Annotated in this window: 213 protein-coding genes, 1 tRNA gene and 5 pseudogenes (2 of these 219 only partly in view); 118 read left to right on the forward strand and 101 right to left on the reverse strand. The window is 71.0% G+C overall.

Going from position 1 to position 224,788, the window contains the following annotated elements; all coding sequences use genetic code 11:
• Together AC0VX4_RS09820 and AC0VX4_RS09825 are read right to left on the reverse strand one after the other, a co-directional pair.
• A protein-coding gene (locus AC0VX4_RS09820; RefSeq protein WP_060775735.1) for an ABC transporter permease crosses the window boundary here: on the reverse strand, positions 1-694 show its 5' portion. It extends 563 nt beyond the left edge of the window; the window shows 694 of its 1,257 coding nt (coding positions 1-694); the start codon lies at positions 692-694; its stop codon lies beyond the left edge, outside the window.
• Complete coding sequence (locus AC0VX4_RS09825; RefSeq protein ID WP_002856656.1) at positions 691-1,704, reverse strand: ABC transporter ATP-binding protein; 1,014 nt, start codon at positions 1,702-1,704, stop codon at positions 691-693. Before AC0VX4_RS09825 ends, AC0VX4_RS09820 begins: the two co-directional genes overlap by 4 nt.
• Positions 1,705-1,931: 227 nt before the next feature.
• On the opposite strand from AC0VX4_RS09825, the gene AC0VX4_RS09830 reads away from it, so the two are divergent.
• On the forward strand, positions 1,932-3,218 hold the full coding sequence (locus AC0VX4_RS09830; protein ID WP_002856654.1) for an aspartate kinase: 1,287 nt from the start codon (positions 1,932-1,934) through the stop codon (positions 3,216-3,218).
• Between the two features lie 126 nt (positions 3,219-3,344).
• Here AC0VX4_RS09830 and AC0VX4_RS09835 read toward each other — a convergent pair whose 3' ends face one another.
• Positions 3,345-6,329: a S8 family serine peptidase gene (locus AC0VX4_RS09835; RefSeq protein WP_475464325.1), complete on the reverse strand. Its 2,985-nt coding sequence runs from the start codon at positions 6,327-6,329 to the stop codon at positions 3,345-3,347.
• Positions 6,330-6,595: 266 nt separating this feature from the next.
• Between AC0VX4_RS09835 and AC0VX4_RS09840 the strand changes: the two genes are divergently transcribed.
• From AC0VX4_RS09840 to AC0VX4_RS09865, 6 genes are all read left to right on the forward strand, one after another.
• A complete protein-coding gene (locus AC0VX4_RS09840) occupies positions 6,596-7,666 on the forward strand; it encodes a 3-methyladenine DNA glycosylase (protein WP_475464326.1) in 1,071 nt (356 codons plus the stop codon).
• A gap of 95 nt (positions 7,667-7,761) precedes the next feature.
• Positions 7,762-9,627, forward strand: a complete 1,866-nt coding sequence (locus AC0VX4_RS09845) for an alpha/beta hydrolase (RefSeq protein WP_144824604.1) — start codon at positions 7,762-7,764, stop codon at positions 9,625-9,627.
• Positions 9,628-9,829: 202 nt separating this feature from the next.
• On the forward strand, positions 9,830-10,822 hold the full coding sequence (locus AC0VX4_RS09850) for a GNAT family N-acetyltransferase (protein ID WP_144824603.1): 993 nt from the start codon (positions 9,830-9,832) through the stop codon (positions 10,820-10,822).
• 96 nt (positions 10,823-10,918) lie between these two features.
• Positions 10,919-11,482 carry a hypothetical protein gene (locus AC0VX4_RS09855; RefSeq protein WP_144824602.1) on the forward strand — a complete coding sequence of 188 codons (564 nt, stop codon included), beginning with the start codon at positions 10,919-10,921 and terminating at the stop codon, positions 11,480-11,482.
• 3 nt (positions 11,483-11,485) lie between these two features.
• The gene (locus AC0VX4_RS09860) at positions 11,486-11,689 is read left to right on the forward strand and encodes a helix-turn-helix transcriptional regulator (protein ID WP_002856639.1); all 204 of its coding nucleotides are present in this window, start codon (positions 11,486-11,488) and stop codon (positions 11,687-11,689) included.
• An 86-nt stretch (positions 11,690-11,775) separates the two neighbouring features.
• On the forward strand, positions 11,776-11,931 hold the full coding sequence (locus tag AC0VX4_RS09865) for a hypothetical protein (RefSeq protein WP_010079551.1): 156 nt from the start codon (positions 11,776-11,778) through the stop codon (positions 11,929-11,931).
• A gap of 40 nt (positions 11,932-11,971) precedes the next feature.
• Here the strand turns inward: AC0VX4_RS09865 and AC0VX4_RS09870 are convergent, their stop codons facing one another.
• The gene (locus AC0VX4_RS09870) at positions 11,972-12,418 is read right to left on the reverse strand and encodes a YchJ family protein (RefSeq protein ID WP_060775742.1); all 447 of its coding nucleotides are present in this window, start codon (positions 12,416-12,418) and stop codon (positions 11,972-11,974) included.
• Entirely contained in the window at positions 12,415-12,579 is a 165-nt protein-coding gene (locus AC0VX4_RS09875) for a hypothetical protein (protein WP_155395521.1), read from the reverse strand. Before AC0VX4_RS09875 ends, AC0VX4_RS09870 begins: the two co-directional genes overlap by 4 nt.
• 176 nt (positions 12,580-12,755) lie before the next feature.
• On the opposite strand from AC0VX4_RS09875, the gene purS reads away from it, so the two are divergent.
• The 3 genes from purS to purL are packed head-to-tail and all read left to right on the forward strand — an operon-like array spanning position 12,756 to position 16,116.
• Positions 12,756-13,022, forward strand: a complete 267-nt coding sequence (purS, locus tag AC0VX4_RS09880) for a phosphoribosylformylglycinamidine synthase subunit PurS (RefSeq protein ID WP_002856633.1) — start codon at positions 12,756-12,758, stop codon at positions 13,020-13,022.
• Complete coding sequence (gene purQ, locus AC0VX4_RS09885) at positions 13,019-13,813, forward strand: phosphoribosylformylglycinamidine synthase subunit PurQ (protein WP_144824601.1); 795 nt, start codon at positions 13,019-13,021, stop codon at positions 13,811-13,813. The genes purS and purQ overlap by 4 nt, the downstream gene beginning before the upstream one ends.
• Complete coding sequence (gene purL, locus AC0VX4_RS09890) at positions 13,810-16,116, forward strand: phosphoribosylformylglycinamidine synthase subunit PurL (protein ID WP_475464327.1); 2,307 nt, start codon at positions 13,810-13,812, stop codon at positions 16,114-16,116. Before purQ ends, purL begins: the two co-directional genes overlap by 4 nt.
• A 91-nt stretch (positions 16,117-16,207) precedes the next feature.
• On the opposite strand, the gene AC0VX4_RS09895 is transcribed toward purL, so the two are convergent.
• The 4 genes from AC0VX4_RS09895 to AC0VX4_RS09910 all read right to left on the reverse strand — a co-directional run bounded on the left by AC0VX4_RS09895 (position 16,208) and on the right by AC0VX4_RS09910 (position 19,283).
• Positions 16,208-17,119 carry a hypothetical protein gene (locus AC0VX4_RS09895; RefSeq protein WP_475464328.1) on the reverse strand — a complete coding sequence of 304 codons (912 nt, stop codon included), beginning with the start codon at positions 17,117-17,119 and terminating at the stop codon, positions 16,208-16,210.
• The gene (locus AC0VX4_RS09900) at positions 17,106-17,645 is read right to left on the reverse strand and encodes an RNA polymerase sigma factor (protein ID WP_475464329.1); all 540 of its coding nucleotides are present in this window, start codon (positions 17,643-17,645) and stop codon (positions 17,106-17,108) included. The genes AC0VX4_RS09895 and AC0VX4_RS09900 overlap by 14 nt, the downstream gene beginning before the upstream one ends.
• A 71-nt stretch (positions 17,646-17,716) precedes the next feature.
• Positions 17,717-18,151 carry a class F sortase gene (locus tag AC0VX4_RS09905; protein ID WP_475464330.1) on the reverse strand — a complete coding sequence of 145 codons (435 nt, stop codon included), beginning with the start codon at positions 18,149-18,151 and terminating at the stop codon, positions 17,717-17,719.
• Between the two features lie 313 nt (positions 18,152-18,464).
• The gene (locus AC0VX4_RS09910; protein WP_439247561.1) at positions 18,465-19,283 is read right to left on the reverse strand and encodes a DUF4397 domain-containing protein; all 819 of its coding nucleotides are present in this window, start codon (positions 19,281-19,283) and stop codon (positions 18,465-18,467) included.
• A 230-nt stretch (positions 19,284-19,513) separates the two neighbouring features.
• Here AC0VX4_RS09910 and AC0VX4_RS09915 point away from each other — a divergent pair, with 230 nt between their 5' ends.
• Positions 19,514-19,714 carry a P-type ATPase actuator domain-containing protein gene (locus AC0VX4_RS09915; RefSeq protein WP_240967001.1) on the forward strand — a complete coding sequence of 67 codons (201 nt, stop codon included), beginning with the start codon at positions 19,514-19,516 and terminating at the stop codon, positions 19,712-19,714.
• Positions 19,715-19,820: 106 nt separating this feature from the next.
• Positions 19,821-20,201, forward strand: a complete 381-nt coding sequence (locus AC0VX4_RS09920; RefSeq protein ID WP_098471119.1) for a YtxH domain-containing protein — start codon at positions 19,821-19,823, stop codon at positions 20,199-20,201.
• A gap of 63 nt (positions 20,202-20,264) precedes the next feature.
• On the opposite strand, the gene AC0VX4_RS09925 is transcribed toward AC0VX4_RS09920, so the two are convergent.
• Genes AC0VX4_RS09925 through AC0VX4_RS09935 form a run of 3 tightly spaced genes read right to left on the reverse strand, consistent with a single transcriptional unit; the run spans position 20,265 to position 23,198 of the window.
• Complete coding sequence (locus tag AC0VX4_RS09925; protein ID WP_126860568.1) at positions 20,265-21,011, reverse strand: hypothetical protein; 747 nt, start codon at positions 21,009-21,011, stop codon at positions 20,265-20,267.
• A complete protein-coding gene (locus AC0VX4_RS09930; RefSeq protein WP_475464331.1) occupies positions 21,008-21,718 on the reverse strand; it encodes a Tat (twin-arginine translocation) pathway signal sequence in 711 nt (236 codons plus the stop codon). The genes AC0VX4_RS09925 and AC0VX4_RS09930 overlap by 4 nt, the downstream gene beginning before the upstream one ends.
• A gap of 58 nt (positions 21,719-21,776) precedes the next feature.
• Positions 21,777-23,198 carry an LLM class flavin-dependent oxidoreductase gene (locus AC0VX4_RS09935; protein WP_095695251.1) on the reverse strand — a complete coding sequence of 474 codons (1,422 nt, stop codon included), beginning with the start codon at positions 23,196-23,198 and terminating at the stop codon, positions 21,777-21,779.
• A gap of 441 nt (positions 23,199-23,639) precedes the next feature.
• On the opposite strand from AC0VX4_RS09935, the gene AC0VX4_RS09940 reads away from it, so the two are divergent.
• Genes AC0VX4_RS09940 through AC0VX4_RS09950 form a run of 3 tightly spaced genes read left to right on the forward strand, consistent with a single transcriptional unit; the run spans position 23,640 to position 26,370 of the window.
• Positions 23,640-24,488 (forward strand): ABC transporter ATP-binding protein, encoded by an 849-nt coding sequence (locus tag AC0VX4_RS09940; protein WP_098471118.1) that lies wholly within the window; start codon positions 23,640-23,642, stop codon positions 24,486-24,488.
• Positions 24,485-25,504 (forward strand): aliphatic sulfonate ABC transporter substrate-binding protein, encoded by a 1,020-nt coding sequence (locus AC0VX4_RS09945; RefSeq protein ID WP_475464332.1) that lies wholly within the window; start codon positions 24,485-24,487, stop codon positions 25,502-25,504. The genes AC0VX4_RS09940 and AC0VX4_RS09945 overlap by 4 nt, the downstream gene beginning before the upstream one ends.
• Positions 25,501-26,370 (forward strand): ABC transporter permease, encoded by an 870-nt coding sequence (locus tag AC0VX4_RS09950; RefSeq protein WP_002857674.1) that lies wholly within the window; start codon positions 25,501-25,503, stop codon positions 26,368-26,370. The genes AC0VX4_RS09945 and AC0VX4_RS09950 overlap by 4 nt, the downstream gene beginning before the upstream one ends.
• Before the next feature lie 94 nt (positions 26,371-26,464).
• Here AC0VX4_RS09950 and AC0VX4_RS09955 read toward each other — a convergent pair whose 3' ends face one another.
• Positions 26,465-27,721, reverse strand: coding sequence for an acyl-CoA dehydrogenase family protein (locus tag AC0VX4_RS09955; RefSeq protein ID WP_002857666.1), 1,257 nt, complete (start codon positions 27,719-27,721; stop codon positions 26,465-26,467).
• A gap of 211 nt (positions 27,722-27,932) precedes the next feature.
• Between AC0VX4_RS09955 and acs the strand changes: the two genes are divergently transcribed.
• The gene (gene acs / locus AC0VX4_RS09960; RefSeq protein WP_136940475.1) at positions 27,933-30,137 is read left to right on the forward strand and encodes an acetate--CoA ligase; all 2,205 of its coding nucleotides are present in this window, start codon (positions 27,933-27,935) and stop codon (positions 30,135-30,137) included.
• On the opposite strand, the gene AC0VX4_RS09965 is transcribed toward acs, so the two are convergent.
• The 3 genes from AC0VX4_RS09965 to AC0VX4_RS09975 form a co-directional block, all read right to left on the reverse strand.
• Entirely contained in the window at positions 30,086-31,375 is a 1,290-nt protein-coding gene (locus AC0VX4_RS09965) for a M20 metallopeptidase family protein (RefSeq protein WP_036335113.1), read from the reverse strand. The genes acs and AC0VX4_RS09965 overlap by 52 nt on opposite strands.
• A 51-nt stretch (positions 31,376-31,426) precedes the next feature.
• The gene (locus AC0VX4_RS09970) at positions 31,427-32,224 is read right to left on the reverse strand and encodes a hypothetical protein (protein ID WP_002857657.1); all 798 of its coding nucleotides are present in this window, start codon (positions 32,222-32,224) and stop codon (positions 31,427-31,429) included.
• A 138-nt stretch (positions 32,225-32,362) separates the two neighbouring features.
• Entirely contained in the window at positions 32,363-33,241 is an 879-nt protein-coding gene (locus tag AC0VX4_RS09975) for a siderophore-interacting protein (RefSeq protein ID WP_136940441.1), read from the reverse strand.
• 200 nt (positions 33,242-33,441) lie between these two features.
• Between AC0VX4_RS09975 and AC0VX4_RS09980 the strand changes: the two genes are divergently transcribed.
• The 7 genes from AC0VX4_RS09980 to hutG all read left to right on the forward strand — a co-directional run bounded on the left by AC0VX4_RS09980 (position 33,442) and on the right by hutG (position 40,057).
• Positions 33,442-34,326 carry an EamA family transporter gene (locus tag AC0VX4_RS09980; protein ID WP_002857655.1) on the forward strand — a complete coding sequence of 295 codons (885 nt, stop codon included), beginning with the start codon at positions 33,442-33,444 and terminating at the stop codon, positions 34,324-34,326.
• A 9-nt stretch (positions 34,327-34,335) separates the two neighbouring features.
• Entirely contained in the window at positions 34,336-35,142 is an 807-nt protein-coding gene (locus tag AC0VX4_RS09985; RefSeq protein WP_002857654.1) for a DUF1648 domain-containing protein, read from the forward strand.
• Between the two features lie 8 nt (positions 35,143-35,150).
• Positions 35,151-35,687 carry a metallophosphoesterase family protein gene (locus tag AC0VX4_RS09990; protein ID WP_002857650.1) on the forward strand — a complete coding sequence of 179 codons (537 nt, stop codon included), beginning with the start codon at positions 35,151-35,153 and terminating at the stop codon, positions 35,685-35,687.
• A gap of 206 nt (positions 35,688-35,893) precedes the next feature.
• On the forward strand, positions 35,894-36,826 hold the full coding sequence (locus tag AC0VX4_RS09995; RefSeq protein WP_002857649.1) for a hypothetical protein: 933 nt from the start codon (positions 35,894-35,896) through the stop codon (positions 36,824-36,826).
• 225 nt (positions 36,827-37,051) lie between these two features.
• Complete coding sequence (locus AC0VX4_RS10000) at positions 37,052-38,422, forward strand: O-acetylhomoserine aminocarboxypropyltransferase/cysteine synthase family protein (RefSeq protein WP_017488439.1); 1,371 nt, start codon at positions 37,052-37,054, stop codon at positions 38,420-38,422.
• A gap of 3 nt (positions 38,423-38,425) precedes the next feature.
• Positions 38,426-38,941: a CoA-binding protein gene (locus AC0VX4_RS10005; RefSeq protein ID WP_002857647.1), complete on the forward strand. Its 516-nt coding sequence runs from the start codon at positions 38,426-38,428 to the stop codon at positions 38,939-38,941.
• A gap of 75 nt (positions 38,942-39,016) precedes the next feature.
• Positions 39,017-40,057, forward strand: coding sequence for a formimidoylglutamase (hutG, locus tag AC0VX4_RS10010; protein WP_475464333.1), 1,041 nt, complete (start codon positions 39,017-39,019; stop codon positions 40,055-40,057).
• A 40-nt stretch (positions 40,058-40,097) separates the two neighbouring features.
• On the opposite strand, the gene AC0VX4_RS10015 is transcribed toward hutG, so the two are convergent.
• Positions 40,098-40,775 carry a GntR family transcriptional regulator gene (locus AC0VX4_RS10015; protein WP_098471108.1) on the reverse strand — a complete coding sequence of 226 codons (678 nt, stop codon included), beginning with the start codon at positions 40,773-40,775 and terminating at the stop codon, positions 40,098-40,100.
• 102 nt (positions 40,776-40,877) lie between these two features.
• Between AC0VX4_RS10015 and AC0VX4_RS10020 the strand changes: the two genes are divergently transcribed.
• Positions 40,878-41,540, forward strand: a complete 663-nt coding sequence (locus AC0VX4_RS10020; protein WP_098471107.1) for a flavin reductase family protein — start codon at positions 40,878-40,880, stop codon at positions 41,538-41,540.
• Positions 41,537-42,847 (forward strand): MFS transporter, encoded by a 1,311-nt coding sequence (locus AC0VX4_RS10025; protein WP_002857643.1) that lies wholly within the window; start codon positions 41,537-41,539, stop codon positions 42,845-42,847. The genes AC0VX4_RS10020 and AC0VX4_RS10025 overlap by 4 nt, the downstream gene beginning before the upstream one ends.
• Positions 42,848-42,950: 103 nt before the next feature.
• Here the strand turns inward: AC0VX4_RS10025 and hutH are convergent, their stop codons facing one another.
• The 4 genes from hutH to hutU form a co-directional block, all read right to left on the reverse strand.
• The gene (gene hutH / locus AC0VX4_RS10030) at positions 42,951-44,564 is read right to left on the reverse strand and encodes a histidine ammonia-lyase (RefSeq protein WP_002857642.1); all 1,614 of its coding nucleotides are present in this window, start codon (positions 44,562-44,564) and stop codon (positions 42,951-42,953) included.
• Between the two features lie 29 nt (positions 44,565-44,593).
• Positions 44,594-45,799 carry an imidazolonepropionase gene (gene hutI, locus AC0VX4_RS10035; protein WP_002857641.1) on the reverse strand — a complete coding sequence of 402 codons (1,206 nt, stop codon included), beginning with the start codon at positions 45,797-45,799 and terminating at the stop codon, positions 44,594-44,596.
• A gap of 47 nt (positions 45,800-45,846) precedes the next feature.
• The gene (locus AC0VX4_RS10040) at positions 45,847-47,223 is read right to left on the reverse strand and encodes a YjiH family protein (protein ID WP_002857640.1); all 1,377 of its coding nucleotides are present in this window, start codon (positions 47,221-47,223) and stop codon (positions 45,847-45,849) included.
• A gap of 117 nt (positions 47,224-47,340) precedes the next feature.
• Positions 47,341-49,038, reverse strand: a complete 1,698-nt coding sequence (hutU, locus tag AC0VX4_RS10045) for a urocanate hydratase (protein WP_060775767.1) — start codon at positions 49,036-49,038, stop codon at positions 47,341-47,343.
• Between the two features lie 150 nt (positions 49,039-49,188).
• On the opposite strand from hutU, the gene AC0VX4_RS10050 reads away from it, so the two are divergent.
• The gene (locus AC0VX4_RS10050; protein ID WP_060775768.1) at positions 49,189-49,902 is read left to right on the forward strand and encodes an IclR family transcriptional regulator; all 714 of its coding nucleotides are present in this window, start codon (positions 49,189-49,191) and stop codon (positions 49,900-49,902) included.
• A 114-nt stretch (positions 49,903-50,016) separates the two neighbouring features.
• Here AC0VX4_RS10050 and AC0VX4_RS10055 read toward each other — a convergent pair whose 3' ends face one another.
• Together AC0VX4_RS10055 and AC0VX4_RS10060 are read right to left on the reverse strand one after the other, a co-directional pair.
• Positions 50,017-50,556, reverse strand: coding sequence for a hypothetical protein (locus tag AC0VX4_RS10055; RefSeq protein WP_002857637.1), 540 nt, complete (start codon positions 50,554-50,556; stop codon positions 50,017-50,019).
• A 135-nt stretch (positions 50,557-50,691) separates the two neighbouring features.
• Positions 50,692-51,477 (reverse strand): carbon-nitrogen hydrolase family protein, encoded by a 786-nt coding sequence (locus AC0VX4_RS10060; protein WP_036335109.1) that lies wholly within the window; start codon positions 51,475-51,477, stop codon positions 50,692-50,694.
• Between the two features lie 171 nt (positions 51,478-51,648).
• Here AC0VX4_RS10060 and AC0VX4_RS10065 point away from each other — a divergent pair, with 171 nt between their 5' ends.
• Positions 51,649-53,868, forward strand: coding sequence for a catalase (locus AC0VX4_RS10065; protein WP_036335107.1), 2,220 nt, complete (start codon positions 51,649-51,651; stop codon positions 53,866-53,868).
• 127 nt (positions 53,869-53,995) lie between these two features.
• Here the strand turns inward: AC0VX4_RS10065 and AC0VX4_RS10070 are convergent, their stop codons facing one another.
• Positions 53,996-55,285, reverse strand: a complete 1,290-nt coding sequence (locus AC0VX4_RS10070) for an adenylosuccinate synthase (RefSeq protein WP_002857631.1) — start codon at positions 55,283-55,285, stop codon at positions 53,996-53,998.
• Positions 55,286-55,421: 136 nt separating this feature from the next.
• Here AC0VX4_RS10070 and AC0VX4_RS10075 point away from each other — a divergent pair, with 136 nt between their 5' ends.
• Both AC0VX4_RS10075 and AC0VX4_RS10080 read left to right on the forward strand, forming a co-directional pair.
• Entirely contained in the window at positions 55,422-55,973 is a 552-nt protein-coding gene (locus tag AC0VX4_RS10075; RefSeq protein ID WP_136940442.1) for a hypothetical protein, read from the forward strand.
• The gene (locus AC0VX4_RS10080; protein ID WP_002857626.1) at positions 55,940-56,077 is read left to right on the forward strand and encodes a hypothetical protein; all 138 of its coding nucleotides are present in this window, start codon (positions 55,940-55,942) and stop codon (positions 56,075-56,077) included. Before AC0VX4_RS10075 ends, AC0VX4_RS10080 begins: the two co-directional genes overlap by 34 nt.
• Before the next feature lie 92 nt (positions 56,078-56,169).
• Here the strand turns inward: AC0VX4_RS10080 and AC0VX4_RS10085 are convergent, their stop codons facing one another.
• Together AC0VX4_RS10085 and bioB are read right to left on the reverse strand one after the other, a co-directional pair.
• On the reverse strand, positions 56,170-56,409 hold the full coding sequence (locus AC0VX4_RS10085; protein WP_049161781.1) for a hypothetical protein: 240 nt from the start codon (positions 56,407-56,409) through the stop codon (positions 56,170-56,172).
• Between the two features lie 93 nt (positions 56,410-56,502).
• Entirely contained in the window at positions 56,503-57,684 is a 1,182-nt protein-coding gene (gene bioB, locus AC0VX4_RS10090; RefSeq protein WP_002856207.1) for a biotin synthase BioB, read from the reverse strand.
• Positions 57,685-58,106: 422 nt separating this feature from the next.
• Between bioB and AC0VX4_RS10095 the strand changes: the two genes are divergently transcribed.
• Complete coding sequence (locus tag AC0VX4_RS10095; protein ID WP_223246359.1) at positions 58,107-58,835, forward strand: formylglycine-generating enzyme family protein; 729 nt, start codon at positions 58,107-58,109, stop codon at positions 58,833-58,835.
• An 18-nt stretch (positions 58,836-58,853) separates the two neighbouring features.
• Here the strand turns inward: AC0VX4_RS10095 and AC0VX4_RS10100 are convergent, their stop codons facing one another.
• The gene (locus AC0VX4_RS10100) at positions 58,854-59,210 is read right to left on the reverse strand and encodes a hypothetical protein (protein WP_061873204.1); all 357 of its coding nucleotides are present in this window, start codon (positions 59,208-59,210) and stop codon (positions 58,854-58,856) included.
• A gap of 625 nt (positions 59,211-59,835) precedes the next feature.
• Between AC0VX4_RS10100 and AC0VX4_RS10105 the strand changes: the two genes are divergently transcribed.
• The 9 genes from AC0VX4_RS10105 (at position 59,836) to AC0VX4_RS10145 (ending at position 67,524) form a co-directional block, all read left to right on the forward strand.
• Positions 59,836-60,045 carry a heavy-metal-associated domain-containing protein gene (locus AC0VX4_RS10105; protein WP_006213359.1) on the forward strand — a complete coding sequence of 70 codons (210 nt, stop codon included), beginning with the start codon at positions 59,836-59,838 and terminating at the stop codon, positions 60,043-60,045.
• 125 nt (positions 60,046-60,170) lie between these two features.
• A complete protein-coding gene (locus AC0VX4_RS10110) occupies positions 60,171-60,986 on the forward strand; it encodes a hypothetical protein (RefSeq protein ID WP_081304908.1) in 816 nt (271 codons plus the stop codon).
• Positions 60,987-61,032: 46 nt separating this feature from the next.
• Entirely contained in the window at positions 61,033-63,303 is a 2,271-nt protein-coding gene (locus tag AC0VX4_RS10115; RefSeq protein ID WP_167560393.1) for a heavy metal translocating P-type ATPase, read from the forward strand.
• 53 nt (positions 63,304-63,356) lie between these two features.
• The gene (locus AC0VX4_RS10120; protein WP_006213356.1) at positions 63,357-63,608 is read left to right on the forward strand and encodes a YHS domain-containing protein; all 252 of its coding nucleotides are present in this window, start codon (positions 63,357-63,359) and stop codon (positions 63,606-63,608) included.
• Positions 63,609-63,674: 66 nt separating this feature from the next.
• Complete coding sequence (locus tag AC0VX4_RS10125) at positions 63,675-64,028, forward strand: metal-sensitive transcriptional regulator (RefSeq protein WP_006214162.1); 354 nt, start codon at positions 63,675-63,677, stop codon at positions 64,026-64,028.
• A gap of 46 nt (positions 64,029-64,074) precedes the next feature.
• Complete coding sequence (locus tag AC0VX4_RS10130; RefSeq protein WP_475464334.1) at positions 64,075-65,220, forward strand: FAD-dependent oxidoreductase; 1,146 nt, start codon at positions 64,075-64,077, stop codon at positions 65,218-65,220.
• 45 nt (positions 65,221-65,265) lie between these two features.
• Positions 65,266-66,501, forward strand: coding sequence for an MFS transporter (locus AC0VX4_RS10135; RefSeq protein ID WP_475464335.1), 1,236 nt, complete (start codon positions 65,266-65,268; stop codon positions 66,499-66,501).
• Entirely contained in the window at positions 66,498-66,827 is a 330-nt protein-coding gene (fdxA, locus tag AC0VX4_RS10140; RefSeq protein ID WP_006214165.1) for a ferredoxin, read from the forward strand. The genes AC0VX4_RS10135 and fdxA overlap by 4 nt, the downstream gene beginning before the upstream one ends.
• 97 nt (positions 66,828-66,924) lie before the next feature.
• Positions 66,925-67,524, forward strand: a complete 600-nt coding sequence (locus AC0VX4_RS10145; RefSeq protein WP_158493366.1) for a YdhK family protein — start codon at positions 66,925-66,927, stop codon at positions 67,522-67,524.
• An 85-nt stretch (positions 67,525-67,609) separates the two neighbouring features.
• On the opposite strand, the gene AC0VX4_RS10150 is transcribed toward AC0VX4_RS10145, so the two are convergent.
• A complete protein-coding gene (locus AC0VX4_RS10150; protein ID WP_270450537.1) occupies positions 67,610-67,741 on the reverse strand; it encodes a hypothetical protein in 132 nt (43 codons plus the stop codon).
• A 189-nt stretch (positions 67,742-67,930) separates the two neighbouring features.
• Between AC0VX4_RS10150 and AC0VX4_RS10155 the strand changes: the two genes are divergently transcribed.
• The 7 genes from AC0VX4_RS10155 (at position 67,931) to AC0VX4_RS10185 (ending at position 72,445) form a co-directional block, all read left to right on the forward strand.
• Entirely contained in the window at positions 67,931-69,832 is a 1,902-nt protein-coding gene (locus tag AC0VX4_RS10155; protein WP_259788409.1) for a heavy metal translocating P-type ATPase, read from the forward strand.
• A 10-nt stretch (positions 69,833-69,842) separates the two neighbouring features.
• Positions 69,843-70,148, forward strand: coding sequence for a metal-sensitive transcriptional regulator (locus AC0VX4_RS10160; RefSeq protein ID WP_006214168.1), 306 nt, complete (start codon positions 69,843-69,845; stop codon positions 70,146-70,148).
• A gap of 64 nt (positions 70,149-70,212) precedes the next feature.
• Complete coding sequence (locus AC0VX4_RS10165) at positions 70,213-70,890, forward strand: DUF8185 domain-containing protein (protein WP_475464336.1); 678 nt, start codon at positions 70,213-70,215, stop codon at positions 70,888-70,890.
• Positions 70,891-70,931: 41 nt separating this feature from the next.
• On the forward strand, positions 70,932-71,297 hold the full coding sequence (locus AC0VX4_RS10170) for an ArsR/SmtB family transcription factor (protein ID WP_475464337.1): 366 nt from the start codon (positions 70,932-70,934) through the stop codon (positions 71,295-71,297).
• Between the two features lie 13 nt (positions 71,298-71,310).
• Complete coding sequence (locus tag AC0VX4_RS10175) at positions 71,311-71,829, forward strand: carboxymuconolactone decarboxylase family protein (protein ID WP_088477527.1); 519 nt, start codon at positions 71,311-71,313, stop codon at positions 71,827-71,829.
• Between the two features lie 15 nt (positions 71,830-71,844).
• Positions 71,845-71,918, forward strand: a tRNA-Cys gene (locus AC0VX4_RS10180).
• A 44-nt stretch (positions 71,919-71,962) separates the two neighbouring features.
• Positions 71,963-72,445: a hypothetical protein gene (locus AC0VX4_RS10185; protein WP_475464338.1), complete on the forward strand. Its 483-nt coding sequence runs from the start codon at positions 71,963-71,965 to the stop codon at positions 72,443-72,445.
• 150 nt (positions 72,446-72,595) lie between these two features.
• On the opposite strand, the pseudogene AC0VX4_RS10190 reads toward AC0VX4_RS10185, so the two are convergent.
• Positions 72,596-73,764 (reverse strand): annotated as a pseudogene (locus tag AC0VX4_RS10190) (IS3 family transposase).
• Between AC0VX4_RS10190 and AC0VX4_RS10195 the strand changes: the two are divergent.
• From AC0VX4_RS10195 to AC0VX4_RS10225, 7 genes are all read left to right on the forward strand, one after another.
• Positions 73,763-74,305, forward strand: coding sequence for a LysR family transcriptional regulator substrate-binding protein (locus AC0VX4_RS10195; protein WP_475464339.1), 543 nt, complete (start codon positions 73,763-73,765; stop codon positions 74,303-74,305). The pseudogene AC0VX4_RS10190 and the gene AC0VX4_RS10195 sit on opposite strands and share 2 nt — an antisense overlap.
• Before the next feature lie 136 nt (positions 74,306-74,441).
• Positions 74,442-74,831 carry an ArsR/SmtB family transcription factor gene (locus AC0VX4_RS10200; protein ID WP_061867931.1) on the forward strand — a complete coding sequence of 130 codons (390 nt, stop codon included), beginning with the start codon at positions 74,442-74,444 and terminating at the stop codon, positions 74,829-74,831.
• Between the two features lie 2 nt (positions 74,832-74,833).
• Positions 74,834-75,775 (forward strand): cation diffusion facilitator family transporter, encoded by a 942-nt coding sequence (locus AC0VX4_RS10205; protein WP_101966191.1) that lies wholly within the window; start codon positions 74,834-74,836, stop codon positions 75,773-75,775.
• A 580-nt stretch (positions 75,776-76,355) separates the two neighbouring features.
• Positions 76,356-77,250 (forward strand): IS5 family transposase gene (locus tag AC0VX4_RS10210; RefSeq protein ID WP_102708846.1). Its coding sequence is split into 2 segments (ribosomal slippage): positions 76,356-76,712 and positions 76,714-77,250, totalling 894 coding nucleotides; the frame shifts between segments, so codons are not numbered across the junction.
• Between the two features lie 206 nt (positions 77,251-77,456).
• A complete protein-coding gene (locus tag AC0VX4_RS10215) occupies positions 77,457-77,936 on the forward strand; it encodes an AAA family ATPase (protein WP_036381849.1) in 480 nt (159 codons plus the stop codon).
• Positions 77,937-77,947: 11 nt separating this feature from the next.
• Positions 77,948-78,502 (forward strand): GNAT family N-acetyltransferase, encoded by a 555-nt coding sequence (locus tag AC0VX4_RS10220; RefSeq protein WP_052006985.1) that lies wholly within the window; start codon positions 77,948-77,950, stop codon positions 78,500-78,502.
• On the forward strand, positions 78,499-79,647 hold the full coding sequence (locus tag AC0VX4_RS10225) for a GNAT family N-acetyltransferase (protein ID WP_223246365.1): 1,149 nt from the start codon (positions 78,499-78,501) through the stop codon (positions 79,645-79,647). The genes AC0VX4_RS10220 and AC0VX4_RS10225 overlap by 4 nt, the downstream gene beginning before the upstream one ends.
• Before the next feature lie 545 nt (positions 79,648-80,192).
• Here the strand turns inward: AC0VX4_RS10225 and AC0VX4_RS10230 are convergent.
• Complete coding sequence (locus AC0VX4_RS10230; RefSeq protein ID WP_223246364.1) at positions 80,193-80,630, reverse strand: HNH endonuclease family protein; 438 nt, start codon at positions 80,628-80,630, stop codon at positions 80,193-80,195.
• Positions 80,631-81,021: 391 nt separating this feature from the next.
• On the opposite strand from AC0VX4_RS10230, the gene AC0VX4_RS10235 reads away from it, so the two are divergent.
• The 5 genes from AC0VX4_RS10235 to AC0VX4_RS10255 all read left to right on the forward strand — a co-directional run bounded on the left by AC0VX4_RS10235 (position 81,022) and on the right by AC0VX4_RS10255 (position 87,851).
• Complete coding sequence (locus tag AC0VX4_RS10235; protein WP_065572585.1) at positions 81,022-83,841, forward strand: DNA methyltransferase; 2,820 nt, start codon at positions 81,022-81,024, stop codon at positions 83,839-83,841.
• Between the two features lie 297 nt (positions 83,842-84,138).
• Positions 84,139-85,128, forward strand: coding sequence for a nucleotidyltransferase domain-containing protein (locus tag AC0VX4_RS10240; RefSeq protein ID WP_127435241.1), 990 nt, complete (start codon positions 84,139-84,141; stop codon positions 85,126-85,128).
• A gap of 149 nt (positions 85,129-85,277) precedes the next feature.
• Positions 85,278-86,624 (forward strand): ThiF family adenylyltransferase, encoded by a 1,347-nt coding sequence (locus tag AC0VX4_RS10245; RefSeq protein ID WP_161972210.1) that lies wholly within the window; start codon positions 85,278-85,280, stop codon positions 86,622-86,624.
• The gene (locus tag AC0VX4_RS10250; protein WP_166795278.1) at positions 86,621-87,100 is read left to right on the forward strand and encodes a Mov34/MPN/PAD-1 family protein; all 480 of its coding nucleotides are present in this window, start codon (positions 86,621-86,623) and stop codon (positions 87,098-87,100) included. The genes AC0VX4_RS10245 and AC0VX4_RS10250 overlap by 4 nt, the downstream gene beginning before the upstream one ends.
• Complete coding sequence (locus tag AC0VX4_RS10255; protein ID WP_127435240.1) at positions 87,084-87,851, forward strand: DUF6602 domain-containing protein; 768 nt, start codon at positions 87,084-87,086, stop codon at positions 87,849-87,851. The genes AC0VX4_RS10250 and AC0VX4_RS10255 overlap by 17 nt, the downstream gene beginning before the upstream one ends.
• Before the next feature lie 51 nt (positions 87,852-87,902).
• On the opposite strand, the gene AC0VX4_RS10260 is transcribed toward AC0VX4_RS10255, so the two are convergent.
• Both AC0VX4_RS10260 and AC0VX4_RS10265 read right to left on the reverse strand, forming a co-directional pair.
• On the reverse strand, positions 87,903-88,481 hold the full coding sequence (locus AC0VX4_RS10260) for a recombinase family protein (protein WP_065573243.1): 579 nt from the start codon (positions 88,479-88,481) through the stop codon (positions 87,903-87,905).
• Positions 88,482-88,634: 153 nt separating this feature from the next.
• A complete protein-coding gene (locus AC0VX4_RS10265; RefSeq protein WP_080695943.1) occupies positions 88,635-89,810 on the reverse strand; it encodes an FAD-dependent oxidoreductase in 1,176 nt (391 codons plus the stop codon).
• Between the two features lie 215 nt (positions 89,811-90,025).
• On the opposite strand from AC0VX4_RS10265, the gene AC0VX4_RS10270 reads away from it, so the two are divergent.
• The 4 genes from AC0VX4_RS10270 to AC0VX4_RS10285 all read left to right on the forward strand — a co-directional run bounded on the left by AC0VX4_RS10270 (position 90,026) and on the right by AC0VX4_RS10285 (position 93,389).
• Positions 90,026-90,478: a TetR/AcrR family transcriptional regulator gene (locus AC0VX4_RS10270; protein ID WP_006214762.1), complete on the forward strand. Its 453-nt coding sequence runs from the start codon at positions 90,026-90,028 to the stop codon at positions 90,476-90,478.
• On the forward strand, positions 90,475-92,016 hold the full coding sequence (locus AC0VX4_RS10275) for an MFS transporter (protein ID WP_220125174.1): 1,542 nt from the start codon (positions 90,475-90,477) through the stop codon (positions 92,014-92,016). The genes AC0VX4_RS10270 and AC0VX4_RS10275 overlap by 4 nt, the downstream gene beginning before the upstream one ends.
• Before the next feature lie 85 nt (positions 92,017-92,101).
• Positions 92,102-93,106, forward strand: coding sequence for an FAD-dependent oxidoreductase (locus AC0VX4_RS10280; protein ID WP_017489778.1), 1,005 nt, complete (start codon positions 92,102-92,104; stop codon positions 93,104-93,106).
• Positions 93,075-93,389: a transposase gene (locus tag AC0VX4_RS10285; RefSeq protein ID WP_141842676.1), complete on the forward strand. Its 315-nt coding sequence runs from the start codon at positions 93,075-93,077 to the stop codon at positions 93,387-93,389. The genes AC0VX4_RS10280 and AC0VX4_RS10285 overlap by 32 nt, the downstream gene beginning before the upstream one ends.
• Before the next feature lie 184 nt (positions 93,390-93,573).
• Here AC0VX4_RS10285 and AC0VX4_RS10290 read toward each other — a convergent pair.
• Positions 93,574-94,468, reverse strand: a protein-coding gene (locus AC0VX4_RS10290) for an IS5 family transposase (protein WP_102708846.1) whose coding sequence is annotated in 2 segments (ribosomal slippage) — positions 93,574-94,110 and positions 94,112-94,468 — 894 coding nt in all. Because the reading frame shifts where the segments join, the coding sequence is not laid out codon by codon here.
• Between the two features lie 52 nt (positions 94,469-94,520).
• Here AC0VX4_RS10290 and AC0VX4_RS10295 point away from each other — a divergent pair.
• The 3 genes and pseudogenes from AC0VX4_RS10295 to AC0VX4_RS10305 all read left to right on the forward strand — a co-directional run.
• Positions 94,521-94,943 (forward strand): annotated as a pseudogene (locus AC0VX4_RS10295) (transposase); the annotation flags it as partial.
• A gap of 53 nt (positions 94,944-94,996) precedes the next feature.
• Complete coding sequence (locus AC0VX4_RS10300) at positions 94,997-96,439, forward strand: IS30 family transposase (RefSeq protein ID WP_475464340.1); 1,443 nt, start codon at positions 94,997-94,999, stop codon at positions 96,437-96,439.
• 4 nt (positions 96,440-96,443) lie between these two features.
• Positions 96,444-96,737: pseudogene (locus tag AC0VX4_RS10305) on the forward strand (integrase core domain-containing protein); the annotation flags it as partial.
• A 1,082-nt stretch (positions 96,738-97,819) separates the two neighbouring features.
• Here the strand turns inward: AC0VX4_RS10305 and AC0VX4_RS10310 are convergent.
• Positions 97,820-99,064, reverse strand: coding sequence for an IS256 family transposase (locus AC0VX4_RS10310; protein ID WP_031943898.1), 1,245 nt, complete (start codon positions 99,062-99,064; stop codon positions 97,820-97,822).
• 456 nt (positions 99,065-99,520) lie between these two features.
• On the opposite strand from AC0VX4_RS10310, the gene AC0VX4_RS10315 reads away from it, so the two are divergent.
• The gene (locus AC0VX4_RS10315; protein WP_181743457.1) at positions 99,521-100,867 is read left to right on the forward strand and encodes an AlbA family DNA-binding domain-containing protein; all 1,347 of its coding nucleotides are present in this window, start codon (positions 99,521-99,523) and stop codon (positions 100,865-100,867) included.
• Here the strand turns inward: AC0VX4_RS10315 and AC0VX4_RS10320 are convergent.
• Positions 100,864-101,427, reverse strand: coding sequence for a TetR/AcrR family transcriptional regulator (locus AC0VX4_RS10320; protein WP_141842689.1), 564 nt, complete (start codon positions 101,425-101,427; stop codon positions 100,864-100,866). The two genes, AC0VX4_RS10315 and AC0VX4_RS10320, sit on opposite strands and share 4 nt — an antisense overlap.
• 107 nt (positions 101,428-101,534) lie before the next feature.
• On the opposite strand from AC0VX4_RS10320, the gene AC0VX4_RS10325 reads away from it, so the two are divergent.
• On the forward strand, positions 101,535-102,752 hold the full coding sequence (locus AC0VX4_RS10325; protein WP_141842686.1) for an MFS transporter: 1,218 nt from the start codon (positions 101,535-101,537) through the stop codon (positions 102,750-102,752).
• Between the two features lie 143 nt (positions 102,753-102,895).
• On the opposite strand, the gene AC0VX4_RS10330 is transcribed toward AC0VX4_RS10325, so the two are convergent.
• Positions 102,896-103,447 carry a TetR/AcrR family transcriptional regulator gene (locus AC0VX4_RS10330; RefSeq protein WP_181743456.1) on the reverse strand — a complete coding sequence of 184 codons (552 nt, stop codon included), beginning with the start codon at positions 103,445-103,447 and terminating at the stop codon, positions 102,896-102,898.
• A gap of 38 nt (positions 103,448-103,485) precedes the next feature.
• Here AC0VX4_RS10330 and AC0VX4_RS10335 point away from each other — a divergent pair, with 38 nt between their 5' ends.
• On the forward strand, positions 103,486-104,487 hold the full coding sequence (locus AC0VX4_RS10335) for an alpha/beta fold hydrolase (RefSeq protein WP_270618461.1): 1,002 nt from the start codon (positions 103,486-103,488) through the stop codon (positions 104,485-104,487).
• Between the two features lie 39 nt (positions 104,488-104,526).
• Here the strand turns inward: AC0VX4_RS10335 and AC0VX4_RS10340 are convergent.
• The 4 genes and pseudogenes from AC0VX4_RS10340 to AC0VX4_RS10355 all read right to left on the reverse strand — a co-directional run bounded on the left by AC0VX4_RS10340 (position 104,527) and on the right by AC0VX4_RS10355 (position 110,214).
• A pseudogene (locus AC0VX4_RS10340) lies at positions 104,527-105,693 on the reverse strand (IS3 family transposase).
• Positions 105,694-105,912: 219 nt separating this feature from the next.
• Positions 105,913-107,145 carry an MFS transporter gene (locus AC0VX4_RS10345; RefSeq protein WP_240009023.1) on the reverse strand — a complete coding sequence of 411 codons (1,233 nt, stop codon included), beginning with the start codon at positions 107,143-107,145 and terminating at the stop codon, positions 105,913-105,915.
• Complete coding sequence (locus tag AC0VX4_RS10350; protein ID WP_135019341.1) at positions 107,142-108,794, reverse strand: ABC-F family ATP-binding cassette domain-containing protein; 1,653 nt, start codon at positions 108,792-108,794, stop codon at positions 107,142-107,144. The genes AC0VX4_RS10345 and AC0VX4_RS10350 overlap by 4 nt, the downstream gene beginning before the upstream one ends.
• A 251-nt stretch (positions 108,795-109,045) precedes the next feature.
• Positions 109,046-110,214: pseudogene (locus AC0VX4_RS10355) on the reverse strand (IS3 family transposase).
• Positions 110,215-111,469: 1,255 nt separating this feature from the next.
• Between AC0VX4_RS10355 and AC0VX4_RS10360 the strand changes: the two are divergent.
• The 14 genes from AC0VX4_RS10360 to AC0VX4_RS10425 all read left to right on the forward strand — a co-directional run bounded on the left by AC0VX4_RS10360 (position 111,470) and on the right by AC0VX4_RS10425 (position 126,848).
• Positions 111,470-112,042, forward strand: a complete 573-nt coding sequence (locus tag AC0VX4_RS10360) for a TnsA-like heteromeric transposase endonuclease subunit (RefSeq protein ID WP_230955784.1) — start codon at positions 111,470-111,472, stop codon at positions 112,040-112,042.
• Positions 112,027-114,228 carry a Mu transposase C-terminal domain-containing protein gene (locus AC0VX4_RS10365; RefSeq protein WP_081091332.1) on the forward strand — a complete coding sequence of 734 codons (2,202 nt, stop codon included), beginning with the start codon at positions 112,027-112,029 and terminating at the stop codon, positions 114,226-114,228. Before AC0VX4_RS10360 ends, AC0VX4_RS10365 begins: the two co-directional genes overlap by 16 nt.
• On the forward strand, positions 114,228-115,301 hold the full coding sequence (locus AC0VX4_RS10370; protein ID WP_060775732.1) for a TniB family NTP-binding protein: 1,074 nt from the start codon (positions 114,228-114,230) through the stop codon (positions 115,299-115,301). The genes AC0VX4_RS10365 and AC0VX4_RS10370 overlap by 1 nt, the downstream gene beginning before the upstream one ends.
• Entirely contained in the window at positions 115,298-116,782 is a 1,485-nt protein-coding gene (locus AC0VX4_RS10375) for a TniQ family protein (RefSeq protein ID WP_060775733.1), read from the forward strand. Before AC0VX4_RS10370 ends, AC0VX4_RS10375 begins: the two co-directional genes overlap by 4 nt.
• The gene (locus tag AC0VX4_RS10380) at positions 116,782-117,654 is read left to right on the forward strand and encodes a TniQ family protein (protein WP_270618460.1); all 873 of its coding nucleotides are present in this window, start codon (positions 116,782-116,784) and stop codon (positions 117,652-117,654) included. The genes AC0VX4_RS10375 and AC0VX4_RS10380 overlap by 1 nt, the downstream gene beginning before the upstream one ends.
• A 92-nt stretch (positions 117,655-117,746) precedes the next feature.
• Positions 117,747-118,307 carry a hypothetical protein gene (locus AC0VX4_RS10385; RefSeq protein WP_060775692.1) on the forward strand — a complete coding sequence of 187 codons (561 nt, stop codon included), beginning with the start codon at positions 117,747-117,749 and terminating at the stop codon, positions 118,305-118,307.
• Between the two features lie 198 nt (positions 118,308-118,505).
• Positions 118,506-118,805, forward strand: a complete 300-nt coding sequence (locus AC0VX4_RS10390) for a hypothetical protein (protein ID WP_060775691.1) — start codon at positions 118,506-118,508, stop codon at positions 118,803-118,805.
• A 7-nt stretch (positions 118,806-118,812) separates the two neighbouring features.
• Positions 118,813-119,658, forward strand: coding sequence for a TIR domain-containing protein (locus AC0VX4_RS10395; protein ID WP_081091329.1), 846 nt, complete (start codon positions 118,813-118,815; stop codon positions 119,656-119,658).
• 178 nt (positions 119,659-119,836) lie between these two features.
• Entirely contained in the window at positions 119,837-121,930 is a 2,094-nt protein-coding gene (locus tag AC0VX4_RS10400; RefSeq protein ID WP_230955780.1) for a zinc-ribbon domain-containing protein, read from the forward strand.
• Positions 121,931-122,114: 184 nt separating this feature from the next.
• Positions 122,115-122,531, forward strand: a complete 417-nt coding sequence (locus tag AC0VX4_RS10405; RefSeq protein ID WP_227448837.1) for an SUMF1/EgtB/PvdO family nonheme iron enzyme — start codon at positions 122,115-122,117, stop codon at positions 122,529-122,531.
• Between the two features lie 112 nt (positions 122,532-122,643).
• Positions 122,644-124,080, forward strand: a complete 1,437-nt coding sequence (merA, locus tag AC0VX4_RS10410; RefSeq protein ID WP_020624860.1) for a mercury(II) reductase — start codon at positions 122,644-122,646, stop codon at positions 124,078-124,080.
• A gap of 59 nt (positions 124,081-124,139) precedes the next feature.
• Positions 124,140-124,802, forward strand: coding sequence for an organomercurial lyase MerB (gene merB, locus AC0VX4_RS10415; RefSeq protein ID WP_036336638.1), 663 nt, complete (start codon positions 124,140-124,142; stop codon positions 124,800-124,802).
• A 163-nt stretch (positions 124,803-124,965) separates the two neighbouring features.
• Entirely contained in the window at positions 124,966-126,336 is a 1,371-nt protein-coding gene (locus tag AC0VX4_RS10420) for a dihydrolipoyl dehydrogenase family protein (RefSeq protein WP_036336637.1), read from the forward strand.
• 122 nt (positions 126,337-126,458) lie between these two features.
• A complete protein-coding gene (locus AC0VX4_RS10425) occupies positions 126,459-126,848 on the forward strand; it encodes a heavy metal-responsive transcriptional regulator (protein ID WP_036334145.1) in 390 nt (129 codons plus the stop codon).
• A gap of 618 nt (positions 126,849-127,466) precedes the next feature.
• Here AC0VX4_RS10425 and AC0VX4_RS10430 read toward each other — a convergent pair.
• The 7 genes from AC0VX4_RS10430 to AC0VX4_RS10460 form a co-directional block, all read right to left on the reverse strand.
• Entirely contained in the window at positions 127,467-128,069 is a 603-nt protein-coding gene (locus AC0VX4_RS10430) for a cadmium resistance transporter (RefSeq protein ID WP_036381382.1), read from the reverse strand.
• The gene (gene cmtR / locus AC0VX4_RS10435; RefSeq protein ID WP_475464341.1) at positions 128,066-128,425 is read right to left on the reverse strand and encodes a Cd(II)/Pb(II)-sensing metalloregulatory transcriptional regulator CmtR; all 360 of its coding nucleotides are present in this window, start codon (positions 128,423-128,425) and stop codon (positions 128,066-128,068) included. The genes AC0VX4_RS10430 and cmtR (AC0VX4_RS10435) overlap by 4 nt, the downstream gene beginning before the upstream one ends.
• A 199-nt stretch (positions 128,426-128,624) precedes the next feature.
• Positions 128,625-129,020, reverse strand: a complete 396-nt coding sequence (locus AC0VX4_RS10440; protein WP_125107085.1) for an arsenate-mycothiol transferase ArsC — start codon at positions 129,018-129,020, stop codon at positions 128,625-128,627.
• 14 nt (positions 129,021-129,034) lie between these two features.
• Complete coding sequence (locus tag AC0VX4_RS10445) at positions 129,035-130,432, reverse strand: FAD-dependent oxidoreductase (protein WP_038566163.1); 1,398 nt, start codon at positions 130,430-130,432, stop codon at positions 129,035-129,037.
• A gap of 20 nt (positions 130,433-130,452) precedes the next feature.
• Complete coding sequence (locus AC0VX4_RS10450; protein WP_038566165.1) at positions 130,453-130,869, reverse strand: arsenate reductase ArsC; 417 nt, start codon at positions 130,867-130,869, stop codon at positions 130,453-130,455.
• A gap of 20 nt (positions 130,870-130,889) precedes the next feature.
• A complete protein-coding gene (locus tag AC0VX4_RS10455; RefSeq protein ID WP_038569915.1) occupies positions 130,890-132,287 on the reverse strand; it encodes an arsenic transporter in 1,398 nt (465 codons plus the stop codon).
• A 5-nt stretch (positions 132,288-132,292) separates the two neighbouring features.
• Entirely contained in the window at positions 132,293-133,696 is a 1,404-nt protein-coding gene (locus tag AC0VX4_RS10460) for an FAD-dependent oxidoreductase (protein ID WP_145033681.1), read from the reverse strand.
• A 116-nt stretch (positions 133,697-133,812) separates the two neighbouring features.
• Here AC0VX4_RS10460 and AC0VX4_RS10465 point away from each other — a divergent pair, with 116 nt between their 5' ends.
• Together AC0VX4_RS10465 and AC0VX4_RS10470 are read left to right on the forward strand one after the other, a co-directional pair.
• Positions 133,813-134,166 carry an ArsR/SmtB family transcription factor gene (locus AC0VX4_RS10465; protein ID WP_145033678.1) on the forward strand — a complete coding sequence of 118 codons (354 nt, stop codon included), beginning with the start codon at positions 133,813-133,815 and terminating at the stop codon, positions 134,164-134,166.
• Between the two features lie 399 nt (positions 134,167-134,565).
• Positions 134,566-134,793: a hypothetical protein gene (locus tag AC0VX4_RS10470; protein ID WP_051805400.1), complete on the forward strand. Its 228-nt coding sequence runs from the start codon at positions 134,566-134,568 to the stop codon at positions 134,791-134,793.
• A 255-nt stretch (positions 134,794-135,048) separates the two neighbouring features.
• On the opposite strand, the gene AC0VX4_RS10475 is transcribed toward AC0VX4_RS10470, so the two are convergent.
• From AC0VX4_RS10475 to AC0VX4_RS10505, 7 genes are all read right to left on the reverse strand, one after another.
• Entirely contained in the window at positions 135,049-135,651 is a 603-nt protein-coding gene (locus tag AC0VX4_RS10475; protein ID WP_036381382.1) for a cadmium resistance transporter, read from the reverse strand.
• Positions 135,648-136,007, reverse strand: a complete 360-nt coding sequence (gene cmtR, locus AC0VX4_RS10480) for a Cd(II)/Pb(II)-sensing metalloregulatory transcriptional regulator CmtR (protein WP_475464341.1) — start codon at positions 136,005-136,007, stop codon at positions 135,648-135,650. Before cmtR (AC0VX4_RS10480) ends, AC0VX4_RS10475 begins: the two co-directional genes overlap by 4 nt.
• Positions 136,008-136,206: 199 nt before the next feature.
• Positions 136,207-137,115, reverse strand: a complete 909-nt coding sequence (locus AC0VX4_RS10485) for a cation diffusion facilitator family transporter (RefSeq protein WP_036313825.1) — start codon at positions 137,113-137,115, stop codon at positions 136,207-136,209.
• A 30-nt stretch (positions 137,116-137,145) separates the two neighbouring features.
• On the reverse strand, positions 137,146-137,541 hold the full coding sequence (locus AC0VX4_RS10490; protein WP_475464342.1) for an ArsR/SmtB family transcription factor: 396 nt from the start codon (positions 137,539-137,541) through the stop codon (positions 137,146-137,148).
• Between the two features lie 54 nt (positions 137,542-137,595).
• Positions 137,596-138,255 (reverse strand): vitamin K epoxide reductase family protein, encoded by a 660-nt coding sequence (locus AC0VX4_RS10495; protein ID WP_036313831.1) that lies wholly within the window; start codon positions 138,253-138,255, stop codon positions 137,596-137,598.
• A gap of 61 nt (positions 138,256-138,316) precedes the next feature.
• Positions 138,317-139,057, reverse strand: coding sequence for a DsbA family protein (locus AC0VX4_RS10500; protein ID WP_036313834.1), 741 nt, complete (start codon positions 139,055-139,057; stop codon positions 138,317-138,319).
• 42 nt (positions 139,058-139,099) lie between these two features.
• Complete coding sequence (locus AC0VX4_RS10505; protein WP_036313837.1) at positions 139,100-139,849, reverse strand: cytochrome c biogenesis CcdA family protein; 750 nt, start codon at positions 139,847-139,849, stop codon at positions 139,100-139,102.
• A gap of 152 nt (positions 139,850-140,001) precedes the next feature.
• Here AC0VX4_RS10505 and cmtR (AC0VX4_RS10510) point away from each other — a divergent pair, with 152 nt between their 5' ends.
• The 4 genes from cmtR (AC0VX4_RS10510) (at position 140,002) to AC0VX4_RS10525 (ending at position 144,136) form a co-directional block, all read left to right on the forward strand.
• On the forward strand, positions 140,002-140,364 hold the full coding sequence (gene cmtR / locus AC0VX4_RS10510; protein WP_475464343.1) for a Cd(II)/Pb(II)-sensing metalloregulatory transcriptional regulator CmtR: 363 nt from the start codon (positions 140,002-140,004) through the stop codon (positions 140,362-140,364).
• Entirely contained in the window at positions 140,361-142,316 is a 1,956-nt protein-coding gene (locus AC0VX4_RS10515) for a heavy metal translocating P-type ATPase (protein WP_182488802.1), read from the forward strand. Before cmtR (AC0VX4_RS10510) ends, AC0VX4_RS10515 begins: the two co-directional genes overlap by 4 nt.
• Positions 142,317-142,496: 180 nt before the next feature.
• Positions 142,497-142,970, forward strand: a complete 474-nt coding sequence (locus tag AC0VX4_RS10520; protein WP_223246418.1) for a signal peptidase II — start codon at positions 142,497-142,499, stop codon at positions 142,968-142,970.
• 167 nt (positions 142,971-143,137) lie between these two features.
• Complete coding sequence (locus AC0VX4_RS10525; protein ID WP_081091319.1) at positions 143,138-144,136, forward strand: IS481 family transposase; 999 nt, start codon at positions 143,138-143,140, stop codon at positions 144,134-144,136.
• Between the two features lie 61 nt (positions 144,137-144,197).
• Here the strand turns inward: AC0VX4_RS10525 and AC0VX4_RS10530 are convergent, their stop codons facing one another.
• The 3 genes from AC0VX4_RS10530 to AC0VX4_RS10540 form a co-directional block, all read right to left on the reverse strand.
• Positions 144,198-144,635 carry a hypothetical protein gene (locus tag AC0VX4_RS10530; protein WP_145033536.1) on the reverse strand — a complete coding sequence of 146 codons (438 nt, stop codon included), beginning with the start codon at positions 144,633-144,635 and terminating at the stop codon, positions 144,198-144,200.
• A 284-nt stretch (positions 144,636-144,919) separates the two neighbouring features.
• Positions 144,920-145,093 carry a hypothetical protein gene (locus AC0VX4_RS10535; RefSeq protein WP_179891580.1) on the reverse strand — a complete coding sequence of 58 codons (174 nt, stop codon included), beginning with the start codon at positions 145,091-145,093 and terminating at the stop codon, positions 144,920-144,922.
• Positions 145,094-145,358: 265 nt separating this feature from the next.
• Entirely contained in the window at positions 145,359-146,027 is a 669-nt protein-coding gene (locus tag AC0VX4_RS10540; RefSeq protein WP_186321705.1) for a S41 family peptidase, read from the reverse strand.
• A gap of 798 nt (positions 146,028-146,825) precedes the next feature.
• Here AC0VX4_RS10540 and AC0VX4_RS10545 point away from each other — a divergent pair.
• Positions 146,826-147,230, forward strand: coding sequence for a GNAT family N-acetyltransferase (locus tag AC0VX4_RS10545; RefSeq protein WP_145033531.1), 405 nt, complete (start codon positions 146,826-146,828; stop codon positions 147,228-147,230).
• Between the two features lie 415 nt (positions 147,231-147,645).
• Positions 147,646-148,716 carry a GNAT family N-acetyltransferase gene (locus tag AC0VX4_RS10550; RefSeq protein WP_145033528.1) on the forward strand — a complete coding sequence of 357 codons (1,071 nt, stop codon included), beginning with the start codon at positions 147,646-147,648 and terminating at the stop codon, positions 148,714-148,716.
• A gap of 23 nt (positions 148,717-148,739) precedes the next feature.
• On the opposite strand, the gene AC0VX4_RS10555 is transcribed toward AC0VX4_RS10550, so the two are convergent.
• Positions 148,740-149,615, reverse strand: coding sequence for an ArgP/LysG family DNA-binding transcriptional regulator (locus AC0VX4_RS10555; RefSeq protein ID WP_145033525.1), 876 nt, complete (start codon positions 149,613-149,615; stop codon positions 148,740-148,742).
• Between the two features lie 71 nt (positions 149,616-149,686).
• Here AC0VX4_RS10555 and lysE point away from each other — a divergent pair, with 71 nt between their 5' ends.
• Positions 149,687-150,301, forward strand: coding sequence for an L-lysine exporter (lysE, locus tag AC0VX4_RS10560; protein WP_145033522.1), 615 nt, complete (start codon positions 149,687-149,689; stop codon positions 150,299-150,301).
• Between the two features lie 16 nt (positions 150,302-150,317).
• On the opposite strand, the gene AC0VX4_RS10565 is transcribed toward lysE, so the two are convergent.
• From AC0VX4_RS10565 to AC0VX4_RS10580, 4 genes are read right to left on the reverse strand one after another with little or no spacing between them, the layout of a single operon-like run.
• Complete coding sequence (locus AC0VX4_RS10565; RefSeq protein ID WP_145033519.1) at positions 150,318-151,349, reverse strand: methionine synthase; 1,032 nt, start codon at positions 151,347-151,349, stop codon at positions 150,318-150,320.
• Positions 151,346-152,392: a putative oxygenase MesX gene (locus tag AC0VX4_RS10570; RefSeq protein WP_145033516.1), complete on the reverse strand. Its 1,047-nt coding sequence runs from the start codon at positions 152,390-152,392 to the stop codon at positions 151,346-151,348. Before AC0VX4_RS10570 ends, AC0VX4_RS10565 begins: the two co-directional genes overlap by 4 nt.
• On the reverse strand, positions 152,389-153,699 hold the full coding sequence (locus tag AC0VX4_RS10575) for a cystathionine gamma-synthase (protein WP_060775194.1): 1,311 nt from the start codon (positions 153,697-153,699) through the stop codon (positions 152,389-152,391). Before AC0VX4_RS10575 ends, AC0VX4_RS10570 begins: the two co-directional genes overlap by 4 nt.
• A 1-nt stretch (position 153,700) precedes the next feature.
• The gene (locus AC0VX4_RS10580; RefSeq protein ID WP_060775193.1) at positions 153,701-155,050 is read right to left on the reverse strand and encodes an O-acetylhomoserine aminocarboxypropyltransferase/cysteine synthase family protein; all 1,350 of its coding nucleotides are present in this window, start codon (positions 155,048-155,050) and stop codon (positions 153,701-153,703) included.
• 297 nt (positions 155,051-155,347) lie between these two features.
• Between AC0VX4_RS10580 and AC0VX4_RS10585 the strand changes: the two genes are divergently transcribed.
• The 7 genes from AC0VX4_RS10585 (at position 155,348) to AC0VX4_RS10615 (ending at position 160,487) form a co-directional block, all read left to right on the forward strand.
• Positions 155,348-156,076: a class I SAM-dependent methyltransferase gene (locus AC0VX4_RS10585; protein WP_060775192.1), complete on the forward strand. Its 729-nt coding sequence runs from the start codon at positions 155,348-155,350 to the stop codon at positions 156,074-156,076.
• Positions 156,073-157,398, forward strand: a complete 1,326-nt coding sequence (locus tag AC0VX4_RS10590) for an MFS transporter (RefSeq protein WP_475464344.1) — start codon at positions 156,073-156,075, stop codon at positions 157,396-157,398. The genes AC0VX4_RS10585 and AC0VX4_RS10590 overlap by 4 nt, the downstream gene beginning before the upstream one ends.
• A gap of 45 nt (positions 157,399-157,443) precedes the next feature.
• Entirely contained in the window at positions 157,444-157,857 is a 414-nt protein-coding gene (locus AC0VX4_RS10595) for a VOC family protein (RefSeq protein WP_475464345.1), read from the forward strand.
• A gap of 79 nt (positions 157,858-157,936) precedes the next feature.
• Positions 157,937-158,449, forward strand: coding sequence for a GNAT family N-acetyltransferase (locus tag AC0VX4_RS10600; protein WP_002857382.1), 513 nt, complete (start codon positions 157,937-157,939; stop codon positions 158,447-158,449).
• Between the two features lie 190 nt (positions 158,450-158,639).
• On the forward strand, positions 158,640-159,401 hold the full coding sequence (locus tag AC0VX4_RS10605) for a class I SAM-dependent methyltransferase (RefSeq protein WP_475464346.1): 762 nt from the start codon (positions 158,640-158,642) through the stop codon (positions 159,399-159,401).
• Positions 159,402-159,457: 56 nt separating this feature from the next.
• Complete coding sequence (locus AC0VX4_RS10610) at positions 159,458-160,063, forward strand: hypothetical protein (RefSeq protein WP_230955747.1); 606 nt, start codon at positions 159,458-159,460, stop codon at positions 160,061-160,063.
• 10 nt (positions 160,064-160,073) lie between these two features.
• Positions 160,074-160,487: a DUF805 domain-containing protein gene (locus AC0VX4_RS10615; protein WP_060775187.1), complete on the forward strand. Its 414-nt coding sequence runs from the start codon at positions 160,074-160,076 to the stop codon at positions 160,485-160,487.
• A gap of 25 nt (positions 160,488-160,512) precedes the next feature.
• On the opposite strand, the gene AC0VX4_RS10620 is transcribed toward AC0VX4_RS10615, so the two are convergent.
• Positions 160,513-161,985: an outer membrane protein assembly factor BamB family protein gene (locus AC0VX4_RS10620; protein ID WP_475464347.1), complete on the reverse strand. Its 1,473-nt coding sequence runs from the start codon at positions 161,983-161,985 to the stop codon at positions 160,513-160,515.
• Positions 161,986-162,203: 218 nt separating this feature from the next.
• Here AC0VX4_RS10620 and AC0VX4_RS10625 point away from each other — a divergent pair, with 218 nt between their 5' ends.
• Together AC0VX4_RS10625 and AC0VX4_RS10630 are read left to right on the forward strand one after the other, a co-directional pair.
• Positions 162,204-163,571 (forward strand): acyl-CoA dehydrogenase family protein, encoded by a 1,368-nt coding sequence (locus AC0VX4_RS10625; RefSeq protein ID WP_475464348.1) that lies wholly within the window; start codon positions 162,204-162,206, stop codon positions 163,569-163,571.
• Between the two features lies 1 nt (position 163,572).
• On the forward strand, positions 163,573-164,868 hold the full coding sequence (locus AC0VX4_RS10630) for an acyl-CoA dehydrogenase family protein (protein WP_475464349.1): 1,296 nt from the start codon (positions 163,573-163,575) through the stop codon (positions 164,866-164,868).
• Between the two features lie 33 nt (positions 164,869-164,901).
• On the opposite strand, the gene AC0VX4_RS10635 is transcribed toward AC0VX4_RS10630, so the two are convergent.
• On the reverse strand, positions 164,902-166,152 hold the full coding sequence (locus tag AC0VX4_RS10635; RefSeq protein ID WP_475464350.1) for an aminotransferase class I/II-fold pyridoxal phosphate-dependent enzyme: 1,251 nt from the start codon (positions 166,150-166,152) through the stop codon (positions 164,902-164,904).
• Between the two features lie 157 nt (positions 166,153-166,309).
• Positions 166,310-169,741 carry a DEAD/DEAH box helicase gene (locus AC0VX4_RS10640; protein ID WP_475464351.1) on the reverse strand — a complete coding sequence of 1,144 codons (3,432 nt, stop codon included), beginning with the start codon at positions 169,739-169,741 and terminating at the stop codon, positions 166,310-166,312.
• A 134-nt stretch (positions 169,742-169,875) separates the two neighbouring features.
• Here AC0VX4_RS10640 and AC0VX4_RS10645 point away from each other — a divergent pair, with 134 nt between their 5' ends.
• Positions 169,876-171,561 (forward strand): SDR family oxidoreductase, encoded by a 1,686-nt coding sequence (locus AC0VX4_RS10645; protein WP_475464352.1) that lies wholly within the window; start codon positions 169,876-169,878, stop codon positions 171,559-171,561.
• Here the strand turns inward: AC0VX4_RS10645 and crtX are convergent.
• From crtX to AC0VX4_RS10690, 9 genes are all read right to left on the reverse strand, one after another.
• Positions 171,546-172,337, reverse strand: a complete 792-nt coding sequence (crtX, locus tag AC0VX4_RS10650; RefSeq protein ID WP_475464353.1) for a C50 carotenoid glucosyltransferase CrtX — start codon at positions 172,335-172,337, stop codon at positions 171,546-171,548. The genes AC0VX4_RS10645 and crtX overlap by 16 nt on opposite strands.
• Positions 172,334-172,885 carry a DUF2238 domain-containing protein gene (locus AC0VX4_RS10655; RefSeq protein ID WP_475464354.1) on the reverse strand — a complete coding sequence of 184 codons (552 nt, stop codon included), beginning with the start codon at positions 172,883-172,885 and terminating at the stop codon, positions 172,334-172,336. Before AC0VX4_RS10655 ends, crtX begins: the two co-directional genes overlap by 4 nt.
• A gap of 1 nt (position 172,886) precedes the next feature.
• Positions 172,887-173,243 (reverse strand): C50 carotenoid gamma-cyclase subunit beta CrtYh, encoded by a 357-nt coding sequence (gene crtYh, locus AC0VX4_RS10660; RefSeq protein ID WP_192593757.1) that lies wholly within the window; start codon positions 173,241-173,243, stop codon positions 172,887-172,889.
• Positions 173,240-173,629, reverse strand: coding sequence for a C50 carotenoid gamma-cyclase subunit alpha CrtYg (gene crtYg, locus AC0VX4_RS10665; protein WP_475464355.1), 390 nt, complete (start codon positions 173,627-173,629; stop codon positions 173,240-173,242). The genes crtYh and crtYg overlap by 4 nt, the downstream gene beginning before the upstream one ends.
• Positions 173,599-174,483, reverse strand: a complete 885-nt coding sequence (locus AC0VX4_RS10670) for a prenyltransferase (RefSeq protein WP_475464356.1) — start codon at positions 174,481-174,483, stop codon at positions 173,599-173,601. The genes crtYg and AC0VX4_RS10670 overlap by 31 nt, the downstream gene beginning before the upstream one ends.
• The gene (gene crtI / locus AC0VX4_RS10675) at positions 174,480-176,171 is read right to left on the reverse strand and encodes a phytoene desaturase family protein (RefSeq protein ID WP_475464357.1); all 1,692 of its coding nucleotides are present in this window, start codon (positions 176,169-176,171) and stop codon (positions 174,480-174,482) included. The genes AC0VX4_RS10670 and crtI overlap by 4 nt, the downstream gene beginning before the upstream one ends.
• Complete coding sequence (locus tag AC0VX4_RS10680; protein WP_475464358.1) at positions 176,168-177,064, reverse strand: phytoene/squalene synthase family protein; 897 nt, start codon at positions 177,062-177,064, stop codon at positions 176,168-176,170. The genes crtI and AC0VX4_RS10680 overlap by 4 nt, the downstream gene beginning before the upstream one ends.
• A gap of 1 nt (position 177,065) precedes the next feature.
• A complete protein-coding gene (locus AC0VX4_RS10685) occupies positions 177,066-178,124 on the reverse strand; it encodes a polyprenyl synthetase family protein (RefSeq protein WP_475464359.1) in 1,059 nt (352 codons plus the stop codon).
• A 161-nt stretch (positions 178,125-178,285) separates the two neighbouring features.
• Positions 178,286-178,834, reverse strand: a complete 549-nt coding sequence (locus tag AC0VX4_RS10690; RefSeq protein WP_098470915.1) for a hypothetical protein — start codon at positions 178,832-178,834, stop codon at positions 178,286-178,288.
• 145 nt (positions 178,835-178,979) lie between these two features.
• On the opposite strand from AC0VX4_RS10690, the gene idi reads away from it, so the two are divergent.
• The gene (idi, locus tag AC0VX4_RS10695) at positions 178,980-179,609 is read left to right on the forward strand and encodes an isopentenyl-diphosphate Delta-isomerase (protein WP_098470916.1); all 630 of its coding nucleotides are present in this window, start codon (positions 178,980-178,982) and stop codon (positions 179,607-179,609) included.
• Between the two features lie 30 nt (positions 179,610-179,639).
• Here the strand turns inward: idi and trxA are convergent, their stop codons facing one another.
• Positions 179,640-180,083 (reverse strand): thioredoxin, encoded by a 444-nt coding sequence (gene trxA / locus AC0VX4_RS10700; protein WP_065572636.1) that lies wholly within the window; start codon positions 180,081-180,083, stop codon positions 179,640-179,642.
• A 214-nt stretch (positions 180,084-180,297) separates the two neighbouring features.
• Between trxA and aroQ the strand changes: the two genes are divergently transcribed.
• Complete coding sequence (aroQ, locus tag AC0VX4_RS10705) at positions 180,298-180,750, forward strand: type II 3-dehydroquinate dehydratase (RefSeq protein ID WP_406891868.1); 453 nt, start codon at positions 180,298-180,300, stop codon at positions 180,748-180,750.
• Between the two features lie 96 nt (positions 180,751-180,846).
• Positions 180,847-181,329: a pyridoxamine 5'-phosphate oxidase family protein gene (locus tag AC0VX4_RS10710; RefSeq protein WP_002857343.1), complete on the forward strand. Its 483-nt coding sequence runs from the start codon at positions 180,847-180,849 to the stop codon at positions 181,327-181,329.
• Between the two features lie 175 nt (positions 181,330-181,504).
• Here the strand turns inward: AC0VX4_RS10710 and rlmN are convergent, their stop codons facing one another.
• Complete coding sequence (rlmN, locus tag AC0VX4_RS10715) at positions 181,505-182,677, reverse strand: dual-specificity RNA methyltransferase RlmN (RefSeq protein ID WP_462138198.1); 1,173 nt, start codon at positions 182,675-182,677, stop codon at positions 181,505-181,507.
• 217 nt (positions 182,678-182,894) lie between these two features.
• Complete coding sequence (locus AC0VX4_RS10720; RefSeq protein WP_475464360.1) at positions 182,895-183,767, reverse strand: oxygenase MpaB family protein; 873 nt, start codon at positions 183,765-183,767, stop codon at positions 182,895-182,897.
• Between the two features lie 345 nt (positions 183,768-184,112).
• Here AC0VX4_RS10720 and AC0VX4_RS10725 point away from each other — a divergent pair, with 345 nt between their 5' ends.
• On the forward strand, positions 184,113-184,385 hold the full coding sequence (locus AC0VX4_RS10725; RefSeq protein ID WP_227448856.1) for a three-helix bundle dimerization domain-containing protein: 273 nt from the start codon (positions 184,113-184,115) through the stop codon (positions 184,383-184,385).
• A 339-nt stretch (positions 184,386-184,724) separates the two neighbouring features.
• Here the strand turns inward: AC0VX4_RS10725 and AC0VX4_RS10730 are convergent, their stop codons facing one another.
• Positions 184,725-185,969, reverse strand: coding sequence for an isochorismate synthase (locus AC0VX4_RS10730; protein ID WP_136940542.1), 1,245 nt, complete (start codon positions 185,967-185,969; stop codon positions 184,725-184,727).
• Positions 185,970-186,167: 198 nt separating this feature from the next.
• Between AC0VX4_RS10730 and AC0VX4_RS10735 the strand changes: the two genes are divergently transcribed.
• From AC0VX4_RS10735 to AC0VX4_RS10750, 4 genes are read left to right on the forward strand one after another with little or no spacing between them, the layout of a single operon-like run.
• A complete protein-coding gene (locus AC0VX4_RS10735; protein ID WP_136940543.1) occupies positions 186,168-186,938 on the forward strand; it encodes an arsenate-mycothiol transferase ArsC in 771 nt (256 codons plus the stop codon).
• A 39-nt stretch (positions 186,939-186,977) separates the two neighbouring features.
• Positions 186,978-187,358, forward strand: a complete 381-nt coding sequence (locus AC0VX4_RS10740) for a metal-sensitive transcriptional regulator (RefSeq protein ID WP_002856860.1) — start codon at positions 186,978-186,980, stop codon at positions 187,356-187,358.
• Between the two features lie 41 nt (positions 187,359-187,399).
• Positions 187,400-187,618: a heavy-metal-associated domain-containing protein gene (locus tag AC0VX4_RS10745; protein WP_049158568.1), complete on the forward strand. Its 219-nt coding sequence runs from the start codon at positions 187,400-187,402 to the stop codon at positions 187,616-187,618.
• A 5-nt stretch (positions 187,619-187,623) separates the two neighbouring features.
• Positions 187,624-190,095, forward strand: coding sequence for a heavy metal translocating P-type ATPase (locus AC0VX4_RS10750; protein WP_475464361.1), 2,472 nt, complete (start codon positions 187,624-187,626; stop codon positions 190,093-190,095).
• A 45-nt stretch (positions 190,096-190,140) separates the two neighbouring features.
• Here the strand turns inward: AC0VX4_RS10750 and AC0VX4_RS10755 are convergent, their stop codons facing one another.
• Positions 190,141-190,554 (reverse strand): DUF4259 domain-containing protein, encoded by a 414-nt coding sequence (locus AC0VX4_RS10755; RefSeq protein ID WP_002856803.1) that lies wholly within the window; start codon positions 190,552-190,554, stop codon positions 190,141-190,143.
• A 111-nt stretch (positions 190,555-190,665) separates the two neighbouring features.
• Between AC0VX4_RS10755 and AC0VX4_RS10760 the strand changes: the two genes are divergently transcribed.
• Positions 190,666-191,220 carry an SRPBCC family protein gene (locus tag AC0VX4_RS10760; RefSeq protein WP_060775166.1) on the forward strand — a complete coding sequence of 185 codons (555 nt, stop codon included), beginning with the start codon at positions 190,666-190,668 and terminating at the stop codon, positions 191,218-191,220.
• A 145-nt stretch (positions 191,221-191,365) separates the two neighbouring features.
• On the opposite strand, the gene AC0VX4_RS10765 is transcribed toward AC0VX4_RS10760, so the two are convergent.
• Positions 191,366-191,683: an antibiotic biosynthesis monooxygenase gene (locus AC0VX4_RS10765; RefSeq protein WP_206480752.1), complete on the reverse strand. Its 318-nt coding sequence runs from the start codon at positions 191,681-191,683 to the stop codon at positions 191,366-191,368.
• Positions 191,680-192,120: a hotdog fold thioesterase gene (locus AC0VX4_RS10770; protein ID WP_126860790.1), complete on the reverse strand. Its 441-nt coding sequence runs from the start codon at positions 192,118-192,120 to the stop codon at positions 191,680-191,682. Before AC0VX4_RS10770 ends, AC0VX4_RS10765 begins: the two co-directional genes overlap by 4 nt.
• A gap of 48 nt (positions 192,121-192,168) precedes the next feature.
• On the opposite strand from AC0VX4_RS10770, the gene AC0VX4_RS10775 reads away from it, so the two are divergent.
• Positions 192,169-193,074, forward strand: a complete 906-nt coding sequence (locus AC0VX4_RS10775) for an alpha/beta hydrolase family protein (RefSeq protein ID WP_475464362.1) — start codon at positions 192,169-192,171, stop codon at positions 193,072-193,074.
• A 154-nt stretch (positions 193,075-193,228) separates the two neighbouring features.
• Here AC0VX4_RS10775 and adhP read toward each other — a convergent pair whose 3' ends face one another.
• From adhP to AC0VX4_RS10795, 4 genes are all read right to left on the reverse strand, one after another.
• Positions 193,229-194,260: an alcohol dehydrogenase AdhP gene (gene adhP / locus AC0VX4_RS10780; protein WP_145033463.1), complete on the reverse strand. Its 1,032-nt coding sequence runs from the start codon at positions 194,258-194,260 to the stop codon at positions 193,229-193,231.
• Positions 194,261-194,313: 53 nt separating this feature from the next.
• A complete protein-coding gene (gene exaC, locus AC0VX4_RS10785) occupies positions 194,314-195,837 on the reverse strand; it encodes an acetaldehyde dehydrogenase ExaC (protein WP_475464363.1) in 1,524 nt (507 codons plus the stop codon).
• A gap of 122 nt (positions 195,838-195,959) precedes the next feature.
• Complete coding sequence (locus AC0VX4_RS10790; protein ID WP_475464364.1) at positions 195,960-197,387, reverse strand: helix-turn-helix domain-containing protein; 1,428 nt, start codon at positions 197,385-197,387, stop codon at positions 195,960-195,962.
• Positions 197,384-197,815, reverse strand: a complete 432-nt coding sequence (locus AC0VX4_RS10795) for a DUF779 domain-containing protein (RefSeq protein WP_475464365.1) — start codon at positions 197,813-197,815, stop codon at positions 197,384-197,386. Before AC0VX4_RS10795 ends, AC0VX4_RS10790 begins: the two co-directional genes overlap by 4 nt.
• Before the next feature lie 294 nt (positions 197,816-198,109).
• On the opposite strand from AC0VX4_RS10795, the gene AC0VX4_RS10800 reads away from it, so the two are divergent.
• Entirely contained in the window at positions 198,110-198,673 is a 564-nt protein-coding gene (locus tag AC0VX4_RS10800) for a GNAT family N-acetyltransferase (RefSeq protein ID WP_475464366.1), read from the forward strand.
• A gap of 37 nt (positions 198,674-198,710) precedes the next feature.
• Here AC0VX4_RS10800 and AC0VX4_RS10805 read toward each other — a convergent pair whose 3' ends face one another.
• Positions 198,711-200,366, reverse strand: coding sequence for a thiamine pyrophosphate-dependent enzyme (locus tag AC0VX4_RS10805; RefSeq protein WP_475464367.1), 1,656 nt, complete (start codon positions 200,364-200,366; stop codon positions 198,711-198,713).
• A 167-nt stretch (positions 200,367-200,533) separates the two neighbouring features.
• Here AC0VX4_RS10805 and AC0VX4_RS10810 point away from each other — a divergent pair, with 167 nt between their 5' ends.
• On the forward strand, positions 200,534-201,304 hold the full coding sequence (locus tag AC0VX4_RS10810; RefSeq protein ID WP_475464368.1) for a CGNR zinc finger domain-containing protein: 771 nt from the start codon (positions 200,534-200,536) through the stop codon (positions 201,302-201,304).
• A 96-nt stretch (positions 201,305-201,400) separates the two neighbouring features.
• Positions 201,401-202,387, forward strand: a complete 987-nt coding sequence (locus AC0VX4_RS10815; RefSeq protein WP_475464369.1) for an L-lactate dehydrogenase — start codon at positions 201,401-201,403, stop codon at positions 202,385-202,387.
• Positions 202,388-202,397: 10 nt separating this feature from the next.
• On the opposite strand, the gene AC0VX4_RS10820 is transcribed toward AC0VX4_RS10815, so the two are convergent.
• From AC0VX4_RS10820 to AC0VX4_RS10835, 4 genes are all read right to left on the reverse strand, one after another.
• A complete protein-coding gene (locus AC0VX4_RS10820; RefSeq protein WP_060775159.1) occupies positions 202,398-202,799 on the reverse strand; it encodes a hypothetical protein in 402 nt (133 codons plus the stop codon).
• A gap of 190 nt (positions 202,800-202,989) precedes the next feature.
• Positions 202,990-203,571 (reverse strand): hypothetical protein, encoded by a 582-nt coding sequence (locus AC0VX4_RS10825; protein ID WP_145033444.1) that lies wholly within the window; start codon positions 203,569-203,571, stop codon positions 202,990-202,992.
• A gap of 60 nt (positions 203,572-203,631) precedes the next feature.
• Positions 203,632-205,044 (reverse strand): MATE family efflux transporter, encoded by a 1,413-nt coding sequence (locus AC0VX4_RS10830; protein ID WP_369998206.1) that lies wholly within the window; start codon positions 205,042-205,044, stop codon positions 203,632-203,634.
• A 1-nt stretch (position 205,045) separates the two neighbouring features.
• Positions 205,046-205,999 (reverse strand): lysostaphin resistance A-like protein, encoded by a 954-nt coding sequence (locus tag AC0VX4_RS10835; RefSeq protein ID WP_475464370.1) that lies wholly within the window; start codon positions 205,997-205,999, stop codon positions 205,046-205,048.
• 143 nt (positions 206,000-206,142) lie between these two features.
• Between AC0VX4_RS10835 and AC0VX4_RS10840 the strand changes: the two genes are divergently transcribed.
• Positions 206,143-206,556 carry a VOC family protein gene (locus tag AC0VX4_RS10840; protein WP_002856773.1) on the forward strand — a complete coding sequence of 138 codons (414 nt, stop codon included), beginning with the start codon at positions 206,143-206,145 and terminating at the stop codon, positions 206,554-206,556.
• Positions 206,557-206,566: 10 nt separating this feature from the next.
• Here AC0VX4_RS10840 and AC0VX4_RS10845 read toward each other — a convergent pair whose 3' ends face one another.
• From AC0VX4_RS10845 to AC0VX4_RS10890, 10 genes are all read right to left on the reverse strand, one after another.
• A complete protein-coding gene (locus AC0VX4_RS10845; protein WP_475464371.1) occupies positions 206,567-208,084 on the reverse strand; it encodes a SulP family inorganic anion transporter in 1,518 nt (505 codons plus the stop codon).
• A gap of 54 nt (positions 208,085-208,138) precedes the next feature.
• The gene (locus AC0VX4_RS10850; RefSeq protein ID WP_369998201.1) at positions 208,139-209,233 is read right to left on the reverse strand and encodes a permease; all 1,095 of its coding nucleotides are present in this window, start codon (positions 209,231-209,233) and stop codon (positions 208,139-208,141) included.
• A 16-nt stretch (positions 209,234-209,249) separates the two neighbouring features.
• A complete protein-coding gene (locus AC0VX4_RS10855) occupies positions 209,250-209,936 on the reverse strand; it encodes an ABC transporter ATP-binding protein (RefSeq protein WP_369998198.1) in 687 nt (228 codons plus the stop codon).
• Positions 209,933-210,988, reverse strand: a complete 1,056-nt coding sequence (locus AC0VX4_RS10860) for a hypothetical protein (RefSeq protein WP_065572658.1) — start codon at positions 210,986-210,988, stop codon at positions 209,933-209,935. The genes AC0VX4_RS10855 and AC0VX4_RS10860 overlap by 4 nt, the downstream gene beginning before the upstream one ends.
• Positions 210,985-211,731, reverse strand: a complete 747-nt coding sequence (locus AC0VX4_RS10865; RefSeq protein WP_223246371.1) for a hypothetical protein — start codon at positions 211,729-211,731, stop codon at positions 210,985-210,987. Before AC0VX4_RS10865 ends, AC0VX4_RS10860 begins: the two co-directional genes overlap by 4 nt.
• A gap of 13 nt (positions 211,732-211,744) precedes the next feature.
• Positions 211,745-211,915: a hypothetical protein gene (locus AC0VX4_RS10870; RefSeq protein ID WP_157757317.1), complete on the reverse strand. Its 171-nt coding sequence runs from the start codon at positions 211,913-211,915 to the stop codon at positions 211,745-211,747.
• A 379-nt stretch (positions 211,916-212,294) separates the two neighbouring features.
• Positions 212,295-214,388, reverse strand: a complete 2,094-nt coding sequence (locus AC0VX4_RS10875; protein ID WP_475464372.1) for an ABC transporter ATP-binding protein — start codon at positions 214,386-214,388, stop codon at positions 212,295-212,297.
• A complete protein-coding gene (locus tag AC0VX4_RS10880; RefSeq protein WP_475464373.1) occupies positions 214,385-216,142 on the reverse strand; it encodes an ABC transporter ATP-binding protein in 1,758 nt (585 codons plus the stop codon). The genes AC0VX4_RS10875 and AC0VX4_RS10880 overlap by 4 nt, the downstream gene beginning before the upstream one ends.
• A 231-nt stretch (positions 216,143-216,373) precedes the next feature.
• Positions 216,374-217,642, reverse strand: a complete 1,269-nt coding sequence (locus AC0VX4_RS10885; RefSeq protein ID WP_216879532.1) for a phospholipase D-like domain-containing protein — start codon at positions 217,640-217,642, stop codon at positions 216,374-216,376.
• Positions 217,643-217,666: 24 nt separating this feature from the next.
• Positions 217,667-218,641, reverse strand: a complete 975-nt coding sequence (locus AC0VX4_RS10890; RefSeq protein WP_002855353.1) for an acyl-CoA thioesterase — start codon at positions 218,639-218,641, stop codon at positions 217,667-217,669.
• A gap of 120 nt (positions 218,642-218,761) precedes the next feature.
• On the opposite strand from AC0VX4_RS10890, the gene AC0VX4_RS10895 reads away from it, so the two are divergent.
• On the forward strand, positions 218,762-219,370 hold the full coding sequence (locus AC0VX4_RS10895; protein ID WP_369998176.1) for a HEAT repeat domain-containing protein: 609 nt from the start codon (positions 218,762-218,764) through the stop codon (positions 219,368-219,370).
• A gap of 10 nt (positions 219,371-219,380) precedes the next feature.
• Complete coding sequence (rlmC, locus tag AC0VX4_RS10900; protein WP_369998173.1) at positions 219,381-220,625, forward strand: 23S rRNA (uracil(747)-C(5))-methyltransferase RlmC; 1,245 nt, start codon at positions 219,381-219,383, stop codon at positions 220,623-220,625.
• A 16-nt stretch (positions 220,626-220,641) separates the two neighbouring features.
• On the opposite strand, the gene AC0VX4_RS10905 is transcribed toward rlmC, so the two are convergent.
• Positions 220,642-221,232, reverse strand: a complete 591-nt coding sequence (locus tag AC0VX4_RS10905; protein WP_065572664.1) for a hypothetical protein — start codon at positions 221,230-221,232, stop codon at positions 220,642-220,644.
• A 286-nt stretch (positions 221,233-221,518) separates the two neighbouring features.
• Here AC0VX4_RS10905 and AC0VX4_RS10910 point away from each other — a divergent pair, with 286 nt between their 5' ends.
• Positions 221,519-224,788: the 5' portion of a beta-phosphoglucomutase family hydrolase gene (locus AC0VX4_RS10910; RefSeq protein ID WP_136940556.1), read on the forward strand. The gene runs 108 nt beyond the window's last position; 3,270 of the gene's 3,378 nt are visible here — the first part of the coding sequence; its start codon is at positions 221,519-221,521; its stop codon lies off the right edge, out of view.

Genomic DNA, 224,788 nt, shown 5'->3' on the forward strand with positions numbered 1-224,788 from the left:
ACAGCCCGAAGGCCACCAGGGTGCCGATCGTCAGCGCCGCCACGATCAGGTACGTCACCACGACGGCGAACAGCGTGCGCCCGGCGATCGCCGAGACGGCCACGCCGATCCCCGCGATCATGCCGAACTCCACGAGGATCATCACGAGCCCCACCAGCACGGCCCACGGGGACACGCGCCCCACCACGGCCGCGACCGCGAGCCACGGCAACGCGGCCGCGAGGAACGCGGCGGAGGCGATCCACGCGGCCAGCCACTTGCCCGCCATCAGGTGCCCGGTCCGCAGCAGGGTGACCTGGGTGATGGCCAGGGTGCCGCCGGCACGGTCGCCCGAGATCGCGTTGGCCGCCAGGGCGGGCGAGACCAGCAGCGAGAGGGTGAGGACGAAGAGCAGGACGCCGTCGAAGAGCGTCCGCCCCAGGGCGCGCATCTGCTGCTCCGCCAGCTCCGGCTCCAGGCCGGACGCCTCCATCTCCGCCACGCCCAGGCCGCGCAGCCCGAGGGCGCCGAGGGTCACCGCCCCCACCACCACGAAGAAGACGCCCAACAGCACGTACCAGCCGCGCGAGCGCAGCCGCTGACGCAGTTCCATGCCCACCACGGTGGCCACGGCCTGGGCCGCGCCGAGGCGTCCCCCCGGCTGCGGCTGCGGCGGGCGGCGGTCGTGGATCGAGGTCGCGACGGCGGTGCTCACGGCCGGTCTCCTTCGGTGCGGGGGCCCTCCAGATGGAGGCCCAGGTAGGCGTTCTCGAGGCGGGAGCCCTCCGGGGCGAAGTGGCTGACGAGCACACCCTCGCGCACGAGGTCCGCGAGCAGCGCGGCCGCGGCGGCCTCCCCCCGCAGCTGCACCACGACGCCGTCCCGGCGCTGGCCTGCGCCGGCGCCGGTGGCCGCGGTCGCGGTCAGGCCGCGGGCCTCGAGGGCGCGGACGAGCGTGTCCCGGGCCGTCGGGTCGGGTCCGGCGATCCGGTAGGGGCGGGCGAGGTCGTCGGCGGCGCGGAACTCCTGGGTGGCCACCGTGGCGCCCTCACGGAGGAACACGGCGCGGTCGGACATCTCCTCGAGCTCGGCGAGCACGTGGGAGGAGACGAGCACGGCGGTGCCGGCTGCGGCCATGGCGCGCAGGTCGTCCCGCAGCCGGATGCGGGCGGCCGGGTCGAGGCCGTTGGCGGGTTCGTCCAGGAGCAGGACGGAGGGCCGGTGCACGGTGGCCCGAGCCAGGGACAGGCGCTGCTGCTGGCCGCGGGAGAGCACGCGGGCGGGCCGGTGGGCGAACTCCGTGAGTTCGACCCACTCGAGCTGCTCGTCCGCGCGCGCCGACGCCTCCGCCTTCCCCATGCCGTAGAGCCGTCCCAGGCTGGCGAGGATGTCGTGGCAGGTCAGCTCCTCCCACACGCCCAGGGTGTCGGGCATCCAGCCGAGCCGCCGCCGGGCCTCGACGGGCTCGCGCACCGCGTCCACCCCGGCCACGGACACGGCGCCGGCGTCCGGGCGCAGCAGGGTGGCCAGGATCAGCAGGAGCGTGGTCTTGCCCGAGCCGTTCGGGCCGACGAGGGCCGTCACGGAGCCGGCGGGCACGGTGAGGGAGACGTCCCGCACCGCATGGACGGCGCCGAACGAGCGGGCGAGGCCGTGAGCCACGATCCCGTCGTGGGCGGCCACCCCCAGGACGGGTGAGGCGGGCGGGGGCGCTGGAGCGGTCATGGCCCCATCCTTGCCGCGCCGGGCACGGACGCGGATCCACCCGGGGGATGATCCCGGCGCCATCCCAGCCCGACCGGGGTCGCAGGCGGGGCCGCGGGCGCCGTCGTGCTGGCCTGCCGCGGGCGCCGGGTCCAGCATCCGGAACAGGGGTTCACCTGGCGGACCCGCGCGAGAGTGCGCCCCTAGACTTGGCCCGAACCGACCCTCGACCCCGTCCGGAGCGACCCATGAGTCTCATCGTCCAGAAGTTCGGCGGCTCCTCCGTGGCCGACGCCGCCGGCATCCAGCGCGTGGCCCGCCGCATCGCGGACACGGTGCGCGCCGGGAACCGCGTGTGCGTGGTCGTCTCGGCCATGGGGGACACCACGGACGAGCTGCTCGACCTCGCCGCCGAGCTCACGCAGGACGCGCCCGCACGCGAGATGGACATCCTGCTCTCGGCCGGCGAGCGCATCTCCATGTCCCTGCTGGCGATGGCGATCCACGCCGAGGGCCTCGAGGCCCGCTCCTACACCGGCTCCCAGGCCGGCATGCTGACGGATACCTCCTACGGCCGGGCCCGGATCGTCAAAGTCAACCCCCACCGCGTGCAGGAGGCCCTCGACGCCGGCCGCGTGGCCATCGTGGCCGGGTTCCAGGGCATGAGCCCCGAGTCCAAGGACATCACCACCATGGGCCGCGGCGGCTCGGACACCACCGCCGTCGCCCTCGCCGCCGCGCTCGGCGCGGACGTGTGCGAGATCTACACGGACGTGGACGGCGTCTACTCGGCCGACCCGCGCGTCGTGCCGACCGCCCGCAAGCTCACCGAGCTCTCCTCCGAGGAGACCCTCGAGATGGCGGCCTCCGGATCCAAGGTGCTGCACCTGCGCTCCGTGGAGTACGCGCGCCGCTTCGGCGTGCCGCTGCACGTGCGCTCCTCCTTCTCCGACCACGAGGGCACCTGGATCCTGCCCGACCCGAACGACACCATCACCCTTCAGGAAGGCGCTCCCATGGAACAGCCCATCGTCTCCGGCGTCGCCCACGACCGCTCCGAGGGCAAGGTCACGATCGTCGGCGTCCCCGACGTGCCCGGCAAGGCCGCCGAGATCTTCCGCGTGATCGCCGAGTCCAACGTGAACATCGACATGATCGTGCAGAACATCTCCCGCGAGGGCTCGGGCCGCACGGACATCTCCTTCACCCTGCCGATCGTGGAGGGCAAGGACGCCATGGCCGCCCTGCGCGCCGCCCAGGACCGGATCGGCTTCCAGGACATCGTCTCGGACCCGGAGATCGGCAAGCTCTCGCTGATCGGCGCGGGCATGCGCTCCAACCCGGGCGTCTCCGCGACCTTCTTCAAGGCCCTCGCCGACGCCGGCGTGAACGTGGACCTCATCTCCACCTCGGAGATCCGCATCTCCGTGGTCACCGCCGAGAGCAAGCTCGACGACGCCGTCCGCGCCGTGCACGCCGCCTTCGGCCTCGACGCCGAGGAGGAGGCCACGGTCTACGGCGGCACCGGCCGCTGACGCCGCACCCGCCGCTGCCCTACTCACCACGACGCCGGCCCCGCACCTTCAGCGTGAAGGTGCGGGGCCGGCGTCGTGGTGGGCGGTTCCTCCCGTTCCGTCAGCGAGGACGGAGGGGGTCGGCGGTCACGGGACCTGGACGGTCACGTCGGTCGTGATGCCCGCGTCCCAGGTGACGAGGCCCTTCCAGGTGCCCGAGGTCAGGCCGGACCAGGAGAGGGTCGCCTCGGTGGCCTTGCCCGCGGTCACGGGGACCGGGTTCGGGGAGACGGTGAGGTTGCCCGCGTCCTCGCGCAGCTTGAGCGTCTCGAGGGTGCCGGTGTCCTTGCCGCCGTTGGCCGCGTACAGGTGGCCGACCACGGTGTAGGCGCCCGGGGTGGGGTTCGCGATCGTCAGCGTCTCGGACTCGTCCGCAGTCGCCCGGGAGAGCTGCTTGCCCTCGGGGGTGATCACGTACAGGTCCCAGTCGGCGCCGGCGGCGCCCGCGTTGATCGAGGCCACCAGGGACTTGGTGCCCTCCTCCACGGTCACCGTGGACACGGCCAGCGCGCTGGACACGAGCGAGTTGCTCGCGGTCGCGTTGGCCACGGTGGAGTCCACCTTGCCCAGGCCCAGGACCTGCGGGGTCAGCTCACCGGTCACGCCGGGGGTGATCTCCACGTCGGCGGAGCCGGTGGCACCGGAGCCCTCGACGGCGGAGGTGACGGTCGCGGACTTCGCCTTGACGGTGACCGGGGAGGTCACCTCCGGGACGGCCTTGCCCTTGGCGGTGGTCCAGGACATGGAGCCGTGGGTCCAGGTGTTCACCGCGGCGTCGGTGCGGGTGACGGTCAGCTCGACGTCGGCGGACTGGCCGGCCTTCAGGTCCAGCACGGCCGGGGAGGCGGTCATCTCGAAGCCGGGCACGTTCGCGGAGAACTGCCAGCGGCCGTTCTCCAGGGCGGTCACGGTGCGGGTCACGGTGGCCGAGCCGACGACGTCGGGGATCGCCAGGGACGGGACGTTCACGTCACGACCGGCGATGTCGCCGCGCAGCAGCGCGTCCCACTGCTCCTTGCCGGACTCGTAGACCAGGCCCGGACGGGCGGCGGCGGCCGGATCGGCGGAGCCGGCGCCCGTGGCGAAGTTGTCCGTGTTCACGGTGCCGTCGGCGTTGTACACGTCGCCGGCGGTGGTCATGAGCGCGGACTTCACGGCCATCGGGGACCAGGCCGGGTACTTGCCGATCAGCAGCGTGGCCATGCCGGCCAGGTTCGGCGAGGCCATGGACGTGCCGGACATCAGGCCGAACGTGTTGCCGTGGTAGTCGGGGTCCAGCGGGGAGACGCCGGCGATCACGTTCACGCCGGGGGCGGCGAGGTCGGGCTTCAGGAGCTCCTGGTTCACGGCGTTGGCCGGGCCGCGGGAGGAGAAGCCGGCGATCTGGGGCAGCGGGTCCTCCGGCAGGCCGGTGGTGTCGCCCGGGACGATCGTGGCGGTGAGGTCGGAGGACTTCACCTTCTCGATCACGCCGTTGTCGTTCATGTGCACGGTCGGCACCGCGTGGATGTCCGCGTCCAGCGAGCCGGACGGGGTGTTCACGAGGATCATGCCGACGCCGCCGGCCTCCTCCACCACCTGCGACTTCTCGGTGCGGGCGTTCACGCCGCGCTCGCAGAGCACGATCTTGCCGGCGGCCTCGTCGGTGAGCCCGCCGGGCAGGCAGAGACGCGCGGCCTCGGCGTCGCCGGCGGCGACCTCGGACGCGTGGATGACCTCGGCCGGACCCACGCCGGTGCGGGCCGAGGAGGCGCCGCGGAGCTGCGTGCCGTCGGAGAACTGCACGGTGGCGGTGAGCTCGTTGGAGAACGTCTCCGCGGCCACGGTGGTCAGCCACGGGGAGCCGTGGTTCACGGTGTTCGGGCCGGGGCCGGAGTTGCCGCCGGAGGCGGCCACGAAGATGCCGGCCTCGGCGGCGGACTTGAAGGCCATGGCCACCGGGTCCACGATCGAGGTGTTGGAGCCGGAGATCGAGTAGTTCAGCACGTCCACGTTGTTCTCGATGGCCTGCTCGACGGCGGCCACGGAGGCGGAGGTGTAGCAGCCGCCGGTGTTCGGATCGGTGTCCTCCCAGCAGATCTTGTAGGAGATCAGGTGGGCGGCCGGGGCCACGCCCGCGCCCTCGCCGAAGGAGTCGCCGTCGATGGTCTGCTCCACCCCGGTGTTGCCGAGGATGGTGGTGGCCACGTGGGTGCCGTGGGAGAACACGCCCAGCGGGGAGATGCGCTCCTCCGGGGCCCGCTCATCCACCGGGACGAAGCGCTCGAAGTCCTCCGAGAAGGCGTAGGCACCGATCAGCTTGGAGTCGCACGACGACGCCGGGAAGTCCGGGCCGGTCTCGCACTCGGCCGTGGCGGTGGTGCCGTCCGCCTTGAGCACGGCGATCTGGCCGTCCGCGGTGCGGTAGGGCACGCCGACCTTGGCCTTGCCCTTGAGCGGCTGGACGGGCTGACCGTCGATGAACGGGTTGTCCGGGTGGATGCCGGAGTCGATGACGCCGACCACCACGCCCTTGCCCGCGTTCTCGGCCTTGCCGTACACGGACTTCCAGGTGCCCTTCTTGCCGGGCAGGCCGAGGAACTCGGTGGAGCTGTAGTCCGGGGCCACCTGCTCGTCCGGCGCGACGCCGAGCACGGCCGGGTCCTTCGCGATCTCCTGGGCCTCCTCGGCGGTCAGCTCGGCGACGAACGCGTTCACGGCGCGCTGGAAGGAGATCTCGGCCTTCGCGCCGTGGGTCTTCGCGACCTTCTCCTGCTGGCGCTGGAGCTTGGCCTCGTAGTTCTTCACGCGCGGGTGCGAGGGGTCGAACTTCGCCTTCGGGGCGGCGCCCGGAACGGCGCCGGCCTCGGGGGCGGTCACCGACGGCTGGTCCTTGAGGACCACGAAGTAGCGGCCGTCCTCGAACTGCTGCTGGACCTGCACCTCGCCCTGCGGGCTGGAGACGGTGCTGCCGTCGGGCAGTTCGACGGCGGTGGCCGACACCGCGAGCGCGGGAGCGGCCACGAGGCTCGCGCCGGCGACGGCCGCGGCCAGGGCCCGACGGCGCCGGGCAGGGGTGGGGTTCTGAGGCATTGCCTCCACCTTTCTCATCAAGGTCCGCCCAGCTCTCGCCCGTGGCACACCGGCGGGGATGGCGCCGGGGGACGGGGAGATCGGCACCCATGTGATGGGCACCACAGCGAGACAGGTGAAATCTACCGTCCGGTAGGGCGTTTGACCAGATCTTTGCCAGCCAATGTCCAGGACCGTCGAATACGGGCCGCCGGAGTGCGCTCCCCGCGTCGGCCTCGCGGGCCTGCTCGCTCACGGGGGGCGCCACGGGGGAGGATGGTGGGGCCATGCCCGAGCCACGCACCGCCCCCGCGTCCCCGCCGACCGCCGTCGTCGCCCTGCCCGCCGACGTGTGGCGGGCCCATGCACGGGCGCACCGCGAGCGCATCGCCCGACGCACGGACCCGCTGGTGGCCCGGCGGATGCGCGGCGAGAAGCACCCGGTGCAGGACTTCCTCTTCGGCTACTACACGCACTCCCCCGCCGCGCTGCAGCGCTGGCACCCCGGGCCGGGGGTCCTCCTCGCGGACGACGACGGCGCCGCGGCCCGTGCCGAGGCGGCCGAGCTGGGCACGACCCCACGGGGCGAGTGGAAGCACTACCGGCGCGTCGAGGCCGGCGAGGTGGCGGGCGCCGTCGTCGACGGCCGCGCGGTGGGCGGCTGGCTGGTGGACGTGGCGGCGGTGCTGGCCGACCGCGCGTCGGGGGTGGCGTTCACGCGGGAACTGCTCGCGCGCACGGCGGAGCGGGCGCCGCGCCTGGGCTGCTTCGGGCTGCACGAGTGGGCGATGGCGTACCGCTCGGACGTGCACGGGGTGCGGCACTCCCAGCTGCCGCTGCGGCTCGGGGCCGGGGGGACGGACGCGGTGGTGGAGGGCTCGCGGATCCGGTGCACGCACTTCGACGCGTTCCGGTTCTTCGCACCCGAGGCCCGCGACCGCAACGAGGGCGACGACGGCGTCCTGCCCACGCGCGCCGGGATGCGGGAGCTGGAGCAGCCCGGCTGCCTGCACGCGGGGATGGACCTGTACAAGTGGGCGTACAAGCTGGTGCCGGTGGTCGACTCGGACCTGCTCGCGGACTGCTTCGACCTCGCGTGGGACATCCGCCGGCTGGACATGGAGGCCTCGCCGTACGACCTGACCGGGGTGGACGACCTCTCCGACGGGCGCGGTGGCTACGCGGCCGTGCGGATCGAGGAGCCGGCCGGGCGTGCCGAGTACGCGCGGCGACAGCGCGAGTTCGCCGAGCGGGGGCAGGCGCTGCGGGCACGGCTGCTGGCGGTGCTGGACGCGGCCGCGGGGGCGGCCCCCGGGACCCGGCCGGACGCCGAGTGGACTTCCAGCGCGCGTCCATGATTAGGATGGCCGCTATACAGGCTGTGAGGCGCATCACTCGCGTCATCCGGTGACCGCCCCGGCCCTCTCCGCACCGAACGACTCGAGGACCTGACGTGACCGGAACCGTTCCAGCTCGCCGCCGCACCGCGCTCGCCGCCGCCGTCGCGGCCGTTTCACTCGCCATCACGGCCGCCGCCCCCGCGCTCTCCGCGCCCGGCAACGGCAACGGCAAGGGGTCCGCATCGCAGGGCCAGGCCCGCTCCAACGACCTCTCCGCCACGCGCGGCAACAAGGTCAACGACGCCGCCGCGCTCGCGCCGCACCTCATGGGCCAGACGCTGGACTGGGAGGCCTGCGACTTCGGCAGCGAGAGCCTCAACGCCCGGTTCAGCGCGATCCCCGGCACGGCGTGCGCCGACGTCACGGTGCCGCGGGACTGGAAGAACCCCGAGGACGGCCACACCATCAGCCTGCGCGTGGCCAAGACCGAGACCTCGAAGGGCAACCCCGACCGCCAGGGCATCGCGCTGGTCAACCCCGGCGGCCCGGGCGGCTCCGGCCTGCCCTGGGGCCCCGCCATGGCCGAGCGCGCCCCGGAGCTCGCCGAGCAGTACGACTTCATCGGCTTCGACCCGCGCGGTGTGGGCCAGTCCACCGCCCTGGAGTGCACCTACACGCCGAACCCCGAGCACGACGTGTGGCAGGACACGAAGGCCCAGGTCGACGCGTGCCTCGAGAACGAGCTCACCCCGTACATCACCACCGAGCAGACCGTGTACGACATGGACTTCATCCGCGCCGTCCTGGGCGAGGAGAAGACCTCCTACATCGGCTACTCGTACGGCACATGGCTGGGCAGCTGGTACCAGCGCGTCTTCCCGCAGCACGCGCACCGGTTCCTGCTGGACTCCGCCGTGGACATCTCCCGCGACGGGCTCCAGACCACCTGGGACCTGCAGCCGCGCTCCCGCGACCGTCAGTTCCAGGACGCGATGCTCCCCTACGTGGCCCGGCACGACGAGATCTTCGGCCTCGGGGACGACCCGATGCAGATCCGGCAGCGCTGGGAGGACGTGGGCGGCACCCGCACGCAGCTCGGCATGATCGTCGCCGGCTCGTTCCTGCTGCCGGCCATGTACGACACGTCCCAGTACCTCGACGCCGGGTCCGTCATCGCCGCCTACATCCGCATCATGGAGTCCGAGGCCGCGGCCACGGACCCCGCGGGGCAGCGCGCCCAGATCGAGCGCATCCTGGCCGAGGCCCGTGCGTCGCTGCCGGCCGAGGAGCGCGACTCCTTCGACCGCTTCGCCGCCCGCGGCCTGGAGACCGTGGGCGAGCGCGAGCAGCTCGTCGCCGCCACCCAGGCCGGTGACGCCGTCACCTTCGAGGGCGCGTTCTCGGCGATCCGCTGCCAGGACGGCCAGTGGAACACCTCGCAGGGCTACTGGACCTCGTGGGTGGACGACCTCGGCCGCAAGGCCCCGTGGATCGGTGTGCTGATGGGCCCGTCGGAGTGCATGTACTGGCCCGCCCAGACCTCCATGCCCGCCCAGCCCGGCGGCAAGGGCGCCCCGAACACCGTGATCGTGCAGTCCGAGCTGGACGCGGCGACCCCGTACGAGGGCGGCCACCGTGCCGCCGGCGTGCTGCGCAACACGTCCCTCATCTCCGTGGACAACGAGGGCACCCACGGCCTGTTCCCGTACGGCACCGAGTGCGTGGACGCGCCCATCCGTGACTACTTCCTGACCGGCGCCCAGCCGGCCGAGAAGTCGCTGTGCGACGCCGTCCCGCTGCCGCTCGAGACCCAGCCGGTCCAGGTGGCCGGGACCCCGACGCACAAGGGCGACATCAAGATCTCGATGCGCACCGATGCCGTGCGCGAGGCCAACCGCATCACCCACGACGCGATCGAGCGTCAGCTGATCGACTCCCGCGCGGTGACCCCGGACGTCGAGGCCTTCCTGGAGGACTGACGGCCCGGGCACCCGGAACCCGGTCCGCCCCCGACGGCCCGGCGACTCCCCCGCGGAGACGCCGGGCCGTCGTCACGCCCGGGGCGGCCCTGCACCGCGGGTTGAGTTGTCGCGGGTCCAGGGACCCAGCACCCGTGACAAGTCAACCCGCGATGGGCAGCCGGAGGGGTGGCGTCGACGCCGAGGCCGGTAGCCTCGCGCCATGATCCTGCACCTCACCCTCCCGGAGGACTGGGCCGCCGCGCGTCGCACCGGCCGCTACACGGCGTCGACGCGCGGCGCCTCGATCGACGACGTCGGCTTCCTCCACGCCTCCGACGACGCCGCCCAGGTGGGAGTGGTCGGCGCGGCGATCTACCCGGACCGGCCGGACGCGTTCGTCGTCGGCCTGGACGAGGACGAACTGGCGGGAGCCGGCCTGCGGGTGCGGCGCGAGCCGGGAGACCCCTCCGATCCCCACTCGGCCGAGTTCCCGCACGTCTATCCGGGCGAGGCCGTCTCCGGGCACATCCCGTGGTCGATGCTCACCCCCGTGACCGACCCACGGGCGGAAGCCCGCGTGCACCGCGAAGACTCGGCCGAGGCCGCCGCGCTGCTCGATGCCGGGTGGAGCATACGCTCCCGCTCCTGGGGCGCGCGCCTCCACCTCGACGACGACGCCGACCTGGCGTCCTACCGTGGCCACGTCGCGGCTTCCGAAGCGCGGGGAATCGAGGTGCGGAGACTGACCGCCGTCGACCTGCCCGCGCTGCGGGCCCTCGACGAGGAAGCGGCTCCCCGATTCCCACGCACCGACGGCTCCCGTCACGAGCCGCTGCCGGACGACCTCGAGGCTCGACTGTCCACCCCAGAGGGGCTCGCCGTGGGGGCCTTCGAGGGAGGCGTGCTCATCGGATTCACCCTGACGTTCCGCTCCCCTGACCGGTGGGAGGTCGACCGCACCGCGGTCGCGGCCGAGCACGAGAACCGTGGCGTGGCGAAGGCCGTCAAGGCGGCGACCGTCCTGGCGACCCATGCCCGCGGTGGGCGCGAGTGGGGCACCGGCGGCGCCGAGGCCAACGCGGCGTCCCTGCGGATGAACACGGCCCTCGGGTTCCGTCTCGAACCTGCCTGGCTCGGGCTGACCCCGCCCATGACGTGGGAGGAGTTCGTGCGGGCCCCGGCGTCAAGTTCCCTTGACGACAAGGACACTTGACTGTCAAGCTTGCTTCACACCGTCCGGTCGGACGCCCCCAAGGCCTCCGAGGCGGGCCGGGCCACCGGCCCAGGGCATCGACCACAGGAGGGCCCCATGACCGCGAACCACTCCCGCCACACCGCCGCCGCAGCGGACAGGCAGGGCGCCGCGGCGGAGCACGCCGGCACCGCCACCACCGATCCGCGCCGGGACACCCGCTCCCGCTGGGGCCGCTCCTCCCGTCTGGGCGGCGGATCCGGGCGAGTGATCCTCGTCAGCCTCGTGGCCGGCGTCGTCATCGCCCTGCTGATCGGGGCCGCGGCCTACGGTCTGGCCTCGAGCCAGGGCGACGCCGATCCCCGCTTCCCGGCGGTCATGGGCGCGGTCATGGCGGCGTCGGCGCTCCCGGTCGGCGCAGCCCTCGCCTGGCTGGCACTCGTGGACCGCACCACCGTCCGCGGGGCCATCCGAGACACCGAGGAGACCATCGAGGGCCGGTGGCTCGAGAAGGCGCAGTCCGGCGCGTTCGGCGACCTGCTCGTGGTGCTGGGCCTGGGCACGTTCGTCGTCGCCATGACCGGATGGCAGGCCGATCTGCCGCTCGTGGGCGCCGGGCTGCTCCTCGTCGCGGGCGCCTCGGTGGCCGTCCGCTACGCGCTCCAGAAGCGCCGGGGCTGAGCCGTGGAGAACACCATCCCCGACGAGCGTGCCCGCCTCGGCTGGTCGCAGCAGCGGCTCGCCGACGAGCTCGGCGTCTCCCGGCAGACCGTCATCTCTCTCGAGAAGGGCCGCTACGACCCCTCGCTCCCCCTCGCCTTCCGCCTCGCGGCCGTGTTCGGGCGGCGGATCGAGGACCTGTTCACCCCAGACGGCAACGCCGGTTGAGTTGTCGCGGGTTCGAGCGCTCAGCACCCGTGACAAGTCAACCCGCGTTGAGCCCGGGTCGGCGTGGGGCGTGAGAGGCTGGGGCCATGGATCGAGAGCTGCGCACCCCTCCGGAGCTGGAGGGCGTGGACTGGCACGACGACGCCCCGCGTCGCCCCCGCCCGATCGTCACCCTGGTGGCGTGGATCGCCATCCTGGGCCTGGTCCTCAGCGTGGGCGCCGGGATCTTCTCCGCCTTCTGACGCGTCACTGCCGGCCGCCGTCCGACGCGCCGCCCCGGCCTCAGCGCACGTCGCCGTTAACGTAGCGCCAGATCCCGTCCTCACGGCGGAACCGGCTGACCTCATGGAGTCGGAACCGGCCCTCGGCCCCCGTGCCGACGGCCACGAACTCCACGGTCCCGGCGTCCTGGAACGGCCCGCCGTCCCGCACGTCCAGCACCGCCAGGCGGGTGAACCGCGGCGCCTGTTCCCCCGCGGCCGGCAGCAGCTCGGCCGCGGTGGGCCGGTGCTCGGGAACCCAGGTCGCGGCGAGGTAGTCGGCCATCGCCCGGGCCTCTGCCGGCCCGGCCTCGCCCAGCCGCGCGAACGCCGTGTACCGGGAGCGCATGAGCGCCTCGGCGGTGGGCGCGGTCAGGGCGCCGTCCTGGGTGAAACGCGCGTGCCGACGACCGCAGCACGCCGCGAGCCCGGCTCCGGACCCGCAGGGGCAGGGCTCGGGGCGGGTCACCGGCGCGGGCGTCCGGTCGCGCGACGCCGGGCGGAGCGGGCCTTGATGCGGCGCACTCCCGTCAGCACGACGCCGGCCGCCGCGGCGAGCAGCGCGGGGCCGAGCGGGCTGATCGGCCGGCGTCGGCCGAGCGGGGACACACGGGTCTGCTGAGGTCTCATGCCGTCAGGCTACGCCGGGCCGGCTGCCGCGTGCCGTCCCCGTCACACCCCCGATTCCGCGTCCGGGCGGCCGAGTAGAATGGGCGGGCAAGCACGCGGAGCGCCCCGGGCCGGGCGTGAGACGGCATCTACACCGTCCTGCTCCGCGGCATCGTCCCGCACCCAGGAGCGTGTTCATGCCCATCATCGTCGTCGACGTCATGCCCAAGCCCGAGATCCTCGATCCGCAGGGCAAGGCGATCAACGGGGCCCTGCCCCGCCTCGGCTTCACCGAGTTCAGCCAGGTCCGCCAGGGCAAGCGCTTCGAGCTCACCGTGGAGGGCGAGGTCACCGACGAGATCCTCGCCCAGGCGCGCACGGCCGCCGAGGAGATGCTGTCCAACCCCGTCATCGAGGACGTCGTGAACGTGGCCGTCCTGGACGAGGCCGAGGGCGCCCGATGACCGAGCTCCCCCTCATCGGCGACTACTCGACGCCGACGACGCCGCTCAGCGGCGCGCGCATCGGCGTCATCACCTTCCCCGGCACCCTGGACGACGTGGACGCGCTGCGCGCCGTCCGCCTCGCCGGCGCCGAGCCCGTCTCCCTGTGGCACGCCGACGCGGACCCGCAGCGGACGCTCGCCGGCGTGGACGCCGTCGTGATCCCGGGCGGCTTCTCCTACGGCGACTACCTGCGCGCCGGCGCGATCGCGCGCTTCGCCCCCATGATGGACGCGGTGGCGACGGCGGCCGGCGGCCCCGAGGGCGAGGCGGACGGCCTGCCGGTGCTCGGCATCTGCAACGGCTTCCAGATCCTCACCGAGTCACACCTGCTGCCGGGCTCGATGATCAAGAACGACCACCTGCACTTCATCTGCCGCGACCAGGAGCTGGTCGTGGAGAGCACGGACACTGTGTGGACCCGCGACTTCGAGGAGGGCCAGACCATCACCGTGCCCCTGAAGAACCAGGACGGCCAGTACGTGGCGGATGAGACGACCCTCGACGCCCTCGAGGCCGAGGGCCGCGTGGTGTTCCGCTATCAGGGCTGGAACCCGAACGGCTCGCGCCGGGACATCGCGGGCATCGCGAACCCGGCCGGCAACGTCGTCGGCCTGATGCCGCACCCGGAGCACGCCGTGGAGCCGGGCTTCGGCCCGGACACCGCCGCCGGCCCCCGCTCCGGCGTGGACGGCCTCGGCTTCTTCACCTCCGTCCTGACCACCCTCGCCAGCCGTGGAGGCCATGCATGAGCCAGCAGTTCAACATCGAGACGGTCGCGGACGCGCAGGCGACGCCGGACGTCGAGCAGCCCTGGGCCGAGCTGGGCCTGAAGGAGAACGAGTACGCCGAGATCAAGAAGATCCTCGGCCGCCGCCCCACCGCGGCCGAGCTGGCCATGTACTCGGTCATGTGGTCCGAGCACTGCTCGTACAAGTCCTCGAAGGTGCACCTGCGCCAGTTCGGCGACAAGCTCACCGACGAGATGAAGCAGCACATGATGGTGGGCATCGGTGAGAACGCCGGCGTGACCGACCTCGGTGACGGCTGGGCCGTGACGTTCAAGGTCGAGTCCCACAACTCGCCCTCCTACGTGGAGCCCTATCAGGGCGCGGCCACGGGCATCGGCGGCATCGTGCGCGACATCATCTCCATGGGCGCCCGCCCGGTGGCCGTGATGGACCCGCTGCGCTTCGGCGCGATCGACCACCCGGACACCGCCCGCGTGTTCCACGGCGTGGTGGCCGGCATCGGCGGCTACGGCAACTCCCTGGGCCTGCCGAACATCGGCGGCGAGACCCGCTTCGACCCGATCTACCAGGGCAACCCGCTCGTCAACGCCCTCGCCGTGGGCGTGCTCAAGCACGAGGACCTGCGCCTGGCCAACGCCTCCGGCGTGGGCAACAAGGTGGTCCTGTTCGGCGCCCGCACCGGCGGTGACGGCATCGGCGGCGCGTCCGTGCTGGCCTCCGAGTCCTTCGACGGCGACGGCAAGCCCGCCAAGCGTCCCTCGGTGCAGGTCGGCGACCCCTTCTCCGAGAAGGTGCTCATCGAGTGCTGCCTCGAGCTGTTCCGCGACTCCCTCGTCGAGGGCATCCAGGACCTCGGCGCCGCCGGCATCTCCTGCGCCACCTCCGAGCTCGCCTCCAACGGCGAGGGCGGCATGCGCGTGGAGCTCACGGACGTGCTGCTGCGCGACTCCACGCTGACCCCGGGCGAGATCCTCATGTCCGAGTCGCAGGAGCGCATGATGGCCGTGGTGACGCCGGAGAACGTCGCCGCGTTCGAGGCCGTCATGGCCACGTGGGACGTCGAGTACTCCTGGCTGGGCGAGGTCACCGGCGACGGCCGCCTGATCATCACCTGGGACGGCGAGGTCATCGTCGACGTGGACCCGCGCACCGTGGCCCACGACGGCCCGGTCTACGAGCGCCCGTACGCGCGTCCGGCCTGGCAGGACGAGCTCCAGGCGGACACGTTCCGCTCCTCCGAGGCCGGTCAGGACCTGCCCGCCACGGGCGAGGAGCTGCGCGCCGCCGTCGTGGAGCTGATGAGCTCTCCGAACCTGGCGGACACCTCCTGGATCACCCGCCAGTACGACCGCTACGTCCGCGGCAACACCGCCCTGGCGGCCCCGGACGACGCGGGTGTGGTGCGCGTGGACGAGGAGACCGGCATGGGCGTGGCCCTGGCCACGGACTGCAACGACCGGTTCACCTACCTGGACCCGTACACGGGCGCGCAGGCCTCCCTGGCCGAGGCGTACCGCAACGTCACCACCGCCGGGGCCGTGCCCCTGGCCGTCTCCGACTGCCTGAACTTCGGCTCCCCCGAGAACCCGGACGTGATGTGGCAGTTCGCGGAGGCCGTGCGCGGCCTGGCGGACGGCTGCCAGACCCTCGGCATCCCGGTGACCGGCGGCAACGTGTCCCTGTACAACCAGACGGGCAGCACCCCGATCCACCCCACCCCCACGGTGGCGGTGCTCGGCCAGCTCGACGACGTCCTGCGCCGCACCCCGTCCGGCTTCGCCCCGGACGCGGACGGCCAGGCGATCTACCTGCTGGGCGAGACCGGGGACGAGCTGGACGGCTCCGAGTTCGCGCGCCTGCGCGGCCACCTCGGCGGCCTGCCCCCGAAGGTCGACCTGAAGAAGGAGCGCCTGCTCGGCGAGCTGCTGGTCAACATGTCCCGGGACGGCATGATCGACGCCGCCCACGACGTCTCCGGCGGCGGCCTCGCGGCCACCCTGTCCGAGATGGTGCTGCGCTTCGGCGTGGGCGCCCGCGTGGTGCTGGACGAGGTGCTGCGCCGCGACGGGGTGGACCCGTTCACCGCGCTGTTCTCGGAGACGCAGGCGCGCGCCGTCGTGGCCGTGCCCCGCACCGAGGAGGTCCGGTTCACGGACATGACCACGGCCCGCGGCTACGCGGCCGTGCGCATCGGCGTGGTGGACGCCGACTCCGCGGCCCTCGAGGTCCAGGACGCCTTCACCCTGCCGATCGCGGAGCTGCGCGAGGCCTGGGAGGCCACGCTGCCGAAGCACTTCGGCTGAGCCTGGGACAGAAGCGACGAGTCCTGCGCAGTGGTGCCTATCCAGTACTGATAGGCCCCACTGCGCAGGGCTCGTCGTATCTCAGGGCTCGTCAGGTGGTCCGGTGCATCTCGCCGACCCACAGGGAGAGCGTCGAGTGGGACGGGTCGCCGTCGAAGTGCTCATGCGAGACGTCCAGCACGGGGTAGGACGCCAGGTCGACGCCCTCCGGGACGGTCAGCGTCGTGTCCTGGCGGGTCACCGTGCCCAGCGAGATCATGCGGCTGGCGGCCTCGTCGCGGATCCAGACCTCCAGGTAGCCGTCCTCGGGGGCGGGCACCTGGGGCACATGCACGGCCAGGTGCATCTCCCCGTCGGCGGCACGCGTCATCTCGGCGCGGGCCGGCGATCCGTCGGTGGTCACGGACGCCATGACGGCGGTGCCGATGAGGTCGTCGCCGCCGCCCGGCTCACCCCCCTGGCCGGGAGCGTCCGTCCCGCGCGTCGGCGGCGCGGGCGACGTCGTCGCGGGCTTCCCGGCCTCCGGGGCCCCGCCCTGCCAGGGGCCGCCGCCCAGGGCGGCACCCACGGCCCCGCCGCCGATGACGAGCCCGGCGGCCGCCGCCGCGGCGACCGGCCACCAGCGGCCGCGGGCGGCGGACGGACCCGAGCCGATCGGACGGACGGTCGCGACGCCGTCGGGCGCGGCATCCTCGCCCGTGGCCTCCCCCTGCGGTGGCCCGTCGTGAGCCACGGCCTCCGTCTCGGGTCCCAGCTCAGCGGCGATCCGCCCCCACAGGTGCGGCGGCGGGTCGGCCAGGTCCGGGGCGGGGCCGTCCAGGGCGGCCAGCACACGCAGGATGGCCTCCAGCTCGGCCGCGTCCTCCGGATGGAGCGACGCCGCGACGTCGGCGGGCGCGGCGAGCGGGCCGTCGTCGTCGCGCATGCGCTCGCGCAGCCGGACGGCGAGGTCGGAGATCTCCTCCGCGGGCTGTCGGCCGCGGGGATGCTCACGCTCGGGCATCGGCGGCCTCCAGACGTCTTCTCAGTGCGGCCAGGCCGCGATGGATGTGGGAACGGACGGTGCCGAGCGGCATGTCGAGGCGCTCGGCGATCTGCTGGTGCGCCAGGTCCTCCAGGAAGGCGAGGCGCAGCACCTCGTCCTGGGGCGGACCCAACAGGGCGAGGGCGTCATGCACGACGACGGCGGCCACCACGGCGTCACTGACCGCGTCCTCGGCGCGGGGGAGGTGGACGACCTCCGCCTCCATCTTCCGGGCCTCACGAGCACGGCCGGCGAACATGTCGGCGATGACGCGACGGGTGATGCCCGTCAGCCACCCGCCGAGCGGCCGGGCGGGATCGTAGGTGTCCCGCGAGCGCCACGCCCGCGTGAACACCTGCTGGGCGGCGTCCTCGGCGTCCTCCCGGCTGCGCAGTGCGGTGAGACACAGGGAGAAGACCAGGCGACCGTGGCGCTCGTACGCCTCGCGCACGGCGGCGGTCTCCCCCGCGGCGAAGCGGCGGTCGAGCCCGTCATCCTCAAACATGGGGCTCCTCTCCCGCGGTGTGCTGCGTCGGCGCGGCCCCGCTCAGGCCAGACCTTCCGACAGGTTACCGGTCAGCCCTCGACGGGAGTGGCGATGGTCACGATGTTCTCCGTGTAGTCCCGCTCGTCCGGCAGCCATTCGCCGCCGCAGGTGATGAGGACGAGTTCGGCGGCGCCGTCCCGGCGGAAGTACGGGGACAGGTCCAGCTCGCCCTTCCCCAGACTCTGAGTGGAGGCCACCCGATAGCGCCGGGCGGTCCCCGCCGCATCCGTGACGGTGACCTCGTCGCCGACCGCGGCCTGCCGCAGCCCGTAGAGGGCCCCCACCGGATTGCGCGGTGAACCCGAATGGGAGGCGATCACCGCCGCCCCCTCAGGATCCCCGGGGGCCGAGCCGTGGCGGTACCAGCCGCCGACGGAGCTGTCGTCGGGCAGCTCCATCGCCCCGTCCCCCGTGACCCCGACCGAGACCACGCTCAGCGTGGCCCCGATGGCCGGATAGTCCACGCGCACGGGGATCCTGGCGTCGTCCGATGGGCTCTGGGTGGCGCGCCGGACGGCGATCCCCGACGACGGCGTCCGCCCGGGGACGACCGGAGCCGCGGAGGGGGTTGCGGCCGGTGGAGTTCCCGTCCCCGCCGCGGGACCCGGCGTCATCGCGACGACGGAGCCTCGCCCCTGCTCGGACGGGAGGGAGGAGACCGCCGCCGACGGCGCGCAGCCGGTGAGGACGACGGCGGCGGCGGCGAGGGCGAGGACCGCCGGCACACGGCCGGCGGTCCTCATCTCCGGGCGGGAGGGACCCCGCCCGTGGAACGCATCACGCACGGGCCGCCCGGCGGCGGGCCATGAGGACGGCGCCGGCGACCAGGGCGGCCGCACCGGCGCCGACGGCGGCCAGCATCCCGGTGGAGTCCTGGGCGGGGGCGACGTCGATGCCCGCGGGGACGGAGCCCGGCGCGCTGTGGTCGGCGGCGACCTCCTGGGTGGCCAGCGCGAGGGTGCCGTCGGCGGCGGAGCCCCAGGCGTAGGCGATCGTGGTGACGCCGTCCTTGACCTCGACGTCGGCGGGGCCGATCACGGGGTCGGTGGTGCCGGCCACGGACACGGCGGCGGAGACGGTGCCGGCGGGCACCTCGAGGGAGGCCTCGTCCGGGTTCTCCAGGCCGGGCACGACGACGTCCTCGCCGGCCCAGACGTCCACGGCCGGGGCGGCGGCGATGTGACGCACGGTGAGGCGGCCCTCGCCGGCGGCGACGGCGCTCGTGTCGTTCTCGAACGCGGTCACCGTGGGCGTGCCGGCGGCGTCGAGGTGGGCGGCGGCGGTGTAGTCGCCGCCGTCGGCGAGGGTGAGGGTGACGGGACCGAGGATCGGGGCGGAGTCATCCATGGCGTCCGCGGCGGTGATGGCGACCTCGTAGTCGCCGGCGGCGAGCTCCAGAGGACCGGCGAGGTCGCCGGGTTCGAAGTCGTCCAGGGTGAGGGCACCGTTGACGTAGACGTCCACGGGGGTCGCGGGCACGGCGTGCAGCACGGAGAGCTCGGCGCCGGACGGGGCGTCCATGGCGGCGGCGGACAGGGGGGCGAGGACGGCGATGCCGATGGCGGCGGTGACGGCGGCCGGGAGGGACTTGCGCATGGTGTCGTTCCTGTTCGTCGAGGATCCTGCGGGGTAGGCGGGGCGAGGCGCCGAATGCGCTCACACCAGGACTACCGACGCCGCGACCGATCCGTTGCAGAGGATTTTCCTCCCCCTCCGATCACGAGCCCTGCGCAGTGGGGCTCGTCGTGTTTCGGGGGCTCGTCAGAATTGAAGAAGGTCCGCCCCTGGGGCGGATGTGCCTCCCAGGCCCGCCCCGTGGATTCATCGTGTACACACCCCTCCCGCGAGCCTCCCCGCCCCGCGGCCTGGGCGCCGTCGAGGGGCTCGACCGGGAAGAGGCCCTCCTCACCGGCGAGAACGACCCCGTCCCGACGCACGCGGGAGACGCCGTGCTCTCGGGCTCGGCCGTCGTCGCGGGCACGGGAGTGGTGCTCGCCATCGTCGTGGCCGTGCGCCTCAACCGTTGACGCGGCGGGCTCCGGTGACCAGAGTGATCCCAGGACAGCGCGCCAGCGCGCCGCCCGGCCCGTCCAAGAGGGTCGGCGCGGTCCCGACACACGAAGGAGACCACCCATGCGCCTCATCACCCTGGGCCTCGGCGCCGCACTCGGCTACCTGCTCGGCTCCGCCGAGGGCCGCAAGAACCTCGAGAAGATGACCCAGAACGCCCAGAAGCTCTGGAACGACCCCAAGACCCAGGAGAAGGTCGGCCAGGTCCAGGAGACCGCCCAGCAGAAGTTCGCTGAGGTGAAGAAGTCCGATCCGGTGCAGAAGGCCACGACGAAGGTGGAGGATGCCATGCAGGGCAACGACAAGAAGAACGACGTCCGCGACGACCGCGTGACCGAGTCCAACAACGACAACGTCACCTCGGCGGCCAGCCACGGCGCCGAGCCGGACACCGTCTCGGACCCGTCCACCCCGCTGGGTGCCGAGGGTCCGCAGACGCGCTGACCCGCGCAGACACGGCGGCCCGCCTCCCCGAAGGGAGGCGGGCCGCCGTCGTCGTGGGCCGGGTCAGCCGTCCTGCGTCAGGACCTCGTCGGCCGGCGGGGCCTGCACCGGATCCACCTCGCCCATCTCGGAGAGGGTCACCACGGCCTTCGTGCCGGCGGACTCGGTCTCCACGGTGAGCAGGCGGCCGTCCTCCTTGGACACCGTGAACGCGGTCAGCTCCACGCCCTCCTGCGGGCCCGAGACGGGCTCGTCCAGCACGTAGCGGATCGCGTCCTGACCGCTGCGGCGGATGCCGTCCGCGTCCGCCTCGACGTCGTCCAGCCCGCCCGACTCCGGCAGGGAGCCCAGCAGAGAGCTCACCATCGCGCCCATGCCGGTGGCGCTGGGATCGCTCTCGTACGGGGTGGCGGTCCACCGCTCCACATAGGCGGGGCGGTCCTCGCCGCTCGCGCCGGCGCGCTCCACCGTGAACCGGGAGTACGCGGTGCCGTCCACGATCCTGGACTCGTCCCGAGTGACCAGACCGTCGTCCTTGTACACGGACACGTACCGCATGGACGAGCCGTCCACGGGACCGGAGATGTCCACCGAGTCCGGGACCGCGCGGCCGTTGCTCGGAGCCTCGGACCGCAGCTCGGTGACCATGCGGACGGAGTCGGCCTCCTCGAGCTGGGTGCGGGCGCGGTCCCAGGCGCCGGGGGCGTCGTCGCCCGAGGCGCAGCCGGTCAGCAACAGGGCGGCCGCCCCGACGGCGGCGAGGGACAGGCCGCGACGGGTGCGGCGGGTCTGGGTCTGGCGCTGCCTCACTCGGCCACCTCCTCCGGCGCCTCGGCCGGCTCGATCTGGTTCCAGTGGCTCAGGGCGTACTGCTGGGTGGCCCGGCCGTCGTCGACGGTGAGCGCGACCAGCTCGCCGTCGTCGTCCACCGTGAAGGAGTGCACCCGGGTGACGTCGCCCTCGCCCATCGCCGCGTCGGCGACCTCCTCGGGCACGGCATAGCGGTAGGCCGTGCCGCCGTCCCAGTCGACCTCCTCGGCGCGCACCTCGGCGCCGTCGAGGGCGTCCGCCGCGGGGAAGCCCACCTGGTCGAGGAGGGACTTCAGGGGCGGCTCCTGCCCCTCGCCGGCCGAGACACGGCGCCACTGCGGGTCGGAGTACATCATCTGGACGTCGTCCGGGACGTCGGACCCGTCCACGTCGACCCGGACGAACACGTCCTCGCCGACCTGGCGGGACTCCATGGTGATGTGCGAGTCCCGGCCGACCTGCATGACGCCCTTCGACTCGGCGTCGCCGCCGTCGAGCCGGCCGGCGATGTCCCAGCGGACCGAGTGCGGGCCCTGACGGCCGGTGGTGTAGGCGGTCTCGAGTCGGACGGTCTCGGCCTCGTCCAACTGGGTGCGGGCCTGATGCCAGGCCTCCCCCGCCGACTGCGGCTCGGATGCGCACCCGGCCAAGGCCAGGGCGCCCACGACGCCGAGCCCGGCCGCGCGGACGGCACGTCTGCGCTGCATGTTCTCCTCCTGGGGCTGCTGCCGGCCGAGGCAGGGCGCCGCGGCCACTGGCGTCACCCTACCGGCGGCGCAGGGCGAAGGATGCGCCGTGGTGGTTCTGCGGCAGGTGGTCGCCGCGGCCGAAGAGCTTGTGGCGCAGCGTGCCGTCCGTGTACGCGGTCTTGTAGCGACCGAGCTTCTGCAGCTCCGGCACCACGAACTCCACGACGTCCTCGAAGGTGCCCGGGGTGATGTGGTAGGCGAGGTTGAAGCCGTCCACGTCGGTCTCGTCGGCCCACTCGACGAGCTGGCGGGCCGCGGACTCGCCGCCGCCAACGATCACGGGGCCGAAGCCGCCGATGCCCACCCACTCGGCGAGCTTGCGCACGGTCCACTCCTCGTCCGTGCCGGAGGCCTTCTGGAAGGTCTCCACGGTGGACTGGATGGCGTTCGACTTCACGTCCCCGATCGGCTCGTCCAGGTCGTACTGGGACAGGTCGATGCCCATCCAGCCGGACATGAGCACGAGGCCGCCCAGCGGGTCCACGTACTGCGCCAGGTCGTCGTACGTGGCCCGCGCGTCCTCGTCGGTGGCCCCGGTGACGATCGTCTGCATCGCGAAGATCTTCACGTCGTACGGGTCACGGCCGGCGTCCACCAGGGCCTGGCGGATCTTCTTCACGGTGGCGGCCGCCAGCTCCTTCGTGGGGGAGTTGATGAACACGGCCTCGGCGTGCTTGCCGGCGAAGGCGCGGCCGCGCGTCGAGGCGCCGGCCTGGTAGATCACGGGGGTGCGCTGCACGGACGGCTCGGTGACGGCGTGGCCGGGGACCTTGAACCACTTGCCCTCGTGGGCGATGTCGTGGACCTTGGCCGGGTCCGCGAACACGCCGGACTCCTTGTCGTAGACGACGGCGTCGTCCTCCCACGAGCCCTCGAGGAGCTTGTAGACAACGTCGAGGTACTCGTCGGCGTGCTCGTAGCGCTCGTCGTGCTCCATCTGGTCGTCCTGGCCCATGTTCTGGGCGGCGGAGGGCAGGTAGCCGGTGACCACGTTCCAGCCCACGCGGCCGCCCGTGAGGTGGTCGAGCGTGGCGAGGCGGCGGGCGAACGGGTAGGGGTGCTCGTAGGCGGTGCCGGCGGTGACGCCGAAGCCGAGGTGCTCGGTGACCGCGGCCATCGCGGAGACGAGCAGGAACGGGTCGTTCACGGGGGTCTGCGCGCCGGTCCTGATGGCGGCCTCGGAGGTGCCGCCGTACACGGAGTACGGGCCGAGGACGTCGGCGATGAACAGGCCGTCGAACAGGCCCTTCTCCAGCGTCTGCGCCAGGTGCGTCCAGTAGCCCAGGGTGTTGTAGTCGCGGGCGTGGTCGTCGGGGTGACGCCAGAGACCCGGGGACTGGTGGGCGACGCAGTTCATGTCGAATGCGTTGAAGAGGATCTCGCGGTGCTCGTCCGGGCGGGTGGGTGCTCCGGCCCCGGCGTTCTCGGCGGTGCTCATGGGTCTCCTTTCCAGGGCCGCCCGGTCGCAGGGGCACGGCCGGGCGGGCGACGGTTCCGCACCATGCAACGCCGACGCGGCCGGCGGTGGAAGCCGGTCCGGCCCAGGGGTTCATGACGGCCCCGCCGGGCCCGGCCATGCGTCCGGCGCCCGGTTCGTGACATGCCCTGACGTGACGGAGGACACGTCCGCGGGTGGCGGCCCCGTTGCGGCCCGGCGGCACCCCAGCGCTGAGCCAGAGAAATCTGCTGCCTCCACCCTGCGGCGACGACCGAAACGTCTGGCTCGGCGCTGGCCCCGGCGCCGCCGGTGTGACGCCCGGGCGGCCCTCCGGCGCCGGCGGCGGGGCAGACTCGCAGCCGACCGGGCCCGCGGTGGTCTGCTGGCATCCGCATCCGTCCGGCACCGACACCCACGACGAAGCGACGATGGGAGCCCTCCATGAGCGTGCACGCGCCTTCCCGTGCCACCGCCTCCACCCCGGTCCGGGACGAGGACCGTCACAGCCTCGACGTCGTCTTCCGCGGCGTCGGGCGCACGTTCCCCACCGCGGACGGACCACGCGTTGTCCTGCGCGACGTGGACCTGACCGTGGCGCCCGGCGAGGTGCTCGCCGTGATCGGCGCCTCCGGCTGCGGCAAGTCCACGCTGCTGCGCGCCGTGGCCGGCCTGGACCCGGACTTCGACGGAGAGCTGCTGATCGACGGCTCGCCCGTGCGCCCCTACGACGAGCGCACCGCCGTCGGCTTCCAGGAGCCGCGCCTGCTGCCCTGGCGCACCCTGCGCCGCAACGTGGAACTCGGCCTGCCCCGGGGGCTGGACCGCGCCGCGGGCCGGGCCCGCGTGCAGGAGCTGCTCGAGCTCGTGGGCCTCGCGCCCTTCGCGGAGCACCGCCCCCGGGAGGTCTCCGGCGGCATGGCCCAGCGGGCCTCGCTCGCCCGCGCCCTGGCCCGCCGCCCCGGCGTGCTGCTGCTCGATGAGCCCTTCGGCGCCCTCGACGCCCTGACCCGTCTGAAGATGCAGGACCTGCTGCTGGACGTGCACGCCGCCACCGGCACCACCGTCCTGCTCATCACCCATGACGTGGAGGAAGCCCTGCAGCTCGCCGACCGCGTGCTGCTGCTCGCCCGTGACGTCCCGGTACCCGACGGCGTAGCCCGCCCCGGAGCGACCGTGGGGCGGATCGTGGACGTGCCGGGGGCCCGCCCCCGCGACCGCGCGGACACCCGCCTGGCCCGGCTGCGCTCCGAGCTCCTCGAGGGCCTCGGCGTCGAGAGCCACGCCCGATGAGCGGCGCCGGCTCCACACGCCTGACCCGTCGCACGGCGCTCGGCCTGCTGGCCGCGTCCCTGCCCCTGGGCCTGAGCGGATGTGTCCTGCAGGGTGAGGCGGGGGCCGGGCCGGTGAACGGTCCGGACACGCTGAGCATCGACTACGCCACCTACAACCCGCTCTCCCTCGTGATCCGCCACCAGGGATGGCTGGAGGAGACGCTCGCGCCCCGCGGCGTCCGGGTGAACTGGGTGTTCTCCGCCGGTTCCAACAAGGCCAACGAACTCCTGCGCTCGAACTCCGTGGACATCGGCTCGACGGCCGGTTCCGCCGCGCTGCTGAACCGGGCCAACGGAGCGCCCACGCGCATCGTGGGCATCGCCTCCCGACCGGAGTGGTCCGCGCTCATGGTCCCGCCCGGTTCGGACATCACGGACGTCGCCCAGCTCGCGGGCCGCACGGTGGCCGCCACGCGCGGGACGGACCCGTACTTCTTCGCCGTGCAGGCGCTCGAGGCCGCCGGGGTGGACCCGGCCGACGTCGAGATCCAGAACCTGCAGCACGCCGACGGCCGCGCCGCCCTCGCCGGCGGTTCGGTGGCCGCGTGGTCCGGGCTCGACCCCATCATGGCGAAGGCCGAGGCCGAGGGCGCCCGCTTCCTGTACCGCGACCTCGCCCTGAACACGTTCTCCGTCCTCAACGCCACGGAGTCCTTCCTCGAGGAGGACCCGGAGACGGCCCAGACCGTCCTGGACACGTACGAACGCGCCCGCGCCTGGGCGCTCGAGCACCCGGACGAGACCGTCGGGATCCTGGCCGAGGCCGCGAAGATCTCTCCCGACGTCGCCCGCACCGTGATCCTCGAACGCACCAACGCGGACGTCAGCCCCGTGCCGGGCCAGGAGCTGCTCGACGCCCTGACGGGGGTCGGACGGATCCTGGTCGACACCGGGTCCGTCGACTACCAGCACCAGGTGGACGCCGCCCTGGCGAGCATCCTGGACACCCGTTTCGCCGAGGAGGCCACCCGATGAGCACCGCCCCGACCACCCCCGCCGCGACGACGGGCCCCGAGGCGCGCGACCGGTCGGATCGCCGCGACGACGGGGGGACGGGGGCGCGCCGACGGCAGCGGCCCCGGGTGCTGGACCGGCCCGGCGCCCGGGCGGTGGTGGGCCTGGCCGCGCCCGCCGTCCTCCTGGTGCTGTGGTGGGCGGTGACGGCCGCCGGGCTGCTCTCCGCGGTGCAGCTGCCCTCCCCCGGCGCGGTGCTCAGCGCCGGCGTCAACCTGCTGGAGCGGGGCGACCTGTGGCTGCACGTGGGGATCTCCACCCAGCGCGTGCTGCTGGGCTTCCTGCTCGGCGCCGCGCTCGGGCTGGCCGTGGGGTCCGCGCTCGGGCTGTCCCGGTGGGCGGACGCGCTGTTCGCCCCGCTGATCGGGGCGCTGCGCGCGGTGCCCTCGCTGGCCTGGGTGCCGCTGCTGATCCTCTGGATGCAGATCGGCGAGGAGTCCAAGGTCACCCTCATCGCGATCGGCGCGTTCTTCCCGGTGTTCACCACCGTCTACGCCGCCCTGCGCCATGTGGACCCGCACCTGGTGGAGGCCGGACGGGCGTTCGGCTACCACGGGCTGTCCCTGCTGCGGACGGTGCAGCTGCCCGCCGTGGTGCCGGCCGTGTTCTCCGGCCTGCGGCTGGCCCTGGCCCAGGCCTGGCTGTTCCTCGTGGCCGCGGAGCTGATCGCGTCCTCGATGGGCCTGGGCTTCCTGCTCACCGACTCGCAGAACAACGGACGCACGGACCGCCTGATCCTGGCGATCATCCTGCTCGCCGTGCTCGGCAAGCTCACCGACTGGCTGCTCGGCCTGCTGGAGCGCCGGGCCCTGCGCCGCTGGGCCTGAGCCCGGCACGTCCGGCGAAACGCGGGTTGAGTTATCGCGGGTCGAGAGCGTCTGTACCCGCGACAACTCAACCCGCGTTGCTGAGGCAGGGCGGTCAGTCCCCCTCGGGGACCTCGCCGGCCGACGTGTAGGCGGTCGGCGGGGTGCCGTTCACGAGCCAGTCGCCGGCCATGCGCACCTTGAACGCCGCCGGGTCGTGGGTGGCGAGGGTGCGGGCGTTGCGCCAGTGCCGGTCGAGCCGCAGCGTGGCCGACGTCGCCGACGCGCCGAGCGTGTCGAAGATGCGGGTGCACACCTCGAGGACGGCCTCCGGCACCACGGCCTGGGCCCGGTACGCGGCCGCCATCGCCTCGGCGGACGCCGCCGCGACGTCGGCCTCCGCCGGGCCGGCCCCGTGGGCGCCGTCCTCCCCCTCGTCGAGCAGACGCCCGACCTCGCGCACCATCAGCTCGGCCGCGGCCTGCCGCCCGGCCAGCTGCCCCATGATCTCGAGGAGCTGCGGGTCGTCCTTGGGCAGCGCGGCCGTGCCGGTGTTGAAGGTGCGGCGCCGCTTCCGCAGCAGCTGCGTGCCCTCCGTGAGCGCCGCCCGACCGATCCCGGCCTGCAGCGCCAACAGGGTCGCCTCCATGAGCACGGGCACGGGCCCGTCCTGCCGCGGCACCTCGAGCAGCTCCTCGGCCGCGGCGTCGTCGAGCACCACGGACCCGGTGGCGGTCAGGCGCTGGCCGAAGCCGTCCCAGTCGTCCTTGATGCCCACGCGCGGCTGACGCACGCGCACGACGGCGACGGCCCGGTCCGGCTCGCGGACCGCGCCCCCGGCCCGCTTCGAGTTCCGGCGCGAGACGAGGTCCGCCCCCTCGATGCCCACGGTCGCGGCGGTCCACGTGGCGAACGCCGAGCCGGTCGCGTAGTACTTCTGCCCCCGCACGACCCAGGTGCCGCCCTCGTCCCGGCTGGCCAGGGTGGCGGCACGGCCCGGCGCGGCCCCGCCGGCGCGTTCGGCCAGGGCGGAGCCGGCCCAGTCCCCCGCGACGATGTGCCGCAGCCACCGCTCCCGACGGGCGGGCGCCTGGTCCATGGCCGTGGCGATGAACACGAGGTGGGAGCGCCAGACGTGCGCGGTGTTCACATCCCGGGCGGCCAGGTCCATGAGCAGGCGCAGCACGGTCTCGCTGCCGCCGCCCTCGCCGCCCGCGTCCTCGGGGACACCGACCTTGCCGAACCCGGCGGCCTGCAGCTCCCCGAGGGCGGCGAACGGCAGGTGCCGGCCCGCCTCGCGGGCCCGCTCGCCGTGGGCGACGGAGTCGAAGGCGTCGGCGTACCGGGCGGCGAGGGTGGCGTAGGTGGTCATGGACCTACTCTGACACGCGCGGGCGGCCAGGGGGCCGGGACGCCCCGGCCGTGGGACGGGGTCCACACCGGCCGCCGTCGCCCTGGCCCGCGCCGGACGCCCGCGGGGGCCCGGCGGGCCGAGCATGACCGCCGGTGACGACGGCGGGCGCGGCGCCGTCGTCGGCGTCCCTACCCTGGTCGGACCCGCCGACCAGGAGGAACCGCCGCCCATGACGCCCACCGAGGACCCCGCCCGCACCGACCCGGCCGAGGAGGGCGCCTCCGGGGCCGTCCGCGGACCGAACGACGGCGTGCCCGCCGCGGCCCTCGCGACGCTGCCCGGCCCCCTCCCGCAGGCGCTCGTCGACGCCGCCGACCCGGACGTCCATCCCGGCCGCCCGGCGGACCGGCTGCACGGCGGGCGCGGCGACGGCCGCCCGGTGGCCGAGGCGGACCGGCTCGCGTTCTGGGAGGCGGCCGGCCGACGTCTGAGCTGGGAGCGGCCCTTCACCCGGACGCGCTCCCTCACCGCCCCGGACCCGGCCGCCGAGCGCGGCCCGGAGATCCGCTGGTACGAGGACGGCACCCTGAACGTGGCCGTGAACTGCGTGGACCGGCACGTGGCGGCGGGGCGCGGGGAGAAGGTCGCCCTGTACTTCGAGGGCGAGCCCGGCGACCGCCGCGCCGTCACCTACGCACAGTTGCAGCGAGAGGTCGCCCGGGCCGCGAACGCCCTCGAGGAGCTGGGCATCGAGGCGGGCGACCGCGTCGTCGTGTACCTGCCCGTGCTCGTGGAGACGATCGTCATCACGCTGGCGTGCGCGCGGATCGGCGCCGTGCACTCACTCGTGTTCGGCGGGTTCTCGGCGGAGGCGCTGCGGTTCCGCGTCGAGGACACGGGCGCCAAGCTGCTCGTCACCACCGACGGCCAGTTCCGCCGCGGCACCGCCGTCCCCGTGAAGGCCAACGCGGACGAGGCCGTGTCCGGGGACAACGCGATCGAGCACGTCCTCGTCCTGGACCGCACGGGCCACCGGGACATCCCGTGGACCGAGGGCCGGGACCTGTGGTGGCACGACGTCGTGGACCGCCAGCCGGACACCCACACCCCGCGCGCCTTCGACGCGGAGCACCCGCTGTTCATCATGTACACCTCCGGCACCACGGGACAGCCCAAGGGGCTCGTGCACACCTCGGGCGGGTACCTCGCGGCGGCCTCCTGGACGCACGACTTCCTGTTCTCCCACCCGGACCCGGCACGGCGCGACGACGACGTCCACTGGTGCACCGCGGACCTGGCCTGGGTCACCGCGCACACCTACGAGATCTACGGTCCGCTCTCGAACGGGGTCACGCAGGTGATCTACGAGGGCGTGCCGAACGCCCCGCACCCGGGCCGGCACTTCGAGGTGATCGAGCGCTACCGGGTGACGAGCTACTACACGGCGCCCACCCTGATCCGCTCGCTCAAGGGCTGGCATCCGGACGGGATCCCGGCGCACGCGGACGGCGGCCCGGACCTGTCCTCGATCCGCCTGATCGGCACCGTGGGCGAGGCCGTGAACCCGGAGGCCTGGACGTGGGCGCGGACCCAGATCGGCCGGGACACCCCGGACCTGCCGATGGTGGACACGTGGTGGCAGTCCGAGACGGGCGCCACCGTGCTCTCCCCGCGCCCCACGGACACGGCCTTCAAGCCGGGCTGCGGCTCCCGGCCCCTGCCGGGGGTGGACGTGGCCGTGGTCGACGACGACGGCGCCCCCACGCCCGAGGGCCTGCAGGGCCGGATCGTGGTCACCCGCACCTCGCCGTCGATGGCCCGGACCGTGTGGCGGAACCCGGCCCGCTACTTCCACTCGTACTGGGAGGACTACGCGGACCAGGGCGAGGCGGGCTGGTTCCTCGCCGGCGACGGCGCCAAGCGGGACGAGGACGGCGACGTCTGGATCCTCGGGCGCGTGGACGACGTCATCAACATCTCCGGACACCGCCTGAGCACCATCGAGATCGAGTCCGCCCTCGTGGCGCACCCGGAGGTGATCGAGGCGGGGGTGTGCCCCGTGCCGCACGAGACCACCGGGCACGCCGCCGTCGCCTTCGTCGTGGCGCACGAGAGCTGGCTGGCCGGCGACGACGGCCCCGGCGCCTCCGCCGCCGACCGCGCCGAGGAGCTGCGGCGGCACGTGGGGCGGGTGATCGGGCCGGTGGCCAAGCCCGCCGAGGTGGTCTTCGTCCCCGACGTGCCCAAGACCCGTTCGGGCAAGATCATGCGGCGGCTGCTGACGCAGCTGCACCAGGGCACCGCGCTCGGGGACACCACGAGCCTGCAGAACGAGCCGTGCGTCGGGCAGATCGCCGAGGTGCTCCGGGCCGGCCGCCGCGCTCAGGACGCCGGCACCGGCGCCGTCCGCAGCGCCAGCTCGGCCAGCACCTGAGCGGCCCGCGGCACCACGGCGTCGTCGAACACGGCCTTCGGGGAGTGGTTGACCGGGGCCTCGTCCGGGTCCACGCCCTCCGGGACCGCCCCGAGCAGGACGTAGGCCCCGGGCACCCGCTGGAGGACCTCGGAGAAGTCCTCGCTGCCGGGCTCGGGCTCGGGCAGCTCCCGGTAGGCGTCGGCCCCGTACAGGTCCTCCACGAGCCCGCGGACGAAGGCCACCGCGTCCCCGTCGTTGGCCGTCACCGGGAACGCGCAGTCCGTCCGGACCTGTGCGCTCATGCCGTGCGCCGCGGCGATCCCGTGCACCATGCGCTCCACGGCCGAGAGCAGCCGGGCCCGGGCGGGCGCGGAGAAGGTCCGCAGGGTGAGGGCGAGGGTGGCGCTGTCCGGGATGATGTTGGCCGCCGTGCCCGCGCTCAGGTGCCCGACGGTCGCGACCACCGGGTCGAAGGCGTCGAACTGCCGGGTGACCACGGACTGCAGCGCCAGCACCATCTCGGCGGCCACGGGCACCGGGTCCTGGGCCAGGTGGGGCACGGAGCCGTGCCCGCCTCGACCGTGCACCGTCACCACCAGGTCGTCGCAGCCGGCCTGGATCGCCCCCGGGCGGCTGAGCAGGACGCCGCGCGGGTACGTGCCCGAGGAGACATGGATCGCGTAGGCGGCGTCCACCGGGCGCCCGGCCGCCTCCAGCAGCCCCTCCTGGATCATGTGCAGGGCGCCGCCGCCGGTCTCCTCCCCGGGCTGGAACATGGCCACCACGTCGGCGGTGAGCTCCCCGCGACGGCGCACCAGCCAGGCCAGGGCGCCGTAGAGGCCGGCGGTGTGCAGGTCGTGGCCGCAGGCGTGCATGGTACCCGGCACGGCGGGGGCGTACTCCAGCCCGCTCTCCTCCGTGACGGGCAGGGCGTCCATGTCCCCCCGCAGCAGCACGACCGGCCGCCGGACCCCCTCCGGCAGCGGGGCCCCGCCGCGCAGCACCACGACGACGGAACTCAGCGCCCGGCCGACGCCTGTCTCCAGCGCGGGGCGGCCGGTGGCGGCATCCTCCCCCGCCTCAGCGCGCAGGGCCTCGAGCCGCTCGAGGACGGCGGCCTGGGTGCGGGGCAGGTGCAGGTCCAGCTCCGGATGCCCGTGGAGGAGGCGGCGGAAGGCGATCGCCTCTCGGGCGATGTCCTCCGGCAGGTCCGGGGCGAGGGCGTTCGCGGGCGGGGTGGGGGCGGTGCGGTCCATGAGGACATCATGCCGTGGCGGCCCGCCGGCCCACCTGGATCGCGCAGCGGGTCAGCCGGCCAGCTCCTGCAGCTCGGCGAGGTCGAAGACGTCCTCCGAGGCGGGGGCCTCGGGCGCCTCGACCGCGTTCCACTCGGTGAAGGTGGCGTTCGCGTCCACGTCCTCGTCCTCCGAGTTCACGTCCTCGAGACGGTAGAGGGTCGTGCTCTCCGGGTCGATCAGCATCGTCCGGCCGAACTCGTGGTGCTCCTCGGGCAGCGCGTACTTGAGGTACTTCCTGCCCTCGAGCTCCACCTCCTCGGCCTTCAGGTCCTTGCCGTCGAAGGCGTCCGCGGCGGGCATGTCCTCCTCGAGGTCGGACATGATCTCCTCCAGTGAGATGTCCATCTGCGCAGCCTGATCGGCGCTCGTCTTGATCCAGCGGTCGCCCACGAGGGTGGAGAACATGCCCATCTCCCGGGGCAGGTCGTCACCGTCTGCCTTGAGCTTGAAGAACACGTCGGCGTCCCGGCGCAGGACCTCGATGTCCATGGTGGCCGCCCCCATGTCCATGTTCATGGTGCCCTGGAGGTGGGAGTCGTCGGTGGCGCCGGCGAGGTCCACGTTCGCGGACTGGATGGCGTCCGTGCCCAGGGAGGCGGAGGGCGACGCCGAGGCCGACGCGTCGTCCTTGTCCTCCTCCTTGTCGGCGGCGGTGCCCTCCATCCTCAGGCGCAGGCTCTCGGCATCCACGACCTTCTGGCGGACCTCGGGCCAGCTCTCGTCCAGCGTCGGGTCGGAGGCGCAGCCGGTGAGCAGCAGACCGGAGGCGGCGAGCATGCCGACGGCGAGGCGTGCGGGCGTCTTCATGGGGACTCCTTCACAGAGGTGCGGACGTGCCGGCGGCCGGGGACCGCCGGACGATGTCCCGTCGACCCTCTCACGCCACCCCTGGCCCGTCGCGCCCTGACGGACGCCAGAACTTCTCCTGTGCCGACCCTGTGCAGGTCAGCCGCCGGTGGTGCCGTCCTCGAAGATCTGTCCCGCCGGGGTCTGCTTCTCCGCCTGGAACACGTCCTCGGCGCGGCCGTAGGCCCAGTACGCGCTCACCGACAGCTGCCGCCGGTCCACACCGCGCACGTCCGTGAGGTACGCCCGGACGCGCTTGACCTGCTCCCGCTCGCCGTGCACGAACGCGTGCACCCGTCCGTCCCGCCACGCCGCGTCCTCGACGGCGGCGGCGAACCGCGTCGTCTCCGGGGTGAAGGGGCCGCCGCGGTGCAGCCAGCGCACCTCGACGCCGGCCGGCGCGGTCAAGGGCACCTCGTCCCGGGCGTCGGTCACCTCGATCAGCGCGACGCCGGCTGCCGCGGCGTCCGTGGCGGCCAGGTCCTCGAGGGCGGCGGCGATCGCCGGCAGGGCGGCCTCATCGCCGGCGAGCAGGTGCCAGTCGGCCGTGGCGTCGGGACGGTAGGCGCCGCCGGGACCCAGGAACGCGACCTGCTGCCCCACCGGCTCCGACGCCGCCCACGTCCCGGCCAGGCCGCCGTCGTGCCCGGGCGTGCCGCCGTCGTCGTCCGCGCCGTGGACCACGAAGTCGACGTCCATGGTGCGGGCGGCCGCGTCCATGCGACGCACCGTGTAGGTGCGGCGGACCGGCAGCTGCTCCGGGGCGAGACGCTCGCGGAGGGCGTCCAGGTCGTACGGGGGCTCGAGGCCGAGCGCGGGGTCGGCGAAGAGCAGCTTCACGTACTGGTCCGTGGCGCCCTTCTCCACCCAGCGGGCGTGGACGGCGTCGAACTGCTCGCCGCCGAGGGTCAGGCGCACGAGGTGCGGGGTGAGCCGGCGGGCGGCCACCACGGTGAGGACGGTCTGGGGCCGGGCCATGCGGGCCTCCTGGGGTCGGGGCGGGGTCTGCGCGGACGCGCGTCCCCCACTCTCCCACGAGGCGGCGGATTAGCGCACGTCAGCGTGATGTTTTCCGCGGCCTCGGGGTCAGCGGAACCGGGCCCCCGGTGGTCCTCCGGCAGCAGCGGTCCCGCGCCGGCCGGGGCCGGGGTGGCGCGGCGCGCCCCTAGGCTGTGGGCGTGCGTCTCGTCCTGCTCGTCCTGCTCTCGCTGGTGAGCCAGCAGCTCGGCGCGTCCGTGGCGGGCCTGCTGTTCGACGACGTCGGCGCGTCGGCCATGGTCGCCCTGCGCGTGGTGTTCTCCGCGGCCGTGCTGCTGCTCGTCACCCGGCCGAGCCGCGCCGCCCTCGCCGGCCTGGGCCCCCGGGGGTGGGCCGCCGTCGTCGGGCTGGGGGCGGCCATGACCGGCATGAACCTGACCATCTACGAGGCGTTCGTGCGGATCCCGCAGGGCGTGGCCGTGACGTTCGAGGTGCTCGGGCCGCTGGCGCTGTCCGTGGCGGCGCGGCCGTCGTGGCGGTCGGCGGCGTGGGCGGCCCTCGCGCTCGCCGGGATCGGGGTGCTCGGCCGGGAGGGGTTCAGCGCGGGCGGCGGGATCGGCGGGGCGGGACTGGACCCGGTGGGGGTGGCGCTCGCGCTGGCCGCGGCGGCGTGCTGGGCGGGGTACATCCTGCTCTCCCGGCGCGCGGGGACCCATCTGCCGGGGGTGCAGGGGCTGGCCCTGGCGACGGCGGCCGGGTCCCTCGTGGCGCTGCCGGTCGGCGTCGCGACGGCGGGGGCGGCCCTGCTCTCTCCCGTGGTGCTGGGCGTGGGGCTGGCCGTGGCGCTGCTGTCCACGGCGGTGCCGTACGGGATCGACCTGCAGGTGCTGCGCCGCATGCCGACCGCCCTGTTCTCCCTGCTGACGTGCCTGTCGCCGATCGCGGCGGCGCTGACCGCGTGGGCCGTGCGTGGGCAGGAGCTCACCCCGCTGGACCTGGCGGGGATGCTGCTGGTGATCGCGGCGTGTGCGGCCGCCGTCTGGACGGGCCGGTCTCCGGGTGTGGCGGGCGGGGGCCGCGGCTAGCCTGGGTCGATGCCCCACCCGTCCCGTCCCACCCCCGACGACGTCCCCGCCGCCGAGCGCGCCGCCCTGAGCCGTGGTCGGCTGCGTCCGTGGCTGCCGTTCCTGCTCGCGACCGTCCTGTGCCTGGCGCTGCTGGGGTGGGCCCTCGTCGCCCTGCCGGGCCTGCCGGTGCGGGTGCCCACGCACTGGGGCGTCGACGGGCGGCCCGATGCGTGGGAGGACGCCTCGTTCGGCACGGTGGCGACGGGGCCGCTGATCGGCCTCGGCATGACGGGGTTCCTGGCGCTGGTCTCCGCGATGGTCACCGCCCTCACCCCCACGGACCCGGGGCTGTCCCCGTGGCGGCGCGTGCGCCAGGCGGGGGTGCACCGCGGGTTCCAGGAGTGCCTCGGGTGGTCGTGCGTGCTCATCGTGCTGGTGCTGGCCCCGACGACGGTCGAGGTGCTCGCCGCCGGGGCGTGGACGATGCCGTGGTGGGTCCTGCCCCTCACGCTGACCGTGCTCATGGTGGGCATCTTCCCGGCGATGCGGGCCGGCACGCAGCGGTGGACGCGCTGGTCGGACCGCGTCGCGGCGGAGCTCGGGTACCGGCCCACGGCCGCGGAGCTCGCCGAGGACGAGGTGTGGACGCCCCTGGGGCTCAAGCGCGACCCCGACGATCCGGCCGTCTTCCCTGCCAAGCGCCCCGGCTACGGGGTGGGCGTGACGGTCAACCTCGCCACCCCGGCGGGCCGGTGGCTGGTGCGCGGATTCGTGGCCGTGTTCATCGTCGGCCTGCCGCTGGCGCTCTGGCTCGGCGCGTTCGCCGCGCGGTGAGGCGGACCGTGCCCGACGACGTCGCCGTCCGCCTGCTCCTGATCGCCGACACCCACATCCCGCGGCGTGCCCGCGCCCTGCCCGCGCAGGTGCGGGCCGAGGTGGTGCGGGCCGACGTCGTGCTCCACGCCGGTGACTGGGTGGCCGAGGACGTGCTCGACGACCTCGACGCGCGGGCCGCCCGGCTGGTGGGCGTGTGGGGCAACAACGACGGGCCTCGGCTGCGGGCGCGGCTGCCCGAGGTGGCACGCGTGGAGATCGGCGGGGTGCGGATCGCGATGGTCCACGAGACGGGCCCGGCGGCCGGCCGCGAGCGCCGCATGGCCGCGGCGTTCCCGGACGCGGACGTGCTGGTGTTCGGGCACAGCCACATCCCGTGGGACACCGTGGCCGGCCCGGAGACCGCGAACCCGGGCCTGCGCCTGCTCAACCCCGGTTCCTGCACGGACCGGCGACGGCAGCCCGAGTGCACCCTCATGCGGGCGGTGGTGCGGGACGGGCGGCTCGAGGACGTGGAGCTGGTGCCGGTGGACCGCACGCCGTGACCGACGGGCCGGCCGCTCCCCGCAACGCGGGTTGAGTTATCACGGGTCCAGGCGGCTTGCACCCGTGATAACTCAACCCGCGTCGTGCCGGGGCCACCGTGTCCGGCGGGCCGGCCGCTCCTGCACAGCCACCACGACGACGGCGGCCCTCCCCAGGGCGCATCGGTTCGGCTCGTCGCAGGGCCCGGGGGCGGCAGGCTCGCCCCATGACCGCGCGCACGCCCCTGCCGCCCGCCCTCGCCGCGGGCGCCTTCACGACGGCCGAGTTGCACGCCGCCGGCCTGCCGTGGCGCCGGACCCTCGCGGCAGACCTCGCCCGGGTCTGCCGCGGCGTGCACACCGCGGGTGTCCCCGACCTGTGCGCCCCGGAGGGCGCGGCCGCGCTGGTCCGCCTCACGGGCGGGGTGGTCTCCCACGTCTCTGCCGCCCTCTGGCACGGACTGCCGCTGCCGCCCCGCCTCGCGCGGCCGGCCGGACTGCACCTGACCTTCGACCGGTCCGCGCGCACGCACCGGACCGACCTGGGCGGCGTCGTCAGCCACCGGGTGCGGTTGCCCTCCGACCACGTGCTCGACCTTCCCGACGGCCAGCGCGTCACGACGGCGGCGCGCACCTGGTTCGACCTCGCCGGGATGCTCCGCCCCCACGAGGTGGACTGGCTCATCGCGGCCGGCGACCACCTGGTGCGTCCGCCGTGGACGCCGACGGGCCGGGCGGATCCCGAGGCCACCGTGCCCGGGCTGTCGGAGGTGCTCGCCCGCTGCCGTGGCCGGCCGGGCGTCCGTCTCGCACGTGCCGCGCTGGCGGAGGTGCGCGTCGGGGCCGACTCCCCGCCCGAGACCTTCCTCCGGCTCGCGCTGATCCGGGCCGGGCTGCCGGAGCCGGAGCTGCAGGTCGCCGTCGACCCGGCCGACCCGGCCTCGCCTGTCGTGGACCTCGGGTACCGGGCGGTTCGCCTGGCCCTCCAGTACGACGGCGCCGGCCACCGCACGGCTCAGCAACAGGCGAGGGACGCCCGTCGGGACGCGTACTGCCTCGAGCGGGGATGGACGACCCTGCGCTGCGCCTGGGAGGACCAGCGCGCGGGGTTCGGGCGGATCGTGGGGCTGGTCCGGCATCAGCTCGCCCACACGCGCTGACCCGCCCCCGCCCGTCCCGACGCGGGTTGAGGTGTCACGGGTCCACGCCAACGCGGGTTGACTTGTCACGGGTCCAGGCCCGCGTAACCGGTGATAACTCAACCCGCGTTGCATGCCACCGGCCGGCCCCGCGTGACGCTCTGCGACGTCCCCACCCTGCCCTCGGCGCACCTCGCCCGGGACAATGGGACGGACTGTCCCGAAGCCTCCATCGAAAGGACCCCCGTGGCTGACCACGAGTTCGGCTTCCGCACCCAGGCGCTGCACGCGGGCGCCGTCCCGGACGCCGTCCACGGCTCCCGCGCGGTGCCGATCCACCAGACCAGCTCGTTCGTGTTCGAGTCCGCCGAGGACGCCGCCAACCTCTTCGCGCTGCAGAAGTACGGCAACATCTACTCGCGGATCGGCAACCCCACGGTCGCCGCGTTCGAGGAGCGGGTCGCCACGCTCGAGGGCGGGATCGGGGCCGTCGCGACGGCGTCCGGCATGGCCGCCGAGTTCGTCACCTTCGCGGCTCTCGCCGGGGCCGGCGACCACATCGTGGCGTCCTCGAAGCTCTACGGCGGCACGATCACCCAGCTGGACGTCTCCCTGCGCCGGTTCGGCGTCGAGACCACGTTCGTGGACTCCGCCGAGGCCGCGGACTTCGAGGCCGCCCTCCAGCCCAACACGAAGGCGGTCTACACGGAGATCGTCGCCAACCCCTCCGGTGACGTCGTGGACCTGCCCGGCCTGGCCGACGTCGCCCACCGGCACGGCGTGCCGCTCGTCGTGGACGCGACCCTCACCCCGCCCTACCTGATCCGGCCGATCGAGCACGGCGCGGACATCGTCATCCATTCGGCCACGAAGTTCCTCGGCGGGCAGGGCACCACGCTCGGCGGCGTCGTGGTGGAGTCCGGCCGCTTCCCGTGGGACAACGGCAAGTTCCCGTCCATGACCGAGCCCGTGCCCTCGTACGGCGGCGTCTCCTGGTGGGGCAACTTCGGCGAGTACGGCTTCCTCACCAAGCTCCGCTCGGAGCAGCTGCGCGACTTCGGCCCGTCGCTGGCCCCGCAGTCGGCGTTCCAGCTGCTGCTCGGCGTCGAGACGCTGGCCCCGCGCATGGACGCCCACCTCGCCAACGCCCGCGCCGTCGCCACCTGGCTGGACGAGGACCCGCGCGTGTCCTGGGTCCGCTACGCCGGCCTGCCCGACCACCCGCACCACGCCCGCGCGCAGCAGCTGCTGCCCCGGGGCGTCGGCTCGGTGTTCAGCTTCGGCGTGGCCCCGGCGGCCACGGACACCGACGACGGCGCCTCCGGTCCGGAGGCCGGGCGTGCGACGGCGTCGCGCTTCATCTCCGCGCTGCAGCTGGCCTCCCACCTGGCCAACATCGGCGACGCGAAGACGCTGGTGCTGCACCCCGCCACGACGACCCATCAGCAGCTCACCGCCGAGCAGCTCGTGGCCGCGGGCATCCCGGCGGACCTGATCCGCATCTCGGTGGGCATCGAGGACCTCGAGGACATCCTCTGGGACCTGGACCAGGCCCTGACCGAGGCCACCGGCCGCACCCGCGACGGCGCCGTCGTCCCCGCAGAGCAGGAGGCCTGAGCCATGAGCACCACCCACCCCGAGCGCACCTGGACCGGCCCCGGCGCCCCCGAGCGCCTGGCGATCCTGCGGCGCACCCGGTCGATCGCGATCGTCGGCGCCTCGGACAAGCCGGCCCGTGCGTCGTACTTCGTGGCCACGTACCTGCTGAGCTCGACCACGTACGACGTCTACTTCGTGAATCCCGTGCTCGCCGCGGCCGGCAAGGAGATCCTCGGCCACCGCGTGTACGCCTCGCTCGACGACCTGCCCGTCACCCCCGACCTCGTGGAGGTGTTCCGCAAGTCCTCCGACGCCCCCGAGGTGGTGGCGGACGCCGCCCGCGTGGGCGCCCGGACCGTGTGGCTGCAGCTGGGCATCTGGAACGAGGACGCCGCGCGTCAGGCCGAGGCCGCGGGCCTGGAGATCGTGATGGACCGCTGCGTGAAGATCGAGCACGCCCGCTTCCACGGCGGGCTCAACCTCGCCGGCTTCGTCACCGGCGTGATCAGCTCGCGGCGCCAGGAACTGGACCGCTAGGCCGGACGACGCCCCATGTCGGGCGTCGTCCGGCCCTCGTTGCGCACCCGCCCGTCGATGGCGTGGGATGGGCCCATGACCTCCGAGCTCCCCTCCCCCTCCCCCGCCTGGACCGGCCGCACCGACGGCGACGCCCCCGAGCACCTGCGCTGGCACCAGGTCGTCCGCCCCGCCGACGGCCGCGGTGAGCCCACGACGACGCAGCGCCACCCCGGCGCCGGCGCTCCGACGTCGGGCGCGCGGTCCACGGCGCTCGTCGGCTTCGCCTCGGACGAGGGCGTGCGCCGCAACCACGGCCGCGTGGGCGCCGAGGACGGCCCGGGGGCGCTGCGCGGCGCTCTCGCCTCGCTCGCGTACCTCGAGGGCACGGGCGCGCTCGTGGACGCGGGCGACGTGTCCGTGGACCGCGGCGACGACGACGCCCCGGGCGAGCTCGAGGCGGGCCAGGCCGAGCTGGGCACGGTGGTCAGCGGGCTGCTGAACGCCCACGACCTGGCCGTGGTGCTCGGCGGCGGGCACGAGACCGCCTACGCCTCGATCACGGGCCTGACCGGCTCCACGCGCGTGGGTGCGGACACCCGCGTGGGCATCCTCAACCTGGACGCGCACTTCGACCTGCGCGAGGCCCCGCGGCCCAGCTCCGGCACTCCGTTCCTGCAGGCGCTGCGCGACGCCGAGGGGGCGGAGCATCAGCTCTCCTACGCGGTGGTGGGCATCAGCGAGGCCAACAACACCCGCGCCCTGTTCGACACCGCGCGCGAACGCGGGGTCACGTGGGTGACCGACGAGCAGGCCCAGACCGCCGACGTCACCGGCGTGCGCCGCTGGGTGCGCTCGTTCATCAACGCCGTGGACGTGCTCTACCTGACCATCGACCTGGATGTGCTGCCGGCCGCCGTCGCCCCGGGGGTGAGCGCACCGGCCGGCTTCGGCGTGCCGTACGAGGTGATCCACGCGTGCGCGTTGGAGGCCACCCAGTCCGGGAAGCTGGCCCTGGCCGACGTCGTGGAGCTCAACCCCGCCCTGGACGTGGACGGCCGCACGGCGAAGGCCGCGGCCCGGCTGATCCACACGATCGTCAGCCGTCACCGGACGGACGCCTCGCTGCTGGCCTGAGGCGGGCGGGGGTCCGTTCAGGCGCGGGGGGCCGCGCGCGTCAGCGTCCCTCCGCCCACGGGGCGGGGGGCTCGGCGCTGCCGTGGGCCGCACGTCGGGCGGCGTAGTCCAGCGCCGAGCGCGCCAGGAAGTCGTGCAGGGCCAGCACCCCGGCCCGGGCTCCGGCCGAGTCCCTCCGGGTCACGGCCTCCAGCGCCGGGACGTAGAACGCCCGGCCGCGTTCGACCTCGTCGGGCAGACCCTTCGTGGTCGCGAGCCAGAACCGGCGGCAGAGCCCCTGGAGCGGGACCAGGGAATCGGCGAGATAGCGGTTGTTCGCGATCGTGCGCAGGAGTTCGTGCGAGCGCCCGACGGCGGCGACGTACGCCGGCAGGTCCTCCACCGTGCGCAGGTGTCGCACGTGGGCCGCGACGGCGGTCAGCTGCTCCTCGTCCGCCCGCGCGCAGGCCAGTCCCACGGCCAGCGCCTCGAGCGACCGCCGCACCTCCAGCCTCTCCAGCTGGTCGTCCACGGAGATCGCCGGGATCTGCAGGCCACGTCCCCCACCGACCAGGAGCCAGTGGTCTCGGATGAGGCGCTGCACCGCCTCGCGCAGGGGTGTGCGCCCCGTCTCGGCGGCGTCGATGAGGGCCGCCTCGCTGAGGACGGCGCCCGGTGGCAGTTCCCCGGTCTCGATCTTCTGCGTCAGGCGGGCGTAGGCCTCCTCCGACTTGTTCATGGGCCCAGCCTAGGCAGTCATCTTCCCGCACCCCCTTGATATATCCCGAATATGCGACGTAGCGTGGCCCACATCCTGTTACCGGCATCACATGGAGGACTCATGAAGTACCGCCCGCAGCACGAGGCCACCCCCCTGCCCTACTCCCCCTTCAAGAGCTCCACCGTGCCGCGGCCCATCGGCTGGCTGTCCTCCGTGAGCACGGACGGCCGGGAGAACATCGCCCCCTACAGCCAGTGGCAGAACCTCACCTTCGACCCGCCCATGGTGATGTTCTCCGCGAACCAGTACCCGGACGGACGCCGCAAGGACACCGTCCTCAACGCGGAGCAGACCGGCTGGTTCGTGTGGAACATGGCCACCTACGACCTGCGCGAGGCCGTCAACGTCTCCGCCATGGCCCTGGAGCCGGGCGAGAGCGAGTGGGACCGCATCGCCGAGCACGGCGTCACCAAGGTCTACGCGGACAACCACCCCATCCCGATGGTCGCCGAGTCCCCCGTGCGCTTCGAGTGCCGCTACCACTCGACGCACCGCATCAAGGGCGACTCGAACGTGGGCACCATCGACGTGGTCTTCGCCCACGTGGACACCATCCACATCGACGACGACGCCATCACCGCCGACGGCCGCCTCGACATCCCGCGCATCCAGCCGATCGCCCGCCTGGGCTACTTCGACTACACCGTGGTGCGGGAGACCTTCGAGATGCGGGTGCCCGGCGCCGACGGCGATGCCCAGGCCGGCCTCGAGGGGCGGGCATGAGCACCGCGGCCACCGGTGCGGCCCGGCCCGCTCCCGTGCCCGGGGCCCGCCCCCGGAGCCTGAAGGACATGCTGGCCGTGAACTTCGGCAACGCGCTGGAGTGGTACGACTGGAACGTCTACACGATCTTCGCCCCGGTCTTCGCGGCGCAGATCTTCCACGCGGACAACCCCACCTCCGAGCTGCTCGCCACCCTGGCCGTCTTCGCGGTGGGCTTCGTCGCCCGCCCCATCGGCGGCTACGTGTTCGGCGCCTACGCGGACCGGGTGGGCCGCAAGCGCAGCCTCTTCGCGGCGATGATGATCACCGCGCTCGGCAGCCTGATCATCGCCTTCACCCCCACCTACGGCACGGTGGGCGTCCTCGCCTCGGTGATCCTCGTCATCGCCCGCCTGCTGCAGGGCCTGGCGCACGGAGGCGAGATGGGCACCTCCGTGACCTACCTCGTGGAGCGGGCGCCGCAGGGCCGGCGCGGGCTGTTCGGGGCGACGTCGTGGGTGTCCGTGGTGGTGGGCACGATCCTGGCGACGCTCGTGGGCCTGGCCATCAACACGCTGCTCTCCCCCGAGCAGGTGGCGTCCTGGGGCTGGCGCGTGGCGTTCGGCATCGGCGGCGTGTTGGGCCTGTACGCGCTGTACCTGCGACGGAGCCTGACGGAGTCGGAGCACTTCACGGCGGCGCAGCAGGTGGTGCCCACCGCCGACGACGCTCCCCGCCGGGAGCCGGGTGCGGTGTGGCGCGGCCTGCTGACGATCTTCCTGGTCTCCGCGGGCGGCTCGCTGATGTTCTACACGTGGCTGATCTACCTGCCCACGCACGCGCAGGTGGCCCATCAGATGGACAAGTCCACCACCCTCTCGGCCTCGCTCGTGGCCCAGGTGATCTTCCTGGTCGCCATCCTCGGGGCGGGCCTGCTGGGCGACCGGGTCGGCCGCCGCCCGCTGGTCATCGCCTTCGGCCTGCTCTTCGTGGTGCTGCCGTTCCCGCTGTTCGGCATGCTGGACGGCACCTTCGCCTCGTTCCTGCTCGTGCAGACCATCGCCCTGCTGGCCGTGGCGCTGCTGTTCGGCGTCAACGGCGCCGTCTGGTCCGAGGTGCTGCCCACGGCGGTGCGCGCCAAGGGCGTGGCCACCATGCTCTCGCTGGCCACCGCGATCTTTGGCGGCACGGCGCCGTACCTGATCACGTGGCTGACGGCGCAGGGATGGACCAGCGCGTTCCCGATCTACCTCATGGTGGTCGGCGGCCTCACCGGCCTGACCGGCCTGTTCATGAAGGAGACGAAGGACGTGGACCTGGCGGCCTGAGCCGGAAGGGTCGCCCACACACAGAGTGGTCACGACACGCCGTCTCGTGCAGACGCACGCGGCATGTCGTGACCACTCTGTGGCGTCTGACCGCTCGGCGGCGTCAGTGCCCCTCGGCCTCGGCGCCCTCGGACTCCTCGGCCAGGTCCTGCGGCTCGGCGTCGGCGGAGACGCCCGCGAGCGCCTCCGCCACGGCGGCCAGCACGGACCCGTCGCGCAGGGCCTGCTCGGCGGCGGCCAGCTGCGGCGCCATGTACTGGTCCGGACCCGGACCGGGCACGCCGGCCTCGCGGATCACGCGGACGGCGGCACCGGTCGCGGCGGAGGGCTGCAACGGCGCGCGCAGCTCGATCGCGCGGGCGGCGGCCACGAGCTCGACGGCGAGCACGCGGCGGAAGTTCTCCACGGCCGAGCGCAGCTTGCGGGCGGCGTGCCAGCCCATGGAGACGTGGTCCTCCTGCATCGCGGAGGACGGGATGGAGTCCACGGACGCGGGCACGGCCAGGCGCTTCATGTCCGAGACGAGCCCGGCCTGCGTGTACTGGGCGATCATCATGCCGGAGTCCACGCCCGGGTCGTCCACGAGGAACGCGGGCAGCCCATGCGAGCGGGCCGGGTCCAGCATGCGGTCGGTGCGGCGCTCGGACATGCTGGCGACGTCGGCCACCGGGATGGCCAGGAAGTCCAGCACGTACGCCACGGGCGCCCCGTGGAAGTTGCCGTTCGAGCTCACCCGGCCGTCGTCGAGCACCACCGGGTTGTCCACGGTGGCGGCGAGCTCGCGCTCGGCCACGGTGCGCACGTACGCGAGGGTGTCGCGCAGGCCGCCGGCCACCTGCGGGGCGCAGCGCAGCGAGTAGGCGTCCTGCACGCGGGAGTCGCCCTCCTTGTGGCTGGCCACGATCGGCGAGCCCGCCAGGATCCTCAGCATCCGGTCGGCGGAGGTCGCCTGGCCCGGGTGGGGGCGCAGCGGCAGGTGCAGCTCCGGCACGAACACGCGGTCGGTGCCGAGCAGCGCCTCCACGGACATCGCGGCGGTGAGGTCCACGGTGTCGGCGAGCTCCTCGAGGTCGGCCAGCGCCATGATCAGCATGCCGAGCATGCCCTCGGTGCCGTTGACGAGGGCCAGGCCCTCCTTCTCCCGCAGCTCGACCGGCTCGATCCCGGCCTCGGCGAGCGCCTCGCCGGCCGGACGCAGCGCGCCGTCCGCCCCGACGACGTCGCCCTCGCCCATCAGCGCCAGGGCCACGTGGGAGAGCGGGGCGAGGTCGCCGGAGCAGCCCAGGGAGCCGAACTCGCGCACGGCGGGGGTGATGCCCGCGTTGAGCATGGCCACGAAGGTCTCGACCACCACGGGGCGCACGCCCGTGCGGCCGGAGGCCAGCGTGGTGGCGCGCAGGAACATCAGCGCGCGGACGACCTCGCGCTCCACCACGGGGCCCATGCCGGCGGCGTGGGAGCGGATCAGGGACTTCTGCAGCTGCGCGCGGGACTCGAGCGGGATGTGCTTGTCCGCGAGCGCGCCGAAGCCGGTGGACACGCCGTAGGTGGGGGTCTCGGCCTCGGCCAGCGCCTCGACGTGGCGGCGCACCGCGCCGACGGTCTCGAGCACGTCGTCGGCGAGCACCACGCGGGCGTCGTGGCGGGCCACGGCGACGACGTCGTCCAGGGTGGCCCCGGACGTGCCGAGCGTGACGGTGACGGGAGGGGTGGTCATGGTGATGCGTTCTCCTTGCAGTCGGTCGATCAGACGGCCCGGCGGCCCGCGCGCCAGACCGCGTGGGTCAGCGGCATGCCGGGCCGGTAGGCCAGGTGGATGGCGGCGGGGGCGTCGAGCACGTGCAGGTCGGCGCGCTTGCCGACCTCGAGGCTGCCGACGCGGTCCTGCGCCCGCAGGCCGAGGGCCCCGCCGAGGGTGGCGGCGCGCACGGCCTCGGCGAGGGTCAGGTGCATCTGCAGCACGGCGGTGCCCACGTTGAAGTTCATGGACGTGGTGTAGCTGGTGCCCGGGTTGCAGTTCGAGGCCAGGGAGACCTCGATGCCGGCGTCGAGCAGGCGACGCGCGGGCGCCAGCGGGGCGCGGGTGGACAGGTCGCACGCGGGCAGGCAGCCGGCCACGGTGCCGGGCGTCCCGGTGGCCGAGGCGCGGTCCCAGCCGGTCCAGGTGCCGGCCAGGGCCTCGACGTCCGCGTCGGAGAGGTGGTTGACGTGGTCCACGGAGGCGGCGCCGAACTCCACGGCCACGCCCACGCCCGGGCCCTGCTCGATCTGGTTGCCGTGCAGGCGCACGCCCAGGCCCGCCGCCACGCCCGCGGCGAGCACGCGGCGGGTCTGCTCGGCGTCGAAGGCGCCGGTGTCGCAGAACACGTCCACCCAGCCCGCGTGCTCCCGCACGGCCTCGAGCATCGGCCCGACGACGTCGTCCAGGTAGTCCTCCGCGTCCCGGCCCGGGGGCACGAGGTGGGCGCCGAGGAAGGTCACCTCGTCCACGAGGCCCTCCTCGCGCAGCCCGGCCAGCAGGCGCGCGTGGCGCGCCTCCTCCTCCACGGTGAGCCCGTAGCCGGTCTTGGTCTCGAGGTAGGTGGTGCCGCCGGCCACCGCGTCGGCCACCCGGCCGCGGACCAGCTCGGCCAGGCGGTCGTCCGAGGCGGCACGGGTGGCGGAGGTGGTCACGCCGATGCCGCCGGCCGCGTAGGACTCGCCGGCCATGCGGGCCTCGAACTCGGCGGAGCGGTCCCCGTCGAACACGAGGTGCGTGTGGGAGTCCACCCAGCCGGGCAGCACGGCGCGGCCCTCGACGGACACCCGGTCGTCCGCGTCCGGGGCGTCCGCGGCGGGGCCGATCCAGGCGATGCGATCGTCCTCGACGACGACGGCCGCGTCCGTGAGCACCCGCCCTTCGGGGTCGACGGTGGTCAGCTCGGCGATGTCGGTGATGAGCGTGGAGCGCATGGGGGCCTCTCTGCGGGACGGACGGGGGTGGGTCGGTGGGGTGGGCCTCAGGTGAGCGCGGCCACCAGGTGGGCCAGCGGCGTGGCCAGCACGATGGTGAGCGCCACGCGCTCGACCCAGATCACCAGGAGGTGCCACATCTTCACGGGGATGTCCGTGGCCAGGATGGCAGGAACCACCGCGGAGAAGAAGATGATCGCGGAGACGCAGACGACGCCGATCACGAACCGGGCGACGAGGTCCTCGTGACCGGCCGCCATCGTGGCCGGGATGAACATCTCGGCGATCGAGGTGGCGGAGGCCGAGGCCAGCAGGCCGGGGTCGGAGTAGCCGAGCGCCCAGAACAGCGGGTAGAAGATCACGCCGATCCACTCGAACACGGGCGTGTACGTGGCCAGGACCAGGGCGATCAGGCCCACGGACATGATGGAGGGCAGGATCTGGAGCACCATCACGAGGCCGTCCCGGAAGTTGACCCAGATGTTCTTCGGCAGGGACGGGGCCTCGGCGAGGGTCTGCTCGGCGGCGCGACGGGCCACGCGGAAGCGGTCCCGGGTGACGGCCTGCTCGGGCGAGTGCACCGCGCCGGGGTACACCTCGTCCGGGATGCGGCTCAGCGGCGGGATGCGCACGGTGATGGCCGTGACCACGAACGTCACCACGAGGGTGCCGAAGAAGTACCAGAGCCAGATGTCCATCAGGCCCAGCGTCTTGGCGACGATCACCATGAAGGTCGCGGACACCGTGGAGAAGCCGACGGCGATGATCGCCGCCTCGCGGGCCGTGTAGCGGCCGCCGGTGTACATGCGGTTCGTCAGCAGCAGGCCCAGGGCGTAGGAGCCCACGAAGGAGGCGACGGCGTCGACGGCGGCGCGGCCGGGCACGCGCCAGATCGGCCGCATGGCCGGGCGCAGGTAGACGCCCACGAACTCCATGAGGCCGTAGCCGATCACGAGGGCCAGGAAGACGCCGCCGACGGGGACGATCAGGCCCACGGGCACCACGAGCTTGTCCATCAGGAACGGGCCGATGCTCTCGTCCAGGATCCAGCTCGGGCCCACGCCGAACACGACCATCGCCGAGGCGACCAGGCCGAGCACGGCGAGGAACGCGAAGACCGTCCGCGTGGTGCTGGTCCGCCAGCGGCCCGAGGCGAACGGGTACACGGCGCCGGCGGCGATGATGGCCAGGCCCACCCAGCGGTCGGCCGGGCCGAGCAGCCCGCGCACCCAGGTCACCAGGTGGTCCAGGGGGATGGAGCTCGCCCCGTTGATCGTGACGGGCACGAAGAACATGACGATGCCGATCGCCGAGTAGACGATCATGCGCCAGCGCGCCGGCGGTCGGGGCGCGTCGGCCTCGATCGCGGCCATCGCGGTGGTGTCGGTGTGCAGCTCGTGGTCTGCGGGGCGGGACGAGTCCATCGTGGTGTCCTTTCGATCGCGAGCCGGACAGGCGGACGCCCGTCCGGCTCGCGGCGGTGATGTCGTCGGACGGCGACGGCGCGGCGGCACCGTCGTCGTCCGACGACGTGACCGGGGTCAGTCCCGGATCGTGGCCTCCATGGGCACACGGACGCCGCGCTCGGCGGCGACCTCGACGGCCCGGGAGTAGCCCGAGTCGACGTGGCGGAAGACGCCCATGGCGGGGTCGTTGGTCAGCAGGGCGGTGAGCTTGGCCGCGGCCAGCTCGGTGCCGTCGGCCAGGCCGACCTGGCCGGCGTGGATGGAGCGGCCGATGCCGACGCCGCCGCCGTGGTGGATCGAGACCCAGGTGGCGCCGGAGGAGGTGGCGGTCAGCGCGTTGAGCAGCGGCCAGTCGGCGATCGCGTCGGAGCCGTCCAGCATGGACTCGGTCTCGCGGTACGGGGAGGCCACGGAGCCGGAGTCGAGGTGGTCGCGGCCGATCACGATCGGCGCCTTGACCTTGCCCTCGGCCACGAGCTGGTTGAAGAGCAGGCCGGCCTTGTGGCGCTCGCCGTAACCCAGCCAGCAGATGCGGGCCGGCAGGCCCTCGAACTCCACGAACTCGGCGGCGCCGTCGAGCCAGCGGTGCAGGTGCTCGTTCTCGGGGAACAGCTCCTTCAGGGCCTCGTCGGTCACGCGGATGTCCTCCGGGTCGCCGGACAGCGCGGCCCAGCGGAACGGGCCGAGGCCCTCGCAGAACAGCGGGCGGATGTAGGCCGGGACGAAGCCCGGGAACTCGAACGCGCGGGAGTAGCCGGCCTTGCGGGCCTCGTCGCGGATGGAGTTGCCGTAGTCGAACACCTCGGCGCCGATGTCCTGGAAGCCGACCATGGCCTCGACCTGGCGGGCCATGGACTCCTGGGCCTTCTTGGTGAAGGTGTCCGGGTCGGACTCGGCCTCGGCGTGCCAGTCCTTCTCGTCGATCTCGATCGGCAGGTAGGACAGCGGGTCGTGCGCGGAGGTCTGGTCGGTGACGATGTCGATCTCGACGGTGCCGGCCTTCTGGCGCTCGAGCAGCTCGGGGAACACCTCGGCGGCGTTGCCCACGAGACCCACGGAGACGGCCTCGCCGTCGCGCTTGGCCTGCATGACGCGCTCGACGGCCTTGTCGATGTCCGTCTCCACCTCGTCCAGGTAGCGCTTGCCCATGCGGCGGCGCAGGCGGTCCTCCGATACGTCCACGATCAGGCAGACGCCGCCGTTGAGGGTGACGGCCAGGGGCTGGGCGCCGCCCATGCCGCCGCAGCCGCCGGTGAGGGTCAAGGTGCCCTTGAGGGAGCCGTCGTAGCGCTTGCGGCCGATCGCGGCGAAGGTCTCGTAGGTGCCCTGCAGGATGCCCTGGGTGGCGATGTAGATCCACGAGCCGGCGGTCATCTGGCCGTACATCATCAGGCCCTCGGCCTCGAGCTCGCGGAAGGTCTTCCAGTCGGCCCAGTCGCCCACCAGGTTGGAGTTGGCGATCAGCACGCGGGGAGCCCACACGTTGGTCTTGACGACGCCGACCGGCTTGCCGGACTGCACCAGGAGGGTCTCGTCCTCCTCGAGGTCCTTGAGGGTGGCGACGATGGCGTCGTAGGCCTCCCAGGAGCGGGCCGCACGGCCGGTGCCGCCGTAGACGACGAGGTCCTCGGGACGCTCGGCGACCTCGGGGTCCAGGTTGTTCATGAGCATCCGCAGCGGGGCCTCGGTCTGCCAGGACTTGGCGGACAGCTCGGTGCCGCGCGGGGCGCGGATGGTGCGGGACGGGTCGTGCTGGGTGAAGCCCACGGCCATGGCAGTTCCTCTCGACGGGGTGCGTGCGCCGGCGGGACGGGTGGCCCCTGTGATTTCACGGCTCGGCATGCACTTTCCGAACATTGAAACAGTGGCCCGGCTCACGCGCAAGCCCGATCCGCATGTCCCGCACCCGTTACGCTCCCTGTCATGACCTCCACCCCCACCGCCTCGACGCGCACCGTGGACCGGGCCCTGGACCTGCTCGCCGCCGTCACCGAGCAGCCCCGGCTGAGCCTGACCGAGGCCGCCCGCGCCACGGAGCTGCCGGCGTCCACGGCGCTCCGCCTGCTGCGCAGCCTCGAGGGGTCCGGCTTCGTGGCCCGCGACGACGACGGTGCCTACCGCCCCGGCGTGCGCCTCATCCAGCTCGGGGCGCGGGCCTTCTCCCGGGACTCGCTCGTGCAGCTGGCCCGCGGGCCGATGGACCACGTCGTGGCCGCCACGGGCGAATCCGTCTACCTCTCGGTGACGACCCCTCCGGACTCCGCCGTCTACCTGGCGATCGTGGAGGGCACGCACTCGGTCCGCCACACGAACTGGGTCGGACGCACCGTCCCCCTGGCGGGCACGGCCGTGGGCGACGCCCTGCGCGGCAGCGTGGCCGCGGGGGACTACACGCTGCGCACCCGTTCCGTGGAGAAGGATGTCACCTCGCTGTCCGCCCCCATCAGCGTGGCGGGCACGGTGGTCGGGGCGCTCAGCACGCTCGTGCCGGCCTACCGCTGCACGGACGAGCTGGCGGACCGGTGCGGGGCGGCCCTCGTCGCCGCCACCGGCGAGCTCGCGCACCTGCTCGGGGCGGCCGACACTCCCAGGGAACACCCAGTCGACTCCCCTGGAAAGCCCAAGGCGACTTCGTAGGCTGAAGCCACCTCATCGAAGGTGCGAGTGATGACGGAGAAGGCCCCGGGCCCGGCGAGAGCCGGGACCGGGGCCTTTCTCTGTGACCGGCGCCCGAGGCGCCGGGTCCGGGGATCAGCGGCGGGAGGAGACGACGCCCGCCCAGAGGCCGCCGAGCAGGCCGGCCACCGGCAGCATCCAGAACAGGTGCAGGCCCGACCCATAGAGGACGGTGTTGGAGAACACCGCGAACAGGCCCACGGCGCCGAGGAAGCCGCCGACCACGCCACCGACCACGTAGCGCACGACGGAGCGGGCGGCCCCGCCCATCAGCAGCACGATCAGGTAGCCGGCCGCGCCCGCCAGGGCGCCGCCCACCAGGCCGAACATGAACGACTGCACCAGCACGACCCAGCCGTGGCCGGTCTCGCCCAGCGCCACGGAGCCGTTGGGATCACCCAGGCCGCCGGTGAGCACGCGCACGACGTCGCCGATGATCACGACGAGCACCGAGACGAGGATGACGCGGTTGGTGAAGCCCCAGCCGTCCACCGGGCGCAGCGGCTCGAGCACCTCCTCCTCCACCACGGCGTGGCGCACGGGGCGGGTCGGGGCGGTGTGGGCGTTCGCGGTGTGGGGCTGGACGGCGTGGCTGCCGTCGGCGTTGATGGTCATCTCTGATCTCCCGTCCCGCCCCGGGCGGGGCGCGTTCCGGGCGCCAGGGCGCCCGTCTGGTTGCACGTCTGACGTGATTTTAGGCTTTTCCCAGCCCGAGGGGGTAATGGTGACCCGTCCGCCGGGCGGGGCGGCTCAGAGGACGTCGGTGCGGCGGTTGGCGAGCGAGGGGAGGAACTCCCGGACCTCCTCGATCCGCTCGCGGGTGACCTCCGCGGTCACCACGGCCTCCCGCTCGTCGGCGAGCTCGGCGACGGGCAGCGCCAGCGGGTCCACGATCATCGAGTGGCCCACGGTGCCGTCCGAGCACGTGTCCGCCGCGGCCACCCACACCGTGTTCTCCACCGCGCGGGCCTTGAGCAGGGTGCGCCAGTGGTCCACCTTGTGCTCGCCGGAGAACCACGCCGCGGGGATCACGAGCACGTCCGCGCCCTCCACCGCCAGACGCCGGGACAGCTCGGGGAAGCGCAGGTCGTAGCAGGTGAGCAGACCCAGGCGGAGCCCGCCGAGCTCGATCGCCGCGACGCCGCCGTCGCCGGGGGTGATCCGGTCCGACTCGCGATGTGCGAACGCGTCGTAGAGGTGGAGCTTGCGGTACGCACCCAGTCGGGTGCCGTCCGCGCCCACCGCCAGCAGCGTGTTGTAGGGACGCCGGTCCGGTCCCGGCTCGTAGCCGCCCGCGACGACGGCGATCCCGTGCTCACGCGCCAGCGCGGCCAGGCCCGCGGCGAACGGCTCCCAGGCCGCGGCGACGGCGTCGGGGAACTCCTCCCCCACCTCGCGGGCCCCGAGCATGGCCTCCTCGGGCAGCACCAGGAGGTCCGCCCCCTCGCCCGCGGCGCGGGCGGCGAGGCGGGCCATCACGGCCAGGTTCGCCTCGACGTCGCCCCTGGGCCCGAACTGTCCCACGCTGATCCTCATGCCCCCAGGGTAGCCAGGCCCCCGCCGGTGGCCGTCAGCCCTGGTCAGCGCCGCGGCCAGCCGCCACGCTGGAAGCCGGGCACGACGTCGGCCCGCATCGGCCGCCGTCGTCGTCCATCCCCCGATCCGCGCGGCACCGCGCGGCACGTCGACACCACAGGAGCAGACGCGATGACCACCCAGCAGCCCGACATCCCCGGCACGCCGGGGCCGATCACCCCCGACCTCGAGGAGCACACCGCCCTCACCCACCCGGACCAGCCCGTGGCCGTCCCGGCCCCGGACCAGCGCGGCCCGGCCCAGGTCTCCCCCACCGGCCAGGACACCGGTGCAGACCCGGCGACCGCAGCGCAGGGCTGCCCGTACCTGACCACCGCGCACGGCGTCCGCCTGCAGGACTCGGACCACTCGCTCAAGGCCGGCCGCCGCGGCCCCACCCTGCTGCAGGACCACCACCTGCGGGAGAAGCTCAGCCACTTCGACCACGAGCGCATCCCCGAGCGCGTGGTCCACGCCCGCGGCGCCGGCGCCCACGGCGTGTTCCGCGGCTACGGCACCGCCGCGAAGATCAGCCGGGCCGGGCTCTTCGCCAAGGACAAGGAGACGGAGGTGTTCGTCCGCTTCTCGACCGTGGCCGGCTCCCGCGGCTCCATGGACCTGGCCCGCGACACCCGCGGCTTCGCCACCAAGTTCTACACGGACGAGGGCACGTGGGACCTGGTGGGCAACAACATCCCCGTGTTCTTCGTGCAGGACGCCATCAAGTTCCCGGACGTCGTGCACTCGGTGAAGCCGCACCCGGACCGGGAGATCCCACAGGCGCAGTCCGCGCACGACACGTTCTGGGACTTCGTGTCCCTGCACACCGAGGCGCAGCACCACACCCTGTGGAACATGTCCGACCGCGGCATCCCGCGCTCCTACCGCATGATGGAGGGCTTCGGCGTCCACACCTACCGCCTCATCGCGGCGGACGGCTCCACCGTGCTGGTCAAGTTCCACTGGAAGCCGATGCTCGGCGTGCACTCCGTGACCTGGGAGGAGGCGCTGCTCACCAACGGCATGGACCCGGACTTCCACCGGCGTGACCTCGCCGACGCGATCGAGGCCGGCGCCTTCCCCGAGTGGGAGCTCGGCGTGCAGGTGTTCGAGGACAACGAGGAGCAGATGTTCGAGGGGATCGACCTGCTCGATCCCACGAAGCTGGTCCCGGAGGAGCTCGCCCCCGTGCAGCCCCTCGGCCGCATGACGCTGAACGCCAACCCGTCCAACTACTTCGCGGAGACGGAGCAGGTGGCCTTCAACCCGGCCAACCTCGTGCCCGGCATCGACGTCACCAACGACCCGCTCCTGCAGGGCCGCCTCTTCTCCTACCTGGACACGCAGCTCACCCGCCTCGGCGGGCCGAACTGGAACCAGCTGCCCATCAACCGCCCGCACGCCCCGGTCAACGACATGCTGCGTGACGGCTTCCACCAGAGCGCCGTGCATCGCGGGGTGGCACCGTACCGGCCCAATTCGCTCGACGGCGGCCTGCCGTACGAGACCCCCGCGGACGACCACGCGTTCATCGAGCACCCGGAGCCGCTGCCGGCCTCGGTGAAGGAGCGCGCGCACGCCGCGTCCTTCGACGACCACTTCTCGCAGGCGCGCCTGTTCTTCCTCTCCCTCTCCGAGGTGGAGCGCGAGCACGTGGCGCAGGCGTACACGTTCGAGCTCGGCAAGTGCTACGAGCAGACCATCCGAGAGCGCCAGCTGGCCCACCTCGCCGCGATCGACACGCGACTGGCCCAGCAGGTCGCGGACGGCCTGGGCATCCCCGTCCCCGCGCCGACCGAGACCCCGGCCGACGTGCAGCCCTCCCCCGTGCTGTCCCAGATCGGCGGGGCGTGGCCGCTCGACGGCCGTCAGGTCGGCGTCGTGGTGGGCGAGTCCGTGGACGAGAAGGAGCTGGACGCCCTCGTGCAGGGCATCCACGGTGCGGGCATGGTCCCGCTGGTCATCGCACCGAAGGGCGGCCCCGTGGCCGGGGAGATCGTGGCCCAGCGGACCTACCTGACCGCCGCGTCCATCGAGCTGGATGCCGTGGTCGTGGCCTCGCCGGCGGCCCCCGCCGCAGACGCCGCCCCCAGCCTGGACCAGAAGGCCGGCGCCGCCGACTCCGAGGCGGTGGACCCGCGCGTCGTCAAGGTGCTGCAGGAGATGTGGCGCCACTCCAAGGCGATCCTCGCCCTCGAGCCGGCGGAGGCCGTCCTCGCGGCCGCCCAGGTGTCCGGCAAGGGCGTCGAGTCCGCGGCGGACGGCGCCTCCGCCGTCAGCCGGCTGACGGAGCTGCTGCCCGCGCACCGCGTGTGGGACCGCTTCCCGACGACGGGCCGCCTGGCCGACTGACCGAGCGACCCCCGGGCGCTTTCGAACGTGAGATAGGGCCTATCTCACGTTCGAAAGCGCCCATTCGCCCTCTTCCACGTTCGAAAGTGCAGGTCAGGGTGGGCCGGGGGCGGGGCGGCGGGCCGGGTCAGTCCTGGATGAGGTCCCGGACCTGGACCACCTGGTCGCGGCCCGGGCCCACGCCGATCGCGGAGATCCGGCAGCCGGAGAGCTTCTCGAGGGCCTCCACGTAGCGCTGGGCGTTCAGCGGCAGATCCGTGAACGCGCGGGCGCCCGAGATGTCCTCGGTCCACCCGTCGAAGTGCTCGTAGACGGGCTTCGCGTGGTGGAACTCGGTCTGGGTCATGGGCATGCGGTCGTGGCGCACGCCGTCCACCTCGTAGGCCACGCACACCGGGATCTTCTCGATGCCGGTGAGCACGTCCAGCTTGGTGAGGAAGTAGTCCGTGAAGCCGTTGATCCGGGCGGCGTAGTGGGCCATGACGGCGTCGTACCAGCCGGTGCGCCGCGGGCGGCCGGTGTTCACGCCGAACTCGCCGCCGGTGGTGCGCAGCTGCTCGCCCATCTCGTCGAAGAGCTCCGTGGGGAACGGGCCGGCGCCGACGCGCGTGGTGTAGGCCTTCACGATGCCGATGGTCCGGGAGAAGCGGGTGGGGCCGATGCCCGCGCCCACGGCCGCGCCGCCGGCGGTCGGGTTGGACGAGGTCACGAACGGGTAGGTGCCGTGGTCCACGTCCAGGTAGGTGGCCTGGCCGCCCTCCATGAGCACCACCTTGCCCTCGTCCAGGGCGTCGTTGAGCAGGTTCACGGAGTCCACGACCATGGGGCGCAGGCGGTCCGCGTAGCCCAGGAAGTACTCGGCGATCTCGTCCACGGTCACGGCGCGGCGGTTGTAGAGCTTCACCAGCAGCTCGTTCTTCTGCCGCAGGGCGCCCTCGATCTTCTGGCGCAGGATCGACTCGTCGAAGATGTCCTGCACGCGGATGCCCAGGCGGGCCACCTTGTCCATGTAGGCGGGGCCGATGCCGCGGCCGGTGGTGCCGATCGCGCGCTTGCCCAGGAACCGCTCGGTCACCTTGTCCATGGTCTGGTGGTACGGCGCCACGAGGTGGGCGTTGGCGGAGATCTTCAGGTGCTCGCACGAGTGGCCGCGGGACTCGAGCCCGTCGATCTCCTCGAACAGCGCCTCCAGGTTCACCACCACGCCGTTGCCGATCACGGGGGTCGCGTTGGGCGAGAGGATGCCGGCGGGCAGGAGCTTGAGCTCGAACTTCTCCCCGTTGACGACGACGGTATGGCCGGCGTTGTTGCCGCCGTTCGGCTTGACGACGTAGTCCACCCGCCCGCCCAGCAGGTCGGTGGCCTTGCCCTTGCCCTCGTCGCCCCACTGGGCTCCGACGATCGCGATCGCTGGCATCTGCATCTCTCCTCAGGGCCGCGGGTCGCCCCGTTCGGGCCCATACATGGAAGACGCCTCCTTGCGGTGCGCACGGAGGCCGTACCCCCGAATCCTACCAGCGTGACGGATGCCACCCTCTGGCTACGCTGGCTCCATGAGCACCGCAGCGCCCCACACACAGCACTCGGACTTCACCGCCCCGGCCCCCACCCGCAAGGGCCCGAGCGTGGGCACGTGGCGGCCCTGGGCCGTGCTGCCGTGGGCGCTGGCCCTGCTCGCCCTGCCCTTGATCGCGCTCGCCCTGCGCTCCAACTTCGGCGCGAACGGCTGGATGACGATCATCTACATGGTCTTCGGCGCCCTGCCCCACGAGCTCTTCCTCATGCTCATGGTGGGGAGCCTGTTCCTCCTGCCCCGCGTGAACCCGCTGGACGAGCAGCGGGGCGGCATCCGGCTGGGCCGCCTGCTGCACACGCTGCTGGGCGTCTCCTGGGGGTCCTTCGCGCTGGCCGCGATCCTCTTCCCCGACGCCGGCGACCACCCGGACTCCGCCGCCACGACCCCGGTGCTCATGGACCTGCTCGGCAAGAGCACCGCGATGGACGTCGGCTCCGTGGCAGGCCTCGCCCTCGCGGCCGTCAGCGCGCTCACGGGTCTCGCGGTGATCGTGGTGTGCGTGGTGCGGCGGATCCGCGCCGTTCGCTGAGCACGCTCCCGACGACGGCGGTCAGCGAGTTCCCGTTCCTCATCGTGAACCAGGCCCGCGTGATCGACTACTTCGCCGAGTACGCCGAGCGCGGCCCGGCCTGACCGAGCACCCGCCGGACACCGCGCCGGCCGCCCCGGATCGACGGGGCGGCCGGCGCGGTGCCGTCTGTCCTCCTGTCCGTCCGTCCGGGGGTTCAGGCGCGGGTGCGGCGGGCCCGGCGGGCGGCGGCCTGCTCGACGGCGTCCAGGTAGGCGATGCCCTTCGCGCAGCAGCCACCGAGGCAGCAGTCCTCGTCGAGGTCGAAGTCGGCGGGGTCCACCTCGTCGATCGGCCCGTCGTCCGCGGCGCGGTGCTCGGCGCTGATGCGGTCGGCGATGACGCGCCAGGACGGGACGCCGGCGCCTCCGTCCACGGCGTCCTGTTCGTCGGTCATGACGGTCCTCCTGCGCGGGGCGCGGCTGGGGCGGGGCGGTGTCGGGCGCCCCCACGCTAGCCGATCCTGCGGCCGGCTCCGGAGCCGGCCGGCTCAGGCGTTGGCCGGCTCGGCCGTGCCCGCGCCCCGGCGGCGCGGCGCCGGTGACGGCGAGGGCGACGTGCCGCCCCGCGTCGAGGCGTCCTCGACGCCGCCCTCCCCGCACCCACCCCCGCCGCAGCAGCCGCCGTCCGGGGCGCCGTCGTCGTCCGCGGGCGCGGCCGCGGCCCCCAGCACGGTGAAGCCGGCGTCGGCGATCATGCTCAGGTCCGCCTCCGCGTCCTGCCCCTCGGAGGTGAGGTAGTCGCCGAGGAAGATCGAGTTGGCCACCTGCAGGCCCACGGCCTGCAGCGAGCGCAGGTGCATCTCGCGCCCTCCAGCGATCCGCAGCTCCTTGTCCGGACAGGCCAGGCGGACCACGGCGAGGATGCGCAGGCACTCGAGCGGGGTCAGCTGGACGTGCCCGGCGAGCGGGGTGCCGTCGAAGGGCATGAGGAAGTTGACGGGGATGGAGTCGGAGTCGAGCTCGCGCAGGGCGAGGACGGCCTCCGCCAGCTGCGCGTGGGTCTCCCCCATGCCCGCGATGAGGCCGGAGCAGGAGGACAGGCCGGCGGCGGTGGCGCGCTCCACCGTGTCCACGCGGTCGGCGTAGGTGTGGGAGGTGCAGATGGACTCGTAGTGGGACTCGGCGGTGTTGAGGTTGTGGTTGTAGGCGTCCACGCCGGCGGCCTTGAGGCGCTCGGCCTGGCCGTCCTTGAGCTTGCCCAGGCAGGCGCAGACCTCGACCTGGGGGTGCTCGTCCTTGAGCCGGCCGATCATCTCGGTCACGCGGTCCACGTCCCGGTCCGTGGGGCCGGTGCCGGAGGCCACCATGCACACGCGGGAGGCGCCGCCGGCGATGCCCAGGCCCGCCTGGCGCACGGCCTCGTCCGGCTTGAGCCACGTGTACTTGAGGATCTGGGCCTCGGTGCCGAGCCGCTGGGAGCAGTAGGTACAGTCCTCGGGGCACAGGCCGGTCTTGAGGCTGACGAGGTAGTTGACCTTCACGGTGCGGCCGAAGTGGCGCTCGCGCAGGCGGGACGCCGCGGCGACGAGCCGGAAGGTCTCGGCGTCCGGGGCGTCGAGCACGGCGACGGCCTCGGCGGCGGTGAGCCGGTGTCCGGCCTCGATGCGGTCCACGAGCTCCTCGGGGTCGAGGGCGGGGGCGACGACGGCGGCGTCCTGGGCTGCGGTCATGGGAGGGCCTCTCCGGTGGGCGGGGCTCGGCCCCGGGTGGGTCTGACCCGAGGGACTCTAACAGTGTTCATTGAACAGCGTTCAGGAGCGCGGGACCATGACCCCGACGTCAGCGAGTGCGCCGGTCCAGAGGGGCCGGTGTCGAGATGCAGCGAAGAGTTCCAAAACGCGCCAATTGGATTCATACGCTGTCGAGATGCAGCGAAGATTTCACAAACGCGCAAATATGTTTCATACGACCACGAGCCACTTAGGTATTGACAGTTGAACCCTGTCCGGGTGCAGCTGTCGAGATGCAGCGAAGATTTCACAAACGCGCAAATATGTTTCATACGACCACGAGCCACTTAGGTATTGACAGTTGAACCCTGTCCGGGTGCAGCTCGTGGTTCTCCAGTCAGCCCGTGTGCGACGCTGACGCCATGAACCAGCCCTCCATGGCCACCCTGTCTTCGGGAAAAATCACCCTGCGTGACGCCCGTCGCGGGACCACACGGGATGTGGAACTGGAGCCCTTCGAGATGGCCGTGCACCCCCTCCGTGACCGGAGCACCGGACGCCCGCTCACGCCTCTGACATGGTTCGAGACCATCAACCTCTGCAACGAGCTATCCAATGCTGAAGAGCTGCAGCCGGCCTACACGCATGCTGGGGACGGACGCTCCGTCACCTGGAACACGAGCGCTGACGGGTACCGATTGCCCACCGAGGCCGAGTGGGAGTACGCCTGCCGCGCCGGAACGACCTCGCCCACCTACGGGCCGCTTGAAGACATCGCCTGGACCAGCCTCGACCACCTTGAGGGCCCCCAGCCCGTCGGCATGAAGAAAGCCAACCCGCACGGTCTGCACGACATGCTCGGCAACATCTGGGAATGGTGCTGGGACTACGCCGATCCCGCCCGCTACGGCGACTACCGCAGTCTGCGCGGGGGTGGCTGGGCGGATGAACCCTGGAGCGTGCGCGCCTCAGTGCGCCGGGGCAGCGCCCCGGACGCCGTCCTGGAGGACGTGGGACTCCGCCTGGCCCGGGGTCTGGTCGGCAGCCCGGGACAAGCTCAGGGCTGGTCCCATGAGGCAGACAGGCAACGAGCCGCCATCTGCGGGCCGCTTCCCGTGGGGTGGACACCCTTGCGGGAGATCTTCGCCTGAGAAGGGAACCGCCCAGCCTCATTCGGCGGAACGGAGCCGATCCGTCGGCAACGACAACATCACCGTCGCGGTGAGATCCGGCGCCTTGGCCACCGCCCTGTCATCGAGCCGCGGCGCCACTGTGACGGCCTCTCGTGAGAACTCCTGGATGCCCACGGGCACCCATGCGTCACCCTCGGTGCGAAGCAGCCACTGTTCGCCCAACGCCTGCAAACCGACGGTGTCAAGCAGTTCTTCGGCCTCGGTCGACTCCATGGGTTCACCGCATCGCCGACGCAGGAGGTCGTAGGGGATGAAGAGGCCTTCGTCGGTCATCTCGATGTACCCGACGTGCTCGCGGTCATCAGCGCGGAGGTGATCTAAAACAGTGGTCACGGTGACAGCCTAGAGTTGTCGACTCGATACCCCAGCCTGCTCCCCGCCCCAGCACGGCAGGGGCGTCCGGCCAGGCTCCCTCACACACCGGATCCCGCCCCCTCTCCGAACGGTTCACGGCGAGTCGCGTGCAGTCTTTGCTGCATCTCGACAACCCCGAGGGTGACGACGTCCTCCACGGGATCGGCCCGGCCACTGACTGTCCCCGTGCTGCTGCGCCCGCGCGCCTTCACCAGGGTCACCGTCAGAGACCCCTGCCTGGGGTCTCCGGCACCGCGCTTCCCGAGCGTTGACCCCACTCACTGACGGGTCTGGGCGCGAGTCGGTTTCGTACCAGTCTTCGCTGCCTTCGTCGATGCGGCAAGGCAGTCCACGGTTCTGATGAGCCGAGGGGTCACTACTCTCCGACGCGCAGCGCCAGAACCCAGCGGATCGCCCCGCAGCATCGGTGCACCACAAGGCACACCTCGGACGCTCCAACCATTGTTTGCAGCACTTGCGCAATGCAGCTCACACGATCGCCTCCCTCCTTGCGGAATACCTGACATGGGTATACGTTTGACTAGTACACGTACCCGGTAGGGGTACTCCCGACGTACAACCCGACATACAAGGAGGACACCTGATGGCTTCGAACGATTACCAGGTGACGGGCATGACCTGCGGCCACTGCGAGATGTCGATCCGCGAGGAGGTCAGCGAGATCCCCGGCGTCCAGGACATCCAAGTCAGCGCGCAGACCGGCAAGCTCAACGTCACCGCCGAGGGCGAGATCGACGACGCCAAGGTCCTCGCGGCGGTCGAGGAGGCCGGCTACTCGGCGGTGCGCGTCTGATGAAGGCCGGAGGACGGCTCGCGCTCTACGGGGCCGGGTTGGTGGTGGCGTTCGGCGGGGCCTTCGGCCTCGCCGGCGCCGTCATTCCCGATAGCTTCGCAGCAGCATGGGCAGAAGGAAGCGGCGTGAACGCACACGGTGAAGGGCACGGCGACGCTGCGCAGGAAACCGCGGAGCCCGCTCTGAACGGGGTCTCCGCAAGCGCGGACGGCTTCGTGCTCTCTCCGGTCCAGGCCCCCACGGCCGCAGGCGAGGATGGAGACCTGAGCTTCCAGATCCTCGACGAGTCCGGCGAACCGGTGACCGAATACACCACCGCGCACGAGAAGGACCTGCACCTGATCGCCGTGCGCACCGACGGCGCCGGCTTCCAGCACGTGCACCCCGAACTCGACACGAGCACAGGCACCTGGTCGGTGCCGTGGACCTGGGACGAGGCGGGCACCTACCGCGTGTACGCCGACTTCACACCCGCGGGCGAGGAAGCCGAAGGCATCACTCTCACCCGCGCAATCGAGGTCGCGGGCGACTTCACCCCTGTCGAGACCGAGGCGCAGCCCACCGACGAGGTCGACGGATACACCGTCTCCCTCAACGGCGACCTCACTGCGGGCACCTCAAGCGAGCTCACCATCTCGGTCGAGCGTGACGGTCAGCCGGTGACCACGCTGGAGCCTTACCTGGGCGCGTTCGGCCACTTAGTGGCGCTGCGCGAGGGTGACCTCGCCTACCTGCACGTCCACGCCGAGGGCGACCAGCCCCAGGCCGGGGACACGGCCGGACCCGACATCGGATTCGCAGCGGAGGCCCCGACCGCCGACCGTTACCTGCTCTACCTGGACTTCCAGGTCGACGGGCAGGTGCACACCGCCGAGTTCGTGATCGACGCCGAGCATGGTGACGGCACGAAGACAGACGATTCGCATTCCGACGGCCACTGACCCGCAGGGCCCGGCGTCGCACGAGAGCTGAGAAAGAAGGAAGAGGATGAGCACATCAGCGCCCCCAACGGGTGGGCCGGACATCGAGTTGGAGATCGGCGGGATGACCTGCGCCTCCTGCGCGAACCGGATCGAGAAGAAGCTGAACAAGCTCGATGGCGTCGCGGCCACCGTCAACTACGCCACTGAGAAGGCTAAGGTCACCGTGCCTGCCGGCTACGATCCGTCACTGCTGGTCGCCGAGGTCGAGAAGACCGGGTACACGGCCGCACTGCCCAAGCCCAAGGACACTACGGCGAACATGTCGGAGACCGAGGCCGGGGAGGAGGAAGACAGTGAGCTCACCTCGCTGCGGCATCGGCTGATCGGCGCGATCGTGCTCACTGTTCCCGTGATCGCGATGGCGATGATCCCCGCGCTGCAGTTCACGTATTGGCAGTGGGCCTCACTCGCCCTGGCCGCACCGGTGATCATCTGGGGAGCTTGGCCGTTCCACAAGGCGGCGTGGACGAACCTCAAGCACGGTGCGGCGACGATGGACACGCTCATCTCGATGGGTACCTCCGTCGCGCTGCTGTGGTCGCTCTATGCGCTCTTCCTCGGCACTGCCGGCACTCCCGGCATGACGCACCCCTTCGAGTTCACGATCGCTCCGTCGGATGGCGCGGCGAACATTTATCTCGAAGTCGGCGCGGGCGTGACGATGTTCATCCTCGCCGGCCGCTACTTCGAGAAGCGATCCAAGCGCCAGGCCGGGGCCGCGCTGCGCGCCCTCCTGGAGTTGGGCGCGAAGGAAGTCGCCGTACTCCGCGACGGCGTAGAGGTGAAGATCCCCACCTCTGAGCTGGCGGTCGGCGACGAGTTCATCGTCCGTCCAGGCGAGAAGATCGCCACCGACGGTCTCGTGACCTCCGGCTCCTCCGCGGTGGACGCCTCGATGCTCACCGGCGAGTCCGTGCCGGTCGAGGTCCGCGAGGGCGACTCGGTCACCGGTGCCACCGTCAACGCCGGCGGCCGCCTGGTCGTGCGGGCGACTCGTGTGGGTTCGGACACACAGCTCGCACAGATGGCGAAGCTCGTCGAGGACGCGCAGACCGGCAAGGCCGAGGTGCAGCGTCTGGCCGATCGTATCTCCGGCATCTTCGTGCCGATCGTCATCGTCGTCGCGTTCATCACCCTCGGCGCCTGGCTGGGAGGCGGGTTCCCCGTCGCTGCCGCGTTCACCGCAGCGGTCGCTGTGCTCGTCATCGCCTGCCCCTGCGCGCTGGGTCTGGCGACCCCGACCGCGTTGCTCGTCGGCACCGGGCGCGGTGCGCAGATGGGCGTCCTCATCAAGGGCCCGGAGGTGCTGGAGTCCACTCGCAAGGTCGACACCGTCGTGCTCGATAAGACCGGCACCGTCACCAGCGGCAAGATGACTCTGACCGACGTGATCACTGAGCCCGGTGTGGATCGTGCGGAGCTGCTGCGTTTCGCCGGTGCACTGGAAGACTCTTCGGAGCATCCGATTGCGCAGGCGATCGCCAAGGGCGCGACCCAGGAAGTCGGCCAGCTGCCTACTCCAGAGGACTTCGCCAATGTCGAGGGCAAGGGCGTGCAGGGCATCGTCGAGGGGACCCCGGTCGTCGTCGGCCGCGAGTCTCTGCTGGCGGACTGGTCGCAGAAGCTCTCTCCGGAGGTCGCACAGGCGAAGGCCCAGGCCGAGGGCGAGGGCAAGACGGTCGTCGCGATCGGCTGGGACGGTGCTGCGCGCGGCATCCTCGTCGTCGCCGACACCGTCAAGCCCACGAGCGCCGAGGCGATCCGCGGGCTCAAGGAGATCGGCCTGACCCCGGTGCTGCTCACCGGTGACAACGAGGCCGTGGCCCGCCAGATCGCGTCCGAGGTCGGCATCGACGAGGTCATCGCCGAAGTGCTACCCAAGGACAAGGTCGACGTCGTCACTCGCCTCCAGGAAGAGGGCAAGATCGTCGCGATGGTCGGCGACGGCGTCAACGACGCCCCCGCGCTCGCGCAGGCTGATCTGGGCCTGGCGATGGGCACCGGCACGGACGTCGCGATCGAGGCCTCCGACATCACGCTCGTGCGCGGTGACCTGCGGGCCGCCGTCGACGCGATCCGCCTGTCCAGGAAGACCCTGTCGACGATCAAGACCAACCTGTTCTGGGCATTCGCCTACAACACCGCCGCGATCCCGGTCGCTGCGCTCGGCATGCTCAACCCCATGCTCGCAGGTGCGGCGATGGCGTTCTCCAGCGTCTTCGTCGTCGGCAACAGCCTCCGCCTGCGCGGGTTCACGAGCGTCGCCTCGAAGTGACGTACGAGAACCCACCCATCCACACGAATCCAATAACGAAGGAACACCAGAGAATGAGCAGCTGCTGCAGCACGAACGAGACCAACCCGGCCGTGGAGAACGGTGGACGCGAGAACCTTCTTGGCGGGGGCGCCGATGACATGACCACCTGCCCGGTCATGGTCGGCACCCCGGTCAGCAAGAAGACCGCCGAGGCCGCCGGCCTCTACCGCGACTTCGAGGATGAGCGCTACTACTTCTGCTGCGCTGGCTGTGGGCCCGCGTTCGATTCGGACCCAGCCAAGTACGCCGCCAACATGGCGTAATCCACCAGCGTGCGGGGTGCCGCGGCACCGCTGCGGCACCCCGCCACCTGATCGGAGCGAACCGACATGACCACTACGACTCCCACCACCGAAACCCACCTCGACACCTGCCCCGCAGGAGGCGACGGCGACGCGTCCGTCCACGGATACATCAGCGATAAGACGAAGTACCGCAATCGCCTGCGCCGCCTCGAAGGCCAAATCCGCGGCATCGATCGGATGGTCGACGAGGACCGCTACTGCATCGACATCCTCACCCAGATCTCCGCAGTCACCAGGGCACTCGAAAACGTCGCCCTCGGCCTGCTCGACGATCACCTCAAGCATTGCGTCCTCGACGCCGCACTCGCCGGCGGACCAGTGAGCGAGCAGAGGCTCGGCGAGGCGTCCGAGGCCATCGCCCGCCTCGTGCGCTCCTGACGCCGGCGCATCAGTTCGATCACGACCAGCATCCAGGAGTTCTTCTATGACCCCACAGCACGTCCTCATCCTCGGATCGGGAGCAGCCGGGGCCGCAGCCGCCCGCACTCTCGCCTCACGCGACGATGTCCGGGTGACGCTGGTGACCCGCACCGGGGAGACGCCCTATACGCGGATGCTCATCAAGGGAATCGCGTTCGGTCAGACACCGCCGGAGATGATCAAGCTCCCGCTGCCTCAGATCGAGGTCATCGCCGACACCGTGCTCAAAGTCGATACCTCGGCGAAGCAGGTCCAGCTGACCTCCGGCGCACAAGTCTCCTACGACGCGCTCATCGTCGCGACCGGGAGCATGCCCCGCTCCCTGCCCGCTGACGTGTTCGGCGGCGACGACGCCGGACAAGGGCGGGTCACCGCTCTTCACTCCGTGGAGGATGCCCTGGGCATCCGAAAGCTGCTGACCGGACTGGGGCGACCCGCGCGGGTAGCGATCTACGGCGGTGGAATCATCGCAGCCGAGACAGCCTCGTCTCTGCAAGCCGACGGACACATGGTCACGCTGGTCTCCCGCAGTTCAGTTCCCGGCGTCGGAGCGTTTGGGGCGCCCGTGGCTGAGCGCCTCGCCGCCGACCATGCCGCCAAGGTGCAGGCCCGATTCGGTCGCACTCTCCAGCATGTCGACGAAACAGAATCCGGTGTCACCATCACCCTCAACGACGGAAATCCCGTCGTGGCTGACTTCCTTCTCCTCGCGCTCGGCACGACGCCCGCAGCCCCGTCACCGTGGACGAACGGTATCGACGTCGACGATCACCTCCGCGCCGCGGCAGACCACGTCTACGCAGCCGGAGGCGTGGCCACGCACCACGACGAAGCACTGGACGCCTGGCGCATCGACCATTGGGAAGACGCCGCCGCACAGGGTGCGCATGCCGCGCGGGCCGCATTGCACGACCTCGGCGTTAGCGACGATCCGGGCGCCTACCTGCCACGCAGCCCTTACATGGCAATGGTCTACGGTCAGATGATCTCCGGAGTCGGGTACACAGCCGGCGCAGACGCCCACCTGGAAGCGGGTGAGGAGTTCATCGTCCGCCACGAGATCGACGGCATCGTCGTCGGCGTCACTGGCATCGACGCAGTCGGCACCGTCTACCAGTGGGGGCAGCAGCTCCACGGCGTGCGGGCATAGGCAATGGCGGGAGACTGTATTAGGCAGATCCCACGGTGGGGCTTCGTGCTCTCGCTGGCAGCGACCATTCTCATGATGGCCGCTGCCAGCGCGCCGTCCTTGTTCTATCCCCAGATCGCCGAACGGCTCGGACTCATCCCCGTCGCCACCACACTCGTGTTCGCGGTCTACACCTTCACCCTCCTGGCCGCGCTGCTCTACCTCGGACCACTCTCCGACCACGTCGGCCGACGTCCGGTCGTGGCCGCCGGTTCTTTGGCGCTGGCGCTGAGCGTGGCCATGTTCTGGTTCGCCGGTAGCCTCGCGGCGCTCCTGGTCGCCCGAGCCTTGCAAGGGCTCGCAGCGGGTCTGCTGATCCCGGCGCTGTCGGCGATGATGATCGACTTCGAGTCCCCGTCACATCGGAACATCGCAGCCCTGTGGAACACGATCGGCCCGATGATTGGCCTTGGGGCCGGGGCTCTCGGTGCTGCACTTCTCCTCGATCTCACCTCCGAACCGACAACTGCCGTCTTCGGGTCGCTCGTGCTTGCCTTCCTCATCGTGGCAACGGTCGTGTGGAGCACACCGGAACTGGTCCCGAAGACCCAGATACGACGTGGCGACCTCCGTCCGCGGTTCACCGTGCCACCGCACCTGCGCCGCATGTTCACCGCCGGAGTGCCCGTGATCATCGCCGGGTGGGCGACCAACGGGCTTTTCCTCGCGCTCGGAGCCGACCTCGTCGGCAGTGAGCTTGGGGGCTCCACGCACACCCAAGCTGGGATCGTCATCTTCGCACTGGCGATCTCCGGAGTCACCGCCTCGTCCGTCCTACAGCGGCGTTCCGCCCGCACCATCAGCCTGTATGCGACCAGTGCCCTGGCGTTCGGCACCGCAGTGAGCATCGGCGCCCTCGCACTCGGTTCCTACTCAGCCTATGTCGCCTCGGTCGCGATCGTCGGTTCCGGGTTCGGCACAGCGTTCCTCGGGGTACTGCGCACACTCATGCCCCACACGGCATCGTCGGAACGCGCCGCCGTGATGGCTGTGATCTACACAGTTGCCTACCTGGCATTCGGCGTGCCCACCATCGTCGCCGGATTGCTCGTGCCGGTGCTCACCCTGTCGGGGACGATGACGATCCTCGGTGCGATCATCATCGCCCTCAGCCTCGTCGCCACCGTCCTGCGCCTGCGCATCCCGCACCCGGCCGCAGGCCCGGCAGAGACTGACGACTTCCCCGAGCCTCCCACCGGCTCTCACCGCCGATCCGCACCCGACCGAGAGGAGCAGCCATGACCTACGTGATCGCGCTTCCCTGCGTGGACGTCAAGGACCGCGCCTGCATCGACGAATGTCCTGTCGACTGCATCTACGAGGGCGAACGCTCGCTCTACATCCACCCCGACGAATGCGTCGACTGCGGAGCCTGCGAACCGGTCTGCCCCGTCGAGGCCATCTACTACGAAGACGACCTGCCCGACGAATGGTCTGACTACTACAAGGCCAACGTCGAGTTCTTCGACGAGTTGGGTTCTCCCGGAGGAGCCGCGAAGATCGGACCGACGGGCTTCGACCATCCCCTCATCGCCGCATTGCCCATCCAACACGAGCAGACCCTCTGAGAAGGGGTTTCCGATTGATCCATACCGACACAACACACAAGTCTTGACTAGTACCCCCTAGGGGTATAGGGTAGGCATATTGATGAAAGGAAATGACATGCAGAGGAGACTGCGAACAGGACTGGCAGCGGGAGCGCTCGGAGTGGCGCTCGTGCTCGCCGGTTGCGCCAGCGGAGCAGACGACGACCAGCAGACCGACCCTTCGGCTACTGAGGAGCATCAGGGCCACGGCGGCAACAACGCAGAAAGCGGTGATGAGGAGATGGAGCACCCGATGGACGGCGGACCGGCACCCGAGGGTATCGCCGAAGCCAGTGAGCCCACCTACCCTGTCGGTACCGAGGTGCAGCTCACGGCCGACCACATGGAAGGCATGGAAGGGGCTACAGCAACGATTTCCGGCGCATTCGACACGTACACGTACTCCGTGAACTACACGCCCGCAGGTGGCGGCGACCCCGTCACTGATCACAAGTGGGTCGTGCAGGAAGAAATTGAGGATGCCGGCGACGAGCGTCTGGCCGACGGCACAGAGGTGACTCTGCTCGCCGAGCACATGGAAGGCATGGAAGGCGTAAAGGCCACCATCGCTTCGTCCACCGATGAGACGGTCTACATGGTCGACTACGAGACGGACGGCATGAAGATGACGAACCACAAGTGGGTCGTCGAGAGCGAGATCCAACCAGCGTCCTGAGCCGACGTTCGCTTGCCCGGCCACCGGGTGAGCGGCAATCGGCCTGGCTCGATGACGGAGGAGAGGAATCATGACGGACCCGAACTCACACCAGCACCACGGCCATGAAACCGATACACCCGCCCACGGCGAGCATCACCACGGGTCTGTGTCCGCGCACGCCTCGGCGGATGCGCACGGCACGCGCGAGGGTCAGCACACCGGGCATCAGGGCCACGCCATGGACCACGGGCAGCACTCAGGCCACACGGGCCTCGACGAGCACGGCGGCCACGATGAGCATGCCCAGCACGGTGGGCACGGAGATCACAGCGGCCATGGCGGGCACGGGGACCACGTTGGCCAGTTCCGCCGGCTGTTTTGGATCAACCTCGTCATCGCCATCCCCGCGGTTGCCCTCTCACCGATGTTCGCCATGCTGCTGGGCTACGAGGTCCCCGGCTGGGCGGGCTGGGTCGCCGCGGCACTGGGCACCGTCATGTACGTCTGGGGCGGCAGGCCCTTCCTCACCGGTGCCGTCAGCGAGTTGAAGTCCCGCAAGCCCGGGATGATGCTACTCATCGCTCTGGCGATCACGGTGGCCTTCTTCGCCTCCTGGGCCGCCACGCTCGGGCTCGTCCATCACGAGCTCGAATTCTGGTGGGAACTGGCGCTGCTGATCGTCATCATGCTGCTGGGCCATTGGATCGAGATGCGCTCCCTGGCCCAGACCACCTCGGCGCTCGACTCGTTGGCGGCACTGCTGCCAGACGAGGCCGAGCGCGTCGAGGGCGAGAACGTCGTCAAGGTGGCCCCAGCCGACCTCGACGTGGGCGACGTGGTCATCGTGCGCCCCGGCGGCAGCGTCCCGGCCGACGGAACCATCGTCGACGGCCGCGCCGACATGGACGAGTCCATGATCACCGGCGAGTCCCGCCCGGTCTCTCGCGGCGAGGGCCAGACCGTCACCGCCGGCACCGTCGCCACCGACTCCGGTCTGCGGGTGGAGATTACCGCCACCGGTGACGACACCGCCCTGGCCGGCATCAACCGGCTCGTCGCCGAGGCGCAGAACTCATCCTCCCGCGCCCAGCGGATCGCCGACAAGGCCGCGGCCTGGCTGTTCTGGTTCGCTCTTGGCGCGGCGCTGGTCACTGCGGTCGTCTGGACGCTCATCGGCATGCCCGACGAGGCCGTCGTGCGCACCATCACCGTGCTCGTCATCGCCTGCCCCCACGCCCTCGGCCTGGCGATCCCGCTGGTCGTCTCCATCGCCACCGAGCGAGCCGCCCGCGGAGGCGTCCTAGTGAAGGACCGCCTGGCGCTGGAGTCCATGCGGCAGGTCGACGCGGTGCTGTTCGACAAGACCGGCACGCTGACCAAGGGCGAGCCCACCGTCACCGGCGTCGAGCCGACCGGCGAACTCGACGCCGACCAGGTCCTCGCCCTCGCTGCCTCGGCCGAGGCCGACAGCGAGCACCCGCTCGCCAAGGCCATCGTCACCGCCGCCAAGGACAAGGGCCTTGCCCTCCAGCAGGCCAGCGGCTTCTCATCCTCGCCCGCCGTCGGCGTCACCGCGACCGTCTCCGGCCAGGAGGTCCGCGTCGGCGGGCCCCGGCTGCTCGAGGAGACCGGTCAGCACGAGGTCGGCACGGCCGAGGCATGGCGCTCCGAGGGCGCGATCATTCTGCACGTTCTCCGCGGCGGCCAGGTGGTCGGCGGGCTGAGGCTCGCCGACGAGGTCCGGCCAGAATCCCGCGACGCCGTCGACGCCCTCCACGCCCTCGGTGTCGAGGTCGTCATGATCACCGGCGATGCCGAGGCGGTCGCGAACGAGGTCGGACGGGAGCTCGGCATCGACCGCGTCTTCGCCGGCGTGCGCCCGGAGGACAAGTCCGCGAAGGTCTCCCAGCTGCAGGAAGAGGGCAAGAGGGTCGCGATGGTCGGCGACGGCGTCAACGACGCCCCGGCTCTGGCGCAGGCCGATGTCGGCATCGCGATCGGCGCGGGCACCGATGTCGCCATCGCCTCGGCCGGGGTGATCCTGGCCAGTTCCGACCCACGCAGCGTGCTCTCGATCATCCAGCTGTCGCGACGCGCATACGGCAAGATGAAGCAGAACCTGTGGTGGGCCGCCGGCTACAACCTTCTTTCGGTGCCGTTGGCGGCCGGTATCCTGGCACCGGTGGGATTCGTCCTGCCAATGTCGATCGGCGCGATCCTGATGTCAGCCTCCACCGTGGTTGTCGCGCTCAACGCCCAGCTGCTGCGGCGCATCGACCTCACACCCGAAGCCAGCACGCGTTCCGTCCTGGAGCGCCAGAAGTAAGGACATGCCCATGTCTGTCGATACCGATTCCCACCAGCACGGCTACATCAGCGACAAGGAGCGCTATCTCGGCCGCATGAAGCGCATCGAAGGACAGGCGCGTGGGATCGCGAAGATGATCGATGAGGAGAAGTACTGCATCGACATCCTCACCCAGGTCTCCGCTCTGACCCGTGCCCTCCAGGGGGTTGCGACTGGTCTGCTCGACGACCATCTCAAGCACTGCGTGCTTGATGCCGCCAAGCTCAGCGACGAGGCGGCCGTCGAGAAGATCCAGGAAGCCACCGACGCCATCAACCGGCTCGTTCGCTCCTGAACCCGGACCCCGATCACCGCGTTCCAGGACACGGCGGGCACAAACCCTCAGGATGCCAGCGCGCTTGCTCCTTGCCGACGCGCCGTCCGCCCGCGACGCGCTCACCTTCGCTAAGCGGGCCGCGCAGGCCGGTGCCCATGGCGTGCGCTTGCAGGCCGCGGCCGGGCTGCTGCGCATGAGCGCAGCCGCGCTAACGCCCCGTGGTCCGCTCGACCGCACTCCTACGATCCTCGTCCTTCGCACGCTCCGCTCCGACCCCGAGCTGCAGTGCGACGTCACCGTCGACACCCTGACCGCGACCGCCGACCCCCTGACCCTGGCGTTGCCGGAAACCGCGCTGGCACCCGCCTGGACCAGCGTCGAACCCCCGCAACACGGGTGGAGACTTATTGCGGATGTGTCCAGCCTGACGCTGATGCGCAGCGCCCGTGCCGGCATCGAGGCCGTCGCCCAAGCACTTCCCGACAAACCCGGCGACGATGTCGTCCGCAAGATCCGGGGCACGGTTTGGGGTACCCCGGACACGGCACTCGCATCGCTGCCACAAGGCGTTGCGTTCGCCGCCTACGTCTTCGGGTTCCTCAGCCGAGGAAACGGGGCCACGATCTCAACCGCCGGCCGTTGGACGCGGTTGACCCTCCCGACTGGACACGTGCTCCTGCGCGGACCCGTCGCCTCTGGCCTCACCCCGATCCGCCGCACCCGGCCACGCGTTTCCGAGTCCGTCACATCGATTGAATAACCCTTGATACCCTATAGGGGTATGGGGTAGTATTGATGACTATGAAGAAGGTTGAGCACGTGCACGCCACGTATGACACACCGCATCTGAATGCGGCGGTCGGAGTCTTCGCGTTGCTGGCGAATCCGGTGAGTGTGAAGATGATCCTCGCCATTCGCGACATCGAGGTCTCTGCCAATCATCTGGCGGACATCGTCGACCTTCCCGTCGACCAGACCTCCCACGAGCTTCACCGCCTGGAGTCGGCCGGGATCGTGAGTCGGCAGCGACGCGAGTCCCGCGACTTCTACCTATTGAACGGTGTGCATGCCGGGGCGCTGGCTGAGGCTGCGATCTTCCATGCCGAACATCAGCAGCAGGAACGCACTCGTGCAGGTTCTCCCACCTCGAACTTGCGACCGAACTGACAGAGGAGGCATCATGCCCCGTTTTTCCCGATTAACCCCTGAGACCGCAGTGGGGGCCTCACGAGACTTGCTCGGCGATCTCGTCGAGCGGCACGGCCAGGTCGGAGACATGGTCTCGACGATGGCGCACTCCCCGGCGGTGCTCGGCGGTTATCTCGACCTGAGCAAAGCCATGCGTCGCGCCAAGCTCGACCGTAAAGTCAGCGAGCTCGTTTCGATCGCCGTGCAGTCGAAGCAGGGATGCGGAATGTGCCTGGCCTCGCACATCAGCGCGGCACGATCGCTCGGGGTCAGCGATGACGAGATCGCACTCGCCCAGCAGGGTACGGCGATGACCAGCCCGGTCGCGGCGATGATCGCGCTCGGCCTCCAGGTCTACCGTGAGCCTACGTCGATCACCGACGAGCAGATTGACGAGCTTCGGGGATACGGGTACAGCGACCGTGAGATCTCTGATGTCGTCGGGGTCGTGTCGCTGAACATTCTCACCGGCGCCTTCAACCTGGTTGCTGGCCTCACGCCGGGCGACTGACTTCGCCGGCGACTTGGTGCCTTGGCCGAGAGGATAGGCAGCGGCCTGCAAAACCGTTTACACGGGTTCGAATCCCGTAGGCACCTCCACTTCCCGCTGAGCCCAATAGGACACACGTCGCAGGAGGCGAGTGATGGAGAGCCAGCACATCTTCAACGGTGACATGACACGCGCCGCGCGCATCCTCGTGAAGGTGAGCGCCCAATATATCGCCCGCGAAGCCAACGTGACCAAGGAAGAGTTGCGCGACTTCGAGAAGGGGCGACACGACTTGTCGGAGAAGAAGCAGGAGCGTGTGCGGGCCGCCCTCGAAGAATTGGGGGCAGAGTTTCTGCCTGACGGACCCAACGGCGGCTACGGCATCCGTCTGAAGTTCGGCCGTTCCAGGATCTACTCACTTGAACGTTGCGAGGGCGAGGGCGGGCCGCGGCTCACAACAGAGTCTGATCGTCGGACCCAGGCCCATGTGCCCTTCTCGGAACCGGATTCAAACCTACCTTTTCACCTGGAAGATCGCACCACGGCCTCACTGCGCATCCTGGTGCCGTTGCGCCTGGGCCGGCTTTGGCCGTCACACCTTGCCTCTGTTCCAGGAATGGAAGCGTGGGCACGCTGAGCTCATCGAATACAGTCGCCCGACGGACCCGATCTGGGCCCTGCGCGACGGGGGCGATCGATGCCGCACTCATCCGCTCTTCTTCACCCAAACGTGCCATTGGTCCGGGGGGACTGCTGAAGGTTCGGTTGACACTTCGGGTGTGGTGGTTCAGGCCGCTTTCGTCGGCCAGTAGATGGTCTCAAACTCGACCGGTGTCGTCTTTCCAAGGGCGCGCTGCCGGCGTCGGCGGTGGTAGGTCCGTTCGATCCAGGTGACGATCGCCAGCCGCAGCTCAGCGCGGCTGCTCCACCGGCGGCTGTTCAGGACGTTCTTCTGCAGGAGGGCGAAGAAGGACTCCATCGCGGCGTTGTCCGCGCTGGAGGCCACCCGTCCCATCGACCCGACCAGTCCGGCCCGGTGCAAGGCGGTGACGTAGGGCCGAGCACGGAACTGGCTGCCCCTATCGGCGTGCACCACGCAGCCGGTGACCTCGCCCGGGCCGCGGCGGGCGACGGCCATCTCGAGGGCGTCAACCGCGAGGGCGGCCGGCATCCGGTCGTCGATCGAGTAGCCGACGATCCGGCGCGACCACACGTCCTTGACCGCGCACAGGTACAGCTTCCCCTCGGCGGTGGCGTGCTCGGTGATGTCGGTCAGCCACAACCGGTTCGGGCCTGTCGCGGTGAAGTCCCGCTCGACGAGGTCGTCGTGCACGGGCGGGCCCGGCTTCTTCCACCGGCCACGAGTGCGGGCGTGGGCGGAGACGATCTGTGCTTGGGAGCAGATCTTCCATACCCGCCGCTCCGAGATCTCGTGCCCGGCCGCGGCGAGCTCGTCGGCGATGAACCGGTACCCGAACCCAGGGTCGTCACGGTGGACCTCGAACGCGGCGTTCATCGCGTAGGCGTCGACCAGGTCCCGCTCGCTGACCGGGTCGGCGCACCAGGCATAGAACGCCTGGGTCGAGAACTTCAGCACCCGGCAGGTCACCGTCACGGGGATCCCGTCGACGGCAAGGTCACGGACCAGCGGGTAGGTCATTTTGGGCTCTGACCCAGCCTCAAGTTCGCCTGCGACAGGTACGCCGCGGCGCGGCGCAGGACCTCGTTCTCCTGCTCCAGCAAGCGGATCTTCTTCCGCGCCTCGCGCAGCTCCTCGTTCTCGGTCTTGGTCACGCCGGGACGGTGGCCGTCCTCGACATCGGCCTGATGGAGCCAGTTGCGTAGGCAGGACTCGGAGATCCCGAAGTCCTTGGCGAGCTGAGCGATCGGGGCCTCGCCACGACGGGCGACCGCGACCACGTCGTCACGGAACTCCTTGGGGTGTGCTGCAGGCATGTCGACATCCTTCCAGCGGGGACCTCATGTCCCCACAGATCAGGTGTCAACCGAACCTTCAGCAGTCCCGGGTTTGGAGCGGTTACCGCTGTTCACCGAACGCCTGGTTGCATCGGTGACGAGTACCGACTCGCGTGCCCGGCAGGAGTCGGTGACCCTAGCCGATCTCGCTGACGGGCCGGTGGCGGTCTGGGCGACCGCTCCGACGGCCACCGGGGAGCTGTGGAGTACGACTGCTCGCATGCCGCGCACGATCTCGGTGGCGAACACGGACGAGTGGTTAACCCGCATCGCTGTCGGCGACGCCATCGGCATCACTGCAGAGGCGACAACGCACAATCACCGCGCGCCGGAGGTGGTCTATCTGCCCATCGAGGATGCCCCACGGGTGACCGTGGCGCTGACCTGGCCAGGGCAGAGGAGGAGCCACCCGCAGGTGGGGGTCGTCGCCACCTGCGCACAGGACTACTTCACCCGACTCATCGACATCGGCTCCCCACCCCGCCTGCTCTCCACCGGGGCCGATGGTCAGCTGACGTAGCTCCCCACTGCAGCTATGCGACCGACCATCCCCCAGGTAGCCCATCCTCGGGTGCGACGGGACCCCTGAGCTTCATTCCGTGTCGGAGCAACAGATCACACTCGACAATATCGCTCTAGCGCGATATGATCGCCCTATGACGATGATTCAAGAGGAGGGGGCAACCCTCGACGAAGTGGCGACAGTAGCGTACGCCCACCTGTTCCAGGCATTTGCGGAGCCGACGAGGTTAGCGATCGTGCAGCACCTCGCCTCCGGGGAGCACCGGGTCCGGGACCTGGTCGAGCACATGGGCCTGGCCCAGTCCACGGTGAGCAAGCATGTCGGCTTCCTCGTCGAGTGCGGCCTGGCGACGATGCGCCCGGAAGGGCGCTCCACCTGGTACTCGCTGGCACAGTCCGAGCTCCTGCGTACCCTCATCGCCGCTGCCGAACGCCTCCTCGATGCCACCGGCACGCAGACCCTGCTCTGCACGCACCTGCGACTCCCACATACCCACCACGCGACAGATACGGACAAGAAGTAGTCATGGGCGCAGGACACAATCACGGCCCCGCCGCCAGCGAGACCGGTCACCCCGGAGATTTCCGCAAGAAACTCTGGATCGCATTCTCGATCACCGCGACGATCGTCGTCGCCCAGGCCATCGGCTCGATCATCACCGGCAGCCTCGCACTGCTGACCGACACCGCCCATGCCATTACCGATGCCTCCGGGCTGCTGGTCGCACTGATCGCCGCGACGCTGATGCTCAAGCCCGCCAACTCCAAGCGCACCTGGGGGTTCCGGCGTATCGAAGTGATCGCAGCCCTCGGACAGTCGGCACTGCTGCTGGCGGTGGGCACCTACGCCGCCATCGAAGGCATCCGGCGACTGTTCGAGCCGCCGGAGGTGCCCGCAAGCGAACTGCTGATATTCGGCATCATCGGCCTGGTCGCGAACATCATCGCCATCACCATCCTCGCCTCCAGCCGCGGCTCGAACTTCAACATGCGTGCCGCGTTCCTCGAAGTTCTCAATGATGCCCTCGGGTCGCTCGGAGTGATCATCGCGGCGATCGTCATCGCCACGACCGGGTTCATGCAGGCCGATGCCATCGCCGGACTGCTTATCGCCGCATTGATCGTGCCTCGCGCGTTCAAGCTCATGCGCGAGACCACTGGCGTCCTTATGGAGTTCACTCCCAAGGGCCTCGACCTCGACAAGGTGCGTTCGCACATCCTCGAACTTGACCATGTCAAAGATGTCCATGACCTGCACGCCTCCACTGTGGCGACCGGCCTGCCGATCCTGACCGCCCACGTCGTCGTCGAGGACGAGTGTTTCACCGACGGTCGTGCCGCGCAGACGCTCCACGAGATCAAAGATTGCGTCGCAGGACACTTCGAGGTCTCCATCCATCACTCGACCTTCCAGATCGAGACCGAGCACATTGCCGAACATGAACCGGAAATCAGCAAGCACGACTGAACGCAGTGCCCCTCCCGGGCTCGTTCCGGGCGGGGGCGCTTCCGCGTCACGCAGGTAGGCACTACCCCTATGGGGTAGTAAGGCCAATTGGCACCACGGGCAGACACGGGAAGGAATCCCATGAAAAACTTCAGGCCATTCCCGAAGTACGGCGGAACGAAAACCGCTGCAATCACCGTCGTGGTCGGTGCTTTCCTGCTCACCGGATGCACGGCCGCCAACGACTCATCCTCAGCCTCCCGGCACTAACGATCAGCTGTCACCAGTTCCTGCTTCACGCCCGCCAGCTGTTTCTCAACTGCTGACCTTTGCCTCGCAGCACGCTTCAGCACAGATTCGCAAGGCTGCACGCGAGAGCATCCCCGACTGATAGCCCGCCGTCGACCACGAGAGGTGACTCCTCTGCACCCGGTGCCTGAGGCGGAAGTCGAGCGGCAGGTGGCACGGCCTCAGAATCGCCTTCCCGGCATGAGCGCACTGTCAGGCGCGCGCCTGGGACATGTCCGCGACGCAGCGGTCAGGGTGGTCGGCTAGGGCGTGTCTGAGAATAGATGCACGAGTCAGCTGAGACCCTGGGGACATGTCCCGGTTCCAGATGCTCTCCGACGCCCAATGGGAGTTGATCGCCCCGATGCTCCCGACCCGGACCGGCCGCGCCGGCAGGCCGTTCGCCGACGCCCGCACCATGGTGGAGGCGATCATCTACCGGTACCGGTGCGGAATCGCTTGGAGGGATCTGCCCGAGGTCTACGGGCCCTGGCAGACCGTGTGGACCTGGCATCGGCGCTTGGCCGAGAAAGGCACCTGGGACACGGTGCTGGCCACGCTGACCGCCGCCGCTGACGCCGAAGGCCTGATCGATTGGTCGGTCTCGGTGGACTCCACGATCGCCCGCGCCCACCAGCACGCGACGAACATCACCCGCCACACAGGGGGATGGATCGAACTACAAGAATCCGCGTGAGGAGCCGGCCGATCACGGCATCGGGCGCTCCCGTGGCGGGCTGAGCACGAAGATCCATCAGCTCGTCGATGGGACCGGGCTGCCGCTGGTCAGCCTGATCACCCCCGGCCAGGCAGGGGACTCCCCGATGCTGCTTCCTCTTCTGGAGCAGCTGCGCGTGACCCGGCCAGTAGGGCGGCCCCGGACCCGCCCCGAGGCCGTGCTGGGCGATAAGGCGTACTCCTCCCGGGCGATCCGCACCCACCTACGTGCCCGCGGGATCAAAGCGGTCATCCCCGAACCGGCCGACCAGCAGGGCCACCGCAGACGGCGCGGTGCCCGCGGCGGGCGCCCCGTCAGCCTCGACGCGGACGCCTACAAGGGCCGCAACGTCATCGAGCGTCAGTACGCTCACCTGAAGCAGTGGCGGGGTCTGGCGACCCGGTATGACAAGTACGCGATCATCTACAGGGCCGCTGTGGTCCTGAATGCTGTGCTCGCATGGTCAAAACGATTGTCAGACATGCCCTAGATGTACTGACCCTGGGCGTTGATGACTCTCTCGGCGGCCGAGGGGTACATTTCACAGACCCCGCTGAAGGTTTTGCTCCGAGAAGGGTTCACCGCGTGTCGTGTGAAATCTTCGCTGCATCTCTACACCTGAACGCTTGACGCTCTGTAGACCCGGGTGTCATTGACGAACTCCCGGAACCGCACATAGAACTGGAGATTCACTGAATGCTCGTCGTGCTCCGCGGCAACGCGGCCTCCGGCAAGACCACCGTCGCCCGTCTGCTCCAATCCCAGTTGGACGGTCCGGTCGCCGTGCTCAGCCAGGACCACTTCCGACGGGATGTGTACGCCGAGCGGGAGCAGGAGAGCCTCGCCCATGCGGACCTGCTCGAGGCGGCCGCGCGCCACTGCCTGGCCCGGGGCCATCACGTGATCCTGGACGGAATCTTCCACGCCGGCCGCTACGGGCCAATGCTCCAACGGATCGCCGCCGCCAGCGACGACGCCCGCTTCTACGCCTTCGACCTCACCTTCGCGGAGACCGTCCGCCGCCACGCAACACGCCCCAAGGCCGGCGACTTCAGCGCCGAGGAGATGGCCAGCTGGCACCACGGCTGGCAGCCCCTCGACTTCGTGGCCGAGCACCGCATCACGGCTGCAGAGACCCCGGAGGAGGTCGTGGAGCGCATCCTGCTCCACGCGTAGATTCCCTCGGCATGACCACGCAGCCGCAGAATCACATCGCCCCGCAACCGAACGTGGCGATCCGTCCGGCACGTCCTGACGACGGCCCGGCCCTGGCGGTCGTCATGGCGGCCCGTGGCGGCACACCGTCGGACCACGCTCCGGCCGCTCACTGGTTGCTCGACCGGGCCCCCGTCCTGGTCGTGGCCGAGGCCGCCCTGCCCGAGGGGACCGAGGTCGTGGGCTGGTCTGGTGCCACCCGGACCCCTCTGCATCCTGGAGGCCCAGCGCAGTGGCTCACTGCCGGGCTCACCGTGGATCCCGCCTTTCGCCACCGAGGCATCGGTCACCGTCTGCTGCAGGCTGTGATCGAGGCCGTCGGAGCGCTCCACGGAGACACCCTCCACAGCGTTGTGAATGCCCGCAATGCACCATCGCTCGCGTTGCACCACTCGCTCGGCTTCACGACCCTGGAGACCGGTCCGCGCTTCGCCGGCATCGAGTTCGACGGCGGCGTCGGAATCCTCCTGACGCGGCCCACGGGCGTCTCTGCCCAACCGCGGCGGGTCCTTACACTCCGACCATGACCATCCATCTGCGTCCCGCCGTTCCCGCAGACGCCCCGACTCTCGCGGCGCTGGCCGTGTCGCAGCGCGAGCATCTGGCCCCGTGGGAGCCGGAGCGCCCCGCCCGATGGTTCACCGAGGCCGGCCAACGCGAGACCCTCGAGCAGGCAGACCGTGACCGCGCCGCGGACCGCTCCTACGCGTACCTCATCACCGACGAGGTGGGCTCGATCTTCGGTCGTCTCACCCTGGCCAGCGTGGTCCGCGGGGCCGGCCAGTTCTGCTCGATCGGCTACTGGGTCGCCCGCGAGGCGACGGGCCGCGGCGTGGCGACCGCCGCCGTCGGGCAGGCCCTGGAGGTCGCCTTCGGCGAGCTCGGACTGCACCGGGTGCAGGCTGAGATCCTGCACCACAACCATGCGTCGCGTCGGGTGCTGCAGCGCCACGGGTTCGAGCGTTACGGCCTGGCCCCGCAGTACCTGAAGATCGCCGGTCGCTGGCAGGACCACGAGCTCTGGCAGGTCCTCGCGCCGGCGGGGGGGGCAGCGGTGACCCCTGACGACGCCGCCCGGGAAGGACTTTCCACCAGCTCGGCCGCCTATGGCGCCCGCGCGGCCGAGTACACGGAGCTGCTGGGGACCATGGACGCCGTGGCCGAGGACGACAGGCTCCTGGTCGAAGCCTGGGCCGACCGGGTGGATGGGGTTCTGGCCGACGTCGGCTGCGGGCCGGCCCACTGGACCGCGCACCTGGCCTCGCGGGGCCATGAGGTGACGGGCATCGAGCCGGTCGAAGAGTTCGTGACCCACGCACACCGCACCCACCCGGAGGTACGCGTGGAGCCGGGCTCGTTCCAGACCCTGCCCGTAGCCGCCTTCAACGGGATCCTGGGCTGGTACTCAATCATCCACACGCCGCCGGTGGAGATGCCTGCCCTCCTGGAGCGCGCGCACCAGGCGCTGCGCCCTGGCGGGTCACTGCTGCTGGGCTTCTTCGCGTCAAACCAGGTGGAGGCCTTCGACCACGCCGTCACCACGGCGTGGCACTGGCCGGTCGATGGGCTCTCCCGCCTGTTGATCACGGCGGGATTCACCGTGCTCGACTGTGGCACACGGCAGGACGCCGGCGTACGCCGCCACGGATGGATCGAGTCCAACCGGAGCTGAGTCGTCTGACACTCTCCGCCCCAGAGCCCTCCAAGGAACTGCCCTTCACGAGTCGCGTGCGATCTTCGCCGCGTCTTGACAGTCAGCCACCACTCCCCCTCGAGCGCCGCAAACGGTCGTTTGTGGCCGGCGTTCCGGGCCTCCTGCCGCGGGCCGCCCCGACTCCACGCGTCCTGCACCGCCACCTTCCCAATGCCGACAACGACACCCCGACCCGCACGGTGAAGCGGTCCCCTGCCGCGAGGTAAGACCCCCGTAGCAGGTTCGCGCTCTCCGGACGACCGGAGCTCCAGGACCACGCCTGCTCAAGACGGCAGAAGCCCCATACGGCGGGTGCCTCGAGACCTCTGGACAGGGTGGCGGGGGTAGCCGACGGGCTCGCAGCAGGAAGCAGACGCCTCGACTCTCGGCAAGCTCCAGGAGAGGGGCGGCGCTGACAGACATGCGTACGAACACAAGTCCTCGAGCCAGCCCCCGTACAGACCAATGCCCACACGCGCAGCCGTCAACGTCTAGGGAATGGGCACCATTGCGGCCGTGCAGCCTCAGTACCGGGTCACCTTCAGGGTGGTGTTTGCGCAGGAGGCGGCCTTCTTCACCAAGAACGCCTTCTCCGTGGCGTCAGCCTTCAACCCCCAGCGGATCTTCACCGCGGTCCAGTCAGCGATGTACTTGCACTGGTTCTTCGGCGGCAGCCACTGCTCCGGACCGCGGGCCTGCTTGGCCGAGTTCAACGCCGAGGTCTGCGCGTTCAGCGACCGGGCATCCCCCAAGTCGTTGTAGAACGCCACCCGCTTGGCCTTGGTCCAGTACCGGGCTCCCGAGCCCCACGCCTCATGCACGGGCACCATGTGATCGATCTGCACCGTCGATGCAGACGTGTGCGTGCGCAGATCCCAGCTGCTCACCCACTTGCCCGTGGCCACCGTGCACTTACGGGCCGTCGTGAACTTCGGGGTGGTCTTGGACTCTGCGATCAACACCTCTGCCCGAGTGTTCTGGCAGTCCCTGTTCGCATCCTTCCAGTCCCCGAACTGGGCGGCCCGGTCATAGCCGGCATTGTTCTCCGCCGCGACCGGCAACGACGCCACAGCCGTGCGCAACGGGGCCGAGTACGTGGTGCCGGCTGCCGCCGATCCCGCACCCCCGAGGACAGCGGTGGCGACTAAAGCAGCAGCAGTGGCCAGAGAAGCCAGAGAGCGTCGTGACATGGGCGAGTTCCTTGCTCGAGTGGATGACGCGATGCGAGGGTGCATCGCCACCGATCCTAGGCAGAGCTACACCACCCCCCTGCCCCCTCTACGCCGGCGGCGTGGCTCCCGAACCGGTTATCTCAGATGAGGGGGCTTGCTCAGGTCGCTGTACGTTGTGCCTGTGGAGCAACTTGCAGATCGCGGCGTCATCCGCACAGCCCTGGACGACTTCGGACATGCCTGGGGTCAGCGCATCGACCGCTGGCGCGCCGATGGACAGACCCACACGGAGAAGTCCTTCGCCCAGCAGTTCTGGTCCGACCTGCTGCGAACCTTCGGGGTGATCCCCGAGCGCATCGACCTGTTCGAGCGCGGGGCCGCGCGCGCCTCCACCGGCGGGGCCGGCTACATCGACTTCTTCTGGTCCGGCGTCGCCCTGGGCGAGGCCAAGTCCCTGGGTGCCGACCTCGACGTCGCCCACGCCCAGGCCCTGGACTACCTGGCCGGCGGATCCATCGGTCAGCACGAGTGGCCCAAGTACGTGCTCGTCACCGACTTCGCCCGCATCCGCGTCGAACGTCTGGGCGAGGCCGGCTGGGTGGCCGAGTTCACCGTGCAAGAGGCCGCCGATCACGTGGACCAGCTGATGTTCCTGGCCGGCCGGGACACCGTGACCAAGGCCGAGGAGCAAGAGGCCTCCATCGCGGCCGCGCAGCTGATGGCCTCTATGTTCACCGCCCTCGTCGGAGACGAGGTGGACGTGCCCGTGGGCGAGGAGGCCCCCGAGGACGCCGAGGAGGAGGAGTTCGCCACCCAGCAGGCCTCGATCCTGCTCACCCGGCTGCTGTTCCTGCTCTACGGCGACGACGCCGGCCTGTGGGAGGCCGACCTGTTCCAGCGTTGGGTGGAGTGGGACACCACCGCCGACAACCTCGGCCCCCAGCTCGACGCCCTCTTCCGCGTGCTCAACACCCCCGAGAACCGGCGCCGCGGTGTGCCGGACTCCCTGGCCCGCTTCCCCTACGTCAACGGCGGCATCTTCGACGGCACCTCCACCGCCGGGTTCCTCACCAACAACTTCCGGGACGCGCTCGTGGCCGCCTGCCGGTTCCGGTGGACCCAGATCTCCCCGGCCGTATTCGGCTCCATGTTCCAACTGGTCAAGTCCAAGCAGGCCCGCCGCGGGGACGGGGAGCACTACACCTCCGAGGAGAACATCCTCAAGACCATCGGCCCGCTCTTCCTGGACGAGTACCGCGCCCGAGCGGACCGGCTCATCCAGAACAAGACCACCTCCCGGCGTGAGGTGATCGGCCTGATCGAGGAGATGGCCGCCAACATCTATGTCGACCCGGCCTGCGGGGCCGGCAACTTCTTGAACCTGGCCTACGCCAAGCTGCGCGAGATCGAGACGGACCTGCTGGCTGACCAGCGCCGTCGTACTGGGTCCCAGGACCTGTCCCTGGACGTGAGCTTGGACCAGCGGATCCACATCGACCGGTTCTACGGGATCGAGATCAACTGGTGGCCGGCCAAGATCGCCGAGACCGCCATGTTCCTCGTGGACCACCAAGCCAACCGGCAGCTCGCCGCGGCCCTCGGCCAGGCCCCGGACCGCCTGCCGATCAAGATCACCGCGACCATCTACCAGCACGACGCGCTCACCCTCGACTGGGCCGAGGCCCTGCCGACCCCGGCCGGGCGCACGTTCGTGTTCGGCAACCCCCCGTTCCTGGGCGACCACACCCGCACGGCTGCCCAGCTGGCCCTGATGCAGGCCGCCTGGGGTGGTGACAAGCAGCTTTCCCGCCTGGACTTCGTGACCTCCTGGCACGCACTCACCCTGCGCCTGCTGGATGAGCGGGATGGGGAGTGGGCGTTCGTGACCACGAACTCCATCGTTCAGGGGGACCAGCCGGCCCGCTTGTTCGCCCCAATCTTCCAGGCTGGCTGGCGGATCAAGTTCGCCCACCGCACCTTCGCGTGGGACTCCCAGGCCCCCGGCAAGGCCGCGGTGCACTGCGTGATCGTCGGCTTCACCCGCGACCCCGACGCCAGGGCGCGCCTGTTCAAATACGAGCATGCGCGCGGTGAGGCCCGCGAGGTGCCCGGGGTGAAGACGATCAACGCCTACCTGGTGGATGGGCCCAACGTGTTGGTGGAGAAGCGCAGCATCCCGCTCGCCCCCGACATGCCGGAGGTCGTCTATGGCTCCAAGCCCACGGATGACGGCAACCTCATCGTCACCGCAGAGCAGTACCAGGCCGTGATGGCCGACCCCGTGATGGCCCCCTACGTGCGCCCTTACGTCGGTGCGGTCGAGTTGATCCGCGGCCAGCAGCGCTGGTGCCTCTGGCTGGCCGACATGGACCCGGATGCGCCCTCCCGCTCCCCCGAGCTCAAACGTCGCCTCGAGGGTGTCGCCGTCGAACGTGCCAAGTCCAAGGCCGCTTCCACCCGGGACTGGGCACGCTTCCCCCACCTGTTCCGCCAGCGCGGCCTCGTTTCCGATGTGCCCTTCGTCGGGATCCCAGAAGTCAGCAGTGAGGGGCGCGCCTACCTGCCCGTGGCCCACTTCGAGCCCGACGTCATCATCTCCAACAAGGTCTACGGTGCCGTGGACCCCGACGGCATCGTCTTCGCCGTGGCCTCCTCCTCGATGTTCATCACCTGGATGAAGACCGTCGGAGGACGGCTGGAGTCCCGCATTTCGTTCTCCAGCACGATCACCTGGAACGGCTTCCCCCTTCCTGCTTTGATCGACAAGGACCGAGCCTCTCTAGCCAAGGCCGGCCAGAAAGTCCTCGAAGCCCGGGCCCTCCATCCCGGACGCTCCCTGGCCCAGCACTACGCGCCCCTGGGCATGGACCCGGTCCTGGTGAGAGCCCACGACGGGTTGGACACCGTGATGGACCGGATCATGGGCGCCCCGCGGCGATGCCGCACAGAGCTCGAGCGTCAGGAGTTGCTCTTCGCCCGTTACGCAGAGAGGGCTTCGTAACCCCGTCCGGTACGACGAATGGGGTGGAAGGACCAGCCCCGGTGGCAAAGGTCGGACCTTCTCAGTCGACAAACCGCGACTTCGGCCGCACAGTCGAAGCGGCATCCATGACCACTACGCTCGCTTCCAGGGCAATATGGCCCGCCCACGGCCAAGATGCCCTCGAAGTCGCACCGGCCCTTTGGGGACCAGCTACCGAGTAGTCCCGAGCACCTGCGGCCATCCACCGGGTCCATGTGCGCGCTATCCTGAAGCCCACTTACTAGTGCTGATTGAAGGTCAGCGGGAGGGGGCCTCATGGCAGTCTTGAGCAAACAATTTCGAGATGCCTTGGCAGCAATCGAGCCAGCGGAGGATGCCGAACATGCTGCTGAAGCACACGAAGAGGTACGACGCGTGCTCAATTCCAGGGAAGATTTCAAGGATTGGGGACTGGAGACGCTCCTCATCGGCTCCTACCGGAGGCAGGTTTCGATCCGACGCGTCAAGGATGCGGACGTCTTCTGTCAGTTGCCGGACTTGCCTGTAGATGTTGACCCTCAAGACTTGCTTGATCGGTTCCTCTCCGCCCTCTCCGAAGAATACGGCGATCGAGTATCGCGCAACGACCGGTCGGTGAAGGTGGACTTCCCGGTCTATGACCTTCACGTCGACGTCGTGCCAGCACGACCTGTCGGGGACCTATGGGAAATCCCTAATAAGGGGGAGGGTTGGGAGACGACCCATCCCCTTCGCTTCAATGAACTCACCAGCGGATGCAACGCTACACACGATAAGAAGTACGTTCCTACGGTGAAGCTGCTCCGCCAGACGCGTCGCGCTTTGATGGGGACTGCGAAACCGGGTGGATTCTTTGTTGAGGTTGCCGCTTTCCACGCCTTCCAGAACATCCCAACGGAAGGAGCCCCCGACTTACCGTCCTCCATTGCGGAGTACTACACCGTGGCACTGGAGGCGATGGTGCCGCTGTTACGTGCCCATGCCGACGGCAGCGCGCCACTTCTAAACCCTGCTGTCCCTGGGCAGAAATTGCATGTACGGGCCACGACAGAAGAGCTGGAAGCTGTTGTAGCTGCGTGGGAGCATGCTGCTACGAGTGCTCGCGTCGCCCTGGACGAGATAGACGACCACGCCGCAGCGCAGGCCTTCCATGAACTGTTAGGACTGACCACCGAGGGCGAAGCAGTCTTCCCATTGCTTCCGCGGTCGGCTGGGACGGAGCAAGCCGCGAGTGTGCGCCCCGGCTACGCTAGCCTGCCCAGCGGTGACTCTCCCACGTTCGGATGAACGATGCCACACGTGATTTCCTGGATACGGCCGTCCGCCGCCTCGACGAGGGACTGAACCGGCGAGGTTTCCGCACCCAGCACTCAGGCGACCTCCCTACTGAGTGGGAATGGACCGGTCGGCTGGGGCCCCGACGTGAGCTGGTGCGGGTGACGCTGCAGCCGAGCTATCCCTTCTCTCCGCCGAACGTGTCCCTGCCCGACAGGGCCACAGACCTCGGATGGCATAGCGGACCGGAAGGGATCCTCTGCCTCTGGACCGAGGAGGGCCAGGCAGGCATTCCTTGGCTCGACCCAACGATTCTCATCGAACGCATCGAGAGTTGGATCGCCAACGACGCCGCCGGGTGGATCAAGGACTCCCCCCAACTCGATCTGGAGGCCTACCACCAGCCTCGCTTCCTCAAAGTCAACGGCTCCACCGTGCACCCTTCACTACTGATTGACCGCTGGGACGGTCTCTCACCCGGATGGTTCATATCATCGCTGCCAGACGCTCACGGAGTGATGCGCGTCAAGCGGGCGAAGACGCCTCCTCCTCCAGCTGCGACACCTGGCCAACAGGGGGCTCGGCGGAAGAACCGCAAACCCGACCGCTTCCTGAACGGTGTTGCGATCGACCTCGGTGAACTCGCAAAGCCGGTGATCTCACCATCCGACCTCGTTGCTGCCTGTGGAAGCGACAGACCAGCTATAGGCAAGTTCCTGGAGACTGGCCGGCCCCTTTTGGTCGCCATGCGCTACCGACGAGGAGCGGGCGACGGCTATATAGGGTTCTGGCTCGAGGACAAGGCCCCTCTCACTTACATCTCCGTCGCAGAGAGAGCACAAGCGCAACGACGCCGCGCCGGTTGGCATGCCCCCGCCCTTCGCAAGAAGTCAGTCTCAGTCATCGGCGCCGGCAGCATCGGATCCTACGTGGCGGAGGTGCTCGATCGAAGCGGAGTAGGAGACCTGCGCGTCCACGACTTCGACAAGTTGCTACCGGGCAACCTAGTTCGCCACGCAGCTTCACCCGCGTTCGTCGGGCAGACGAAGACCACAGCAGTGTGCGCCTCGGCCCTTCTCCGCGACCCGGGGTCGAGCATGACCGGCGCGGGACCCGTCAAGACTCTTGCCGATGCTGTGAGCTTGATGGACTCGCGCGACCTCGTGATCGACTGCACGGGCAGCCGGCTCGTGTGGCACATGCTCCAACACGCGGCCCGTCTTTCAGGCGCGCGGTTCCTTCATGTCGCAATCGTGGGCCAGGGCCAGTTCGGGCGAGCGGACATCTGTCCGCCTCTCAATGCAGCTGAGCCTCTGTCGATGGACCCTCTGGAAGGTGCCATCGAAGGCGAGTATGAGACCGGCTGCGGGGACCCGATCTCACCGACACCACCGGCTGCAGTAATAGAAACCGCTGGAATGGGAGCCCGGCTTGCGATCAGGCTGCTCTGTGGCGAAGAGGTGCCCCCCGCGGGCGAGTCACGCGCATTGTTCGAGCTGCCAACGTGAGAGTTGCGACCATCAATGCTGATGCCTGGACAGAGCTCACCCAGGCAGCGAGCCGCGCCCTGCCACGTGAGACGGGCGGCCTGCTTCTCGGCTACTACATCGAGACCGAACCGCACATAGTGCAATGCGTCGAGGTCCCTGATCCCACAGCGACCTCTGTGCGCTATCGCCGGGACGCGACCATAGCTGCAGCAACGTTGAGGCAGACGAGGGCATTAGGCCCCGAAAACACTACGGGGTACATCGGTGAGTGGCACAGTCATCCCGGACCGAACGGTCCGAGTGAGACTGACTCGCTCGCCCTGCGCCAGCTGGCCAAGGCGGGGGCGCATGATGTGCTCCTAGTTGTCGTCGCCCGCACCGCAACAGACTGGATCAGCCACGCGCGGGAAGCGAATCCAGATGGCAACCTCCAGCGACTAGTGCTAGAAGTTGCCTCCAGCAGAAAGGATAACCCCCATGAGTTCACCAATTGATCTGAATTTAGCCTTTCAGGCTCGGCAACGTACCCTCTCCGCAGAACTCGGTATCCCTCTGGAGTTCACCGACCATCCAACCTCCATCGGTAATGCCTCCGAGGCGAACTGGACGAGAATGCTTCGCACCTACCTGCCAGGACGTTATGAAGTCGGCCCTGTACACGCCCTGGATATCACCGGCGGCCAAAGCCACCAGATCGATATCGCTATTTACGACCGCCAATACGCCCCCATCTGGTTCGAGTCACCCGCGGGGGAGCGGATCGTGCCAGTGGAGAGCATTTACGCCGTGTTCGAGGTGAAGCAAAAAATAAATGCTTCGAACCTACGCTATGCCGCCCGGAAAGCAGCTTCGGTGCGCCAACTGACGCGGACTAGTGAAAAGATCGTTGATATCCACGGGACCCACGAAGGCCCCCGTCCTGAGCAGCGACCCATCCTTTCGGGAATCCTTGCACTCAAGTCGGAGTGGACGACAGGTATGAGGGGTGAGACGGGGAAAAAGCACATTCAAGATCATACTGGGGATGCGCGCCTAGACATGGGTCTTGCCCTGTTGGATTCTGCCTTCGATAACACCACGCCACCCTACAACAAAGAGATGCTTGAAGCAGGTCTCCACTTCTCACCTGAGAGTACGCAACTACTCTGGTTCTGCCTGAGACTCTTCAGACGACTCCAGGCCATCGGCACAGCGCCTGCCGTTGACCTCTCCTTATACGAGGAGGCTCTGCTCAAATCCTCATAAATAGGCCATATTGCCAGAGCGGATTCAAAATGAGTGGCCCACGCGGGACGGTTACCCACGTCCGGAAGCGAACCTACGCAATGAGGAGTACAGAGTCTGCCGGCTCACCCCGAACGTGCGCGCCACCTCAGCCTTCGGGATCCCCATCTCGATCATCACGCACGCCTGCTCCACGTCGGTGTCCGAGAGCTTCGGGGCCTGCACGTACTTGCCCCGAGCCTTGGCCAGGGCGATGCCCTCGGCCTGGCGCTCCTTGATCCGCCGGCGCTCGAACTCAGCGAACGCAGCCAGGATCCCCAACATCAACCCGTCCACCGGGGAGGTGCCGGACTTGTCCACGGTGATCCGCTCTGACACGAACTGCACAGCACACCCCTTGGCGGTGAGCTCATCCACGATCGCGTACAGGTCCCGAGTGTCGCGGCCCAACCGGTCCATGGAGGGGACCTTCACCAGGTCCCCCTCCCGCACGTACCGCATCAGCTCCGCCAACCCGGCGCGCTTGGCGCGGGAGCTGCCGGAGATCTTGTCTTCGAAGATCCGGTCGCACTCCCCCACCGCCTCGAGCTGGCGGTCCAGGTTCTGCTCAGCCGAGCTGACCCGCACATAGGCCACTGTCTGTCCAACCACGCCTAAGACCCTCCGGCACTTGTGTCCAACGACCCGGTTTAGGACCGTCTCTGACGTGATGGTCTCGTGGGGGCGGGGGGTGTGTAAAGGGGTATACCCAAAAGGGTCGGCATAGAGGAGATTGCCGCCGCGAACCTCCGTAGCGGGCGAGAGTTAGCCGAAGGCGGCGATACCGGCGAGGCGTTCCCGCCCGCCGGTCGTGAGTAGCGCAGGGGCCGCGCGAAGACCTGCAGCGACGGATCCCAGCGCATTGGTGGAGCGATCTCGGAACGTGGGGTGGGTGATGTACTCCACGGCTCGCGCGGTGACCTCTTGGCGGCTCTCGACGAAGGGGCGCACCGTCTGCTCGTACTCAGCGAAGGCGGCCGGATCGTCCGGTCCGTGCTCGCGGAGCTTCTGGGCCAACGTTACGGCGCCGAGCAGGGCTCCGTGGGCGCCGAGGCCGGAGAGGGGATCGATGCAGTGCGCCGCGTCTCCGACGAGGACGACTCTGCGAGTTGACCAGTGGGTGGTGCGCACCTGGGTGAAGCGAGTAAGCAGCACGTCGGTCGTCTCGAGCATTCCGTTAGCGATCGGGTTCAGTTCTCCGCCGATGCTGCGCAGCGCCCGCGCGACAGCCACAGCCGGCGCACGCGGATCATTCCGGGGTGCGTCGGGGGACGGGAGCGCGGCTACGATCTGCGTCGCGCCGACCGCGGGCAGCGGGTAGGCGAACACGACCGTCCGGTGACGACCGACGACCACAGCGTTCGGGCCCTCCATGGCGTGATCCACCGTCGCCCAGACGTGGGAGAGGCCGTTGCGGTAGAGACTGGCCTCGCGAGGTGAGAAGACGAGGCTACGCACCGTGGAGTTCACTCCGTCGGCCCCGACGACGAGATCGAAGATGCCGCGCGTTCCGTCGTCGAATCGCGCCACGACGTCATCGGATCGGTGCTCCAGGGATGACAGCCGACAGCCGAGCCGCGTCTCCACTCCTGAGGGCACATGCGCCAGCAGCTTCTCAATCAGCCGGGCGCGATGCGCCAGGCGAGAGGTCCCGCCAGAGAAGGTCATCTGCAACGGACGGGCACCCTTGGTGAGGCGGAAGGTCGTCGCCGGACTGGGTGTGCTCACGCTGTCGATGACGTCGCTGACACCCATCCGCCGGAGGATCTTCTGCGCGACCGCGTCGAGGTCGAGGACGTAGCCGCCGCTCGGTGCTGACTCGTTCGCATCGATCAGCGTCACCTGCCAGCCGGTGTGATGCAGCCACCATGCTGTGGCGCTGCCGGCGATTCCTCCGCCGACGACCAGTGCACGTCGTCCCGTTGCGCTTGCGGGGCCCATAGATCTCCTCCTGCTCGGTACGTATACAGCTACTGTACACCAGTACTAGTACGCTGGTACAGTACTGGCGTCAAGACGAGGAAAGTGAGGATCAGATGGGTGCCGAGGGTGCATCGCCTACACGGCGGAAGAGGGATCCTGAGCGGAGACGGCAGGAGATCGTGCGGGCGGCGACGGAGATGCTCTTGGAAGGGTCGACCCTTTCGCATCGCGCGGTGGCGCAGCGCGCCGGTGTTCCTCTGGGAGCTACTACCTACTACTTCAGCTCGCTGCACGACCTGCGGGAAGCCGCGGTGTGCCAGCTTGCGGAGGAGGTGACCGTCGAGCTCACCGACCTTGCTGAGCAGGTCGCCGCCGCCGACGGCGACCCTCGAGTCCTCGCCCGGCTGCTGCACGACTACCTCACGGACACCGCGCAGGTGCGGGCAGACGCGGCCCTCTATAGCGCTGCTTCCCAGCATGAAGATCTGCGACACATCGCTCTGCGATGGGTTGACGGTTTCGTCGAGCTCGCCTCGGGCTGGACCGACCCCGCCACCGCCCGCGCCATCGTCGTCTTCATCGACGGTGCCAGCATGCACACGACGCTGACGGGCACACCGATCGACCTGAACACCCTCGAGCGCGCGTTCGTCGCGCTGCTCCGTCCTGAAAGCGAGTCGGCGTGAGCACAGACCTGACCCTGAAGACATCACCGTTGAGCAAGACGCGACGCTGGGCAGCGCTGGCGGTTCTCAGCGCCAGCCTCGTCGTCATCAGCATCGACATGACGATCCTGAACGTCGCCCTCCCCCACATCACAGCGGATCTCGAGGCGACGTCCGCGCAGCAGCTGTGGATCGTGGACATCTACTCCCTGGTCCTCGCCGGACTGTTGGTGCCCATGAGCGCGATCGCTGATCGTTTTGGTCGCAAACGAATCCTTCTCGGCGGGTTTGCGGTGTTCGCCCTTGCCTCACTGCTGGTGCTGTTCGCGCAGGATGCGGGAACCCTCATCGCGATCCGTTCGCTCCTCGGGATCGGGGGCGCGATGATCATGCCGACGACACTGTCGATGATCCGTGTCATCTTCACCGATCCGCGCGAGAGGGCCACCGCGCTCGGCATCTGGGCCGCTGTGTCCTCGGTCGGCATGGCCATCGGGCCAGTCGTCGGCGGGCTGCTGCTGGAGTACAGCACCTGGCACGCTGCTTTCTTGATCAACGTGCCCCTGATGGTGATCGCGGTGATCGCCGGGCTCTTCCTGCTGCCCGAGTACAGGGCGGCCGTCCCGCCCAGCTGGGACACGGCCGGGACCATCGCGATTGTCGGTGGGATGGTGGCGCTGGTCTGGTCGATCAAGCACATCGCGAAGGAGGGCCTGACCGACCCGGTGTCGTGGGTCTCCTTCCTGGTCGGGGCCGCGGCGCTGGCGTGGTTCGTCCGCAGGTGCCTGCGTCGGCCCAACCCGATGCTTGAGTTGCGGCTGTTCCGCAGCTCGACGTTCACTGCCGGCATCCTCGCCGCGCTGTCCTTCATGTTCGCGATGTCTGCGCTGCTGCTGCTGTCGGCACAGTGGTTGCAGGTCGTCCTCGGAGTCTCTCCGTTGCAGGCTGGCTTGGCCATGCTCCCCGCGGTGTTCGCCGTGGGCATCGCCTCCCCGCTCGCGCCACGACTGGCCGCCCTCGTCGGACCCCGCGCCGTGCTCGGCGGTGGCCTCGCCATCGCTGGCCTGGGCTTCCTGGCCATCTACCTCGCCCCGCAGCCGCTGACCTACACGTCGATGGCTATCGCCTTGGTCCTGCTCGGCACCGGAGGCAGTTCGCTTGCCGTGGGGTCGGCACTGATCATGTCTGGCGCGCCGCAGGACAAGGCCGGCAACGCCGCAGCGCTGGAAGAGACCAGCTATGAGCTTGGAGCCGTCCTTGGTGTGGCGATCCTGGGCAGCGTCGCCAGCGCCGTCTACAACTCGGGATTGTCCCCGCGTGACATCAGCGCACTGGGACTGACCGATGCCCAGGCGGACGCTGTTCGGGAATCGATCAGCGGCGCTGCAAGCGTCGCCTCCTCCACCGGGTCCGCCGAGCTCATGCCGCTGGCCAACGATGCCTTCACCACCGCCCTGTCCCAGACCGGCCTTGTCGGCTTCATCGTCATGACCGCCGTCGCCATCGCGGTCACGGTCCTGGTGCCCCGCCATCACACCCTCACCTCGCAAGCGCACTGAAGACCGCCCGCCCTCCCGAGGAGCAGCGCCCGAACATCAGAAAGGAACCCGCCATGGCTTGGAAAAACCTGCTGTCCTGGCTCCCGTGGACGAGGCCTGCCTCCACCTCATCGTCGGCGGAGGCATCACCGGTCTCATCCACGCCCTCGCACTGACCGAAGCCGGGCACACCGTCACCGTCCTGGAGAAGGAGGAACACAGCACGACAGACCCCCGCACCATCGTCTTCACCCAGACCGACCTCCCCACGCTCGACGGGATCGGGATGGAGGGAGTCGTCCTCCGCGAGAGCGTGCCCTTCACCAAGCCCGTGCTCGACATCGGGACCAGAGGTATTCCAGAGCTCTTCAGGGCTCCTGCTCTCGCGGGATCTCGAATCATGCCCCGACAGAACCTGCACCGCCTGCTCGAGCACACGGCGTACTACCAGGGCATCGACGTCCGCAACGGCCACCACGTCACCGCCATCAAGAACACCCCGGGCGGGCTCCGGCTCACCATCGACGGCAGGCCCAACATCACGGCCTCACAAGTCGTGGGTGCCGACGGTGCCGACTCCACCGTTCGTCGAGAACTACATGAGCTGCGGGGGCCGAGGAAGAACGTCCGATACCGCAGACCCTCCGTCTGGGCCATCTCCGGGAAGACCCGGCTGAGGGGCGTGGAGCCTACTGCGCGTTCCGCGCTGGAGGACGGTCTGACCCTCACCGCGGCCATCGGCGAGTCCTGGTTCGTCGCCAAACTGGCCGATCTCGTCGAAGACGGCACCGTCTTCTGGAGCATCCGGTACGACGAACTGTCGCTCACTTCAGCGACCGAACAGTCCCCTCGCACCGGGCTGAGCCCTCTGCGGAGCGCCACCAGCCTCTTGAGCGAGCATGCCGCGAAGGCTGCCGACATCGTCGCCTCCGCCTACCTCACCACCCAGAGGAAGGTCACCGGCGTCAACCAGACGCGCCTGCGCAGGAGAAAGCGGTCAGCACTCATCGGACACGCACGCACCGGCGACTTGAAGCGCCCTGGGTTTCGTTCCGATCCAACTGAAGGAGAATCGGAACATGCCCAAGAAGTACACCCCCGAGCTGCGTGAGCGCGCTGTGCGGATGGTCCTGGAACGCCAAGCCGCTCAAGGAGGGCCTCGCTCGCACTCCATCCGAGCCATCGCCCCGCAGGTCGGAGTCGGTGAAGAGACGCTGCGCATCTGGTGCAACCGCCACGGCCACCAGATAGCACCAGCGCCTGCCGGCGAGAGCATGCAGGAGGAAAACAAGCGCCTCAAACGTGAGCTCGCTGAAGCCAGGCGCGCGAACGAGATCCTCAAAGCCGCCTCGGCTTTTTTCGCCAGGGAACTCGACCGCCCCACGACGAGATGATCCGGTTCATCGACGAACACCGCGATCAATTCGGGGTCGAGGCCATCTGTCGCACCCTGCGTGCGACGGAATGTGGGTTCATCACCTCCCGCGGCTACCGCGCCGCGAAGACACGACCCAGGTCTTCGAGAACGCTGCGGGACGGGATCCTCGTGGAGGAACTCCGCCGGATCCACGCGGAGAACTAGGGCATGTCTGACAATCGTTTTGACCATGCGAGCACAGCATTCAGGACCACAGCGGCCCTGTAGATGATCGCGTACTTGTCATACCGGGTCGCCAGACCCCGCCACTGCTTCAGGTGAGCGTACTGACGCTCGATGACGTTGCGGCCCTTGTAGGCGTCCGCGTCGAGGCTGACGGGGCGCCCGCCGCGGGCACCGCGCCGTCTGCGGTGGCCCTGCTGGTCGGCCGGTTCGGGGATGACCGCTTTGATCCCGCGGGCACGTAGGTGGGTGCGGATCGCCCGGGAGGAGTACGCCTTATCGCCCAGCACGGCCTCGGGGCGGGTCCGGGGCCGCCCTACTGGCCGGGTCACGCGCAGCTGCTCCAGAAGAGGAAGCAGCATCGGGGAGTCCCCTGCCTGGCCGGGGGTGATCAGGCTGACCAGCGGCAGCCCGGTCCCATCGACGAGCTGATGGATCTTCGTGCTCAGCCCGCCACGGGAGCGCCCGATGCCGTGATCGGCCGGCTCCTCACGCGGATTCTTGTAGTTCGATCCATCCCCCTGTGTGGCGGGTGATGTTCGTCGCGTGCTGGTGGGCGCGGGCGATCGTGGAGTCCACCGAGACCGACCAATCGATCAGGCCTTCGGCGTCAGCGGCGGCGGTCAGCGTGGCCAGCACCGTGTCCCAGGTGCCTTTCTCGGCCAAGCGCCGATGCCAGGTCCACACGGTCTGCCAGGGCCCGTAGACCTCGGGCAGATCCCTCCAAGCGATTCCGCACCGGTACCGGTAGATGATCGCCTCCACCATGGTGCGGGCGTCGGCGAACGGCCTGCCGGCGCGGCCGGTCCGGGTCGGGAGCATCGGGGCGATCAACTCCCATTGGGCGTCGGAGAGCATCTGGAACCGGGACATGTCCCCAGGGTCTCAGCTGACTCGTGCATCTATTCTCAGACACGCCCTAGGCGTCTACGGGGTCCGCAAGATGCACCACGCGATGCGCCGCGCCGGGTGGGAGATCGGCCGTGACCAGGTCGCCCGCCTGATGAAGCTCGCCGGCGTGGAAGGGGTTCGGCGCGGCCGCAAGCCGATCACCACGAGGCCGGCAGGCGAGCCGGATGCTCGTCCTGACCTCGTGGAGCGCTGCTTCACCGCCGAGCGGCCGAACCAGCTGTGGGTCGCTGACATCACCTACGTCAGGATCCTGGGCGGGTTCTGCTATGTCGCTTTCATCACCGACGTCTACTCCCGGCGCATCGTGGGATGGGCGGTCTCGGACAACCTTCACACCGCGGGGCTGCCGTTGCTCGCCCTTAAGCACGCACTGGTCTCCACCGGCGCCAGCCGCGACCGGCATGGCCTGGTGCACCACAGTGACAGGGGCAGCCAGGGTGGATTCAATCGGTCGTCGCAACACCCCCAGAATCATTGGAGGTATGGGCGATGGCCAGCAAGGACTGGGCGAGGAAGATCAGTGACGTGCCGGAGGGGACACGGCGGCAGTGGAGAGCGGATCGGGCCTTGCGGGCCCCGATGCGTTCTCCTGGCAGGCCGCAGCCCTCACGGGAGGTCCAACGCCAGTTCTGGCGGGTGATCGCCACTGGCGTCACCACGGTCGAGGCGTCCCTGAGTGTGGGCGTGTCCTGGCCCGTCGGGGCGCGCTGGTTCCGTCACGCTGGCGGGATGACCCCACTACCCCTGGTCGAGCCCACCGGCCGGTACCTGTCCTTCGCTGAGCGTGAGGAGATCGCGATCCTCCACGCCCAGGGCCACGGGGTGCGCCAGATCGGGCGTGCCCTGGGACGTGACCCGGGCACGATCAGTCGTGAGCTGCGCCGCAACTGCGCCACACGTTCCGGGGGGAAGGAGTACCGGGCCACGGTGGCGCAGTGGAAGGCCCAGCAGGCGGCCAGGCGCCCCAAGCCGGCGAAACTGGCCACGAACCAGCGGCTGCACGACTACGTCCAGGCACGGCTGAACGGGGTGGTTCTGGGCCCCGATGGCGTGGCCGTGCCAGGACCGGTCGGGCCCGGGTTCAAGGGGCGGAAGATGAAACCGCGCCGGGCGGACCGGCGGTGGTCTACGGCGTGGAGTCCTGAGCAGATCAGCCACCGGCTGCGCGTGGAGTTCCCGGATGATGAGTCCATGCGGATCTCTCATGAAGCGATCTACCAGTCGCTGTTCATCCAGGGGCGTGGGGCGCTCAAGCATGAGCTCGTCGCGTGCCTGCGTACCGGGCGGGCTCTGCGCGAGCCGCGGGCACGCACCCGGAACAAGCCCCAGGGCCACGTCACCGAGGACGTGGTGTTCAGCAAGCGCCCACCCGAGGCCGCTGATCGTGCTGTGCCCGGGCACTGGGAAGGGGACCTGATCATCGGGACCGGGCGTTCAGCGATCGGGACTCTGGCCGAGCGCAAGAGCCGGGCCACGATCCTGGTCCACTTGCCCCGCCTGCAGGGATGGGGTGAGCAGCCGCCGGTGAAGAACGGGCCCTCGCTGGGCGGGTACGGGGCCGAGGCGATGACCGCGGCCCTGATCAAGGCGATGGCGGACGTGCCGGAGCAGCTGCGGCAGAGCCTGACGTGGGACCGGGGCAAGGAGCTGGCCGGGCATGCCAGGTTCACGATGGACACGGGCACGAAGGTGTTCTTCGCCGACCCGCACTCACCATGGCAGCGGCCGACGAACGAGAACACGAACGGGGTGCTGCGGCAGTACTTCCCCAAGGGCACGGACCTGTCGAGGTGGTCGGCCCAGGACCTCGCAGCAGTCGCGTACACGCTGAACAACAGGCCCAGGAAGGTCCTGGACTGGAAGACGCCAGCGGAGGTCTTCGCCGAGCAGCTACGCTCGCTCACGACGAACGGTGTTGCAACGACCGGTTGAACCCGCCCAGTTCCGGTCACGGAAGTTCGTGCACGCCCTGAACCGTCATCACCTCATCGGCTCGATGGGCCAAGTCGGTGCTGCCGGAGACAACGCCGCCATGGAGTCCTTCTTCGCGCTGCTACAGAAGAACGTTCTGGACCGTAAGCGTTGGCGGACCCGAGAAGAGCTCCGAATCGCAATCATCACCTGGATCGAAAGGACGTATCACCGACACCGCCGACAGGCCCGCCTGGGCCGATTGACCCCCGTCGAATACGAGGCCATCATGAACCCGGCCGTGAGCCTCGCGGCCTGACACCCCAACTGTCACCTAAACGTGCGGCAGTCCCCTCAGAGGGCTGAGTAGGTTGGTCGTTGCAGACCGCGCATCTACGGGCGTCGTGACTATCCTGTCGCAGGCCCTGAAGTTTGGCGGAAGGCGGAGTGCCTCGGCGGTTGTTTCCGGACTACAGACTCCTTCGGGAGGAGCTGCCGTTTCTCAACTGCTAACCATCGCCGCACAACACCCTTCAGTGCAGATTCGCAAGGTAGCAGGCAAGAGCGACACTGGCTGATAGCCCGCGGTCGGCCTCCGAACTGGCCTATCTGCCCTGCGTACCGGCAGCCGACATCGTGCGGCCAGGTGGCATGACCTCATGAATCGCCTTCGAGGCATGAACGCGATCCCTTGTGCACCCCAGGGGCATATCTGCGGCACAGGGGTCAGGGCGGTCAGCCAGAGGTACTGACCGGCGACGTTGTCACCACCGCCAGCGATTGAGGACTACTTTTCGCAGACCTCGCCGATCATCCGGCTCTGCGAAGAGTTCGCCGCGTGTCGTGTGAAATCTTCGCTGCATCTCAACAACACCACCTCGCCTTCCCTTGTGCCCTGCGCCATCGCCCGGTTGTCGAGATGCAGCTGTCGAGATGCAGCGAAGATTTCACAAACGCGCGGATATGATTCATACGCGATTGAGCTCTCCAAGACTTGACACATATGGATAGACCGGATTATTGGGCACCGCCGCGTAACGCGCCACGCTCACGACTGGGTTCGCCCTTCCTTCGACGGCCGGAGGGGACTCAGGATGGGCCCATGGCCACATGGGAACCCGACGACGCAGGCGTCCTCCCCCTGCCCAGCGGACGACTGGTCCGCGGACGCCGATGGTCCGCACCCGTACAGCAAGAGCCCGACTGGGGGGGTCTACGCCCTGTGGCGCCGACCCCACCCCTCCCGGCCTCACGTCCGGGTGCCGTGGCCGGACTTCGGTCTGCCCCTCGACTCCCGCCAGGCCCGGGCCGCGATCGACCAGGCCTTGCAGCTCAGCACCCATCACCGGGTCGAAAGGTCAAGTCCCTGGAAGTGGTGTAACCGTCTTCGAGGCATGAGAATCAGGCCAGGGCCGGCATCACCTCCGTGCCCATCACGGTGCCCGGTTCTTGCGTGAGGGGCTCGCGGCAGCGGGCCAGCAGCTCGAGACCGAGGTACCGGCGGCCCTCGGCCCACTCATCCGTCTGCTCAGCCAACACGGCCCCCACGAGCCGCACCACGGCATCCCGGTTCGGGAAGATGCCCACCGCGTCCGTGCGGCGCCGGATCTCCCGATTCAGGCGCTCGGCAGGGTTGTTCGACCAGATCTGGGACCACACGTCCTTCGGGAACGAGATGAACGCGAGGATGTCCTCCCGAGCAGCATCGAGGTGCCCAGCCACGGCGGGCAACCGCTCGGCCACGTAGTCCAAGAGCCGGTCGAACTGGGCGTGCACCGCGGGCCCGTCAGGCTGGTCGTAGACGCTGTGGAGCATGGCCTTCACCGCCGGCCACATGGCCTTCGGGGTCACCGCCATCAGGTTCGCGGCATAGTGCGTGCGGCACCGCTGCCACACGGCCCCGGGCAGGTTCGCCGCGATGGCTTCGACCAGGCCACGGTGGGAGTCCGAAGTCACCAGTCTCACCCCGTGAAGGCCGCGGGCGACCAGATCAGCGAAGAACTCGTTCCACGCCGCGCCTGACTCCGTGGTGGCCACCCGCAGCCCGAGTACCTCACGTCGCCCGTCAGCGTTGACGCCGGTGGCGACCATGGCCACCGCGTTGATCACCCGACCACCCTCGCGAACCTTCATGGTCAGGGCGTCCGCGGCGAGGAACACGAACGGGCCGGCATCCCCCAGCGGGCGGTGCCGGAACGCGTCGATGTGCTCGTCCAGCTCGGCGGCCATCCGGCTGACCTGGGACTTCGAGAGCGAGTCGATGCCCAGCTGGCGCACGAGCTTGTCCATGCGTCGGGTGGAGACCCCAGCGAGGTAGCAGTCGGCGACGACCGTGATCAACGCGGACTCGGCCCGCTTGCGTCGCTCGAGCAGCCACTCTGGGAAGTACGTGCCGGCGCGCAGTTTCGGGATGGCCACGTCGATCGTGCCGGCGCGGGTGTCGAGGGGCCGGTGGCGGTACCCGTTGCGCTGTGCGGTGCGGGTATCAGAAGCGGTGCCGTACTCGGCGCCGCAGACCGCGTCTGCGTCAGCGCTGAGCAGGGCGTTGATCACGGTCTGCAGCAGGTGGCGCAACAAGTCCGGCGAGGCTTCGCCGATCGCTTCGCGTAGCAGGCGTTCAGGGTCGACAATGTGAGGAGCGGTCATCGTGGTGATGTCCCTTTCGAGAGTGCTGTGGAAGGTTCACTCGAAGGCTCCCACGGTGACCGCGTCCATGCTGGGGACGGTGTTGGCGGCCGGGGAGGGTTACACCACTATCAGGGACTCAACTGGGTCGAAATCGCCTATGGCGGCGGCCGAGACCGCACCGACACGATTCTGGCCACCCTGGCCTGCCACGAGGGTCTCGAACCAGAGGCCGCCATCCGGTGGGTCCGGGAGCACTACGACGCCCATGCGGTAGAGACCCCGTGGCAACGCCGATGGGTCAGAGCATCACGTAAGGGCGGGGAGGCCCGCTGAGCTGCCTGCTCCTTCCCCTCGCCCGCACGGCCCCTCTCAAGGATCTGGATAATCGCCCGACAGAAGTTCTGGAAATCTCCGACGAGCTTGGCATCGCCGCCGTCCCGCCCGCCCATGGGGCCAGCCCCCTACGCTGACCCCATGTGGACCCGCATTCACGCCCGTCTGGGGCTGACCGATCCAGAGCTCAAACCTGAGCACATCGAGGCCGCAGTACGCGAGAGTCTCAAGGAGGAAGAGGAACTGGACTGGAAGGTCCAGCTCCCCCTACCTGACGACCTCAAGGGTCCTGATCTGGAAGCCAAAGCCCGCGAGCTGGCGAAGGATGTCGCCGCCATGGCCAACGGAGACGGCGGCGTGATCGTGTACGGAGTGCAAGAGAAACGCTCCAACACGCCGATGGCGATCGTAAGCGTCGGGGAAGTCTCCGAAGTACAGGAGCTGCAGATCCGGCGCGCCATCCTGGCCCGCACCTACCCACCTGTCTCTGGCGTGCAGTTCGAACACGTGATCTGGGACGACGGGCGCCGGGTCCTGGCATTGCACGTGCCAGCCAGCCCGGAGGCACCGCACTTGATCCGCCCTCCCAAAGACAAGTCGGATCAGGGATGGTTCCAAGCCCCGTGGCGCAACGGCTCCCACACGGCGAACATGACCGAACGCCAGATCGAGGAGGCCTACCGACGGCGGGAGCAACGGCGACGCGAGCAACGCGCGAGCGTGAGCGAGCGATTTCACGACTTCGTGGTGGCCGTCGGCGCCGACCCTGAACTGGGCTCGAACGCACGCACTGTCAACGGCACGACTATCATGGGGCCGCCTCCCATCTGGATGACCGCCGTGGCCGTCCCGCTCCAACCGCGCGTCGACCCCCGTCGACTGAGCGCTATCGGGGCAACCCGGTTCCTGGACGCCGTGAAGGCCCGTCGGCCAGAGCAATCGTTCGAGGGTCTCAGCGCATTGAGGACATCCGCCTTCTCCGAGCTGCGGCGGGGGTTGGGCCTGTACCACCACACCTACCTCCCCCGCCCCGACTACCCCCAAGGCGCCCGCCTGGAAATCCACGGGGACGGCGGCTTAGGTCTGGGCGTGACTCGAGACGGCAGATTCGGCAGGGATGACCTCACCCCGGAATTCGTGGCAGCCGAGGACGCCGAAACCCTCGCCTGGGACTTGACGGCCATGCTGGTGCGAACCGTCGAGGCCGGCAACGTGAGCGGCGACTTCCTTGTGAAGTTCGGCCCCTCCCGGCCACCAGAGGGGATCCGACGGCGCAGCTGGATGGGAAGCATGTACGCATCCATCAGCGACGACGACCGTCTTCGCGGGCTCAAGGCCGTATCGGGGACCGCAGTGGCCACACACGGCCGCCGGGAGCTTGTGCGCAGTGTGTGGGAACTGCTGGAGGACTTCTTGTCCCAGCGGGGTGCTCTGCCCAGCATCACGGCGGATCAGTTCGCCACGGCACTCGCCCTGGAGGATGACTAAGCCGCCAGCAGCTCCCTGGCCAATCCCTGGGCGATCTCGAGGCTCCGGCCATCCGGGTCGACGCCGCGCTGCGCGATTGCCCCCTCGAGCAGCAGGAACACATGCTCGGCCAGACGCTGAGCAGCCTCCTTGCCGCGCTCGGCCGCGATCAGGCGCTGGACTTTCTCCCGTACGGCCTGCTTGTGTTCCCGGATGACGGTCAGGCCAGGGTGGTCCCCCCGCAGTTCAGCGGCCGCGTTGAGGAACGCGCACCCGTGCAGGGCACCATCGGCGTCATCGCGGTAGGAGTCGAACACCGCCAGCACCCGCGGCTCCGGCGCCACGGCCAGGCGCTCCTGCAGGCGCACCCACCACCGCTCGTGACGCTGACGCAGGTAGGCCTCCACGAGGGCCTCCTTGGACCCGAACCGGTTGTAGAGGGTGCGCTTGGTCATGCCCGCCTCCGCGGCGATCGCCTCCACCCCCACCGCGTGGATCCCCTGGGCGTAGAACAGCCGTTCCGCCGCGTCCAGGATGCGACGGGCCCCCGGCGTGAGCGCCGGCGTCTGAACCTGAGCCATGGGACCTCCTCGTTGACTTCACCGACCAGTGTACGTAGTCTCCTGCAGAATTCACCGATCGGTGAATTCTCTTTGTCGGGCGGCCACGCCCAGATAGGACCGCCGCGATGTCCCGCACCGAGACCACCCCCGTCGGACGGGCCGACAACGGCGCCCGCCCCCTCACCCCTCGGGCCACAGTGGCGCTCACGGCGGCCGGCGCGAGCCTCATCGCCGCCTGCTATGGGCTTGCCCGCTTCGCCTACGGCTTGTTCTTGCCCGCCTTCCGCGAGGCGTTCGCGCTGGACGCGGCCACCGCCGGGCTGATCGCCTCGGCCAGCTACACGGCCTACTGCGTGGGCATCCTGGCCGCTACGGCCCTGACGCCGCGGGTTGGGGCACGCCCGGTGGCGGTGACCGCGGGGGCGTTGGCCACGGCCGGGTGCGCGATGATCGCCGCGACCCCTTCAGCGTTGGTCCTCGGGGTCGGGGTGGCGGTGGCCGGCTCCAGCACGGGCGTGGCCTCCCCGCCCCTGGCCCGCGCGGTCTCCGAGCACGTGACGGCGGCCCGGCAGGACCGGGTCCAGACGGTGGTGAACGCCGGCACCGGGGTAGGGGTGATGGTCTCCGGCCCCGTCGCCCTGCTGACCCAGGAGCAGTGGCGCACCGGATGGTGGATCTTCACCGCCCTGGCCGCGCTGGTCACCCTCTGGATCTGGAGGACCGTGCCCGCCGGCCGGCAGGGGGCCGCCCGCGCAAAGGCAGAGTCTGCGCAGGCCGACGGGCGGCCCCCACTGTTTCCGCCGGGCGCGTGGGCCCTGGTCACCGCCTCCGCGGTCATGGGAGCTTCCAGCGCGGCGGGGTGGACGTTCGGTCAGGACTTCCTGCAGACCGCCGGCGGTCACGGGCCCGGTCTGGCTACGGCGGCGTGGATCGTGCTGGGTGCGTGCGGGTTGGCCGGGGCGGCCGCCGGGGATCTCGTGGGACGGATGTCCCTGCCCACCGCCTGGACCGGACTGATGGCCGTCTTCGCTGCGGCGACCGCGGCGTGGGCGCTGTGGCCGCAGGACCCGGTGGTTGCCGTCGCCGCCTCAGGCGCATTCGGAGCGATTTACATCGCCCTGACCGGGGTGCTGCTGCTCTGGGGCACGCGCCTCTATCCCGGCCGCGCCTCCACCGGGGTGGGTCTGGCGTTCTTGGCCATCGCCGCCGGCCAGGCCGCGGCCTCCCCCGCTCTGGGCGCCCTGGCGGGGGCCGCGGACATGCGCCTGGCGTTTCTGATCGCCGCCGGAGCCGGGGTGGCCGGCGCGATGCTGCGTCCATCACGGGCTCACACACGCACGTGAGGGTCATTCCCCCGCGGGAAGGTGCCTGCAGGACGCGATCCAGCACGGGGCGGTCTGAGTGATGGCGACCTGGCGAGCGACGACCAGGAAGGACGCCGCGGCCAAGGCCACGACCATGGTCCGCGCGTCGGCGGGAGGGCAGGTCACTCCAGACGACGCAGCGCCGCCTCGATGAGGGCACGCCCGTTGCCCTCTGTAAGTGCGCCCAGGAACACGGCCTGCGCAGCACCGTCGGACAACAGAACGAGCTCCCAGGCCACTGAACCCGGGTCGGCCACCTGGGGGCACTGAGCGGCAAGACAGGCCGCCACTGCGTCGACGAGGCCCTTCTTCGCCTCGGCGAGGAGGTCGGCGATCCAGGGGTCGGACACCGCCGCAGCCACATAGGAGTAGTAGACGGCCATCCCGGTCCGAGACGACGCCGCCGGGCCGAAGGCGTGCATCAGCAGGGACTTCAGCGTGGTCGGATCGTCGCGGGGCCCCAGTGCTTCGGAGTGGTGATCAGCCGCACCACGCAGCATCAGCTCCGCACTGGCACGGACGAGCTCCGTCTTCGCCGTGAAGTAGTACTGGACCCGCCCGGGCGAGACACCGGCCGCCTCCGCCACGGACCGTACGCTGACAGCGGCGATTCCCCTGGTGGCGATCACCTGCCAGACGCCGGCCAAGATCTCTTCTCTTTTGCCCTGATCCATGTTGACCATCCTATCGATACGAACGTATCCTTACCGTCATGCAATACAAACGTATCGTTCAGCGGGTGGGTCGTGTGATGAAGGTGGTGGCCGTCGCGGTCATCCTGGGCCTCGCCGCCAGCAAGGTGGTGGATCTCTTCACCGCCGACCCACAAGTCGGGCACTGGCGCACTCAGGAGGCGCGGTCCGCCTATGAGAGGGCCTACCGCGACGTCCTCGCCGGTCTGCCGGCACCAGACGTCACACGCGAGGTGAAGACGGACTACGGCATTGTCCATGCCCTCGTGTGGAACGGCCCCGACGACGCCGGAGCACCAGTCCTCCTCATGCCCGGCCGGTCCAGCGGTGCACCGATGTGGGCCGAAAATCTGCCGTCGTGGATCGGACAGCGCACTGTCATCGCACTCGATCCGATCGGGGATGCCGGCCTGAGCGCACAATCGATGCCCCTGGGAGAGCCCGCAGATCAGGGCGCATGGGTGTCCCAAGCCATCGACGGGTTAGGCATGAACACGGTCCACGTGGTCGGTCACAGCTTCGGTGGCGCCACCGCGACCGAGCTGGCCCTGGCCCACCCAGAACAGGTCGCTTCCCTCACCCTGCTCGAGCCGATCATGGCCGCCAGCGGAATGCCGGCCTCGATCTACTTCTGGTCGACCATCGCAGCACTCCCCACCCCGCAGTCCTGGCAGGACCGCGCGCTGGCGGAGATCGGGGGCACCACAACAGACGACGTCGCCGAACGCTCTCCGATGTCCGTGATGATCAGCGAGGCAACGCAGGGGTATACGGCTGCGCTGCCCATGCCGCGCACCTTGACGGACGATCAGTGGCGTTCCTTGACGATGCCGGTGAGGCTCGACATCGGCGGCGAATCAGCACTCGCCGGCGGTCCGGGTGCCGCGGAACGCGTCACCAGGCTCGTTTCACAAGCCGAGGTCACCGTGTGGCCTGGGGGCACGCACTCGCTGCCCATGGACGAGGCAGACGCGCTAGGACGGGAGCTTCTCGACTTCTGGGACGCCAGCGAGGGGCGGTGAGCCGGTCGGGACTGCTGCACGGATAGGTGACAGGGTGGGTCAGGCTGCCTGAGCGGCCGGTGCGGTCATGATGGTCTCGTATTCAACGGGAGTCAATCGGCCCAGGGCTGTCTGCCTGCGCCGGCGGTGGTAGGTCCGCTCAATCCAGGTGACGATCGCGATCCGCAGCTCCTGGCGAGTGGCCCAGGTGCGACGGTCCAGGACGTTCTTCTGCAGCAGCGCGAAGAAGCTCTCCATGGCCGCGTTGTCACCGGCGGCACCGACCTTGCCCATCGAACCGACCATGTCGTGGTGGTGCAGGGCGCGGACGAATTTCCTGGACCGAAATTGCGATCCGCGGTCTGTGTGCAGGATACAGCCGGCCACCTCGGTGCGTCTGGCCACGGCATTGTTTAGCGCATTCACGGCCAGGCGCGACTTCATCCGGTCGCTGATCGAGTAGCCCACGATCCGGTTGGAGTACACGTCCTTGACCGCGCACAGGTAGAGCTTGCCTTGACCGGTGCGGTGTTCGGTGATGTCGGCCAACCAGAGTTCGTTCGGGGCGTCGGCGGTGAAATCGCGTTTCACCAGATCGTCGTGGACCGGTGGGCCCGGCTTCTTGCCGTTCTTGCCGCGCTTCTTGCCGAACGCGCTCCACCAGCCGTTGGCCGAGCACACCCGCCACATCGTCCGGTCACACGCGGCGTGGCCGGCGTCTCGGGCCTCATCGGCCAGGTACCGGTAGCCGAACTCGGGGTCGTCGCGATGGGCGTCGAACAACGCGTTGGCCAGGTACGCCTCGGCCAGTTCGGCGTCGGTGACCGGGGTGGCGCGCCAGCGGTAGTAGGGGCTGGCGGGCGAGCTTGAGGACCCGGCACGTCACCGTGACGGGGATCCCGTCGGCGGCCAGCTCACGGACGAGCGGGTATTTCATTTTCCCGGCAGGTTCGCCTGGGACAGATAGGCCGCCGCCCGGCGCAGAACCTCGTTCTCCTGCTCCAGCAGCCGGATGCGCTTCTTGGCCTCCCGGAGCTCGGCGTGCTCGGCGGCGCTCGTTCCGGGTGTGGAGCCCTCTTCCACGTCCGCCCGGCGCATCCAGTTGCGCAGGCAGGACTCGGCAATGCCGAAGTCCGCGGCGATCTGCTTGATGGTCTGGCCAGGTTCACGATCGCGGACGACGCGCACGACGTCGTCGCGGAACTCCTGGGGATAGGGCTTGGGCACGGTGTTCATCCTTCCAGCAACGCCTCACAGCGTCACAGATCAGATGTCACCTATCCGTGCAGCAGTCCCTTGCCATCGTGCGACTACGCGCCGTGAGGGCCAGGGGACGCACGCGGGCCTCCTGAGTGGGCGCGTCGATTGAAGCGTCGGAACAGCAGGGGGCGCCCCCTGCCGCGTGGTGGGGCCGAGCCATCGCCCGACCCCGCCGCGAGGCACGAGTCACGCCGCGTGGGGCTCGTCGGAACGCAGTTGCCCGGCCAGTGCCAGGACGCCGGCCAAGGCCAGCGGGACCATCCCCGCGGCCACGAACAGTGCTCCTGGGGCGACGGCGGCGGAGACCGCCCCCACGAGCCCGACGGACAGCGGCATGAACGCGATCGAAACGAAGAAGTCCAGGCTCGCCACCCGTCCGAGCATGTCCAAGGGCACGTGCGCCTGGAGGACGGTCCCCCAGATCACCATGCCCACTCCGATGCCGGCCCCGTAGAGCATCAGACCGGCCCCGATGATCCAGGGGTTCAGCGTCCAAGCAGGCAGGGCCAGCGGGACACAGGCCAGAGCCCAGACTCCCACCATTACGGGCAGGAACCGCCGCGGCGCCTCCATGCCGCCAGCAAGCAGCGAGCCGACCAGCCCGCCGACGCCCAGCGCCGCCAGCACCGCCCCGTAGACCGCGGCACCGTTCTCGTGGCCGTCGCGCAGCAGCACCGGCAGCAGCACCTCGAGGACGCCGGTCGTCACCAGGCCCATGACGGCGGCGAACAGGACGCTGCTCCTCACCCAGCGCGTCCGGAGGACGTACGTGAATCCCTCGGCCAGGTCCCGGAACGGGTGCTGAGGCGCCGCATTCGTATCTGGAGGGCCCACCGCAGGCAGGCGGGCGGCCAGCACCGCGCCGGCCGCGAGCGAAAGGGCAATGAGCAGCCCGCCCGCAGGAGGTGTCGTCGCACCGATGACCGCCCCGGTCAGGGCTGGTGCCAGGGCCTGACCGACGACGGGCCGCGTCGCCCCCTCGAGGCCGTTCACGGCCATCAGCTGCTCTTCCTCGACGAGCAGCGGCACCAACGCCGTGTAGGCCGGGAAGAAGAACGCCGTCGATGCCCCGACGATCAGTGCTGACAATCCCAGGAGCCAGTACTGAACGGCCCCCATCGTGGCGAGGCCGGAGACGACACCGGCCGCCACCGCATTGACGACCAGGACGGCCACCAGGATCCCCTTCTTCGACAGGCGATCGGCGACGACGCCGGCCGGCAGTGAGGCAGCCAGCAGGCCGACACCGCTCCACATGACGACGCCGGCCAGCGTCGGCGGATCAGCTCCGAGCTCCAGCACTTGCATGGCCAGGTACAGGTTCCAGGCACCCTGGCCGAAGATGGCCAGCACCATCGCCAGGAACAGCGGCCGATACCGGGGAGAGGACAGAGGTGCCAGTGCGGTGATCGAGGTCAACGGCTCACCCCCTCGGTGCTCAGCTCGAGACGCGGCCAGTCGGTCAGGTCTCGGAGCATCTGGCGGTCGTGAGTGGCCACCACCACGGCCGCCCGGGTCTCCCGGATGGCGTCCGTGAGCTCGTCCACCAGCGCGGCGGAGAGGTGGTTGGTCGGCTCGTCGAGCATCAACAGGTCCGGCTGTTCAGCCAGGCACAGCGCCAGGTGGAGCCTTCGCTGCTGCCCCTGAGACATCCGCCCAACGGGCGTGTCCAGGCTCCGCGGTTCTAGCAGGCCCAATGACCCGAGTGACGGCACACCGTTGTTCCTCGCCATCAGACCGTTGCGGTGCAGGTGCGCCTCGAACGCCTGCCGCGCCGTGTGTCGCGGGTTCCATGCGGGCACTTCCTGGGCGAGCAGCGCGATCTTCGCGCCCGTGTGCCGCAGGATGCGGCCGGCAGTGGGCTCGAGGATGCCGGCGAGGACCTGGAGCAACGTGGACTTGCCGGCGCCGTTCGGGCCGGTGAGCAGCAGGCGATCCCCGCCGTGGAGCTCGACGGAGGCCGGCCCGTGGAGGCGGCCGGCCAGGCCGACCCCCTCCGCACTGAGCAGTGGCCGGCCTGCCCTGGTCGTCGAGGCCGGCCACGTCAGGGACCGGGGCGGGTCCGGCACGGTGATCTCGTGCGCCGCCAGATCCCGCATCCTGCGGTTGAAGGTTTGGACCACGCCGCCGGCGCGAGTGGCCCGCTGGTGCTTGCCCGTCCCCTTGTCCGGACGCCACCGGTCCTGGAGACGTCCGCGGGCGGCCTCGGCCGCGCTGGTGAGGGCGGCGTGTTCGGCCAGCTGCTGCTCATGCTCCTGTTCCCAGGCGGCCCGCTCGGCACGCCGCCCCTTCTCCCAGGCCTCATAGCCTCCGGTGTACTGCCGGGGGCGACCGTCACGAGTGGGATCCAGGTCGAGGAAGACGTCGGCGACGTCCTTCATCAGTGCGCGGTCATGGGTGACCACGGCGAACCCCCCAGCGTGCTCCCTCAGTGCCCGTGTCAGGTACTCCAGGGCCCCGGCGTCGAGATGGTTGGTGGGCTCGTCCAGCAAGAGCAGGTCCACCGCAGAGCCCAGGACGACGGCCAGCCGGACGCGGTACCGCTGTCCGACGGACAGTGCCCGCAGCGGACAAGCCCGATCCGTGCAGGCGGACAGGCCGTGCAACGCGAGGTCGATGCGCCGCTCGGCGTCCCAGGCGTCGAGGGCGGTGGCCGTCTCCAGCGCTCGGGCGTAGGCGTCATCGGCTCCAGGCCTGCCCTCTGCCATGGCGAGGGTGGCCTCCTCGAGGCGGTCCAGGACACGGAGGGACTCGCCGATGGAGTCGTGGACGAGGTCACCGACCGTGCGGTCGTCGTCCACGTCGAGGTCCTGTTCGACGAGGGCGACCGTCCCTGCGCGGGTCACGGTGCCGGAGTCCGGCATCAGGGTGCCGGCGAGCACATGCAGCAGCGTGGTCTTGCCGCGGCCGTTCTCACCGACGACGGCCAGCCGGGATCCGGCGGAGACCGTGACGTCCACGTCGTTCAGCACGGTTCGATCGCCCAGGGTGAGGGTGATGCTCTCGGCTCGGATGTGGGCGGCGCTGCCTGCAGGCAGGGCAGGGGTGTTCAGAGGGGTCAGGGTCATCGTGGTCTCTCAGCTCGTCATGGAGCCGGGCAGCACGAGAAAGCCGCCCGGCAGGGTGCCAGGACGGCGAGCGGGTTTCGTCAGGAGTGGTCCGCCGCCGTCAGCGGGCGGAGCGGAGCTTCATCGACGCGATGCCTCTGTACATGGACTCGACGATATCAAACGCGGCAGAGGAGTCCCGGATCGCCACAGACCTGTATGTCGAGCTATGGGACTGCTGAAGGTTCGGTTGACACTTCGGGTGTGGTGGTTCAGGCCGCTTTCGTCGGCCAGTAGATGGTCTCAAACTCGACCGGTGTCGTCTTTCCAAGGGCGCGCTGCCGGCGTCGGCGGTGGTAGGTCCGTTCGATCCAGGTGACGATCGCCAGCCGCAGCTCAGCGCGGCTGCTCCACCGGCGGCTGTTCAGGACGTTCTTCTGCAGGAGGGCGAAGAAGGACTCCATCGCGGCGTTGTCCGCGCTGGAGGCCACCCGTCCCATCGACCCGACCAGTCCGGCCCGGTGCAAGGCGGTGACGTAGGGCCGAGCACGGAACTGGCTGCCCCTATCGGCGTGCACCACGCAGCCGGTGACCTCGCCCGGGCCGCGGCGGGCGACGGCCATCTCGAGGGCGTCAACCGCGAGGGCGGCCGGCATCCGGTCGTCGATCGAGTAGCCGACGATCCGGCGCGACCACACGTCCTTGACCGCGCACAGGTACAGCTTCCCCTCGGCGGTGGCGTGCTCGGTGATGTCGGTCAGCCACAACCGGTTCGGGCCTGTCGCGGTGAAGTCCCGCTCGACGAGGTCGTCGTGCACGGGCGGGCCCGGCTTCTTCCACCGGCCACGAGTGCGGGCGTGGGCGGAGACGATCTGTGCTTGGGAGCAGATCTTCCATACCCGCCGCTCCGAGATCTCGTGCCCGGCCGCGGCGAGCTCGTCGGCGATGAACCGGTACCCGAACCCAGGGTCGTCACGGTGGACCTCGAACGCGGCGTTCATCGCGTAGGCGTCGACCAGGTCCCGCTCGCTGACCGGGTCGGCGCACCAGGCATAGAACGCCTGGGTCGAGAACTTCAGCACCCGGCAGGTCACCGTCACGGGGATCCCGTCGACGGCAAGGTCACGGACCAGCGGGTAGGTCATTTTGGGCTCTGACCCAGCCTCAAGTTCGCCTGCGACAGGTACGCCGCGGCGCGGCGCAGGACCTCGTTCTCCTGCTCCAGCAAGCGGATCTTCTTCCGCGCCTCGCGCAGCTCCTCGTTCTCGGTCTTGGTCACGCCGGGACGGTGGCCGTCCTCGACATCGGCCTGATGGAGCCAGTTGCGTAGGCAGGACTCGGAGATCCCGAAGTCCTTGGCGAGCTGAGCGATCGGGGCCTCGCCACGACGGGCGACCGCGACCACGTCGTCACGGAACTCCTTGGGGTGTGCTGCAGGCATGTCGACATCCTTCCAGCGGGGACCTCATGTCCCCACAGATCAGGTGTCAACCGAACCTTCAGCAGTCCCAGCCGCCCTCGGCGGCACGTGCGTGCGGCTCATCTTTCCCTGGGCACCGCAGAGCCCACATGCCCGGACCGCCTTGGATGCCCCCATGTCGGCCACCAGACCGGATGCATTCATGTTCACCGCGTCTTTCTCATCGTCGCTACTCAGCGCTGCCCCGACCGCGTTGCTGACGTGTCAGGTGCCGGTCCTAGCCGCTGCTCTGGATTGAGGTCGGGGTAGCGACGCAACATCCACGAACGTTGGGCTATACCGACCTCGATGGCCCGACGCGTCTCCACCGGGGCGCCTCCTCGGTGACACAACTCGGTGAGCACACCAATCTCATCCCGCAAGCGCATTCGCGTGCGCTCGAAGTTCTGACGACAGTTGCGACTGCAGAAGGTCTGCGGCCGGCCAGCGCTGGAGTCGGTTGGCCATGTGCACATGTTCGTGCAGTCCGGATGCAGACACCGCATCTGATCAGCGGGCTGCAACCCGCGGACCAACGCGTCGTCGACCTCAGCCCAGCTGCCCCGTTTCACCCGAGCGAGAGTCCGGACGATCGAGGGGATCCTCGCCCCGCCCGCACTACCACTTCCATGAGACATATCTTCCACGTCCTCTTCAACCTGGCTTCATTCGCGGAGGAGGGACCCCCACACCCAGAATCATGTTATGACTCATGAAAAATCTGCGGAAGCCCCCAAAGGCGAGGGGAAATTTGGCGGCTCCTCGGGTGTCTAACCATACACATGGGCCACCTTCGTCGATGGGCGCGAAATGATGAGATCTACATGGTCGGCAGACGGGTCGAGAGATGTAGCTCTAATGCTGACCCGGGTTCAGCCCCGGGCGACAGAGCGTCATGAGACCTATCCTGTTGCGCCTCGCGCTCGTGCAGGTTACCGTCTGCGTAGGCCGCCCGCGTGAGCTGACTCTGATCACAGATGCGCGGGAGGGCGCGACGGCTGCAACCGCCACGCCCTCCAAGTAGCGGCCCTGATACAACGCGAACTGAATCGAAGGAACCGCCGTGTCCCAGCTTATGGGTGACCCCGGCGGAGGACCAGCCACACCCTGGAGCCATCTGGAGTTCTCCACTCCGGAGGGCCCTGTCCTCTGCCACCCCACCGACCCCCTGCCCGACCTTGGCGCCATCATGTCAGTGCGGACCCCGCGGTCACACGCGCTGAGCCGACACGTTCCCGTGCAGACATTCAGCGCCACGAACACGGACGTCGTCGCAGTGGAGTCCGGGCTGGAGCAGGAGCTCGTCCTCGTCCTGGACCGAGATCCCGCCCAGGACAGGCTGGTCGGGCAGCCGCTGACCGTGACGTGGGCCAGACAAAGCGGGGGGACCCGGCGGCACACCCCTGACCTGCTGACTCTCACTCACGAGGGGGCCGTCACGGTCTGGGACGTCCGCCCGGAAGGCCGGCGGGACCCCAAGTTCTGGGAGGCCGCGCGGTGCACCCGCGCGGTGTGCGAGCACAACGGGTGGACTTACGAGCTCTTCGGCGGCCTGCCCGAAGTACACGCCATCAACCTGCGCTGGCTCTCCAGCTACCGGCACTCGATGCCCTGGTATGCGGACCTCCGGGACACGCTCGAGAGGCTCGCCTGCACCAATTCCGCCACCATCGGGACCTTGCTCGGCGCCGATGACGGTTCCGGGGAGCTGATCTCAGCGATGTGGCACTGGGCGTGGGACGGACGTCTGCAGCTGGATCTCACCCGGCCCCTGAAAACCAGCACGCCGGTGCGATGGGAGCCGAGATGAACTTCTCCGTGGACTTGAACATCGGCGACCGCGTCCTCACCGACGCCGGCCCGGCCCGGGTGAAATCGATGTGGGCACTGGGCGTGGAGCTGGAGACGATCAACGAACCGGCCAAGCTCGTCCCCTGGACCGACCTGATCATCCGGCCCACGATCGACGGGCAGGCTCAGGCCGTGGATGCTGCCCTGCACCCGTGGTGGGACCAGCTGCCGGAGAAGGTGCAGCAGGACGCCATTTTCAAGATGGAGTGCGTCCTGGAGATTCTCACTGGGTTCCGCAGCGGGCTGGCCTCGCTCGCGCAGCCCCATGAGCCGGTCGTACCGTTCGGCCCGTTCTCCCAGGCCAGTGTGAGCGCTCAGTGCGAGGCGATGGCTCGGCTGGTCAGCTTCGAGAAGTCCGCGGACCGGGAGTTGATGCGCCGGGTCCAGGACGGTGAGCTCGACAGTCCCGGCGTCACGCCCCGTGCCGTGCACCATTGGGTAAGGCGGTGGCAGGCTTCCGGGCTGCGTGGCCTGGTGGACGGACGCGCCCTGCGCAGCGCCCAAGGCTTCGGCGCCCTGGACCCGAGGTTCTTAAAGATCGCGGAGCAGGAGTTCGCCCGGTTCGACGGGTCCGCTTCCGCGACCAACCGGCAGGAGATCCACCGGCGCATCCAGGTCCGCATGCATGCGGAGGGCATCACCGACGCCCACCTGCCCCAGCGGCTGGTCAGCGACTACCTCAGTCACCGGTTCGCGCAGCTGGGCAAGACCACCCGGGCGCACCGCTCGCGCCGGCACCGGAAGATCTCCTCCACTGCCAGTGCCGCCCTCCACCACCTGGGCCACTGCGCCACGGACGTCACCCGCGCCGACAACCTCGTCTACGACGAGTTCACCGGCAAGCCCATGAGCGTGGAGATCGCCACCATCATGAGCGTCCCGGCACGAGTCATCGTCGCCGTCCGGGTGTTCCCCAAGTCGGTCAGCGCCACCGAGGTCGCCCTGCTGCTCTACGACGCGATGCGGCCGCAGTCGATGCTCATCGATCCGGACGGCGCCAGTGACTGGCGATGGTGCGGGGTCCCGACCTCGCTCCAACTGCCCGAGCAGGCTTCCCCACTGGCCAATGACCCCGCCAGTGGGTTGGGTGAACATGCGATCCCCGCGATGACGCCCACCCACCTGCGCATGGACAACGGATCGATCTTCCGCAGCGAACAGCTGCGCCGGCTCGCCCTGCACTGGTCGATCACGTTGAGCCACTCTCGCGGCACCCGCCCTACGGACAATCCGCACATCGAACGCTTCCACGAGACCCTGCAGCGCTTCTACCAGCAGCTGCCCGGCTACAAGGGCCGGAACGTCTCCGAACGTGGCAGCTGGACCGGCGTCGTGGCCGAGGCACCCCTGCTCACCGCAGCCGACCTCGAGCGGCAGCTGCGGCAGTTCATCGCCCTGGACTACCACCGCCGCCCCCACACCGGACTGACCCTGCCCGGGGCACCCGAGGTGAATATCTCCCCGCTGGAGATGTTCGACTGGATCCTGGCCACCACCGGCCGGATCCACGTCCCCCAGCACCCGGATCTGATCTACCAGTTCCTGCCCACCCGGTGGCTCACCCCCGGCCATGCCGGCGTCGAGTACAAGAACATGACCTACGACGCGGCCGTCCTGGATGAGTTCCGAAGCAAGATCCCCGGTCGGTTCCGCGACGAGGACACCAAGGTCCCGTTCCACTACGACCCCAGGGACGCCACCCGGCTCTGGTTCCGCCACCCGGACACTGACCGCATCCACGAGATCCCCTGGCGCAACCGTCACCTCTTGCACGCACCCCTGACCGACGTCGTCCGAGACGAGGCCCGCCGGCGCATCCGGGCCCGCGGCGGGCCCAAGGCTCTGACCGGAGCGCTCATCGACCGCCAGCTCATCGAAGAGATCGGGCACCTGGCCCACACCCGAGCCGACGAGACGTGGACCACCACGATGGCCGCCTCCCGCATGCGCTTCGACCAAGCCCGACGCGACCACGACGAAGCCGCCCTCGCCCACCGCCTCACCACCCCGGAGGCCCCCACCGACCTTGAACACGGCGGACGGCACCTCCGTCTCGTCGCGCCGGATGCGATGCCGGACCGTACCGCCACCAACGGGCTCGCCGGGCTCTTCGAACCCTGGCCCGACTATGCCCAGGAGATCTGATGGACGCCCTGCTCTGGCACACCCAGGCCCTGACCCCGGCACCCGCCCCGCCTGAACCCGTGCTGCTGCGAGAGTTCTCCACGCTCTCCACCCAAGACCAGGACGAGTACTGGACGCGGATGCATCGGTGGATGTGCGCCTCCACCCTCGACTGCGACCGCACAGCGGCTATCCGGCGCGGCATGGACCGGGTCCTGCAGCGCAACGAGTACGCCCGGTCCGGGGCCAAGACCATCATCGGTCTGTCCGCGCCCAACGGGGTGGGCAAGTCCACGTTCATCAAGTTTTACGCGCAAGACCGCTATCAGCGCATGATGCACGACCAGCCTGTCGACAAGCTCCCCTCCCGCACCGACAGTGGCGGCTCCCCCTCACACTGGATCCCCCAGGTCTACATCACCCTGCGCGCTGCCTCCGAGGTCCCCGATGTCAATGCCGCGATCCTCAGCTACCTTGGCTACCCGATCATGGGGCGCACCACGAAGGACACCACCCTGCTGGTCCACGCCGTCGCCCGGCACGGAGTCAAGCTGCTCATCCTCGACGATGCCCACATGCTCCGAGCCAAACAGGCACGCGCCCGCGACGTCCTCGACTACGTGAAGTTCCTGAACACGATGATGGGCGAACGCGACGGCACGCTCGTGCTCGTCGGCGCCAACATGGAAGGCGGCCCCGTCTACCAGGACCCCCAGGTGGCCGCCCGGTTGCGCGCCTTCGCTCTGCAGCCCTACACCGTCCAGCAGGACACCACCGAGCGCGTGGCATGGCAGCAACTGCTGGCCGGGGCCGAGAAGAAGTTCATGCCCTACCTGGACTCGGCGACCGAGGGAACCCTCACCCGAGAACTGGCAGGACAGATATGGGCCCGTACCCAGGGCCACCTCGGGGACACTCACCAGCTGATCACCACAGCCCTACTCGACGCTTTTGACCAGGGCGACACCACGCTGGTCAGTGAGCACTTGCAGGGCGTGCGCCTGTCCGCGCGGGCCGAAGCCGCCGAAGCGGACCTGGCCCGCGAAGCCACCCTGACCTCCCGCCGGGAGCAGAACCGCAAGGCCAAGAGGTGACCAACCAAGAGCATCCACCGTCCGCTCTCGCCCCGATCGTCGGCGAGTCTCTGAGCGGATACGTGCGCCGGTTCAACGCCACCGGCCTGACCCCTCCCCTGGCCCTGCCGCCCCGCTATGCCGACGCCGATCTGCCTCCGGGCCTGACGGACGCGGTGCACCGGAGCACCGGGTTGGACGCCGGCCAGATCAGGAGGATGACCATGGCCGGCTGGCCCTTGATCCTCCGCGGACGCGGCCTCCACCACCGCCGCGGATGGGCCCTGCACCGGCACGACGTCTGGCTCTGCCCAAGCTGCACCCCCTTGACCGGCTACCGGGCACTGCGCTGGCGCCTGGCCCTGGCCCCGGTCTGCCTGCGCTGCCACACCCTCTTGACCCACGAGCGGACCTTCACGCCGACCCGCGCCGCCACCACAGAGGAGCTGGCCCGTCTCCGACGCCTGGACGAGCTGACGACGAGGGCCCTGCAGAGGTCGAAGGCCTCCAGGTCCCACCTGTCGGTCTTGCGCCGCATCTGTGCCGCCGGTGATGCCCACGAGCCTGACGGCGACGTCCTGCCCCGACCGCCCCTCGGGGGCACTTCCAGGCCAGCAGGGAATCAGCGGGGAACCCATCCGCCCGGCGAACCAGGCATCGTGATGAAGCAGCTGGCCACGCTGGACCCCGCGCTGCTGAACGAATCCCGCGCCCGAGCGCACCTGCAGCAGCTGCAGCACCAGGACTCGCTGCCCTCGAGCTCCGTCGTCGCCCCAGCACCGTTCCAGCCCGAAAGCCCGACCGCCCTGGCCCTGGCCCGGGCCCGGCGACGCGCCCTTCTGCGCCAGCTCACGGACCTCTGCGCAGCCACCGGTCTGCGGCCCCAGCACATCCCCACCGTGGTCGATCCCTGGCGGTCAACCCGCTGGTCGCGGCTCCGTGACCTGGAAGACCAGGCGTTCGAAGCCCTCGCCCTGCACACCCTGCTCCTGGAGGCACTGGGCGAGGACGCCACCGGCAGCGCCGTGTTCGTCGCGCACGGCATCCCGGCCGTCGTGAACCAGCACGACCTGCTCACCCGGGTCCGCACCCGGGGCACCCTGACCCCGGGCGAGTGCGACCGGCTGCTCGCCCGCGCGCAGGCTCTCGTGGACGACGGGCTCGTCGATTACGCCTACCGACGCGGGACCCTCCTGGCTGTCCCCTCCCTGCCCCGCATCCCCGCCGTACATCTGCCCCGGCACCCGTTCTGGCCGGCCCGCACCCTCGTCCCGGCATGGGCATGGGTGGAGTACGCCCGCGGCCTGCCGGACTCCGGCCCCGCTCCCGATCTCTCCCTCGAGTCCGTGGACCGCTTCCACGCCGACCTCGACCCCGAAGCTCGTCTGCGACTGCTCGAGGCCTTCGACACCCATGTCCGCGGTGAGGATTGGGCCGCGATCGCCTCCGCGGCCGGCAGCTCCTTTCCCACTTTTGCTTCCGCCCATCAGAGGAGCGCCTGATGTCGACGCTGCTGCCCATCCGCCCCAGACCCGCCCCCGAGGAAGCTCTGGACTCCTATCTCGAACGCGTGGCCACTGCCAACGGGGTCACCACCAGCGGCTTCGTTCGACAGCTGACCACCGAAGCCCGGGCGCCCCTGCGCTTCACGAACATCGCCCCACCGCCCCCGATCCTGGACGTGCTGGCCTCCTGGACCGGCACCGACCGGGGACTCCTGCAGGACTGCCTGTTGACGCGATACCCGGTCATCCCGTTCATCGACAGCCAGAACCGTCACGGAACCCGGTCCGTGGTAGCCCACGGATGGGTGCTGCTCAACCGCTCCCAGGCCTGCCCCTGGTGCCTGGCCGAGACCGGAGTCTGGAAGATCACGTGGCGTCTGGCCTGGGTCACCGCGTGCCTAGACCACGATCGTCTCCTCGCGACCGACTGCCCCGGCTGCCAGAAGCCCCTGCGTACGACACATCACGGCGCGCTCCGGCCCGCCGGCCCCGGAGCACGCTGCGGCAACCCCCGCCCCCAAGGACAGGGCAAACGGTGCCCCTTCGACCTGAGCTGGATCTCCCCGCTCTCCGCGCCCCCGCCGGTATTGCAACAGCAACGACGCGTCGAGCGCGCCCTCCGCGGCGCTGAGGTCGAGGTGGCTGCCATCGCTCTCGAGGGCACCACCTACCTCAGACAGCTCCAAGCACTCACCTCGGCGGCAATGGGTCTGTCTGCACCCACCACAGCGGTCCAGCCTGAGTACTCAGAGGGAGTCCCGGCTGAGATCTCGACCTTGTCGGGCCGGGCGCGGCCAGCTCCACGCCCCGCAGACATCCGTGCCGCCGCTTACGTCCGAAGGGACCGGACGATCTTTGCTCCCCCATGACACAGACCCCACGCCATCTCTTCGAGTGATCCCCTCACTGATCCATCTCTCCACACGACCACCACAACATCCACCACGAAATGGAGTGCGATATGACCCACCAGCCCCCTGCTGAACCGGCAATCATCCCCTCAGACACCACCCATGACCAGACGGCGGATCGTAAGCGAGCGAGGCAGTGGCTCAAGACATTGAACGTCTCCCCGAATCCGGAGCTGGTCGAGGGCCTGATTCCGCTCGTCTCGCTCTACCCAAAGAAGTCCGTCCTCGGCTTCTATGCAGGCCGGTTGCTCAAGAAGGGCAAGCTACCGACCGAGGAAGCAGTGTTGAAGCTGCTTTGGGGGCAGCTCGAGCAGATCATCTACTCGATCAAGGCACTGGAATCCCGTACCGGCCGGGACCCTTTCATCACCCCTGAACAAGAGACAGAGATCCTCCAGTGGGTGGACAACTTCTGGGCCCAGCACGGTGAAGGACCGCTGTGGTCGGAGCTCGCCGAGAACTTCCACTGGTCCCGCACCCAGCAGAACCGGCTCATCCACTACCTGGCTGCGCGGGGGCTGGTGACATTCAGCATCGCCCCCCGCAGCCTGAGAACGGTTCGAGGAGCCACCACCATCCCAAGCCTCGAAGGTCCCGGCAGCGGCTCGTGAGAAACGAAACCTAGACGATAGGCGGGGTTACCAATGTGGAAGCAACGTCCGCAACGCGGACTTCGTCAGACGGAGCGTTCTCCTCGTCGTCTGTGCACACACACAACAGGCCCTGCACAGACTCCTGGGCAACACATCCCCTTACCTGGCTCGCCCTCCGCAGGACGCATGCCCCGAAATCTGGTAGAGACTGTGGTCATGACTGAAGTTGACGTCGCCAAGTTGAAGCGCCTCAGAAGCGCCGTATCCAGTGCCCTCTCGGCAGTCCCCGAGGAGTCCGCGCACGGATTGCCCCTCACCTACAACGCGCTTCGGGACGAGGTTGCGTCTTCCGTCCCTGAGGGTCTGAAGGCGGAGTTGGAGCGCCTGGCACCCCCGGTAAAAGCCTCTGGCGTTGGCGCTCATGCGATCATGGAGGCGGCCAGAGACGGGGCCAAAGCCTACGCTCATCTTGCCGCCCTCAAGGGCTGGCTAGATGCGGTAATTGAGGAGGGTTGAATCACCCATGGGATCCGTAGAACTCTCCCGCCCCGCTAGCGAGCTTCGCATTCAACTTGCCGCCGCCAAGGCTGACGGTGAGGCAATATTGAACGCCACGCCCAAAGAAAGTGGCGGGCTTGCGGTGTTTCGAAGCAGATATCTGTCTTGGGAAAGCAAGACATCTGCAGTTCTCGAGAATGGCTTCAAAGTCTCCGGCACTCTCACCCCTAGCCCTAAGGGAGAGTTCACGGCCACCGCTGCCGCACTCCTGGACCTCAAAGTAGCATCTACTACCATTCCCTGGGATCGGCTACCTGAAGTAGTAACTGACATCAGAGAGAAGATTCGAGTTCTTGACTCTATTGAAGATCGGCTAGACGTGTATCAATACACCCCGATGACCCCGTCGCCGTCACAGCCGGCAGCAGATGCGCCCATCTTTTTGGTGCACGGCCATGACCTCGCTCGGCGTGAGACCGTTCGCCACTTCCTGTCAACCGTCACAGACCGCGACATCATAGTTCTGGCAAACCAGCCAAACCGAGGCCAAGACCTGCTCGGCAAACTCCTTTCCCACGCACAACAGGCAGCATTTGCCGTTGTGCTACTGACACCCGATGACGAGGGGAAACCTCGAGAATCTGAGAATAATCGAGCCAGGGCTCGGCAAAATGTTGTGTTCGAACTTGGGCTATTCATTGGAATTCTCGGACGCGACCGGGTTGCCGCTCTCAACCATCCTTCAGTGGAGATCCCCACCGACTTCTCCGGCGTTGCCTATATTTCAATAGAGGGCGAGGGGTGGCAGATCGAGCTAGCCCGAGAGCTTAAGGCCGCTGGAATTGATGTTTCACTCGACAAAGCACTCTAAATTCGTCGAGACTATCCTAAACTCTCAGCGTCCATGAACAGCGATCGGAATTTTTTCGGACTTGTCCTCCTGCAACGAACCTTCTGCCCCCCACGCTGTGTACGAGTAGCACCGGACCACATCCAGCTGATACTCGACCGCCGAGAACGCGGAACCGACGGCAAGTAGGTTTTGAGTCGTGGCCCACACGACGACACCTCCATCCCCAAGGGGCGGCAAGCGGCTGACCATCGCGGACGTCCCTCATATGCGCGAGCGCTACGCGGCGAGCAACCCGCTGCCTCCGGAGGAAGTCGCCGCTGGCTCGAACAAGAAGTTCACCTGGTCGTGCAAGGCCGGCCCGGACCACACCTGGGAGGCGCAGGCCAACAGCATCCGCATGTCCAAGCGTGGCGGCTGCCCCTTCTGTGCGGGCAAGCGGCCCTCCGTAACCAACCGTCTCGATGTTCTGTTTCCCGATCTGGCCGCAGAGTGGGATCAGGAGCTCAACGAGGGACCGCCGGCCGTCGTGGCAGGTTCGGAGAAGAAGGTCTGGTGGCGGTGTCGGGCGGCCGATCACGCGTGGCAGGCCAACATCCGCAACCGAACGGTTCTCCGGGCTGGGTGCCCCCGGTGCGCAGCAGAGAAGTCTTCCAAGACCCGGTCTGTCCCCCTGCCCGGCCGTGAACTGACAGCGGTCGCCCCAGACGTCGCGGCCTCGTGGCACCCCACACGCAACGGCACTCTGCAACCGGATGAGGTCGCTGCCTTCTCCAACGTCCCGAGGTGGTGGCAATGTCCTGCCGGCCACGAATGGGAGATCTCCCCTGCCGGGCGGCTGAGCAAGGGCGGCGCCGGCTGCCCCTACTGCTCCGGTCGACTGGCAACTGCAGAGACCTCTTTGGAAGTCCAACGCCCCGACCTCGCATTAGAGTGGCACCCCACCAAGAACGCCCCGCGAACCCCGAGAGATGTGAAGCCCGGGACATCAGCGACTGTCTGGTGGATCTGCTCCGCTGGACATGAGTACGAAAGCCGCATCGCCAACCGCGCCTACTTGGGCAGAGGGTGTCCCTATTGCTCAGGTCAGAAGATCGGCTACGGCAACGACCTCGCAACGAAGGCACCCCTGGTGGCCGCCGAATGGGATCACGAACGCAACGGATCCCTGACACCAGCCGATGTGACGACGGGCGTGCAGCGTCGCTTCTGGTGGAGCTGCACCCAGGGCCACTCATGGCGAACAACTGTCGCATCCCGCGTCGCACTGGGCACAGGCTGCCCGGAGTGCGGGGCCGGCTGGCGACGCTCCCGCCCGGAGATCGCCCTGCAGTTCGAGCTCGCGCACTTGCTCCCCGCCGCCGTGGTCGGAGACGGGCACGTGCAGACTGCGGACAAGGACTTTCGGGTCGATGTGCTGTGCCCCGAATTGAAGATCGCCGTCGAGTACGACGGCAACCACTGGCACATGGACACCTTCGAGCGAGACCTAGCCAAGACGCAGGCGCTGGTAGAAGCGGGATGGGTCACCGTCCGCGTCAGACAGAACCCGCTGCCGCTGACCGGCCCTCACGATGTCCCCTGCGAGAACGGCGACCCCGCCGTCTACCCCATGACCGTCCGTGTGATGACCAGCCTTCTCGAGGAAGCAGCAGCTGCTCCCACCGATCACCCGATTCACGCCCACCTCGACGAACTCAGATTGCGTCTGGAGACCTACGTCGACGGCGGCACCGCCCGAGCCGTCGAGGAGGCAGAACGGGAGACCCGCGCCCACCACGTGGATCGACCGAAGAGGGATCCGTTCGCCCCACCGCCTCGTCCGAAGCCCGGACGCTCACTGGCGGAGCTGAGCCCCGCCATCGCAGCTGAGTGGCATCCATCCAAGAATGGCGGCCTGACACCGGCGGACGTGGCGAATGCGCGGAACGCATCCGCGTGGTGGCTCTGCAGTCTCTGCGGTGCCGAATGGGAGGCTGTCGTCGGGCAGCGAACTCGACGTCAGACCCTTGGCTGCCCGGACTGCGGGAAAGCGCGCGCCGGAGCAGCACGATCCCGCCCCCAGCCTGGGCTGTCATTGGCAGACCTCCGCCCGGACCTGGCCGCGCAGTGGCACCCGACCCGAAACGCGCCGTTGACGCCCCATGACGTCAGACCCGGTTCGCATAAGCGGGTGTGGTGGCGAAGTCCCGGTGGGCAGGAGTGGGAGTCATCTGTCTATAACCGCACATCCAAACGCCCATCGTCCGAGGTTCACGGCGACGCAGGCCCGGACTCCCCCGACTCCGCGTGACACCTCGGCCCGCCCACCCTTGGAAACTCTGGAGGTGGAGACGGGCGCACTTACTTTTCACACCTCAGGGTTCCTCACCGGATGTCGGAAGTGTCCACCGCGTGTCGTGTGAAATCTTGGCTGCATCTCTACAATCGACTAGGGGTCATAGTTCTCCAGTCAGCCCGTGTGCGACGCTGACACCATGAACCAGCCCTCCATGGCCACCCTGTCTTCGGGAAAAATCACCCTGCGCGACGCCCGCCGCGGGACCACACGGGATGTGGAACTGGAGCCCTTCGAGATGGCAGTGCACCCCCTCCATGACCGGAGCACCGGACGCCCGCTCACGCCTCTGACATGGTTCGAGACCATCAACCTCTGCAACGAGCTATCCAATGCCGAAGAGCTGCAGCCGGCCTACACGCGTGCTGGGGACGGACGCTCCGTTACCTGGAACACGAGCGCTGACGGGTACCGATTGCCCACCGAGGCCGAGTGGGAGTACGCCTGCCGCGCCGGAACGACCTCGCCCGCCTACGGGCCGCTTGAAGACATCGCCTGGACCGGCCTCGACCACCTCGAGGGCCCCCAGCCCGTCGTCCGTTCAGAGAACCCTTGACCTTCCCCCGTAGGGGAAGGTGCAGACTGAAGATCAACCACTGGAAAACCAGCCATCAGCTTCTGCCGTCACGCAATGAACCGGTGCCCGATGGCAGTGTAGGGAGATTCGCATGAACGAGGCAGTACCGCATTTCGATCTGGCGATCATCGGTTCCGGTGGTGGCGCGTTCGCTGCCGCGATCAGGGCAACGAACCTCGACAAACGGGTCGTCATGATCGAACGCGGGACCGTGGGCGGGACCTGCGTGAACACCGGATGCATCCCCTCCAAGGCTCTGCTCGCCGCAGCCGAGGCACGCCACACCGCCCAGGACGCCGGCAGGTTCCCCGGCCTCACCGCCACCGCGGGACCCGTGGACATGGAAGCACTCATCGCGGGAAAGCGCGCCTTGGTGGAGAACGTGCGCTCCGATAAGTACGTGGACCTCGTCGCGGACTACGGGTGGGAGCTGCGCCACGGCAATGCTGTATTCACCGGCACCGCCGCGGACCCTGCGCTGGAGGTCACCGCGCAGGACGGGACCAGGGAGACGATCACGGCCGCCCACTATCTGGTCGCGACCGGCTCCACCCCGTGGGCCGCACCGATCAATGGTCTGGACACGGTCGATTACCTGACATCGACCACGGCCATGGAACTCGACGAGGTACCCGAGTCCTTGCTGGTCATCGGCGGCGGGTACGTCGCCCTGGAACAGGCCCAACTCTTCGCCCGCCTCGGCTCGAAGGTCACCATGCTGGTGCGCTCTCGCCTGGCATCGGGTGAGGAACCCGAAGCATCCAGGGCATTGATGAGCGTCTTCGCCAACGAGGGCATCCGGGTCATCCGCCGCTCCACCGTCTCCTCCATCACCCAGGACACGGACGGCGGCATTGCCGCCCAGGCCGACATCGCCGGCGGGCGCGAAACCCTCCGGGCCTCCAAGGTCCTCATCGCCACGGGTCGGCGCCCGGTCACCGACGGGCTAAACCTGGCCGGGGTGAGCGTGAAGACCGGGGACAAGGGGGAAGTCGTCGTCGAGGACACCCTGGTGAGCTCTAACCCACGCGTTTGGGCTGCGGGGGACGTGACCGGGCACCCCGAATACGTGTACGTCGCCGCATCCCACGGCACCCTGATGGTCGACAACGCCTTCAGCGACGCCGGCCGCGCCGTGGACTACAGCCACCTGCCCCGCGTCACGTTCACCAGCCCTAACCTCGCGGTTGTCGGCATGACCGACAAGCAGGCAAGAGACGCCGGGATCAGGTGCGAATGCCGGGTTGTACCGCTGGAATACATACCCCGCGCCGTGGTGAACCGGGACACCCGCGGATTCATCAAGATGGTCGCAGACGCCGACACCGGCAGGATCGTCGGTATCACCGCCGTCGCGAAGGAAGCCGGCGACCTCGCTGCAACAGGCGTGTACATCCTGCAGGCCGGGATGACCGTCGATCAGGTCGCGAACCTCTGGAGCCCGTACCTGACCATGGCCGAGGGCATCAAGATCGTTGCCCAGTCCTTCAAGACGGATGTCTCCAAACTTTCCTGCTGCGCCGCCTGAACACCTGAACCACCGATCGCCGAACACTGACACACCATGCCTTGAAAGGAACGACCGCGATGAACAACATCAGCGAGGTCACTGACCGGCTTGCGTCCAACGAGACGGGGATGGAGCCCTGGCTGTGGATGCCCCTACTGAAACTCCTCGCCCTGGGCGACCCGGTCGACGTGAGCGACCTCGCCGCGGCGACCGGCCGTGCCGGGGAGGAAGTCCGCACTGCCCTCAAGGCGATGGGCGACACGGAGTACGACGGGTCCGGGCGGATCATCGGGCAGGGCCTGACGCAGCGCCCCACGCAGCACCGGTTCGAGGTAAACGGTGAGCAACTCTACACCTGGTGCGCGCTGGACACCCTGATCTTCCCGACCCTGCTGGGCGCATCCGCGCGTATCGAATCCTCACATCAGGCCACAGGCACCCCGGTACGGGTGGCTGTCACAGCGATGGGTGTCACCAGCGTGGAGCCGGCCACCGCCGTGGTGTCCCTGGTGAACCCGGAGGACATCAGCTCCGTCCGCTCATCGTTCTGCAACCAGGTCCACTTCTTCGCCTCACCCGACGACGCAGCGCCCTGGCTCGAAACCCACCCCGGCGGCACCATCATGCCTGTCAAAGAGGCCTACGAACTCGGATCCTCCATGGCTGAGAAGATGCTCACCCACACACCAGGACCCGCCACCGACCAGGTAAGCAACGGCGTCCAAAGCTGCGCCTGCTGAACCAACCGACCACCCACCACTACCCGCCGGACCACCACTGGCAACTGGAGGGCTTGCACGGGTTCAGTACCGGTGCAGGAGGCGGGCCGGGGCCGGTGCGAGATGTTGACGAAGGACCGGAAAGAGCCGGGAAAGATCCGCTGAATCTGAAGGAGAAATTCTCATGAGTGAACATTTCGATGTTGCCGTCCTCGGTCTGGGCCCAGGCGGGGAGGTCGCGGCCGACCGGCTTCTGAAAGCCGGGAAGAACGTCGTGGTCTTCGAGCGGGAACTAATCGGCGGGGAATGCGCCTACTGGGCGTGTATCCCTTCCAAGACCGTCCTGCGGCCGCCGGAAGCGCGCACGGAAGTTCAACGGGCCGCCGGTGTCTCCGGCGCCGAACTGGACTGGGCTGCCACTGCAAAGTACCGGGACTACATGATCCGGAACCTCGATGACCAGGCACAGGTCGACGGGTACATCAAAGAGGGCGCCGTGGTGATCAAGGACGAAGCTCGGATTACCGGACCGGGCCGGATCCAGGCTGGAGACCGCGAGATCACAGCCGAGCACATCATTATCGCCACCGGCTCCGACGCCGTGATCCCACCGTTGGACGGCATCGACCAGATCACGGCCTGGACGAACCGTGAAACCTACACCACCAGCACGCTCCCCGAGCGGGCGGTCATCATCGGCGGCAGCGCCGTCGGCGTGGAAACCGCGACGTTCCTGGCCCGCTTCGGAGTGGCCATCACCCTGATCCACTGCGGCGAGAGGTTACTGGACCGCGAAGGGCCCCGGGTGGGGGAACTTGCCCACCAGTACCTGCAGGAGGCCGGCATCGACATCCGGCTGGCCACCTCCGCCGTCCAGGCGCGGCGCGAGGGAGCCGACAGCATCATCGAGCTTCAGACACGCGACGGCGATCCAGCCGGTGAGGTGGCAGCAGACGTCGTGATCTTCGGTACCGGCCGCACACCACGCACCGAAGGACTCGGCTTCGAACACGCTGGCGTAACCCTCGGCGACCACGGAGAAATCCAGATCGACGACCACTGCCGCGCCGGCGAAAACACGTGGGCCATCGGCGACGTCACCGGCATCATGCCTTTCACCCACGTCGCGAAGTACCAAGGCCGGATCGCCGCCGACGCCATCCTCGGCCGACCCCACCCGGCCACCTACGACGGCATACCGCGTGTCGTATTCACCGACCCCGAAATCGCCGGCGCCGGACTAACCCAGGAACAGGCAACGAAGCAGGGCATCCGCACCATCGCCACGGAACTGGACCTCGCCGACGCCATCGCCCGACCCTGGACCTACGAGCAGGACCCCCGCGGGCACCTCGGCCTACTCGCCGACGCCGACCGGAAGATCCTCATCGGAGCCTGGGCCGTCGGCCCCATGGCCGGAGAGTGGATCCACCACGCCTCCCTCGCCATCCGCACGCAACTGCCGATCGACACGCTCCTGGACCAGGTCGCCCAATTCCCGACCTACCACGAGGCCTACCAGGTCGCCCTCGAACAACTCGACCTCACCCCCTAACCGGGTCGAGAAACGTACAGGCGGGAGCACGAAGGAATTGGCACACCACAAAGACCCCCATCACCTTCGTGATCTTCCAGCAAAATGGAAGATTACGGAGTCTTTCGAGAACGAGGTGAAGCATGCGTATCGGTGAAGTAGCGGCGGCCTCCGGCGTGACGACCAAGGCCTTGAGGTTTTACGAGGAGCGAGGGCTCCTGCCGCAGGCCGACCGAGCCACCAACGGCTACCGCGACTATCCAGAGGACACGATCGTCAGGCTTGAATTCATCCGGCGCAGCCAAGTTGCCGGCCTCACTCTGGCCGAAATCCTCGACATCCTCCAAATCCGGGATGCTGGCACGGCGCCGTGCGGCCACGTGCGTGATCAGCTTGCCGAGCACCTGACGAACCTGGACAGGCACATCGCCGAACTCACCGCGCTCAGAGAAACCGTTGCCGGCCTTCACGGAACCGCGGCGGCCGGCGACCCCGCTCAGTGCAATGCCGAAGTCATCTGTAGCTACCTTTGATCATCGGCACATCCACAACCAGACGTTTCAACGGAATCACTCAGCGACGACGGACCGCAATCCATAAGCCGCACCGCCGGCAGACGTAAGCCGCGCCATCCGCCAACGCGTGCAACCTGCTCAACGGCAGACGCCGCCCACAGCACGAACAGTGCGCACTGGTGTCGCTGGTTTGGACCATTGTCCATCGTAAGACCGACTCTTCAACCACAGGCCCTCTAGGGCGGGGTCTAGGATTTCACGACAAAACGTTTGTTGCGCCAGGGGTGCCTATGAAACCCGCCGTCAGCCGGACGTAGAACCTGTCGTCTGCGGAAAGCTCAGATCCGATCACCCACCTGATTAGCAGGCCTTAAAGCGTTACAAAAACCACGCCATTTAGCGCTGCGATTCACACCCTCTCTGACGTGATGGTCTCGTGGGCGGGCGGGGAGTGTAAAGGGGTATACCCCTTTACACGCCCTGCCCTGTGGCTTCGTTCGCTTGGTGGCGGGGTTTTTGCAGCGCTCCGTGGCGGTCTTGTTGCCGCGATCACGCAGGACTGGCTGCAGGTAGGTGTCGCGGTCTGAACCGAGAGGGGTGCGCCCGGTCGGGGCCGTTTGGATCGCTGCCGCTACGTCAGAGTCCGAAGGCCCCGCCGCTGACGAGGATCACGATGCCGAGGCCGATGAGAACGATGGGGAAGAGGACGTGCTCCCAGCGTTCGAGCACTTCGGCGATCGGGGGGCGGGTGGCGACGAACTTTGCCAGGGCCACCAGGACCGCGACGAGCGCGAGGAAGACGATGCAGTAGGCGACTACTGCGAGAGGTTCCACGCTGAGGAAGACAGGGGTGTAGACGCCGATGTTGTCGCCGCCGTTGGCAAGGGTGACGCCTGCGACTGTCCACACGCCGACCTTCTTGCCGGCAACCTTGGCCTCGTCGTCATCGTCGTCATCGTCTCCGCGCCAGGCCTGCCATGCGGCCCAGAGGCCGAGGCCCAGAGGGATGAGACCGAAGTACGGGATGGCTGCCGAGGGCAGGAATGCTCCGGCGCCGATGGTCACCAGGACCGCGGCACCGAGGATGCCGGCGAATCCGAGGTACTGGCCGGCCAGAATGCGGGCGGTAGTGCCGCGCTGGCCTGCCCCTCGCGCGAAGAAGAGGGAGAGCACGATGATGTCGTCGATGTTGGTCGCTGCGAACAGGCCCATCGCCTGCAAGACCGAGGTGAGGATCATGCGCCCTCCCCAACTGCGTCGCATCCGGGAAGCGAGCAGGCGGGATCGATGCACGGGGCGTCTTCGTCCACTGCCAGGGTGGCATCGACCAGTGCCGTCAGCGCCTGCGCCAGGTGCGAATCGGCGATCTCATATCGTGTCCGACGACCCTCGGGCTCGGAGACGACGATCCCGCAATCGCGCAGGCATGCCAGGTGGTTGGACACGTTCGGGCGCGTCAGGTCCAGATCTCGGGCCAGTTCCGCCGGGTAAGCGGGATGGTCGAGCAGGGTCAAGATGATCCGGGATCGAGTGGGGTCGGCCAGTGCACGACCCAGGCGGTTCATCACGTCGAGACGCGAAGCAATAGTCATCATGGACTGAACTATACAGCGCGAACTGAACACTCGGTCACAGGCGTCAGCCCAGATCGCATGCCCGTAAGGGGATCCTTCACCGTACGTCGAGCGAGCTCAGTCCTCGACGACTTCTTGTGAGGGATCGTCATGTACGCATGTGAACAGCTTCGCTCTGTGTCGTCCTTCTGGCTTCGCTTCGTGTCGGGTAGCCCGGTCGCTACGGCTGCAGGAGCTCTCGTTCGATGCGTTCTGCGATGGCGTCCCGCATTGGTCGCACGTCTTCCGGTGACCAGGAGTTGGGGTCGGGGAACGACCACTCCAGGACCGTGCCGCCAGGTTCTGCGGGGAGTTCGAGTCCGGGCTTCATGAGGACGACGATGTCCGCGTGTTCGAGCAGGTCGGGCGTCACGCGCCGCGGCATGCGTGCGGTGATGTCGAGGCCGAGTTCGCCTACGGTCGCGGCGATCGAGGGGTTCACCTCGTCGGCCGGGGTGATGCCGGCGGAGGTGGCCGTGTATCGGTCGGGTGCGGCGAGTTCGAGGAGTGCTGCGCCGAGTTGTGAGCGGCCGGCGTTGTGCTTGCAGATGAACAGGACAGTGGGCTTCGTGGTCATGGATGCAAGTCCGGTCAGTTGGTGCAGCACGAGGTGTTGCCGGTAGCCGAATCAAGCGGAGTGCAGCAGGCAGCGTCCTCAGCGGCAGGAGTGGCGGTGGCGGGCGGGGTGGTGCAGCAGGAGCTGCCGCCGATGTCGGTGGAGCAGACACCCGTTTCGGGGAGGACGAGTTCGAGCTGTCGGGCTGCGGTGTGGTCGCCGGCGAGTTCGGCGGCGATGGAGCGGACCTGCTCGTAGCCGGTGAGGAGCAGGAACGTGGGCGCGCGGCCGTAGGACTTCATGCCGGCGATGAAGAAGTTCGGCTCCGGGTGCGCCAACTCGGCGACACCGTGCGGGGGAACGGAGCCGCAGGAGTGCAGGTTCGGGTCGATCAGTGGTGCGAGGGCTCGGGGTGCTTCGACGATGTCGTCGAGGCCGAGGCGGATCTCGCGGAGCATGTCGAGGTCGGGCCGGAATCCGGTGGCGTTCACGATGACGTCGACAGTGACCGCGAACGGCTCTCCCGCGCGCCGGCCGGTGACGGTGACCTGGTCGCCGTCGGCGCGGACGTCGTCGATCTCGTACGAGGCGATCTGCTGCAGCTGACCGGACTCGACGAGGCCGTGGACGGTGGACCCGAGCTGACCCCTGGCCGCGAGGCCGTCGGCTGCGTCGGCGCCGAGCCGGGCGGTGCCGGCGTTTCGGACAGCCCACAGCACTTCGGTACCCGGCGCGGTCTTGGCGAGGCTGGCGAGCTTGATGAGCGTGTTCGCCGCAGAGTGGCCGGCACCAACGACGAGGACCCGCTTCCCCGAGAACCGGGCCCGGTCGGCGCCGAGGACGTCAGGCAGTGCGTGGACGACGCGGTCGCCGAGGTCCGCGGCGGGTGCGAGCCCAGCGGCAGTGAGGGGGTTCGGTGATGTGTAGGTGCCGGAGGTGTCGACGACCGCACGCGCGGTGATGTCCGTGACGCCGTCGGCGGTGTGGAGGCGGAGCAGGAAGGGGGTGTCGGCGCGGCCGGTGGAGCGGGTGCGGTCCATGCCCTGCCGTGACACCGCCTCCACCCGGGTGCCGTAGCGGATCACCGGTGCGAGCTGCGGGGTCGCAGCCAGGGGCGCCAGGTACGTGTCGACGAGGTCCTGGCCAGTGGGCAACGACGCCGCTCGAGGCGCTTCCCAGCCGGTGGCTTCCAGGAGACGCTGCGCGGCAGGGTCGATGACGTACTGCCACGGGGAGAACAGGCGCGTGTGTCCCCACGCGCGGACGCTCGTCCCAACCGTCGGGCCAGCTTCGTAGACGACGACGTCGAGGCCGCGCTCGAGGAGGTGCGCGGCGGCAGCGAGCCCGACGGGGCCGGCACCGATGACCGCGACGGGCAGCCCGGTGAGGCGGTCCGCGTCGGTCCGGGGTGGGACGGTGAGGGTAAGCGTCATGGTCTGCGGCTTCCTGGTCGTTACGCGGTTGCTTCGGTGGGCAGCAGCTCGGCGAGGAGCGTCTGGACGCGGTGCTTGACGTCGTCGCGGATGGGGCGGACGTCCTCGATGCCGCGGCCGGCGGGATCGGTGAGTTCCCAGTCCTCGTACCGCTTGCCCGGGAAGATCGGGCACGCGTCGCCGCACCCCATGGTGATGACGGCGTCGGAGTCGCGGACGGCGTCGGTGGTGAGGATCTTCGGCTGGTTGCCGGCGATGTCGATGCCGTCTTCGGCCATCGCCTGGATCGCGATCGGGTTGATCTGGTCCTTCGGCGCACTGCCGGCGGAGAGGACCTCGACGCGGTCGCCGCCGAGTGCCTGCGCGTAGCCGGCGGCCATCTGGGAGCGTCCCGCGTTGTGGACGCAGACGAACAGGATCGTGGGCTTGTCACTCATGGGTGTGTGTCTTTCCGGGTTCAGCGGATGAGGGTGAGCCAGCCGGCGAGGGCGGCGAGGGTGACGGCGAGGACGGGGACGGTGAGGACGATGCCGGTGCGGAAGTACTGCCCCCACCCGATGTGGATGCCCTTCTTCTCCAGCACGTGCAACCACAGCAGGGTCGCGAGGGAGCCGATGGGGGTGATCTTCGGGCCGAGGTCGGAGCCGATGACGTTGGCGTAGACCATCACCTCGTGGGTGAGCCCGGTCGCTCCGGCTCCGCCGATGGCGAGGGCGGCGATGAGGACGGTGGGCATGTTGTTCATCAGGGACGCGAGGATCGCGATGGTGAACCCGACGCCGAGCGCCGTGACGAGCACCCCGTGGTCTCCGAACACGTCGAACAGCTTCGCGAGGTGGTCAGTGAGGCCCTGGTTCTGCAGGCCGTAGACGACGAGGTACATGCCGATGGAGAACAGCACGATCTGCCACGGCGCCTCCCGGATCGTCTTCCACACCGGAATCACCCGCCCCGACGGCGCACCCGCACCGCCACCGGCGGCACCGACGGTGGCGGTGCCGCCGGTGGTGACCAGGACCGGTGCGGCCTGGGCGCGGGCGAAGAGGAACGCGGGCTGCCGGGCGGCAACGAGCACGATCACGACCGCCCCGACACCAGCGACGGCCGCGAGCGGCACACCGAGTGGGTCGGCGGCGAAGTAGCCGACGAGCAGCAGGGCGAGGACGACCCAACCGGCGCGGAACGTCGCCCGGTCCGTGATCGCGGCGGTGGGGCTGGTGAGGGCGAGGACGTCGTACCGCTTCGGGATGCTCTTGCCGAAGTAGAGCAGCAGCATGCCGAGGGAGGCGAGGACGGAGACGATGCCGACGGGGATCATGACGGCGGCGTACTCGGCGAAGCCGAGGTGGAAGTAGTCGGCGGAGACGATGTTGACCAGGTTTGACACCACCAGCGGCAGGCTGCCGGTGTCGGCGATGAACCCGGTGGCGAGGATGAACCCGAGCGCTGCCTTCTGCGGCATGTTCAGGGCCCGGAGCATCCCGACGACGATCGGGGTGAGGATCAGTGCGGCCCCGTCGTTGGCGAACACGGCCGCGATGACGGCACCGAGGCCGACGATGAGGACGAACAGCAGCCGTCCGTTGCCGCGGCCCCAGCGGGCAACGTGGAGGGCTGCCCACTCGAAGAACCCGGCCTCGTCGAGGATCAACGAGATCAGCACCACCGCGACGAACGTCAGTGTCGCGTTCCACACGATCCCGACCACTGTCGGGATGTCGGAGAGGCCGACGACGGTGGTGGCGAGGGCGATGACGGCGCCGATGAGCGCGGTGTAGCCGATCGGGAACCCCTTGGGCTGCCAGATCACCACCACGAGCGTCGCGACGAAGATCGCCGCAGCCACCACAGCCATCACCATCAGCCGATCACCGCAGCCTGGTTCACTGCAGCCTGGTTCGCTGCGGCGGCGGCGCGTTCCCAGCCCTGCGCGGCGACCTGCACGGCGTCCCACGGGGACCCGAGCGGCGGCGTGTAGGAGAGGTCGAGGTCGATGACGTCGTCCACGGTGAGCTCCGCGTGGAGGGCAGTGGCGAACGTGTCGATGCGCTTGCTGATCTCTGCCGAGCGCTGCCCGACGATCTGCGCACCGAGGAGCCGACCGGTGCTCTGGTCGCCGGTGACGCTGATCGTCAGCGGGACCGCGCCCGGGTAGTACCGCTTGTGGTCATCCGCCACCGTCACCCGCGTCAACGGAGACACCTCCAGAGGGCCGGTCTCGTGCTGGCGGAGGCCGGTGCGGGCGGCGACGAGATCGAACACCTTCACCACCTGCGTCCCCACCGAGCCCGCGAAAACCTTGCTGCCGCCGAGCATGTTTTCCGCGGCGACGCGGCCCTGCTTGTGCGCTGTCGTCCCGAGCGGCAACCACGTGGTGCCGAGGAGCCGGTGGTGCGTCACGACGCAGTCACCGGCAGCCCACACATGCGGCACCCCGGTCCGCATCGATTCGTCGACGACGATCGCGCCGGCCTGACCGAGCCGTGCCCCAGCGGCGACCGCGAGATCCGTGACGGGATGGACGCCGACGCAGACCACGACGAGGGCGAACGTGCCCTCCGCGTCACCGGACGTCGACCTGGTGGCGACGCGCCACTGCCCACCGCCTGTCGGGGCGATCCCGGTGACGGTCGACCCGGTCAGGACGGCCGCGCCATGGCTGCGGACCTCGGCGGTGACGAGGGACCCGAGCTCCGGGTCGAGGGTGGAGAGCACTTCCGGGCCACGCTGAATCAGCGTCGTCTCGAACCCGCGCGCGACGAGCCCTTCGGTCATCTCCAGGCCGATGTAGCCAGCACCGACGACCGCCACCCGGCTCCCCGCCGGCAGCAGCTCGAGGGCAGCGACCACCTGCTCCGCATCAGTCATGGAGTGCAGCAGGTGGATGCCAGATTCCCCGAACGGGACCCCGGCCGGGCGCACGGGCTCGGCGCCGGTGCCGATCAGCAGCTCGTCGTAGGAGATCTGCTCTTCCCCGGCAGCGCCGGTGACGGTGAGGCGGCGGCGGTCGACGTCGACGGCGGAGGCCCAGGTGGAGGAGCGGACGGTCATGCCGGCGGCTTCGAGGTCCGCGCGGGTACGGTGCGCGAGGGACGCTTCCGTCGCGACGTCGCCGGAGACCCAGTACGGGATGCCGCAGATGGAGAAGTTCGGGAACTCGTCCGCGAGTACCACCGTCACATCGGTGGTCGGGTCAAGTTCGCGGGCGCGGAGCGCTGCGGCGATGCCGGCGTCACTGCCGCCGACGGCGAGGAGGTGAGTCATCAGGCTGGTCCTTCACGGATCGAGCGGGAACCGAAAGCCGGCCCGTACATCGAAGCACGTCGATATCGATGAACGCAAATATAGACGCCCGTCGAAGTCGGTGGGAGGATGAGCCCATGACGATCGAGCTGCTTCCCATCCAGGACGTCACCGCGTGCTGCTCGCCCGTCACCACCGAGGCGATGGACCAGGCGTCCGCCGAGGTCCTCGCGAAGTCGCTCAAGGCGATCGCGGACCCGGCCCGGCTCCGGCTGATCTCGATGGTCGCCGCGCACGACGGTGCCGAGGCCTGCGTCTGCGACCTGCAGGAACCGCTCGGCCTGTCCCAGCCGACCGTGTCGCACCACCTCAAGGTCCTCGTCGACGCCGGGATCCTCCACCGCGAAAAGCGCGGCACCTGGGCCTACTTCTCCCTCATCCCCGGCGCCCTGGACACCCTCGCCGGCCTCATCACCACGCCGGCGAAGTAGTCCACCGCGACATGGTGGCGCGAAGTGCTTGCCGAATGTCCGCCGGCCGTGTCAGAATCGTCCTGCGTTCATAGTGCGCGCCTACAGCCGGTCCTCTGGATCGGCTTTTTTCATGCCCGCCTGCTCCGCTACCCTGAGGCTGCTCGGCACGCGTCCCGGGAATCTCGCGGGTGTCGCATAGGCGCTGTACGCTGACACTCAAGGCAGCACGACGCTGTCTCCGGCTGGCCCTCTCAGGACCGGCCTTTTTTATGCCCTGATCTGACTCGGGCATTCGCAGGGAGCTCTCGACGCTCCTGCCATCCGCTGCCACGCCTCGTTGCGCGCCGGCGGTCCTCATGCCCCCACCCGAGGACGGGTGGGTTCTGGCCGCAACTGGCCAACCCCGAAGGAGGCATCATGCCCATCACCGACACGGTGGACATGCTGACGGCCTCCGGTGGTACTGCTGCCCTGACTGGCGTCATCGCCGTCGCCGGCGGCGTGCTCAGCGCGTTCCTGTCCAAGCAGGTCGTCGCGCTGATCCAGCACGTCATCGACGTCATCGACGACCGCACGCTGGCCAAGGATCCCGAGCGAGCTCGCATCGTCGCAGAACTGCGTCGAGCCCGCCGCGGGCAGCAGTAACCACCGGTTCAAAAAGCCGCCCCTCATTCGGCCAGGAGAGCTCTGTCTCCATGTTGTAGCGAAAACGAAGGTTTTTGGCGCAGTCCGTGGTGGGTGCCCTTGGGGTGTGGCTTCGTTCGCTTGGTGGCGGGGTTTTTGCAGCGCTCCGTGGCGGTCTTGTTGCCGCGATCACGCAGGACTGGCTGCAGGTAGGTGTCGCGGTCTGAACCGAGAGGGGTGCGCCCGGTCGGGGCCGTTTGGATCGCTGCCGCTACGTCAGAGTCCGAAGGCCCCGCCGCTGACGAGGATCACGATGCCGAGGCCGATGAGAACGATGGGGAAGAGGACGTGCTCCCAGCGTTCGAGCACTTCGGCGATCGGGGGGCGGGTGGCGACGAACTTTGCCAGGGCCACCAGGACCGCGACGAGCGCGAGGAAGACGATGCAGTAGGCGACTACTGCGAGAGGTTCCACGCTGAGGAAGACAGGGGTGTAGACGCCGATGTTGTCGCCGCCGTTTGCAAGGGTGACGCCTGCGACTGTCCACACGCCGACCTTCTTGCCGGCAACCTTGGCCTCGTCGTCATCGTCGTCATCGTCTCCGCGCCAGGCCTGCCATGCGGCCCAGAGGCCGAGGCCCAGAGGGATGAGACCGAAGTACGGGATGGCTGCCGAGGGCAGGAATGCTCCGGCGCCGATGGTCACCAGGACCGCGGCACCGAGGATGCCGGCGAATCCGAGGTACTGGCCGGCCAGAATGCGGGCGGTAGTGCCGCGCTGGCCTGCCCCTCGCGCGAAGAAGAGGGAGAGCACGATGATGTCGTCGATGTTGGTCGCTGCGAACAGGCCCATCGCCTGCAAGACCGAGGTGAGGATCATGCGCCCTCCCCAACTGCGTCGCATCCGGGAAGCGAGCAGGCGGGATCGATGCACGGGGCGTCTTCGTCCACTGCCAGGGTGGCATCGACCAGTGCCGTCAGCGCCTGCGCCAGGTGCGAATCGGCGATCTCATATCGTGTCCGACGACCCTCGGGCTCGGAGACGACGATCCCGCAATCGCGCAGGCATGCCAGGTGGTTGGACACGTTCGGGCGCGTCAGGTCCAGATCTCGGGCCAGTTCCGCCGGGTAAGCGGGATGGTCGAGCAGGGTCAAGATGATCCGGGATCGAGTGGGGTCGGCCAGTGCACGACCCAGGCGGTTCATCACGTCGAGACGCGAAGCAATAGTCATCATGGACTGAACTATACAGCGCGAACTGAACACTCGGTCACAGGCGTCAGCCCAGATCGCATGCCCGTAAGGGGATCCAGGACCGGGCCCCGAAGGCGGCGGCCAGCCCGGCCAGGTACAGGGCCAGGGCGAGGGCGGCGGTGGTGGCGGTCATGCGGGTCCCCTCGGGATCGTGCGCTGTGCTCCCCGACCCCGACGGGGGTCAGTGGTGGGTGGGGTGTTCGTGATGGGCGTGGGCGGCGGGTTCGAGTTGGAAGGTGGAGTGGTCGATCGCCACGTCGAAGTGCTCGGCGACGCAGTGTTGGAGCTGGTCCAGGATCTGGGGGGCGTGCCCGTCGTGGAAGCAGTGGTCCTCGACGACGACGTGGGCGCTGAGCACGGGGACCCCGGTGGCGATCTGGGAGGCGTGCAGGTCGTGCACGGACACCACGTGCGGCACCGCTTCAAGGTGGTCCCGAACCTCGGCGAGGTCCAGGTCCCGGGGGGTGGATTCGAGCAGGATGTGCGCGGCCTCGGCCAGGATCTTCAGGGTGCGGGGCACAATCAACACGGCGATGAGCATCCCGGCCACGGCGTCGGCCTGCGCCCAGCCGGTGGTGGCGATGACCAGGGCGCTGGCGATCACGGCCACCGAGCCCAGCGCATCGTTGAGGACCTCCAGGAACGCGGCGCGCATGTTCAGGTTGGCCCCGCGGCCGGAGCCGAGGACGGCCAGCGAGGCGAGGTTACCGGCCAAGCCGAGGATCCCGAACAGCAGCAGAGGGCCGGAGGCTACCTCGGGCGGGGCGAACAGTCGCTGCAGGCCCTCGATGAAGGCGTAGAGACCCACGGCCAGCAGGATGGCGGCCTGGGCCAGGGCGGCCAACACCTCGGCGCGCAGGAACCCCCAGGTGCGCCGGGCCGTGGGCGGCCGGGCCATCAGGGTGGAGGCCAGCAGGGCCATCAGCAACCCGCCAGCGTCGGTGAGCATGTGCGCCGCGTCCACCAGTAGGGCCAGGCTGCCGGTGATCAGCGCCCCGGCCACCTCGGCCAGCAGCACCGCCGTGGTGATGGCGAAAGCGACCGCCAGCCGCCAGCGGTGCGCCGGCGAGGCGTGGTGGTGTGCACCCATTAACTGTGTCCTCCTTCTCCGGGACCGGGCTCAGGCCGCGGCGGGGCCGTCGGGGCCCGGGGTGCCGGAGTGTGGGCAGAGCTCGACCGCGTGCCCGGTGACCGTCAGCAGCCGCTCAGCGGCGGCCAACACCTCCAGCAGCTCGGGCTCGGCGGCCAGGGAGTACAGCGAGGCCCGGCCCACCGGCCGGGAGGACACCAACCCGCAGCCGGCCAGGCAGGCCAGGTGCGCACTGACCGTGGACTGGGCCAACCCGAGGTGCTCGGTCAGCTCGCGCACCTTGTGCTCCCCGGTGGCCAGGTGCCGCAGGATCGCCAACCGGGTGGGGTCGGAGAACCCGTGGAACAGCGCCGCCGCCGGGCCCAGGCCCGCCGCCGGGCCCAGGCCCGCCGTCGGGGACACCCCCGGCTCCTTAATCATCGTCATACGACGATGATAGCGCCTTCAGTCGATAATGGCGAGGTCGCGCCCCAGGACCGGTCAGAAGCCGGTGAAGGCGGGGAGGAACTGGACGAAGACCGAGCCGGCGACGGCGACGTAGGCGACGGCGATGAGGGTCCCGGCCCAGCCGGTGGCGAACCGGACCACCCCCGGCGGGGCGGGGATCACGCCGTGGGCGAGGTTGCGGGCGGTGAGCAGGAGGAACAGGGGGATCATGGCCGCCCAGACGATCATGCAGTACAGGCAGAGGATGTAGATCTCGTACAGGGCCTGGAACCACAGCCAGGCCACGAACCCTATCCCGAGGGTGACCCCGGCCTGCAGCCCGAGCCAGTACCCGCGGCCGGGCCGGGCCCCGGAGAGCACGACCATCGCGGTGGAGATCACCACGGCGAAGGCGACGATGCCGATCAGCGGGTTGGGGAAGCCGAACAGCTCGGACTGCCAGGTGCCCATGACCCGTCCGCAGGACACCCAGGGGTTGATGTCACAGCTGGTGGTGTGGCCGGGGTTCTCGTAGAGGGCGAGGCGTTCGAGGACCAGGGTCGCCGAGGCGATCCAGCCGACGGCGCCGGTGACGAGCAGCACCAGGCCGAAGGCCCGGCGCCCGGTGAACCACGCCGGGGCCGGCGCCGGGCCGGCTGCCGATACTGGGGAGGCGGCGCTCGGGGCGGTGGGCTCGGTGAGCCGGTCGGTCATGGGAAGTCCTTTGCTCTCGGTCCTCTGCTCTGGCCCGGGTGGCCGCGGATGGTCCGGGCGGTCAGTCCTGGGTGGCGGCCTCGACGGCGGCGGTGAACTCTTCCAGGCTGTTCACGGTGAGCGGCTCACCGTCGAGGTAGAAGGTCGGGGTCCCGGCCACGCCCAGGGCGGTGCCGTCGGCCACGTCCAGCTCGACCCGGTCCCGGGTGGCCGGGTCGGCCACCGCGGCATCGTAGGCGGCCATGTCCAGGCCCAACTCTTCGGCGTAGGCCCGGAAGACCGGGCTGCGGTCCTCCGTGGTGTGGCTCCACTCGGTCTGGGTCTCGAACATCTTCTGGTACATCGACTCGTAGGCGCCCTGCTGGGCAGCGGCCTCCACGGCGATGGCCGCGGTGACCGAGTTCGGGTGGCCCGGCAGCGGGAAGTACCGGTGCACGAAGGTCACGGTGTCCGCATACTCGGCGCGCAGGTCCTCCACGAAGGGGTAAGCCGCCGCGCAGGCCTCGCACTCGAAGTCCAGGAACTCCACCAGCACGGCCTTCTCATTGGGGGCCTGCGAGAGCACCCGGCTATTCTCCCGCACCAACTGACCGGCAGACCCAGTCGACTGCCCGGTGGACTGGGCGGTGGACTGGTTGGGGTCCTGCTGCTGGGCGGTGGCGGTCCCGCGGGCCACAAGGTAACCGATGAGGGCGGCGGCCACGACCAGGCCCAGCAGCACCCAGACCACGATCTTGGCCCGGCGCTGCCGGGACGGGGTGGGAGAAGACGGGGTGGAAGCGGTGGGGTCAGGGGAAGTCACGAGCGGTCCAATCCGTGAGGTGGGGGGCGTGTGCGGGCGGGGTTAGACGGGGGTGGTGAAGGTGCCGGCCAGGTTCTGCAGCTGGTAGATCCACAGGGTCCAGATCCCGGTGACCATCAGCACCCCGACGAGCACCAGCAGTACCCCGCCGATGATGTTGAAGGCGCGGATGTGGCGGCGGACGAAGCCCAGCGTTCGGGTGACCCAGTCCAGGCCCATCGCCACCAGCACGAAGGGGATGCCCAGGCCCAGACAGTAGAGGAAGCCCAGCAGGGCCCCGCGCCAGGGGTCCCCGGTGGTGGTGCTCAACGCCAGCACGGCGCTGAGGGTCGGGCCCATACACGGGGTCCAGCCCAGGCCGAAGACCACCCCGAGCAGCGGGGCCCCGGCGATCCCGGTCCTGGGCTGGAAGGACATCCGCCGGGTGTTCTGCAGGAACGGCAGCCAGCCGATGAGCACCAGGCCCATCAGGATCACGAACACCCCCAAGGCCCGGATCAGCGCGTCCTGCCACTGCAACAGCCACCCGCCGATCACCCCGAAGGCGGCCCCGTAGAGGGTGAACACCGCGGCGAAGCCCATAATGAACAGTCCCACCCCGGTCATCACCCGGCGCCGGTTGTCCGCCCGGCGCGGGTCGGCCAGCCCGGAGACATACCCCAGGTATCCGGGCACCAGCGGCAAGATGCACGGGGAGAGGAAGGACACCAGCCCGGCGACCACGGCCAGCGGCATCGCCACCAGCAGTGCCCCGGACTGGACCATCTCGGCGAAGAACCCACCCAGGCTCATGGCTGTCCTCCTCGGCCCCGGCAGCGGCGATGCGGGAAGGTGGGGCAGCAACGGGCAGTCACGGAGGGTCCTCACTGATTCAATCGATCGGGGTCGCCCGGCCCGGGCGAAACCCCGCAAGAGACTACAGCGCAGGCTGTATAGTTCACCACATGCTGACGATTGCGACACGGTTGGACGTGATGAACCGGCTGGGCCGGGCGATGGCCGACCCCACCCGATCCCGGATCCTGCTGTCCCTGCTGGAGGGCCCCGGGTATCCGGCCGAGCTGGCCCAGGCCCTGGGGCTGAGCCGGTCGAACGTGTCGAACCACCTGGCCTGCCTGCGGGACTGCGGGATCGTGGCCGTCGAGCACCAGGGCCGCCGCACCCGGTACGCGATCGTCGATGCGCACCTGGCCCGGGCGCTGAGCAGTCTGCTCGAGGTGACCCTCGCGGTGGATGCCTCCGCGCCCAGCCTGGACCCGGGCTGCCCGGTACCCGGGTGCTGCGACACGGCGGAGGTGGCCTCGTGAGCGCCGCCTGCGGCTGCGAGGCCCCGACCCCCACTCCCGGTGCACCCGAGGAGCACGAGGAGCACCGGCCGTGGTGGCGCGATGCAGCCATCCTGCTCCCGGCGCTCTCCGGGCTGGCGTTCCTCACCGGGCTGGTCCTGGAATGGTCCGGGGCCGGTCTCGTGGCCACGGTGGTGTTCTGGGTCGGGCTGGTGCTGGGCGCCTGGACCTTCGTGCCCGGGGCGCTGCGCGGATTGTTCACCCGGGGCCGGCTCGGGATCGGACTGCTGATGACGATCAGCGCCATCGGCGCGGTGATCCTGGGCTACATCGAGGAGGCCGCCGCCCTGGCGTTCCTGTACTCCATCGCCGAGGCCCTGGAAGACAAGGCCATGGACCGGGCCCGGGCGGGCCTGCGCGCCCTGCTGAAACTGGTGCCCGAGACCGCGACCATCCGGGCCGGCGGGGCCACGGTGGAGGTCGAGGCCAAGGACCTGCATCCCGGGCAGGTGCTCGTGGTCCGGCCCGGGGAACGCATCGCCACCGACGGGATCGTGCGTACCGGGCGCAGTTCCCTGGACACCTCGGCGATCACCGGCGAGTCCATCCCGGTCGAGGTCGGCCCGGGAGACACCGTCTCGGCCGGGTCGATCAACACCTCCGGGGCCCTGGAGATCGACGCCACCGCCGCCGGCACCGACAACTCCCTGACCACCATCGTGCACCTGGTCGAACAGGCCCAGACCGAGAAGGGCGCCCGGGCCCGCCTGGCCGACCGGATCGCGAAGCCCCTGGTGCCCGGGGTGCTCATCCTGGCCGTGCTCGTCGCGGCCCTCGGGTCCCTGCTCGGGGACCCGGAACTGTGGATCACCCGCGCCCTGGTGGTGTTGGTGGCCGCCTCGCCCTGCGCGCTGGCCATCGCGGTGCCGGTCACCGTGGTCTCGGCGATCGGCGCGGCCAGCCGGTTCGGGGTGGTCATCAAATCCGGGGCCGCCTTCGAGCGCCTCGGCGGGATCCGCCACCTGGCCGTGGACAAGACCGGGACCCTGACCCGCAACCAGCCCACCGTCACCGCCGTGCTCACCACCCCCGGCCTCACCGAGGACCAAGTGCTGGGCTGGGCCGCGGCACTGGAACAGCACAGCACCCACCCGTTGGCCGCGGCCATCACCGCCGCCACCCCGGACACGCCCGCGGCCGAGGGCGTCACCGAGACCGCCGGGCACGGGATCACCGGCCGCCTGGACGGGGCTACCGTCACCGTCGGCAGCCCCCGCTGGCTGGCCCCCGGCCCCCTGGCGGCCCAGGTCCAGGGGCTGGAGGACCAGGGCATGACCGTGGTCATCATCCACCGCGACGGGGCGGTCGCCGGGGCCATCGGGGTCCGTGACGAACTGCGCCCTGAGGTCCCCACCGTCGTGACCACCCTGACCGGCCAGGGCATCGGCCTGACCATGCTCACCGGGGACAACGCCCGCACCGCCCGGGCGATCGCCGACCAGGCCGGCATCGACGACGTGCGCGCCGAGCTGCGCCCCGAGGACAAGGCCGCCGCCGTCGGTCAGCTGACCGGCACCCGGCCCACCGCGATGATCGGGGACGGCATCAACGACGCCCCCGCCCTGGCCGCCGCCGAGGTCGGCATCGCCATGGGCGCCACCGGCTCGGACGCGGCCATCGAGTCCGCGGACGTGGCCTTCACCGGTCACGATCTGCGCCTGATCCCCCAGGCCTTGGCCCACGCCCGCCGCGGCCGGGCCATCATGAACCAGAACATCGTCCTGTCGCTGCTGATCATCGGAGTGCTGCTGCCGTTGGCCATCACCGGCATGCTCGGCCTGGCCGCCGTGGTCCTGGTGCACGAGGTCGCCGAGGTCATCGTCATCGGCAACGGCCTGCGCGCCGCCACCACCCGACGCACCGCCCTGGAACCCCTCACCGACCGGCAAGCCCAACCCGCCACCACGGGATGAGCTCCTACCGTGCCTGCGGGACAGAGACGCCCAGGCCCGGTGAGACCCGACCTGTCCGGTCCATCCGGTACCTGCCAGCGATTTCACAGGTCGCGCCGGGGTCAGCAGATCCACTGAGGCGCCGGGAAACGGGCGCATCGCGAAAGGACACGAATGAACCACCGGCGCAGGTACCCCCTGGTGCTCTTGACCATTGCGACCGGGGCCGGCGTAGTGGTCCTGGACCAGGTGACCAAGTGGTGGGCGGAGAACAGCCTGTCCACGGGCGAGCGAGTCCCGCTCCTGGGTGAGCTGCTCGGGCTCCAGCTGGCCTACAACCCCGGGGCGGCCTTCTCGTTCGGGGCCAACTCGACCTGGATCTTCACCATCATCTCGGCGGTGGCGGTCGCCGCGGCGATCTGGTTCACCCTCCGGGTCCGTACCGTGTCCTGGGCGATCGTGATCGGGTGTCTCGGCGGCGCGGTGACTTCCCACCTGGGTGACCGGCTCCTGCGCCCACCGTCATTCGGGCAAGGCCACGTGGTGGACTTCCTCGCCTACGGGAACTGGTTCATCGGCAACATCGCGGACATCTTCATTGTCGGCGGGGCGCTGGCCGCGGTCCTCCTGACCGCCACGGTGCCCGACCGGGGCACCGTCGACGCCGCGCGATAACCACTACTAGGACTCCCCTCCGCGGCCCGCTGCAGTCGGTCCCCCCTAGGTGTGATGTCCAGGGACGTTGTTTCGGCGACACGGCCGTGAGGAGCTGAGAGGCGAGGGCCTCTGGTTGTGAAGTGGAGCTGTTGAGTTCAACCGCTTCACAAGACCTGGAGGCCCTCGTGTCCCACGCTAACGCTGCCCTGACCCCACGCGCACGACTCCGCCTGGCGCGCCTGATCGTCGAGGATCACTGGCCGCCATCAGTCGCGGCGAAGATGTTCATGGTCTCGCCTGTCACCGCCCGGAAATGGGCGGCGAGGTTCCGTGCCGAGGGCTCGGCAGGGATGGTCGATCGTTCGAGTCGGCCGCGGTCGATGCCGACGAAGACGCCGCTGCCGGTGGTCAAGCGGATCGTGAAGCGGCGGTGGCGGAGTCGCCTGGGACCGGTCCAGATCGCTGGCGAACTCGGCCTGCCCGCCTCGACCGTCCACGCGGTGCTGGTTCGATGCCGGATCAGCAGACTCAGCCATATCGACCGGGTCGACGGTGAGCCGATCCGCCGGTACGAACATAACTATCCCGGCTCGCTGATCCACGTCGATGTCACGAAGTTCGGCAACATCCCCGACGGCGGTGGTTGGCGCTTCGTCGGCCGCGTCCAGGGCGAACGTAACCGGGAGGCCACTGCCACCCGCCTGCGGAGCCGGAACAACCGCTACGAGCCTCGCCTGGGCACCGCGTTCGTCCACACCGTCATCGATGATCACTCCCGCGTCGCTTACGCCGAGATCTGCTCGGACGAGAAAGCCGCAACAGCGATCGAGGTCCTGCGCCGCGCCGTGACCTGGTTCGCAGCCCGCGGTGTCAGCGTCGAACGCGTCCTCTCAGACAACGGCTCGGCCTACAAGTCATACGCCTGGCGCGACGCCTGCGCAGAACTTGGGATCACGGCGAAGAAGACCCGCCCCTACCGACCACAAACGAACGGGAAGATTGAGCGCTTCCACCGCACGCTCGCCGACGGCTGGGCATACGCCCGCTTCTACGGATCCGAATCCGAACGCCGATCCGCGTTACCCGGCTGGCTCCACTTCTACAATCATCACAGGCACCACTCCGCGATCGGAGCCCCACCCATCAGCAGAATCGACAACAACCTGCCTGGACATCACACCTAGTCCATCTGGCCGCCAGGCAGGTTGGAGATCCCCCGGAAACGCGGTCCTGGCGTTGTGGAAACTAATGCCAGACATACCCTAGGGCCACATTCGACCCGTTGCCGGTCTGGACGTTCTGAGTGACGGAGTTGTCGTGGTGGTTGGTCACGGAGAATCCGCTTTCTGCCGGCGGCCACACGAAGGGCGTCTGGTAGGCGGCCACGAGATCGAGGCCGGCGGACGTGAGGATGGGCCGGTACGAGCTGGTGCTGCCGGGCTCGAGGTAGCCATGAGCCTCGAGGTCAGAAGACGCCTTCTGAATCTGGCGGTCGGTGAGGGCCCGGGCCTGGAGGTCGTCGTAGACGCCGGCGTCATTGGGACGTGCCTCGGCTGCTTCCAGAAGCAGCCACTGGGCCTCGACGCGTGGGTATGCCCGAGCGACCCGCTCGGCGTCGAAGGCACACCGGGGCCGGACAGCAATTGGGATACCGCCGGCCAAGGGGGTGTTCTTGGGGATCATCTCGAGCTGCATGAGCTCTCGGGCGACGACTTGGACACGGTGGGGTGGGCACACATCAGCGGGGATGTCCCTCACGTGCTGACCGACGAGGCCGTTGGTGTGGACGTAGTTCAGGACGCGGAGGGTGAAGATCGTGGGTCGCACAAGGCCTCGCTGTTCTGTCGTGGCGGGTCACTACCCCGCCGTGCTGTGCGCTGGAACCTTCACGCTAGCGGCAAGGGCCGACGCGATAGCCCCCGGTTCCTCTAAGGAGGCCGGGGGGTCACGGGGAAAGCGTGCGGCAGTCAGGCGGAGGGTCGCCCTAGGGCCTTCCACTGCTCCTCGAGCTCGGCGCGCCAGCCCTTCGGTGGCGGCCACGGCACGCCCCAGGCGGCCAGCTGGGCCTTGGTCCATCCGCCGGCCGGCGTGCGCGCGGCAGCGACCTCGTCGGGGCTGGGTGTGCTCGGCTCGTCAGACATGCGTGGGATCCTGCCAGTTCGAGGGTGGGATTGGTGGTGGGACGTGGCTCAATCAGGCTCTCTGATCCGCGAGATCATGCGGTCCCGTCAGTTCCCGAACTACCCTGAATGGACGGTGACATCGGCCACCCCGCGCGCACACGGTCGTTTACGGCGGAGCCGATTCGCGCCGCAACGCTTGCTACTGGAGCGACCTGCCAGCGCACGCACAATCCCTTTCGTGACGGCTGGACCACGCGCCGCGGGATGCGAGCGGGCCGGGCGCTTAGGGGCAGCCGCGTTCCTGCAGCCAGATTCTCGCCGCCGTCTGAGCCGCATCAGTGCCGCCGCCCCCGTCCCTACGGATCGGCACGTCCGGGTCGACCGGGCGATCGCCCAGAACCTCGCCTCCACGATCCACAAACTCCGCCGCCGTCAGGGTGATACGGCTGCCATCGGACAGCACATGTGTCGCGTTCCCGGACCCATACCCTGACGATGACTGCCCGAACGACCTTGCATTGGGCAACCCTCGGAAGGCGGCCAGCACCGCCTCCCCCGAGGACGACGTGGACCGGTCTTGAAGCACGGCAATTGGAGCGCCATCGCGTTGTGTCCGGGGCCCCACGCTGACGAACGTCATGCCCTCTGTGCCTGCCCCGTCCTCCTGCACGGTCACTGCCGTGTCCTCGCCAGCCCGATCCCGGAAGAACATCACCGGCCCTTCCGGCAACAACGCGGAGACACCCGAGAGCATCGGCCACATGTTCCCACCCAGGTTGCCCTGCACGTCCACCACCCACCCCCAGGTCGCTGGCGCTGCGGCGTCGATTCCATCCGCCAGGACCATCGCGTACTCGGACGCCTGGGGATCGTCACTGGCCACAGGCAGTGCTGGCAGGCTGAGGGTACTGATGCCGTCCGTCGTAGTGACGGTCGGCAACGTGACATTCATGCGGGGTGACTCGGAAGCGCTGGAGGTCGACCTTTCACCCCTCTCGGCTGGGTCCGGGCCGGGAGTGAAGCTCGAATGCTTCCCTCCAGCCACCCCCGTGGCATAGCGCGGGACACTGTCGAGGTCTCGAGGTGAGCGCGCCGTCCTGGCGGTCTCCTGCACCTGGGCTCGGGCCTGCTCCCACCGCTCGCCGGAGGCGTACAGCCCGGTATCAAGGACGTCGAGGGCCCGATCTGCGTACGCCAGGGTGTCTTGATCTCCACTTGACGATCCTCCACCAGGGGTCGGCGTCCCTGGTGGAGCGGACGACGACGTGGGTGGCGATCCATCCCCGTGGGAGGCTCCACACCCGGTCAGCAGTACCGCCAGCACCACGCCCATGCAGACGACTCGCGTCCTAGGCCGTCTGGTCCAAGCGATATTCATGCGGCCAGTGTCGCATCAGACGCACGCCGAGAGGCCCCTCGGAGAGAACTCCCGTGACGCATCTGCCCAGCCACTCTCCGTGTTCGGACTAAGGGCGTAAACGGTCGTTTGTGGCTGCGCCTCCACGAGCACGAGCACGAGCACGAGCACGAGACCAGCCCCTCACACTCCGAGCGCCTCGCCCTATCTCCACTGCGCCTCCGCACTGCTATCTTCCTAGCCATGTTCACTCTCTGACGGCATCGCACTGAACACCCCACCATCACGAGAGGAACAACTGTGCCCACTGACCTTCTGACTCTTCACTTGCCGCAGCTCTACCCTGCTGACCAGCTCCCTGGAGGACTCGACTTTCGAGGGTTGGACGTTGGGATGGCCGACGATCTGGCCCAGTGCTATCTCATGAGCTACCCACCCGACGTCGCTGCCTCCGATCTAGACGAGGCGCGCGAGGAGATGAACGCGACCTTCCGCGGTGACTACGGAAAGCTGCGCGCCGATGCGAGCACTACAGCGTGGGTGGGCGGCCGTCTCGCCGGAGCCATCATGGTGGTCACCCACTCGATCTGGGACGCACACCTCACGGGTCCGTTCGTCATCGACCTCTTCATTGATCCCCACGCACGCGGGAAGGGGATCGGGCGGGCTCTGGTCCAACACGCCATCGCAACCTGCTGCGACGCCGGTGACCACACTCTGAGTCTGCGCTTCGGACAGGGCACCTCCGATGCGGCCATGCGGATCTACCAGTGGCTCGGATTCCGCTCCGTGGGATAGGCAATATCGGTCGTTAGTGACGAGGGGCCCCGCCATGCGCCGTGTGCGCCACCTCCGGCCCTGCCCGCCCGCCGCACGGCTCGCCACAACCAACCCGCTAGAGCGGCAGCCGTCCGTACGTTTCTGGCGAGCCCCGGGGTGCGCGGGGGCGCCCACCTGGACACCCAGTTTCACGCCGACCGGATCCCGCCCGATACGCGAAGAGTCCACCGCGCGTCGTGTGGAACCTTGCCTGCATCTCGACAGCAAAGGCCCTTGCCCACCGCTCCGCGTCGTGACACAGTTCACCCTATGATGCAGCAGCAGTGACCCCGTGGGTCCGACGACCCACCACCGGCCTCCCCGCGCGCCCGTCTCGAGCACGGCTCGACGGGTGCCTCTGCGCCCACCCCTTTCTTCAGAAAGCAGTCACCGCATGCCTGACATCATCGAATTCCCCCTGCCCGCCTCGTCGGACGACCCCCATTGGCGGGCCTACTGCCAGCTCGGAGACGAGTACAACCACGAGCTGATCGGCACGACCGAGTGGGACGAGACCCCCACGGACGCGCTCATCCAGGCCGCCGCCGAGACCGACCACACGCTGCGCCGCTACCTGGCGTACGTCGACGGCGAGGCGGTCGGCTACGCCCGCGTCCTGGTCAACCACGTCGACGACCCTGACGCGGCCGCCCTCAACGTCTACGTCCACCCGCGGCACCGCGGACGCGGCCACGGCCGGGCACTGGCCGAGCGGCTCGTCCTGGACACCGCCGGCCTCACCCGTTTCGAGACCTGGCCGCTGACGCCGCGGCCGGTGGCCGGGCAACGCGCGCTCACCCCGCCCAACGGCGCTGGCGCGGTGCCCGCCGAGCATCCGGGTGTGCGTCTCGCCCAGTCCTACGGCTTCGCGCTCGTCCAGATCGAGCGGGTGAGCCGGTATGACTTCGCCGATCCGGGGATCGACCCCGCCGCCGCCCTGGCCGAGGCCGAACGCGTCTCGCCGGACTACGAGCTCCACGCCTGGGAAGGCGCGGCCGACGCGTCCCTGCAGGACGACCTCGCCGTCCTCAAGGCCCGCATGGCCACGGACGTGCCCTCCGGGGAACGCACCGTGGTGGAGCAGGTCTGGGATGCGGCCCGCGTGCGTCGCATGGACGAGCAGATCCTCACGACCGGGCGGTTCTTCCGCGTGGTGGCACGACACCGTGCCACCGGTCGGATCGTCGCCCTGAGCGAGCTGGTGGCGCCCCGCTCGCGCCCGGACGGGCTGATCGACCAGTGGGACACCATCGTGCTGCCCGAGCACCGCGGCCACCGCCTCGGCATGCGCGTGAAGGCGGCGAACCTCATCGCCGTCCGAGACGCGCTGCCCGAGGCCCGCGCGATCATCACGTGGAACGCCGAGGAGAACCGGCACATGCTCGACGTCAACGAGGCGCTGGGCTTCCGGCCTGTACTGGCCGAGGCATCCATGGAGGCGCCGGCACCCCTGCGACGTCGCTGACGGTCCACGACCTCGGCGCCGCCTCACCCCCGCTCGAGCGTCCGCTGGGCCGCCTCCCGCACCGCCCGCGTGAGCCGCACCAGGCGCGTCACGGGCAGCGTGGCCGCCTGCCAGTACAGGGGCACGAGGACGTCGTCGAGCCCGGGCACGCGGACCAGTCGGCCGGCGCGCACGTCCTCGACGGCCTGGGCGTCCACGAGCATCCCCCACCCCAGGCCGGCCCGGACGGACCGGTGGAACCCGTCGAACGACGGCGCCAGGTGCGTGGGCGGGGCGACGTCCAGTCCGGCGCCGCTCAGCGCGAGGCGCTGCAGGTCGTCCTTCGCGTTGTAGCGCATCATGGGCATCGCGCCGAGGTCGACGACGTCGCCCGCCGCATGCCGCGCGAGCAGGGCGGGCGCCACGAGCGGGACGTAGCGCATGCTCCCCAGCGGCTCCACCGCGCACCCCTGCACCGGCTGCGGCTCCGTGGTGACGGCGGCCAGCACCTCGCCGCGGCGCAGCAGCTGGGCGCTGTGGTCCTGGTCCTCGACGTGCAGGTCCAGGACCGTGTCGTCCCAGTCGGCGGCCTCCGCCAGGACGGGCCCGAACCACGTGCCCAGCACGTCGGCGGGCACGGCCAGGGAGGTGACGCTGCGCCCGGCCGCCGTGCGGCCCAGCCCGGCCCACGCCTCCTGTTCGAGCACCCGCATGTGCCGGGCCACGCGCACCAGGCCGACGCCGGCCTCGGTCGGCTCGCAGGGTGTGCCGCGCCGGAGCAGCACCTGGCCCACCTGCCGCTCCAGGGCGCGGATGCGCTGGCTGACCGCGGAGGCGCTGACGCCGAGCTCGTACGCGGCCGCCTCGAACGAGCCCTCGTCCGCGATCGCACGCAGCGCCTGCAGCTGATCCAGGTTCATGAAGCAGAGCTTAGGCACCTGCAGTTCTCTTCGTTTGGCTCAGGCCTGGCCGGGCCCTAGCGTCCTCACCCATGTGGACCCTCGCCGGCACCGGCCTGCTCACCGGACTCGCCCTCATCGTCGCCATCGGCGCCCAGAACGCCTTCGTGCTCCGCCAGGGCGTGCGCCGGGAGCATGTGGGCGCCGTCGTGCTGGTGTGCATGGCCTCGGACGCCGTGCTGATCCTGGCCGGCACCGCCGGGGTGGGCGCGCTCGTGCGGGCCGTGCCGTGGCTGCTCGAGGTGCTGCGCTGGGGCGGCGCCCTGTACCTGCTCTGGTTCGCGGTCTCCTCCCTGCGTGCCGCGCTGCGCCCGCAGGGGCTCGTGGCCGAGCAGGCGTCGCGCACCGCGGGGTCGGTCATCGCCACCACGCTCGCGCTGACCTGGCTCAACCCGCACGTCTACCTGGACACCGTGGTGCTGCTGGGCAGCCTCGCCAACCAGCACGGTCCCGACGCACGGTGGGTCTTCGCCGCCGGCGCCGTCGCCGCCTCGGTCCTGTGGTTCACCGCGCTCGGCTACGGCGCGCGCCTGTTGGCCCGGGTGCTCGCCGACCCGAAGGCGTGGCGCGTGGTGGACGTGGTGATCGCGGTGGTCATGGCGGTGCTCGCGGTCCGGCTCATCGCCGGTTCCGGCGTGTGGGGGTGAGCCGGCACCGCCCCCCTCACTCCCCGCCCAGCTCCTCCCGGAGGATCTGCGCGCCGGCCACGAGCGCCGCCGTCTTGTCCCGCGCCACCGAGCGAGCCAGCGGCGCCATGCCGCAGTTGGTGCTCGCGATCAGCTTGTCCGCGTCCACGAACTCGAGGGTCTCCCGGAGGGTCGCGGCGACCTCCTCGGGTGTCTCGATCTCGTCGCTCGCCACGTCGATCGCGCCGACCATCACCTTCTTGCCGCGCAGCAGGCCGATGAGCTCCGCCGGCACCCGGGAGTGGTGCCGTTCCAGGGCGATCGTGTCGATCGTGGACTCGCGCAGCAGGGGGAACGACGTCTCGTACTGGCGCCACTCCTCCCCGAGCGTGGCCTTCCAGTCGTTGTTCGCCTTGATCCCGTAGCCGTAGCAGATGTGCACGGCCGTCTCACACGTCAGGCCTTCGGCCGCGCGCTCGAGCGTCGCCACGCCCCAGTCGCGGACGTCGTCGAAGAACACGTTGAACGCGGGCTCGTCGAACTGCACGACGTCGACGCCCACCGCCGCCAGCTCCCGCGCCTCCTCGTTGAGGATGCGCGCGAACTCCCACGCGAGCTTCTCGCGGCTGCCGTAGTGGCGGTCGGCGAGGGTGTCGATCATGGTCATCGGCCCGGGCAGGGTCCACTTGATGGGCCGGTCCGTCCGCGCGCGCAGGGCCTTCGCGTCGTCCACGAACACCGGCGCCGGTCGGCCCACCTCCCCGACGACGGTCGGCACGCTCGCGTCGTACCGGTCGCGGATCCGCACCGTCTCGCGCCGGTCGAAGTCCACGCCGCCGAGGTGCTCGATGAACGTGGTGACGAAGTGCTGGCGGGTCTGCTCGCCGTCGCAGACGATGTCGATGCCCGCGCGTTCCTGGTCGGCCACGGCGAGGGCGAGCGCGTCGAGCTGGCCCTCGCGCAGCTGCTCCCCCTCGAGCTTCCAGGGCGACCAGAGCGTCTCCTCCTCGGCGAGCCAGCCGGGCTTCGGCAGGCTGCCGACGAGGGCGGTGGGGATCAGGGTGGTCATCGGGTCTCCTCGGTGTCTCGTGCGGCGTGGGCGGTGGCCCAGCGCTCCAGCAGGTCGCGGTGCGGTCCCACGAAGTGCTCCTGCGTGTACTCCCCCTGCTCCCGGCCGAGGCGGGCCCGCTCCTCGCGGTCGTAGGCGATCCGGGTCTGCGAGAAGTCGCCGTGGTCCAGGCGCGGCCGGTAGAGCTCGCCGGCCCCGGCGTTCGCGTTGTAGATCTCCGGCCGGTAGATCCGCTGGAAGGTCTCCATGGTGGCGATCAGCCCGGCCAGGGAGAGGTTCGCGTGGTCGTTGAGCAGGTCGCCCCGCGAGTAGAACGCCAACGGCGCCACGGCCCCGCGCGGCAGGAAGCACCGGATCCCCAGGCCCATCCGGCCGAAGTAGCGGTCCGTGCGGGAGGGCTCGTCCTGGCGGTACTCGACCCCGAGCACCGGGTGCTCGTTCGTCAGCCGCCGGTAGGTGCGGCTCGTGGACACGCTGATGCAGATCACGGGCGGCTGCGGGAACCGCTCCCGGTACGCCTGCGAGTCGAGCAGGTGCCGGAACAGCCGCCCGTGCAGGTCACCGAAGCCGTCGGGCTCCTCGGTCCCCGGCGACGTCGCCGCGTGCGCGGGCAGCACCACGGAGAAGTCGTGGTCACGGACGTAGGAGGAGAAGTTGTTCCCCACACTGCAGCCGAGCACGGCGCCCGTCGCGCGCTCGACCACCCGCACGTCGAGCATCTCCATGAGCGGGAAGTCGACGGCCGCGCCTTCGTCGGCGGTGAAGTGCACGTCGATCGAGACGATCTCGATCCGTGCCGTGTAGCGGTCCCGCTCCGGGTTGTCCCAGGGGGCGAGGTCGTTGAGGCGCCCGTCGATCATGGCCAGGGCGGCGCGCAGGTTCTCCCGCCGGTCCGCACCGCGGGCGAGGTTCGCGAAGTTCGTGGTGGCGCGCGTGCTGGCGGCGGGCGTGTAGTCCTCGTCGAACGGCGTGGTGTGGATGCTGAACGTCAGGTCGTCCACGCGGGTGGGAACGGTGCTCGGGACAAGGGTGGCGTGGCTCATCGGGTCCTCTCCGGGGTGCGGGCGCGGGTGGTGCGGTGGTGGGCGGGGGCGGGACGGGGCACCGCGGACGACGACGACGCCCCGCGGCCGGCGGCGACGCGTGCGGCGCACTCGAGGCCGGCCTCGAGGTCCGCCTGCAGGTCGGCCACGTCCTCGATGCCGACGGAGAGCCGGACCAGGTCCGTGGGGACGGCCAGGGGCGTGCCCCGCACGGAGGCGTGGGTCATCTCGGAGGAGTAGCAGAGCAGCGATTCGACCCCGCCGAGGCTGACCGAGAGCGCGAACAGCTCGGTGGCCTCGGCGAACGCGCGGGCCGCGGCCTCTCCCCCGGCCAACCGCACGGAGACGATGCCGCCGAAGCCGTCCATCTGCCGCGCGGCGAGCGCGTGGCCCGGGTGGTCGGGCAGCCCGGGGTAGAAGACCTGGGCGACCTCGGGGCGGCCCTGCAGCCAGCCCGCGAGGGCGGCGGCGTTGGCGCCGTGCCGGTCCATGCGCAGGCCGAGCGTCTTGAGGCCGCGGGCGGCGAGGTAGGAGTCCTGCGGGCCGGCGACCGCGCCGGCGGCGAACTGCTGGTAGGCCACCGCCTCGGCCAGCGCCCGGCCGCGGAACTCGCGGTCGGCCACCACCACGGCGCCGCCGAGCACGTCCGAGTGCCCGCCGATGTACTTGGTGGTGGAGTGCACCACGACGTCCGCGCCGAGGTCGAGGGGCCGCTGGAGGTAGGGCGAGGCGAACGTGTTGTCCACGACCAGCAGCGCGCCGGCGTCGTGGGCGATCTGCGCCCAGGCGGCCAGGTCCGCGATGCCGAGCAGCGGGTTGGACGGCGTCTCCACCCACAGCAGCGCGGTGCGGCCGGGGCGGACGGCCGCGGCGACCGCCGTCGGGTCGGTGATGTCCACGGGGGTGTTGGACACGCCCCACGGCTCGAGGACGGTGGTGATGAGGCGGTGGGTGCCGCCGTAGCCGTCGCCACCCAGCACGATGTGGTCGCCGGGGCGCAGCACGGCCCGCAGGAGGGCGTCCTCGGCGGCGAGCCCGGAGGCGAACGCGAACGCCCGGTCGCCGTGCTCGAGGGCGGCGAGCTGGGTCTCGAAGCCGTTCCGGGTCGGGTTGGAGCCGCGGCTGTACTCGTGCCCGGCGCGCAGCACGTTGATGCCGTCCTGCACGAAGGTGCTGGTCTGGTAGATCGGCGGCACCACGGCGCCGGTCAGCGGGTCGGGCTCCTGGCCGGCGTGCACGGCGGTGGTGGTGAAGCCGCGGACGGCGGGACGGGACACGGAGCGGGTGGTGTGGTGGACGGCGGTCATCTCAGCGCACCTCCTGGGTGACGGCGGCGGTCTCGGGGACGGCGGGCGTGGTGGCGGGGACGGCCGGCCCGGCGGCGGTCACCACGGCCAGGGCATGGTCCAGGTCCGCGATCAGGTCGTCGGGACACTCCAGCCCGATGGAGAGCCGGACGGTGGTCTCGGCGATCCCGGCGGCCTCGCGCTGCTGCCGCGTCAGGCGACAGTGCGTCATGGTCGCCGGGTGGGAGACGAGGGACCGGGCGTCGCCGACGTTGACCACCAGCTGGAACAGCTCGAGCGCGTCGAGGAACGGGGCCACGGCCTCGGGACCGCAGGCCAGGTCGAAGGAGAACACCGAGCCGACGCCGTCCGGGAAGTCGCGGGCGGCCAGCGCCGCGCTGGGATGTCCGGCCACGCCGGGGTGGTGCACCCGCGCGACCGCGGGGTGCCCGGCCAGGTGTTCGGCCACGGCCAGGGCGGTGGCGGTGTGGCGGGCCACGCGCAGGTCGAGCGTCTCGAGCCCCTGGATGAACTGCGCCGCGCTCGCGGGGGCGAGGGTGGGGCCGAGGTCGTGCAGGAACTTGCTGCGGGTCAGCGTCAGGTAGGCGCCGCGGCCGTGCCGCTCGACCAGCGTCTGCCCGCCGTAGCGGGCCTTGGGCCGGGCCAGCTGCGGCCACCGGTCCGGCGCCGCGCCGTAGTCGAACGTGCCGCCGTCCACGATCGCGCCGCCGAGCACCGCGCCGTGCCCGCCGAGGAACTTGGTGGCCGAGTGCACGAGGACGTCGGCGCCGTGCTCCAGCGGCCGGTAGAGGGCCGGCGTCGCGAGGGTGCTGTCCACCACCACGGGCACGCCGGCCGCGTGGGCGAGGTCCGCGAGCGCGGGCAGGTCCGGGAGGGTGGCGAGCGGGTTGGTGATGGCCTCGAGGAAGAACGCGCGGGTGTCAGGCCGGACCGCGGCGGCCCACGCGGGCGGGTCCGCCGGGTCCGCGAAGGTGACCTCGATGCCGAAGTCCGCGAACGTGTCCGTCAGCAGGTCCACGGTGCCGCCGTAGAGCTGGCTGGAGGCGACCAGGTGCTTGCCGCCCTGCAGCAGCGCCAGCAGGGACAGCGCGACGGCGGCCTGGCCGGTGGCTGTAGCGATCGCGCCGATGCCGCCCTCCAGCGCGGCGAGGCGGTTCTCGAACACCGCGACGGTCGGGTTGCCCGTGCGGCTGTAGGTGAAGCCGGGGGTCTCGAGCCGGAACATCGATGCCGCCGTGGCGTGGTCCGGGAAACGGAACGCCGTGGTCTGGTGGATGGGCGGGACGACCGGCCGGTGGGGTGCGGCGGGCTCGTAGCCGGCGTGGACTTGTTGTGTGGCGTGACGGGGCATCTGCTCTCCTCCATCGGTCCTGGCGGTAGCACCGGGCCTGCCGTTCCCGGGGGTCCGGGTGCGGCGGGCGGGTTGCTGCGGCGTCGTCGAGCCAGATCTCTCGGCCGCTCTGGATGGGTGGTGAGCCCATCCCACGCGGTGGGCCGCCGCGAGTCCAGCGGACGGCCGGCTCCCACGTCATATGAGCCGCCACCGCGCCATCCAGGACCGGCCGGAGCCTCTCCGGGGCGCGGCGGGCCGAGGCAGACCCGTGTGACGAACCGGCGTGGAGGGGGGGGGTGTGTCAGACTCCCGGGCATGACACAGAGCACACCGGGCGGACCGGCCACGGACCTGCCCGACTTCCGGCCCTCGGGCAACCAGGGCGTGGACCCGGCGCTGTACGAGATCGAGAACGCGGCCATGGACCGTGAGGGCGCCCTCTGGGCGGCGCTGCAGGAGGCGGCGCCCTGGACCGGGCGGACGCTGCTCGACCTCGGTGCGGGCACCGGCTTCTGGCTGCCCCGCTACGCCGACGCGGCCGAGACGATCGCCGTCGAGCCGGACGTGCGCCTGCTGGGGGCCGCCCGCGCCCGCCCCGGCGGGGCACGCGTGCTCTACGGCTCGGCCGAGCGGATCCCGCTGCCGGAGGCGAGCATCGACGTCGTGCACGCCCGGTTCGCGTACTTCTTCCCGCACCCGCGCTGGGACGTCCGGCCCGGCCTCGACGAGGTCGCCCGGGTGCTGCGGCCCGGCGGCGCGCTCGTGGTGATCGACAACGACACCGAGCGCGGCCAGTTCGCCGAGCTGCTGCGGGCGAGCACGAACGCCGCGGCGCAGGGCCAGGACACGTACGCCCGCAAGTGGTGGGCCGGCATCGGGGCCGAGACCCGCGAGGTCATGAGCTCGTGGACCTTCGACTCCCGCGCCGACCTCGAGGCCGTCCTGCGGCTGGAGTTCGAGCGAGGGGTCGCCGACGCGTGGCTCGCCGAGCACCCCGCAGAGACGTCACTGAGCTACGGCTACCTGCTCCACGTGTGGCGGTGAGCACCGACCCGCGTCGCCAGACGCCTGACCCCCGCGGCCCTGACACGGGGACGCCCCCGCCACCGGGAGGACGGACGCGGTGGCTGGTCGCCTCCAACGCCCTCGACGCGGGTGGCCGGTCCGCCACGGACGTCGCCCTGGACGTCCTGGCGGTGCTCCTGCTCGGCGTGGGCGCCGACGGCATGGGCGTGCTGATGACGCTCTCCGGGTTGGGATTCCTCCTGCTCGGCGTGCCCATCGGCATCGTGGTGGACCGACACCTCAGCCCGCGGCTGCTCGCGGCCACCGGCCTCGCCAAGGCGGCGGTGCTCGGCTCGCTCGTCGTGGCGTGGGCGCTCGACGCGCTCACGTTCGGTCACCTCGCCGCCGTCATGGCCCTGCTGGGCGTGCTCACGGTGCTGGCCGAGACCACCCAGACCGCGCTCGTGCCGCGCGTCGCGCCGGCCACCGCCGTCGCCCGCCTGACGGCGCGGCTCGAGTCCGCCGACGCCGCCCTCGTGCTGATCGTGCCCGCCGCGGCGGGCGTCCTCGTCGGGTCGCTGGGCGCAGGGCCCGTGCTCGGCATCGCGACGGCATTCCTCTTCGCGGCGGCGATCGTCGCGCTCCGGGTACGGCTGCGGCCCTCCGCCGCGGCGGGCGTTCCGGACGACGACGGGGACCCCGGCGTCGCGGACGTCCTGTCCCGCTGGGCCCGGTTCGGGAAGGACGCCGCGGAGGGGTGGACGGTCCTGCGGCGCACCCCGGTCCTGTGGCTGCTGACGATGGGGTCGGTGGCCGCCAACGTGGGCATGGCCCTCTTCGCGCCGGTCGAGGCGGTCGGGATCCTGACCGACCTGCGGCTCGGTCCGGAGTTCCTGGGCGTCCAGATCACCGCGGGCGCGGTCGGGGCACTAGCGGCCTCGTCCCTGGCGGGCCGGGCCATCGACCGGCTGGGCGAACGCCGGTGCATCCTCCTCGGCTCGGTCGGCTGCGCCGTGGCCGTGGGGCTGCACCTGCTGGCCTACGCCGACCGCGCTCATGCCGGGCCGTGGCTGCTGGCCGGCGCCGCCCTCTGGGGGTTCATGGTCCTGCTCGGGAACATCACCCAGGCCGCCGTGACCGCCCGCGCCTGCCCCGAGGGCACGCTCGGGCGGGTCACCGCGATGCGCCGCACCCTCACCCGGGGCTCCGTGCCGCTGGCGACCCTCGCGGGAGGTGCGCTCGGGGCGACGCTCGGGGTCGGCTGGGCGCTCGCGGGGTGGCAGGTCCTGGCGGTGGTCTCGCTGGCCGCCGTCGTGCCGGCCGCGCGGTGGGTGGATGCGGGGCGCGACGACGTCGACTGAGGCCGAGACGCTGACGCGGGCACCGAGGTCGCTTAATGTGTGGCCATGGTCACCCGTCCCGTGCTCCAGCAGCCGGTGATCGACGCCGTCGACATCCGTTCCGTCGCGGAGTTCTACCGCGAGCTCCTCGGCCTCCACTACCGCGCGGGCGACGAGCTCGCGGACGGTCGCGAGCCGGACAGCGCGGACTGGCTCGTGCTGCTGGACGATGACGGCCGCCGCGTCCTGACATTCCAGCGCACCGAGGAACTGCAGCCCAGCACGTGGCCGTCACCCGAGGTGCCGATGCAGCTGCACCTGGATTTCACCGTGCCGGACCGCGAGTCCCTCGACGCGGCCCACGACCACGCCCTGCGCCTGGGCGGGCGCCTCGTCCTGGACCGCTCCGACGACGAGGACGAGCCCCTGTACGTGTTCGCGGACCCGGCGGGCCACCCCTTCTGCGTCTTCGTGGGGTGAGCGCGGCAGGCCGCGGGGGCGGTTTCACGCACATGTCGAGGACAAGAAGCCGGTTCAGTGCCGACGGTAAGGTCGTCGGGTGATCCCGCAACCCACAGATCGACTCACGTTCCGGTGCATGACCGACGCTGACCTCGACGACATGTGCAGGCTCCTCGGAGACGCGGAGGTCATGCGCTACTACCCGCGTGCCAAGTCGCGCAACGAGGTTCGGCGCTGGATCAACTGGTCGAAGGACAACTACGCCAAGCATGGGTTCGGTCTGTGGGTCATCGAACACCGGTCCACCGGCGACTTCATCGGTGACTGCGGCCTGACCTGGCAGAACGTCGACGGCCAGGAGGTCCTCGAGGTCGGCTACCACGTCCTGCCAGAACGCCAGGGACAGGGACTGGCAACCGAGGGGGCCTCTGCCTGCCTGCGATACGGGTTCGAGACCCTGGACGCAACGATGGTCACCGCGATCATCAACCCCGACAACATGGCTTCCCGTCGCGTGGCCGAACGAATCGGCATGACCGTGTGGAAGAGCACGTGTGATCCCCGTGGGGCGCCGATCGTGGTCTACAGCAGCCACGGTCAAGAGGCATGACGAACTGAACTGCCGCCATGGGTGCGCGCCCATTGAGGAGACACGCCCTGCGCCCAGCCGGCCAGGCGTTTCTGCGTCTTCGTGGCGTGGGCGCGGCAGACCGCGGCGGCTCAGCCCTCGAGCCGCTGGCCGAACTCCTCGTGGTCCAGCTGGCGGTGCATGCGGTCATCTTCACGATACGGTGCCGTCCATGCATCCGGACCCGGCCGAGACGAACCGCCGCGCCTACGATGACGCCCGCGTCGTCGCCCTCTATGACCTCGACAACCCGCCCGGAGAGGACCACGCGTACTTCCGCCGGGCGGCCCAGGAGTCCGGCGCCCGGCGGATCGTCGATCTCGGCTGCGGCACCGGATCGCTCACGGTGACGCTGACCGGCGATGACCGCGCCGTCGTCGGGATCGACCCGGCCGAGGCCATGCTGCGCGTCGCCCGGGCGCGCCCCGGCGGGGACCGCGTCGAGTGGCGGCGGGGCACCGCGGAGCTGATCGAGCCGGCGTCGGCGGACCTGGTGATCATGAGCGGGAACGTGGCGATGCACCTGATCGGCCAGGACTGGCACGACGCCCTGCAGCGCATCGCCGCCGGCCTGGCCCCCGGCGGCCGGCTGCTGTTCGAGACCCGCAACCCCGTCCGTCGTGCCTGGGAGGACTGGCAGCAGGAGCCCACGGAACGGACGACCGCGGCCGGTCGCCTCGTCGAGTCCGAGGCGACGAGCGCGCCGGATGCGGACGGCGTCGTCGTGCACCGATGGCGCACCGAGTACTCGGACGAGGGCGTGGTCCGCGAGGGTAAGGAGCACCTGCAGTTCCGCTCCGTGGAGCAGGTGACCCAGGACCTCGCGGCGGCGGGGCTGGCGGTGGACCGCGTCTGGAGCGACTGGCACGGCCGCCCATTCGACGCGGCGGAGCACCCGTTGATGATCATCGAGGCCTGTCCACAGGGGGCCTGACCCGTCCACCCGTCATGGCAGGATGACGCATGTCACACGTGATGCGAGGGGGAACCATGACGGACACGACCACGGCCCGCCCCGTGCGGCCGACCCACCACGACGACGGCCCGCCCGTCCGCGGGATCGGCCACCTCCGGCACCCGGTGGTGTCGGGCGGGCTGATCGGGGTGATCGGCGGCGGCGCCTTCCTGTCGGGCGGGATCGCGGGGCTGCCGGCAGAGCACCAGGGCACGCTGCGGGGCGTCGCCATCTCGCTCATCAGCTTCACCCTGGTGGTGGTGCTGCTGCGCCGGCGGGTGCTGCCCACCGTGCCGACGCCCGCCCGCGGCGCGCTGCGCGTCTACGGGATAGCCGTCGTCACAATGCTGGCGCTCCTCCCCGTGACCCGCCTGGTGGCTTTCGGACTCGACGCACCGACGGCGCAGATCGCCCTGGTGGCCGCCGTGGTGGGTGGCCACTTCCTCCCGTTCGCTCGGGCATTCCAGGCCCCGGTGTTCTGGTGGATCGGCGGGGCGATGGCCGTGCTGGGGCTCGCGGGTGCCGTACTCGCGGCTCTCGGCGATCCCGTGGCCGGGCCCGCAGGGGCGGCCGCAGCGGGGGCTGCGATGCTCGGGATCGTCGCGGCACAGGGGCTGCTGGCGTCCCCTCAGCAGGACTGAGGGCCGGACCATGAACATGCTTCAGGCCATTGGCCGCTACTACGCCGGCTACGTGCAGTTCAGCGGGCGCGCCTCCCGCGCCGACTTCTGGCTCGCGGCGCTCTACGTGTGGCTCCTGCAGGCCGCCGTGCGCTTCGTGTCCACCGCCCTGGACGTGTTCGTCCTCGGCTCGCCGGACCTGTCCCTCCGCGACGCGGCCATCCTCCTGGTGGGGATCACGCACGCACTCCCCTCGCTCGCCCTACTCGCCCGGCGCCTCCACGATGCCGGCTTCAGCCGAGCGTGGCTGTTCCTCGGGCTGGTGCCGTTCGTCGGCCCGCTCACGCTGCTCGTGTTCGCGCTCCAGCCGTCCGCCCCCCGCCTCGGACACCCCGCCGATGCGTCGGACCCGGTTCCGGCGGGGGCCACGGCCGCGCGGCGCTGACCCCCACTCCCCTGGCCCGACCTGATCAGTGATCGTGGTCGGCGTGCTCGTCGGACTCGTGGCCGTGATCGTGGTCGGCGTGCTCGTCGTGGCCGGACTCGGCGTCCGCGGCCTCCTCAGGCTTCACGGACTCCGGCTGGCCGGTGACCACGGCCATCTCGACCGGGGCGAACTCCAGGTCCTTCTCCAGGACGGTCTCACCGGTCTCCAGGTCGACGGCCACGAGCTTCTGGGCCTCCGCGTCGGTGACGTAGGCGGTGTTCCCGGCCACCTTCAGGATCGGGCCGGGCTCCTGCCACTCGTCCTTCTCCTTCCACGGCTCGATCACCGGGTGCTCGGCGGTGACCTCACCGGTCTCCTCGTCGATCACGGTGACCTCGCCGTCGTAGGTCAGCACGACCGCGGAGCCGTCCTCGGCGCGGCCGAGCGAGCGGAACCAGTAGGAGGAGCCGAGGTCCACGGTGGTGAGCTCATCGGTGCGGGTGTCGATGAGGGCGATCGCCGTGGGCCGCTCGACGGCCTCCTCCGGCTCCTCCTCGACCTTGTGATCACCCAGGACGATGGGCGAGTCATGCAGCCCGAACAGGTTCCCGGAGCGCTGATACTCGGTCTCGACGTCCACCTTGTGGAACTCGCCGTCCCGGTACACGACGGGCCCGTTCTCGCAGCCCATCACGACGACGTCGCCCGCCTCCGTCGGCTGGGCCGCGGCCTCGCCGTGGCTGCCGGGGCAGTCGTCGGTCTCGGCCGTGACCTCGCCGGTCTTCGGGTCGATCACCTGGAGCGTGTTCCGGGAGTCCTCGGTGCCCTGCGTGGTGAAGAGGGTGCCGTCGGAGAGCTCGAGCGCCACGCCGTGGTGCGGGTCCTCGGTCTCGGCCTCCGTCATGACGGGCAGGAGGTCCGGGGTCGCCTTGTCCAGGTGGGCCGAGTCGAAGGTGCGGATCGCGCCCGTGCCGTCCGCGAAGAGGGTGGTCCTGCCGTTGTGGGTGACGACGTGGCCGGGGTGCTCGCCCGGGAACGTCACACCGGTCATGCCGGGCGCGGACTCGTAGTTGTGGACGTGATCGCCGTGGGCCTTGGCCTGGATGCCGGTGGAGAACACCTCCCAGCCGTTCCCGGTGGTCACCAGGACGTCCTTGCCGTTGCCGGCGTTGCTCAGCCGCGTGAAGCCCGGGACGTCCTGCTCCTTCACCACCTCACCGGACTCGGCGTCGAGCAGCGTGAGCCCGTCCTCGTGCGAGAGCAGGATGCGCGGGGTCACCGCGGAGACCTCGGTGGTCCGGATCGGGTCGACGCGGTCCTCCTCGGAGACGGAGGAGGCCGCCGTCGCCTCACCCGCCGGCGACTCGGCGCCGTCCGAGGCGGAGGAGGGGGCCGACGTCGGGCCGGACGGGGCGGCGTCCCCGCCGCAGGCCGACAGGGCGATGGCCGCGGCGGCGAGGGTGGCGGAGAAGGCGGCGGTGCGCGTGGAACGGTGCTGCGGGGCGGAGTGGGACACGGGGAGCCTTTCACGAGGGCGAGAAGATGCGACTGATTCACAATAAAGACTGTTGCGGATCATTCGCAATACGACGGGGGCGTCTGCCCGTCATCCCGGCGGCGCCGACGGCGCGCCCCCGTCTCGGGAACCGGCACGTGACGCCACCCGTCGGCGGGCTGGGCCGGGCCCGGCGCGGATGCCTACGGTCGGCCCACCTGCCCACGGAAGGACCGCCCATGACCACTCCCGTCCTCGCCCGTCCCGCACCGACCTCCGCCGCCGACGCCCCCGACACCGCAGAACTCCGAGCCCGCTTCGCCCCCGTCTTCGCCCGGATCGCCGCGAACGAGGCCAGGCGGCGGGACGCGGCCGTCGCGCCCCATGCGGCCGTGCGCCTGCTCGCCGAGACCGGCTTCACCGCCCTCCGGCTGCCGCGTGAGCGCGGCGGCTCCGGCGCGACCCTCACGCAGCTCCTCGACCTGCTCGTGGACCTCGCCGCGGCCGACGCGAACCTCCCCCAGGCCCTCCACGGGCACTTCATGTTCACGGAGCAGGTCGCCCGCGACGTCCACCCGCGTCTGACCGACTGGTGGTTGGACGAGGTGGCCGCCGGGAAGGTCTTCGCCAACGCACTCGTGGACCCGCCGGCCGCGACCGGCCTGCCGGGCGTCACGGCCCGCCGGGACCCGCGCGACCCGGAGGCGTTCCTGCTGACCGGCACGAAGCAGTACTCCACCGGCACCCTGCTGGCGGACTGGACCCTGGTCGCCGCCCACGACGACGCCGGGGCCCTGCAGCCCCTCGTCGTCGAGGTGACTGGGCCGGGCGTCGAGGCCCGCAACGACTGGGACGGCATCGGCCAGCGCGGCACGGCCTCCGGCACCACCGTCTACACCGACGCGCCCGCCCCCGCCTGGCGCCGCGTCGACCTGGAGCGCCCCGCCGCCGCCCCCGGCTACCCGTTCCTGTGGCTCATCCTCGCGGCCACCCAGGCGGGCATCGCCCAGCGCGCGCTCGACGAATTCGCCGAGATCCTCCGCCGCCGTTCCCGCTCCTACCAGCACGCCGCGAGCGCCAGCCCCGCCCACGACCCGGTCCTGCAGCACCAGCTCGGGGCCGCCGCGGCGCAGGTGCGCGCGCTGCGCTCCGTGGTCCTCGGCGCGGTCCCCGCCCTCGAGGCGGCGTACACCGCCGCGGCCGGTGCGGCGCCCGCGCTCGGCGTGGCCGCGACCGAGTCCCCGGACGACGGCGCCGCGGAGGCCTTCGAGGCCGCCCACACGGAGGCCTGGGTCGCCGCGGCCTCGGCATCCTCCGTGGCGGCCGACCTGACGCTGCGGCTGACCTCCGATCTGTTCGAGACGGCCGGGGCGTCGGCCGTCGTCGCGGGCCCGGGACTCGACCGGCACTGGCGCAACGCCCGGGTGCTGGCCAGTCACACGCCCCTGCCGCACCGCCGCCGCCAGATCGGGGAGTGCCTGCTGCACGGCACCCCCGCCCCGCACAGCGCGGACGCGGTCGAGACCGCATCGTCCGCCGGCGCCGATCCGTCCCACGACAGCGCCTTCCCGTCCCCCTCGACCCCCGCCGCCCCGAAGGAGCAGTGAGATGACGACGACCACCGACCGCACCGACACGATCTCCCGTCCCGCCGACGTCGGGACCACCGACTCGGGGGCGCCGACCACCGCGCACCCGGCCGACCGGCCCCAGTTCCTCGCCGCCCGCGCACGGCTGGCCCCCGTGTTCGCCTGGCTCGCCGAGACCGCCGCCGAGCGGGACCGTGAACGCGTGACCGATCGCGAGGCCACGGACCGCCTCGCCGCCGCCGGCTTCCCGGGCCTGCGCGTGCCCGAGGACGCGGGCGGGGCCGGACTGACGTTCCCGGAGGCCACGCGCCTGTACGTGGAGCTCGCCGAGGCCGACTCGAACGTGCTGCAGGCCCTGCGGGTGCACGTGGTGAACGTGGAGACGGTGCTCGGCTCGCCGGACGGACCGCGCCGCGAGCGGTGGCTGCACCGCTTCGCCACGGGTGAGACGGTCGCGAACGCGACCACGGAGATCGGCAACCGCGCCGGCCACTACGAGACCCGCCTGACGACGCGTCCGGACGGCTCGGTGGTGGTCAACGGTCGCAAGGCCTATTCCACCGGGACGCTGTACGCGGACTGGACGATCGTCGTCGTCGAGGACGAGGACGGTGCCGAGCGCGCGGCGACCGTGCGCTCGGACGCCCCCGGGGTGACCCTGCACGACGACTGGGACGGATTCGGTCAGCGGCTGTCCGCCTCGGGGACCACGGAGTTCACGGACGTGGTGGTGGATCCGGAGGAGCTCACGCCGGTGGGCCAGTCCCTGGACGACGGCTCGTCGATCTTCGCCTCGCAGGCGATCTTCCAGTTCGTCCACCTGGTGGGCCTGACGGGCATCGCCCGCGCCGTCGCGCGCGACGCGGCGGCCTACGTGGCCGGACGCACGCGCGGCTTCTCCCACGGTGCGGCCCCGCGGCCCGGCGACGATCCGCAGGTGCTGCAGGTGGTGGGCGAGCTGGAGGCCGCCGCGTTCGGGGCGCAGGCGGCGCTCGACGCCGTCGTCGGGCCCCTGGATCGGGCGCTGCGGGCCGAGGCGGCGGGCGCGCCCCTGGCCGAGGCCGAGGTGGACGCGGTGTACACCGCCGTCTACGCCGCCCAGCAGGTGATCGCCCGGGCCGCCCTCGACGCGGCGACCCGCCTGTTCGAGGTGGGCGGGGCCTCGGCGACCCTGCGCACGCGCGGGCTGGACCGGCATTGGCGCAATGCGCGGGTGCTCGCCAGCCACAACCCGCTGATCTACCGCGCCCGACTGCTCGGCGACCGGGCCGTCAACGGCACGCCGCTCGAGCGCCACTACCGGCTGGGCGGCTGAGGCGTCGGCCGGAGCGGCTCGCGGCGGAGCCCGTCAGGCCAGGCCGCGCGCCGCATGCCAGGCGGCGATCCGCTCGAGCGCCTCGTGGACGGCGTCCGGGCCGGCGGCGAAGGAGAGGCGGACGGACTCGGGCCCGTGGACGGCGTCGAAGTCGTCGCCGGGGGTCAGCGCGACGCCGGCCTCCTCCAGCAGGGCGGCGCAGTAGCCGACGGCGCTGCCGAACTCCGCCAGCATGCCCGGGGCGAGGCGGGCCCACAGGTAGAAGGCGCCGTCGGCGGGGGCGGCGTCGGCCCAGCCGAGCCGGGGCAGGGCGGCCAGCACGACGCCGCGCGTCGCCGTGAAGCCGCCGGCCTGCTCGGCACAGAACGCGTAGGACTCCTCGCTGAACGCGTGGACGGCCGCCTCCTGGGCCGCGGCGGGCGGGCAGAGGGCGACCGAGCCGGCGAGGCCGTCGACCGTGGTGGCGAGGTCGTCCGGCAGGAGCATCCAGCCCAGCCGCCAACCGGGCATGCCCCAGTACTTGGAGAACGAGCTGACCACGAGCGCGGTGCGGGAGGTGCGCCATGCGCAGGCGCCGGGCCCCTGCCCGTCCGTGTGCACGATGCCGTGGTAGATCTCGTCCGAGACGAGCCGCACACCGTGTTCTTCGCACCAGCGGGCGAGTTCGGCGAGCTCGTCGGCGCTGACCATCGTGCCCGTGGGATTGGCCGGGGAGGCGAGCACGAGCCCCGCGACCGGGCCCTCCGCGAGCGCCGCCTCCAGGTGGGCGACCGTGGGCTGGTAGCGGGTGCCGGCGTCGACGTCCACGTCCACCACCTCCACCCCGAGCGCCGTGAGGATGTTGCGGTACGCCGGATAGCCGGGGCGGGGCAGGAGCACGCGGTCCCCCGGGGAGAACGCCGCGAGGAAGCCGAGCATGAACGCCCCCGAGGAGCCCGTGGTGATCGCGACCTGCTCGGGGCGCACGTCGAGCCCGTACCAGCGGCGGTAGTGGCCGGCGACGGCGGCCCGCAGCTCCGGCAGGCCCAGCGCCGGGGTGTAGGTGAGGGCACGGCCGGAGGCGTGGACGGCGGCGGCCGCGGCGTCGACGGCGGGCGGGGCGCCCCCGCCCGGCTCCCCCGCGCACAGGCTGACGACGTCGTGGCCGGCGGCACGCAGCTCGGCGACCCGGCCGAGGATGCTCATCACCGTGAACGGCGGCACCTGCGACCGGGCGGACGGCGCGAAGGCGGGGGCGACGGTGCTGGCGGGGGCGGGGGCACTGGAACGGGACGGGCGACGCATGGCCTGAGGCTACCCCCCGCTTTCGTTCGGGAAACGGCGCCCCGGGGAGGACTTTCGTTGACGAAACGGCCGGGCGGGCCGCCGTTTCCCGAACGAAAACGTCTCGACACGCCGCCGTTTCCCGAACGAAAACGTCCGGCCCGCCCCGCCGGGACCCTCACTCCTCGGCGCCGAGCAGCTCCCGGATGTCCTCGGCGGTGAGGGAGTCGGTGAAGGCGCCGGCGCCGGAGTCGTCGGACTCGTCCATGAGCGCGCCGAACAGCTCGGCCTTGCGCCGCTGCAGCTCGAGCACCTTCTCCTCGATCGTCCCCTCGGACACGAGCCGGTAGACCATCACGGTCCGCTCCTGCCCGATCCGGTGCGCCCGGTCCACGGCCTGCGCCTCCGCGGCGGGGTTCCACCACGGATCCATGAGGAACACGTAGTCCGCCTCGGTCAGGGTCAGGCCGAAGCCGCCCGCCTTCAGGGAGATCAGGAACACCGGCGCCTCGCCCTCGCGGAAGCCGCGGATCACGTCGGCGCGCCCGCGCGTCGAGCCGTCGAGGTACGCGTGCTCGATCTCCAGGTGGTCCAGCTCCTCGGCGATCACCCGCAGGAAGCTCGTGAACTGGCTGAACACGATCACGCGGTGCCCCTCGCCGATCACCTCGGTGAGGTCGTCGAGGAACCGCTCGAGCTTGGAGCTGGGCACGGAGGCGTACTGGTCGTCCACGATCTGCGGCGCCAGCGCCAGCATCCGCAGCAGCGTGAGCGACTTGAAGATGGTGAACCGGTTGCCGTCCATGTCTCCAAGCAGCCCCAGCACCTTGCGGCGCTCGCGCTGGAGCACGCGGTCGTAGAGCTTGCGGTGGGCCGGCTCGAGCTCCACCTGGAGGATCTGCTCCTGCTTGGGCGGCAGGTCCTTCGCCACGAGCTCCTTGGAGCGGCGCAGCATGAACGGGCGCACGCGGCGGCGCAGGGCCGCCATCCGCTCGGGGTCCTCCCCGGTCTCGATGGGGGTCACGTAGGTCTCGCGGAACCGGCGGTGGCTCGGGAACAGGCCCGGCACGACGACGCCCAGCAGCGCCCACAGGTCGCTGAGGGAGTTCTCCATCGGCGTGCCGGTGATGGCCAGCCGGAAGGGGGCGCGCAGGTCGCGGGCCACCGTGTGCACCTTCGCGGCGCGGTTCTTCAGGAACTGGGCCTCGTCGAAGACCACCCCGCCCCAGTCGAGTCCGCCGTACTGGCCGGCGTCGATCCTCAGGAGCGTGTAGCTGGTGACCACCACGTCCGCCCCCGCCACCTCGTCCGCCACGGCGGTGCCGCGCTTGCGGGTGGTGGTGTCCAGGACGCGCACGTCGAGGTCCGGGGTGAACTTCTCGGCCTCGGCCGCCCACACGGACACCACGGAGCTCGGCGCGACCACGAGGAACGGCGGCCGCTCGGGCCGGGCCTGGCGTGCGTGGGCGAAGAGCGCGAGGGTCTGGACGGTCTTGCCCAGGCCCATGTCGTCGGCCAGGATCCCGCCGAGGTCCTGCTCCCACAGGAACGCGAGCCAGCGCAGGCCCTCCTCCTGGTAGGGGCGCAGGTCGGCCTTCAGGCCGGCGGGGCGGGGGGCCTCGGGGAGGCGCTCGACGGCGGCCAGACGCCCGACGGCGGCGGTCCACTCCGGGTCCTCGTCCACCTCGTCCGCGAGCTCCTTGAGGTCCTCCCAGAAGCCCACCTGGTGCCGTGAGACGGGGGTGTGCTCCGGGGTCCACTCCTGCAGGGTGGCGGCCTCGGAGAGCAGGGCGCGCAGCCGGTCGAAGGCGGGGTGGTCGAGGCCCAGGTAGGAGCCGTCCGAGAGGATCAGCGTGGTCCTGCCCTGCACGAGCGCGGTGAACAGCTCCACGAACGGCAGCACGTGCCCGTCCACGGAGACCTGCACGCCCAGGTCGAACCAGTCGTTCTGCGTGGCCTTCGTGCCGACCTCGATGCGCGGGGCGGCCTTCAGCTCGCGGTAGTCGGGGCGGTCGCCGGTGACGTCCACGCGCACGTGGTCGGCGCGCTGCAGCAGCGGCAGCACCTGCTCGGAGAACCGGGCGGCGCCCACGCCCTCGAGGACCTGCTCCTCGGCGCGGCCGGCGCGCGGCCAGAGCTCGGCCACGGCGCGCAGCACCGCGTCCTCGTGCCGGGTGTCCCGCAGCGGGTCGCCGCCGGCGTCGAGGCCGAGTTCGCGGGGCGGGTCGAAGTAGAGCCAGGACCAGCGCAGCACGAGCTCGTGGTCGGGCCGGAAGTCGGCGCGCAGCCGCAGCACGGGCGGCTCGAACTCGGGCAGCTCCACGGAGGCGTCGCCGCTGGTCACGGGCAGGGCGCCACGCAGCCGCGGGTAGATCCGGCCGAGGAACTCCTCGCGGTCCGCGGCGGGCACGCGCACGGGCCCGCCGGCGAGCACGAGCTGCTGCACGGCCTCGGGGACGGGGCGTTCGGCGGGGATCAGGTGGAGCACGGCCTCCTCGTCCGTGAGCTCCACGCGGTAGAAGCCGATGCCGCCCACGGCGTGCACACCGCTCAGCCCGGGGACGGGCGGGGCCGGGTCCAGGGCCGGGGCCACGTCCAGGCCGCCGTCGGGGGCGCGGGTGACGTCCAGCCCGACGGCGGCGGGCGCCTCCAGCACCACGTCCGTCAGCAGCCCCAGCGGCACGAGCTCCACCCCGACCTCGCGGGCCTCCGCGAGCAGCTGCCAGATCCGCGGGGAGTCGAAGACGTGCAGACCGAACCAGGCGTCGCCCGGGTAGGAGTCCTCGGCCTGGACCTGACGCCAGACCAGGCGCATCGCCCGCTCCTGGGCGGGGGCGAACTCGGCGCGCGGGAACTGGAACGCCTTCCATGTCAGCCCGCCCTTGATCCACGTCCCCTTGGCCCCGCGCTTGAGCGGGCGCACGGTCACGTACAGCGGGCGGCCCTCGCGCACCTGCTCCTCCCCGGCCGTCGCCGGGCCCCACTGCTGGAACGCGTTGCGGGAGGACTCGGCCACGAGCTCCACGCCGATCGCCAGCGCGGGCGGCGTGCCCAGCCGGCGCGGACCGTCGAGCCCGGCCAGCGGCTCCATGACCCGTCGCCAGTCCAGGCCGGCAGCGGGTGGGGGCGCCGCCCCGTCCGCGGCCGGGGCGTCGAGGCCGGCCGGGCCGCCGTCGTCGTGGCCCCGTCCGGCGGGCGCGGGCAGCGCGTCCGCCGTGGTGACCATCTCGGCGAGCTTGCGGCGGGCGTCGTCGAGGGCCTGGTCGGCGTCGAGGCGGACCACCTGGTAGAGCGCGGCGGCCACGTGCTTGCAGTCCGTCCCGACCGGGCACGTGCAGCGCCCGCCCACCGGCTCCATGAGGGCGCCGGCACCGTCCTCGGCGGCGTCGTCATAGGCCTCCTGCAGCTGCACCTGCACCCGGTAGGGGCTGGGCGCGGTGCCCTGGACGGAGGCGCTCAGGCGGCCGGTGGCGGCGTCGTAGCGCAGGCGCCCCACGGCGCCCGACGCGGCCACGGCGAAGCCGCGGTCCGCACTGGTGGGCCCGACGACGGCGCGGATGGCCTCGGTGCGCAGGTGCGGCAGGACGTCTCCGGAATCTGCAGTGGCCATAGCGAGCAGTCTTTCACGGACCGTGCCGGGCCCGCTCCGGCCGACGCCGACCCGGTGGCACGCCGCCCACCCCGTTCCCGGGTCCAACACCCGAGACCTTCAGGCCGGCCCGCCCCGGACCCTAGAGTGCGCCTATGGCGTCCACACAGCCCTCCCCCGTCCCCGCCGGTGCCACGCCGGCGTCCCACACCTCCCCCCTCGGCCTGTCCCTGCCGGAAGGCCGGGGTCGCCGCGTCCTCGTCACCGGTGCCACCGGGTACGTGGGCGGGCGCCTCATCCCCGAGCTGCTCGCCGCCGGCTTCGACGTCCGGGCCGGCGCCCGGAACCCCTCCGACCTCGCGGACCGGCCGTGGTCGGACAGCATCGAGGCGGTGGAGCTCGACCTCACCGAGCCGGACCTCGTCGAAGCCGCCATGCAGGACGTGCACACCGTGCTCTACCTCGTGCACTCCATGGGCGGGGGCGGCGACTTCGTGGCCCAGGAGCAGCGGATCGCGGACATCGTGGGCACCGCCGCGGACACGGCCGGCGTGGCCCAGCTCGTCTATCTCTCCGGCCTGCACCCGGACACGGTCCCCGTCGCGGAGCTGTCCGACCACATGCGCTCCCGCGCCCTCGTGGCCGAGCGTCTCGAGCGGGCGGCGACCCCGGCGCTGACGTTCGAGGCCGGGGTGATCATCGGCTCGGGCTCCACCTCGTTCGAGATGATCCGCCACCTCGCCGAGCGGCTGCCCGTGATGCCCGGCCCGTCCTGGCTGAGGAACCGGGTGGAGCCGCTGGCCATCCGCGACGTCCTGTACTACCTGCTGCAGGCCTGCGCCCTCCCGGAGCCCGTGCAGCTGAGGGCCCAGATCGGCAACGGACACCCCCAGTCGTTCGCGAGCGTGCTGGTGGACTACGCCAAGGCCGCCGGCCTGTCCCGACGCATCGTGATCCCCACCCCGTTGCCCTTGAAGACCCTGGCGGGCTTCTGGATCGGCATGGTGACCCCCATCCCGGTCGCGGTGGCCCTGCCCCTGGCCGCATCCCTCGCCGAGGAGGCGGTCGTGGAGGACCGCTCGGTCCGCGACCTCATCCCGGACCCGCCGGGCGGGCTGACCTCCTACATGGACGCCGTGCGGCTGGCGCTGAAGCGGGAGAAGGAGGGCCCCCTGGACGTCACCTTCGACGCGGACCTCCAGAGCTCCGCGGACCCGGCCGCCCCCCTGCCCTCGGATCCCGAGTGGGCCGGCACCACGGTCTACACGGACGAGCGCGAGCGCGAGTCCGACCTGCCCGCGCAGGAGGTGTGGCCGGTGATCGAGTCGGTGGGCGGCGCCAACGGGTGGTATTCCACCCCGCTGCTGTGGAAGATCCGCGGGCTGATGGACAAGCTGGTCGGCGGGCCCGGCCTGACCCGCGGCCGGCGGGACCCGGACCACCTGCGTCGCGGCGACGCCGTGGACTGGTGGCGGGTGGAGGACGTGGAGCCGGGGCGGCGGCTGACGCTGCGGGCGGAGATGAAGGCCGGTGGGCGGGCCTGGCTGCAGCTGGCCACCGAGCCGCGGGAGGGCGGAGGCTCCGTCTACCGCCAGCGGGCGGTCTTCATGCCGGACGGCCTGCTCGGACGCGCCTACTGGACCGCCATCCTGCCCTTCCACGCCGTGGTGTTCCCGGAGATGGCCGCGAACATCCTGGCCGAGGCCCAGCGCCGGCACGACGGCGGCGAGCGTCCCCGCACCCGCGGCCTGCTGCGGCCGCTGGTGGACCGGCTGCCCCTGCGTCGCAACCCGTTGGACAGGCGAGCCCGCGGCGCCGGCGGCGCTCAGTCGCGGGACTGACCGTCGGGGCCACGCCCCCAGTGGGGCCGGGGGCGTGCCCGGGCCGCCCGGCGCAGCCACCGCCGCCCGGGGGACAGCCGGGCCCAGTTGACCTGCAGGGTGGTGACCGCCATCCGGCCCTGCCGCACCCGCTGGCGCAGGGAGTGGAAGATGCGCCCGGCGACCTCCACCCGCAGGTCCGGATCGAACCGGATCCGGCGGCCGGCCAGGGCCAGCTGGAAGGACAGGTCCAGGTCATCGTGCACGTCCCCGCGCTCGCGGTGGACGCGGGTCCGCACAGCCTGCCACGCCTCGGCGCGCAGGGCGCAGTTGGAGCCCCAGACGGGGGTGGCCGCCACCGCGGCGCCCGCCCCCCAGCGGTACGCGCCGGTGTAGAGCGCCGCCCGCACCCGTCCCCGGAGGCCGGGCTGGTCGTGGAAGGTCCCCGGCCCGGTGAGGGCATCGAGCCCGGGGTCGGCGTCGAACCGGGCCACGATCCGTTCGAGCCAGTCCGCGGGCATCCGCGTGTCCGCGTCGCAGCGCACCAGCAGCTCCCCCACTGCGGCGTCCAGGCCGGCGGCCGCCGCGGCCGGGACCCCGCGGCGCGGCTCGTGCACCACCCGCGCGCCGGCGGCGCGGGCGAGCACCGCCGAGTCGTCCACGCAGCCGTTGTCCACCACCACCACCTCCAGCGCCGGCCGGCTCTGGGCGGCCAGCAGTGCGAGGCACACGCGCAGGTGGTCGGCGTCGTCGAGCACCGGGACGACCACGGAGACCGTGGGGCGGGCCGGGGTCACCGGGTGCGCTCCCGGCGCACGGCGAGGGCGGCGCCGACCCCGGCGCCGACGAGATCGGCGGCGAGGTCGCCGATGGTGTCCGTGTAGCCCACACCGATCTCGGGGGTCACCGCCGTGTGCCCCCACCATTCGGCCAGCTCCCACACCACGCCCAGGGCCACGGCGGCGGCCGCGATCCCCAGCCCGGCCAGGCCCCGACCGAGCAGCGCCACGGCCTGCCCGGCCTCGGTCCCCCGACGCCGGAGCCACGCCCCCACCACCAGTGCCGTCAGACAGGCGACCACGGCGGAGGCGGCGGCGTGCACGAGCAGGTCCAGCCACGGCACCCGCGGGTAGAGGCCGATGACGCTCAGCCACCCGGCCAGCAGCAGGACCGTCTGCGCGGCCCAGTCCAGGGCGCCGCCCGGGGCGAGCCAGCGGGTGAGCCACTGGGAGCCGAGCACGAGCAGCATCGCCGCCGCGGACGGCCATCCGGCGTGCACCGCCGCGACCGGGACGAGGATCAGGCCGAGCGCGCGCAACAGGTCTGCGGGGATCAGCGGCAGCATGTCAGCGATCGTCCGGGTGGGGGCGGCGTCCCGGCCGCCGGCCGCGCCGACCGGCACGACCACGGCTCGTCAGCAGCAGCCAGAGCGCCGGCAGCAGCAGGGCGGAGCCGAGCGGGTAGGCGAAGTCCTCGACGGGCGCCTGGCCCACGTAGGCACCCACCAGCAGCTCATGGCCGTAGTCGAAGAGCCCCGCGGCGATCATCACGTTGTCGAAGACCGCCGTGAGGGCCCACAGGGCCACCAGGGTGGCCGCCACGGCCCGCAGGTGCCCGCCCCGCACGCGGCCGACGAGGGCGGCGCCCACGAGCACGGCCAGGGCGAAGCCCACGAAGACGAGGACGAGGTCGAGGAAGGTCACCGGCTCCCCCGGTCGGTCGGATCGGCCGCCGTCGCGGCACGGGCGTCACCTCGCCGGCCGCGCAGCAGGCGCAGCGCCCCGGTGAAAAGCACCATCGTGATCTGGCTGAGGAAGAGCAGGAAGAACCCCTCCTCCAGGGGCAGCTGGGGGGCGAGCATCACCCCGGTCATGTAGGGCGACTGCCGGTGCAGGAACACGCCTTCGGCGATCCCCCACAGGTCCCAGGCGAAGAAGTAGGCCACCCCGGCGGCCAGCACCAGCAGCGCCGGGAGCGGGCGATGCCACAGGAACAGCTCGAAGCGCCGGTCCACCAGCAGCATGCAGCCGATGACACCCAGCAGGGCCAGCAGGTAGATCATGCCGCCGCCCCCCGAGTCAGCGCCCACCCGATCAGCAGCAGGGTCACGAGGAAGCCGGTCACGTAGTTCAGCGGAAGGAACAGCTGCCAGCCGCGGTGGGCCGCGCCCGAGGTGGCGTCCGTGATGCGGCGGAAGCGCAGGGTGTTCACCACGTAGGGCACGGCCAGCAGCGCCGCGAGCGGGCCCGGCGGGTCGGTGGCCAGCAGCAGCAGGCCCGCCGCCGCGTACAGGCCGGCGGCGAGCAGGACGGTGCGCCGAGCGCCCAGCACGGTGGCCACCGAGGCCAGGCCCCCCTCCCGGTCCGGCACCACGTCCTGCACCGCCCCGAACATCTGCGAGGCCATGCCCCACAGGAAGAACGCCCCCAGCAGCGCCGCCAGGGCGGGCGTGGGGGTCGCCCCGGCCAGCACGAGGCCGTAGACCGCGGGGGAGACGAAGTGGGTGGCGGAGGTCGCCGCGTCCAGGAAGGGCCGCTCCTTGAACCGCAGCCCCGCCCAGGAGTACGCCACCACCGCGAACAGGCTCACCACCAGCACCAGCACGGCGGCCCACTCGCCCCGCACGGCGGACCAGCCCGCGAGCACGGCCACGAACGGCACGGGCAGCAGCACCGACCACGCCAGCACCCGGCGGCGCACCGCGGGGTCGCCCAGCACGGAGCCCTCCACGCCCCCCTTGCGGGGGTTGCGCAGGTCCGAGGCGAAGTCGAACACGTCATTGATGCCGTACATGGCCAGGTTGTAGGGCACGAGGAAGAACACGACGCCCAGGACCACCAGCCACGCGGGCAGCCCCCCGGTCAGGATCGCGGCGGCGGCGAACGGGTAGGCCGTGTTCACCCAGCTGACCGGCCGGGACGCCCAGAAGAGGGTGCGGATCATGCGCCGCTCCCCCCGGGGCCCGCGGGCCGGGCCCTGCGCGCGTCGTGGCGCAGTTCGTCCCGGACCACTTCGGCGGAGATCAGGCACATGGGCACCCCGATGCCCGGGCGCACCGAGGAGCCCGCGTACATCAGGCCGGCCACGTCCGCGTCCCGCACCGAGGGACGGAACATGGCCGACTGCGCCAGCGTGTGCCCGGGGCCCAGCAGCGAACCCCGCCAGGCGTGCACGTCCGCGGCGAAGTCACCGGGCCCGTAGGTGCGCCGCACCACGATGCGCTCGGCCAGGTCCGGGATCCCGGCCCATCGGGCCAGCTGGTCGAGGGCCCGGTCCGCCACGGCCTCCACCTGGGCGTCCCCGGCGCGGTCCACCCGCCAGCCCTGGCCGTCACGGACCCGGATGCCGCCGCGCCCCCACCCCGGCTCGGCGGGGGCCGGGACGAGGATGAACAGGTTCTCGTCGCCCTCCGGGGCCACCCCCGGGTCCGTGGCGGAGGTGCGCGAGACGTAGATCGACGTGTCCGCGGCGAGGTCCTCTCCCCGTTCGATGCGCCCGAAGTTGTCCTCCCAGTCCGCCGTGAACAGCAGGGTGTGGTGGGCCAGCTGGGGCAGGGATCCGCGCACCCCCACGCACACGAGCACGCCGGAGGGGCCGGGGTCGCGCCGGTCCCACGTGGACTCCGCGACGCGCCGGCCGGGAGGCAGCAGACGGGTCTGCACGTGGTGCAGGTCCGCGGCGGCCACCACCACATCGGCGTCGAGGCGTCCCGCGGCGCCGTCGTCGGACCGCCAGGCGACGCCGGTCACCCGGCCCGGGCGGCGACGTCGGCCCCGGTCCCCTCGCGGGCGGCCGGGGATCGGCAGCCGGTCGCGGAGGCGTGCCCCCGCGGTGGGCGGGTCCGCGACCTCCACGGCGGTCGCCTCGACCCCGGTGCGGATCTCCACGCCGGCCTCGCGCACGACCTCCGCCATGGCGTCCACGAGGGCCGCGAACCCGCCGAGGGGGTACTGCACGCCGTCGGCGAGGTCCAGATGGGACATCAGGTGGTACATGGCGGGGGCACGGTCGGGGGACGTGCCGAGGAAGACCGCCGGGTAGCCCAGGATCTGGCGCAGCCGGGGGTCCTGGAAGCGGGCCGCCACGTAGGAGCGCAGGCCCCCCAGCAGCTGGGGCCCGAGAACCGGCAGGGCGCGCAGGACGTCCGGGTGGGCCAGGGCGGCCGGCCGGCGGAAGTCCGTGTAGAGGAAGTGGTCCTTGGCGAGCCCGTAGATCCGGGACGCGGAGTCGAGGTAGGCCCGCAGGCGGCGCCCGGCGCCGGGCTCGAGGGACTCGAACAGCGTCTCCGCATGCCCGGTGCGCACGTCCACGGGGGGCTCCTGGAGGTGACCCTCGAAGTACACCCGGTAGCCGGGGTCCAGGCGGCGCAGGTCCAGCCGTTCGGCGGCGGAGGTCCCCATGAGGCGGAACCAGCGGTCGATCACCTCGGGCATCAGGTACCAGGAGGGCCCGGTGTCGAAGGTGAACCCCGCCTCGGACCAGCGTCCGGCACGGCCGCCCAGGACGGCGCCGCGCTCCAGCAGCGTCACCCGGTGCCAGTCGCGGGCCAGCAGGCCCGCCGTGGCCAGTCCGGCGAACCCGCCGCCCACCACCACGGTGCGCGGGCCGAGAGCGGTGTCCGGGGCGTTCATCGGCGACCTCCCCGGCGGCCACGGGCCAGGACGCGGGCGGCGATCCGGGCCTTCTGGCGGTCCGGCACCCGGACACGGCGGTGGGCCAGCTCGGCCGCCGGGGTCTCCTCGATCCGGTCCGCCAGGGCTGCGAACAGTCCGTGCGCCAGGGCCACGGCGCGCCCGGCCCCGGGGTCCAGGGCACGGATGCCGGGCAGGGCGGCGTCGAGGTCGGCGCGGACCTCGGCCACGAGTTCGGCCTTGCGCGCCTCGGTGAGCACGCCCGGTGCGGCACCGGGCAGGTAGGTGCGGCCCAGCTCGTGGTGGTCCGCGGCCAGGTCCCTGAGGAAGTTGACCTTCTGGAACGCCGCCCCCAGCCGGGAGGCCTGCGCGCGCAGCTCCTGCCGCTCGCCCGGGGTCCGGGCGCGCGTGCCGGGGAGGGAGAGGAAGACCTGCAGGCACATCAGTCCCACCACCTCGGCCGAGCCGTGGATGTAGGCGTCCAGGGACTCGGCGCCGTGCTCGCGGATCCCCAGGTCCGCGCGCATGGAGGCGAAGAAGGGACGGGTCAGCTCCGGGGTGATGCCGTGGCGGCGGGCCACGTCGGCGAAGGCGTGCAGGACCGGGTCGGTGGCGAAGCCCGACGCCATCGCGGCCTCACATGCCCGCTCGTAGTCGTCCAGGGCGGCGCGGACCCCGGCCTCGTCGAGCCCGGCGGCCACCGCGACGCCGTCCACCACCTCATCGGCGACGCGGACCATGGCGTAGATCGTGGCCACGTCCCGGCGGGCCTGCCGGGGCAGGGTGCGGCAGGCCCAGGAGAAGGACGTGGAGTAACGGCGGATCACCTGGGCCGCGGCGGCGTGGGCCGTCCGTGTGTACAGCGCGGCAGGGCTGGGGGCGGGCGCGGCCATCTCAGGACCTCCGGGTCAGCACGGCATGGCAGGCGTCGGCGAACTCCGCCCGGACCGTCTCGTCCAGGGGCAGGGCCGCGATGCGCTCGCGGGCGCGGTCGGTGAGCTCGGCCGCGACGTCGAGGGCGTGCTCCCGGGCGCCGGCCTCCTCGAGGGCGCGGCGGGCGGCCTCGATGTCCGCGGGGGTGGCCGGGCCCGCGTCGAGCAGGGCGCGGACGGCGGGGATGCGGCGGCCGTGGGCGGTGAGCACGGTGGCCTTGCCCTCGCGCAGGTCGCCGTCGGCGGACTTGCCGGTCTCCCCGGGATCGCCGAACACGCCGAGGACGTCGTCGATCACCTGGTAGGCGGCGCCGAGGTCGGCGCCGGCCTCGCCCATCGCCCGGGCGAGGCCGGGATCCGCCCCGGCCAGGAGGGCGCCGGCGCGCAGGGGCGCGCCGACCGTGTAGTGCGCCGTCTTGAGCCGTTGCATGGCGAGGATGCGGTCGGGATCGGGCTCCTCACCGGTGTGGCGGGACAATCCCAGGAGCACGTCCTCGAGCTCGCCGGCCGCGGTCACGGCGGCTGCGTCGAAGAGGACGGCGGCGGCCTCGGCGGCACAGGTGGCGGCGAGCCGGAAGGCCTGGGTGAGCAGGACGTCCCCCGCGATGAGGGCGACGGCGACCCCGGCGTGGGCGGCCTCCGCAGTGGGCACCCCGCGGGCCTCGAGGCGGTGTCGGGCGGAGGCGTGCACGGCGGGCTGGCCGCGCCGCAGCACGTCCCGATCGATGACGTCGTCGTGGACGAGCAACGCGGTGTGCAGCAGTTCGAAGGCGGCCCCGAGTCGGCCGACGGCGGCGCGGCCGGACGGAGGGACCGGGGCGGCGGTCGCCAGGCGCCAGCCGAGCTCGACGAGACGGGGGCGGATGAGCTTGCCGGCGCCCACATGGACGTGGAGCGAGTCGATCAGCTCGGCGAAGGCGGCGGATCCGGGCGCCTGGGCCGCGGCATGTCGGAGCGCGGCGTCCAGCTCGGCGGTCACCCCGGAGAGCGCGGCCTCGCCGCCCGTCCTCGCTTCACCCATGGCGCCTCCTCTGCGGGGGACACGGCGCGGCACCGATCGCCGCGTCTGTTCGACCGTCTAACTTCTGGACGGAGAAGACACTACGGGCGGCGCAGGTCCCGCGTCCATGCGCGGCGGTCCCGGGCGGCGCGATCTCACGACGCACGGGGCCGCCGTCGGGATCAGGCGTCGGCGGACGCCGTCTCCAGGGTGATCTCCGGGTCCACGATCTGGCCCTCCCACTCACCGGAGACCCCGTACACGACGCAGTGCTTCTCGTCGGTGCCGTAGTTGCCCAGCTCGGAGGAGGTCAGGACGGCCCCGTTCAGCTGGTCCTCCTTCTCCTCGCTCAGGCGCTGGGCCTGGGCGGTGCAGGTCTGGGCGGCGGCGGGGTCGGCCTCCTCACCCTCGGCCACGGCCGGCACGGCCCACAGGTACTCCGCGGTGTGGGCGCCCTCGCAGTCGGTGGTCTCGAAGGAGGACAGGTCACGGGCGCCGAGCGGGGCGGTGAAGCACGTGCCGGCCTCGTAGTCGGCCGGGGCCGCGGACAGCGACGACGCCGAGGCGGACGACGACTCCGAACCCTGCGCGGACGCGGAGGCGGACGCCGACGTCGAGGCGGACGCGTCGGCGTCGGACGAGTCCTGACCGCCGCACGCGGTGAGGGCCAGCAGCGCGGCGGCGGACAGGCCGGCAAGACGGGCGGAACGGGACAGGGCGGCGAAGGCCATGGGATGCTCTCCTGGAGTGACGTGGGACGCGCCGGGGTGTGGCGCCGACCTCAGCACTCTAGCCACGCCCGGCCGTCGAGATCGGACCGAGGTGACGTGGCCCACATCTGATGGGCGGCCCGGCTCGCCTGCCACACTGAGAGGCATGCAGACCCCGGCCACCCCCTCCCCGCACGACCGCCCCTCCCCCGTCGCCCGACCGTGGATGGCGGCCTCGGACGTCCCGGTCGCAGGCCCCGACGACGTCGAGCGCGTGGTCCTGCTGTCCCCGGCGGGCGAGGCCGTGGGCACGGAGGCCAAGGCCACGGTCCACCGCCGCACCGAGGACGGCGGCACGCCCCTGCACCTGGCCTTCTCCTGTCACGTGTACGACGAGGCCGGCCGGTTCCTGCTCACCCGCCGGGCGCTGGGCAAGGCGGCGTTCCCCGGGGTGTGGACCAACGGGTTCTGCGGTCATCCCGGCCCCGGCGAGTCCCCCGCGGAGGCCGTGCTGCGCCGCGCCCCGCAGGAGCTGGGCGTGGAGGTGTCCGACGTCGTCGAGGTGCTCCCCGACTTCCGCTACCGGGCCGCAGACGCCTCCGGCATGGAGGAGCACGAGATCTGCCCGGTGTTCCGAGCCCGGATGCACGGCGACCCCGCCCCGGAGCGGGACGAGGTCGCGGAGTGGTGCTGGGTGGAGCCGGCCGATCTGGCCGCCGCCCTGGCCGCCGTCCCCCGGGCGTTCAGCCCGTGGCTCGTGGAGCAGTGGCAGCAGGGGGCGTTCGACCCGCGGTGAGCGGCCGGCGCGGCGACGCCGGGCGGGTCGTCAGCGGCCGTTGACGTCGTCGAGGTGGGCGGCGGCGGTGGACTGCACGGCCTCGTCCTGCCCCGACTCGGCGTCGTCCTGCTGGCCCTGCTGCTCCTCGGCCAGGCGGCGGACCTCCGCGACGTCGAGGCCCTTGACCTGGTCGAGCAGCTGCTCGAGCGCGGTGCCCGGCAGGGCGCCGGCCTGGGAGAACACGAGCACGCCGCCGCGGAAGGCCATGAGCGTGGGGATGGAGGTGATGCCGGCCATCGCCGCCAGCTGCTGCTGGTCCTCCGTGTCGACCTTGGCGAAGACGACGTCGTCGTGCTTCTCCGAGGCGGCCTCGAACACGGGGGCGAACTGGCGGCACGGGCCGCACCAGCCGGCCCAGAAGTCCACGAGCACGGTGTCGTTCTCGGCGACGGTGGAGCCGAACTCCTCGAGGGTCAGGTCCTTGGTGGCCACGGTGGGTCCTTTCGTCAGCGGGGCCGACGCGTTCACGTCGGCGATCGTCCTGCCGACCACAACGGACACCCCGCCGCACCTATTCCGCCCCACCCCCCGCTTTCGTTCGGGAAACGGCGGCGTGTCCCGGCACTTTCGTTCGAGATACGGGCACCTTCCACGCACTGTCGTGGCCGAGACGGGAGCCGTCGTCGTCGCTTCCTAGACTGACCGCATGACCGCCACTCCCGCCCTGCCCCTGCTCGTGCTCAACGGCCCCAACCTGAATCTGCTCGGCACCCGCGAGCCCGAGGTCTACGGCACGGCCACCCTCGACGACGTCCGTGCGCTCACCGAGGCCCGCGCGGCCGAGCACGGGCTGACCGTGGACTTCCGACAGTCCAACCACGAGGGCGAGCTCATCGACTGGATTCAGGAGGCCCGCACCTCCCACGCGGGCGTCCTCATCAACCCCGCCGCGTACTCGCACACCTCCATCGCGATCCGCGACGCCCTCGCCGCCGTCGACCGGCCGATCGCCGAGGTGCACATCTCCAACATCCACCGGCGCGAGGCGTTCCGGCACCACTCGCACGTCTCCGCCGTCGCCGACGTCGTGATCGCCGGGGCGGGCGTCCAGGGCTACGCCCTCGCCGTCGACTGGCTCGCCGCGGCTGTGCGCCGCTGAGCGCTGGTCAGGACCCGCCTGGCCGTGCCTAGGGTCGGTAGTACGAGCCGGTGGCCGCATCAGGGCGCCGGCACCCGACGACGAAGGAGTCACGCCATGGGCACCCAGGATCCCCGCGCCCGTCTGCTCGAGAAGCTCGCGAAGGTGAACGTCTGCATGCTGACCACCGCTGAGCAGGACGGCACACTCGTCACCCGCCCGATGGGCCTGCAGCAGGCCGAGGACGGTGGCACGCTCTGGTTCCTCACGCGTGCCACCTCCGACGTCGCCGCGGACGCTCCGCAGCGCCCGGTCAACGTCGCCGTGCAGGACAAGGACTTCTGGGCCTCCCTCGCGGGCCACGGCCAGCTCGTCCGCGACGACGCGCGCAAGAAGGAGTTCTGGAACCCGGCCACCGAGGCGTTCTTCGGTGAGGGCTCGAGCCCCGAGGATCCGCAGATCGTGCTCGTGCGCGTGGACGTGGACACCGCCCAGTTCTGGGAATCCCCGGGCGCGGTGGCCACCGCCGTCGAGCTGGTGAAGGCCAAGGTCACCGGCGGGACCGCCGAGCCGGGCGACAGCGAGACCGTCCGGTTCTGACGGCGCCGCCCGACGCCGGCTCCGCGGCGTGCCCGCGGACGGGCCGGTGAGCGGACGGGACGAGGGGCGGCCCCGGCATCACGCCGGGGCCGCCCCTGTTCTCGTCAACGAAAGCACCGCTGGAGACGCCCGTTTCGTCAACGAAAGCGAGCGCCGCGCGCGGGGCTTCGGCGGGTCAGTCGACGTCCTCGGCCGCCAGCTGGCCGCATGCGCCATCGATCTCCTTGCCGCGGGTGTCGCGCAGGGTGGTGGGGATGCCGGCGGCGTTGAGCCGGTCCACGAACTCGCGCGTCACGTCCTTCTCCGAGGCGGTCCAGATGGAGCCCGGCGTCGGGTTCAGCGGGATCGGGTTCACGTGCACCCAGCCCTTGCCCCGGGCGTTGAGCTTCTTGGCCAGCAGGTCGGCGCGCCACGCGTGGTCGTTCATGTCCTTGATGAGCGCGTACTCGATGGACACCCGGCGGCCGGTGGCCACGAAGTAGTCGTACGCGGCGTCGATCGCCTCGTCCGCCTTCCAGCGCGAGTTCACGGGGATCAGCTCGTCACGCAGCTCGTCGTCCGGCGCGTGCAGGGACAGCGCGAACGTCAGCGGCACCCCCTCCTCGGCCAGCTTCCGGATGGCCGGCACCAGGCCCACGGTGGACAGCGTGATGTTCCGCGCGGACATGCCCAGGCCCTCAGGCGAGGGGTCCACCATGCGGTGCACGGCGGCCATCACGCGCTTGTAGTTGGCCAGGGGCTCACCCATGCCCATGAACACGACGTTGGTGACGCGGTCGGCGTCGTGCCCGCCGTCCTTGCGCTTGCCGCCCAGTCCGCCGGCGGCGATCACCTGGTTGGCCAGCACGATCTGCTCCACGATCTCCGCCGTGGACATGTTGCGGGTCAGCCCGGCCTGGCCCGTGGCGCAGAACGGGCAGTTCATCCCGCAGCCGGCCTGGCTGGACACGCACAGCGTCACGCGGCCGGGGTACCGCATCAGCACGGACTCCACGAGCGCGCCGTCGAACAGCCGCCACAGGAACTTGACGGTGTCCCCGCGGTCGGTCTCCATGCGCCGGACCTCGGTGAGCAGCGGCGGGAAGAACGCCTCCGCGATCGCCTCCCGCTTGTCCCTGGGCAGGTCCGTCATCTGCTCCGGATCGGTGGTGTAGTGCTCGAAGTAGTGCACCGAGAGCTGCTTGGCGCGGAACGCCGGCAGCCCGATCTCCTTGGCCTTCTCCTGCCGCTCCTTCAGCGTGAGGTCGGCCAGGTGGGTGGGCGGCTGGGAGACGCGCGGCTGCTTGAACTGCAGCTGCGGTCGGCCGTCCGGGCCCATCGGCTGGGTCCAGCCCTCGGTCTTCGGCATCACCTGGGGGCGCTCGGCGGTGGCGGCCTCGCGGCGCTTGGGCGCGGAGAGCTGGTGGCCGACGCCGGCGCGGCGCATGCGCTCTCGGTCCTCGGCGAGCTGGCGCGCCTCGGACTCGTCGATCAGGCCGCGCTCGGGGCGGCCGAGGGCCGGCTTGCCGGCGCGGTCCCTCTGGCGGTTCGGGGTGGGCTTCGATCCGGGGCGGCGGGGCTGGTAGTCAGACATCGCCACCATTCTCCCAGACGGGGCGGACTTCGCGGCGGGTCGCCACCACGTCGACGGCGGTGCGCGGATCCCGCGTCCGGGGCAGCCCCCGCAGGACCCAGCGCACGACGACGCCGCGCACCGTCGCCGGCAGCGGCCGGTACAGGGTGCGCGCCAGCCCCCAGAGGCGTGCCTCCCGGACGGAGTCTCGCCCGGTCCAGGACCAGCCGAGGCCGGCGCGCACGCGCCCCGGGAGGAGGCCGGCGGTGACGAACCGGGCCAGGGGCAGGGCCGCGCGCAGTGGCAGGGGGACGCCCTGGCCGGAGAACAGGTCGGCGGCGATCCGCCGCGCGTCGTCCGTGACCTCGAGCCGGGCCACCCGGTCGTCCCAGTAGGCCGCGAACGCCGCGCGGTCGGCCGGCCAGGCGGAGGCGGGGACCTCGAGGCTCGTGGCGAGCGGGGCGTACCCGCGGTAGAGGCGGTCGGCGTCCTCGGCGTCGAGGGCGCCCCACACCCGGCGGCGCACCTGCTCTCCCATCGCGTAGAGGGTGGCGGCCACCCAGAGCTGGGCGTCCGGGTCGGCGGCGTCGTAGGGGTGGCCTCCGGCGTCGACCCCGCGGACCGGGCGGTGCGCCGCCCGCACCCGCTCGACGACCGCGTCGCGCACCGGCGCGGCCTCGGGGAGGGTGACCGCGTAGATGTAGGCGAGCGTGTGGCGGAGCCGGCGCATCGGGTCCTCGGTGAACCGGGAGTGGACGGCGACGCCGGCCCCCACCGGCCGGTGCGCCACCTGGAGCAGGATCGCCGCACCGGCGCCGGCGAGGATCACGGCCTCGCGGGCGAGGGCGGCCGCGGAGGTCGGGGCGGAGTGGCGGTCGGGGCGCATGGTCCCAGCCTCGCACCGGGTCGGGCGGAGGGGCAGGGGGCGAAGATGAACGGCGCTGTTCACCTTCTGTTCATCTTTTTGTCCGCCTGGCGCTCGTGGCACCTCGACACGACAGCCGCGTGATTGCGCGGATTTCGCGGCATGCAGGCAGGCGCGACAGGGTGTCACAGGTCACGTTGGTGAACACGGAGTTGCACTCCGAGAGGAAATCTGTAAACTTGTTCACAAGCAGTTCACCTAGCGTTTACGGAACGCGAGGTGGGGACTCCACCGAACTCATCACCCGCGGCCCCGCCGCGACGATCCGCCGGACTCATGGTCCGGCAACCGAAGGAGGTGCTCACCGTGAGCATCAACACGACCAGCCACCACCTGCCCACCGCCCCGAGCCCCCTCATGCAGCGCCACGTGCTCCAGCGCGTCGAGGAGACCCTCCTCCGCCGCTTCGAGGGCACCGTCACCGCCGAGACCGTCCGCTCGGTCGTCCGCGAGGTCGTCGCCGACCTCAAGCGCGGCGCCCGCATCACCACCTTCCTGCCGGCCCTCGCCGAGCGCGAGGCCACCCGCCGCCTCCAGGCCGCGACGCCGGCCCACGAGGCCATGGCTGTCGCCGCCTGATCCCTCACACCGACGAGAAGACCCGTCGGCCCGCCCCGCGAGGGGCCGTGGCCGGGGGGTCTTCTCGCCTCCCAGGACGCTTTCGTTCGAGAAACGGCGGGCCCCAGGACGCTTTCGTTCGAGAATCGGCGGGCCCCGGGACGCTTTCGTTCGGGAAACGGCGTGAATGCTCCTAGCTGACGAGGTCGTCCGGCACCTCCGCTCCGGGGCGCCGTTCCATCGCTGCCCACGCGAATCCGGCGTGCGGCGCCGTTTCCCACACGAAAGCACCGCGACACGCCGCCGTTTCCTACACGAAAGCGTGGGTGACGCGGACGGGACGGCACGGCGCGGGAGGCCTCAGTCCTCGGCGACGCCCAGCGCTCGGCGCATCGGCAGGAACTTGGCCCGGATCTCCGTGACCTCCTCCTCGGGCACCGCTCCCGGGACCATCCCGCCCCCGGCCTGCAGCCGCACCCCGCCGGGCACCTGCTGGCCGCAGCGCAGTGCCAGGGCGATCTCGCCGTCGCCGTCCTGGTCGAGCCACCCGACCGGCCCGGCGTAGCGGCCGCGGTCCACGGGCTCGACCTCCGCGATCACCCGCACCGCGTCCGGCGTGGGGGTCCCGCCGACGGCAGCCGTCGGATGCAGCGCGGCCACCACGTCCAGCACGGTCCCCCGCCCGTCCCGCAGCCTGCCGCGCACGGACGTGGCCAGGTGGTGCACGTTCGGCAGGGTCAGGACGGTGGGTGCGGGGTCGTCGTCGGCGAGGTCGACGACGGGCGCCAGCGCGTCCAGCACCGACCGCGCCGCCCAGCGATGCTCCTCCGCCAGCCGCGGATCAGAGGCCAGACGCTCCCGCAGCGCGGCGTCCTGCTCCGCGTCCACGCCGCGCGGCATGGACCCCGCCAGCACCCGCGAGCCCACGAGCCCCGCGTGCCGCGTGGCGAGGACCTCGGGCGTGGCGCCCAGCAGCCCGCCGACGGCGAACACCCAGGTCTGCGGGTACTCGCGGCGCAGCGCCCCCATCGCCCGCCACAGGTCGGCGTCGTCCGCGGGGACGGTCATCGTGCGGCTGATCACGACCTTCGCCAGCTCCCCGCCCGAGTCGGCCATCCGCGTCAGCAGCTCGCGCACCCCGGCCGCGTAGCCGGCGTCGTCCCAGGCACGGTCGGCGACGTCGGCGGGCAGGGGCACCGCACCGTCGGCCAGCAGCCGGGCTCCGCGGTCCGCGGCGACGGCGGCTGCGAGCGCGTCCACGTCCACGTGCTGGGCCACGTCCCGCACGCCGGACGGCGTGGCGCGGCGCAGATCCGCGGGGATGCGCAGGACCGCGGGCTCGGGCGAGTCATCGGCGAAGGTCGAGGAGATCCAGCCCCGCAGCGGGGCCGTCGGGTCCGGTCGCCCGGCGACGGCGGCCTGCCACAGCGCGGAGAGCCGGCGGAGCCGGTCGGTGCCGTCCAGGAGCACGGTCCAGCCGCCCTCGCCCCGCCACGCGTCGTCCCCGTGCGCCCACAGCACCGCCCGGGCGAACGGGGGGACGGCGGCCTCGGGGGTCCCGGTCGCGGGGGTGCCGAGGTCCGGGAGCAGGGAGCGGACAGACATGGCCCCCATTCTCTCCCACCTCGGCGGACCCCCGCTCCGGGCCCGGGCCTCGGCCGCCGCCCCGACGACCGCGGCGAGCGGCGTCGTCGGGCGCGGAGGGATCCCGTCAAGGCTTGCGCCGGCACACCCCACGGCGCAGGGTGGGGGCACCCGTTCACCTCGCGTTCGACCGATCGCCTTCCCCGGAGGACTCGCATCATGGCCCCCATCCCCCCGGACCCCCACGCCGATCACGCCCCGGCAGTGGACGACATGCCGCTGGACACGACGGCCGCACCGGACACCCCCGCCACGGTGGACCCCGTGCCGCACGGGATGGCCGCGCACGTGCTGGAGCGCGAGGTCGGGCCGCTGATGGCGCGCTTCCCCGGGGTGGCCGACGAGGCGACGGTGCGTCAGCTCCTGTTCGACTCCTACGCCGAGCTCGCCGCGACGAGCCGCCACCCGGAGATGCTGCCGACCACCTCGGTGCAGCATGCCGCCTCGCGCCTGCGCGCCAGGGCGATCAACCAGGGCAGCATCGAGTCCCGCCACCCGCGGGTGCTGTTCGTCTGCCACGGCAACGCCGGCCGCTCACAGATGGCCGCGGCCCTGCTCGAGAACCGCACCCACGGCGAGGTCAGGGCCCGCTCGGCCGGCACGGAGCCCGCCGGCGAGGTCATCTCCACCGCGTTCGAGGCGATGAACGAGATCGGCATCCCGCTGCACCACACGTACACCAAGGGCCTGGACCCGGACGTGCTCCGGGCCGCCGAGATCGTGGTGCTCTTCGACGGCGCGGATCCGTTCGAGATCCCCGAGGGCGCACAGGTGCAGACGTGGTCCGTGCCGTCGATCCGCGGCATGAGCCTCGAGCAGGTGCGCGGCGTGCGCGACGCCCTGGACCTGCAGGTCCGCGGCCTGATCGCCGATCTGGGCGAAGCCGCCGCCGACGCCCCGCTGCCGGACGCGGACACCCGCGCCGGCTGACCCCTTGACCTATACCCCCCTGGGGTATAGAACGGGGGTATGAGCACGGACAGCACGACGACGGCGCCCGCCGCCGCCTCGCCCCTTCCCTCCGCCGCGGCGGACGCCTGCGATGGCCACCGGCCCCCGCACGAGGTCCACCGGGACAAGGCGAAGCACCTGGCGCGACTGCGCCGCATCGAGGGGCAGGTGCGCGGCCTCCACCGCATGGTGGACGAGGACGTGTACTGCATCGACGTCCTCACGCAGGTCGCCGCCGTCACGAAGGCGCTGCAGTCCCTCAGCCTGAACCTCACCTCGGAGCACCTGCGTCACTGCGTGGCGGAGGCCGCGGTGCAGGCCGAGGCAGAAGGCCGCACCGAGCTCATCGACGAGAAGGTCGCCGAGGCGACGGCCGCCCTCGGCCGCCTGCTGCGCTGACCGGCGCCGTCGCCCACCCACCACCGCACGAGGAGCATGAGATGACCACCACCGACCTGAAGATCACCGGCATGACCTGCGGCCACTGCGTCGCCTCCGTCCGGGAGGAGCTCGGTGAGATCGCCGGCGTCTCCGCCGTGGACGTCGACCTGAACGCCGGGGGCGTGTCCACCGCCTCCGTCACCTCCGAGGGCCCCCTCGACCCCGCCGCCGCGCGCGCCGCCGTCGAGGAGGCCGGCTACACGCTGGTGGAGGGCTGAGCCCCATGACCCACCCCGCCTCCTCCGCACCGGCCGGCCCGCCGACCGAGACCACCCGCCGCGTCGACCTGGACGTCACCGGCATGACCTGCGCCTCGTGCGTGGGCCGCGTCGAGCGCAAGCTGGGCAAGCTCGAGGGCGTCACGGCGTCCGTGAACCTGCCGCTCGAGCAGGCCACCGTCACCGCGCCCGCCGACGTGTCGGACGAGGAGCTCGTGGCCGCCGTCGAGAAGGCCGGGTACGGCGCCACCGTGCGCCGTCCCGCCCCGCCGGCCGGGCACGCGGGACATGCCGGGCACGCGCACACCTCCGAGCACGGCGAGGGCCACGGCGAGGAGCATGCCGCGGACCATGACGGCGTGGACCACCACGACCACATGGCCCACGGTCCGAGTGAGGACGTGCTCAAGCCGCGCCTGATCGGCGCGGCGGTGCTGACGGTGCCGCTCGTGCTGATCTCCATGGTCCCGGCGCTGCAGTTCCCGCACTGGGGCTGGGTCGCGTTCGCCCTGGCGGCGCCCGTGGCGCTGTGGGCGGCGTGGCCGTTCCACTCGGCGGCGTTCCGCGCGGCCCGGCACGGCTCGTCCACGATGGACACCCTCGTGTCTCTGGGCGTGCTCGTCTCCTTCTTCTTCTCGGCCGTGGAGCTGATCCTGGCGCCGGACATGACCGCCCACGCGGGCGGGACCATGGCGGAGATGGCCCACCACAGCCTGTACTTCGAGGCGGCCGCGGTCATCACCACGTTCCTGCTGCTGGGCCGCTGGCTCGCGGCCCGCGCCAAGCGGGAGGCCGGCGCCGCGCTGCGCGCGCTCCTGGACCTGGGCGCGGCCCAGGCCACCCTCTACGACCCGGAGACCCACGACGAGCGCACGGTGCCCGCCGAGTCCCTCGCGCCGGGCGACGTCGTGCTGATCCGCCCCGGTGAGAAGGTGCCCACGGACGCCGAGGTGCTCGAGGGCACCTCCGCCGTGGACGCCTCCCTGCTCACGGGCGAGTCCGTGCCCGAGGAGGTCGGCCCCGGGGACGCCCTCACCGGCGCCACCCTGAACACCTCGGGCCGGCTCGTGGCCCGCGCGACCCGCGTCGGCTCGGACACGACGCTCGCCCAGATGGGGCGGCTCGTCTCCGAGGCGCAGACCGGCAAGGCGCGCGTGGCCCGGCTGGCCGACCGGATCTCCGCCGTGTTCGTGCCGATCGTGCTCGGGATCGCCGTGCTGACCTTCGCGGTGTGGATGCTCGTGACCGGCGACCTGCCGTCCGCGCTGCGCGCCGGCCTGGCCGTGCTCGTGATCGCGTGCCCGTGCGCCCTCGGCCTGGCGACCCCGGTCGGCCTGCTGGCCGGCACCGGCCGCGCCTCGCAGCTGGGCATCCTCATCCGCGGCCCCGAGGTGCTCGAGGACTCGCGCACCGTGGACACGATCGTGCTGGACAAGACCGGCACCGTGACCGAGGGCCGCATGGCGCTGGCGGACGTGCTCGTCCTCGACCCCACTTTCGTGGCCGAGACGGACGCTCCCCGGAGCGCTTTCGTGGCCGAAACGGCGCCGGACCGGGCCGCCGACGTCCTGCTGACCCTGGCGGCCGCCGTCGAGCGCGGGTCCGAGCACCCGATCGCCCGCGCGATCGTGACCGGCGCCGAGGAGCGCGGCCTGAGCGTGCCCGACGTGGCGGACTTCGCCTCCACGGCCGGCGGCGGCGTGTCCGGGCTGGTGGCCCTCCCCCACGACGACGGCGCCCTCGGCTCCGGCGCGCACGGCGCCGCGGGCCCGGCCCCGGTCCGCGTGGCCGTCGGCCGCGGCTCCGTCCTCGAGACCGCCCTCGACGGCGGCATCCCCGCCGAACACCGGGCCGCGTTCGAGGCGGCGGAGCAGGCCGGCGCCACGGCCGTGTGGGTCGCGGTCGGCGGCCGGGTGGCGGGCGTCCTGTCCGTGCGGGACACCGTGAAGGAGACCTCGGCGGAGGCCATCGCCCGGCTCAAGGAGCTCGGCCTGCGCCCGCTGCTGGTGACCGGTGACAACGCCGCCGTCGCCACCCAGGTGGCGGACGCCGTCGGGATCCCGGCCGAGGACGTGGTGGCCGGCGTGCGCCCCGAGGACAAGGTGGACGTGGTCCGCCGGCTCCAGTCCGAGGGTCGCGTGGTGGCCATGGTCGGCGACGGCGTCAACGACGCCCCGGCCCTGGCCGCCGCGGACATGGGCATCGCGATGGGCTCGGGGACGGATGTGGCCCGTGAGGCCGCGCAGATCACCGTGATGGGCGACGACCTGCACCAGGTGGTCCAGGCGCTCGACCTGAGCCGCCGCACCCTGGGGATCATCCGGATGAACCTGTTCTGGGCGTTCCTCTACAACGTGCTCGGCATCCCAGTCGCGGCCCTGGGCCTGCTCAACCCGATGATCGCCGGCGGCGCGATGGCGGCCTCGAGCGTGCTCGTGGTGCTGAACTCGCTGCGGCTCACCCGCTACGCGCGCTGAGCCGGGGCGGGGCCGGCCGGGCCGGGTCCGCCCCGGCCCGGCCGGTCAGGGCAGGCATTCGCGGGAGTACTCGAGCCACTGCTCGAGTTCGCCGGACTCCTCCCAGAGCTGGTAGAGCTCGGAGCAGGAGGGCTCGCGGATGACCACGCCGATCAGCTCGCGCAGGGTCTCGATGTCCTCGTCCGAGAACTGGTCGATGAAGGCGGTGAGGTCCACCTCGTCCGTCTCCGCGTGCTCGAGCAGGGCCTCGAGGTCGGCGTGGTCCTCGTTCCGAGCGATCCGCACGAGCGCCCCGAGGGTGAGGAGTGCGGCGCCCTGGCTCGCGGTCAGGTATCCCTCGTCCTCGTCGCGACGGAAGTTCCTGCGGAACTCGTCCAGGTCGAAGGTGCCGTCGAGGACCTCGTCCACGATGTCCAACGCCGTGTCGTTCTGGAAGACGTTTCTGCCCCATGCGCCCATGACCTGACCCTAGGCCCGGGGCGGGCCCCCGGCAAGAGTGCTGTGGTGTCCCGCCGAGGGGTGCCGTCGCCTCCGCTTCCGGTGTCCGCGGCGGTTCCTAGACTGGGCGGCATGAGCACCGAGCCGACCCCCTCGTCCGCCACCCCCGAGACCGAGTCCGCCGCGCCGTCGTCGTCCGGGCTGCCGCAGGCCGCCCCGCAGGCGGCATGGCCCGAGCGCGTGGAGACCGGCGAGCACCAGGTGTCCTACCGGGTCACCGTGGCCGCGCCGGCGCAGGAGCTGTGGGCGATGCTCGCGGACCCGCACCGCCATCACGAGGCGGACGGGTCCGGGACCGTGCGGCCGAAGGTGAGCGGGCCGCACCGGCTGGCCGTGGGCGACCGGTTCCGCGTGGCCATGCGGAAGTACGGGGTGCCGTACACGATGACGCTGACCGCCACCGCCGTCGACGAGGACGAGCTCGTGGAGTGGGCCCACCCGGGCGGACACCGGTGGCGCTGGGCGTTCCAGGACAACGGGGACGGCACCACCGAGGTCACCGAGACCTTCGACTACTCGTGGGCCCGGCCGGCCGTGCGCCGCGCGTACGAGCTGCTGCGGGTGCCGGCGGACAACGGGCGGGGCATCCAGTCGAGCCTCACGCGGCTGGCGGGCCGCCACCTCTGAACCGACCGCGTCTCCGCACTTTCGTTCGGGAAACGGCGGCGTGTCGGCGCACTTTCGTTCGGGAAACGGTCAGCCCTCGCGCCGTTTCCCGAACGAAAACGCGCTGACGACCGCCGTTTCCCGAACGAAAGCGGGGGTGCGGGGGTCAGACGGCGGACCAGTGGGTCGCGGCCGGCAGCTGCGTCAGGTGCGGGGTGACGAGCGCACGCCACGCGAGGAACGAGTCGGACCCGCGGAAGGCCACGGTGTGGTCCTCGAGCGTGCGCCAGCCGATCAGCAGCCGGTAGCGCGCCGGCTCCTCCACCTGCCGGGACAGCGCGAAGGACGTCGCGCCCCCGTCCCGGAACAGCGGCTCGGCCTCGGCGACGGCGGCCTCGAACGCCGCCTCCGCCCCCGCGGCCACGTGCAGCTCCACCGACTCGACGACCGGCCCGGCCGTCGTCGCGTCCTGCCCGGCGCTCATGCGTGCACCCGCGGGCTCGTGGAGTGGCCGGTGAACCAGGCGACGAGCTGGCCGTCCGCCTCGATGCCGACCTCGATCATGCGGTCGCGGCCGAACTCCACCGACTGGCGGGCAGTCGCCACGAGCTGCGTGCCGAGCCTGGCGGGCGCCACGTAGGTGATCTCGGCGCGCCGGGTGACGGGCGCGGCGCCGAAGGTCGCCACGCAGTACGCCAGCGCCGAGTCCGCAAGGTGGAACAGGAAGCCGCCGTGGCAGATCTCGTGGGAGTTCACCATGTCCGCGGTGACGTCGCGGTGCAGCACCACCCGACCCTCGGCCACCTCTCCGAGGGTGACCCCGTGCTCGCGCACCGCGGGGTCGTTCGCGTAGATCTCCTCGAGGCGGGCGAGGATCTCGTCCGGGCTCTGGCCGGACGAGCTCTGGGGGGTCTCAGTCATGGGCCCATTGTGTCGCAGGTCGCGCCGCCCCGCACCTAGGGTGGCGGCGTGACGCAGACCACCTCCACCCCCGTGCGCCTCCGCGCCCGCGACGGCTTCGTGCTCGCGGCCCGCCACTTCGCCCCCACGACGACGACGCCCCCGGCCCGGCCCGCCGGCGCGGTGGTGATCGCCTCGGCGACCGGGGTGAAGGCCTCGTACTACCGGCGCTACGCCGAGTTCCTCGCCGGCCACGGGTTCCACACGGTCACGTTCGACTACCGGGGTGTCGGGGAGTCCCGTGAGCCGTTCGCCGTGGCCCGGCGGGCGCGCTGGGCGGACTGGGGCGCCCTCGACGCGGACGCCGTGCTCGGCTGGGCCCGGACGCACCTGCCCGGCCCCCTCCTGACGGTGGGTCACAGCTACGGCGGGTTCGGCATCGGGCTCGCGGACGAGGCGCGGCATGTGGCCCGGCACGTCGCCGTGGGCGGGCAGCACGCCCACTGGCGGGACTACCGGGCGCGGCCGGGGAGGGCGCGGATGTGGGCGCGCTGGCACGCGGTGATGCCGGCGATCACGCTGGCCCGCGGTCACTTCCCGGGGCGGCGGCTCGGCTGGCTCGAGGACCTTCCGCGCGGGGTCGCCCTGGACTGGGCGCGCAGTCGCCGCGACTTCACCGCGAGCGCCCGCACCGCCGCCGGCCGGGACGAGCTGCGCCGTCGTCTGGCCGCGTTCACGGCGGACGCGCTGATCGTGGCGCCTGTCGACGACGACTTCGGCACCGACGCCGCCCTCGACCGCGTGGACGCCTACTCGCCGGGTCGGCGGACGGTGCGCTGGCGGGTGCGGCCGGAGGAGCTCGGTGTCGCGGAGATCGGGCACTTCGGCCTGTTCCACGCGCGGTTCGCGCCGACCTTCTGGCCGGCCACGCTGGAGTGGCTGCGCGACGGGGTCGCCCCGGACGCGGCCCGCTGAGGCTCGGGCGTCGGGCGCGCTGCGGCCCGCCCCGTCCCCGCGACGACGACGGCGGCCGCCCCGGCCCGGATCTCCGGGTGGGACGACCGCCGTCGCACTGGTGCGCGTGATGTGTCGATACTACCCCGCGCCCAGCCGACGCCCAGGCGACACGTCAGTCCTGCATCGCGTAGTCGATCACGACGCGGCCCTCGATCTTGCCGTGGCGCATCTCGTCGAACACGTCGTTGATCTCGGTGAGCGGACGGGTGTGGAACGTCGGGTGGATCTTCCCGGCCGCGTAGAACTCGAGTGCCTCGACCATGTCCTGCCGGGTGCCCACGATCGAGCCGCGGATGGTCAGGCCCTTGAGGACGATGTCGAAGATCGGCGCGGGGAAGTCGCCCGGGGGCAGGCCGTTGAACACGATGGTGCCGCCGCGGCGGGTCATCGCGATGGCCTGGCCGAACGCCTGCGGGTGCACGGCCGTGACGAGCACGCCGTGGGCCCCGCCGATCTTCTCCTGGATCTCCACGGAGGGGTCCGCGACGTTCGCGTTCACGGTCAGCTCCGCGCCGTGGCGGGAGGCGAGCGCCAGCTTGTCGTCTGCGACGTCCACGGCCACCACGCGCATGCCCATCGCCACGGCGTACTGCACCGCGATGTGCCCCAGGCCGCCGATGCCGGAGATCACGACCCACTGCCCGGGCCGCACCTCGGTCTGCTTCAGCCCCTTGTACACCGTGACGCCGGCGCACAGGACCGGGCCGACCTCCATCGGGTCCGCGCCCTCGGGGATCAGGGGCGCGTAGCGGGCGTCCACGAGCATGTACTCGCCGAAGGATCCGTTCATGGAGTAGCCGCCGTTGACCTGCTCCTCGCACAGGGTCTCCCACCCGGTGCGGCAGTACTGGCAGTGGCCGCACGCGCCCCACAGCCACGCGTTGCCGACCATGTCCCCGACCTTGAGGTTCTCGACGTCGGGTCCGACCTCCTCGACGATGCCCACGCCCTCGTGGCCCGGGATGAACGGCGGGGTCGGCTTCACCGGCCAGTCGCCCTCCATCGCGTGCAGGTCCGTGTGACAGACGCCCGAGGAGATGAGCTTCACGAGCGCTTGGTGCTGGCCGGGCGTCGGGCGCTCGACCTCCTGGACGTCGGCCTCTGTGCCGAACTGGGTGACGACGGCTGCCTTCATCGTGGTCATGGGGGATCACCTTTCGTGGAGTGGGGAGGGGGTCGTGCGGTGCCGGCGTGGGCTCAGAAGAACCCGAGCTTGTCCTCGGAGTAGGAGACGAGCAGGTTCTTGGTCTGCTGGTAGTGGTCGAGCATCATCAGGTGGTTCTCACGGCCGATGCCGGAGGACTTGTACCCGCCGAACGCGGCGTGGGCCGGGTAGGCGTGGTAGTTGTTCACCCACACGCGGCCGGCCTGGATCGCCCGGCCCGCGCGGTAGGCGGTGTTGCCGTTCCGGGACCACACGCCGGCGCCGAGCCCGTAGAGCGTGTCGTTGGCGATCCGCATGGCGTCGTCGAAGTCGGTGAACGTGGTCGTCGAGACCACCGGCCCGAAGATCTCCTCCTGGAAGATGCGCATCGAGTTGTCCCCGCGGAAGATCGTGGGCTGCACGTAGTAGCCGCCGGCCAGCTCGCCCTCCATCTCGGCGCGGGCGCCGCCGATCAGCACCTCGGCGCCCTCCTGACGGCCGATGTCCAGGTAGGACGTGATCTTCTCGAGCTGGTCGTGGGAGGCCTGGGCGCCCATCATCACGTCCGTGTCGAGGGGGTTGCCGGTGACGATGCGCGAGGTCCGCTCCACGACGGCGTCGAGGAACTTCTCCGCGATCGACTCCTGCACGAGCGCACGCGACGGGCACGTGCAGATCTCGCCCTGGTTCAGCGCGAACAGGGTGAAGCCCTCCTGTGCCTTGTCCCAGTAGGCGTCGTCGTTCGCCATGACGTCCTCGAAGAAGACGTTGGGCGACTTGCCGCCCAGCTCCAGGGTCACCGGGATGATGTTCTCCGAGGCGTACTGCATGATCAGCCGGCCCGTCGTCGTCTCGCCCGTGAACGCGATCTTGCGGATGCGCGGCGACTGCGCGAGCGGCTTGCCGGCCTCGAGGCCGAAGCCGTTGACCACGTTGACGACCCCGGCCGGCAGCAGGTCCGCGATCAGCTCGATGAACACCATGATCGAGGCCGGGGTCTGCTCGGCGGGCTTGATCACGACGGCGTTGCCCGCGGCCAGCGCGGGCGCCAGCTTCCACACCCCCATCAGCAGCGGGAAGTTCCACGGGATGATCTGGCCGACCACGCCGAGCGGCTCGTGGAAGTGGTAGGCGACGGTGTCCTCGTCCACCTGGGACAGGCCGCCCTCCTGCGCGCGGATCGCGCCGGCGAAGTACCGGAAGTGGTCGATGGCCAGCGGGACGTCCGCGTTGAGGGTCTCCCGGACGGCCTTGCCGTTGTCCCACGTCTCCGCGACCGCCAGCATCTCGAGGTTCTCCTCCATGCGGTCCGCGATGCGGTGCAGCACGAGCGCCCGCTCGGCCGCCGAGGTGGCGCCCCAGGCCGGGGCGGCCTTCCAGGCGGCGTCGAGGGCGGCGTCGATGTCCTCGGCCGTGCCGCGGGCGACCTCGCAGAACACCTTGCCCGTCACGGGCGTGACGTTCTCGAAGTACTGGCCCTTGACCGGGGGTGTCCACTCTCCGCCGATGAAGTGCTCGTAGCGGGGCTTGAACTCGACCTTGGCTCCCTCGGTGCCCGGGAATGCGTAGACGGTCATGGTGCTGGCTCCTTTGCCTGCGGTTGCCTCGGCGCCGGGTGGCGCCCTGCCGTGGCTGTGACCCTAGTCACAAGGAGGTTGCACGAAGGTTGCAGCCGGGCGCGGGTGAGGGGCGGGCCGGGTCAGGCCAGGTCCCGCTCGATCCGCTCGAGCGTGGCCACGGCGAGCGCGCGCCGCGGCGAGTCCGTCGGCAGCAGACGCAGGGCGGCGCCCCAGAGCTCGACGTCGTCGCGGGCCTCAGGGCGGCCCAGGTAGGCCCAGAGCTGTTCGACTTCCGCGTCCTGGGCGACGGCCTCGCGCAGGGTCTCCCCCAGCTCCGTGCGGATCGAGGCGACACCGGGGGACACCGACCGCGGCAGCACCGGCCCGGCCGCCGCGTGCAGCGCACGGTCCAGGTCCCCGGCGCGCAGCGCCTCCCGCGCGCACAGCAGGTCCGCGTGCACCTCCCCCACGAGCCGGTACGGCCGGGACAGCAGCGCCACCGGCGCCCCCACGTCCTGCAGCGCCCGGCGGAGTCGATGCACCTCGGCGCGCAGCGAGATGGCGCGGGCGGGGGCGTCGCCCGGCGCGGACCGGGGCCCGGCGGTCTCCTCGGGATACAGCGCGACCTCGAGCTCGGCGCCGGTCAGGCCCGGGCCGTGCCACGCGAGGAGGGTGAGGATCTCGGCGTGCCGGCCGGTGAGCTCGACCCCGTCCAGCGTGGGCGGCAGGTGGCCGGTGACGCGCAGCAGGCCCGCGGCCTCGTCGTGGCGGTGCGGCGCGCCGGCGAGGCTCGGCCCCGGCGACGCGGACGGCGGAGCCGAGGGGCCCGGCGTCGGGACGGTGCCGCGGGGACGGCCCCGGGACGGGGCGGGCAGGTCGCGCCAGGCGGCGTGCACGGCGTCCACGGTGGCCTGGAGCAGCGGCAGGGCGAGGTGGCTGACGGCGTCCTCGCCGCCCGTGAGGTCCAGGACCCCGACGAGCCGCCCGGTGGCCGGGTCCGTGAGCGGGACGGCCGAACAGCTCCACGGGTGCACGCGCGGGCTCAGGTGCTCGCCGCGGCTGACCTGCGTGGGGGCGCCGGTCGCGAGGACGATGCCGGGGGCGGAGGTGCCCATCGACGCCTCGGACCAGTCGGCGCCGGCCACGAAGCCCATGGTCTCGGCGTGGCGCACCGCGGTCCGGTCGCCCTCGACCCACAGCAGGTGGCCGCGCGCGTTGCCGATCGCCGCGAGCATCCCGGCCTCGGCCGCGGGCTGGATGAGCATGCGGCGGACCACCGGCAGGGCCACGGCGAGGCGCTGGTCGCGGCGGGCGGCGGCGAGGTCCTCGTCGGCGAGGGTGGCCGGGTCGGTCTGGCCGGGCACCGCGGGGGTGAGGGCGCCGAGGGAGCGCAGCCAGGACTCGCGGACCTCCCGCCGCAGCCCCTGGAGGGCGGCGCGCAGGCCCTGGTCCGCGCCAGTCGGAGCGGTGGGCGACGACGGCGCGAGCGACAGGCGGACCGAGTCGAGGGACTCGTGGGCCCGGTCCACGGCGCGTCGGTAGGCGCCGGTGGCGAGGGTCGAGCTCATCCCGAGCCGGCCATCAACCGCGAACGGATCAGGAACCGCTTGCCCTCGGGCGCCTCGACGGAGAAGCCGGAGCCGCGCCCGTCCACCACGTCCAGGGTGAGGTGGGTGTGCTTCCAGTACTCGAACTGGGCGGCGGACATCCAGAACGGGATCTCCCCGGCGGCCTGGTCCCCCTCGGCCGACAGGGCGAAGGTGCCCAGCAGGACGTCGGCGGCGCCGGTCGTGAAGTCGCCGGCGGGATAGCACATGGGCGCGGAGCCGTCGCAGCAGCCGCCGGACTGGTGGAACATGAGCGGGCCATGGATCGGGAGGAGTCGGCGGATCAGCTCGAGCGCCGCGGGCGTCATGGCGACGCGGGACACGGTCTCGCCCGGCAGCTCGGGGCGAGCCTCGAGCGCATGCTCCGCCGACGAGGACGGCACGGTCATCGCGACCTCCTGGGGATGGGCGATCGTCGGTCCCCACACCCTAGCCTCCAACGTGACGCACGTCACCCCAGCTGGCGTCGGGGGTGGACCGGAGGGTGCACCGAGAGCTGTGCCGTGGGCGGGGTCGCGCGCAGGGCCGCGTACGTGGCCGCGAGCCCGACGTTTCGGCTGCAATCAGGGGCTGATCACGACCGAAATGTCTGGCTCGCGGCGCGGGGGTGGGGAGGGAGGAGGGCTGGGGCGGCGGGCGGCTCACGCGGCCACGCCCGGCGTCCACCCTCGTACACTCGGCACATGCTCCCGGACCCCAGCCCCACCGTCACCGTGGACGGCCTCCTGCTGCGCCCGCTGCGCGCCGCGGACGAGATCGCGGCGCGCGAGGCGGACGCCGAGCTGCACCGCGAGGGATTCGACTTCCTCCTCGGCGGGGCCACCCGCTCCTTCCCCGCGATCCGCCGCGCGTTCGCCGCCGAGGCGCGCGGCGACGTCGAACCCGGCCGGGTGCCCGCGTCCTTCTACGTGGGCGTGGACGAGGTGGGCGAGCTGGTGGGCCGGGTGTCCGTGCGGTGGGAGCTGAACGAGGCGCTGCGGCACGTCAACGGGCACGTGGGCTACGCGGTGCGCCCCGCGTTCCGACGGCGAGGGCACGCCGTGCGCCTGCTGCGCGGCGCCCTGACGCTGCTGGCCGCACGCGGGGTGTCCACCGCCCTGCTCACGTGCGACGAGACGAACACGGCCTCCGTGGCCACGATCCGCGCGTGCGGCGGCGTGCTGCGGGACCGGGTCGAGGCGGACCTCGACGGTGCACCCTTCCCCGAACCGAAGCTGCGCTTCGACGTCCCCACGACGGCGGCCTGACCGGAGGGACGGCGCGGACCGGGCCGCACCGCCGGCCTCAGTAGGCCTTGACGCGCTGCTCCACGATCAGGTGGATGAGCGCGAACCGGCCCTCCTCCTGGACGGCCTTGAGCGCCGCGTCCACGGCCGCCGGCACGTCCGCGTCCCGCTCCACGCGCACCCCGAAGCCGCCGAACGCCTCGGCCATGGCGGCGAAGTCGGGGTTCTTCAGCTGGGTGCCGGAGACGCGCTCGGGGTACTGGCGCTCCTGATGGGTGCGGATGGTGCCGTACTCCTGGTTGTCCATGACGATCACGAGGGGCGTGGCGCCGTACTGCGCGGCGGTCGCCAGCTCCTGGCCGTTCATGAGGAACTCGCCGTCGCCGGCGATGGTCACCACGGTGCGGTCCGGGAAGTTCAGGGACGCGGCCACGGCGCCCGGCACCGAGTAGCCCATGGAGCCGTTGCGGGCCGAGATCATGGCGCGGTAGCCCTCGGTCGGGAAGTACCGGTGCGCCCAGTTGGTGTGCTCGCCCGCGCCGAGGGAGATCATCGAGTCCTTCGGCAGCTTCGGCACCAGGTTGGCCATGAGCGTGGCCATCTTCGCCTGGCCCTCGGACGGCTCGGCCGGGGGCAGGGCCGCGAACTTCTCCTGCTCGCCGCGCATGCGGGAGGTCCACTCCTCCCACTCCGGCTTGACCTCGAGCTCCATGCGGACGAGGTCGCGGATGAACACGTCTGGCTTGGCCACGATCTGGTGGGAGACGGGGCCGGAACGGCCGCGCAGGGACGGGTCGATGGTGACCAGGAAGTTCTTCTTGTCCCAGTTCTGGCGGATGGTGAAGCCGTTGGTCACGACGTCGCCCGGCACGGTGCCGACGAACACGATGAGGTCGGTCTCCTCGAGCATGTCGTAGGTCGGCTTCGGGCGGCCGTAGCCGATCGGGCCCACGTAGGACGGCGAGGAGAACGGCACGGTGCCCTCGGTGCGCCACTCGGCGGCGGCGGGGATCTTGTGCTCCTCCAGCCACGTCGTCAGGGCCTGCGCACCCTCGTCCGTCCAGTCGTTGCCACCGGTGATGAACAGCGGCTTGCGGGACTCCTTGAGCGCGGCGTGCAGGGACTTCCAGTCCTCCACGGTCATGCCGCCCGGGGCCACGGGGATCTGCGGGTGCAGGTGCGCGTCGATCTCCTGGCGGATCACGTCCTCCGGCAGGCCGACGACGACGGGCCCGGGCCGGCCCGAGCTCGCGGCGAACATGGCCTCGGCCACGATCTCGGAGGCGCGCTCCGGGTGGTCCAGGACCATCACGCGCTTCGCACCGGTGCCGAACCAGGCGTGCGGGTCGAACTCCTGGAAGGCCTCGCGGTCGCGGTGTTCGAACGGGATCAGGCCGACGAACAGCACGAGCTCCGTCGAGTCCTGCCACGCGGTGTGCAGGCCGACGTGGGCGTTCGCGGCGCCCGGGCCGCGCGTCACCATGGCGACGCCGGGGACCTCGTTCATCTTGCCGTCGGCCTCGGCCATGTACGTGGCGCCGCCCTCGTGGCGGCACACCACGTTCTCGATGCCCGAGTCGTGCAGGCCGTCCAGGACGTCCAGGTAGGACTCGCCCGGCACGGAGTAGACGCGCTTCACGCCGTGGGACTCGAGGGTCTTGACGATGACGTGCCCGGCGGAGAGGCGACCGGTCGCCTGGGAGGTCTGGGACATGGAGGTCTCCTGTGCTGGTTCGGGGGCCCCTCCGGCCCCGTGGGTGCACCCCGCCGCGCAGACGGGGTCCGTGGGGGTCAGGGTACTGGACGGTGCGGCGCCGGAGGCGGCCCGATACGCGGCATGAAGCCGGTGACGCGAGGGCAGGCCCGCCGTACGCTTTCCCCATGCTCTCCGCGCCGACGCTCTCCCGCCTCGCCTCCCTCGCCGCGTTCCTGAACACCGCCCCCGGCCTGCGGGGCGGTCAGCCGGCCGACGAGCGGTTCACCGCCGCCACGCAGCTGCCCTCCCTCGTCCCTGAGCTCCAGGAGGACGAGGTCCGCCTCCGCCTCCGCCTGGCCGCCGCCGCGGCCGTGCGTGGCCGCGAGCTCCGCGGCCGTCTGGCCGAGGTCTGGGCCCTCGCCGCCGGGGACGAGGCGGCCGCCGTGGAGCGCGTGAACGCCCTCCTCGCCACGGCCGGCCCGCTGCGGCTGACGGCCGGGGGCGACGTCGTCGGGCTGGCCCCGGCACAGGTCCCCGCCGACGCGGTGGAGCGGCTGGCCGCGATGGCCGCCCTCGCGCTGGCGGAGACCGCGATGGACGGCGAGCTGGCCCGCCTGCGCGTGTGCGAGGGCGAGGACTGCGAGAACGCGCTCGTGGACGCCAGCCGGAACCGGTCCAAGCGCTTCTGCGACGAGGCCAACTGCGCCAACCGCACCCACGTGCGCTCCTACCGGGCACGCTTGGCCGAGGCGGCGGAGGCCGCACCCGCGACGGATCCGGCCGGGCCGGAGGAGGCGGAGGCGCCGGAGGCCGTTGCGGATGAGGCGGCCCCCGCCGACGAGCCCCGCCAGGAGACCGAGAAGGAGAAGAAGCAGCGCCGGAAGGCGGAGAAGAAGGCCCGCAAGAAGGCGGAGAAGAAGTCCGGCAAGAAGAAGTCGGACAAGAAGAAGGACTGACCCGGCCCCACCCGCCAGGTGACCCGCCGCTGAACATCCGGGGACGGGGCGGCCCCTGGTTCCGTCGGTCGGCCGGGCACCCCTAGCCTGCGAGGCATGAGCGAGCACACCCCCGCCCACACCCCCGCGTCCCTCGGACTTGCCCACCGCAAGGTCGGCGTCGTGGGGGCCGGCGGAGTCGGCACCGCGATCTGCTACGCGGCGCTGATCCGCGGCGTCGCCCGCGAGGTCGCCCTCTACGACATCGACGAGCCCAAGGTCCGCGCCGAGGTCCTCGACCTGGCCCACGGCACCCCGTTCACCTCTGCGTCCGCGATGACCGGTGGCGCGGGCCCGGACGTCCTGGCCGGCTGCGAGGTCGTGGTGATCACGGCCGGCGCCAAGCAGAAGCCGGGGCAGACCCGCCTCGACCTCGGCGCGCACAACGTGGAGATCCTGCGCGGCCTGCTGCCCCAGGTGCAGGCGCACGCGCCGGAGGCGCTGATCGTGCTTGTCACCAATCCCGTGGACGTCCTCACGCTGGTGGCCCAGCGCCTCACCGGTCTGCCGGCCGGCCGGGTGATCGGCTCGGGCACCCTCCTGGACACGTCCCGCCTGCGGTGGCTGCTGGCGTCGCGCGCGCACGTCCACGCGTCGTCGGTGCACGCGGCTATCCTCGGCGAGCACGGGGACACGGAGTTCCCCGCGTGGAGCTCGGCGCGCATCGGACCGACGCCCCTCCTCGAGTGGCCGACGCCGGCCGACCCGCTGTTCACCCGCGCCGACCTGGACGAGGTGGCGGACACCGTGGTCAACGCGGCCTACGAGGTGATCCAGGGCAAGGGCGCCACCACGTACGCGGTCGGCGTGGCCACGACCCGCCTGCTCGAGGCGATCCTGCGCGACCAGCATGCCATCCTGCCGGTCTCCACCGTGCTCGACGGCGTCCACGGGCTCTCGGGGGTCGCGCTGTCCATGCCGTCCGTGGTGGGGCGCGACGGCGTCACGCGCGTGATCCAGCCGGAACTGGACGCGGCGGAGATGCGGGCGCTGCACGCCTCGGCGGACGCGCTGCGGCGGGAGGCGCGCAGCCTCGGGTTCTGAGGCGCCGGCCTCAGGCGCGGGGGGCGTCCCCGCCGGTGCCGCCCTGCGCGCGGCGCTCGGCGGCGGCTTGGGCGCGGCGCTCGGCGGCGGCCTTGCGGAACATCTCCTCGGAGGAGCGGTTCACGCCGGAGCCCTGGGAGAGGTGGTCCGGGTTCTCGCGGGCGGCGAGCTGCAGCATGGCCACCACCACGAGCGAGGTCATGAAGAAGACGCCGAAGGCGATCAGCGCGATGTCGATGCGCAGCGGATTCTGCGTGCCGCCGGAGGCCGTGATGCCGGCGATCACCCCACCGATCACGCCGAGCACGGCGGAGAAGACCAGCGGGCCCTTGACCGTGGTGCGCAGACCGCCGCGTGCCGGGCGGCCGGATCCGGCGCGATCGGCGGACGGGCGGGGGGACGGTGCGCTCACGGCGGGACTCCTGACGGCTGGGGGCGGCTGGGGCGGCACGGCCCGCGCAGGCGCCCAGGGCTGAGGCCCTCGGGGCGCGGCGGACCGGAGCCAGTCTACGCGTCCGGCCGGCGGGTGGCCCCTCGGGGCCCCGAGGTCCTCCCCCGGCGAACGTCCGCCCCGCGGGTCAGGACGGCGACGTCGGCCCGGTTCAGAGGCCCCTGGCCGTGCCGCGGTCGCGGCGCACCTCGTGGTGGAAGCCGAGCCCGGAGACCATCAGGAGCACCCCGATCAGGATCGCCCCGCCGCCGGCGATGCCGAGCAGGGCGTGCGGGCCGAAGCCCTGCAGGGCGGCCACGGCCACCCCGCCCCCGGAGAGCAGGCCCACGAGCCCGGTCCACAGCTGGTCCCGCGCGGGGATGAACGCGCGGCGGTGGCGGGCCCACGCCACGAGCTCGGCGACGCCGCCGAGCAGGAGAGCGGCGCCGGCCGCCACACCCACCGCGGCCGGGGACCCCAGGAACAGCAGCACGATCACGCCGAGCATCCACGCGGCCGCCGCCAGGGACAGCGGGGAGCGCATGGCCACGGGCACCGGGTCGCGGCGCAGGTACTCCCACATGGCCGAGCCGGAGAACGCCAGGTACAGCGCGAACATGACCTTCATCCACGTCAGGCCCGGCTCGGCGACGAACACGGTGGTCAGGCCGAACGCCAGCGCCACCACGGCGCGGATCAGGATCGGCTTGAACACCACGGACGAGATCTCGAGGGGGGTCTGCACGGTAGCCACCGCCCCAGTCTAGGAGCCGTGCGGCCGCGGCCCGGCCCGCGCGTCACCGCCCGGGCGCGCTCACACGGCGCCGAGTCGCATCCAGTCGTCGCGCCGGGCCCGCCAGCCGAGGGTGAGCGCCCGCATCCCCATGTAGACCCCGGCGAAGCCGAGCCAGAGCAGGCCCAGCTGCACGCCGGCGTCGGGCACGGCGGCGTCGGGGTCGGACCAGTCCACGGTCCAGCCGAGCCCGCCCGTGGCGAGCTGGGCGAGCGCCCAGAGCGCCGGCGCATAGACCACGAGGTTCACGAGGCCGGCGAGGGCGAGGTAGCGGGCGTCGCCGGCGCCGATCAGCACGCCGTCCAGCACGAACACGTACCCGGCCACCGGCTGCCCGGCCGCCAGCACCCACAGGCCCACGGTGGCGGCGGCCTGCACGGTCGGGTCCGGGGTGAACAGCCCCGGCAGCACCGGTGCCGCCAGGGCCAGCACGGCCCCGGTCACGACGCCGAAGCCCAGCCCCCAGCGCACCATCGTCCGGGTGAGGCGACGGGCGGCGTCCGGCCGGGCGGCCCCGAGCTCGGCGCCGATCAGGGCCTGCGCGGCGATCGCAAGGGCGTCGAGGGCGAACGCCAGCGTGGAGAACAGCGTGAAGACGAGCTGGTGCGCGGCGAGGGTGAGGTCGCCCGCGCCGGCGGCGGCCATGACGGTGATGAGGATGGCCGCGCGCAGGCTCGCGGTGCGCAGCAGCAGCCACGAGCCCACCTGGGCCGTGGCCCGCATGCCCGACGCGCGGGGCGCCCACGCCGTGCCCGAGCGGCGGAAGCGCGGGGCCAGCACGAACAGGTACGTCACGAGCATCGCCCACTGCACCACGGACGTGCCGACGGCCGAGCCGGCCACGCCCCAGCCCAGCCCGTACACCAGGGCCACGTTCAGCCCGATGTTCGCGCCGAAGCCCACACCCGCCACCACGAGCGGCGTCACGGTGTCCTGGAGGCCGCGGAGCACCCCGGTGGCCGCAAGCACGGCCAGCAGGGCCGGCAGCCCCGGCATGGACCAGCGCAGGTAGGCGACGGCGTGGGCCTGCACCTCGCCCGTCGCGCCGAGGGCCGCCGTCAGCGCGGGGGCCGCGAGCCAGCCGAGGACGGCCAGCACCGCGCCGAGCAGCAGGCCCAGCCAGATGCCGTCGCGGCCGCGGTCCATCGCGGCGGCCGGGTTCCCCGCCCCGATCAGCCGGGCCACCGCCGGGGTGGTGGCGTAGGCCAGGAAGATCATGAGGCCGGTGAGCGTGTGCAGGATGGTGGTGCCGATCCCGACGCCGGCCAGCTGGGCCGTGCCCAGGTGCCCGATGATCGCGGTGTCGGCCAGCAGGAACAGCGGCTCCGCGATGAGCGCGCCGAACGCGGGGACCGCGAGCGCGAGGATGCGCCGCGTGAGAGAGCGCGCGTCCTGCGGGGCGGGCGCCGCCGTCGAGCCGGAGGGTCCCGCCATCTCAGCCCAGCAGGGCCAGCAGCGGGGCCAGCGCCGTGGCCGGGGCCGTGGGCTCGGGCAGCGTGTCCGGCAGCAGGGGGGCCACGAGGTAGAGCATCGCGATGGCGATGCCGTTGTTCACCATGTGCAGCAGCACCGCGTACCCGAACGAGCGGCCCATCAGGATGTAGGACACCGTGATCGCCACCGCGAGGGTCAGGTACGGAATGGTCTCCACGAGCCGGAAGTCGCCGCCGGTGCCGAGGAAGTGCAGGAGCGTGAACGCGAGCACGGAGACCACGGCGCACACCCACACGTTGATCCAGCGGGAGAGCTTGCCGATCAGCAGGTGGCGGAACAGGTACTCCTCCACAAGCGGGGCGGCCACCACGGTCATGAGGATCATGAGCACGGGCGGGGCCTGCGTGGTCATCTCCTCGAGCGCGGCCTGGTTGGCGCTGGTCTGCGCCTCCCCGATGAGGCTCAGCACGATCACGTTCACGACGATGCATGCCAGCCACGTGGCGGGCAGCAGCAACAGCTTCCACCACGTGCCCGTGCGGAACACCCGCAGCGACGTCACGAGGGGTCGCCAGGCCACGGCCAGCACGAGCGCCACGAGGATCGCGTAGCTGACGATGTTCACCGTGAACCCGTCGCGGACCAGGTCGAACGCCTCGAGGTCACCGGGGACCAGGCCGAGCGACACCGCCAGCCACAGCCCCAGCCCGAGCACCATGAGCGCCACGTACACGAGCACCACGACGGCGTCGCCCCAGTGGAACCGGCCCGGGGTCCAGTCCGACGCGGTGCGGGCCGCGGGCCGGCGGCCGGGCCAGCCGGCGGGGACGCCACCGGGGGCGCCGGGGTGTCCATCCAGGCTCGGGGCGACGGCGGCGCGGCGGTCGGACGGCCGGCCTGACGGCGGCCAGCCGGCGGGCGGACCGGCCGGCGGGCCGGAGGGAGGAACGCTCATGGCGGCCACGCTACCAACGGGGGCGGACGCGCCAGGCCGCGGGCGCCGCCGTCGGAAGCAGCCCCGTGGCCCACGCCACGCCCGCGCGCCCGCGACACGCGCGCGGTGGCGGCGGGCCGAACCCCTCGTCTACGGTGCTCCCCATGGCCTTGTTCTCCCAGCCGGTGTTCATCAACCTCCCGACGACGGACACCGAGCGGATCCGTGAGTTCTGGACGACCCTGGGCGCCACCGCGATGGACGACTACTCGGACGAGCACTCGGTGTGCATCGAGCTCACCGAGTCGACGTACGCGATGTACCTCAGCCCCGGCTACTACACCGACTTCATCGGCAACCGTGAGATCGCCGACTGCCTCACCACCAACTCCGCCCTCATGGCGCTGAGCGTCGGCGACGCGGCGGCGGTGGACGCCCTGGCGGACCGGGCGGTCGAGCTCGGCGCCGCCGAGGTGCCCCTGCCCGTGGACCTGCGCGAGGAGATGGCCGACTCCGGCATGCACTCCCGCGAGATCGTCGACCCGGACGGCCACCAGTGGGAGTTCGTCACCGCCTGAGCCCGCCGGCTCAGGTGCCGAGCCGCCCGGTGAGGCGCGCGTGCATCGCTGCGGAGGCCTCGTTCAGCCCCGTCACCTCGGCGTGGATCCCGTGCTGGGCGTACTTGGTCAGCACCGAGTCGAGCGCGGCCACAGTGGAGGCGTCCCACACGTGCGCGGCACCCATGTCGATCACGACGCACGGCGGATCGAGGGCGTACTCGAACTGCGAGTAGAGGTCGTTCGAGGACGCGAAGAACAGGGCGCCGTGCACGCGATACGTGACGGCGTCGCCGTCGTCGTGGACCTCGCGGACCACCGTGACCAGACGCGAGACGCGCTGGGCGAAGAGCACCAGCGCGGCGAGCACGCCCACACCCACGCCGATCGCGAGGTTGTGGGTGAGCACCGTGGCCGCGACGGTCACGGCCATGACGGCGGTCTCCGAGCGCGGCATCGCGCGCAGGGTGGCGGGGCGCACCGAATGCCAGTCGAAGGTGGCGGCGGCCACGAACATCATCACGCCCACGAGCGCGGCCATGGGGATCTGCGCCACGAACCCCCCGAGGGCCACCACGAGGACCAACAGGAACACGCCCGCGAGGAAGGTGGAGATCCGGGTGCGGGCGCCGTTCGCCTTGACGTTCATCATGGTCTGCCCCACCACGGCGCAGCCGCCCATGCCGCCGAACAGCCCCGAGACCACGTTCGCGACACCCTGCCCCCAGGACTCGCGCGTCTTGTCCGAGCGGGTGTCCGTGATGTCGTCCACCAACTTCGCGGTGAGCAGGGACTCGAGCAGCCCCACGAATGCCATGCCGATGCTGAACGGCAGGATCAACCGGAGGGTCTCCCACGTCAGCGGGACGTCCGGCAGGCCGAGCACGGGCAGCGCATCCGGCAGCGCGCCACGGTCCCCCACGCGCGGCACGGCCAGGCCGGCGGCCATCACCAGGGCGGTGACCACGACGACGGCCACGAGCGTCGCAGGCACCGCGGTGATGAGCCGCGGCAACAGCACCACGATCGCCAGGGCCAACGCCGTGAGCGGGTACACGAGCCACGGGACGCCGATCAGCTCGGGCAGCTGCGAGGTGAACACGAGGATGGCCAGCGCGTTGACGAACCCCACCATCACCGAGCGCGGGACGAACCGCATGAGCCGGGCCACCCCGAACACGCCGAGCAGGATCTGGATGACGCCGCCGAGGATGATCGCGGCCAGGAGGTGCCCCACCCCGTGCGCGTGGGACAGCGGTGCGACGACGAGCGCCACCGCCCCCGTGGCCGCGGAGATCATGGCGGGCCGGCCGCCCACGATCGCCGTGGTCACCGCCATGGTGAAGGAGGCGAACAGGCCGACGCGCGGGTCCACGCCCGCGATGATCGAGAACGCGATGGCCTCCGGGATGAGCGCCAGCGCCACCACGAGGCCCGCGAGGACCTCGGTGCGCAGCCAGCGCGGGGTGCGGAGCGTGCGCATCACGGACTGGCGTTCCAGGGGCGTGGGCGCGCGGTCGGGCGCGGCCACGGAGGCGGAGGAGGGCATGCGTCGAGGGTAGCGGCGCGTGGGGTGGGCGCGCGTTGAGGCCACCCGACGGGCTCATGCGGTCCGCATCACCCGCACGGGGTCGCGGAACGCGGCGAACGCCGCCGGGGCGAGGCTGGCCAGCAGCGCGGTGAGGGCGGCCAGCACGGCCACCGCCGCCACGAAGTCCACCCCCAGCGTCCCGCCCTGGCCGGCGACGACGGCGTACCCGGCTCCGGAGCCCAGCACGGCGCCCAGCAGCGCAGGCACGGCGGTGCGCACGGCCACGAGCAGGATCAGGTCTCCGCGGCCGATGCCGAGGGTGCGGCGGCGGCCGAGGTCGCGGCGGCGGATGAGGACGTCGGCGAGCACCACGATGGACACGAAGAACGCGCCGGCTCCGAGGATCAGCAGCAGCAGGGAGCGTCCGAGCCCGGCGAGCTCGCCGGTGATCACCTGGTTGCCGGCGGAGAGGGCACGGGCGGTCTGGATGGAGGAGGCGCGCGGGTCGGGGTCGATCACGGCGAGCGCGGCCTCCTGCATGGCGCGGGTGCCGGCGGTGTCGGCGGCGAGGACGCGGACCTGCTGCATCACGAGGGCGTCCGCGGCGGCGGGGACGGTGAGGGCGTAGCCGTCGAGGTCCTGGAAGGGGTCCTGGGCCTGGAACGCCCCGACGACGGCCCACTGGCGGCCGTCCGTGGCCTCGAGCGCTCCGGAGGGCTGGGCGAGGCCGAGCTCGGCGAGCTTGGCCTCGGGGACCACCACCTCGCCGGGGGCGGGCAGGCGGCCGCGGGTCAGCTCGATGCCACGGTCCAGGGTGCCGACCACGTTCGTCACGGCCACGCGGGCGCCGCCCCGGCCGATCCCGGTGTTCACGGCGTCCATGGGCGAGTCCCGGGCGAGGGCGGCCTCGGCGGTGTCGAGTCCGGCGAGGGTGGCCGCGGTGGCGCCGGTGAGGAAACCGGTGCCGCCGGTGTCGGTGACGGTGAGCACGCGGGCGCCGGGGCCGGAGAGCTCTGCGGCGACGGCCGCCTCGGTGGCGGCCTGCCTGCCCACGGTGGCCACGGCGGCGAAGCACATGGCGGCCACCACGAGCAGCACGAGGGCGGAGGGCACGGGAGAGGTGCGTGCGGCGGTGACGGCTTCACGCAGCAGGGTGCGCAGGTTCATGGGCGGTCCTCCCGGTTCACAGCCGCACCACCTCGTCGGCGCGGGCGACGACGGCGGGGTCGTGGGTGGCGACCACCACGGTGCGCCCCTCGGCGGCGGCATCGGCGAGGGCGGCCATGACGAGGCCGGCGTTGTCCGGGTCGAGGTTGCCCGTGGGCTCGTCCGCGAGGACGACGGCGGGCGCGTTCACGAGGGCGCGGCACACGGCCACCCGCTGCGCCTGCCCGCCGGAGACCTGCCCGGGCCGGTGGTCGGCGCGGTGGGCGAGGCCGAAGCGCTCGAGCAGCGCCCGTGCCCGGTCCTCGAGCGTCTGGCGCTCCAGCCCGGCGTAGAGGCCGGGCTCCACCACGGAGTCCAGGATGGGGCGGGACGGGTCCAGCTCCGAGTCCTGGAACACGAATCCCACGGAGGTGGCGCGCAGGCGGGAGCGCTCCCGGTCCGGGCGGGTGGAGGCGTCGACGTCGCCGAGGCGCACCACTCCGGAGGTGGGCGTGAGCATGAGCCCGAGCACGTACAGGAGGGTGGACTTGCCGCGCCCGGAGGGTCCGGTGAGGGCGGTGACGGCGCCCGGCGTGAACACGTGGGTGAGGCCGTCGAACAGCTCCTCGGCGGCGCTGGTGTAGGCGAAGCGCAGGTCCTCGACGGCGAGGGCGGCGGGGACGACGGGGGCGGCGGGCGTGCCCGGGGTGGCGGGCCCCGTCATCGGGTGCCGTTCAGCACGCGCACCTGCTCGCCGGCGTCCACGCCGTCCACGACGGCGAGGCCGTCGGCGGAGCCGAGGACGGTGACGGTGCGGTCCTCCGCGGCGCCGTCCCGGACCACCGTGACCGTCGCGGCGCCGTCTGGCTGGGTGCGCAGGGCGGACACGGGGACCACGGGCCCGGAGACGGGCGGGACCACGCTGACCTGGGAGAGCAGGGAGGTGGTGGCGTCGGCGGGCAGGGCGTCGCAGTCCTCGCCGCAGACCACGCCGCCGTCCGGGGCGGTGAGGGTGATGCGGATCAGGCCCTGCTCGTCGGAGGTGGACTCGCCGGCGACGGCCTTCCATTCGTGTTCGCCGTGGGGCACGGTGACCTGGGTGCCGGCCGGGATGAGGGCGGCCTGCTCCTGGTTGACCTCGAGGGCGAAGTCCGGTTGGTCGCCGGGGCGGGCCACCACGTTCTCGCCGCCGGCGAGGGTGGTGCCGACGGCGGTGGTCTTCGCGTCCACGCTGAGGGGCGCGGGGAGGGCTTCGAGGACCACGAGCTGGCCGAGCTCCACGGTGTCCGCGGCGGGGTAGCCGCGTTCGGTGAGCCAGTCGTCCCAGGCGCCCGCGGTGGCCTCGTCCCACGTGCCGGTGGCCTCCACCTTCGCGCCGGTGGCGGCGAGCATGCGCTGGAACGCGGCGACGTCGTCGCCGGAAGTGCCCTCCCCGAGAGGGCGCCACTGGGGAAGCTCGCCCTGGAGGACGAGCACGGGCTTCTGGGCGACGGCGTACAGCACCTCCCCGGCAGCCACCTCGCCGGACTCTCCGGCCCGGGTGACGACGCCGGTCAGCGCGTTCACCGCCGCCGGCGTCTGCTCGCGCGACACGGAGACGCCGAGGGTGATGACGCGGCCGAGCTCCTGCTCGGCGACGGTGACGAGGGCGCTCGCGGCCGGACGCTGCTCGGCCTGAGCCGGAGGGGTGAGCGTGACCCGGCCGGCCCAGAAGGCGAGCGCGGCGACGGCCACGAGCGCAAGGACGAGGGCGGCCCAGCGGGCGGGGCGATTCATCCGGATGACCCCCAGAAGACATCCTGCGGCGGAAGCTCCGGGCATGTCTGCGCGACCTCGGCCTGGCGTTCTGCCGACACGCCCCTCATGCTGTCCGCGAAGGGCCACCACTGGTGGCGGCCTGGAGTGTAGAACGCGGAGACGAATGCCTCTTTGGAGGGGCGCGCGGAGGTGTCGACCGTGTAGCCGTAGGCCTCGAGACACGGGATGAGGTATTGGTCCCAGTAGTCATAGACGAGGCGGAGCTGCGGATCGGTCCAGTCCTGGGTGTAGCTCGGATCCACCGGGTGCTGTGCGTAGCAGGTCACGTAGGCCGCCTCGAAAGCAGACCTCTGGGACTCAGGTGGGGTGTCGATCTGAATTCCCCCGGTCGGACCGACCGAGTTCGGCCACCCGGCCTCGGCCAGGCATGTGGACACCATGCGGTCCGACTCGAGGGACGTGGCGTACCACCCGGAGCGCTCCACCTGAGGCGGCGCGGGCATTCCCGCCCCCTGAGCGTGCCGCGCGACTTGCTCACGGTAGGCGCGCTCCTTCTCCGCTTCCGTCGTCAGGAGGGGTTCGATCCTCTCGGTGGGAACCCACTGCGAGGCGTCCCAGGTCTTCTCGGCCGTCGCGGTGGGGGGAGCGGCGACCGTGGATGAACCGCCGAGGCCCGCAGACTCCCGACCGACGCAGCCGGTGAGGGTCAGGGCGACGGCCGCCACCAGGGCGGCCGTCGCAGGAATGCGTGATGAAGTCATCGGTGCCGGCGAGTCAGTACGGGTAGTAGCAGTAGCCGTAGGTGCCCGACAGGAGGAGTCCTGCGCTGCAGTCCTGCCGACCGGAGTCCGTCAGCGCCTGCGCTGGCACCGCACCGGAGACGGCCAACAGTCCAGCGACGGGCACGCCGGCACCGACCTTAGAACTCCGCTGCTTCATACCCATGTCGCCCCTCCTTATGGTTCACGCTCAGTCATGATCTACATCACACTCTATGAAGGCGCTCGCCCTGCGTCCAGAGAATTCTCGGTCGGTCCACAGACGTGCCCCACCAGCGAGTCAAGAGGGTCCTGCGCGTGACGGATGCGCAATCTCAGGGGACGAATGAGCGCGGCCACACCGGCAGGGGTGGCCCGACGATCGGGCTTCGATACTCCCGTCACCGCCGCGCGTCCTAGCCTCGTACGCCTCCGGCTCCGGAGAGGTGCGGGCTCGTGAAACTCACCGGCGCCTGGATCGAGAAGGTCATGGGGTGGTCCCGTGTCGCAGCGACGCCAGCGGCCAGCGGCCAGTGGCTGGGCGCCGGCGCCATCCCGCCCCGGCCTCAGCGGGCGTCCTCGCGCGCGGCGGGCGCGCCGTCGTCGTCCTGCTCCTCCGCCTGTTCCCCGCCCTGGAACTGGCTCATGTAGAGCCGGTGATAGGCGCCCTTCGCGGCGAGCAGCTCGTCATGGGAGCCCTGCTCCACGATGTCGCCGTCCTCCATCACGAGGATGACGTCCGCGTCCCGGATGGTGCTCAGGCGGTGGGCGATCACGAAGCTCGTGCGGTCGCTGCGCAGCGCCGCCATGGCCCCCTGGACCAGCACCTCGGTGCGGGTGTCCACGGAGGAGGTGGCCTCGTCCAGGATCAGGATGGACGGCTGGGCCAGGAACGCGCGGGCGATCGTGATGAGCTGCCGCTCGCCCGCGGACACGTTGGCGGCGTCCTGCTCGATCACGGTGTCGTAGCCGTCGGGCAGGGTGTGCACGAACCGGTCCACGTAGGTGGCCTTCGCCGCCGCCACGACCTCCTCGTCCGTGGCGTCGAGCCGGCCGTAGCGGATGTTCTCCCGGATGGTCCCGCCGAACAGCACCGCGTCCTGGAGCACCATGCCGGTGGCGGCGCGCAGCTCGCCGCGGCTGACCGTGCGGGTGTCCACGCCGTCCAGCAGGATCCGCCCGCCGTCCACCTCGTAGAACCGCATGATCAGGTTGACCAGGGTGGTCTTGCCGGCGCCGGTCGGCCCGACGATCGCGACCGTCTGCCCCGGCTCCGCCACGAGGTTCAGGTCCGTGATGAGCGGCTTCTCCGGCGTGTAGGAGAAGCGCACGTGCTCGAACTCCACGCGACCGCGCAGCGGGCGCGGGAGGTGGGCGACGCCGTCGGGCCCGGAGGCGGCGGAGGGCGCCGTTTCCCGAACGAAAGCGCTCTCGGAGGGCGCCGTTCCCCGAACGAAAGTGCGGGCGGGGGTGCCGTCGGGGGTCTCCTCCGGCTCGTCGAGGAGCTCGAAGATGCGCTCGGCCGACGCCACGCCGGAGATCAGCATGTTGGACATGCCGGCGATCTGCCCGAGCGGCTGGTTGAACTCGCGCGAGTACTGGATGAACGCGGTCACGGCGCCGAGGGTCATCTGCCCGTTGGCCACGCGCAGCCCGCCGACCACGGCGATGCCCACGTAGCCCAGCCAGTTCACCCACTGCATGATCGGCATGATCATCCCCGAGTAGAACTGCGCCTTGAACGCGGCCTCGTACAGCTCCTCGTTGCGCTCGTCGAAGCGCGCGGCCATGTCCCGCTGACGGCCGAACACGGTCACCAGCTCGTGCCCGGTGAACGACTCCTCGATGTGCCCGTTGAGCCGGCCCGTCTCCCGCCACTGCGCGGAGAACAGCGCCTGGGACTTCTTGCCGATCACGCCCACCACCACGCCGGCCACCGGCAGCGCGATCAGGGCGATGAGCGCGAGCTGCCAGGACAGCCAGAACATCATGCCGACGATGCCGATCACGGTCAGCGCCGAGTACACGAGCGAGGCGAACGCCTGCTGGAGGGCCTGCTGGACGTTGTCCACGTCGTTGGTGGTGCGGGAGAGCAGATCTCCGCGCTGCCCACGGTCGAAGTAGCTCAGCGGCAGCCGGTTGATCTTGGCCTCGATGTCCTCGCGCAGGCGGAACACGAGGCGCATCACGAGGTCGTTGAGGACACGCCCCTGCAGCCACATGAACAGCTGGGCCACGAGGTACATGGCCAGCACGATCAGGATCAGCCGGCCCAGCTCGGTGAAGTCGATCCCCTCGCCCGGCGTGAACGCCATGCCGGAGAGCATCTCCGCGGCCTGGTCCTCGCCCTGGGCGCGCAGCCCGTCGATGACCTGCTCGCGGCTCAGCCCGCCGGGCATCTGCGCGGAGACCACGCCGCCGAAGATCACGTCCATCGCCTGGCCGAGCACGCGCGGCGCCCACACGTTCAACACCACGGCCACCAGCACCATGACGGCGACGACGGCCAGCCCCAGCTTCTCCGTGCGGAACAGGCTCAGGAGCCGCTTCGCGGACGGCCAGAACGCCTTGGCCCTGCGGGCCGGGCCGTCGCCCCAGTCGTCGGTGGCGCCCTGCTCCTGGATCTCGAGGATCTCCTCGTCGGTCAGGTGCTCGCTCATGCCACGTCCTCCGCGGTCAGCTGGGAGTCCACGATCTCCCGGTAGGTCTGGTTGTCCGCCAGCAGCTCGGCGTGGGTGCCGCGGCCGACCACGCGGCCCTCGTCCAGCACGATGATCTGGTCGGCGTCGGTGATGGTGGCCACCCGCTGGGCGACGACGATCCGGGTCACCCCGGCCGCCGCGCGGTCGAGCGCCGCCCGCAGCCGCGCGTCGGTGGTGACGTCCAGGGCGGAGAACGAGTCGTCGAACACGAGGATCCGCGGCTCGGCCACGAGGGCACGCGCGATGGACAGGCGCTGGCGCTGGCCGCCGGAGACGTCCGTGCCGCCCTGGGACAGCCGGGAGTCCAGACCGGAGGCGGCCGCCTCCCCCTTGCCGGTGGTGCGGGCGCGCACGAAGTCGGCGGCCTGGGCCGTCTCGAGGGCCGCCCAGATGCGCTCGTCCGAGGCGTCCGGGGCCCCGAACTGCATGTTCTCCCGCACGGTGCCCGAGAACAGGTACGGCTTCTGCGGCACGAGCGCCACGGCCTCCGTCAGCTCGGCCCGGGCCAGGTCGGTCACCGGCACGCCGTCCACGAGCACCTCGCCGGACGTCGCGTCGTACAGCCGCGGCAGCAGGCTGATCAGCGTGGACTTGCCGGAGCCGGTCGAGCCGATGATCGCCGTCGTGGTGCCGGGGGCGACGGCGAAGCTGACGTCGTCGAGCACCGGCGCCTCGGCGCCGGGGTACTGGAAGGTGACGTGGCGCAGCTCCAGGGCGCCGTCGCGACGCGCGGGGGTCACCGGGCGGGCCGGCTCGCCGAGCGTGGGGACGGTGTCCACGACCTCGCCGATGCGGCGGGCGGAGATCACGGCGCGCGGGAGCATCATCATCATGAAGGTGCCCATCATCACCGCCATGAGGATCTGCAGCAGGTACTGCATGAACGCGGTGAGCGCGCCGACCTGCACGAGCCCCGCGTCCACGCGCTCACCGCCGAACCACAGGACGGCGGCGGTGGCCAGGTGCAGGATCATCGTGATGACCGGGCCCAGCAGCACGAACAGCCGGCCGATCCGCACGGACGTCTCCGTCAGGGCGGCGTTCGCGTCCGTGAACCGGCGCGTCTCGTGGCGCTCGCGCACGAACGCGCGGACCACGCGGATGCCCTGGATCTGCTCGCGCATCACGCCGTTGACGTCGTCGATGTTGTCCTGCATCCGCTGGAACAGCGGCATGAGACGCGCGACGATCCACGCCACGATCACCAGCAGCACCGGCACGGAGACCCACACCAGCCAGGACAGGCCCGGGTCCTCGCGGATGGCCATGATGATGCCGCCGACCGCCATGATCGGCACGGCCACCATGAAGTTCAGGGCCATGAGGGTGAGCATCTGGACCTGGTTGACGTCGTTGGTGCCGCGCGTGATGAGGGTCGCGGCGCCGAAGCGGCCGAGCTCCTCCGCGGAGAACGCGTCCACGCGGGTGTAGACGGCGCGGCGCAGGTCCCGGCCGACGCCCATCGAGGCCTGCGCGCCGAACCACACGGCGGCGATCGCGGCGACCACCTGCACCAGCGCGACGCCGAGCATCACGAGGCCGATGTCCCAGATGCGGGCGGTGTCGCCGCGGGCCACGCCCTCGTCGATGATGCGGGCGTTGAGGCTGGGCAGGTACAGCATGGCCAGCGTGCTGATCAGCTGCAGCACGACGACGGCGGCGACGGCGCCGCGATAGCGCCGCCCGTGACGGCGGAGCAGGGTCCAGAGCATGGGGCTCCCAGGGAGTCGGGATGGGCGCACGGCCGCGTGGGCCGCAGGGAGGTGGGCCGAAGGGGGCCGGGTTCATTGTGCCCCAGCCGCGGGCGGGGAGGTCGGGGTGTTCGCCGTGGGACGCGCCCGGACGGCCGTGCGGGAGACGTCGCCAGGGGGCGTGAGCCAGATGATTCCGCCGCGAATCGAACGTCAGAACGACAGAAACGTCTGGCTCAGCGCCCGGGCCTCTCAGAGCAGGGGACGCAGCGGGGCCAGGAGGGCCTCGACCACGCGGGCGAGGCCGTGACGGTCCTCCCAGCGCGGGGCGTCGATCCGGACGGCCTGCTGGGCGTCGAGGGCGAAGATCTCCTCCATCCGGGCGGCGAAGTCGCGGTCCACGACCACCACGTTGGACTCGTAGTTGTAGCCCAGGGAGAGGCGGTCGATGTTGGCCGAGCCCACGGTGGACCAGATGCCGTCCACGGTGGCGGTCTTCGCGTGGATCATGCTGGCCTTGTACAGCAGGATCGTGATGCCGGCCTCGAGCATCTGCCCGAAGAAGCCGCGCGAGGCCCAGTCCGCCACGATGTGGTTGGAGTCCTCCGGCACCATCACCTGCACGTCCACCCCGCGCCGGGCCGCGTGCAGCAGCGCCTCGAGGACCTGCTGGTCCGGGACGAAGTACGGCGTGTTGATGAGGATGCGGTGCTGCGCCCGCTGGATGGCCTCGAGGTAGCTCAGCCGGATCGGGTAGACCAGCAGCGGCGGCTGGTTCGCGGACACGGTGACGCGCGGGTCCCACGTGTCCGGGGGGCGCCAGGACATCTGCTCGCCCGCGCGGTGGTGCGCGTTCCACTTGATGGAGATCGACTGGTCCAGCGCCCACACCGCCGGGCCGCGCTCGCGCACGTGGGTGTCCCGCCACAGGCGGGCGTAGTCGTCGCCGATGTTGAAGCCGCCGGCGAAGCCGACCTCGTCGTCCACCACCATGATCTTCGAGTGGTTGAACCCGCTGTGCCGGACCACGCCTCGCCAGATCGGGCGGGCGAAGGCCGGCAGCCGGAACACGTGGATGCGCGGGTCCAGCTGACGGTAGAAGCGGGGCGGGACCACGAGGTTCCCGAACCCGTCGTAGGAGACGTAGATCTCCACGCCGCGCGCGGCCGCCCGGTTGAAGGCGTCCATGAACCGCTGGCCCGTGGGGTCGGCCTTCCAGATGAAGGTCTCGAACTTGATGATCCGCTGCGCTCCGTCGATCGCGGCGATCATCTCCTCGTAGAGGTCCTCGCCCGAGGTGAAGATGCGCAGCTCGGAGCCCGTCACGTGGGCGTCGAACACGCCGGGGTTCTGCGCCGGCCGGCGCACTCGGCCCCTGCGCTTGACCATGTCCACCCCGGTGAGCCCGGCGGCGACCGTCAGGGGCAGCCCCACGAGACCGACGCCCGCGGCCACGGCCGCTCCCCGGAGGAGACGCCGGACCGGCAGGCGGGACAGGGACGGCAGGGACGGTCGGCGCATTCGCTCAGTCTACTGAGGGCCCCGTCAGCGCGGATCGGTCGAGCGGCGCATCTCGGTCCAGGCCGCGCTCACCTCGGAGCGCATGCGCACGAGTTCGATCGCCGTCTCCTGCAGCCGCCGGGCGCTCTCGCTCTCGGGGACGTACTGCCGCACCCGCTGGGCCTGGTCCTCCGCGGAGACGTCCACCATGACGGCGATCGAGTGCGCCACCAGGCGGGACTCCGCCCCGGTGCGTCGGCTCGCGTAGACGCGCAGCGCCACATGCATGGACCGCTCCGTGGTGTTCACCAGGAGGGCCTCCACACGCACGAGGTCGCCCACGTGGATGTTCCGCACGAAGCGCACACCGCCGCCGAACACCGCGACCACGGATTCATGGCCGGTCCAGCGGGCGGCGCAGACGGCGGCCGCCTCGTCCACCCAGCGCAGGATCGCGCCCGCGTTGATGGTGCCGCCCACGGTGGCCTCCGTGTTGGGGGCCAGGAACGCGAGGGTGCTCATCTCCTCGGGGGCCTCCCCGGGCGCGGGGAACGGCAGTCGGGCCATGCCGCGCTCGACGGCGCGGCGGGCCACGGTGGAGCGGCGGGCCTGTTCGTCGCGCTCGATCTGGCCGGGGGTCGAGGGTTCCCAGACCGGCACGGTCACGCGCACCCCGTCCTCCTCCGCGGCGTAGACCACGAGGGACGAGGTGGCGACCATGGGGTCGCCGTCGTCGTTGCGGATCTCCGGCAGCAGCAGGCGGGTCTGGACGTGCACCTCGGCGCCGTCCGTGTGGACCACGCGCGCCTGCACCACGGCACGGCGGTCCACCGGCACGGGGTGCCGGAACTGGGTGTGCCCCATGTAGCGGGCACGCACGAACGTCCCGGCCCAGCTCGCCGCGACGGCGTAGCCGGCCTTCTCGATCCAGGAGATGACGGTGCCGGCGTCCACGAGGCCGGTGGGATGGTCGAAGCTGTCCGCCCGGAATTCGAGGGCGAGGGCTCCGGGGGGTCTCATGCCGTCGAACGTATCACCCGAGTCCGGGCCCTGTGCGGCCGGTCACGCCCCGTCCAGGAGTCTGGGGGGAACCTCCCGGCCGCGCCCCAGGCGGGTCCACGCACGGGGGACAATGGACCCATGACCGCCTTCGACCGTCTCCCCCTGCCCGCGGAGCCCCAGACCCCGCACGACCGCCTGCGACGCCGCACCGAGGCCGCCGTCGCCGAGCGCGGGGAGGCCGCCGTCGCCGGGCTGGCGGTGCGCCTGATGACCGGCGCGGCCACCCCCGAGGACGTCACCTCGGGCGCCGCCCGCGCCCTCACCGGCGACGACGGCGACCTCAGCCCCGCCGCGACCGGCGCCCTGGCCCTGATGCACGCGTGGCACCGCAGCGCGCTGCCCGCCCTGACCGGGGCGCTCACCGCCCCCGAGGCGGACGTCCGCTCGGCGGCCCACCTCGTGCTCGCCTCCCGGGCCGGCTCGCTGCGCCGCGACGCCGCCGTCGACCGCGCCCTCGTGGACGCGGTGCGGGCCGGCTGTGCCGACCCGGACCCGGAGGTCCGCGCGTCGGCCGCGTCCGCACTGGGCGCCCTCGCCCGCCCCAAGGACCTCGAGGCCGCCCTCCCCGTGCTCACCGGCATGGTGATGGACGTGGACGCGGACCTGGCCGCGGCCGCCGAGCTGGCCCTCGAGCAGCTCGCGATCCGCCTGGACCGGCCCGGCCTGCGGGTCAGCCTCGAGGGCTGAGGCGACGCCCGTGCAGTGCCCCCACTTCGACGTCGGCGAGTGCCGTTCCTGCCCGCTGATGGGCGTGCCGTACGCCCGGCAGCTCGCGGACAAGCAGGCCGCGGTCCTGGCCGCGCTGGCAGACGCGGTCGATGCGGACACGGTCGTGGCCGAGCCGTTCGCCTCCGCGGAGGCGGGGTTCCGGAACAAGGCGAAGCTCGTGGTGACGGGCACGGCGGCGGCGCCGCGGCTGGGCATCCTGGACCCCCGCCAGCACCCGCGGCACCACGACGGCGCCGGCGTGGACCTGCGCGACTGCGGCCTGTACGAGGCCGGCATGGAGGGCGTGTTCGAGGCGTGCGCGGCGGCGGTGACGGCGGCCAAGCTGGAGCCTTACGACGTCGCCGCCCGCACGGGCGAGCTGAAGAACGTGATCGTGACGCTCTCCCCCGACCGGGAGGCGATGGTCCGGTTCGTGCTGCGCTCCGCCGACCGGCTGGACGCGCTGCGCGCGGCGGTGCCGGGGCTGCTGGATGACCTCGCGGCGCGCGGGACACCCGCCGCCGTGGTGAGCGCGAACCTGCTGCCGGAGCACGTGGCCCTGCCCGAGGGCGACGAGGAGATCGTGCTCGCCGGCGGGCCGACGCTGACCATGCGGCTCAACGGGGTGGGCCTGCGGCTACGCCCGCAGGGGTTCTTCCAGACGAACACCGCGGTGACCGAGGGGCTGTACGCGACGGCGGCGGCGTGGATTACCGAGGGCGGCGTGCCGGCGTCGGCGTGGGACCTGTACTGCGGGGTGGGCGGGTTCGCGTTCCACCTGGCCCGGGCCGGCGTGCCCGACGTGTGGGGCATGGAGTCCTCCGCCGAGGCGGTGGCCGCGGCCCGGGAGACGGCCGCCGAGCTCGGCCTGGCCGACCGGGTGCGCTTCTCCGCCGGCGACGCCACCTCCGCGCTTTCGTTCGAGAAACGGCGGGCTCCGGAGGCGCTTTCGTTCGAGAAACGGCGGGCTCCGGAGGCGCTTTCGTTCGAGAAACGGCGGGCCCGCCCGGACGCCGTCGTCGTGAATCCGCCGCGGCGGGGCATCGGCGCCGAGCTGGCCGACGCGCTGGAGGACTCGGGCGTGCCCACCGTGCTGTACTCGAGCTGCAACCCGACGACGCTCGCACAGGACCTGGCCCGGATGCCCTCCTACCGGGTGGCGCGGGTGCAGGTGTTCGACATGTTCCCGCAGACCCGGCACGCGGAGGTGCTCACGCTGCTGACCCGGCGGTGACGGGGGCCGGGGCGCGTCACCGCGGGCTCCCCGCCCGACGGTTCCGCTTCTTCAACTCGACGAAGACCTGCAGCAGCGTCAGAGCCGACGGCGTGAGCGCGGGTTGCGTGAGCACGAGCGGTTGCGCACGGGTCAACCCGCCACCCTGCAACGGCCGTCCCGAGTCCCACCGGTTGGCCTTGCGCAGACCACCCTCGTTCCACAGCCGCTCGTCCACCTTGAGCGCCACCTTCATCGTGTGCTCCGACTCTGGCGCCACAGCACGGACTTCCTTCACGTCCGCCCAGTCCACGGACCAGTCCCGCGTCCACACCCGTCGCTCATCGAACGTGACATGCCGAGGCCGGAACAGACCCATCGTCGCGGAGGGAAGCACCGCCAACGCCAGCGCCAACCCGATGAACGACGCCACACGCCACACCCCGAACCCGGCCGAGACATCCTCCGGCGGCCGGAAGATCACCCAGATGAACACCGCCGTGCACACCACGACGATCAGCCACAGGAACAGCCACCGCGCCGGACGCACCCGCGCCTGCACCGGCAGACAAGCCAGGATCTCCTCCTGCGTCGCCTTCTTCCGCAACCGCGTCGGCTTCGCATCCATCACTTGCTCCTCATCCAGTTCATGAGCCCTTCGCCCCCCAGCCATCTCCGCCGAGTGTGTCCTGCTCGTTCCCGGGCCACGCTTCCGGTGCGCGGGGGCACACGTCCGCCCCGTCGGCACGACCCTATTCCCGGAACCCACCGCGCCGCAGCGACATCAGCGCAGCTGAGAACCGCTGTGATGTCGCTGCGGTGCGGTCGGCCGGAACGACGGCGTGCTCGCTGCGGTGAACATCGCCGCGGCACTCCCCGTGCGGCCCCCCTTCCCCGCCCGTAGGCTGGTTCCCATGTCCCAGACGCTCACCCCCGCCGCCCCGCAGGACCTGAACGCCCGCCGCCACCGGCTCCGCCGCTACCGCGCCGTCATCTTCGACATGGACGGGGTCATCACGGACACCGCCGGCGTGCACGCGCAGGCGTGGAAGGAGCTCTTCGACGGGGCGCTGCCCGCCGTGGGCGCGCTGCCCGCCAACGCCGCCGTCGTCGCCGCGGACCCGGACGTGCTGCGCCCCTTCGACGCCGCCGCCGACTACCTGCACCACGTGGACGGGCGTCCCCGTGAGGACGGGGTCCGCACGTTCTTCGCCTCCCGCGGCCTGCACGTCCCCGAGGCCGACTCCCCCGAGGCGGACGCGGCCCCGGAGCTGACGGTCCTCGCCCTCGCCGAGCGCAAGCAGGGCTACTTCGAGCAGGTGCTCGAGCGCGACGGCGTCCGCGTGTTCCCTGAGGCCCAGGACCTCCTCGAGCGGCTGCGGGCCAAGGGCGTGCCGGTCGCACTGGTCACCAGCTCCAAGAACTCCCGCGCCGTGCTCACGGCCGGCGGCGTGCTGGACTTCTTCCCCGTGATCGTGGACGGGAACACCGCCGTCGAGCGCGGGCTGCCGGGCAAGCCGGACCCGGCGATGTTCTGGGAGGCCGCCCGCGAGCTGGGCGTCGACGTCGCGGACGCGATGGTCCTCGAGGACGCCGTCTCCGGTGTGAAGGCCGCCGCGGACGGCCGCTTCGGCCTCGTGATCGGCGTGGACCGCGAACCCGAGCTCGGCAAGGGCCGACTCAAGGCGGCCGGCGCCCACCTGGTGGTCCAGGACTACGGGACCCTGCATCTGGAGGACCGCACCACCACCCCGTTCGACCCCGCGTGGGTGCTGCGCTGGGACCACTTCGACCCGGCCTCCGAGGGCACCCGCGAGGTGCTGTGCACCCTGGCCAACGGGTACTGGGGCACCCGCGGCGCCGTGCCCGGCACGCGCATCTCCTCCGTCCACTACCCCGGCACCTACATGGCCGGGGTGTTCAACCGGCTGACCTCGATGGTCCAGGGCCGGGTCGTGGACACCGAGCACATGGTCAACATCCAGGACTGGACCCCGCTCGTGGTGACCCCGCGCCACGGCCGCCCGCTGCTGCCGGGTGAGGAGAACCTCGTGGAGTACGGCCAGGAGATGGACCTGCGCCGCGGCGTGCTCTCCCGCACCATGACCTTCGAGGACGAGCAGGGCCGGCGCACCACGGTCCACACCCGGCAGTTCACCTCGCTGGCCAACCGGCACCTCGCCGCGCTCGAGCTGACCGTCGTGGCGGAGAACTGGTCCGGGGACCTCACGGTGCGATCGAAGATCGAGGGCCGCGTGGCCAACCTCAACGTCTCCGACGACCGCACCCTCGCCAACCAGCACCTCGAGCCGGTCCAGGCCCGGGAGATCGACGGCGAGACCGTCCTGCTCGAGACCGCCACCAACCAGTCCGGCATCCACGTGGCCGTGGCCACCCGCACCCGCCAGGTAGCGCCGGTGGGCCACCACGAGCCCATCCGCCGCCCCGTGGACGGCTCGGACCTGGTGGTCGGCCAGGACATCCTCCTCCACGTGGACGAGGGCGTGCCGCTCGTGCTGGAGAAGGTCGCCGCCGTCGCCACGAGCCACGACCACGCCAGCGCCTCCGTGTGGGAGTCGGCGGTGAAGGACGCCCAGCGCGCCCAGAACTTCCGCAACCTGCTGACTCTGCACGAGCAGCGCTGGGGCACCAACTGGGACCGGTTCTCCGTGCGCATCGACCTGGCCGAGCCGTACCGGCACCACCGCCGCTCCACGGCGGCGGAGACCGGCGGCGAGTACGCGCCGCCCGTCGTCGCCGCCGGCCACTCGGCCCCGGTGGGGTCGGCGGTCCCGATGGGCAAGGACGGCGCGTCGCTGCGCCAGCAGCTCGCGCTGAACCTGCACACGTTCCACGTGCTCCAGACGGCCTACGGCCGCCGCCGGGACCTGGACGCCTCCGTGGGGGCGCGCGGCCTGCACGGCGAGGGCTACCGCGGCCACATCTTCTGGGACGAGATCTACGTCTACCCCATGCTCACGCTGCGCCGCCCCGAGATCACCCGCGGCCTGCTGATGTACCGCTACCGGCGTCTCAACGAGGCCCGCGCCAACGCCCAGGCCGCGGGCTGGGCCGGCGCCATGTACCCGTGGCAGTCCGGCGCGGACGGCTCCGAGGAGACGCCCACCGAGCTGTGGAACCCGCGCTCGCGCATGTGGATGCCGGACAACTCCCACAACCAGCGGCACGTCTCCCTGGACATCGCCTACTCCGTGCTGCGGTACATCGAGATCACGAAGGACACGTCCTTCATCTCGGACTACGGCGCGGAGATGCTCGTGGAGATCTCCCGGTTCTTCATGTCCATGACCCTGCACAACGCCGTCACGGACCGCTACGAGATCCACGGCGTCATGGGCCCGGACGAGTTCCACGACGGCTACCCCGAGGCCCCCGGCTCCGGCCTGCGCAACAACGCGTACACGAACGTGCTGACCTCGTGGGTGCTCGCGGAGACCGCCCGCCTGGTCCGCTGGCTGGACACGATCGACGACGGCCTGCCCGAGCTCATGGAGATCTCCGAGGAGGAGATCGAGCGCTGGGAGGAGGTCAGCGCCCGTCTGACCGTGCCGTTCTTCGAGGAGGGCGAGGAGGCCGGCATCCTCGCCCAGTTCGAGGGCTACCAGGACCTGCTCGAGTTCGACTGGGAGGCCTACCGCGCCAAGTACGGGAACATCGGCCGCATGGACCTGATCCTGCAGGCCGAGGGCGACGCCACCAACCGCTACAAGCTCTCCAAGCAGGCCGACACCCTCATGCTCGGCTACCTGTTCTCCGCCGAGGAGCTGGACCGGATCCTGCGCCGCATGGGCTACGAGCTGCCGCAGGAGGCGTTCGAGCGGATGGTCACCTACTACGAGGCCCGCTCGACGCACGGCTCCACGCTCTCCCGCCTGGTGCACGCGTGGGTGGCGGCCCGCACGGACCCGGACCGCTCGTGGGACCTGTTCACGGAGGCCCTCGAGTCGGACCTCTCGGACACGCAGGGCGGCACCACGAAGGAGGGCATCCACCTGGGCCTGATGGCGGGCACCGTGGACACGGTGATCCGCTGCTACGCGGGCCTCGAGACGCGCGACGACGTCGTCCGGCTGCACCCCCGCATGCCCGCCCAGCTGCCCGGCGCCCGGTTCACCATCCGGTTCCGCCAGCAGCCCGTGGTCATCCACATGACCCAGCGGGAG

The sequence above is a fragment of the Micrococcus sp. 63XJN7_8_ISO-PGPR-S23-253 genome (genome assembly GCF_056173425.1).

Bases quoted from the DNA above. Each gene is read 5' to 3' on its own strand.
- AC0VX4_RS09825 (WP_002856656.1), bottom strand. From the start codon at position 1,704: ATGACCGCTCCAGCGCCCCCGCCCGCCTCACCCGTCCTGGGGGTGGCC.
- AC0VX4_RS09830 (WP_002856654.1), top strand. From the start codon at position 1,932: ATGAGTCTCATCGTCCAGAAGTTCGGCGGCTCCTCCGTGGCCGACGCC.
- AC0VX4_RS09835 (WP_475464325.1), bottom strand. From the start codon at position 6,329: ATGCCTCAGAACCCCACCCCTGCCCGGCGCCGTCGGGCCCTGGCCGCG.
- AC0VX4_RS09840 (WP_475464326.1), top strand. From the start codon at position 6,596: ATGCCCGAGCCACGCACCGCCCCCGCGTCCCCGCCGACCGCCGTCGTC.
- AC0VX4_RS09850 (WP_144824603.1), top strand. From the start codon at position 9,830: ATGATCCTGCACCTCACCCTCCCGGAGGACTGGGCCGCCGCGCGTCGC.
- AC0VX4_RS09855 (WP_144824602.1), top strand. From the start codon at position 10,919: ATGACCGCGAACCACTCCCGCCACACCGCCGCCGCAGCGGACAGGCAG.
- AC0VX4_RS09865 (WP_010079551.1), top strand. From the start codon at position 11,776: ATGGATCGAGAGCTGCGCACCCCTCCGGAGCTGGAGGGCGTGGACTGG.
- AC0VX4_RS09875 (WP_155395521.1), bottom strand. From the start codon at position 12,579: ATGAGACCTCAGCAGACCCGTGTGTCCCCGCTCGGCCGACGCCGGCCG.
- purS (WP_002856633.1), top strand. From the start codon at position 12,756: ATGCCCATCATCGTCGTCGACGTCATGCCCAAGCCCGAGATCCTCGAT.
- purQ (WP_144824601.1), top strand. From the start codon at position 13,019: ATGACCGAGCTCCCCCTCATCGGCGACTACTCGACGCCGACGACGCCG.
- purL (WP_475464327.1), top strand. From the start codon at position 13,810: ATGAGCCAGCAGTTCAACATCGAGACGGTCGCGGACGCGCAGGCGACG.
- AC0VX4_RS09895 (WP_475464328.1), bottom strand. From the start codon at position 17,119: ATGCCCGAGCGTGAGCATCCCCGCGGCCGACAGCCCGCGGAGGAGATC.
- AC0VX4_RS09900 (WP_475464329.1), bottom strand. From the start codon at position 17,645: ATGTTTGAGGATGACGGGCTCGACCGCCGCTTCGCCGCGGGGGAGACC.
- AC0VX4_RS09910 (WP_439247561.1), bottom strand. From the start codon at position 19,283: ATGCGCAAGTCCCTCCCGGCCGCCGTCACCGCCGCCATCGGCATCGCC.
- AC0VX4_RS09920 (WP_098471119.1), top strand. From the start codon at position 19,821: ATGCGCCTCATCACCCTGGGCCTCGGCGCCGCACTCGGCTACCTGCTC.
- AC0VX4_RS09930 (WP_475464331.1), bottom strand. From the start codon at position 21,718: ATGCAGCGCAGACGTGCCGTCCGCGCGGCCGGGCTCGGCGTCGTGGGC.
- AC0VX4_RS09935 (WP_095695251.1), bottom strand. From the start codon at position 23,198: ATGAGCACCGCCGAGAACGCCGGGGCCGGAGCACCCACCCGCCCGGAC.
- AC0VX4_RS09940 (WP_098471118.1), top strand. From the start codon at position 23,640: ATGAGCGTGCACGCGCCTTCCCGTGCCACCGCCTCCACCCCGGTCCGG.
- AC0VX4_RS09945 (WP_475464332.1), top strand. From the start codon at position 24,485: ATGAGCGGCGCCGGCTCCACACGCCTGACCCGTCGCACGGCGCTCGGC.
- AC0VX4_RS09950 (WP_002857674.1), top strand. From the start codon at position 25,501: ATGAGCACCGCCCCGACCACCCCCGCCGCGACGACGGGCCCCGAGGCG.
- AC0VX4_RS09955 (WP_002857666.1), bottom strand. From the start codon at position 27,721: ATGACCACCTACGCCACCCTCGCCGCCCGGTACGCCGACGCCTTCGAC.
- acs (WP_136940475.1), top strand. From the start codon at position 27,933: ATGACGCCCACCGAGGACCCCGCCCGCACCGACCCGGCCGAGGAGGGC.
- AC0VX4_RS09965 (WP_036335113.1), bottom strand. From the start codon at position 31,375: ATGGACCGCACCGCCCCCACCCCGCCCGCGAACGCCCTCGCCCCGGAC.
- AC0VX4_RS09970 (WP_002857657.1), bottom strand. From the start codon at position 32,224: ATGAAGACGCCCGCACGCCTCGCCGTCGGCATGCTCGCCGCCTCCGGT.
- AC0VX4_RS09975 (WP_136940441.1), bottom strand. From the start codon at position 33,241: ATGGCCCGGCCCCAGACCGTCCTCACCGTGGTGGCCGCCCGCCGGCTC.
- AC0VX4_RS09985 (WP_002857654.1), top strand. From the start codon at position 34,336: ATGCCCCACCCGTCCCGTCCCACCCCCGACGACGTCCCCGCCGCCGAG.
- AC0VX4_RS09995 (WP_002857649.1), top strand. From the start codon at position 35,894: ATGACCGCGCGCACGCCCCTGCCGCCCGCCCTCGCCGCGGGCGCCTTC.
- AC0VX4_RS10005 (WP_002857647.1), top strand. From the start codon at position 38,426: ATGAGCACCACCCACCCCGAGCGCACCTGGACCGGCCCCGGCGCCCCC.
- hutG (WP_475464333.1), top strand. From the start codon at position 39,017: ATGACCTCCGAGCTCCCCTCCCCCTCCCCCGCCTGGACCGGCCGCACC.
- AC0VX4_RS10015 (WP_098471108.1), bottom strand. From the start codon at position 40,775: ATGAACAAGTCGGAGGAGGCCTACGCCCGCCTGACGCAGAAGATCGAG.
- AC0VX4_RS10020 (WP_098471107.1), top strand. From the start codon at position 40,878: ATGAAGTACCGCCCGCAGCACGAGGCCACCCCCCTGCCCTACTCCCCC.
- AC0VX4_RS10025 (WP_002857643.1), top strand. From the start codon at position 41,537: ATGAGCACCGCGGCCACCGGTGCGGCCCGGCCCGCTCCCGTGCCCGGG.
- hutH (WP_002857642.1), bottom strand. From the start codon at position 44,564: ATGACCACCCCTCCCGTCACCGTCACGCTCGGCACGTCCGGGGCCACC.
- hutI (WP_002857641.1), bottom strand. From the start codon at position 45,799: ATGCGCTCCACGCTCATCACCGACATCGCCGAGCTGACCACCGTCGAC.
- AC0VX4_RS10040 (WP_002857640.1), bottom strand. From the start codon at position 47,223: ATGGACTCGTCCCGCCCCGCAGACCACGAGCTGCACACCGACACCACC.
- hutU (WP_060775767.1), bottom strand. From the start codon at position 49,038: ATGGCCGTGGGCTTCACCCAGCACGACCCGTCCCGCACCATCCGCGCC.
- AC0VX4_RS10050 (WP_060775768.1), top strand. From the start codon at position 49,189: ATGACCTCCACCCCCACCGCCTCGACGCGCACCGTGGACCGGGCCCTG.
- AC0VX4_RS10055 (WP_002857637.1), bottom strand. From the start codon at position 50,556: ATGACCATCAACGCCGACGGCAGCCACGCCGTCCAGCCCCACACCGCG.
- AC0VX4_RS10060 (WP_036335109.1), bottom strand. From the start codon at position 51,477: ATGAGGATCAGCGTGGGACAGTTCGGGCCCAGGGGCGACGTCGAGGCG.
- AC0VX4_RS10065 (WP_036335107.1), top strand. From the start codon at position 51,649: ATGACCACCCAGCAGCCCGACATCCCCGGCACGCCGGGGCCGATCACC.
- AC0VX4_RS10070 (WP_002857631.1), bottom strand. From the start codon at position 55,285: ATGCCAGCGATCGCGATCGTCGGAGCCCAGTGGGGCGACGAGGGCAAG.
- AC0VX4_RS10075 (WP_136940442.1), top strand. From the start codon at position 55,422: ATGAGCACCGCAGCGCCCCACACACAGCACTCGGACTTCACCGCCCCG.
- AC0VX4_RS10085 (WP_049161781.1), bottom strand. From the start codon at position 56,409: ATGACCGACGAACAGGACGCCGTGGACGGAGGCGCCGGCGTCCCGTCC.
- bioB (WP_002856207.1), bottom strand. From the start codon at position 57,684: ATGACCGCAGCCCAGGACGCCGCCGTCGTCGCCCCCGCCCTCGACCCC.
- AC0VX4_RS10095 (WP_223246359.1), top strand. From the start codon at position 58,107: ATGAACCAGCCCTCCATGGCCACCCTGTCTTCGGGAAAAATCACCCTG.
- AC0VX4_RS10105 (WP_006213359.1), top strand. From the start codon at position 59,836: ATGGCTTCGAACGATTACCAGGTGACGGGCATGACCTGCGGCCACTGC.
- AC0VX4_RS10115 (WP_167560393.1), top strand. From the start codon at position 61,033: ATGAGCACATCAGCGCCCCCAACGGGTGGGCCGGACATCGAGTTGGAG.
- AC0VX4_RS10120 (WP_006213356.1), top strand. From the start codon at position 63,357: ATGAGCAGCTGCTGCAGCACGAACGAGACCAACCCGGCCGTGGAGAAC.
- AC0VX4_RS10125 (WP_006214162.1), top strand. From the start codon at position 63,675: ATGACCACTACGACTCCCACCACCGAAACCCACCTCGACACCTGCCCC.
- AC0VX4_RS10130 (WP_475464334.1), top strand. From the start codon at position 64,075: ATGACCCCACAGCACGTCCTCATCCTCGGATCGGGAGCAGCCGGGGCC.
- fdxA (WP_006214165.1), top strand. From the start codon at position 66,498: ATGACCTACGTGATCGCGCTTCCCTGCGTGGACGTCAAGGACCGCGCC.
- AC0VX4_RS10145 (WP_158493366.1), top strand. From the start codon at position 66,925: ATGCAGAGGAGACTGCGAACAGGACTGGCAGCGGGAGCGCTCGGAGTG.
- AC0VX4_RS10155 (WP_259788409.1), top strand. From the start codon at position 67,931: ATGTTCGCCATGCTGCTGGGCTACGAGGTCCCCGGCTGGGCGGGCTGG.
- AC0VX4_RS10160 (WP_006214168.1), top strand. From the start codon at position 69,843: ATGTCTGTCGATACCGATTCCCACCAGCACGGCTACATCAGCGACAAG.
- AC0VX4_RS10170 (WP_475464337.1), top strand. From the start codon at position 70,932: ATGAAGAAGGTTGAGCACGTGCACGCCACGTATGACACACCGCATCTG.
- AC0VX4_RS10175 (WP_088477527.1), top strand. From the start codon at position 71,311: ATGCCCCGTTTTTCCCGATTAACCCCTGAGACCGCAGTGGGGGCCTCA.
- AC0VX4_RS10185 (WP_475464338.1), top strand. From the start codon at position 71,963: ATGGAGAGCCAGCACATCTTCAACGGTGACATGACACGCGCCGCGCGC.
- AC0VX4_RS10195 (WP_475464339.1), top strand. From the start codon at position 73,763: ATGTCGACATCCTTCCAGCGGGGACCTCATGTCCCCACAGATCAGGTG.
- AC0VX4_RS10200 (WP_061867931.1), top strand. From the start codon at position 74,442: ATGACGATGATTCAAGAGGAGGGGGCAACCCTCGACGAAGTGGCGACA.
- AC0VX4_RS10205 (WP_101966191.1), top strand. From the start codon at position 74,834: ATGGGCGCAGGACACAATCACGGCCCCGCCGCCAGCGAGACCGGTCAC.
- AC0VX4_RS10215 (WP_036381849.1), top strand. From the start codon at position 77,457: ATGCTCGTCGTGCTCCGCGGCAACGCGGCCTCCGGCAAGACCACCGTC.
- AC0VX4_RS10220 (WP_052006985.1), top strand. From the start codon at position 77,948: ATGACCACGCAGCCGCAGAATCACATCGCCCCGCAACCGAACGTGGCG.
- AC0VX4_RS10225 (WP_223246365.1), top strand. From the start codon at position 78,499: ATGACCATCCATCTGCGTCCCGCCGTTCCCGCAGACGCCCCGACTCTC.
- AC0VX4_RS10240 (WP_127435241.1), top strand. From the start codon at position 84,139: ATGGCAGTCTTGAGCAAACAATTTCGAGATGCCTTGGCAGCAATCGAG.
- AC0VX4_RS10255 (WP_127435240.1), top strand. From the start codon at position 87,084: ATGAGTTCACCAATTGATCTGAATTTAGCCTTTCAGGCTCGGCAACGT.
- AC0VX4_RS10265 (WP_080695943.1), bottom strand. From the start codon at position 89,810: ATGGGCCCCGCAAGCGCAACGGGACGACGTGCACTGGTCGTCGGCGGA.
- AC0VX4_RS10285 (WP_141842676.1), top strand. From the start codon at position 93,075: ATGCCCAAGAAGTACACCCCCGAGCTGCGTGAGCGCGCTGTGCGGATG.
- AC0VX4_RS10300 (WP_475464340.1), top strand. From the start codon at position 94,997: ATGGCCAGCAAGGACTGGGCGAGGAAGATCAGTGACGTGCCGGAGGGG.
- AC0VX4_RS10310 (WP_031943898.1), bottom strand. From the start codon at position 99,064: ATGACCGCTCCTCACATTGTCGACCCTGAACGCCTGCTACGCGAAGCG.
- AC0VX4_RS10315 (WP_181743457.1), top strand. From the start codon at position 99,521: ATGTGGACCCGCATTCACGCCCGTCTGGGGCTGACCGATCCAGAGCTC.
- AC0VX4_RS10320 (WP_141842689.1), bottom strand. From the start codon at position 101,427: ATGGCTCAGGTTCAGACGCCGGCGCTCACGCCGGGGGCCCGTCGCATC.
- AC0VX4_RS10325 (WP_141842686.1), top strand. From the start codon at position 101,535: ATGTCCCGCACCGAGACCACCCCCGTCGGACGGGCCGACAACGGCGCC.
- AC0VX4_RS10330 (WP_181743456.1), bottom strand. From the start codon at position 103,447: ATGGATCAGGGCAAAAGAGAAGAGATCTTGGCCGGCGTCTGGCAGGTG.
- AC0VX4_RS10335 (WP_270618461.1), top strand. From the start codon at position 103,486: ATGCAATACAAACGTATCGTTCAGCGGGTGGGTCGTGTGATGAAGGTG.
- AC0VX4_RS10350 (WP_135019341.1), bottom strand. From the start codon at position 108,794: ATGACCCTGACCCCTCTGAACACCCCTGCCCTGCCTGCAGGCAGCGCC.
- AC0VX4_RS10365 (WP_081091332.1), top strand. From the start codon at position 112,027: ATGGGAGCCGAGATGAACTTCTCCGTGGACTTGAACATCGGCGACCGC.
- AC0VX4_RS10370 (WP_060775732.1), top strand. From the start codon at position 114,228: ATGGACGCCCTGCTCTGGCACACCCAGGCCCTGACCCCGGCACCCGCC.
- AC0VX4_RS10380 (WP_270618460.1), top strand. From the start codon at position 116,782: ATGTCGACGCTGCTGCCCATCCGCCCCAGACCCGCCCCCGAGGAAGCT.
- AC0VX4_RS10385 (WP_060775692.1), top strand. From the start codon at position 117,747: ATGACCCACCAGCCCCCTGCTGAACCGGCAATCATCCCCTCAGACACC.
- AC0VX4_RS10390 (WP_060775691.1), top strand. From the start codon at position 118,506: ATGACTGAAGTTGACGTCGCCAAGTTGAAGCGCCTCAGAAGCGCCGTA.
- AC0VX4_RS10395 (WP_081091329.1), top strand. From the start codon at position 118,813: ATGGGATCCGTAGAACTCTCCCGCCCCGCTAGCGAGCTTCGCATTCAA.
- AC0VX4_RS10405 (WP_227448837.1), top strand. From the start codon at position 122,115: ATGAACCAGCCCTCCATGGCCACCCTGTCTTCGGGAAAAATCACCCTG.
- merA (WP_020624860.1), top strand. From the start codon at position 122,644: ATGAACGAGGCAGTACCGCATTTCGATCTGGCGATCATCGGTTCCGGT.
- merB (WP_036336638.1), top strand. From the start codon at position 124,140: ATGAACAACATCAGCGAGGTCACTGACCGGCTTGCGTCCAACGAGACG.
- AC0VX4_RS10420 (WP_036336637.1), top strand. From the start codon at position 124,966: ATGAGTGAACATTTCGATGTTGCCGTCCTCGGTCTGGGCCCAGGCGGG.
- AC0VX4_RS10425 (WP_036334145.1), top strand. From the start codon at position 126,459: ATGCGTATCGGTGAAGTAGCGGCGGCCTCCGGCGTGACGACCAAGGCC.
- AC0VX4_RS10430 (WP_036381382.1), bottom strand. From the start codon at position 128,069: ATGATCCTCACCTCGGTCTTGCAGGCGATGGGCCTGTTCGCAGCGACC.
- cmtR (WP_475464341.1), bottom strand. From the start codon at position 128,425: ATGATGACTATTGCTTCGCGTCTCGACGTGATGAACCGCCTGGGTCGT.
- AC0VX4_RS10440 (WP_125107085.1), bottom strand. From the start codon at position 129,020: ATGACCACGAAGCCCACTGTCCTGTTCATCTGCAAGCACAACGCCGGC.
- AC0VX4_RS10445 (WP_038566163.1), bottom strand. From the start codon at position 130,432: ATGACGCTTACCCTCACCGTCCCACCCCGGACCGACGCGGACCGCCTC.
- AC0VX4_RS10450 (WP_038566165.1), bottom strand. From the start codon at position 130,869: ATGAGTGACAAGCCCACGATCCTGTTCGTCTGCGTCCACAACGCGGGA.
- AC0VX4_RS10455 (WP_038569915.1), bottom strand. From the start codon at position 132,287: ATGGCTGTGGTGGCTGCGGCGATCTTCGTCGCGACGCTCGTGGTGGTG.
- AC0VX4_RS10460 (WP_145033681.1), bottom strand. From the start codon at position 133,696: ATGACTCACCTCCTCGCCGTCGGCGGCAGTGACGCCGGCATCGCCGCA.
- AC0VX4_RS10465 (WP_145033678.1), top strand. From the start codon at position 133,813: ATGACGATCGAGCTGCTTCCCATCCAGGACGTCACCGCGTGCTGCTCG.
- AC0VX4_RS10470 (WP_051805400.1), top strand. From the start codon at position 134,566: ATGCCCATCACCGACACGGTGGACATGCTGACGGCCTCCGGTGGTACT.
- AC0VX4_RS10475 (WP_036381382.1), bottom strand. From the start codon at position 135,651: ATGATCCTCACCTCGGTCTTGCAGGCGATGGGCCTGTTCGCAGCGACC.
- cmtR (WP_475464341.1), bottom strand. From the start codon at position 136,007: ATGATGACTATTGCTTCGCGTCTCGACGTGATGAACCGCCTGGGTCGT.
- AC0VX4_RS10485 (WP_036313825.1), bottom strand. From the start codon at position 137,115: ATGGGTGCACACCACCACGCCTCGCCGGCGCACCGCTGGCGGCTGGCG.
- AC0VX4_RS10490 (WP_475464342.1), bottom strand. From the start codon at position 137,541: ATGACGATGATTAAGGAGCCGGGGGTGTCCCCGACGGCGGGCCTGGGC.
- AC0VX4_RS10495 (WP_036313831.1), bottom strand. From the start codon at position 138,255: ATGACCGACCGGCTCACCGAGCCCACCGCCCCGAGCGCCGCCTCCCCA.
- AC0VX4_RS10505 (WP_036313837.1), bottom strand. From the start codon at position 139,849: ATGAGCCTGGGTGGGTTCTTCGCCGAGATGGTCCAGTCCGGGGCACTG.
- cmtR (WP_475464343.1), top strand. From the start codon at position 140,002: ATGCTGACGATTGCGACACGGTTGGACGTGATGAACCGGCTGGGCCGG.
- AC0VX4_RS10530 (WP_145033536.1), bottom strand. From the start codon at position 144,635: ATGATCCCCAAGAACACCCCCTTGGCCGGCGGTATCCCAATTGCTGTC.
- AC0VX4_RS10535 (WP_179891580.1), bottom strand. From the start codon at position 145,093: ATGTCTGACGAGCCGAGCACACCCAGCCCCGACGAGGTCGCTGCCGCG.
- AC0VX4_RS10540 (WP_186321705.1), bottom strand. From the start codon at position 146,027: ATGAATGTCACGTTGCCGACCGTCACTACGACGGACGGCATCAGTACC.
- AC0VX4_RS10545 (WP_145033531.1), top strand. From the start codon at position 146,826: ATGGCCGACGATCTGGCCCAGTGCTATCTCATGAGCTACCCACCCGAC.
- AC0VX4_RS10550 (WP_145033528.1), top strand. From the start codon at position 147,646: ATGCCTGACATCATCGAATTCCCCCTGCCCGCCTCGTCGGACGACCCC.
- AC0VX4_RS10555 (WP_145033525.1), bottom strand. From the start codon at position 149,615: ATGAACCTGGATCAGCTGCAGGCGCTGCGTGCGATCGCGGACGAGGGC.
- lysE (WP_145033522.1), top strand. From the start codon at position 149,687: ATGTGGACCCTCGCCGGCACCGGCCTGCTCACCGGACTCGCCCTCATC.
- AC0VX4_RS10565 (WP_145033519.1), bottom strand. From the start codon at position 151,349: ATGACCACCCTGATCCCCACCGCCCTCGTCGGCAGCCTGCCGAAGCCC.
- AC0VX4_RS10570 (WP_145033516.1), bottom strand. From the start codon at position 152,392: ATGAGCCACGCCACCCTTGTCCCGAGCACCGTTCCCACCCGCGTGGAC.
- AC0VX4_RS10575 (WP_060775194.1), bottom strand. From the start codon at position 153,699: ATGACCGCCGTCCACCACACCACCCGCTCCGTGTCCCGTCCCGCCGTC.
- AC0VX4_RS10580 (WP_060775193.1), bottom strand. From the start codon at position 155,050: ATGCCCCGTCACGCCACACAACAAGTCCACGCCGGCTACGAGCCCGCC.
- AC0VX4_RS10585 (WP_060775192.1), top strand. From the start codon at position 155,348: ATGACACAGAGCACACCGGGCGGACCGGCCACGGACCTGCCCGACTTC.
- AC0VX4_RS10595 (WP_475464345.1), top strand. From the start codon at position 157,444: ATGGTCACCCGTCCCGTGCTCCAGCAGCCGGTGATCGACGCCGTCGAC.
- AC0VX4_RS10605 (WP_475464346.1), top strand. From the start codon at position 158,640: ATGCATCCGGACCCGGCCGAGACGAACCGCCGCGCCTACGATGACGCC.
- AC0VX4_RS10610 (WP_230955747.1), top strand. From the start codon at position 159,458: ATGACGGACACGACCACGGCCCGCCCCGTGCGGCCGACCCACCACGAC.
- AC0VX4_RS10615 (WP_060775187.1), top strand. From the start codon at position 160,074: ATGAACATGCTTCAGGCCATTGGCCGCTACTACGCCGGCTACGTGCAG.
- AC0VX4_RS10625 (WP_475464348.1), top strand. From the start codon at position 162,204: ATGACCACTCCCGTCCTCGCCCGTCCCGCACCGACCTCCGCCGCCGAC.
- AC0VX4_RS10630 (WP_475464349.1), top strand. From the start codon at position 163,573: ATGACGACGACCACCGACCGCACCGACACGATCTCCCGTCCCGCCGAC.
- AC0VX4_RS10635 (WP_475464350.1), bottom strand. From the start codon at position 166,152: ATGCGTCGCCCGTCCCGTTCCAGTGCCCCCGCCCCCGCCAGCACCGTC.
- AC0VX4_RS10640 (WP_475464351.1), bottom strand. From the start codon at position 169,741: ATGGCCACTGCAGATTCCGGAGACGTCCTGCCGCACCTGCGCACCGAG.
- AC0VX4_RS10645 (WP_475464352.1), top strand. From the start codon at position 169,876: ATGGCGTCCACACAGCCCTCCCCCGTCCCCGCCGGTGCCACGCCGGCG.
- AC0VX4_RS10655 (WP_475464354.1), bottom strand. From the start codon at position 172,885: ATGCTGCCGCTGATCCCCGCAGACCTGTTGCGCGCGCTCGGCCTGATC.
- AC0VX4_RS10670 (WP_475464356.1), bottom strand. From the start codon at position 174,483: ATGATCCGCACCCTCTTCTGGGCGTCCCGGCCGGTCAGCTGGGTGAAC.
- crtI (WP_475464357.1), bottom strand. From the start codon at position 176,171: ATGAACGCCCCGGACACCGCTCTCGGCCCGCGCACCGTGGTGGTGGGC.
- AC0VX4_RS10680 (WP_475464358.1), bottom strand. From the start codon at position 177,064: ATGGCCGCGCCCGCCCCCAGCCCTGCCGCGCTGTACACACGGACGGCC.
- AC0VX4_RS10685 (WP_475464359.1), bottom strand. From the start codon at position 178,124: ATGGGTGAAGCGAGGACGGGCGGCGAGGCCGCGCTCTCCGGGGTGACC.
- AC0VX4_RS10690 (WP_098470915.1), bottom strand. From the start codon at position 178,834: ATGGCCTTCGCCGCCCTGTCCCGTTCCGCCCGTCTTGCCGGCCTGTCC.
- idi (WP_098470916.1), top strand. From the start codon at position 178,980: ATGCAGACCCCGGCCACCCCCTCCCCGCACGACCGCCCCTCCCCCGTC.
- aroQ (WP_406891868.1), top strand. From the start codon at position 180,298: ATGACCGCCACTCCCGCCCTGCCCCTGCTCGTGCTCAACGGCCCCAAC.
- AC0VX4_RS10710 (WP_002857343.1), top strand. From the start codon at position 180,847: ATGGGCACCCAGGATCCCCGCGCCCGTCTGCTCGAGAAGCTCGCGAAG.
- rlmN (WP_462138198.1), bottom strand. From the start codon at position 182,677: ATGCCGAAGACCGAGGGCTGGACCCAGCCGATGGGCCCGGACGGCCGA.
- AC0VX4_RS10720 (WP_475464360.1), bottom strand. From the start codon at position 183,767: ATGCGCCCCGACCGCCACTCCGCCCCGACCTCCGCGGCCGCCCTCGCC.
- AC0VX4_RS10730 (WP_136940542.1), bottom strand. From the start codon at position 185,969: ATGTCTGTCCGCTCCCTGCTCCCGGACCTCGGCACCCCCGCGACCGGG.
- AC0VX4_RS10735 (WP_136940543.1), top strand. From the start codon at position 186,168: ATGGCCCCCATCCCCCCGGACCCCCACGCCGATCACGCCCCGGCAGTG.
- AC0VX4_RS10740 (WP_002856860.1), top strand. From the start codon at position 186,978: ATGAGCACGGACAGCACGACGACGGCGCCCGCCGCCGCCTCGCCCCTT.
- AC0VX4_RS10745 (WP_049158568.1), top strand. From the start codon at position 187,400: ATGACCACCACCGACCTGAAGATCACCGGCATGACCTGCGGCCACTGC.
- AC0VX4_RS10750 (WP_475464361.1), top strand. From the start codon at position 187,624: ATGACCCACCCCGCCTCCTCCGCACCGGCCGGCCCGCCGACCGAGACC.
- AC0VX4_RS10755 (WP_002856803.1), bottom strand. From the start codon at position 190,554: ATGGGCGCATGGGGCAGAAACGTCTTCCAGAACGACACGGCGTTGGAC.
- AC0VX4_RS10760 (WP_060775166.1), top strand. From the start codon at position 190,666: ATGAGCACCGAGCCGACCCCCTCGTCCGCCACCCCCGAGACCGAGTCC.
- AC0VX4_RS10765 (WP_206480752.1), bottom strand. From the start codon at position 191,683: ATGAGCGCCGGGCAGGACGCGACGACGGCCGGGCCGGTCGTCGAGTCG.
- AC0VX4_RS10770 (WP_126860790.1), bottom strand. From the start codon at position 192,120: ATGACTGAGACCCCCCAGAGCTCGTCCGGCCAGAGCCCGGACGAGATC.
- adhP (WP_145033463.1), bottom strand. From the start codon at position 194,260: ATGACCACGATGAAGGCAGCCGTCGTCACCCAGTTCGGCACAGAGGCC.
- exaC (WP_475464363.1), bottom strand. From the start codon at position 195,837: ATGACCGTCTACGCATTCCCGGGCACCGAGGGAGCCAAGGTCGAGTTC.
- AC0VX4_RS10790 (WP_475464364.1), bottom strand. From the start codon at position 197,387: ATGAGCTCGACCCTCGCCACCGGCGCCTACCGACGCGCCGTGGACCGG.
- AC0VX4_RS10795 (WP_475464365.1), bottom strand. From the start codon at position 197,815: ATGACCGTGCCGTCCTCGTCGGCGGAGCATGCGCTCGAGGCTCGCCCC.
- AC0VX4_RS10800 (WP_475464366.1), top strand. From the start codon at position 198,110: ATGCTCCCGGACCCCAGCCCCACCGTCACCGTGGACGGCCTCCTGCTG.
- AC0VX4_RS10805 (WP_475464367.1), bottom strand. From the start codon at position 200,366: ATGTCCCAGACCTCCCAGGCGACCGGTCGCCTCTCCGCCGGGCACGTC.
- AC0VX4_RS10810 (WP_475464368.1), top strand. From the start codon at position 200,534: ATGCTCTCCGCGCCGACGCTCTCCCGCCTCGCCTCCCTCGCCGCGTTC.
- AC0VX4_RS10815 (WP_475464369.1), top strand. From the start codon at position 201,401: ATGAGCGAGCACACCCCCGCCCACACCCCCGCGTCCCTCGGACTTGCC.
- AC0VX4_RS10830 (WP_369998206.1), bottom strand. From the start codon at position 205,044: ATGGCGGGACCCTCCGGCTCGACGGCGGCGCCCGCCCCGCAGGACGCG.
- AC0VX4_RS10835 (WP_475464370.1), bottom strand. From the start codon at position 205,999: ATGAGCGTTCCTCCCTCCGGCCCGCCGGCCGGTCCGCCCGCCGGCTGG.
- AC0VX4_RS10840 (WP_002856773.1), top strand. From the start codon at position 206,143: ATGGCCTTGTTCTCCCAGCCGGTGTTCATCAACCTCCCGACGACGGAC.
- AC0VX4_RS10845 (WP_475464371.1), bottom strand. From the start codon at position 208,084: ATGCCCTCCTCCGCCTCCGTGGCCGCGCCCGACCGCGCGCCCACGCCC.
- AC0VX4_RS10850 (WP_369998201.1), bottom strand. From the start codon at position 209,233: ATGAACCTGCGCACCCTGCTGCGTGAAGCCGTCACCGCCGCACGCACC.
- AC0VX4_RS10855 (WP_369998198.1), bottom strand. From the start codon at position 209,936: ATGACGGGGCCCGCCACCCCGGGCACGCCCGCCGCCCCCGTCGTCCCC.
- AC0VX4_RS10860 (WP_065572658.1), bottom strand. From the start codon at position 210,988: ATGAATCGCCCCGCCCGCTGGGCCGCCCTCGTCCTTGCGCTCGTGGCC.
- AC0VX4_RS10865 (WP_223246371.1), bottom strand. From the start codon at position 211,731: ATGACTTCATCACGCATTCCTGCGACGGCCGCCCTGGTGGCGGCCGTC.
- AC0VX4_RS10870 (WP_157757317.1), bottom strand. From the start codon at position 211,915: ATGGGTATGAAGCAGCGGAGTTCTAAGGTCGGTGCCGGCGTGCCCGTC.
- AC0VX4_RS10875 (WP_475464372.1), bottom strand. From the start codon at position 214,388: ATGAGCGAGCACCTGACCGACGAGGAGATCCTCGAGATCCAGGAGCAG.
- AC0VX4_RS10880 (WP_475464373.1), bottom strand. From the start codon at position 216,142: ATGCTCTGGACCCTGCTCCGCCGTCACGGGCGGCGCTATCGCGGCGCC.
- AC0VX4_RS10885 (WP_216879532.1), bottom strand. From the start codon at position 217,642: ATGCGCCGACCGTCCCTGCCGTCCCTGTCCCGCCTGCCGGTCCGGCGT.
- AC0VX4_RS10890 (WP_002855353.1), bottom strand. From the start codon at position 218,641: ATGAGACCCCCCGGAGCCCTCGCCCTCGAATTCCGGGCGGACAGCTTC.
- AC0VX4_RS10895 (WP_369998176.1), top strand. From the start codon at position 218,762: ATGACCGCCTTCGACCGTCTCCCCCTGCCCGCGGAGCCCCAGACCCCG.
- AC0VX4_RS10905 (WP_065572664.1), bottom strand. From the start codon at position 221,232: ATGGATGCGAAGCCGACGCGGTTGCGGAAGAAGGCGACGCAGGAGGAG.